The 224,444-nt window shown below is 69.5% G+C and carries 216 protein-coding genes, 4 tRNA genes and 5 pseudogenes (1 of these 225 cut by a window edge); 86 read left to right on the forward strand and 139 right to left on the reverse strand.

From position 1 onward, the window contains the following. A partial coding sequence (locus ACXIZN_RS21000; RefSeq protein ID WP_457956376.1) for a transglutaminase TgpA family protein occupies nt 1-2,488 on the forward strand: 2,488 nt, incomplete at its 5' end. Between the two features lie 179 nt (nt 2,489-2,667). Here ACXIZN_RS21000 and ACXIZN_RS21005 read toward each other — a convergent pair. The 3 genes from ACXIZN_RS21005 to ACXIZN_RS21015 all read right to left on the reverse strand — a co-directional run bounded on the left by ACXIZN_RS21005 (nt 2,668) and on the right by ACXIZN_RS21015 (nt 5,299). After that, on the reverse strand, nt 2,668-3,081 hold the full coding sequence (locus ACXIZN_RS21005) for a DUF3040 domain-containing protein (RefSeq protein ID WP_457956378.1): 414 nt from the start codon (nt 3,079-3,081) through the stop codon (nt 2,668-2,670). Nucleotides 3,082-3,278: 197 nt separating this feature from the next. Beyond that, nucleotides 3,279-4,496, reverse strand: coding sequence for a DNA polymerase IV (gene dinB / locus ACXIZN_RS21010; protein WP_457960569.1), 1,218 nt, complete (start codon nt 4,494-4,496; stop codon nt 3,279-3,281). A gap of 71 nt (nt 4,497-4,567) precedes the next feature. Then, entirely contained in the window at nt 4,568-5,299 is a 732-nt protein-coding gene (locus ACXIZN_RS21015; RefSeq protein ID WP_457956379.1) for a methyltransferase domain-containing protein, read from the reverse strand. Between the two features lie 109 nt (nt 5,300-5,408). Here ACXIZN_RS21015 and ACXIZN_RS21020 point away from each other — a divergent pair, with 109 nt between their 5' ends. The 5 genes from ACXIZN_RS21020 (at nt 5,409) to ACXIZN_RS21040 (ending at nt 10,308) form a co-directional block, all read left to right on the forward strand. Further along, the gene (locus tag ACXIZN_RS21020; protein ID WP_063273758.1) at nt 5,409-6,266 is read left to right on the forward strand and encodes a ParA family protein; all 858 of its coding nucleotides are present in this window, start codon (nt 5,409-5,411) and stop codon (nt 6,264-6,266) included. Nucleotides 6,267-6,272: 6 nt separating this feature from the next. After that, a complete protein-coding gene (locus tag ACXIZN_RS21025; RefSeq protein ID WP_457956381.1) occupies nt 6,273-7,076 on the forward strand; it encodes a DNA-formamidopyrimidine glycosylase family protein in 804 nt (267 codons plus the stop codon). A 125-nt stretch (nt 7,077-7,201) separates the two neighbouring features. Next, nucleotides 7,202-8,251: an adenosine deaminase gene (add, locus tag ACXIZN_RS21030; protein WP_457956383.1), complete on the forward strand. Its 1,050-nt coding sequence runs from the start codon at nt 7,202-7,204 to the stop codon at nt 8,249-8,251. Between the two features lie 336 nt (nt 8,252-8,587). After that, a complete protein-coding gene (locus ACXIZN_RS21035) occupies nt 8,588-9,151 on the forward strand; it encodes a GNAT family N-acetyltransferase (RefSeq protein ID WP_457956384.1) in 564 nt (187 codons plus the stop codon). Nucleotides 9,152-9,258: 107 nt separating this feature from the next. Continuing rightward, entirely contained in the window at nt 9,259-10,308 is a 1,050-nt protein-coding gene (locus tag ACXIZN_RS21040; protein WP_457956386.1) for a quinone-dependent dihydroorotate dehydrogenase, read from the forward strand. Here the strand turns inward: ACXIZN_RS21040 and ACXIZN_RS21045 are convergent. The 4 genes from ACXIZN_RS21045 to ACXIZN_RS21060 all read right to left on the reverse strand — a co-directional run bounded on the left by ACXIZN_RS21045 (nt 10,268) and on the right by ACXIZN_RS21060 (nt 15,240). Beyond that, complete coding sequence (locus tag ACXIZN_RS21045; RefSeq protein WP_457956387.1) at nt 10,268-11,866, reverse strand: amidase family protein; 1,599 nt, start codon at nt 11,864-11,866, stop codon at nt 10,268-10,270. The genes ACXIZN_RS21040 and ACXIZN_RS21045 overlap by 41 nt on opposite strands. A 394-nt stretch (nt 11,867-12,260) precedes the next feature. Beyond that, the gene (gene pspM / locus ACXIZN_RS21050) at nt 12,261-13,244 is read right to left on the reverse strand and encodes a phage shock envelope stress response protein PspM (protein ID WP_457956389.1); all 984 of its coding nucleotides are present in this window, start codon (nt 13,242-13,244) and stop codon (nt 12,261-12,263) included. A gap of 74 nt (nt 13,245-13,318) precedes the next feature. Next, nucleotides 13,319-14,164 (reverse strand): PspA/IM30 family protein, encoded by an 846-nt coding sequence (locus ACXIZN_RS21055; RefSeq protein ID WP_126737591.1) that lies wholly within the window; start codon nt 14,162-14,164, stop codon nt 13,319-13,321. A 194-nt stretch (nt 14,165-14,358) separates the two neighbouring features. Next, the gene (locus ACXIZN_RS21060; RefSeq protein ID WP_192745626.1) at nt 14,359-15,240 is read right to left on the reverse strand and encodes an RNA polymerase sigma-70 factor; all 882 of its coding nucleotides are present in this window, start codon (nt 15,238-15,240) and stop codon (nt 14,359-14,361) included. A 168-nt stretch (nt 15,241-15,408) separates the two neighbouring features. Here ACXIZN_RS21060 and ACXIZN_RS21065 point away from each other — a divergent pair, with 168 nt between their 5' ends. Beyond that, nucleotides 15,409-15,885 carry a carboxymuconolactone decarboxylase family protein gene (locus tag ACXIZN_RS21065; protein ID WP_457956391.1) on the forward strand — a complete coding sequence of 159 codons (477 nt, stop codon included), beginning with the start codon at nt 15,409-15,411 and terminating at the stop codon, nt 15,883-15,885. 51 nt (nt 15,886-15,936) lie between these two features. Here the strand turns inward: ACXIZN_RS21065 and ACXIZN_RS21070 are convergent, their stop codons facing one another. The 4 genes from ACXIZN_RS21070 to rimO all read right to left on the reverse strand — a co-directional run bounded on the left by ACXIZN_RS21070 (nt 15,937) and on the right by rimO (nt 19,032). After that, entirely contained in the window at nt 15,937-16,386 is a 450-nt protein-coding gene (locus tag ACXIZN_RS21070; RefSeq protein WP_457956393.1) for a helix-turn-helix domain-containing protein, read from the reverse strand. A gap of 101 nt (nt 16,387-16,487) precedes the next feature. Next, nucleotides 16,488-16,949, reverse strand: coding sequence for a CinA family protein (locus tag ACXIZN_RS21075; RefSeq protein ID WP_457956395.1), 462 nt, complete (start codon nt 16,947-16,949; stop codon nt 16,488-16,490). After that, on the reverse strand, nt 16,946-17,587 hold the full coding sequence (gene pgsA / locus ACXIZN_RS21080; protein WP_457956397.1) for a CDP-diacylglycerol--glycerol-3-phosphate 3-phosphatidyltransferase: 642 nt from the start codon (nt 17,585-17,587) through the stop codon (nt 16,946-16,948). The genes ACXIZN_RS21075 and pgsA overlap by 4 nt, the downstream gene beginning before the upstream one ends. Then, complete coding sequence (gene rimO / locus ACXIZN_RS21085) at nt 17,584-19,032, reverse strand: 30S ribosomal protein S12 methylthiotransferase RimO (RefSeq protein WP_126737585.1); 1,449 nt, start codon at nt 19,030-19,032, stop codon at nt 17,584-17,586. The genes pgsA and rimO overlap by 4 nt, the downstream gene beginning before the upstream one ends. Before the next feature lie 88 nt (nt 19,033-19,120). Between rimO and ACXIZN_RS21090 the strand changes: the two genes are divergently transcribed. Next, nucleotides 19,121-19,648: an amino-acid N-acetyltransferase gene (locus ACXIZN_RS21090; protein ID WP_457956399.1), complete on the forward strand. Its 528-nt coding sequence runs from the start codon at nt 19,121-19,123 to the stop codon at nt 19,646-19,648. Nucleotides 19,649-19,738: 90 nt separating this feature from the next. Here ACXIZN_RS21090 and ACXIZN_RS21095 read toward each other — a convergent pair whose 3' ends face one another. After that, nucleotides 19,739-20,266 (reverse strand): CGNR zinc finger domain-containing protein, encoded by a 528-nt coding sequence (locus ACXIZN_RS21095; RefSeq protein ID WP_457956401.1) that lies wholly within the window; start codon nt 20,264-20,266, stop codon nt 19,739-19,741. Nucleotides 20,267-20,324: 58 nt separating this feature from the next. Between ACXIZN_RS21095 and ACXIZN_RS21100 the strand changes: the two genes are divergently transcribed. Next, nucleotides 20,325-21,170 carry an alpha/beta fold hydrolase gene (locus tag ACXIZN_RS21100; RefSeq protein ID WP_457956403.1) on the forward strand — a complete coding sequence of 282 codons (846 nt, stop codon included), beginning with the start codon at nt 20,325-20,327 and terminating at the stop codon, nt 21,168-21,170. Between the two features lie 10 nt (nt 21,171-21,180). Beyond that, entirely contained in the window at nt 21,181-21,825 is a 645-nt protein-coding gene (locus ACXIZN_RS21105; RefSeq protein WP_457956405.1) for a nitroreductase family protein, read from the forward strand. Between the two features lie 42 nt (nt 21,826-21,867). On the opposite strand, the gene ACXIZN_RS21110 is transcribed toward ACXIZN_RS21105, so the two are convergent. Then, the gene (locus ACXIZN_RS21110; protein ID WP_457956407.1) at nt 21,868-22,326 is read right to left on the reverse strand and encodes a hypothetical protein; all 459 of its coding nucleotides are present in this window, start codon (nt 22,324-22,326) and stop codon (nt 21,868-21,870) included. 330 nt (nt 22,327-22,656) lie between these two features. After that, on the reverse strand, nt 22,657-24,984 hold the full coding sequence (locus ACXIZN_RS21115; protein WP_457956408.1) for a DNA translocase FtsK: 2,328 nt from the start codon (nt 24,982-24,984) through the stop codon (nt 22,657-22,659). 298 nt (nt 24,985-25,282) lie between these two features. On the opposite strand from ACXIZN_RS21115, the gene ACXIZN_RS21120 reads away from it, so the two are divergent. The 6 genes from ACXIZN_RS21120 (at nt 25,283) to ACXIZN_RS21145 (ending at nt 30,585) form a co-directional block, all read left to right on the forward strand. Further along, on the forward strand, nt 25,283-26,092 hold the full coding sequence (locus ACXIZN_RS21120; RefSeq protein WP_185927424.1) for a lysophospholipid acyltransferase family protein: 810 nt from the start codon (nt 25,283-25,285) through the stop codon (nt 26,090-26,092). Between the two features lie 47 nt (nt 26,093-26,139). Beyond that, nucleotides 26,140-26,754 (forward strand): NAD(P)H:quinone oxidoreductase, encoded by a 615-nt coding sequence (gene wrbA / locus ACXIZN_RS21125; RefSeq protein ID WP_457956409.1) that lies wholly within the window; start codon nt 26,140-26,142, stop codon nt 26,752-26,754. A gap of 70 nt (nt 26,755-26,824) precedes the next feature. Then, nucleotides 26,825-27,115 (forward strand): hypothetical protein, encoded by a 291-nt coding sequence (locus ACXIZN_RS21130; protein WP_457956411.1) that lies wholly within the window; start codon nt 26,825-26,827, stop codon nt 27,113-27,115. Beyond that, nucleotides 27,115-28,647, forward strand: a complete 1,533-nt coding sequence (locus ACXIZN_RS21135; protein WP_457956413.1) for an alpha/beta hydrolase — start codon at nt 27,115-27,117, stop codon at nt 28,645-28,647. Before ACXIZN_RS21130 ends, ACXIZN_RS21135 begins: the two co-directional genes overlap by 1 nt. 71 nt (nt 28,648-28,718) lie before the next feature. Next, nucleotides 28,719-29,267 carry a hypothetical protein gene (locus ACXIZN_RS21140; protein WP_457956415.1) on the forward strand — a complete coding sequence of 183 codons (549 nt, stop codon included), beginning with the start codon at nt 28,719-28,721 and terminating at the stop codon, nt 29,265-29,267. Nucleotides 29,268-29,613: 346 nt separating this feature from the next. Continuing rightward, a complete protein-coding gene (locus tag ACXIZN_RS21145; protein ID WP_457956417.1) occupies nt 29,614-30,585 on the forward strand; it encodes an EamA family transporter in 972 nt (323 codons plus the stop codon). Here the strand turns inward: ACXIZN_RS21145 and ACXIZN_RS21150 are convergent. Then, nucleotides 30,562-31,149: a DUF305 domain-containing protein gene (locus ACXIZN_RS21150; protein ID WP_457956418.1), complete on the reverse strand. Its 588-nt coding sequence runs from the start codon at nt 31,147-31,149 to the stop codon at nt 30,562-30,564. The genes ACXIZN_RS21145 and ACXIZN_RS21150 overlap by 24 nt on opposite strands. A 153-nt stretch (nt 31,150-31,302) precedes the next feature. On the opposite strand from ACXIZN_RS21150, the gene ACXIZN_RS21155 reads away from it, so the two are divergent. Next, a complete protein-coding gene (locus tag ACXIZN_RS21155; RefSeq protein ID WP_457956420.1) occupies nt 31,303-32,712 on the forward strand; it encodes an amino acid permease in 1,410 nt (469 codons plus the stop codon). On the opposite strand, the gene ACXIZN_RS21160 is transcribed toward ACXIZN_RS21155, so the two are convergent. From ACXIZN_RS21160 to thyX, 6 genes are all read right to left on the reverse strand, one after another. Continuing rightward, nucleotides 32,642-34,201 carry a VWA domain-containing protein gene (locus ACXIZN_RS21160; protein ID WP_457956422.1) on the reverse strand — a complete coding sequence of 520 codons (1,560 nt, stop codon included), beginning with the start codon at nt 34,199-34,201 and terminating at the stop codon, nt 32,642-32,644. The two genes, ACXIZN_RS21155 and ACXIZN_RS21160, sit on opposite strands and share 71 nt — an antisense overlap. A gap of 524 nt (nt 34,202-34,725) precedes the next feature. Continuing rightward, on the reverse strand, nt 34,726-36,423 hold the full coding sequence (locus tag ACXIZN_RS21165) for a ribonuclease J (RefSeq protein ID WP_185927423.1): 1,698 nt from the start codon (nt 36,421-36,423) through the stop codon (nt 34,726-34,728). Further along, nucleotides 36,420-37,433, reverse strand: a complete 1,014-nt coding sequence (gene dapA / locus ACXIZN_RS21170) for a 4-hydroxy-tetrahydrodipicolinate synthase (RefSeq protein ID WP_457956424.1) — start codon at nt 37,431-37,433, stop codon at nt 36,420-36,422. The genes ACXIZN_RS21165 and dapA overlap by 4 nt, the downstream gene beginning before the upstream one ends. Nucleotides 37,434-37,544: 111 nt before the next feature. Further along, nucleotides 37,545-39,053: a serine/threonine-protein kinase gene (locus ACXIZN_RS21175; RefSeq protein ID WP_457956426.1), complete on the reverse strand. Its 1,509-nt coding sequence runs from the start codon at nt 39,051-39,053 to the stop codon at nt 37,545-37,547. An 82-nt stretch (nt 39,054-39,135) separates the two neighbouring features. After that, the gene (locus ACXIZN_RS21180) at nt 39,136-39,528 is read right to left on the reverse strand and encodes an ACT domain-containing protein (protein WP_034312164.1); all 393 of its coding nucleotides are present in this window, start codon (nt 39,526-39,528) and stop codon (nt 39,136-39,138) included. Continuing rightward, nucleotides 39,528-40,280 (reverse strand): FAD-dependent thymidylate synthase, encoded by a 753-nt coding sequence (gene thyX, locus ACXIZN_RS21185; RefSeq protein ID WP_034312167.1) that lies wholly within the window; start codon nt 40,278-40,280, stop codon nt 39,528-39,530. Before thyX ends, ACXIZN_RS21180 begins: the two co-directional genes overlap by 1 nt. A gap of 133 nt (nt 40,281-40,413) precedes the next feature. Between thyX and ACXIZN_RS21190 the strand changes: the two genes are divergently transcribed. Together ACXIZN_RS21190 and ACXIZN_RS21195 are read left to right on the forward strand one after the other, a co-directional pair. Beyond that, nucleotides 40,414-40,938, forward strand: a complete 525-nt coding sequence (locus ACXIZN_RS21190) for a toxin-antitoxin system HicB family antitoxin (RefSeq protein WP_457956428.1) — start codon at nt 40,414-40,416, stop codon at nt 40,936-40,938. A 10-nt stretch (nt 40,939-40,948) separates the two neighbouring features. Further along, a complete protein-coding gene (locus ACXIZN_RS21195; RefSeq protein WP_457956429.1) occupies nt 40,949-41,857 on the forward strand; it encodes a DUF4097 family beta strand repeat-containing protein in 909 nt (302 codons plus the stop codon). A gap of 238 nt (nt 41,858-42,095) precedes the next feature. Here the strand turns inward: ACXIZN_RS21195 and ACXIZN_RS21200 are convergent, their stop codons facing one another. Then, on the reverse strand, nt 42,096-43,316 hold the full coding sequence (locus tag ACXIZN_RS21200) for a winged helix-turn-helix domain-containing protein (RefSeq protein WP_457956430.1): 1,221 nt from the start codon (nt 43,314-43,316) through the stop codon (nt 42,096-42,098). Between the two features lie 59 nt (nt 43,317-43,375). Here ACXIZN_RS21200 and ACXIZN_RS21205 point away from each other — a divergent pair, with 59 nt between their 5' ends. Then, entirely contained in the window at nt 43,376-43,936 is a 561-nt protein-coding gene (locus ACXIZN_RS21205; protein ID WP_257488113.1) for a GNAT family N-acetyltransferase, read from the forward strand. A gap of 66 nt (nt 43,937-44,002) precedes the next feature. Here the strand turns inward: ACXIZN_RS21205 and ACXIZN_RS21210 are convergent. Next, nucleotides 44,003-44,236, reverse strand: a pseudogene (locus tag ACXIZN_RS21210) (GtrA family protein); the annotation flags it as partial. Nucleotides 44,237-44,559: 323 nt separating this feature from the next. Here ACXIZN_RS21210 and ACXIZN_RS21215 point away from each other — a divergent pair. Further along, nucleotides 44,560-45,081, forward strand: coding sequence for a YqaA family protein (locus ACXIZN_RS21215; RefSeq protein ID WP_126737735.1), 522 nt, complete (start codon nt 44,560-44,562; stop codon nt 45,079-45,081). A gap of 18 nt (nt 45,082-45,099) precedes the next feature. Here ACXIZN_RS21215 and ACXIZN_RS21220 read toward each other — a convergent pair whose 3' ends face one another. The 13 genes from ACXIZN_RS21220 to ACXIZN_RS21280 form a co-directional block, all read right to left on the reverse strand. Further along, on the reverse strand, nt 45,100-45,549 hold the full coding sequence (locus ACXIZN_RS21220; RefSeq protein ID WP_378444199.1) for a tetratricopeptide repeat protein: 450 nt from the start codon (nt 45,547-45,549) through the stop codon (nt 45,100-45,102). Then, nucleotides 45,546-46,292: a 4-hydroxy-tetrahydrodipicolinate reductase gene (gene dapB / locus ACXIZN_RS21225; RefSeq protein ID WP_257488115.1), complete on the reverse strand. Its 747-nt coding sequence runs from the start codon at nt 46,290-46,292 to the stop codon at nt 45,546-45,548. The genes ACXIZN_RS21220 and dapB overlap by 4 nt, the downstream gene beginning before the upstream one ends. Further along, on the reverse strand, nt 46,289-47,653 hold the full coding sequence (locus ACXIZN_RS21230) for a M16 family metallopeptidase (protein ID WP_457956433.1): 1,365 nt from the start codon (nt 47,651-47,653) through the stop codon (nt 46,289-46,291). The genes dapB and ACXIZN_RS21230 overlap by 4 nt, the downstream gene beginning before the upstream one ends. A gap of 94 nt (nt 47,654-47,747) precedes the next feature. Continuing rightward, nucleotides 47,748-49,994, reverse strand: a complete 2,247-nt coding sequence (locus ACXIZN_RS21235; RefSeq protein ID WP_457956435.1) for a polyribonucleotide nucleotidyltransferase — start codon at nt 49,992-49,994, stop codon at nt 47,748-47,750. Nucleotides 49,995-50,229: 235 nt separating this feature from the next. Further along, nucleotides 50,230-50,499 carry a 30S ribosomal protein S15 gene (gene rpsO, locus ACXIZN_RS21240; protein ID WP_003084034.1) on the reverse strand — a complete coding sequence of 90 codons (270 nt, stop codon included), beginning with the start codon at nt 50,497-50,499 and terminating at the stop codon, nt 50,230-50,232. Nucleotides 50,500-50,628: 129 nt separating this feature from the next. Continuing rightward, a complete protein-coding gene (gene thpR, locus ACXIZN_RS21245) occupies nt 50,629-51,138 on the reverse strand; it encodes an RNA 2',3'-cyclic phosphodiesterase (protein WP_457956437.1) in 510 nt (169 codons plus the stop codon). 107 nt (nt 51,139-51,245) lie between these two features. Next, nucleotides 51,246-51,728: an XRE family transcriptional regulator gene (locus tag ACXIZN_RS21250; RefSeq protein WP_457956438.1), complete on the reverse strand. Its 483-nt coding sequence runs from the start codon at nt 51,726-51,728 to the stop codon at nt 51,246-51,248. Between the two features lie 116 nt (nt 51,729-51,844). Beyond that, the gene (locus ACXIZN_RS21255; protein ID WP_457956439.1) at nt 51,845-52,807 is read right to left on the reverse strand and encodes a bifunctional riboflavin kinase/FAD synthetase; all 963 of its coding nucleotides are present in this window, start codon (nt 52,805-52,807) and stop codon (nt 51,845-51,847) included. Nucleotides 52,808-52,846: 39 nt separating this feature from the next. After that, complete coding sequence (truB, locus tag ACXIZN_RS21260; RefSeq protein WP_457956440.1) at nt 52,847-53,770, reverse strand: tRNA pseudouridine(55) synthase TruB; 924 nt, start codon at nt 53,768-53,770, stop codon at nt 52,847-52,849. Between the two features lie 29 nt (nt 53,771-53,799). Then, nucleotides 53,800-55,110: an MFS transporter gene (locus ACXIZN_RS21265; RefSeq protein WP_457956442.1), complete on the reverse strand. Its 1,311-nt coding sequence runs from the start codon at nt 55,108-55,110 to the stop codon at nt 53,800-53,802. Nucleotides 55,111-55,295: 185 nt separating this feature from the next. Next, nucleotides 55,296-56,618, reverse strand: coding sequence for an MATE family efflux transporter (locus ACXIZN_RS21270; RefSeq protein WP_257488120.1), 1,323 nt, complete (start codon nt 56,616-56,618; stop codon nt 55,296-55,298). A gap of 209 nt (nt 56,619-56,827) precedes the next feature. Beyond that, nucleotides 56,828-58,003, reverse strand: coding sequence for a preprotein translocase subunit SecY (locus ACXIZN_RS21275; protein ID WP_457956444.1), 1,176 nt, complete (start codon nt 58,001-58,003; stop codon nt 56,828-56,830). Nucleotides 58,004-58,061: 58 nt separating this feature from the next. Beyond that, nucleotides 58,062-59,060: a DHH family phosphoesterase gene (locus ACXIZN_RS21280; RefSeq protein ID WP_457960570.1), complete on the reverse strand. Its 999-nt coding sequence runs from the start codon at nt 59,058-59,060 to the stop codon at nt 58,062-58,064. 40 nt (nt 59,061-59,100) lie between these two features. On the opposite strand from ACXIZN_RS21280, the gene ACXIZN_RS21285 reads away from it, so the two are divergent. Continuing rightward, nucleotides 59,101-60,144, forward strand: a complete 1,044-nt coding sequence (locus ACXIZN_RS21285; protein ID WP_457956445.1) for a TRM11 family SAM-dependent methyltransferase — start codon at nt 59,101-59,103, stop codon at nt 60,142-60,144. Nucleotides 60,145-60,557: 413 nt separating this feature from the next. On the opposite strand, the gene ACXIZN_RS21290 is transcribed toward ACXIZN_RS21285, so the two are convergent. From ACXIZN_RS21290 to rimP, 7 genes are all read right to left on the reverse strand, one after another. Continuing rightward, complete coding sequence (locus ACXIZN_RS21290; protein WP_457956446.1) at nt 60,558-61,403, reverse strand: alpha/beta hydrolase; 846 nt, start codon at nt 61,401-61,403, stop codon at nt 60,558-60,560. A gap of 1 nt (nt 61,404) precedes the next feature. Further along, nucleotides 61,405-61,881: a 30S ribosome-binding factor RbfA gene (rbfA, locus tag ACXIZN_RS21295; protein WP_126737747.1), complete on the reverse strand. Its 477-nt coding sequence runs from the start codon at nt 61,879-61,881 to the stop codon at nt 61,405-61,407. Nucleotides 61,882-61,910: 29 nt separating this feature from the next. Next, nucleotides 61,911-62,204, reverse strand: coding sequence for a DUF503 domain-containing protein (locus ACXIZN_RS21300; protein WP_457956448.1), 294 nt, complete (start codon nt 62,202-62,204; stop codon nt 61,911-61,913). Between the two features lie 73 nt (nt 62,205-62,277). Further along, nucleotides 62,278-65,301 carry a translation initiation factor IF-2 gene (gene infB, locus ACXIZN_RS21305; protein ID WP_457956449.1) on the reverse strand — a complete coding sequence of 1,008 codons (3,024 nt, stop codon included), beginning with the start codon at nt 65,299-65,301 and terminating at the stop codon, nt 62,278-62,280. A 145-nt stretch (nt 65,302-65,446) separates the two neighbouring features. Further along, a complete protein-coding gene (locus ACXIZN_RS21310) occupies nt 65,447-65,641 on the reverse strand; it encodes a YlxR family protein (protein WP_395863464.1) in 195 nt (64 codons plus the stop codon). A gap of 131 nt (nt 65,642-65,772) precedes the next feature. Beyond that, complete coding sequence (nusA, locus tag ACXIZN_RS21315) at nt 65,773-66,813, reverse strand: transcription termination factor NusA (RefSeq protein ID WP_126729275.1); 1,041 nt, start codon at nt 66,811-66,813, stop codon at nt 65,773-65,775. Continuing rightward, nucleotides 66,810-67,349, reverse strand: coding sequence for a ribosome maturation factor RimP (gene rimP / locus ACXIZN_RS21320; RefSeq protein WP_457956451.1), 540 nt, complete (start codon nt 67,347-67,349; stop codon nt 66,810-66,812). Before rimP ends, nusA begins: the two co-directional genes overlap by 4 nt. A 135-nt stretch (nt 67,350-67,484) precedes the next feature. Between rimP and ACXIZN_RS21325 the strand changes: the two genes are divergently transcribed. After that, nucleotides 67,485-68,414 (forward strand): ferritin-like domain-containing protein, encoded by a 930-nt coding sequence (locus ACXIZN_RS21325; RefSeq protein ID WP_457956453.1) that lies wholly within the window; start codon nt 67,485-67,487, stop codon nt 68,412-68,414. A 77-nt stretch (nt 68,415-68,491) separates the two neighbouring features. Here the strand turns inward: ACXIZN_RS21325 and ACXIZN_RS21330 are convergent, their stop codons facing one another. The 5 genes from ACXIZN_RS21330 to ACXIZN_RS21350 form a co-directional block, all read right to left on the reverse strand. Beyond that, nucleotides 68,492-69,112, reverse strand: coding sequence for a hypothetical protein (locus tag ACXIZN_RS21330; RefSeq protein ID WP_457956454.1), 621 nt, complete (start codon nt 69,110-69,112; stop codon nt 68,492-68,494). Between the two features lie 88 nt (nt 69,113-69,200). After that, nucleotides 69,201-70,220 carry an aminotransferase class V-fold PLP-dependent enzyme gene (locus tag ACXIZN_RS21335; RefSeq protein WP_457956456.1) on the reverse strand — a complete coding sequence of 340 codons (1,020 nt, stop codon included), beginning with the start codon at nt 70,218-70,220 and terminating at the stop codon, nt 69,201-69,203. Between the two features lie 10 nt (nt 70,221-70,230). Further along, entirely contained in the window at nt 70,231-70,992 is a 762-nt protein-coding gene (locus ACXIZN_RS21340) for an isocitrate lyase/PEP mutase family protein (protein ID WP_457956458.1), read from the reverse strand. A 196-nt stretch (nt 70,993-71,188) separates the two neighbouring features. After that, nucleotides 71,189-72,694: a PH domain-containing protein gene (locus ACXIZN_RS21345; RefSeq protein ID WP_457956460.1), complete on the reverse strand. Its 1,506-nt coding sequence runs from the start codon at nt 72,692-72,694 to the stop codon at nt 71,189-71,191. Beyond that, nucleotides 72,691-73,233 (reverse strand): PH domain-containing protein, encoded by a 543-nt coding sequence (locus ACXIZN_RS21350; protein WP_457956461.1) that lies wholly within the window; start codon nt 73,231-73,233, stop codon nt 72,691-72,693. Before ACXIZN_RS21350 ends, ACXIZN_RS21345 begins: the two co-directional genes overlap by 4 nt. Nucleotides 73,234-73,288: 55 nt before the next feature. On the opposite strand from ACXIZN_RS21350, the gene ACXIZN_RS21355 reads away from it, so the two are divergent. After that, nucleotides 73,289-73,906 carry a TetR/AcrR family transcriptional regulator gene (locus ACXIZN_RS21355; RefSeq protein WP_126729289.1) on the forward strand — a complete coding sequence of 206 codons (618 nt, stop codon included), beginning with the start codon at nt 73,289-73,291 and terminating at the stop codon, nt 73,904-73,906. Here the strand turns inward: ACXIZN_RS21355 and ACXIZN_RS21360 are convergent. From ACXIZN_RS21360 to ACXIZN_RS21375, 4 genes are read right to left on the reverse strand one after another with little or no spacing between them, the layout of a single operon-like run. Beyond that, nucleotides 73,891-74,253, reverse strand: a complete 363-nt coding sequence (locus tag ACXIZN_RS21360; RefSeq protein WP_126729291.1) for a winged helix-turn-helix transcriptional regulator — start codon at nt 74,251-74,253, stop codon at nt 73,891-73,893. The two genes, ACXIZN_RS21355 and ACXIZN_RS21360, sit on opposite strands and share 16 nt — an antisense overlap. A 35-nt stretch (nt 74,254-74,288) precedes the next feature. Further along, the gene (locus ACXIZN_RS21365) at nt 74,289-74,870 is read right to left on the reverse strand and encodes a TetR/AcrR family transcriptional regulator (protein ID WP_126729949.1); all 582 of its coding nucleotides are present in this window, start codon (nt 74,868-74,870) and stop codon (nt 74,289-74,291) included. A gap of 51 nt (nt 74,871-74,921) precedes the next feature. After that, complete coding sequence (locus ACXIZN_RS21370; RefSeq protein ID WP_457956462.1) at nt 74,922-75,359, reverse strand: SRPBCC family protein; 438 nt, start codon at nt 75,357-75,359, stop codon at nt 74,922-74,924. A gap of 30 nt (nt 75,360-75,389) precedes the next feature. Continuing rightward, nucleotides 75,390-77,180, reverse strand: coding sequence for a CocE/NonD family hydrolase (locus ACXIZN_RS21375; protein ID WP_457956463.1), 1,791 nt, complete (start codon nt 77,178-77,180; stop codon nt 75,390-75,392). Nucleotides 77,181-77,253: 73 nt separating this feature from the next. Here ACXIZN_RS21375 and ACXIZN_RS21380 point away from each other — a divergent pair, with 73 nt between their 5' ends. The 10 genes from ACXIZN_RS21380 to ACXIZN_RS21425 all read left to right on the forward strand — a co-directional run bounded on the left by ACXIZN_RS21380 (nt 77,254) and on the right by ACXIZN_RS21425 (nt 85,930). After that, nucleotides 77,254-77,622, forward strand: a complete 369-nt coding sequence (locus ACXIZN_RS21380; protein WP_457956464.1) for a hypothetical protein — start codon at nt 77,254-77,256, stop codon at nt 77,620-77,622. Next, nucleotides 77,619-77,783, forward strand: coding sequence for a hypothetical protein (locus ACXIZN_RS21385; RefSeq protein ID WP_457956466.1), 165 nt, complete (start codon nt 77,619-77,621; stop codon nt 77,781-77,783). The genes ACXIZN_RS21380 and ACXIZN_RS21385 overlap by 4 nt, the downstream gene beginning before the upstream one ends. Nucleotides 77,784-77,795: 12 nt before the next feature. Further along, the gene (locus ACXIZN_RS21390) at nt 77,796-78,485 is read left to right on the forward strand and encodes a response regulator (RefSeq protein WP_457956467.1); all 690 of its coding nucleotides are present in this window, start codon (nt 77,796-77,798) and stop codon (nt 78,483-78,485) included. After that, nucleotides 78,482-79,831, forward strand: a complete 1,350-nt coding sequence (locus tag ACXIZN_RS21395; protein WP_457956468.1) for a HAMP domain-containing sensor histidine kinase — start codon at nt 78,482-78,484, stop codon at nt 79,829-79,831. The genes ACXIZN_RS21390 and ACXIZN_RS21395 overlap by 4 nt, the downstream gene beginning before the upstream one ends. Before the next feature lie 4 nt (nt 79,832-79,835). Continuing rightward, complete coding sequence (locus ACXIZN_RS21400; RefSeq protein ID WP_457956469.1) at nt 79,836-80,744, forward strand: LysR family transcriptional regulator; 909 nt, start codon at nt 79,836-79,838, stop codon at nt 80,742-80,744. Between the two features lie 411 nt (nt 80,745-81,155). Beyond that, complete coding sequence (locus ACXIZN_RS21405; protein ID WP_457956471.1) at nt 81,156-82,313, forward strand: CaiB/BaiF CoA transferase family protein; 1,158 nt, start codon at nt 81,156-81,158, stop codon at nt 82,311-82,313. Nucleotides 82,314-82,323: 10 nt separating this feature from the next. Continuing rightward, entirely contained in the window at nt 82,324-83,088 is a 765-nt protein-coding gene (locus tag ACXIZN_RS21410; RefSeq protein ID WP_457956472.1) for a crotonase/enoyl-CoA hydratase family protein, read from the forward strand. Between the two features lies 1 nt (nt 83,089). Further along, nucleotides 83,090-83,836 (forward strand): acetoacetate decarboxylase, encoded by a 747-nt coding sequence (locus ACXIZN_RS21415; protein ID WP_457956474.1) that lies wholly within the window; start codon nt 83,090-83,092, stop codon nt 83,834-83,836. Next, a complete protein-coding gene (locus tag ACXIZN_RS21420; RefSeq protein WP_457956475.1) occupies nt 83,833-84,759 on the forward strand; it encodes a 3-hydroxyacyl-CoA dehydrogenase NAD-binding domain-containing protein in 927 nt (308 codons plus the stop codon). Before ACXIZN_RS21415 ends, ACXIZN_RS21420 begins: the two co-directional genes overlap by 4 nt. A 1-nt stretch (nt 84,760) precedes the next feature. After that, a complete protein-coding gene (locus ACXIZN_RS21425; protein ID WP_457956477.1) occupies nt 84,761-85,930 on the forward strand; it encodes an acyl-CoA dehydrogenase family protein in 1,170 nt (389 codons plus the stop codon). Between the two features lie 50 nt (nt 85,931-85,980). Here ACXIZN_RS21425 and ACXIZN_RS21430 read toward each other — a convergent pair whose 3' ends face one another. After that, a complete protein-coding gene (locus ACXIZN_RS21430) occupies nt 85,981-87,357 on the reverse strand; it encodes a neutral zinc metallopeptidase (protein ID WP_457956479.1) in 1,377 nt (458 codons plus the stop codon). A 244-nt stretch (nt 87,358-87,601) separates the two neighbouring features. On the opposite strand from ACXIZN_RS21430, the gene ACXIZN_RS21435 reads away from it, so the two are divergent. Further along, on the forward strand, nt 87,602-88,066 hold the full coding sequence (locus tag ACXIZN_RS21435; protein WP_457956480.1) for a DUF222 domain-containing protein: 465 nt from the start codon (nt 87,602-87,604) through the stop codon (nt 88,064-88,066). A gap of 13 nt (nt 88,067-88,079) precedes the next feature. Here ACXIZN_RS21435 and ACXIZN_RS21440 read toward each other — a convergent pair. Next, a pseudogene (locus ACXIZN_RS21440) lies at nt 88,080-88,208 on the reverse strand (IS256 family transposase); the annotation flags it as partial. Between the two features lie 39 nt (nt 88,209-88,247). Here ACXIZN_RS21440 and ACXIZN_RS21445 point away from each other — a divergent pair. Then, entirely contained in the window at nt 88,248-88,511 is a 264-nt protein-coding gene (locus ACXIZN_RS21445) for an HNH endonuclease signature motif containing protein (protein WP_457956481.1), read from the forward strand. Nucleotides 88,512-88,928: 417 nt separating this feature from the next. On the opposite strand, the gene ACXIZN_RS21450 is transcribed toward ACXIZN_RS21445, so the two are convergent. Together ACXIZN_RS21450 and ACXIZN_RS21455 are read right to left on the reverse strand one after the other, a co-directional pair. Continuing rightward, the gene (locus ACXIZN_RS21450) at nt 88,929-90,128 is read right to left on the reverse strand and encodes an LCP family protein (RefSeq protein WP_457956483.1); all 1,200 of its coding nucleotides are present in this window, start codon (nt 90,126-90,128) and stop codon (nt 88,929-88,931) included. Nucleotides 90,129-90,301: 173 nt separating this feature from the next. Next, nucleotides 90,302-91,045 carry an SDR family NAD(P)-dependent oxidoreductase gene (locus tag ACXIZN_RS21455; protein ID WP_457960571.1) on the reverse strand — a complete coding sequence of 248 codons (744 nt, stop codon included), beginning with the start codon at nt 91,043-91,045 and terminating at the stop codon, nt 90,302-90,304. Nucleotides 91,046-91,145: 100 nt separating this feature from the next. On the opposite strand from ACXIZN_RS21455, the gene ACXIZN_RS21460 reads away from it, so the two are divergent. Further along, nucleotides 91,146-91,772 (forward strand): TetR/AcrR family transcriptional regulator, encoded by a 627-nt coding sequence (locus ACXIZN_RS21460; RefSeq protein ID WP_457956484.1) that lies wholly within the window; start codon nt 91,146-91,148, stop codon nt 91,770-91,772. Between the two features lie 36 nt (nt 91,773-91,808). Continuing rightward, complete coding sequence (locus tag ACXIZN_RS21465) at nt 91,809-93,374, forward strand: MDR family MFS transporter (RefSeq protein ID WP_457956486.1); 1,566 nt, start codon at nt 91,809-91,811, stop codon at nt 93,372-93,374. Between the two features lie 96 nt (nt 93,375-93,470). On the opposite strand, the gene ACXIZN_RS21470 is transcribed toward ACXIZN_RS21465, so the two are convergent. Beyond that, entirely contained in the window at nt 93,471-93,722 is a 252-nt protein-coding gene (locus ACXIZN_RS21470) for a WhiB family transcriptional regulator (protein WP_126729318.1), read from the reverse strand. Between the two features lie 179 nt (nt 93,723-93,901). On the opposite strand from ACXIZN_RS21470, the gene shbA reads away from it, so the two are divergent. Next, on the forward strand, nt 93,902-95,077 hold the full coding sequence (gene shbA, locus ACXIZN_RS21475; protein ID WP_457960572.1) for an RNA polymerase sigma factor ShbA: 1,176 nt from the start codon (nt 93,902-93,904) through the stop codon (nt 95,075-95,077). A gap of 121 nt (nt 95,078-95,198) precedes the next feature. Beyond that, nucleotides 95,199-95,909: a DUF4190 domain-containing protein gene (locus tag ACXIZN_RS21480; protein ID WP_091597437.1), complete on the forward strand. Its 711-nt coding sequence runs from the start codon at nt 95,199-95,201 to the stop codon at nt 95,907-95,909. A gap of 5 nt (nt 95,910-95,914) precedes the next feature. Here ACXIZN_RS21480 and ACXIZN_RS21485 read toward each other — a convergent pair whose 3' ends face one another. After that, nucleotides 95,915-97,288: an MFS transporter gene (locus ACXIZN_RS21485; protein WP_457956488.1), complete on the reverse strand. Its 1,374-nt coding sequence runs from the start codon at nt 97,286-97,288 to the stop codon at nt 95,915-95,917. Nucleotides 97,289-97,346: 58 nt separating this feature from the next. On the opposite strand from ACXIZN_RS21485, the gene ACXIZN_RS21490 reads away from it, so the two are divergent. Beyond that, on the forward strand, nt 97,347-97,739 hold the full coding sequence (locus tag ACXIZN_RS21490) for a MerR family transcriptional regulator (protein WP_457956490.1): 393 nt from the start codon (nt 97,347-97,349) through the stop codon (nt 97,737-97,739). Between the two features lie 7 nt (nt 97,740-97,746). Here ACXIZN_RS21490 and ACXIZN_RS21495 read toward each other — a convergent pair whose 3' ends face one another. Continuing rightward, nucleotides 97,747-98,316: a hypothetical protein gene (locus ACXIZN_RS21495; protein WP_457956492.1), complete on the reverse strand. Its 570-nt coding sequence runs from the start codon at nt 98,314-98,316 to the stop codon at nt 97,747-97,749. Between the two features lie 158 nt (nt 98,317-98,474). On the opposite strand from ACXIZN_RS21495, the gene ACXIZN_RS21500 reads away from it, so the two are divergent. The 6 genes from ACXIZN_RS21500 to ACXIZN_RS21525 all read left to right on the forward strand — a co-directional run bounded on the left by ACXIZN_RS21500 (nt 98,475) and on the right by ACXIZN_RS21525 (nt 104,901). Beyond that, nucleotides 98,475-98,537 (forward strand) — tRNA-Ser (locus ACXIZN_RS21500). 3 nt (nt 98,538-98,540) lie between these two features. Then, a tRNA-OTHER gene (locus tag ACXIZN_RS21505) sits at nt 98,541-98,688 on the forward strand. Between the two features lie 106 nt (nt 98,689-98,794). Continuing rightward, entirely contained in the window at nt 98,795-100,414 is a 1,620-nt protein-coding gene (locus tag ACXIZN_RS21510) for a TROVE domain-containing protein (protein ID WP_457956494.1), read from the forward strand. 1,042 nt (nt 100,415-101,456) lie between these two features. Next, nucleotides 101,457-102,866, forward strand: coding sequence for a cytochrome P450 (locus tag ACXIZN_RS21515; protein ID WP_457956495.1), 1,410 nt, complete (start codon nt 101,457-101,459; stop codon nt 102,864-102,866). Then, entirely contained in the window at nt 102,863-104,107 is a 1,245-nt protein-coding gene (locus tag ACXIZN_RS21520) for an MFS transporter (protein WP_457956496.1), read from the forward strand. The genes ACXIZN_RS21515 and ACXIZN_RS21520 overlap by 4 nt, the downstream gene beginning before the upstream one ends. Beyond that, entirely contained in the window at nt 104,104-104,901 is a 798-nt protein-coding gene (locus ACXIZN_RS21525; protein WP_457956497.1) for a methyltransferase domain-containing protein, read from the forward strand. Before ACXIZN_RS21520 ends, ACXIZN_RS21525 begins: the two co-directional genes overlap by 4 nt. 536 nt (nt 104,902-105,437) lie before the next feature. Here ACXIZN_RS21525 and ACXIZN_RS21530 read toward each other — a convergent pair. Continuing rightward, nucleotides 105,438-105,920 (reverse strand): hypothetical protein, encoded by a 483-nt coding sequence (locus ACXIZN_RS21530; RefSeq protein WP_457956499.1) that lies wholly within the window; start codon nt 105,918-105,920, stop codon nt 105,438-105,440. 380 nt (nt 105,921-106,300) lie between these two features. Here ACXIZN_RS21530 and ACXIZN_RS21535 point away from each other — a divergent pair. After that, a pseudogene (locus ACXIZN_RS21535) lies at nt 106,301-106,583 on the forward strand (transposase); the annotation flags it as partial. A gap of 548 nt (nt 106,584-107,131) precedes the next feature. Here the strand turns inward: ACXIZN_RS21535 and ACXIZN_RS21540 are convergent. After that, a tRNA-Ile gene (locus ACXIZN_RS21540) sits at nt 107,132-107,208 on the reverse strand. A 222-nt stretch (nt 107,209-107,430) separates the two neighbouring features. Here ACXIZN_RS21540 and ACXIZN_RS21545 point away from each other — a divergent pair. Further along, nucleotides 107,431-107,583 (forward strand): hypothetical protein, encoded by a 153-nt coding sequence (locus ACXIZN_RS21545; RefSeq protein WP_457956501.1) that lies wholly within the window; start codon nt 107,431-107,433, stop codon nt 107,581-107,583. A 19-nt stretch (nt 107,584-107,602) separates the two neighbouring features. Here ACXIZN_RS21545 and ACXIZN_RS21550 read toward each other — a convergent pair whose 3' ends face one another. The 7 genes from ACXIZN_RS21550 to ACXIZN_RS21580 all read right to left on the reverse strand — a co-directional run bounded on the left by ACXIZN_RS21550 (nt 107,603) and on the right by ACXIZN_RS21580 (nt 113,017). Beyond that, nucleotides 107,603-108,013, reverse strand: a complete 411-nt coding sequence (locus ACXIZN_RS21550) for a hypothetical protein (protein WP_457956502.1) — start codon at nt 108,011-108,013, stop codon at nt 107,603-107,605. Nucleotides 108,014-108,068: 55 nt separating this feature from the next. Further along, on the reverse strand, nt 108,069-108,833 hold the full coding sequence (locus ACXIZN_RS21555) for a polyphosphate polymerase domain-containing protein (RefSeq protein ID WP_457956504.1): 765 nt from the start codon (nt 108,831-108,833) through the stop codon (nt 108,069-108,071). Then, on the reverse strand, nt 108,830-109,414 hold the full coding sequence (locus tag ACXIZN_RS21560; protein WP_257488181.1) for a DUF4956 domain-containing protein: 585 nt from the start codon (nt 109,412-109,414) through the stop codon (nt 108,830-108,832). Before ACXIZN_RS21560 ends, ACXIZN_RS21555 begins: the two co-directional genes overlap by 4 nt. Nucleotides 109,415-109,474: 60 nt before the next feature. After that, a complete protein-coding gene (locus ACXIZN_RS21565; RefSeq protein WP_457956506.1) occupies nt 109,475-110,137 on the reverse strand; it encodes a response regulator transcription factor in 663 nt (220 codons plus the stop codon). After that, a complete protein-coding gene (locus ACXIZN_RS21570) occupies nt 110,134-111,525 on the reverse strand; it encodes a sensor histidine kinase (RefSeq protein ID WP_457956507.1) in 1,392 nt (463 codons plus the stop codon). Before ACXIZN_RS21570 ends, ACXIZN_RS21565 begins: the two co-directional genes overlap by 4 nt. 9 nt (nt 111,526-111,534) lie before the next feature. Next, a complete protein-coding gene (locus tag ACXIZN_RS21575) occupies nt 111,535-111,795 on the reverse strand; it encodes a hypothetical protein (protein ID WP_457956508.1) in 261 nt (86 codons plus the stop codon). A gap of 73 nt (nt 111,796-111,868) precedes the next feature. After that, complete coding sequence (locus tag ACXIZN_RS21580) at nt 111,869-113,017, reverse strand: N(5)-(carboxyethyl)ornithine synthase (RefSeq protein ID WP_457956509.1); 1,149 nt, start codon at nt 113,015-113,017, stop codon at nt 111,869-111,871. 144 nt (nt 113,018-113,161) lie between these two features. On the opposite strand from ACXIZN_RS21580, the gene ACXIZN_RS21585 reads away from it, so the two are divergent. Next, nucleotides 113,162-113,599 (forward strand): DUF5994 family protein, encoded by a 438-nt coding sequence (locus ACXIZN_RS21585; protein ID WP_457956511.1) that lies wholly within the window; start codon nt 113,162-113,164, stop codon nt 113,597-113,599. 10 nt (nt 113,600-113,609) lie between these two features. Here the strand turns inward: ACXIZN_RS21585 and ACXIZN_RS21590 are convergent. Then, nucleotides 113,610-114,598: pseudogene (locus tag ACXIZN_RS21590) on the reverse strand (NAD(P)H-binding protein). A 137-nt stretch (nt 114,599-114,735) separates the two neighbouring features. Here ACXIZN_RS21590 and ACXIZN_RS21595 point away from each other — a divergent pair. The 6 genes from ACXIZN_RS21595 to ACXIZN_RS21620 all read left to right on the forward strand — a co-directional run bounded on the left by ACXIZN_RS21595 (nt 114,736) and on the right by ACXIZN_RS21620 (nt 119,089). Next, entirely contained in the window at nt 114,736-115,881 is a 1,146-nt protein-coding gene (locus ACXIZN_RS21595; RefSeq protein ID WP_457956512.1) for a CaiB/BaiF CoA transferase family protein, read from the forward strand. Nucleotides 115,882-115,939: 58 nt separating this feature from the next. Beyond that, nucleotides 115,940-117,103: an FAD-dependent monooxygenase gene (locus ACXIZN_RS21600; RefSeq protein WP_457956513.1), complete on the forward strand. Its 1,164-nt coding sequence runs from the start codon at nt 115,940-115,942 to the stop codon at nt 117,101-117,103. A gap of 154 nt (nt 117,104-117,257) precedes the next feature. Continuing rightward, nucleotides 117,258-117,839: an RNA polymerase sigma factor gene (locus ACXIZN_RS21605; protein WP_457956515.1), complete on the forward strand. Its 582-nt coding sequence runs from the start codon at nt 117,258-117,260 to the stop codon at nt 117,837-117,839. Continuing rightward, a complete protein-coding gene (locus tag ACXIZN_RS21610; RefSeq protein WP_457956516.1) occupies nt 117,830-118,396 on the forward strand; it encodes an Asp23/Gls24 family envelope stress response protein in 567 nt (188 codons plus the stop codon). The genes ACXIZN_RS21605 and ACXIZN_RS21610 overlap by 10 nt, the downstream gene beginning before the upstream one ends. Further along, entirely contained in the window at nt 118,386-118,787 is a 402-nt protein-coding gene (locus ACXIZN_RS21615; protein ID WP_457956517.1) for an Asp23/Gls24 family envelope stress response protein, read from the forward strand. Before ACXIZN_RS21610 ends, ACXIZN_RS21615 begins: the two co-directional genes overlap by 11 nt. Further along, nucleotides 118,784-119,089, forward strand: coding sequence for a hypothetical protein (locus ACXIZN_RS21620; RefSeq protein WP_457956518.1), 306 nt, complete (start codon nt 118,784-118,786; stop codon nt 119,087-119,089). The genes ACXIZN_RS21615 and ACXIZN_RS21620 overlap by 4 nt, the downstream gene beginning before the upstream one ends. 200 nt (nt 119,090-119,289) lie before the next feature. Here ACXIZN_RS21620 and ACXIZN_RS21625 read toward each other — a convergent pair whose 3' ends face one another. After that, complete coding sequence (locus ACXIZN_RS21625) at nt 119,290-119,967, reverse strand: fasciclin domain-containing protein (RefSeq protein WP_457956519.1); 678 nt, start codon at nt 119,965-119,967, stop codon at nt 119,290-119,292. An 88-nt stretch (nt 119,968-120,055) separates the two neighbouring features. Beyond that, on the reverse strand, nt 120,056-121,612 hold the full coding sequence (locus tag ACXIZN_RS21630; protein ID WP_457956520.1) for a molybdopterin-dependent oxidoreductase: 1,557 nt from the start codon (nt 121,610-121,612) through the stop codon (nt 120,056-120,058). A 333-nt stretch (nt 121,613-121,945) separates the two neighbouring features. Between ACXIZN_RS21630 and argG the strand changes: the two genes are divergently transcribed. Then, nucleotides 121,946-123,394, forward strand: coding sequence for an argininosuccinate synthase (argG, locus tag ACXIZN_RS21635; RefSeq protein ID WP_192745727.1), 1,449 nt, complete (start codon nt 121,946-121,948; stop codon nt 123,392-123,394). Nucleotides 123,395-123,469: 75 nt separating this feature from the next. Here the strand turns inward: argG and ACXIZN_RS21640 are convergent, their stop codons facing one another. Next, the gene (locus ACXIZN_RS21640) at nt 123,470-124,738 is read right to left on the reverse strand and encodes an SON protein (RefSeq protein ID WP_457956521.1); all 1,269 of its coding nucleotides are present in this window, start codon (nt 124,736-124,738) and stop codon (nt 123,470-123,472) included. 118 nt (nt 124,739-124,856) lie between these two features. Further along, nucleotides 124,857-126,041 (reverse strand): PQQ-dependent sugar dehydrogenase, encoded by a 1,185-nt coding sequence (locus ACXIZN_RS21645; RefSeq protein ID WP_457956522.1) that lies wholly within the window; start codon nt 126,039-126,041, stop codon nt 124,857-124,859. A gap of 326 nt (nt 126,042-126,367) precedes the next feature. Between ACXIZN_RS21645 and ACXIZN_RS21650 the strand changes: the two genes are divergently transcribed. Next, nucleotides 126,368-127,528 carry a Cys-Gln thioester bond-forming surface protein gene (locus ACXIZN_RS21650; protein WP_457956524.1) on the forward strand — a complete coding sequence of 387 codons (1,161 nt, stop codon included), beginning with the start codon at nt 126,368-126,370 and terminating at the stop codon, nt 127,526-127,528. Between the two features lie 53 nt (nt 127,529-127,581). Here the strand turns inward: ACXIZN_RS21650 and ACXIZN_RS21655 are convergent, their stop codons facing one another. Continuing rightward, nucleotides 127,582-128,325: an AraC family transcriptional regulator gene (locus ACXIZN_RS21655; protein WP_457956525.1), complete on the reverse strand. Its 744-nt coding sequence runs from the start codon at nt 128,323-128,325 to the stop codon at nt 127,582-127,584. Nucleotides 128,326-128,379: 54 nt separating this feature from the next. Here ACXIZN_RS21655 and ACXIZN_RS21660 point away from each other — a divergent pair, with 54 nt between their 5' ends. Both ACXIZN_RS21660 and ACXIZN_RS21665 read left to right on the forward strand, forming a co-directional pair. Then, nucleotides 128,380-129,579: an MFS transporter gene (locus ACXIZN_RS21660; RefSeq protein ID WP_457956526.1), complete on the forward strand. Its 1,200-nt coding sequence runs from the start codon at nt 128,380-128,382 to the stop codon at nt 129,577-129,579. Nucleotides 129,580-129,824: 245 nt separating this feature from the next. After that, on the forward strand, nt 129,825-131,828 hold the full coding sequence (locus tag ACXIZN_RS21665) for a tetratricopeptide repeat protein (RefSeq protein ID WP_457956527.1): 2,004 nt from the start codon (nt 129,825-129,827) through the stop codon (nt 131,826-131,828). 313 nt (nt 131,829-132,141) lie between these two features. On the opposite strand, the gene ACXIZN_RS21670 is transcribed toward ACXIZN_RS21665, so the two are convergent. Continuing rightward, nucleotides 132,142-133,359: a hypothetical protein gene (locus ACXIZN_RS21670; protein ID WP_457956528.1), complete on the reverse strand. Its 1,218-nt coding sequence runs from the start codon at nt 133,357-133,359 to the stop codon at nt 132,142-132,144. Between the two features lie 400 nt (nt 133,360-133,759). On the opposite strand from ACXIZN_RS21670, the gene ACXIZN_RS21675 reads away from it, so the two are divergent. Beyond that, on the forward strand, nt 133,760-136,603 hold the full coding sequence (locus ACXIZN_RS21675) for an ATP-binding protein (protein WP_457956529.1): 2,844 nt from the start codon (nt 133,760-133,762) through the stop codon (nt 136,601-136,603). A 349-nt stretch (nt 136,604-136,952) separates the two neighbouring features. Here ACXIZN_RS21675 and ACXIZN_RS21680 read toward each other — a convergent pair whose 3' ends face one another. Continuing rightward, nucleotides 136,953-137,312 (reverse strand): helix-turn-helix domain-containing protein, encoded by a 360-nt coding sequence (locus ACXIZN_RS21680; protein ID WP_126729402.1) that lies wholly within the window; start codon nt 137,310-137,312, stop codon nt 136,953-136,955. Between the two features lie 210 nt (nt 137,313-137,522). Here ACXIZN_RS21680 and ACXIZN_RS21685 point away from each other — a divergent pair, with 210 nt between their 5' ends. Together ACXIZN_RS21685 and ACXIZN_RS21690 are read left to right on the forward strand one after the other, a co-directional pair. Then, nucleotides 137,523-138,833 carry a lipase family protein gene (locus ACXIZN_RS21685; RefSeq protein WP_457956531.1) on the forward strand — a complete coding sequence of 437 codons (1,311 nt, stop codon included), beginning with the start codon at nt 137,523-137,525 and terminating at the stop codon, nt 138,831-138,833. Between the two features lie 87 nt (nt 138,834-138,920). Next, on the forward strand, nt 138,921-139,565 hold the full coding sequence (locus tag ACXIZN_RS21690) for a TetR/AcrR family transcriptional regulator (protein ID WP_457956532.1): 645 nt from the start codon (nt 138,921-138,923) through the stop codon (nt 139,563-139,565). A 252-nt stretch (nt 139,566-139,817) separates the two neighbouring features. On the opposite strand, the gene ACXIZN_RS21695 is transcribed toward ACXIZN_RS21690, so the two are convergent. From ACXIZN_RS21695 to ACXIZN_RS21705, 3 genes are read right to left on the reverse strand one after another with little or no spacing between them, the layout of a single operon-like run. Continuing rightward, complete coding sequence (locus ACXIZN_RS21695; RefSeq protein ID WP_457956534.1) at nt 139,818-140,666, reverse strand: SDR family NAD(P)-dependent oxidoreductase; 849 nt, start codon at nt 140,664-140,666, stop codon at nt 139,818-139,820. Further along, on the reverse strand, nt 140,663-141,562 hold the full coding sequence (locus ACXIZN_RS21700; protein ID WP_457956535.1) for an alpha/beta fold hydrolase: 900 nt from the start codon (nt 141,560-141,562) through the stop codon (nt 140,663-140,665). The genes ACXIZN_RS21695 and ACXIZN_RS21700 overlap by 4 nt, the downstream gene beginning before the upstream one ends. Beyond that, nucleotides 141,559-143,052: a flavin-containing monooxygenase gene (locus ACXIZN_RS21705; protein ID WP_457956536.1), complete on the reverse strand. Its 1,494-nt coding sequence runs from the start codon at nt 143,050-143,052 to the stop codon at nt 141,559-141,561. The genes ACXIZN_RS21700 and ACXIZN_RS21705 overlap by 4 nt, the downstream gene beginning before the upstream one ends. An 89-nt stretch (nt 143,053-143,141) precedes the next feature. Here ACXIZN_RS21705 and ACXIZN_RS21710 point away from each other — a divergent pair, with 89 nt between their 5' ends. Continuing rightward, entirely contained in the window at nt 143,142-144,386 is a 1,245-nt protein-coding gene (locus ACXIZN_RS21710) for a PucR family transcriptional regulator (RefSeq protein ID WP_457956537.1), read from the forward strand. A gap of 3 nt (nt 144,387-144,389) precedes the next feature. On the opposite strand, the gene ACXIZN_RS21715 is transcribed toward ACXIZN_RS21710, so the two are convergent. Next, nucleotides 144,390-144,704, reverse strand: a complete 315-nt coding sequence (locus tag ACXIZN_RS21715) for an effector-associated constant component EACC1 (RefSeq protein WP_457956539.1) — start codon at nt 144,702-144,704, stop codon at nt 144,390-144,392. Nucleotides 144,705-144,800: 96 nt separating this feature from the next. On the opposite strand from ACXIZN_RS21715, the gene ACXIZN_RS21720 reads away from it, so the two are divergent. Continuing rightward, nucleotides 144,801-145,580, forward strand: coding sequence for an isocitrate lyase/PEP mutase family protein (locus tag ACXIZN_RS21720; protein WP_340684084.1), 780 nt, complete (start codon nt 144,801-144,803; stop codon nt 145,578-145,580). A 2-nt stretch (nt 145,581-145,582) separates the two neighbouring features. On the opposite strand, the gene ACXIZN_RS21725 is transcribed toward ACXIZN_RS21720, so the two are convergent. The 3 genes from ACXIZN_RS21725 to ACXIZN_RS21735 all read right to left on the reverse strand — a co-directional run bounded on the left by ACXIZN_RS21725 (nt 145,583) and on the right by ACXIZN_RS21735 (nt 148,766). Next, entirely contained in the window at nt 145,583-146,770 is a 1,188-nt protein-coding gene (locus ACXIZN_RS21725) for an FAD-dependent monooxygenase (RefSeq protein ID WP_457956541.1), read from the reverse strand. Next, the gene (locus ACXIZN_RS21730; protein WP_457956543.1) at nt 146,767-148,209 is read right to left on the reverse strand and encodes an MFS transporter; all 1,443 of its coding nucleotides are present in this window, start codon (nt 148,207-148,209) and stop codon (nt 146,767-146,769) included. Before ACXIZN_RS21730 ends, ACXIZN_RS21725 begins: the two co-directional genes overlap by 4 nt. A 77-nt stretch (nt 148,210-148,286) precedes the next feature. Further along, nucleotides 148,287-148,766, reverse strand: coding sequence for a MarR family winged helix-turn-helix transcriptional regulator (locus ACXIZN_RS21735; RefSeq protein WP_457956544.1), 480 nt, complete (start codon nt 148,764-148,766; stop codon nt 148,287-148,289). A 140-nt stretch (nt 148,767-148,906) separates the two neighbouring features. Here ACXIZN_RS21735 and ACXIZN_RS21740 point away from each other — a divergent pair, with 140 nt between their 5' ends. From ACXIZN_RS21740 to ACXIZN_RS21750, 3 genes are all read left to right on the forward strand, one after another. Next, complete coding sequence (locus tag ACXIZN_RS21740) at nt 148,907-149,536, forward strand: DUF2238 domain-containing protein (protein WP_457956546.1); 630 nt, start codon at nt 148,907-148,909, stop codon at nt 149,534-149,536. A gap of 63 nt (nt 149,537-149,599) precedes the next feature. Then, nucleotides 149,600-151,021: an amino acid permease gene (locus ACXIZN_RS21745; protein ID WP_457956547.1), complete on the forward strand. Its 1,422-nt coding sequence runs from the start codon at nt 149,600-149,602 to the stop codon at nt 151,019-151,021. A 296-nt stretch (nt 151,022-151,317) separates the two neighbouring features. Further along, nucleotides 151,318-152,052, forward strand: coding sequence for a hypothetical protein (locus ACXIZN_RS21750; protein WP_126729420.1), 735 nt, complete (start codon nt 151,318-151,320; stop codon nt 152,050-152,052). 55 nt (nt 152,053-152,107) lie between these two features. On the opposite strand, the gene ACXIZN_RS21755 is transcribed toward ACXIZN_RS21750, so the two are convergent. Beyond that, entirely contained in the window at nt 152,108-152,446 is a 339-nt protein-coding gene (locus ACXIZN_RS21755; protein ID WP_457960573.1) for a YybH family protein, read from the reverse strand. A gap of 77 nt (nt 152,447-152,523) precedes the next feature. Between ACXIZN_RS21755 and ACXIZN_RS21760 the strand changes: the two genes are divergently transcribed. Both ACXIZN_RS21760 and ACXIZN_RS21765 read left to right on the forward strand, forming a co-directional pair. Beyond that, on the forward strand, nt 152,524-153,495 hold the full coding sequence (locus ACXIZN_RS21760; RefSeq protein WP_126729422.1) for a helix-turn-helix transcriptional regulator: 972 nt from the start codon (nt 152,524-152,526) through the stop codon (nt 153,493-153,495). A 32-nt stretch (nt 153,496-153,527) separates the two neighbouring features. Next, on the forward strand, nt 153,528-155,903 hold the full coding sequence (locus tag ACXIZN_RS21765; RefSeq protein ID WP_457956549.1) for an ATP-binding protein: 2,376 nt from the start codon (nt 153,528-153,530) through the stop codon (nt 155,901-155,903). 378 nt (nt 155,904-156,281) lie between these two features. Here ACXIZN_RS21765 and ACXIZN_RS21770 read toward each other — a convergent pair whose 3' ends face one another. From ACXIZN_RS21770 to ACXIZN_RS21785, 4 genes are all read right to left on the reverse strand, one after another. Beyond that, the gene (locus ACXIZN_RS21770) at nt 156,282-157,535 is read right to left on the reverse strand and encodes a DUF222 domain-containing protein (protein WP_457956551.1); all 1,254 of its coding nucleotides are present in this window, start codon (nt 157,533-157,535) and stop codon (nt 156,282-156,284) included. 216 nt (nt 157,536-157,751) lie between these two features. Next, a complete protein-coding gene (locus tag ACXIZN_RS21775; protein WP_457956552.1) occupies nt 157,752-158,192 on the reverse strand; it encodes a Dabb family protein in 441 nt (146 codons plus the stop codon). After that, the gene (locus ACXIZN_RS21780) at nt 158,189-159,028 is read right to left on the reverse strand and encodes an SDR family oxidoreductase (protein WP_457956554.1); all 840 of its coding nucleotides are present in this window, start codon (nt 159,026-159,028) and stop codon (nt 158,189-158,191) included. Before ACXIZN_RS21780 ends, ACXIZN_RS21775 begins: the two co-directional genes overlap by 4 nt. Before the next feature lie 26 nt (nt 159,029-159,054). After that, nucleotides 159,055-160,419, reverse strand: a complete 1,365-nt coding sequence (locus tag ACXIZN_RS21785) for an MFS transporter (protein WP_457956555.1) — start codon at nt 160,417-160,419, stop codon at nt 159,055-159,057. A 76-nt stretch (nt 160,420-160,495) separates the two neighbouring features. Here ACXIZN_RS21785 and ACXIZN_RS21790 point away from each other — a divergent pair, with 76 nt between their 5' ends. Next, on the forward strand, nt 160,496-163,192 hold the full coding sequence (locus tag ACXIZN_RS21790; RefSeq protein WP_457956556.1) for an AAA family ATPase: 2,697 nt from the start codon (nt 160,496-160,498) through the stop codon (nt 163,190-163,192). Here the strand turns inward: ACXIZN_RS21790 and ACXIZN_RS21795 are convergent. Further along, nucleotides 163,182-164,492: an outer membrane protein assembly factor BamB family protein gene (locus ACXIZN_RS21795; protein WP_457956558.1), complete on the reverse strand. Its 1,311-nt coding sequence runs from the start codon at nt 164,490-164,492 to the stop codon at nt 163,182-163,184. The genes ACXIZN_RS21790 and ACXIZN_RS21795 overlap by 11 nt on opposite strands. Nucleotides 164,493-164,839: 347 nt before the next feature. Next, nucleotides 164,840-164,944, reverse strand: a pseudogene (locus tag ACXIZN_RS21800) (nucleotidyltransferase family protein); the annotation flags it as partial. A gap of 232 nt (nt 164,945-165,176) precedes the next feature. Here ACXIZN_RS21800 and ACXIZN_RS21805 point away from each other — a divergent pair. Further along, the gene (locus ACXIZN_RS21805) at nt 165,177-166,124 is read left to right on the forward strand and encodes a phosphotransferase (RefSeq protein ID WP_457956560.1); all 948 of its coding nucleotides are present in this window, start codon (nt 165,177-165,179) and stop codon (nt 166,122-166,124) included. Nucleotides 166,125-166,131: 7 nt separating this feature from the next. Here the strand turns inward: ACXIZN_RS21805 and ACXIZN_RS21810 are convergent, their stop codons facing one another. The 5 genes from ACXIZN_RS21810 to ACXIZN_RS21830 all read right to left on the reverse strand — a co-directional run bounded on the left by ACXIZN_RS21810 (nt 166,132) and on the right by ACXIZN_RS21830 (nt 170,204). Beyond that, nucleotides 166,132-166,449 (reverse strand): hypothetical protein, encoded by a 318-nt coding sequence (locus ACXIZN_RS21810; RefSeq protein ID WP_457956561.1) that lies wholly within the window; start codon nt 166,447-166,449, stop codon nt 166,132-166,134. 86 nt (nt 166,450-166,535) lie between these two features. Next, a complete protein-coding gene (locus tag ACXIZN_RS21815; RefSeq protein WP_457956563.1) occupies nt 166,536-167,222 on the reverse strand; it encodes a hypothetical protein in 687 nt (228 codons plus the stop codon). Between the two features lie 131 nt (nt 167,223-167,353). Next, the gene (locus ACXIZN_RS21820) at nt 167,354-168,028 is read right to left on the reverse strand and encodes a response regulator (RefSeq protein WP_457956564.1); all 675 of its coding nucleotides are present in this window, start codon (nt 168,026-168,028) and stop codon (nt 167,354-167,356) included. Beyond that, nucleotides 168,007-169,113: a hypothetical protein gene (locus ACXIZN_RS21825; RefSeq protein ID WP_457956565.1), complete on the reverse strand. Its 1,107-nt coding sequence runs from the start codon at nt 169,111-169,113 to the stop codon at nt 168,007-168,009. The genes ACXIZN_RS21820 and ACXIZN_RS21825 overlap by 22 nt, the downstream gene beginning before the upstream one ends. After that, a complete protein-coding gene (locus ACXIZN_RS21830; RefSeq protein ID WP_457956566.1) occupies nt 169,110-170,204 on the reverse strand; it encodes a sensor histidine kinase in 1,095 nt (364 codons plus the stop codon). The genes ACXIZN_RS21825 and ACXIZN_RS21830 overlap by 4 nt, the downstream gene beginning before the upstream one ends. Before the next feature lie 194 nt (nt 170,205-170,398). Here ACXIZN_RS21830 and ACXIZN_RS21835 point away from each other — a divergent pair, with 194 nt between their 5' ends. Both ACXIZN_RS21835 and ACXIZN_RS21840 read left to right on the forward strand, forming a co-directional pair. Next, nucleotides 170,399-170,719 carry a hypothetical protein gene (locus ACXIZN_RS21835; RefSeq protein ID WP_257488229.1) on the forward strand — a complete coding sequence of 107 codons (321 nt, stop codon included), beginning with the start codon at nt 170,399-170,401 and terminating at the stop codon, nt 170,717-170,719. 45 nt (nt 170,720-170,764) lie between these two features. Next, on the forward strand, nt 170,765-171,202 hold the full coding sequence (locus ACXIZN_RS21840) for a hypothetical protein (RefSeq protein ID WP_457956567.1): 438 nt from the start codon (nt 170,765-170,767) through the stop codon (nt 171,200-171,202). A gap of 57 nt (nt 171,203-171,259) precedes the next feature. Here ACXIZN_RS21840 and ACXIZN_RS21845 read toward each other — a convergent pair whose 3' ends face one another. Both ACXIZN_RS21845 and ACXIZN_RS21850 read right to left on the reverse strand, forming a co-directional pair. Further along, nucleotides 171,260-172,225: a VOC family protein gene (locus ACXIZN_RS21845; RefSeq protein WP_457956568.1), complete on the reverse strand. Its 966-nt coding sequence runs from the start codon at nt 172,223-172,225 to the stop codon at nt 171,260-171,262. Nucleotides 172,226-172,292: 67 nt separating this feature from the next. After that, a tRNA-Asn gene (locus tag ACXIZN_RS21850) sits at nt 172,293-172,365 on the reverse strand. 163 nt (nt 172,366-172,528) lie between these two features. Here ACXIZN_RS21850 and ACXIZN_RS21855 point away from each other — a divergent pair. Further along, on the forward strand, nt 172,529-172,708 hold the full coding sequence (locus ACXIZN_RS21855) for a hypothetical protein (RefSeq protein ID WP_007031230.1): 180 nt from the start codon (nt 172,529-172,531) through the stop codon (nt 172,706-172,708). 79 nt (nt 172,709-172,787) lie between these two features. On the opposite strand, the gene ACXIZN_RS21860 is transcribed toward ACXIZN_RS21855, so the two are convergent. The 3 genes from ACXIZN_RS21860 to dnaG are packed head-to-tail and all read right to left on the reverse strand — an operon-like array spanning nt 172,788 to nt 176,007. Further along, nucleotides 172,788-173,552, reverse strand: a complete 765-nt coding sequence (locus ACXIZN_RS21860) for a trans-aconitate 2-methyltransferase (protein ID WP_457956570.1) — start codon at nt 173,550-173,552, stop codon at nt 172,788-172,790. Between the two features lie 32 nt (nt 173,553-173,584). Beyond that, nucleotides 173,585-174,097 carry a hypothetical protein gene (locus ACXIZN_RS21865; protein WP_457956572.1) on the reverse strand — a complete coding sequence of 171 codons (513 nt, stop codon included), beginning with the start codon at nt 174,095-174,097 and terminating at the stop codon, nt 173,585-173,587. Nucleotides 174,098-174,099: 2 nt separating this feature from the next. Then, nucleotides 174,100-176,007 carry a DNA primase gene (dnaG, locus tag ACXIZN_RS21870; RefSeq protein WP_457956573.1) on the reverse strand — a complete coding sequence of 636 codons (1,908 nt, stop codon included), beginning with the start codon at nt 176,005-176,007 and terminating at the stop codon, nt 174,100-174,102. Nucleotides 176,008-176,052: 45 nt separating this feature from the next. Here dnaG and ACXIZN_RS21875 point away from each other — a divergent pair, with 45 nt between their 5' ends. Then, nucleotides 176,053-176,991, forward strand: coding sequence for a sigma-70 family RNA polymerase sigma factor (locus tag ACXIZN_RS21875; protein ID WP_457956574.1), 939 nt, complete (start codon nt 176,053-176,055; stop codon nt 176,989-176,991). Between the two features lie 59 nt (nt 176,992-177,050). Here ACXIZN_RS21875 and ACXIZN_RS21880 read toward each other — a convergent pair whose 3' ends face one another. Continuing rightward, complete coding sequence (locus tag ACXIZN_RS21880) at nt 177,051-177,617, reverse strand: carboxymuconolactone decarboxylase family protein (RefSeq protein ID WP_457956576.1); 567 nt, start codon at nt 177,615-177,617, stop codon at nt 177,051-177,053. Between the two features lie 186 nt (nt 177,618-177,803). Here ACXIZN_RS21880 and ACXIZN_RS21885 point away from each other — a divergent pair, with 186 nt between their 5' ends. Beyond that, nucleotides 177,804-179,039: an aldehyde dehydrogenase family protein gene (locus ACXIZN_RS21885; protein WP_457956578.1), complete on the forward strand. Its 1,236-nt coding sequence runs from the start codon at nt 177,804-177,806 to the stop codon at nt 179,037-179,039. Here the strand turns inward: ACXIZN_RS21885 and ACXIZN_RS21890 are convergent. The 12 genes from ACXIZN_RS21890 to ACXIZN_RS21945 all read right to left on the reverse strand — a co-directional run bounded on the left by ACXIZN_RS21890 (nt 179,029) and on the right by ACXIZN_RS21945 (nt 191,957). Beyond that, the gene (locus ACXIZN_RS21890; RefSeq protein WP_457956580.1) at nt 179,029-180,828 is read right to left on the reverse strand and encodes a glycosyl transferase; all 1,800 of its coding nucleotides are present in this window, start codon (nt 180,826-180,828) and stop codon (nt 179,029-179,031) included. The genes ACXIZN_RS21885 and ACXIZN_RS21890 overlap by 11 nt on opposite strands. 9 nt (nt 180,829-180,837) lie before the next feature. Then, nucleotides 180,838-181,932 (reverse strand): serpin family protein, encoded by a 1,095-nt coding sequence (locus ACXIZN_RS21895; RefSeq protein ID WP_457956582.1) that lies wholly within the window; start codon nt 181,930-181,932, stop codon nt 180,838-180,840. Nucleotides 181,933-182,261: 329 nt separating this feature from the next. Next, nucleotides 182,262-183,530, reverse strand: coding sequence for a deoxyguanosinetriphosphate triphosphohydrolase (locus ACXIZN_RS21900; RefSeq protein WP_457956584.1), 1,269 nt, complete (start codon nt 183,528-183,530; stop codon nt 182,262-182,264). 39 nt (nt 183,531-183,569) lie between these two features. Next, complete coding sequence (locus ACXIZN_RS21905; protein WP_457956586.1) at nt 183,570-184,223, reverse strand: YdcF family protein; 654 nt, start codon at nt 184,221-184,223, stop codon at nt 183,570-183,572. Between the two features lie 32 nt (nt 184,224-184,255). Next, on the reverse strand, nt 184,256-184,861 hold the full coding sequence (locus ACXIZN_RS21910; RefSeq protein WP_457956588.1) for a response regulator: 606 nt from the start codon (nt 184,859-184,861) through the stop codon (nt 184,256-184,258). Beyond that, a complete protein-coding gene (locus ACXIZN_RS21915) occupies nt 184,858-186,054 on the reverse strand; it encodes a sensor histidine kinase (RefSeq protein WP_457956590.1) in 1,197 nt (398 codons plus the stop codon). The genes ACXIZN_RS21910 and ACXIZN_RS21915 overlap by 4 nt, the downstream gene beginning before the upstream one ends. 12 nt (nt 186,055-186,066) lie before the next feature. Then, entirely contained in the window at nt 186,067-186,795 is a 729-nt protein-coding gene (locus tag ACXIZN_RS21920) for an ABC transporter permease (RefSeq protein ID WP_457956591.1), read from the reverse strand. Next, on the reverse strand, nt 186,792-187,709 hold the full coding sequence (locus tag ACXIZN_RS21925; protein WP_457956593.1) for an ABC transporter ATP-binding protein: 918 nt from the start codon (nt 187,707-187,709) through the stop codon (nt 186,792-186,794). The genes ACXIZN_RS21920 and ACXIZN_RS21925 overlap by 4 nt, the downstream gene beginning before the upstream one ends. A 237-nt stretch (nt 187,710-187,946) precedes the next feature. Continuing rightward, the gene (locus tag ACXIZN_RS21930) at nt 187,947-189,335 is read right to left on the reverse strand and encodes a glycine--tRNA ligase (RefSeq protein ID WP_034316415.1); all 1,389 of its coding nucleotides are present in this window, start codon (nt 189,333-189,335) and stop codon (nt 187,947-187,949) included. Between the two features lie 91 nt (nt 189,336-189,426). Beyond that, nucleotides 189,427-190,089 (reverse strand): class F sortase, encoded by a 663-nt coding sequence (locus tag ACXIZN_RS21935; protein ID WP_457956594.1) that lies wholly within the window; start codon nt 190,087-190,089, stop codon nt 189,427-189,429. 158 nt (nt 190,090-190,247) lie between these two features. Continuing rightward, nucleotides 190,248-190,880, reverse strand: coding sequence for a class F sortase (locus ACXIZN_RS21940; RefSeq protein WP_457956595.1), 633 nt, complete (start codon nt 190,878-190,880; stop codon nt 190,248-190,250). A 6-nt stretch (nt 190,881-190,886) separates the two neighbouring features. Then, on the reverse strand, nt 190,887-191,957 hold the full coding sequence (locus tag ACXIZN_RS21945; protein WP_457956597.1) for a hypothetical protein: 1,071 nt from the start codon (nt 191,955-191,957) through the stop codon (nt 190,887-190,889). Between the two features lie 262 nt (nt 191,958-192,219). Between ACXIZN_RS21945 and ACXIZN_RS21950 the strand changes: the two genes are divergently transcribed. Continuing rightward, nucleotides 192,220-192,603, forward strand: coding sequence for an ArsR/SmtB family transcription factor (locus tag ACXIZN_RS21950; RefSeq protein ID WP_126729475.1), 384 nt, complete (start codon nt 192,220-192,222; stop codon nt 192,601-192,603). Nucleotides 192,604-192,605: 2 nt separating this feature from the next. Next, nucleotides 192,606-193,019 (forward strand): Fur family transcriptional regulator, encoded by a 414-nt coding sequence (locus ACXIZN_RS21955; protein WP_034316411.1) that lies wholly within the window; start codon nt 192,606-192,608, stop codon nt 193,017-193,019. A 16-nt stretch (nt 193,020-193,035) separates the two neighbouring features. Here ACXIZN_RS21955 and ACXIZN_RS21960 read toward each other — a convergent pair whose 3' ends face one another. The 21 genes from ACXIZN_RS21960 to ACXIZN_RS22060 form a co-directional block, all read right to left on the reverse strand. Next, entirely contained in the window at nt 193,036-193,761 is a 726-nt protein-coding gene (locus ACXIZN_RS21960; protein WP_457956598.1) for a TIGR03943 family putative permease subunit, read from the reverse strand. Further along, nucleotides 193,758-194,774 carry a permease gene (locus ACXIZN_RS21965; protein WP_457956599.1) on the reverse strand — a complete coding sequence of 339 codons (1,017 nt, stop codon included), beginning with the start codon at nt 194,772-194,774 and terminating at the stop codon, nt 193,758-193,760. Before ACXIZN_RS21965 ends, ACXIZN_RS21960 begins: the two co-directional genes overlap by 4 nt. Nucleotides 194,775-194,811: 37 nt before the next feature. Then, the gene (locus tag ACXIZN_RS21970; protein WP_457956600.1) at nt 194,812-195,234 is read right to left on the reverse strand and encodes a hypothetical protein; all 423 of its coding nucleotides are present in this window, start codon (nt 195,232-195,234) and stop codon (nt 194,812-194,814) included. After that, nucleotides 195,231-196,052 (reverse strand): isoprenyl transferase, encoded by an 822-nt coding sequence (locus ACXIZN_RS21975; protein WP_037342848.1) that lies wholly within the window; start codon nt 196,050-196,052, stop codon nt 195,231-195,233. The genes ACXIZN_RS21970 and ACXIZN_RS21975 overlap by 4 nt, the downstream gene beginning before the upstream one ends. A 39-nt stretch (nt 196,053-196,091) precedes the next feature. Beyond that, complete coding sequence (gene recO / locus ACXIZN_RS21980) at nt 196,092-196,853, reverse strand: DNA repair protein RecO (RefSeq protein ID WP_125676128.1); 762 nt, start codon at nt 196,851-196,853, stop codon at nt 196,092-196,094. A 55-nt stretch (nt 196,854-196,908) separates the two neighbouring features. After that, on the reverse strand, nt 196,909-197,346 hold the full coding sequence (locus tag ACXIZN_RS21985; RefSeq protein WP_457956601.1) for a CD225/dispanin family protein: 438 nt from the start codon (nt 197,344-197,346) through the stop codon (nt 196,909-196,911). A gap of 38 nt (nt 197,347-197,384) precedes the next feature. After that, nucleotides 197,385-197,852, reverse strand: coding sequence for a CD225/dispanin family protein (locus ACXIZN_RS21990; protein WP_457956602.1), 468 nt, complete (start codon nt 197,850-197,852; stop codon nt 197,385-197,387). A 54-nt stretch (nt 197,853-197,906) separates the two neighbouring features. Continuing rightward, entirely contained in the window at nt 197,907-199,025 is a 1,119-nt protein-coding gene (locus ACXIZN_RS21995; RefSeq protein WP_457956603.1) for an RDD family protein, read from the reverse strand. A gap of 118 nt (nt 199,026-199,143) precedes the next feature. Beyond that, the gene (locus ACXIZN_RS22000; RefSeq protein WP_126729486.1) at nt 199,144-199,596 is read right to left on the reverse strand and encodes a DUF2752 domain-containing protein; all 453 of its coding nucleotides are present in this window, start codon (nt 199,594-199,596) and stop codon (nt 199,144-199,146) included. Next, nucleotides 199,593-199,943, reverse strand: coding sequence for a CD225/dispanin family protein (locus ACXIZN_RS22005; RefSeq protein WP_378443982.1), 351 nt, complete (start codon nt 199,941-199,943; stop codon nt 199,593-199,595). Before ACXIZN_RS22005 ends, ACXIZN_RS22000 begins: the two co-directional genes overlap by 4 nt. A 25-nt stretch (nt 199,944-199,968) precedes the next feature. Beyond that, the gene (locus ACXIZN_RS22010; protein WP_034316401.1) at nt 199,969-200,310 is read right to left on the reverse strand and encodes a CD225/dispanin family protein; all 342 of its coding nucleotides are present in this window, start codon (nt 200,308-200,310) and stop codon (nt 199,969-199,971) included. Nucleotides 200,311-200,466: 156 nt separating this feature from the next. Continuing rightward, nucleotides 200,467-201,366: a GTPase Era gene (gene era, locus ACXIZN_RS22015; RefSeq protein ID WP_016332464.1), complete on the reverse strand. Its 900-nt coding sequence runs from the start codon at nt 201,364-201,366 to the stop codon at nt 200,467-200,469. Then, entirely contained in the window at nt 201,366-201,692 is a 327-nt protein-coding gene (locus ACXIZN_RS22020; RefSeq protein ID WP_457956605.1) for a cytidine deaminase, read from the reverse strand. Before ACXIZN_RS22020 ends, era begins: the two co-directional genes overlap by 1 nt. Next, nucleotides 201,685-203,037: a hemolysin family protein gene (locus ACXIZN_RS22025; RefSeq protein WP_457956606.1), complete on the reverse strand. Its 1,353-nt coding sequence runs from the start codon at nt 203,035-203,037 to the stop codon at nt 201,685-201,687. Before ACXIZN_RS22025 ends, ACXIZN_RS22020 begins: the two co-directional genes overlap by 8 nt. An 11-nt stretch (nt 203,038-203,048) precedes the next feature. After that, nucleotides 203,049-203,603, reverse strand: a complete 555-nt coding sequence (gene ybeY, locus ACXIZN_RS22030; RefSeq protein ID WP_126729494.1) for an rRNA maturation RNase YbeY — start codon at nt 203,601-203,603, stop codon at nt 203,049-203,051. Then, nucleotides 203,600-204,685, reverse strand: a complete 1,086-nt coding sequence (locus ACXIZN_RS22035; protein ID WP_034316397.1) for a PhoH family protein — start codon at nt 204,683-204,685, stop codon at nt 203,600-203,602. The genes ybeY and ACXIZN_RS22035 overlap by 4 nt, the downstream gene beginning before the upstream one ends. Before the next feature lie 114 nt (nt 204,686-204,799). After that, nucleotides 204,800-205,150: a histidine triad nucleotide-binding protein gene (locus ACXIZN_RS22040; RefSeq protein ID WP_257488252.1), complete on the reverse strand. Its 351-nt coding sequence runs from the start codon at nt 205,148-205,150 to the stop codon at nt 204,800-204,802. A 331-nt stretch (nt 205,151-205,481) separates the two neighbouring features. Next, nucleotides 205,482-206,234, reverse strand: coding sequence for a 16S rRNA (uracil(1498)-N(3))-methyltransferase (locus tag ACXIZN_RS22045; RefSeq protein ID WP_457956607.1), 753 nt, complete (start codon nt 206,232-206,234; stop codon nt 205,482-205,484). Between the two features lie 3 nt (nt 206,235-206,237). Next, the gene (dnaJ, locus tag ACXIZN_RS22050) at nt 206,238-207,401 is read right to left on the reverse strand and encodes a molecular chaperone DnaJ (protein ID WP_125676153.1); all 1,164 of its coding nucleotides are present in this window, start codon (nt 207,399-207,401) and stop codon (nt 206,238-206,240) included. A gap of 42 nt (nt 207,402-207,443) precedes the next feature. Continuing rightward, nucleotides 207,444-208,469 (reverse strand): heat-inducible transcriptional repressor HrcA, encoded by a 1,026-nt coding sequence (gene hrcA, locus ACXIZN_RS22055; RefSeq protein ID WP_126729501.1) that lies wholly within the window; start codon nt 208,467-208,469, stop codon nt 207,444-207,446. Nucleotides 208,470-208,550: 81 nt separating this feature from the next. After that, on the reverse strand, nt 208,551-209,159 hold the full coding sequence (locus tag ACXIZN_RS22060; RefSeq protein ID WP_457956609.1) for a DUF1707 SHOCT-like domain-containing protein: 609 nt from the start codon (nt 209,157-209,159) through the stop codon (nt 208,551-208,553). Nucleotides 209,160-209,403: 244 nt separating this feature from the next. Here ACXIZN_RS22060 and ACXIZN_RS22065 point away from each other — a divergent pair, with 244 nt between their 5' ends. Then, nucleotides 209,404-210,594, forward strand: a complete 1,191-nt coding sequence (locus ACXIZN_RS22065) for a lipase family protein (protein ID WP_457956610.1) — start codon at nt 209,404-209,406, stop codon at nt 210,592-210,594. 409 nt (nt 210,595-211,003) lie between these two features. Here the strand turns inward: ACXIZN_RS22065 and ACXIZN_RS22070 are convergent, their stop codons facing one another. Then, nucleotides 211,004-212,500 carry a CoA-acylating methylmalonate-semialdehyde dehydrogenase gene (locus ACXIZN_RS22070; protein ID WP_457956611.1) on the reverse strand — a complete coding sequence of 499 codons (1,497 nt, stop codon included), beginning with the start codon at nt 212,498-212,500 and terminating at the stop codon, nt 211,004-211,006. Between the two features lie 144 nt (nt 212,501-212,644). Between ACXIZN_RS22070 and ACXIZN_RS22075 the strand changes: the two genes are divergently transcribed. Then, nucleotides 212,645-214,267 carry a PucR family transcriptional regulator gene (locus ACXIZN_RS22075; protein WP_457956613.1) on the forward strand — a complete coding sequence of 541 codons (1,623 nt, stop codon included), beginning with the start codon at nt 212,645-212,647 and terminating at the stop codon, nt 214,265-214,267. A 59-nt stretch (nt 214,268-214,326) separates the two neighbouring features. Further along, entirely contained in the window at nt 214,327-214,692 is a 366-nt protein-coding gene (locus ACXIZN_RS22080) for an SSI family serine proteinase inhibitor (RefSeq protein WP_457956614.1), read from the forward strand. A gap of 163 nt (nt 214,693-214,855) precedes the next feature. On the opposite strand, the gene ACXIZN_RS22085 is transcribed toward ACXIZN_RS22080, so the two are convergent. The 3 genes from ACXIZN_RS22085 to ACXIZN_RS22095 form a co-directional block, all read right to left on the reverse strand. Next, a complete protein-coding gene (locus ACXIZN_RS22085) occupies nt 214,856-216,409 on the reverse strand; it encodes a DUF4153 domain-containing protein (protein ID WP_457956616.1) in 1,554 nt (517 codons plus the stop codon). A gap of 69 nt (nt 216,410-216,478) precedes the next feature. Continuing rightward, nucleotides 216,479-217,504 (reverse strand): HAMP domain-containing sensor histidine kinase, encoded by a 1,026-nt coding sequence (locus ACXIZN_RS22090; RefSeq protein WP_457956618.1) that lies wholly within the window; start codon nt 217,502-217,504, stop codon nt 216,479-216,481. Next, complete coding sequence (locus tag ACXIZN_RS22095; protein ID WP_185926950.1) at nt 217,501-218,184, reverse strand: response regulator transcription factor; 684 nt, start codon at nt 218,182-218,184, stop codon at nt 217,501-217,503. Before ACXIZN_RS22095 ends, ACXIZN_RS22090 begins: the two co-directional genes overlap by 4 nt. 241 nt (nt 218,185-218,425) lie before the next feature. Here ACXIZN_RS22095 and ACXIZN_RS22100 point away from each other — a divergent pair, with 241 nt between their 5' ends. Genes ACXIZN_RS22100 through ACXIZN_RS22115 form a run of 4 tightly spaced genes read left to right on the forward strand, consistent with a single transcriptional unit; the run spans nt 218,426 to nt 223,175 of the window. After that, nucleotides 218,426-219,997, forward strand: a complete 1,572-nt coding sequence (locus ACXIZN_RS22100) for an NCS1 family nucleobase:cation symporter-1 (RefSeq protein WP_457956619.1) — start codon at nt 218,426-218,428, stop codon at nt 219,995-219,997. Further along, nucleotides 219,948-220,790: a nitrilase-related carbon-nitrogen hydrolase gene (locus ACXIZN_RS22105; RefSeq protein WP_038517092.1), complete on the forward strand. Its 843-nt coding sequence runs from the start codon at nt 219,948-219,950 to the stop codon at nt 220,788-220,790. Before ACXIZN_RS22100 ends, ACXIZN_RS22105 begins: the two co-directional genes overlap by 50 nt. Further along, nucleotides 220,790-222,175: a dihydropyrimidinase gene (gene hydA / locus ACXIZN_RS22110; protein WP_457956620.1), complete on the forward strand. Its 1,386-nt coding sequence runs from the start codon at nt 220,790-220,792 to the stop codon at nt 222,173-222,175. Before ACXIZN_RS22105 ends, hydA begins: the two co-directional genes overlap by 1 nt. 10 nt (nt 222,176-222,185) lie before the next feature. Then, nucleotides 222,186-223,175 carry a TIGR03842 family LLM class F420-dependent oxidoreductase gene (locus ACXIZN_RS22115; protein WP_457956621.1) on the forward strand — a complete coding sequence of 330 codons (990 nt, stop codon included), beginning with the start codon at nt 222,186-222,188 and terminating at the stop codon, nt 223,173-223,175. Between the two features lie 60 nt (nt 223,176-223,235). Here ACXIZN_RS22115 and ACXIZN_RS22120 read toward each other — a convergent pair whose 3' ends face one another. After that, nucleotides 223,236-224,444, reverse strand: partial view of an FAD-dependent monooxygenase gene (locus tag ACXIZN_RS22120; RefSeq protein ID WP_457956623.1) — the 3' portion only. It continues 282 nt past the right edge of the window; only the last 1,209 of its 1,491 coding nucleotides appear in the window; the start codon falls outside the window, past its right edge — the gene reads right to left on this strand; the stop codon is at nt 223,236-223,238.

The raw sequence follows: 224,444 nt of genomic DNA on the forward strand, positions 1-224,444 counted from the left end.
CCGGCCGCACACCCCCCAACCGCGACCGGCCGCCCCGCCCCCGGTCTGGACGAGCAGTGTGCTCGCGCCGGTCGCCGCCGGGCTCGCCACGCTGTTCGCCTCGACCTCGCTGACCGGCGTCGTCGCCGGCTGGGCGTGGTTCGGCTACCTGCTGGTGGCCGTCGTGCTGATCGCCTCGACCGGGCTCGCCCTGCGCTCGCTGCGCTCGCCGACCATCGTCGTCGGGCTGGCCCAGCTCCTGGTGCTGTTACTGCTGATCACCGGGGCGTTCACCACCAGCGGCGTCCTGCGGATCTTCCCCGGCCCGGACGCGTTCGGGGAACTGGGCGGCGTCCTCGCCGCGGCGGCCGAGCAGATCCGCGTCGGCCTGCCGCCGGTCGAGGGCACCCCGCCGATCCTCTGCCTGATCACCATCGCGATCGGCCTGGTCGCGGTCCTGGTCGACACGCTGGCCGTGGCCGCCGCCGCGCCCGCCGCGACCGGCCTGGTCCTGCTGTGCGTGTACGCCGTCCCGGCCGCGCTGGCCGAGGACATGCTGCCGTGGTGGACGTTCCTGCTCGGCGCGGCCGCGTTCGCCGCCCTGCTCGCCGTCGACGGCAACCACCGGCATCGCCGCTGGCGCAACCGGGACGCGCCCGGGCTGGGCAACTCGGCGAGCACGTTGTCGGCCCCCGTCGGTGTGGTCGCCGCCGCGATCGCGATGGGGCTGGTGATCGGCACGGCCGTGACCGGGGTCGGCACGGTCGGCAGCCTGCCCGGCGGGACCGGCTCGGGCCGCGGTGGCGCGGGCGGATTCGGCGTCGAGCCGTTCACGCAGCTGCGCGGCCTGCTCGACCAGGGCGAGAACGTGGAGCTGTTCAAGGTCTACGGGATGGGCGCGGACAAGCGACTGCTGCGCGCCTTCACCCTCGACACGTACACGCCGAACAAGGGCTGGGGGCTCGCGCAGAACGGCCGCGCCCAGCAGGGCGTGCAGGCCAACAGGGGACTTCCGCCCGCTCCTGGCGACGACGGCTCCGGTCCCGCGCGGGAGATCCGGATCGAGCCGACGAACTGGGTCGACAACTGGCTGCCGATCTACGGGGCGCCGAGGGCTCTCAACGGACTGGCCGACAACTGGCTGTACGACCCGGTCGGCGGCGCCGTGTTCACCACGACCAAGCAGAACGCGCCCGCCTACACCGAGACCGCGTCCATCGAGAACCCGTCGAAGGACCAGCTCCGGCTCGACGACGCCCGCCTGGCCGAGGTGCCGCCGCAGTTCACCCAGGTCGACCGGGTCGATCCCCGCGTGGTCGCGAAGGCCAAGCAGCTGACGGAAAACGAGACCAACAACTTCGACAAGGCGCAGGCGCTCTGGTCGTTCTTCACCGCGCAGAACGGTTTCGTCTACGACACCAAGACCGCGGACGCCACCGACTCCGACGCGCTGGCCGACTTCATCCTCAACGGCAAACGCGGGTTCTGCGAGCAGTACGCGTCCGCGATGGCCGTGATGCTGCGGGCGGTCGGCATCCCGTCGCGGGTCGCCATCGGGTTCACCTCCGGCACTTCGAAGGGCGACTACCTCTCGATCACCTCCGAGGACGCGCACGCGTGGGTCGAGGTCTATTTCCAGACGAAGGGCTGGGTCAGCTTCGACCCGACCCCGCTGCTCGACGGACGCGCGGTCGTCCCGCCGTACCTCCAGAACGACGCCGGCAGCTCCACGACGAACGACACGCAGGAAGTGCCGAGCGCGCCCGCGTCGAGCGCCCCCGCCACCGGTACGCCCCGTGACCCCGGCGCCGACCTCGGCGCGGACGGCGGCACGGGCCAGCCGGAGGAAGAGCCGATGTGGCCCGCGATCCTCGCCGGGATCCTCGGCGGGCTGGCGGCCGCGCTGACCGTGGTCGCGATCGCGCGGTCGCGGTTGAGGTACCGGGCGCTGATGCGGCCGTCCTCTTCCCCGGATTCGCCCGCACCGGAACACGGGTTCCTGGACAACCAGAACGTGACGAACTGGCTGCCGCTGATCGCCATCGGGCTGTGGGTCGCGGCGTTCGCGTTCCTGGCGGCCTGGGTGTCGTGGTGGTTCGCGCTGGTGCTGGTCGTCGTCCTCGGCGGGCTCGGCACGCCGACGGCGATCCGGGAGATCAAGCGACGGCTGCGGCTGCAGAAGATCGCGTCCCGCTCCCCCGCCGCGGCCGACGCGGCGTGGCGCGAGCTGATGGACGAATGCGCGGACCGCGGCCTGCCGCTCTCCGACGGCGACACGGTGCGCGTGGCGGGCCGGAAGGTCGTCGAGAAGCACCGTCTGGACGAGGAAGGCCGCACCGGCCTGCGGACGGTCATCGGTGTCGTGGAGCGGTCCTGGTATTCGGACCAGCCCGCGGACGACCAGGCGCTCGGCCCGGCCTTCTACGAGGTGCGCAAGAGCCTGAAGCGCAACGCGCCGATGTCGTGGAAGGGCCGCCTGTTCCCGCGCTCGCTGCGGCGAGGCAAGTAGGCGTCGCGGGTTGCGGCGGGCGTTCGGTCCCGCCGCCCAAGTACGTGAAGGCCCCCTTCATTGCGTCTAGCGCAGTGAAGGGGGCCTTCACGTACTTGCTGCGGGGTTCCTGCCCACTCACGACAACGCGAACATGCCGGCCGGGCGTCGCCCTGCCGGCATGTTCGCGTGTGTGGGAGCTATTGCTCCTCGAAGCGCTGGCGGAAGCGCTCTTCCATGCGCTGGGTGAACGAGCTCCGGCGCGGGGACGCCTTGGCGCCACCTCCGCCGGCCCCCGGGCCACCGCTGTCCTTACCGCCTTCCGTTTCGGCTCCTTGCCGAATCGATGTGACGGCCATCATGACTCCGAAGAACATCACGAGGAACCCGAGCACGCTGATCACGGGGATCTGGGCGACCCGGATGTTGACCACCACGCCGAGCACCAACAGTGCGACGCCCACTACGAACAGGGCGATGCCCTGCAAACGCCGTCGGCGGGCGGGGCGGCGCAACCGGGTGCCTCGCACCGTGGATGCGAACTTGGGGTCCTCGGCATAGAGCTCGCGCTCGATCTGATCGAGCAGCCGCTGCTCATGCTCGGAGAGTGGCATCTTTCCTCCTCCGGCACAGCTGTCGCGGGCGCCGGGCCGCGCAACGTCATGGACCCAACAGACAACCCCAGGCGGGGTGTCTCTGTCCAGGATACGAGCCCCGCGCTCGTCCGACTACCCGATCCCGTATCCAGTAGGGATCGAATTGCCCGAAACCACCCGGCTCGGCTCCCTCGGAGGCGGCCGAGCGGGCTAAGTCACTGGTCACGGGGGGTCAGCAGTGACGCGGGCCGCACCGCGGCGGCGCCGAACTTCGACCTCGCGACGTCGGCGGCGACTTCCGCATCCCGCCAACGGGGTTCGGGTGACTCGAAAAGCAGCTGCTCCCCATCACTCTCCGTGTCCAACCCTTCGACCCTTACCCCGATCAGGCGGACTGCGCCCGTCGGCGCGTGCTCGGTGAGGAGTTCGACGGCGGTGCGGTGGATGTCGCGGGCCACATCCACTCCGACGGCCGTCGTCCTGGCGCGGGTGATCGTCTTGAAGTCCGCGAACCGGACCTTGATCGACACCGTCCGCCCGCGCAGTCCCCGGCGGCGCAGGGTGGCGGCGACGCGTTCCGACAGCCGGAGCAGTTCCAGCCCCAGCGCCGAGCGGTCGTGGAGATCCACGTCGAAGGTCACTTCGGCACCGATCGACTTGTCCGGCGACTCCGGGATCACCTTGCGATCGTCGTGCCCGTTCGCGAGCGCGTACAGATGCTCCCCCAGCGCCCGCCCGAGCGACCGCCTCAGCCTGGACAGCGGAGCGGCGGCGACGTCGGCGACGGTGTCGAGGCCCTGCTGCCGCAGCTGCTCCTCGGTGCGCTTGCCGACGCCCCACAGCGCGGACACGGGCAACGGGTGCAGGAACGCGAGCGTCTCGGCCGCCGGGACGACGACCATGCCGTCCGGTTTCGCCATCCCGGACGCCAGCTTGGCGACGAACTTGACCTTCGCGACGCCGACCGAGCAGCTGATCCCGAAGTCGGCGGCGACCCGCTCCCGGATCCAGGCGCCGAGCCGCGCGGGCGAGGAGCCCAGCCGTTTGAGCGCCCCGCTGACGTCCAGGAACGCCTCGTCCAGACTCAGGGGCTCCACCAGCGGCGTCAGCTCGCGGAAGATCCCCATGACGCCCTTGGACACCTCGCCGTAGAGCCCCGGCGTCGGCGTGATGCAGATCAGCTGGGGGCAGAGCCGCTTGGCCGTCGAGAACGGCATGGCCGACCGGACGCCGAACTCGCGTGCCGCGTAGCTCGCCGCCGCGACGACGGACCTCGGCCCGCCGCCGGACACGACCACCGGCTTGCCCGCCAGCTCGGGGCGCGTGCGCAGCTCGCAGGACACGAAGAAGGCGTCCATGTCGACGTGCAGCAGGCCGCAGCCGGTGTCGTCGGGCCAGGTGGTGGCGCCGGTCGTCACGCGGTAGCGGGCCATCCCGCCGGGCAGTTCAGCGTTTCGTCCCACGGGCAGACGCTAGCCCGGACCACCGACAGTCTCGTGACTGGTCAGGGGCGGTGGGCCAGGACGTGCAGCCTGCTGGCGACGTCCCGCAGCGGCGGGACCGAAGCCGCCGCCAGCTCGAACTCGGCCAGGTCCTCTTCCCGCACCCCGCCGGGCACGAAGTCCGCCACGACACCGTCGCCCTGCAGCGAGGTCACCTCGAGCCCCACCGCGACCAGCTGGGCGCGGAGGCCTTCCGCGTCGAAGCGCCGCAGCACGGTCTCGCGGCCGCCGCCGAGGACGCCGCTCCCGGCCGCGAGGAGTTCCCGTGCCTCACCGAGGCGTCCGGCCAGCGCGCGCTGCAGGATCGCGGCGTGGCGGTTCGCCACCAGCACCGAGACCGCGCCGCCGGGTTTGACCGCGGCGGCCAGCGCGGTGAGCACGAGCGCCGGGTCGTCGACGACCTCGAGCAGCCCGTGCGCGAGCACGAGATCGGCCGAGCCCGCCGCGACGTGGGCGCCGAGCGCGTCGGAGTCGTCGGCGATCACCGTGATGCTGCCGGAGACGCCCTCTTCCTCGGCGCGGCGGCGCAGGGTCGCCAGCGCGTTGGGGTTCGGCTCGACCACGGTCACCAGGCAACCCGCCGAGGCCAGCGGCACCGCCCAGCCGCCGCTGCCGCCGCCGACGTCGACGACGTGCGGCTGTTGCGCGCCTCGCGCCCGTGCGGCCCGGAGTTCTGCTTCGAGAACCCGGCGAACCGCCCCCGATCCCCGCGTGGCCACGGTGTCCGTCTTCATAAACGCACAGGGTAATGCCCGCCTTCGCCGGCCCGCCGGGTGTAGTCCGATGCGGTGTTCGACACCTTGCCAAGGAGCCACCCCGCCGACTGCCCGTAGGCTGTATCGAGTGCACACGGTCGCTGTTCTCAGCCTGAAGGGTGGCGTCGGCAAAACGACGGTCGCCCTCGGTGTCGCGTCCGCCGCGCTGCGTAGGGGCGCCCGGACTCTCGTGGCCGACCTCGACCCGCAAGGCAACGCCACCACCTCGCTGGACCCGCCCTTCACGGATCGCACGCTGGCCGACGTCCTGGAGACGCCGGTGCGCTCGGTGCTCGAACGCGCGATCGCGCCCAGCGTGTGGAGCGACCAGATCGACGTCCTCGTCGGCGCCGAAGAGCTGGAGATGCTCAACGAGCCCGACGCCGACAGCCGCCGCCTGGAGAACCTCTCCCGCGCGCTCGACGAGCTGCACACGAACCCGCTGCGCGAGGAACCCTACGAACTGGTGATCCTCGACTGCCCGCCGTCGCTCGGCAGGCTGACCCGCTCCGCGCTGGTGGCCGCGGACAGCGCCCTGATCGTCACCGAGCCGACGATGTACGCCGTCTCCGGCGCGCGCCGCGCGCTCGACGCGATCGAGAAGATCCGCGAAGAGCAGAACCCGGGGCTGCGGCCGATCGGCGTCGTGGTCAACAAGCTCCGCGTGCGCTCCTACGAGCACCAGTTCCGCGTGGCCGAGCTGCGGGAGAACTTCGGCCCGCTGGTGATGCCGACGGCCATCCCGGACAGGCTCGCCGTGCAGCAGGCACAGGGCGCGTGCAGCCCGATCCACGAGTGGCATTCCCCCGGCGCCCAGGAGATCGCGCTCACTTTCAACATGGTGCTCGCGAAGGTCCTGCGGTCGAGCCGGGCCGGGCGGCATCGCGTCCGCGGCGAAGAAGAGCCCGAGACGCCCGCCAAGCTGAGCGACACCGGCACGGGCTGACGTCCGATGCCCGAAGGCGACACCGTCTTCCTCGCCGGCAAGGTCCTCGACAAGGCGTTGGCGGGCAAGACATTGCTGCGAGGCGAGTTCAGGGTCCCCCGGCTGGCGACGACGGATCTCGCCGGACACGACGTGCTCGGTGTCGGCACGGTCGGCAAGCATCTGCTGACCCGCCTTTCCGGCGACCTCACCCTCCACAGCCATCTGCGCATGGACGGAAAGTGGGACGTCTACCGGGCGGGCGCGCGCTGGCGGCATCCGGCGCATCAGGCGCGGGTCATCCTGGCCACCGAGAATCTGCAGGCGATCGGTTTCCGCGTGCACGACCTGGAACTCGTGCCCACGAACGAGGAAGACCGCTTGGTCGGACATCTCGGCCCGGATCTTCTCGATCCACAGTGGACGGACGAGCTCGCGGCACGGGCGGCGGCCGCGCTGGCCGCGGATCCGGCCCGCGAACTCGGCGATGCCCTGCTGGATCAGCGGATCATGGCGGGCATCGGGAACATGTACAAGGTCGAGATGTGCTTCCTGCTCGGCGTCACGCCGTGGACACCGGCGTCCGAAGTGGACCCGGCGAAGGTCGTCGCGCTCGGCCGGAAGCTGCTGAAGAGCAACGCCTGGCGCACGTCGCAGACCACCACCGGCGATCTGCGCCGCGGCCGCGAGCACTGGGTCTACGAGCGGACCAAGCAGGGTTGCTTCCGTTGCGGCGGACGGCTTCGCGTCGCGCCCCAGGGCGCCGGGCACCAGGCGAGGCCGACGTGGTTCTGCCCGAAATGCCAGTCCGGGCCCGCCCCGAGCGGCTAAGCTGGCCTCGTGACGCTGTTCAAGCTCCCGCTCTACGGGGCCGACACCGAACGCGGCGACCTCGCTCCCTGAGCCGCCCGCTCCCCTCCGCACGTCACCTTTCTCTTCTCTCAGGGAGCTTTGTCATGCCCGGAATCCTCACGGGCACGGCGCTGCGCGCGTTCGTGCACGCCCTGCCCAAGGTCGAACTCCACGTCCACCTCGTCGGTTCGGCGAGCCTGCCCACGGTGCTGGAACTGGCCCGCCGCCGCCCGTCCGCGGGGGTGCCGACGGAGCCGTCGGCGCTCGCCGAGTTCTTCACCTTCCGCGATTTCCCGCATTTCCTCCGCAACTACCTGGCGGTGACGTCGCTGGTGCGCGACGCCCGGGACGTCCACACCCTCGTCACCGGGCTGGCGGCCGACCTCGCCGCGCAGAACGCCCGCTACGCCGAGGTGACCGTGACGCCGTACAACCACGTCCTCGACGGCATGTCGGCGGACGATCTCCTCACCGGCCTCGCCACCGGCAGGGCGGCGGCGCGGGCGGACCACGGGGTGGAACTGGCCTGGTGCTTCGACATTCCCGGCGAGAAAGGGGTCGTGGCGGGCCTGGAGACGGTGGTGTTCGCGCTCCGCGAACGCCCCGAAGGCCTGGTCTCCTTCGGGCTCGGCGGCCCCGAGGTCGGCGTCGGCCGCGCGCGGTTCGCCCCGTTCTTCACCGCGGCCAGGGAGGCGGGGCTGCACAGCGTCCCGCACGCGGGCGAGACCACCGGGCCCGCCACCGTCTGGTCGGCGGTGCACGATCTCGGCGCCGAGCGGATCGGGCACGGCGTCGGCGCGCACACCGACCCGGCGCTCATGGAATACCTTGCCGCGCAACGGATCCCGCTGGAGGTCTGCCCGACGTCGAACGTACGGACCGGGCAGTTCGCGTCGATCGCGGCGCACCCCGTGCGACGGCTGCTCGATCACGGCGTGCTGGTCACGCTCAACACCGACGACCCGCCGATGTTCGGCGCCACCCTCGACGGCGAGTACGTGGCGGTGGCCGAGACCCTGGGCCTGACGGCGGCCGAAATCGCCCTGTTCGCGAAGAATGCCGTGGACGCCTCTTTTCTGCCGTCGGCGGACAAGACCGCCCTGGTGACGGAGATCGAAGAAATCTTGTTGCAGGACCCCGATCTCCTCGCATAGCGTGGCGGTACACGAGAGAGGAGGTGGTCCAAAGTTGTATTCCAACAGGACTCGTGAGGTGGCTGTCCGCTAGCGGACCCCACGCGTAGGACTTCAGAGCAGCGATACAACGCAAGTTGGAGCCACCTTCGGCTCGTCGTCTCTGCTTCGCGTGATGCCTGATAGCGAATACCAGGCAGTCACCGGGCCCCCGAGGTTCCCGAGCACCGGTCCGGCTCGGGCCCGGCCGCCGATTCCGGCGTCCGGGAGCCGCCTCGGGGGTACCCCTATTTCCCGGGTGTGCCGTCCGCCGCGATTCCGCCACAGGAACCTCGCCGACTCCGATAGCCTGACGCCATGCTGAGGCCCGATTTCCCGATCATCACCCAGCGTTTGACCCTCCGTGCCTTCACGCCGGCGGATCTCGACGAACTCAACTCCTTCCAGTCCCGCGCCGACGTCGCCCGTTACCTCTACTGGGGCCCGCGCAGCCGGGCCGAATCCGCCGCCGCGCTCGCCAAACGGGTGCACAGCAGCACCCTGTCCAAGGAAGGCCAGTTCCTCGCGGTGGCCGCGGAACTGACCGAGACCGGTCAGCTGATCGGCGACCTGAACCTCGAATACCTCAGCAGCGAGCATCGGCAGGGCGAGATCGGATTCGTCTTCCATCCCGATCACCACGGGAAGGGTCTCGCCGCGGAGGCAGCCGTCGAGGTGCTGCGGCTCGGGTTCGAAGACCTCGGCCTGCACCGGATCATCGGCCGCTGTGACGGGCGCAACACCGCGTCCGCCGCGCTGATGGAACGCCTCGGCATGAAGAAGGAAGCGCATCTGCGGCAGAACGAGATCGTGAAGGGCGAGTGGTGTGACGAACTCGTCTTCGCGATGCTCGAAGACGAGTGGAAGGCGAGCCGCGCGTGATCCGTCTTCAGGCATCGTGAGACGTCCGTCTCGGCCCGGAAGATGTAGCCACGGGCGTAAGGCGAGCGGGATCACGTGACACGTCGGCCACCAGGCATGATGGGACCGTGCTCTTCGACAAGATCGTCCGCCCCGCGCTCTACCGGGTCTCCGGCCGCGACCCCGAAACCGTGCACGAACGCACCATCGGCACGCTCGCCAGGCTGAGCCGGGTCTCCCCCGCGCTCGCCGCGCTCGGCCGCGTCTACCGGACGGACGATCCGGTCACCTTCCTCGGGCTCCGCTTCCCGAACCGGGTCGGCCTCGCCGCCGGAATGGACAAGAACGGCCGCGCCCTGCATGCCTGGCCCGCCCTCGGTTTCGGCTTCGTCGAGGTCGGCACGGTCACCCGGCATCCGCAGCCGGGCAACGACAAACCGCGGCTGTTCACCCTCGCCGAGACCGACGCGGTGATCAACCGGATGGGCTTCAACAACGAGGGCGCGGAGGCGCTCGCCGCCCGCCTCGCCGCGACCGGGAAGCCGCCCGTGCCGCTCGGCGTCAGCATCGGCAAGTCCAAGGTGACCCCGCTCGACGAGGCCGTCGAGGACTACCGGTTCTCGCTGCGGGCGCTGTACCCGTACGCCGACTACTTCGCGATCAACGTCAGTTCCCCGAACACGCCGGGGCTGCGGGCGTTGCAGGACAAGTCCGCGCTGGCCGAGCTGCTCGCCGAGCTGCGGAAGACCTCGGCCGAACTCGCCGGGGACGCGAAGCCGACGCCGGTACTGGTGAAGGTCGCCCCCGACCTCACCGACGAAGCGCTCGCGGAGCTGCTGGAGGTCTGCATCGACCACGGTGTCGCCGGGCTGATCGCTACCAACACGACGCTGTCACGCGAAGGGATCGCCCCGACCGAAGCGGCCGTCGGCGAGCAGGCGGGCGGGTTGTCCGGCCGCCCGCTCACCGCGCGCTCGGTCGAAGTGGTGCGGTTCGTGCACGACGAGACCGGCGGCAAGCTGCCGATCATCGGCGTCGGCGGGATCTTCGACGCCGGCGCCGCCGCCCGGATGCTCGACGCCGGCGCCGGACTGGTCCAGCTCTACACCGGTTTCGCCCTGCACGGTCCCGGTTTGGTCAAGCGGGTCGCCCGAGGTCTCGCGGCCCGGCCGTACTGACGAACCTCAGGTAGGCACGCCAGCACTGGTATCTCGTCAGCTCCGTCGCGGTCGCCGCGGCGGACTGGTCGCACAGGACCGCCAGCGGGGTTTCCCCGTGCTCCAACCGGATCCGGCCCAGGACGAACGGGGCTGGCAGCGTCGCCGCGAAGGCACCGAGCGCGGCGGGCGAGAGCCGCCAGCGTTCACCCGAAAGCATCGTGTGCTCGCCCGTGGCGCTCACCGGCACGACTCCCGGCTGGGGTGGATCGGTGGGCAGCAACAACATCCGATAGCCCTCGCCGGTCCGGACCAGACCGGTGAACCGGGCCCCCGCGGCGACCAGGCTTCCGTTCAACGGCTGGCCGCGCAGCTGCGCGCCGAACACCACGAGATCCGCACCCGGTGCGGGATAAGGGAAATCGGCCTGTTCGTCGGTGAGCACGGCGGCGAGGTCGATGGCGACCTGGTCGTCGAACGGCCGCACCACCACGGAAACCCCGTACGGCCCCAGATCCGACGGCGACGACGGCACCGTGACCGCGGCGAGGTCGAGCAGGTTGACGAACGCGGTGAACCGCTCCAGCCGTTTCGCCACACCGTCCGGATCGGACAGTGCCTCGGCGACCGAGGGATGATCCGCGACCGTCGGGAGCACGAGGGCGTCGTACTCCGACAGCATCCGGAGCGCGAGCATCCCGGCCTCGGCGACACGCACCCGGTCGGCGGTGAAGCCGTCGTCGTGGATCAACCCGCCCACCGTCAGCAGCGCCGAGACCTCCACCGTCTCCACCCGGGCACCGGACGCCCGCAGTGCCGAAACCGCGCCGAGGAAAGCGGACCGGGATTGCAGCGACAGACCGGTGAGCGTGCCGGAACCCGGGATCGCCACCCGCGGCCGGTCGCCCGCGGACAGCCGGACGTCCGGTGGCCAGTCGCGGGAAAGCGGGTCGATCCCGTCGGGACCGGTCATCAGCCCCAAGGCGCGCTGTCCCAGGGTGAGGCTGCGGGCGAAGACGGCGATCCCGCCGCACGGCGCGGCGCCGGTCTTCGGCACGAGCCCCAGCGTCGGCTTCAACCCGACGATCCCGTTGAGGGAAGCGGGAACCCGGCCCGCACCGGCCGTGTCCGTGCCGACCGCCAGATCGACGAGGCCGAGCGCGACGGCGACGGCCGCGCCGCTGCTCGCGCTCCCGGAGACCCGCTCGGTGTTGAGCGCGGCGCTCACGGCGCCGTACGGGCTGCGGGTGTGTTCGAGGTCGCTGCCGAACCGGTCGCAGTTGGTCTTGCCGATCACGACGGCGCCGGCCGCGGTCAGCCGGGAGACGGAGGTGGCACCGGCGACGTCGATGTCGTCGGCCACCGCCACCAACGTTCCCGCGAGCGGCAGGTCCGCGCCCGCGCGAAGACGTTCGTCGGCCGCCTTCGCGTCCACGAGGGCGTCTTCCACGGGGCGCAAGGTGATCCAGACGTCGGGCCGGTCGACCTCGACGATCCGGTCGTAGGCGGCGATGACGCGCTGATAGGCACTGGGAGGAGGAGCGGGGGTCGGTTCTGGTTCCGCGGGGAGCGTCGTCACTGGGCGTCCTTTCCTCGGTGGGGACGAGAAAGACCACTGCGCGAGATCCACTGTGTCCGGTCCGCCACCCTGGGACGCCCGCTCACGCGGGCTGGGTTCAGGCCCGAGCTGGGAAGAGCACTGCGTGCATGTAGGAAACGTTAGGCATCGCGGGTCGCCCTCACCAGCGGTTTCGGGTTACGCGAGCGTTTCGGTATCACACAGTGAGCATGTCGTTACGCAATGGAGTATTAGCGACGACGAATGAGACGATGGTCCAGGAAAGCGCCTGCTCAGAGCCTACCCGTTTCCGTAACTCGCGTGATCGAAGCCGTAACTCGCGTGCTTGAAGGCGTAACTCACGAGATACGGCTCCAAACACGCGAGATACGGCTCCAAACACGCGAGTTACGCGTCAGGACAGTTCGCGCAGGGCCATCGCGAGGCCGGCGAGCTTGTCGGTCGCGTCGGAGAGCTGCTCCTTGGACGACGTCATGCCGTCCGAGCTCGCGGCGACGGTGTGGCCGGCGGCCGCGACGAGACCGCCGTAGCCGTCGAGACCGTCGTCGAGCTGCTCGCGCAGTTGCTTGACGGCGGCGTCGAGGGCGCCGCGTTCCCGCTCGGGCGCGGCGTCACGTCCGCGTTCGATGGCCTGGATACGGCCGGCCAGCCCGCGCAGTGCCTGCGCGGCCTCGGCGGCGGTGGTCCGGGCGTCCGCGACGGCGATCTCCGAGACCGGCATGGTGCCGAGCGACGTCGGCTGCGAAAGCTGGCGAAGCAGCTCCGCCAGCGAAGCCTCGCTCTCGGCGAGGCGCTCCATCGGCTCCCGCGCGACGGACCGCGCCGGAGGCAACGGCGGCGGAGCGGCGGGCGCCGCGGGCAGCACGGTGCGCTTGAGCTCCCGCAGCCGCAGCCCCGACTTGACCCCGAAAGTGCCGAAGATGACGGCGAACGCGCCGCTTGCGATGGCTTGGAGGACGTCGGCCTGGCCGTCCTTCAACAGGCCGGTGCCCGCGACGACGGCGAACAGTCCACAAAGGAAGGTGAGGAGGATCCAGAACGTCAGCGCCCGCGAGGTGCGGCGCTTGCGGCGCTCCAGCTTGGCGGCGGGTTCGTTCCAGCGCGCCCATTTGGCCTTCGCGTCGGCGACGACCGGGATCTGGCCCGCGGCCATCGACGTCAGCTGCTGGGAGATCTTCGGCATGGGAGGCATCGCGGGCATCTGCGGGCGCGGCTTGGGCGGCGCCGGCTGAGCGGGCCGCGAAGAACCCTGCTCGGAGGGCGGGATGTAGCGCTGCAGCTTCTCCTGCGCGCGCTGGGCGTAGTCGGGCAGCTTCTCGATGTGCTTCTCAAGCTTGGCGGTGAACTCCCCGAAGTCCTTGCGCCTGCCCTGGCCCATTGCCCTCTCCCCTGTCTTCTGGTGAGACCGGTCCCGCACCCGCGCGGGGTGCGGGACCGGCTCCCGTTGGTGTGTCAGGCGGGGTTCTTGCCCTGTTCGGCCTGAACCCGTGCCTGGATCTCACGCTGGATGTCCGCGGAGCTCGACCCCTTCGCCGGCGCGGCGGCGGTCTTGCCGTCGGTCACCTGGGCGACGGAGTCACCCTTCATGGACGCGCGGATCTGCTCCAGCCGCGAGTGCCCCGCGAGCTGCGTCGTGGAGGCCTGGACCTCCATCATCCGGCCCTGGACGGAGTTCTGTGCGAGTTCGGCCGAGCCCAGCGCGGTGGTGTAGCGCTTCTCGATCTTGTCGCGAACGTCTTCCAGCGACGGGGTGTTGCCCGGCGCGGCCAGCTGGCTCATCTGGTTCAGCGAGGCGGAGACCTGCTCCTGCATCTTCGCCTGCTCCAGCTGCGAGAGCAGCTTGGTGCGCTCGGCCAGCTTCTGCTGCAGCATGGTCGCGTTGCGCTCGACGGCCTTCTTCGCCTGCTCCGCAGCCTGAAGCGACTGGTCGTGCAGGGTCTTGAGGTCTTCGATGCTCTGCTCGGCGGTGACGAGCTGCGCGGCGAAGCTCTCCGCCGCGTTCTCGAACTCGGTCGCCTTCTGCTCGTCGCCCTTGGCACGCGCCTCGTCGGCGAGCACCAGCGCCTGGCGGGTCGAAGCCTGCAGCTTCTCCACGTCGCCGAGCTGGCGGTTCAGCTTCATCTCCAGCTGACGCTGGTTACCGATCACCGAGGCGGCCTGCTGGGTCAGCGCCTGGTGGTTGCGCTGCGCCTCCTCGATGGCCTGCTGGATCTGTACCTTCGGGTCGGCGTGCTCGTCGATCTTCGACGAGAACGCCGCCATCATGTACTTCCAGAACTTCACGAACGGGTTGGCCATCTCCTCCGCCTGCCTTCTCGCATCCCACGGGCTGTTACCTCGAGGTGGGGCGTCCCCTCTGTGATGTTGCAACGTCCCGACCCCGGCGTTGAGTTCCATCGTGTCAGGTCGGCGTCCCGCGTTCCAGGCGACCCCGACGGAATTCAGGGATCCCCCTGACTGTGATGTCCGCGACCTTTCGGCTCGGCCCTCCGTCAGCGGCGCAGCGCGGTCTCCTCGTCCATGCGTGACAGCTTCTCGGGATTGCGCACGGCGTAGAGCCCGGTGATGAGCCCGTCCTCCACCCGCAGCGCGACGACGGTGTCGACCTCGTCACCGAGCCGGAGGATCAGCGCGGGATACCCGTTGACCTGCGCCGTCCGCATCGTCGCCGCGTCGTCCCGCACCGGACGGCTCGCGGCCAGCAGCGGCGCGACCAGCGCGGCGCCGACCACGGGCTCCAGCAGGGCCTGCGCCACTCCGCCGCCGTCGCCGAGGAAGACGACGTCCGGCGAGAGGACGTCCAGCAGTCCTTGCAGGTCACCGGTCCGGACCGCTCGGTGGAACGCGTCGAGCACGCCCTTGGTCTCGCCGGGCGACGCCGCACCACGGGGCCTCCGCGCGGCGACGTGCGCCCGCGCCCGGTGGGCGATCTGGTGGACCGCGGCCGGGGTCTTGCCGACAGCTTCGGCGATCTCGGCGTAGGGCACGTCGAACACCTCGCGCAGCACGAACACCGCGCGTTCGGTCGGGGTGAGGGTCTCGAGCACCAGCAGCATGGCCATCGAGACGCTGTCGGCCAGTTCGACGTCTTCGGCCACGTCGGGGCTGGTGAGCAGGGGTTCGGGCAGCCACGGGCCGACGTAGGACTCCTTGCGCCTGCCGAGCGTGCGCAGCCTCCCGAGCGCCTGCCGGGTGGTGATGCGGACCAGGTACGCCCTCGGGTTCTCCACGGTGCCGAGATCGACGCCCGACCAGCGCAGCCACGTCTCCTGGAGGACGTCTTCGGCGTCGGCGGCCGAGCCGAGCATCTCGTAGGCGACGGTGAACAGCAGGTTCCGGTGGGCGACGAACGCCTCCGTGGCGGTGTCGGACATGGACGGCTCCTGTTCTCGGCGAAGGTGCCACCACCGGACGCCGCGTCCCCTCGATTTCTGACATGTCAGTGCCGTGACACACGTCACGCCCTGGTGCTGTCAGCGGCGCCGGGCCGCCGGCATCTGGTGGTCGTCCGGTTCAGCAGACGACCACGAAAGAGGACGATCATGGATTCCCGATTCGATCTGAACAGCAACGAGCTCGGCGCCAAGCTCGGCAAGCGCTTCGCCAACGTCAGCGTGGCCATCAAGGGCTCGACCCTGCCGAAGGTCACCCAAGAACTGGTGTCGCTGCGGGCCAGCCAGCTCAACGGCTGCGGCTTCTGCGTCGACGCCCACGCCAAGGACCTGGCGGCCGCAGGCGAACCCGCGGTCCGCGTCAACCTGGTCGCCGCCTGGCGCGAATCCACGGTGTTCACCGAGGCCGAGCAGGCCGCGCTGGCACTCGCGGAGGAAGGCACCCGCATCGCCGACGCGCACCAGGGCGTCTCCGACGAGACCTGGGCCCAGGTGCGCGAGCACTACGACGACGACCAGGTCGCCGCGCTGATCTACCTGGTCGCGATGATCAACGCCGCCAACCGGCTGCTCGTCATCACGCACACCAAGGGCGGCTCCTACCAGGCGGGCACGTTCGACAACTGACGGGAAAGGCCCCAGGCGGACTGCCTGGGGCCTTTGCCGTTCACAGCGTCGCTAGGCGGCGACCATCTTCGGTGCGGAGATCGTCGTCCGCAGCGCGGGGCTCATCCGCGGCGGCGGCGAGATCCGCAGGTCGGCCAGGTCGTTGCCGATCAGCTCGGACACCAGGCGGCCGCCTTCGAGCTCGCCCGCTTCGGTGCCTTCCCGCTCCGGAGCGCGCCGCTTGCCCGCTTCGACCTTCTCGTCCACCGGGGCGACCTCGACGTTGTCCATCGCCGAGACGTCCGCCGCGACCTTGTGCAGGAGTTCGCCCAGCGGAAGGTCCAGGGCCTCGCAAATGGACGCCAGCAGCTCGCTGGACGCCTCCTTCTGCCCGCGCTCGACCTCGGACAGGTAGCCGAGGCTCACCCTGGCGGCGCGGGAGATGTCCCGCAGCGTTCGACGCTGGTTCGTGCGGGCGTGTCGGAGCCGGTCGCCGATCGCCTCGCGCAACAGCACGGTCATCACGCGCCTCCCTTCCAGGACTGACTACCCCCTACGTTACCCAGAGCGGTGCCCCGGGCGCAGGTGTTGACACGGCAATACGCCAAGGGCGAACGCGGCGATCATGCGAGATGTTCCCCCAGCAGGGCGAACGCGCCCGAGACCGCCCCGGCCCTGACCGCGGCTCGATCACCGCTCAAGTCCAATGTGCGGACGGTGAGCACCCCGGGGCCCGCGAGGCCGACGTGGACGGTGCCCGGCGCGACGCCGTCCTGCCCGTCCGGACCCGCGACGCCGGTCAAGCCGAGCCCCCACGTGGCAACGCATCGATCACGGGCGCCGGCGGCCAATTGCGCCGCGACCTCGGGATGGACGGCGCCCTGCGCGGCGAGGAGGTCTTCGTCGACTCCGGCCAGCTTCGCCTTGAGGTCGGTGGCGTAGACCACCAGTCCACCCCGGACGACGGCACTCGAACCGGGTACCTCGGTCAGGGTCGCGCAGACCAGACCAGCGGTCAGCGACTCGGCCGTCGCCACCGTCTCCCCCCGCTCGATCAGGTGAGTGATCAAGGTCTCAGGTTTCATGCGCCCGCGGCACGCCTTCCGGCCGCGCGCAGCCGGACCGCGCGCACGACGTAATCGAGCCCGGTCACGACGGTCAGCACGAGCGCGAGCCCCATCAGCACCCAGCGCACCGGCTCGGCGGCCTCTGGCAGGGGCAGCAGGTACGCCGTGATGGCCGCGATCTGGGCGAGCGTCTTGGCCTTGCCGCCCCGGCTGGCCGGGATGACGCCGTGCCGGATCACCCAGAACCGCAGCAGCGTCACGCCGATCTCGCGGATCGCGATCACGATGGTGACCCACCAGCCCAGTTCGCCGAGCACGCTCAGCCCGATCAGCGCGGCGCCGATCAGCGCCTTGTCCGCGATCGGGTCGGCGATCTTACCGAAGTCGGTGATCAGCCCGTACTTGCGCGCGACCCAGCCGTCGACCTGGTCGGTGAACGACGCGATCGCGAACAGCGCGGTGGCGATCGCGCGCCAGAAGGTGTCCGCCCCGTCGCCGGTGAACAGCGCCAGCACGAACAGCGGCACCAGCACCAGCCGCGACATCGTGAGCAGGTTCGCCAGGTTCAGCGTCGGGACCGGGGTGGCCTCGGGGACCCGGGCGTGCTCACCACCCGTCCCCTCACCGGCCCCGGCGTCGCTCGGGGCGGCATTCACCGGTCGGCCTCGGGCGGCGCGGGCCGCACGATCAGGTCGACACCCTCGGAGTCGACGACCTCGCAGCGCACGAAGTCACCCACCGCCAGCGGGGGCAGATCCTCGGTCTCGATCAGGACGCATTCGCCGTCGACCTCGGGGGCCTGGTGCGCGGCGCGGCCGATCGGGTCCTCGCCGTCCTCGGCCTGCTCGATCAGGACGTCGACGAAGTCGCCGATCCGGTCCTCGGCCCGCTGCGAGGTCAGCTCCTCGACCAGCGCGGAGATCCGCGCGACCCGCTCGGCCACCACGGACTCGTCGAGTTTGCCGTCGAAGGTCTCGGCCTCGGTGCCGTCCTCGTCCGAGTACCCGAAGACACCCACCGCGTCCAGCCGCGCGCCGGTCAGGAAGCGCTCCAGCTCGGCGAGGTCCTCCTCGGTCTCGCCGGGGAAGCCGACGATGACGTTGGTGCGGATACCGGCGTTGGGCGAGTACTCCCGGATCTGGTCGCACAGCGCGAGGAAGGAGTCCGTGGAGCCGAAGCGGCGCATGCGGCGCAGCACGGTCTCGCTGGAGTGCTGGAAGGAGAGGTCGAAGTAGTCGGCGACGCCCGGCGTGGTCGCGATGGCCTTGACCAGGCCGGGACGGGTCTCGGCGGGCTGCAGGTACGAGACGCGGACACGTTCGATCCCCGGCACCGCGGCCAGGCGCGGGACCAGCAGCTCCAGCGCGCGGGCGCCGTCACGGCCGAAGTCCTTGCCGTAGGAGGTGGAGTTCTCCGAGACGAGGAAGACCTCCTTGACGCCGTTCTCCGCGAGCCACATCGCCTCGGCGACGATCTCGTCCGGCTGCCGGGACACGAAGGACCCGCGGAACGACGGGATCGCGCAGAACGAGCAGCGCCGGTCGCAGCCGGAGGCGATCTTCAGCGCGGCCACCGGGGAGGTGTCGAGCCTGGTCCGCAGCACGCGCGGGCCCCAGCCGTGCTGCGCGTGCCCCGGCACCTCGACCGACTCGGCGGCGGTCGGGCGCTGGACCGGGCTGATCGGCAGGAGCTTGCGGCGGTCGGACGGGGTGTGGGACTCGACCTTGCGGCCGGCCACGACGTCGTCGAGCCGCTCGGCGAGGTCGGCGTAGTGGTCGAACCCCAGGACCGCGTCGGCCTCGGGCAGGCTCTCGGCCAGCTCGTTGCCGTAGCGCTCGGCCATGCAGCCGACGGCGACGACCTTCTTGCCGGTGTCGGACGCCGCGAGCAGCGTGTCGACCGAGTCCTTCTTGGCGGACTCGACGAAGCCGCAGGTGTTGACCACCACGACGTCGGAGTCCTCGGGCTCGGCGGCGAGCTCCCAGCCGCCCGCCGCCAGCCGTCCGGCGAGTTCCTCGGAATCGACCTCGTTGCGGGCGCAACCGAGGGTCAACAGGGAAACGCGACGGGTGGCGACAGGATCAGTGGTGGGAGAAGGCACGTGCCTTAGGGTAGCTGGCCTGCCCGCGGGGTCGGCGATCGCTCGCTCGGGCGAGCCCTCGGCCGGGCCGGGCGCCGGGGATGGCTTAATGGTGGACGTGCCCTCAGACCCGCTCCCGCACCGCCGCCCCACCGTCCGCCGGGCGCGGATCGCGGACGTCCGCAAGATCAAGGCGCTGGTCGATTCCGACGCCGGGACGGTGCTGCTGGAGAAGGAACTCGTCACCCTCTACGAGAGCGTCCAGGAGTTCTGGGTCGTCGAAGACGGTGACGACGTGCTCGGCTGCGGCGCGCTGCACGTGCTGTGGGAGGACATCGCGGAGCTGCGCACCATCGCGGTCGACAAGGGCTCAAGGGGCCGCGGTATCGGACACGCGCTGGTGGCGCAGCTGATCGACTTCGCCCGCGAGATCGGGCTGAAGCGCCTGTTCGTGCTGACCTTCGAGACCCACTTCTTCGCCGGGCACGGGTTCGTCGAGATCGACGGCACCCCGGTGACCCAGGAGGTCTACGAGGAGATGCGGCGCTCGGCCGACCCGGGTGTCGCGGAGTTCCTGGATCTGCCGTACGTGAAGCCGAACACCTTGGGCAACAGCCGGATGCTGCTGGAGCTGTAGCCCTCAGCTGCCCGGAGAGCCTCGCGGTCACGGTTCCCAATGTCGCATTGGGGTCGCTGAGCGTCTCGAATGCGACATTGGGAACGCCACTCAGCCCTTCTTCGTGTGCCGGGCCACCCGCACCCGGTTGCCGCACAGCGACGGCGTGCACCACACCCGCCTGCTGTTGGCCGCCACGAACAGCATCGAGCAGTCGTGCGCGCCGCATCGCCGCAGCTGAGCGGCACGCGGCCCGGACACTAGATCGATCGCCGCGACCGCCACGACGGCCAGCGCGATCTCGCCGCCGTCCTCGCCATGCCAGGACGTCTCCGCTCCCTCGGCGGTGAGCCGCGGGCTGGTCGGGACGGCCGCCGCGGCCGCGTTGACCCGCTCCACCGCCCACGCCTCGGGCTCCCGCGCGGCCACTGTCGCCTCCAGCAGTTCACGCACCGCTGAACGCAGGCGCCTCGTCTGCTCGGCCGAAGGCGCCCGGGCACCTTCGGGCAACGCTTGAGTCGCCCAGAACTTCGCGTGACCGTCGTCGAGCAGGTCGATCGGCGGTGAGACGGCCAGCATCACGGTGTCGGCGAGGTTCACCGCGAGATCGTCACCGGGAAGCGAGTCGAGATCGAGCATGCCTTGACACTATCAGGTACTAATGGTTCGAGACAGTTTTAACCATTAGGGAGCGTCCATGGCCGCCATCCGGCACCGATCCGTCAAACTCGGCGACGTCGAGGTCTTCTATCGCGAAGCAGGCGACCCCGAAGCACCCGTGCTGCTCCTGCTGCACGGCTTCCCGACGTCTTCACACCAGTTCGTGCGGCTGATGCGCCGTCTCGCCGGCCGGTGGCGGCTCATCGCGCCGGACCTGCCCGGCTTCGGGCAGACCGTCACGCCCGAGGGCTTCACCTTCACCTTCGACCGGCTCGCGGAAGTGATCGGCGACTTCGTGGACGCGCTGGAGCTGCGCCGCTACGCGCTCTACGTCTTCGATTTCGGCGCCCCGACCGGCCTGCGGCTGGCCGTCTCGCGCCCGTCCCAGATCACGGCGCTGATCACGCAGAACGGCAACGCCTACGTCGAAGGGCTCGGCCCGGCGATGCCGGACTTCCCTTCCCTGACCGACGAAACCGAGGCGCGGCGCGGGTTCGAGGCGATCCTCGAACCGGAGCAGATCCGGTTCCAGTACAGCGGCGCCCGCGATCCGGAGACCATCGATCCCGCGAACCACCTGCTGGACCAGTACTTCCTCGGCCTGCCCGGACGGGCGGAGGCGATGCTGGACCTGTTCTGGGACTACCGGAACAACCCGCCCGCGTACCCGCGATTCCAGGCCTGGCTGCGCGAAGCCCAGCCGCCCGTACTCGCCGTGTGGGGGCGCAACGACCCGTTCTTCGTCCCTGCGGGCGCCGAAGCGTTCCGGAATGATGTTCCCTCGGCGGAGGTTCACCTCTTCGACACCGGGCATTTCGCGCTGGAAGAGGACCTCGAACCGATCAGCCAACTGATCGACCGCTTCCTCGCGCAACATCTCTGAAAGGCGGCTCATGGACACCTCGGTCACCGACCACCTGCTCAGCACGACGCGCGCGGTGCGCCGCAAGCTCGACCTGGACCGGCCGGTGGAACCCGAGGTGATCGAAGAGTGCCTCCGGCTCGCGCTCCAGGCACCCACGCCGGGCAACCAGCAGGCGTGGCGATGGCTCGTGGTGCGGGATCAGGGCGTGAAGGACCGGCTGTCGGAGCTGTTCCGGCGGGTCGGGAAGGCATATCTGGAGACGAACGCGGCGGCGCTGGGCGAAGCGATCACCGAGCCTTCGGTGGCGCGGGCGTTCGCGTCGGGGCAGCACCTGATCGACGTGATCGACCGGGTGCCCGTGTTCGTCATCCCGTGCCTGACCGGCAGGCCCAGCGGTGACAACGCGGCCGACGCCGCGTTCTACGGCGGGATCTTCCCGGCGGTGTGGAACTTCCAGCTGGCGCTGCGGTCACGCGGCCTCGGCTCGACGCTCACGACGTACCACCTGGCCCATGAGGCGGAGGCGGCCGAAATCCTCGGCATCCCCGCGGATGTCACGCAGGTCGGGCTGCTGCCGGTCGCCTACACGACGGTGCCGGATTTCAAACCGGCGGCGCGGGTGCCGGTGTCGGAAGTGGCGTATCTCGACGGCTGGGGCAACCCGCTCCGGTGAGGCAGTCGTGACGGTTTCGCGTGTCGTCCATCCGGTCACTCGCTAGGCCTTGGACACCCGCAGGGTGACCTGGTCGCCCCCCGAACTCACGGCGACCAGGTCCACCCGGCAGGCGGCGAACTCGACGGACTGCCTGCCACCACGTCCGGTGGAGGCGAGGGCCGCCGTCGTCCGCTCACCGCGTCCCGGTTCGGCCAATGCCAGCTCGATCACGGCCTCCCCTTCCCAGACGCAGACCATTCCCTCGGCGCAGCGGGAATCGGACACCAGGCGGGCGAAGCGGATGCTGACGTCCTTCGACGCGACCTCGGTCGTTTCACCGGCCTTGAGGTCGACGGTCTCCCCCAGCTCGACGGCTCCTCGAACAGGCTGCTGTACCGGAGCCGGCTGGGCCACCGGCGCCCGGCTCGCGGCGGGTTCTTCGCGCGCGGCGGAGCTGCCGGCTCCGCAGGCGAGGCCGACCAAGGCGCAGAAGACGACGAGCAGCTTCTTGAGGTCCACGTGCTCTGGACGTAGCGGAGGCTCCGGTCCGTTGCATCGGTCCTTGAAAAGCCTCGTGAGTGACCGGACGACACGAGCGTGGCGGCTCCAGAGGTAGTGAAGGCCTCCTTGCCTACCCTCAAGGTAGGCAAGGAGGCCTTCACGGACCGGGCCTGAGAACCGACCACGAGGGGTCCGTCAGTCGTCGGAGACGTCGCCGCCGTTGGCGTCCCCGCCGCCGCGGATCATGAACAGCACCGACTCCAGNTAGTGAAGGCCTCCTTGCCTACCCTCAAGGTAGGCAAGGAGGCCTTCACGGACCGGGCCTGAGAACCGACCACGAGGGGTCCGTCAGTCGTCGGAGACGTCGCCGCCGTTGGCGTCCCCGCCGCCGCGGATCATGAACAGCACCGACTCCAGTTCCTCCGGCTTGATCAGCACGTCACGGGCCTTCGAGCCCTCCGAAGGCCCGACGACGCCACGGCTCTCCAGCAGGTCCATCAGGCGCCCGGCCTTGGCGAAGCCGACCCGCAGCTTCCGCTGCAGCATGGACGTCGAGCCGAACTGCGAGGTGACGATCAGCTCGGCTGCCTGCAGCAGGACGTCGAGGTCGTCGCCGATGTCGGAGTCGATCTCCTTCTTCTCGCCTGCCTTCGCCGCGGTGACGCCGTCCTGGTAGTCCGGCTGCGCCTGCTCCTTGGCGAAGTTCACCACCGCGGAGATCTCTTCGTCGCCGACGAAGGCGCCCTGGATGCGGACCGGCTTCCCCGCCCCCATCGGCAGGTACAGCGCGTCACCCATACCGATGAGCTTCTCCGCGCCCGGCTGGTCGAGGATGACCCGCGAGTCGGTGAGGGACGAGGTCGCGAACGCCAGCCGCGACGGCACGTTCGTCTTGATCAGGCCGGTCACGACGTCGACCGACGGCCGCTGGGTCGCCAGCACCAGGTGGATACCGGCGGCACGCGCCTTCTGGGTGATCCGGACGATCGCGTCCTCGACGTCGCGCGGGGCGGTCATCATCAGGTCGGCGAGCTCGTCGACGATCGCCATGATGTACGGGTACGGCTGGTAGACGCGCTCGCTGCCGGGCGGCGCGGTGATCTCGCCCGAGCGCACCTTCTTGTTGTAGTCGTCGATGTGCCGGACCTTGTTGACCTGCATGTCCTGATAGCGCTGCTCCATCTCCTCCACCAGCCAGGCCAGCGCCGCGGCGGCCTTCTTCGGCTGGGTGATGATGGGCGTGATCAGGTGCGGGATGCCCTCGTACGGGGTCAGCTCGACCATCTTCGGGTCGATCAGGATCATCCGGCATTCGTCCGGCGTCGACCGCGCGAGCAGCGACACCAGCATCGAGTTCACGAAGCTCGACTTACCGGAACCGGTGGACCCCGCCACCAGCAGGTGCGGCATCTTCGTCAGGTTCGCGGTGACGAAATGGCCCTCGATGTCCTTGCCGAGCCCGATGACCATCGGGTGGTTGTCCTTGACCGTCGACGGCGCGCGCAGCACGTCGCCGAGGCGCACCATCTCGCGGTCGGAGTTCGGCACCTCGATACCGACGGCGGATTTGCCGGGGATCGGCGCCAGCAGCCGGACGTTGTCGGTCGCCACCGCGTAGGCGATGTTCTTGGTCAGCGCGGTGATCTTCTCGACCTTCACGCCGGGGCCGAGTTCGACCTCGTACCGGGTGACCGTCGGGCCCCGCGTGAAGCCGGTGACCTGCGCGTCGACGTTGAACTGCTCCAGCACGCCGGTGATCGCCTCGATCATGGCGTCGTTGGCCTTGCTGCGGGACTTCGGCGCGTCGCCGAGCTTCAGCAGATCCGGCGGCGGGAGCTTGTAGTCGCCTTCGACGGTCCTGGTGACCGCCAGCGGCGCCTCGGCCCTCTTCGGCTTCTTCTCTTCGACAGGCTTGGGTGCGGGCTTCGGCGGGCGCAGCGGCGTCGGCGCTTCGGCCAGCGCGGCCTCGATGTCGAGTTGCTCGCCCTCTTGGTCGCCCGTGGCCTGACGGCGTCGCGACGGCTTCCGCAGGCGGACCGACTTCGGGTCGGCTTCGGTGACTGCGTCGCGTTCCTCGTGGATGGCCTTGCGCTCGGCCTCGGCCTCTTCGATCTCTTCGGGGTCTAGACCCCAGTTCCGCAGGCGGTGCGGGATCTCCCGGACCGGCGTCCCGGTGAACACGAGCGTGCCGAACAGCAGCGCCAGCACCAGCAACGGCACCGCGACCCACGTGGTGACCCCCATGGTCAGCAGGCCGCCGGAGAACGCGCCGATCACCCCGCCGGCGTACATCCGGCCGTCGTTGGTCTCGGGCAGCGCGGTGAAGATGTGCAGCAGGCCGAGTACCGCCAGGACCACCAGCAGGGTGCCGATGACCATGCGCGGCCGGGCCTCCGGCATCGGTTCCGACCGCATCAGCGCGACGGCGACCACGGTCAGCACCAGCGGGAGCGTCACGGCCCCGGCGCCCAGCAGCGAGCGGGCACCGACCTCGACCCAGCCGCCGATCGGGCCCGCGGCCCGCCACCAGACACCGAAGGCGATCACCAGCGCCAGGGCGATGAGGCCCAGCGCGAGACCGTCGCGACGGTGCTCGGGTTCGAGTTCGCGGCCGCGGCCGACCGTCCGCGCGAGGGTGCCGAGGCCCTTCGCGAGCAGGTTCCAGGTGCCGCGCACGCCCTTCGCGAACGTGCCGGACGACTTCTTCCGCGGCGCCGGACGCCGTGGAGCGGGCTTCCTCGCAGCCGTTGACCTGGGCTTCGCCGGGGTACGCGGCTTTCGCGCCGGCCCCTTGCTGCCGCCGCTTCGCGCCGTACTCCGTTTCCTGGTCGTCGACCCGCTAGCCATGTCTCCACGGTAACCGCCTCGGCCCTCCAGCCCCGGCTGCCACTCGGAGCACATCCGGAACATTCGTCTCAGGTCACAGCTTGAGCGGCCATCCGGGTGAAAAGCGGGCCATGACATGCTCTGCCCCATGTTCGCGCTGCATCAGGATGAGAATTCGGCTCGCCGCGCCCCGGCCATCTGGCGCACGATGCTGAACATCGACCGGGGGCTGGTCAACTTCGTCGGCAAACTCACCGTGACCGGCGGTGTCCCGGCCGAACTGCGCCGCAGGCCCTTGCTCATGACGGCCAACCACATCGGCGTCTTCGACGCGTTCGTCCTGATGGCCGCCTGCAAGCGGATCGGCATCAATCCGCGGTTCATGCTGGCGGGCGGCATCCTCGACGCGCCGGTCATCGGCCCCGCGCTGCGGCTCAGCGGTCACCTGCGGGTCGACCGCAAACAGGCGTCGACGGCCATCGGCCAGTTCGCCGAAGCCACCGAAGCCCTGCGGACCACCCGCGACCCGCTGATCGTCTACCCCGAGGGCCGGATCAGCCACGACCCCGGTCTGTGGCCGGAACGCGGCAAGACCGGCGCGGCGCGGCTCGCGCTGGCCGCCGGGGTGCCGGTGATCCCGATCAGCCAGTGGGGCGCGCACGAAGCCGTGTACTGGGGCACGGAGACCGTCAACGGCCCGGCCGATCTGGTGCCGCTCGCGAAGTCCGGGCTGAGCGCGCCCATGCGGCGGCCGCGGTTCAAGGTGCACTTCGGCGATCCGGTGGATCTGTCGGAGGTCGAGCCGGAGCGGCCGGGCGCCGGAGTCCGCGCGCACGCCAAGATCATGCAGGCGATCACCGACGGTCTCGTCCCGCTGCGCCGCGACGAACTGGACAAGCCGCGTTTCCACGACCCGACGCGGCCGACGGACACCGTCAGCCCCTGGAAGAAGTACTGAGTCCGGATCCTGAGACGGGTGCTCACGCTCGCCTAAGGTCGGCGGACGTGAGCACCCGCATCCTCGTCGTCTACTACAGCGCGACCGGCAACACCGCGAAACTCGCGTCGGCGCTGGCCGACGGCGCCCGCGAGGCCGAGGCCGAAGTCCGCGTCCGCACGGTTCCCGAAACCGCCCCGCCCGGTGCGGTGGCGAGCAATCCGCGCTGGCAGGCGTGGGTGGACGCGGGGCCGCACCACCAGACGGCGACGCTGGAGGACCTGGAGTGGGCCAACGGGTTCGCGGCCGGGAGCCCGACCCGCTTCGGCGGTCCCGCCGCCCAACTGAAGTCCTTTTTGGACAGTACCGGCGGCCTGTGGGCCAAGGGAAAGCTGGTGAACAAGGTCGCGACGTCGTTCACCACCGCCTCCACCGCGCACGGCGGCCTCGAAGCGACCGTGCTGGCGACGAACAACATCTTCTACCACTGGGGCGCCATCGTCCTGCCGCTCGGCTACACCGATCCGCGGCTGCTCGAATCGGGCAATCCGTACGGCGGTTCGTTCGTCTCGCGTAAGTCCGCCGAACCCGACGATCTCGCCCTGGACGCCCTCCGTCTCCAAGGGCGGCGCCTCGCCACCGTTTCGGGTTACATCGCCGACGGTCTTTTCAAGGACGGGTGAAGGGAACCGCGCGTCCGGCTCCCGCGTCATAGTGTGGTCACACAGCGTCACGCTACGGGGAGGAAGCGGGATGACCGGCGGGTACGAGGTGGCCTTGGAGGCGATCGGCGCGGCGTCGAGCGCGGCGAAACGGGCGTCGGACGACATCGGGAAGGTGAACCTCGCGGCCACGCTTTCCGGCGTCGCGGTGGGTCTGCCGGGTGGCGTGTCCGGTGAAGCGGCCCGCCTGCTCGCGGATTCCTGGGGCCGCGCGGTGCCGGGCTGGGCCGAGAACACCGCGGACTACTCCGCACGGCTCGACGCGGCGGCCGCGCGTTACCGCTCGAACGAACTGGCGGCGTCGCGGGAACTTCCCGTCTGATGCTCACCTGGGGAGACGTGCGCCGGTGGGATCCGGCCGCGATCGGCCGCGTCGCCGACGCGCTCAACGACGGCTGCACCAAGATCATCGCCGCGAACGACGACGTCGAAGACATGGCCCACTTCCCGGGCTGGACCGGCGACGCGGCCACCGCCGCGGCGACGCGGGGCGCGTCGCTGACCTCCACCTTGGAACGGCTCGTCGCCGAGGCTTCCGCGGTCCGGCGAGGCGCTCACGAAGTGCAGATCGCACTGGACCGGATCGTCGCGTTCGTACGGGAGACCGACGAACTGGCCCACCGGAACGGCCTGACCATCGGCGCCGGTGGCGACATTTCGGTCGGCGTTCCACAGCCGGACCAGGCACGCGTGCTGGCGGAACTGGCCGACAGGATCGAACAGGGCCTGCGCCGCGCGGCCGACGTCGACGCCGATTTCGCCGAGATCCTGCGGCGGGCCCTGCGTGGCGAGATCACCGAACAGGGTGGCGGCACGCTCGCCCAAGCGGCCGACGCCGGAGCCGCGCAGAGCGGGCTTTCGATCATCGGCCCGCCGGAGAACGGCACCCCCGGCGACAACAAGGCTTGGTGGGCGAGCCTGTCGGACACGGCGAAAGTCGCTCTGCTGCAAGGAAATCCGGGACTCGTCGGCAATCTCGACGGGATCCCGGCGGCCGACCGCGACGCCGCCAACCGCGCCGTCCTCGCCCGCGAGATCGCGCGGCTCCAAGGCGATCCGAAACTCAAGGGCCTGGAAGCCATCCAACAGCGACTGGACCGGTCGGACCCCCAGGCGTTCCTGCTGGCTCTGGACACCAGTGGCGACGGGAAGGCGATCGTGTCCGCGGGAAATTCCGACACCGCGGCGAACGTGGCGACGTACGTGCCGGGGACCGGTTCGGAGTTGTCGAAAATCGGCGGCGACCTCAACCGGTCCGACAAGATGTGGGCCGCGGCGACCACCTCGGGCTCCCCCTCGACGGCGGTGATCACCTGGCTCGGCTACGACGCGCCGGACGAACTCACCGACGCCGCGAGCGACAAGTACGCCGAAGGTGGGAAGGCGGCCCTCGACCAGTTCCAAGACGGGCTACGGGAAACGCACCAAGGACCGCCGTCGCACAACACGGTGCTGGGGCACAGTTACGGCACCACTGTCGTCGGGCACGCGGCCGCTGACGGCGGACTCGCCGCGGACGAACTCGTCTTCGTGGCGAGCCCCGGCGTCGGCGCGCACGACGTGAGCGAACTGCGTCTCGACGGGGTGAATCAGGACGAGATCGGCAAGCACGTGCACGCGACGGTCGCCGAACACGACATGATCAACCTGGCCAACGTCGAGATCGCGGGGTACGACCCGATCCTCGGCCAGGACCCGACCGACGCGGACTTCGGCGGGCAGGTGTTCACGTCGGCGCCGGGCACGGACGGGTGGGGCGGGTTCAGCACGGAGGCGCACAGCGAATACTGGGAAGACAACAACCCGCCGCTGAACAATCTCGGCCAGATCATCGCCGGGAAACCGACGACGTGAACCGGACACGCACATTCATCCTCGCCTCGCTGATGTTCTCGGCGGCCTGTTCCCCTGGAGGTGGGGACGACATGGAATCGACGATCACCGAACAGCAGGCTCGCGACAAGGTCGAGCAGTACATCCAAGGCGCGTTGTCGGCGTTGCCCACCGGCGCCGAATTGAAGCCGTTCACGCGGAACCGTTCGGAATGCACGGACCCGACCGACAACGGTCCGCTGGGCCGCTTCGAGATCTCAGCGACCTACGAGATCGTCGGCCTGGACTCCGAGCGGTTCGCCGAACATTTCACCGCGATCACTCGGTGGTGGGAAGCGAACGCGTTCAAGATCCTGACCGACGCCCGGCCGACGGACCAGTATGTCTTCGCACGCAACACCGGCGATGCATTCGACATGTCGATCAAGGCGAACGACCTCGGCAAGTTCTACGTCGGCGCGACCTCCCCCTGTGTCTGGCCGAACGGCACACCCGAACCCCAGGCACTCGAAGCCGCCGAACCCGAGCAGCCGGTCGCCGCTCCCCCGGAACCGGAACCGGTCCGCAAACCGCGTCGCGCCCCCGTCGACGACGAAGACTTCGCCCAGACCGACTGGACCGACGGCGGCACCTCCTTCTGACTTCGCTCGCGGTGGCGGCGTGTCGCGAAAGCCACTTTCGCGACCTCTGATGTCCCGAAAGTGGCTTTCGCGACGCGCGCACAAGGCCCGAGAGAACACGGGCCAGGGCTCAGGCCGGCGGCGTGAAACCGGGCGGCATGACCATCGGCCGCCCGGTGTTCAAACCGCCGTCGACGAGNTTCGCGACCTCTGATGTCCCGAAAGTGGCTTTCGCGACGTCGGTGACCGTGGGCGGCAAGGCGATTCCGGCGGTCCGGTGCCGGATGTGGTGGGGGCCGGACTCCGGGAAGCCCAGCCGCTGGGAAAACGGGTCGACCCGCCGCCACCCGGCCTCTACCCTCCGGCCGTGACCGCCGAACTCGCCGCCGCTCCCAGCCAGCACGTCGCGCATCGCGGCCGGGGCATCACCCTGATCCTGCTCGCCGCGGTCTTCTTCGGAACCTCGGGTGTGCTGGGCAAACCGGCGATGCAGGCCGGGTTGTCGCCGGAGCAGGTCGCGGCGATCCGCATCGGGCTGTCGGCGATCGTGCTGCTCGCGCTCGTCGCCGTCTTCCGGCCGAAGCTCCTCAAAGTCACGAAGAAGGAGTGGCCGCTGCTGCTCGCGTACGGCTCCCTCGGTGTCGCGGGCGTCCAGCTCATGTACTTCCTGGCGGCGGGCCGGATCCCGGTCGGGATCGCGATCCTGCTCGAGTTCACCTCTCCGGTGCTGATCGCGCTGTGGGTGCGGTTCGTGCGCCGGGTGCGGTTGCCGAGGGTGATGTGGGCGGGGATCGCGCTGGCGATGACCGGGCTGATGCTGGTCGCGCAGGTCTGGGAGGGGCTCAGCCTGGACGTCCTCGGGTTGCTGGCCGGGCTGGGCGCGGCCGTCTGTTCGGCGGGCTACTTCCTCCTGGGCGAACGTGGCGTCGCGGACCGCGACCCGCTCGGCATGGTCACCTGGGGCATGACGATCGGCGCGGTCCTGGTGGGCGCGGTCGCTCCGCCGTGGACGATCCCGTGGGGCGTCCTCGACACCCCGGCGACGTTCGGGCCGTGGGAGCCGCCGGTGTGGTCGTTGCTGATCGCGCTGGTGCTGATCGCGACCGTCCTCGCCTACGCGACGGGGATGGCGGCGCTGCGCCATCTTCCGGCGCCGGTGGCGAGCGTCGTCGGGCTGGTGGAACCGTTGATCGCGGCCACCGCGGCCTGGCTGCTGCTGGGCGAGGCCCTCAGCTGGATCCAAGCCGCCGGCGCGGTGGTGCTGCTGACCGGCGCGTACATCGTCCAGCTGAATTCGAACGTGGTCCAGACGGACTCAACCCTGCTGGAAGCCCCGTAGTTCGCTGATCTCCTGCTGCTGCGAACGCGAGGTCGTCGCGGCGAGATCGCGGGCGTCGGGGTTGCGGCCGTGCTGGGTTTCGGCGTCGGCGATGCGGACGCCCGCTTCGCGCTGGCGCAGCAGCCGCGCGGCGAACTGGCGGTCGAAGTCCTTTCCGGACAGTCCGGCCAGTGCCGCCATGTCACCCGGGCTGATGTACCCGTCGCGCTGGATGTGCTCGAGGTTCGGGTCGTCCGGCGCGGGCTGGCCCCACGCCTCGATGAGTTTGGACAGCCGCGCGATCTCCGGTTCGTGCGTGTCGATGACCCGCTTCGCGAGCGCCTTCAGCTGCTCGTTCGACGCGCGGGTTTCCGCCAGGGAAGCCAGATCCATGCCCTGCTGGTGGTGCGCCAGCGCCTGCCGTGCGAACGCGACGTCGGCGTCGTTGAACGGGACGGCGGCCTGCTGCGCCACCGGTGATGACGCCGGAGGCGCCGTCTGCGACTGGGGTGCCTCGTCCGAGCAGCCCGCGAGCGCGGCGGCCAGGGCGACGGCGGGCAGGAACCGGAGGACGGCGTGCGGCATCGAAGAGCTCCTCGGAACGCGCGGTGGAGGTGCCTAGGTTGGCAGAGTCCACATCGGCCTGTTCACCTGGGGTTGCGCAAACACTTTTCCTCCCGGCCTCGCGGTGCGACAATCCCGCGATCCGCCGTCACTCCGACAGGAGGTAACCGCGACATGGGTGCAGAATCCGGTTCCGAACGGGCGGGTCTGCGCCCGGACCTGCGGCAACGCCACGTCCGGATGATCGCCCTCGGCGGCATCATCGGCGCGAGCCTGTTCATCGGCAGCGGCGCGGTCATCCACACCGTCGGCCCGGCGGCCGTCCTCTCCTACGCCATCGGCGGCCTGATCGTCGTGCTGGTGATGCGGATGCTCGGCGAGATGGCGACGGCCGCGCCGTCGCAGGGTTCCTTCATGGAATACGCGCGGACCTCGCTCGGCGGCTGGGCGGGCTTCACGGTCGGCTGGCTGTACTGGTACTTCTGGGTCGGTGTGGTCGCGTTCGAGGCCGTCGCCGGGGCGAAGATCCTGCAGACGTGGATTCCCGTTGTGCCGCAATGGATCTTCTCGCTCGTGCTGATGCTGCTGCTGACCGCGGCCAACCTCGCCTCGGCCCGCTCGTTCGGGGAGACGGAGTTCTGGCTCGCGTCGGTCAAGATCGCCACGATCGTGGTGTTCCTCGTGGTGGGCGTCCTGTTCGTGCTCGGGGCCTGGCCCGGTGGATCGTTCTCGGTCGGCAACATCGCGCAGGACGGTTTCCTGGCCAACGGCCCGTTCTCGGTGGTGCACGGCGTGGTGATCGTGATCTTCTCCTACTTCGGCGCGGAGATCGTCACCATCGCCGCCGCCGAATCGCGGGAGCCCGAAACGGCCGTGCGCAAGGCGACCTCGTCGATCGTCTGGCGGGTCATCGTGTTCTACGTCGGCTCAGTGACGCTGCTGGTGATGATCACCGGCTGGCGCGACATCCCGACCACGACGAGCCCGTTCGCCGCCGCGTTCGGCCGGTTCGGCATCCCCGCCGCCGAGACGGTGGTCAGCGCGGTGGTGCTGACGGCCGTGCTGTCGGTGCTGAATTCGGGCCTGTACACCGCTTCCCGCATGCTGTTCGCGTTGCGCGGCAACGGCTGGGCGCCGAAATGGATCGCGGACACGAACCGGCGCGGCGTGCCCTGGAAGGCGATCCTGGCGTCCACGTCGGTCGGCTACGTGGCCGTGGTGATGAACTTCGTGTCCCCGGACAAGATCTTCTACTTCATCATCAACTCCGCCGGGGCGGTCGCGTTGTTCGTCTACGCGATCATCGCCGGCTCACAGCTCCGGATGCGGCGCCGCCTGGAGGCCGAGGCACCGGAACGGCTGAAACTGCGCATGTGGGGCTACCCCTGGCTGAGCTGGCTCACCCTCGCCGGGACGCTGGCCGTGGTCGCGTCGATGCTGTTCGTGGACGGGGACACGCGGGCCCAGCTGTACCTGAGCCTCCTCAGCCTGGCGGTGATCCTCGGCGTCTACTTCATCCAGCGCCGGCGATCCGGCCCAGAGCACCGTAGAACACCTCTCCGATCTTCGCGGGATCACGGCTGAGGAAGGCCTGGCCGCCGGCGGGTGCGACGAGCTGACGGAGTTCGGTCTCGTCGGCCTCCGGCCCGATCCCGATGGCGATCAACGGCACCGGGCGGTCCCGGTCGCTCAGCTTTCCCAGTTCCGCCACCAGGTTCGCGCGGCTGATGCCACCGGGATCGGTGTCGCGGCCGTCGGTCATCACGATGACGAGATTCAGCTTCCCCCGCTCCCATTCCTCGTGCGCCAGCCGGTAGATGTCGAGGACGCTGTCGTACAGCCCGGTCTGCCCGTCCGGCACCGCGCGGACCGCGCGCAACCGGTCGACGGCGGCCAGCTGCTGACGGATCGGCGCCATCGGCAGGATCTCCCGGTAGTCCCGTTCACCGTCCACTTTGGTCGCGAAGGCCAGAAAACGGACCTGTGACGTGGATCTGAACAAATGCAAGGCGTTCTCCGCCGCCTCCAGCGTGATCCGCAGCCGGGACTTGCCCGTCCCGGGGACCGGCGCGCTCATCGAACCGGACACGTCGATCAGCACCTGGACCCGGGCGCTCGCGTTCACCGCGGCCCATTGGCTGAGCGCCTTGGCGACCTCCGCGGCGTCCGGGATTTCGGCGCTGCGCTGTCCTTGTGCCTCGACGCGTTGATCGGTTTCGGTGAGCCGCAACGCCTGCCCGCCGGCGGCGCGCAGCTCCGACCTCGGGCCGGTCGCGGCACCGCGGAGCAGCGCGCGTTTCAGTTCCGCGACGGCCTTGCCCTGCTGCGCGGTCGCCCCCTCGACCTCGACGAACGGGTAGTCGAGCGCGGGAGCGGCGGACGAGTACACGGCCACCGACGCGGTCTCGCCTTCGAGAAGCCCGGAATTGTGCCGCAGCACCGCGTTCTCGGCCGCGGGGAACACCGTCGCGCCGGATGTGGTGGGCGAGAATTTCCGGAGCGAAGCCACGTACGCGGCGGCCGGATCCGAGGCGTCCTTCGTGAGCTCGCGCAGTGCCACCAGCGCGGAAACGCCGGCGGGTTCGTGTCCCGGATCCGGCATCCCGGCGACGATTCCAGCGTGGCCGAGTACCTCCGGCCAGGACAGCGGCTTAAGAGGCCAGCCGAGCTCCCGCGCGACCGGCTCCGCGACCGCGAGTACCACCGGCGAACTGGCGATCGACGGCCCGGAGAGGGGAACGCCGCCGGTCTTTCTCAGGAACAACGTCGAGGACGGGATCCAGGCCTGCGGCCGGGGCGCCGTCCCGGACAGCTCGGCCGCGACCTGGTGCGATTCCCTGGCCTGGACGTCGAAGGCGACGCAGGCGAGATCGAGAGCGCGGGCGGTTTCGGTGACCGCGGGGGCGATGTCGGGCGACGCCGCGACGACCACGCGCACGGGCTCGCAGCCGGGTTCGGACCTCGCCATCGCCACGGCGACCCAGGTGGCCGCGCCGAGCACGGCCGCCAGCGCGATCGCCAGCAGAGGGAGCAATATCCGTCTTCGGGTCCGGGCGGTGGCGTGGCGTCCCATGAACTCTCCCGGTCTCCCGGCATGGGGCTCGAGGAGCGTCCGAGGGTACGCCGGCCCCACCCCTAGGGGAAGGCCACGACTTTCGGCGGAGGAAGACCCCACCGAGGCGGGAGGTGCCCCGACGCGGGTCGCGGAACACTTGCCCGGTAAGGAAAGCACTCGAAACCGGGGGAATTCGTGATGAACCGGCCCACTCGCGCCGAACAGCGCAAAGCCCGCAACGCCCTCTTCGGTCAGGCCCTCACGGTCGCCTTCGCGCTGCTGGTCGCGGCCGCCACTCGCGCGTGAAGGCCTCCAGTCGAGCGTGGGGATGTCGTGAAGGGCCCCTTTGAGACGTTGAAGGTCTCAAAGGGGCCCTTCACGACATAAGAGCTCGCGAGTGCGGACTAGACGGGGATGACCGTCGGCACGATCATCGGACGCCGCCGGTAGGTGTCGGCGACCCAGCGGCCGACGACGNGCCCCTTTGAGACGTTGAAGGTCTCAAAGGGGCCCTTCACGACATAAGAGCTCGCGAGTGCGGACTAGACGGGGATGACCGTCGGCACGATCATCGGACGCCGCCGGTAGGTGTCGGCGACCCAGCGGCCGACGACGCGGCGCACGGCCTGCGCGATGCGGTGCGTGTCGGTGATGCCCTCGGCCTCGGTCCTGGCGAGTTCCATCTCCACCATCGGGAGCACGGCGTCGAGCGCCTTCGGGTCGTCGGAGAACCCACGCCCGGACACCGTCGGGCGAGTCACCGCGCGGCCGGTGCTGGTGTCGACGGCGACCGTGATGGCGATGAAACCGCCTTCGCCGAGCACGAGCCTGTCCGACAACGTCGACTCGCCGACGTCGCCGACCGAGAGGCCGTCGACGTACACGTGTCCGACCTCGACCCGGCCGGTCCGCGTGGCCTTGCCGTCGACGAGGTCGACCACGACGCCGTCCTCGGCGATGACCACGTTCTCCGGCGCGACACCGGTGCGCACGGCCAGCTCGCCGTTGGCGCGCAGGTGCTTCCACTCGCCGTGCACCGGCATGACGTTGCTGGGGCGCACCGCGTTGTACAGGTACAGCAGCTCGCCCGCCGACGCGTGCCCGGACACGTGCACCTTGGCGTTGCCCTGGTGCACGACGTTCGCGCCGAGCCGCGTGAGGCCGTTGACGACGCCGAAGACCGCGGTCTCGTTGCCGGGGATCATCGAGCTGGCCAGTACGACGGTGTCGCCGGCGCGGATCGAGATCTGCCGGTGCTCGCCGCGCGCCATCCGCGACAGGGCCGACAGCGGCTCGCCCTGCGAACCGGTCGACACGAACAGCACCTTGCTCTCGGGCAGGTCGCCCGCCTGGTCGAGGTTGACCAGCAGGCCGTCGGGCACGTTCAGCAGCCCGAGGTCGGCGGCGATCCCCATGTTCCGGACCATCGAGCGGCCGACGAAGGCGACCCGGCGGCCGTGCCGGACGGCGGCGTCGAGCACCTGCTGGACGCGGTGCACGTGGCTGGCGAAGCAGGCGACGATGACGCGCTGGCCGACCTTGCGGACGACGTCGTCGAGCACCGGGCCGATGTCGCGTTCCGGCATGACGAACCCGGGCACCTCGGCGTTGGTCGAGTCGACGCAGAACAGGTCCACGCCCTCGTCGCCGAGCCGGGAGAACCCGGCGAGGTCGGTCAGCCTGCCGTCGAGCGGGAGCTGGTCGAGCTTGATGTCGCCGGTGTGCAGCACGACACCCGCGGGTGTGCGAATGGCCACCGCGAGCGCGTCCGGGATCGAGTGGTTGACCGCGAAGAACTCCAGGTCGAACTCGCCGACCTTCCGTCGCTCGCCCTCGCGGACCTCGATCAGGTTCGGCCGCTGCCGGTGCTCCTTGGCCTTGGCCGCGAGCAGCGCGTTCGTGAACCGGGAGCCGTAGATCTTCAGGTCCGGGACCAGCCGCAGCAGGAACGGGACGGCGCCGATGTGGTCCTCGTGCCCGTGGGTGAGGACGAGGCCGTCGATGTCCTCGAGGCGGTCTTCGATCGCGCGGAAGTCGGGCAGGATCAGGTCGACGCCGGGCTGGTCGTCTTCGGGGAAGAGCACCCCGCAGTCGACGATCAGCAGACGGCCGCCGAACTCGAAGACGGTCATGTTGCGGCCGACTTCGCCGATCCCGCCGAGCGCGACCACGCGCAAGGCGCCTTCGGGCAGCGCGGGCGGTGGGGTGGTCGGTCCGGGTCCGGTTGGCAATGAACTCACCGAGGCATGGTCCCTACGCTGGTATGTGAGGTCGGCGCCGTGTAGGCCGCCGCTGAATCTGCTTGTGCCACTCGTGCACCATGCCAGTCACTGGCGGCGCTTTCCCCGAGCGGCACGCCCCCCTGGGCGAGATCCGCGGAAATCGCCTGGAGCTGCTCGTCGCTCGCGGCCACGATGGGCAGCCGCGGGTCACCGATGTCGAATCCGCGCAGCCGCAGGGCCGCCTTCGAGAACGCGACGCCGCCGACCCGGGACATCGCCCGCAGGACCGGCAGCATGCCGCGGTGGTTGGTGCGCGCGGTGGAGGTGTCACCGGACTCGTAGGCGTCCATCATGCCGCGGATACGGCCCGCCACGACGTGGCCGATCACGCTGACCACGCCGGTGCCGCCGACGGAGACCCACGGGAGGTTGAGCCCGTCGTCACCGGAGTAGTAGGCGAGCTGGGTGTTCGCGATGACCTCGGAGCCGGCGATCAGGTCGCCCTTGGCGTCCTTGACCGCGAGGATGCGCGGGTGCTCGGCGAGCCGCAGCAGCGTGTCGACCTCGATGGGGACGATCGAGCGCGGCGGGATGTCGTAGAGCATCACCGGCAGCTCGGTGGCGTCGGCGACCGTGGTGAAGTGCGCGTAGAGCCCGGCCTGGCTGGGCCGCGAGTAGTACGGGGTGACGACGAGGATGCCGTGGGCGCCGGCGGCTTCGGCCTGCTTCGCCTGCTCGATGCTGTGCGCGGTGTTGTTCGTGCCGGCTCCGGCGACGATCGTCGCGCGGTCACCGACGGCCTCGACGACGGCCCGGACCAGCTCGGCCTTCTCGGCGTCGGTCGTGGTGGGGCTCTCCCCGGTCGTGCCGTTCACGACGAGACCGTCGTTGCCCAGTTCCACGAGATGTTCGGCCAGCTCCTGCGCCCGCTTCAGGTCCAGCGCGCCGTCGGCGTCGAAGGGGGTGGCCATCGCGGTGAGCACGCGCCCGAACGGTCTTCCCGGCGCTGCGGTGGGTGGAGTGGACATGCTGTGAAGGTACCTCCTGCCAGCGCCGAACCCCTTGCCGACGTGGTCGTTCCCGCCGAATGCGGGAGATTTTCCGCGACGAAGGCGAACTCGGCGCAAACTCTCTGTGAGCTATTTGACCTTGGTCGTGATCTGCGCGGGGATCTGGCTCCCGTCGGTCTTGGCGAGCAGGCAGTAGTAGCCGCGTGAATAGCTCGGGTCGTCCTCGTTGGGCGGCCGGTTCCATTCGGCTTCGGTCGGCACGACGGCCCGCCAGGTCAGCGAGGCCCGCTGCGCTCCGGGCACGACGTTCGAGTTGAAGGTCGCCGAACACAGCGACTCGGCGATCCGGTTGACCGCGTCCGCGCCGGGATACACCGCGACCTGGGCGTCGTCGTCCGAATAGGACTGGACGTCGAGCAGGCTCCCCTTGGCGAAGACCTCCAGCAGGTGGTCCTTGCCGCAGCTGATGCCGTCGTTCAGGTTGACGCCCTCTTTGAGCGGCACGTTGTAGCAGTCACCGGAGGAACCGAGCTTGATCTGCCCGTTGATGCCGTAGGTCAGGGTGGGCTGGGCCTGGTTGCTCCCCTCCGGCGCGGCCATCCAGCGGCCGAGGAAGATCCCGCCGACCAGCGCGCCGATCACGGCGACCGCGGCCAGGCTCAGCCACAGCGGACGCAGGTTGCGCTTCGCCGGGGCCGGGGCCGGGGCGAGCCGGGTCATCGGCTGACCGTGCTGCGGCATCATCGCCGTGCCCCCCGAAGGCGGCGTCGGCTGGGCCTGCACGCCCTGCGCGGCCGCGAGCAGGCTGCGCACCTGGTCGTACGACATCCGCGCCTCGGGTTTGGTGACCAGCAGGCCGAGGATCGCGGCGGCCAGCGGGCCCTGGACCCTGGTCAGGTACGGGGCCTCGGTCATGATCGCGTGCAGCGTCGCGGCGGTGGTCGACCGTTCGAACGCGACGATGCCCTCCGCGGCGAAGAACAGCGTCGTGCCCAGCGACCAGAGGTCGGATTCGGGCATCGCGTCGCGGCCCTCGACCCGTTCCGGCGCCATGAACGCGGGCGAGCCGACGATCATGCCGCTGGTGGTCAGGCGCGGGTCATCGGCGGCGTGCGCGATACCGAAGTCGGTGAGCTTCACCCGGCCGTCCGGCGCGACCATGATGTTCGCGGGTTTGACGTCGCGGTGCACGATCCCGGCGGCGTGCGCGGCACGCAGCGCGGACAGCACCCGCTCCCCCACCAGCGCGACCTGCTGGGCGGGCAAGGGGCCGTGGTCGCGCACCAGGTCGGCCAGGGTCGGCGCCTCGACCAGCTCCATCACGATGTAGGTCGCGCCGTTCTCGGTGACGACGTCGTACACCGTCACGACGGCCGGGTCGTTGAGGCGGCCGCCCGAGCGGACCTCGCGCAGCATCCGCTCCGACAGCACCGAGGCGTCCTCGGGCGCGTTGGGGAACTTGAGCTCCTTGATCGCGACCTGACGGCCGATCACCTGGTCCTGCGCGCGCCAGACGATGCCCATCCCGCCGCGGCCGAGCTCGCCCAGCAGGGCGTATCGGCCGGCGACGATCCGCGCGCCGGAGGCCTGCTGCGTCTGCTGGGGCGGCCCGTACGGACGGGTCTGTTCGTCGGTCAAGGTTCGGTGCTCCTTCGGTTCGCGCAGGATGCTAACTCGGACCCGTTCGCGCGCCGAAAGGTTCCTTCGCCTGGCTCGTGAATCAGACCGTGACCTCGTGCCCGGCTTCCCGGAGCGCCTTCACCGCGCGCTCCAGCTCCGGAGCCCGGACCAGGACGTGGTCGGTGTCGAACGTGGACATCGAGAACAGCGCCACCCCGGCGGCGGCCAGCTCGCTGGACAGCGCCGCGATGATGCCGGTCAGCGTGAAGGCCAGCGGCCCGCGCACCGACAGCAGCCGCCAGCCGTCCTCGACGGTGGCCCCGGCCGGTGCGAGACCGGCCGGGCAGATCACCGACAGCTCTTCCGGGGTGCGCGTGATCGAGATCAGCACGGGCTCGCCGGGGTCGAGCAGGTTCGCCGGAACCGGCGCATCCGGGGCGAGGCGGGCGACCGTGTACTCGCCGGGCCGGACGTCGATCGCGAGGCGTCGCATCAGCCCTCGAGGACCTTCGGGCTGGACGCGACCTCGGTGCCGTCGGGCAGCGCGGAGATGGTGAAGTCCGCGAACACGTTGCCCGAAGCCTTCTGCAGCTCGCGCAGGCACTCGATGGCCAGGGCGCGGATCTCGACGTCGGCGTGCTCGGTGGCGCGCATCGCGATGAAGTGCCGCCAGGCGCGGTAGTTGCCGGTGACCACGATGCGGGTCTCGGTCGCGTTCGGCAGCACGGCGCGGGCGGCCTGGCGGGCCTGCTTGCGACGCAGGGTCGCGCTCGGCACGTCGGCGAACTTCTCCTCCAGCCCGGCGAGCAGCTCGGTGTAGGCGTCGACGGCGGCCTGCGAGGCGGCGAGGAACTTCGCGTGCAGCTCCGGGTCCTGCGCGATGACGTCGGGCTCGACGAACGCGGCGTCGCGCTCCGGCACGTAGCGCTGCGAAAGCTGGGAGTAGGAGAAGTGACGGTGGCGGATCAGCTCGTGCGTCAGCGAACGGGAGATCCCGGTGATGTAGAAGCTGACGGAGCCGTGCTCCAGCACCGAAAGGTGGCCGACGTCGATGATGTGCTCGAGGTAGCCGGCGTTGGTGGCCGTCTTCGGGTTCGGCTTCTTCCAGGACTGGTAGCAGGCCCGGCCCGCGAATTCGGCCAGCGCCTCACCACCGTCGGCATCGGTCGACCACGGTACGTCCGACGGCGGGAAGAACTCCGTCTTCGCGATCAGTTGAACCTTGGGTGACACGGTCTCGGCCACGTTCGCACTCCTTTTCGACCCCTGCTCCACGACTCCGGGCAGCGTAACCGCAAGCGTCTTTGACGCCGGGGAGACATCACGGTGACGTCAGCTCTCCTTGACGTGACATCACAAGTGACGTCATAGTGGTGTCATGGATCTGACGCCGTACATCACAAGCCTTCGCGAGGACCTCGCGAACACGGCTTCGGCCGGCGACGAGCAGACGCGGCGCGCTGCCGCGCTGCTGTCGTCGGCGCTGGAGCCCGCCGCCCGCCTGACCATCATGAACGCCCTCGCCGACCTGGCCGCCGAAGTGACTTCCGCGCTGCCGGGGCACGTCGTCGACGTCCGGCTCGACGGCCGCGACGTGCGCGTCGTCGTCACCGGCGCGGGTGAGGGCGCCGAGCAGTCCGCGCCCCGCCAGGAGGCGCCGCGGGAGGCCCCGCGCGCGCCCAAGGTGGACACGGGCGACATCACCCGCATCACGCTGCGCCTGTTCGAGCAGGTGAAGGGCCAGGCCGAAGCCGCGGCCGCCTCGCAGGGCGTTTCGCTGAACACGTTCGTCTCGCAGGCCGTCCAGGGCGCGCTGGGCAAGAGCGGGAGCGAGCACTGGCAGCACAAACAGAAGCCGGGCGGCGGTGCGGGGTCGCACCTGCACGGCTGGGTCCAGGGCTGAGGGGACGGATATGACCGAGGAAAGCAATCCCGCCGGTGAAGAGACCGTGCGCGTCGAGGATTTCGAGGCCGAGGGCCCGATCGAGATCGACGTGAGCGTGGGCATCGGCCGGGTCACCATCGAACTGGACGGCGAGAGCGGCGTCCACGCCGAGGTCCGCCGCGACGGCGGCGAACAGCAGCCGTGGGTGGACGGGATGACGAGCCTGCTCAGCTGGGTCGGGGAACGTTTCGGCGACCAGCTCGGCGGGTCGCCGGTGGGGTCGGCGGGTGACGCCGTGGCGCAGACACGGATCGAGAAGGTCGGCAACCGGCTGGTCGTCCAGGCGCCGAAGGCCTGGCAGCTGAAGAACGTCCCGCTGGCCGTGACCGTCCGGGCGCCCGCCGGATCGCATCTGGAGGTGCGCGCCGGGGCGGCCGACGTCACGGTGACCGGCTCCGCCGGGCGGGCCGACCTCCTGACCGGCGCCGGCAAGATCGGCCTCGAACGGGCCGACGGTTCGGCGATCGTCCGCACCGGCACCGGTGACATCAAACTCGGGCCGACGCTGTCCGGTCTCCAGCTGCGCACCGGCAGCGGCTCCGTCGAGGCGGCCTCGGTGAGCGGATCGGCCACGCTCGCCACCGGCACGGGTGACGTCTGGCTCGGCGAGGTCGCGGGCGAGGTCCTGGCGCGCACCGGCAGCGGCTCCCTCTCGGTGGCGGACGCCGCCTCCGGGACGCTGGAGCTGACCACCGGATCGGGTGAAGTCCGCGTCGGAATCCGCGGCGGCGTGCAGGCGGAGATCGACCTTTCGTCGACGACCGGGTCGGTGTCGAGCGAACTGGAGGTCGCGGAGACCGCGCCCGCGGAGGTGTCGCTGAAGGTGCGGGCGCGCACCGGCACCGGCGACGCGGTGGTGACCAGCGCGGCCGGCTGAGGTCGCGGACCGCAGGGGATCGAGGGACCTTTGCTCTCACTTTTCCACGGGGGTGGGAGCGAAGGTCCCTCGCTCATTTCTTCATGCTGCCGGTGGCGTGTTGCGAAAGCCACTTTCGCAACCTTGGCGTGGGGTACGAGCGGCCGAGGCGTCCAGGTATCCAGCTAGTACATGAAGGCCCCCTTCCTTGCGTCTGACGCAAGGAAGGGGGCCTTCATGTATTTCGGTGGTCAAAGCCTCACTGCACGAGGCGTGAGAGCACCGGAGCGAGATCGCCCCGCTCCCCCACCACGACCCCGTCCAGCCCCTGCCAGTCCGCCATCAGCCGCAGCTCGCCTGCCAGCTCACTGGCGACCCGCGCGACATCCACGCCGGGCTCCGCGAAGGCGCCCTGAACGCGAAGCACCCCGGCGGCCCGATCGCATTTGAGGTCGACCCTGCCGACGAGTTCACCGTCGAGCAGGAACGGGAACACGTAGTACCCGTAGATCCGCTTCGGCTCCGGCACGTAGATCTCGATGCGGTAGAAGAAGTCGAAGATGCGCTCGGTGCGGGCGCGTTCCCAGATCAGCGGGTCGAACGGCGACAGCAGGGCCCGGCCGGTGACGCGGCGAGGCGCCTTCGCCGCGACGTGCCGGTACGCGGGGGCGGGCCAGCCGTCCACGGTCACCCGTTGCAGCACTCCCGCCTCGACCAGCTCGGCCACCGCCCGCTTGCTGACGTCGGGGCCGAGCCGGTAGTAGTCCCGCAGATCCGGTTCGGTGCCGATGCCCAGCGCGACGGCCGCGCGGGTGATCAGCTCGCGGGCGCCCTCCTCCGGGCTGACGGTCCGCGACAGGATCTCCGGCGGGACGACGCGTTCGGTCAGGTCGTACAGCCGCTCGAACGACCGCCGGGTGCCGGTGGTCAGCTGCCCCATGCCGAAGAGCCACTCACAGGCCTTCTTGACCTCCGACCGCTCCCACCACGAGCCGGGTTTCGTGCCGGTCCCCTTACCCTCCAGCGCACGCTCGATACCGCCCGCGCCGATCGGCCCGAGTTCCTTGACCACGGTCAGGATGTCGTCCACCAGCTGGGGCGTCTGCTCCAGCACCCGCGCGTAGTTCGTCCACCAGCCCATGCGTTTCGCCCCGGACCGGAGGAGCGGCCAGTCCGCGATCGGCAGCAGACTCGCCTCGTGGGCCCAGGTTTCGACCAGCAGCCGGGGTTTGCGCGCGGAATGGGACCAGGCCGCGTCGTCCACCAGCGCGGGCTCGTACGCACCGAGCCGGGAGAACAGCGGCATGTAGTGCGCGCGGACCGCGACGTTCACCGAATCCAGTTGCAGCAACTGGATTCGCGACAGCACGCGTTGCAGATGCCGCCTTGTCGCCGCTCCGCCCGGACGCGCCTCGGCGAACCCCTGTGCGGCCAGCGCGATCCGGCGCGCGACCGGCCCGCTGATGGTCGTAGTGCTCATCCTGCGCATGCTGCCATCCACCACCGACAGTTTCCGGCCGCACCGCTAATCTGCGCAGCATGGCCGCCGCCGAAGTCCGCCCAGCAGTCGTGTCCGATGCCCCCGAGATCGCCCGCATCCAGCGCGACACGTGGCGAAGCGCCTACACGGAGTTGCTCGGCGAAGCGGCCGTCGCCGGGCTCGACATCGACGAACTCGAAAAGACCTGGACCGAAACGATCGAGTACCCGGGCACGCGCGTCTTCCTCGCCACCGAAGGCGAGTTCACCGTGGGCTTCTGCGTCGCCGGCCGCGCTCCGGAGAGCGAGGTCGCCACCGCCGACGGCTCACTGCCCGACGACGCTTCGACGACGGCGCTCATCGCCTCGCTGCTGGTCGAGCCGCGCTGGGGTCGGCGCGGGCACGCGGGACGACTGCTGGCGAACGCGTCCGCCTGGCTGCGCGAGGACGGCGCCACGCGCGGGATCAGCTGGGTCGCCCAGACCGATCACGCGTCACTGGGTTTCTTCCGCCGCGCGGGCTGGTCGCCCGACGGGACCGTCCGCATCCTCGACACCGGAAGCACGAACGTGCGCGAAGTCCGGCTCACCGGCGGTCTCGACCTCGAGCTCGCTCCGTGACTTCGCGAACACGACCCAGCGCATCACCGAGTACATGAAGGCGCCTTCGCACGCCCCGGCGATGAGCCGGGAGAGGCGGTAGTCGACGCCCAGCGCGGCCAGCCCGGCGCCGACACCCAGCAGGAACGCCACGTAGTTGATGACGATCGCGATGACGTACAGCACCGCCTGTCTGCCGACGGGCGCGTGCGAACGGAAGTTCATGCTGCGGTTCAGCACGAAGCTCAGGCCGAACGCAGTCGCGTACGCGAGCGTGATCGCCAGCCACACCGGCAGGCCGAGCCAGCTCCGGAGCAGCATCAGCAGGATCAGGTCGACCCCGAAGGTGAACCCGTTGATGAGCGCGAAACCGAGGAAACTCGGCGCCACCAGCCGGGAAAGCCCGAAGGGGAGGCGCCGCACCACGGCCGCGCAGAAGTCGGCGAAGCGATCCGCGAAACCTTTGCCGCGGACCGCGTCGTGCACGTCGGCCACGGATTCAGCATGGCAGCGGCAGGTGGCCGCGAACCGACGAACAGGTGATCTTCTGGTGCGGCCCGGAAGCCGGGAACGGGGGCTGGCCCCAGTGCGTCCTGGTTTTCAACTGATAGCTTGGAGAGAACGAAGATAACGGGGAGGCAACGATGGCAGGCTGGTTGCTCCTGTCGTTCGGCGTCGCCTTCGGTTCCGCGATCCTCCCCGTCGTCAGCATCGAGATGTTCCTCATCGGCCTGTGCGCGAGCCAGCCGACGATGCCGTGGCTGCTGCTCGGCGCCATCGTCGCGGCCGGTCAGGTGGGCGGGAAGACGCTCTACTACCTCGCCGCGAAGGGCACGATCAAGCTGCCGAAACCGCTGCACGACCGCCTGCACCGGCAGCGGCCGCCCACCCCGCGCCGGGAAAGATGGCGGGCGCGCACCAAGAAGATGCGCGCCCGGCTCGACGCACTACGCGAACGGTGCCACCGGCATCCGCACTGGATGGCGGGCACGTACGGGGTGAGCTCGGTCGTCGGCCTGCCGCCGTACATGGCCACGAGCGTCCTCGCGGGGCTGGTGCGGATGCCGCTGGCGACGTTCCTGGCCACCGGTTTCCTCGGCCGCTGGCTGCGGTTCAGCCTGCTGGCCGCCTCACCCGCCCTGTTCGCGGGCTGGTTCCACTACTGAGCCCGCGTATTCAGAGGACTAAGTGCGGGAAGCGGCTTCGAGTTCGACGGCGCGCCGCATCGTCGCGCGGGCGCGCTTCCGGTCGCCGGCGATCTCGTACGCGTACGCCAGCCGGTACCAGACGCGCCAGTTCTCCTGGTCCGCCTCGACTTCGGCGCGGCGCTCGTCGAACCAGGCGTCGGCGGCGTCGCGATCCACCCGGCCCGAAGGCCGCCGGGGCAGATCGGAGACGTCGGGCAGGCCGCCTTCCTCGTCCAGCCGCCGCGAAAGCCGCTGGATCTGGACGCCGGAACGCCAGGTGGTCACGATGATCCAGATCCCGAGCAACGGCAGCAGCAGGACCCCGACGCCGAAGAGCACCGGCACCGTCTCGCCGGTGCGCACCAGCGCGATGCCCCGGCCCGCCAGCAGGACGACGTAGACGGCGAGCGCCGCCGTCATCACCAGCGCGAAGTTGCGGGCCCTCACAGGTCGAGGATGTTCTCGAGACCGACCGTGAGGCCGGGCCGCGTGAGCACCGAACGCACACCGAGCAGCACACCCGGCATGAACGACGTGCGGTGCAGCGAATCGTGCCGGATGGTCAGGGTCTCCCCCTCGCCACCGAACAGGATCTCCTCGTGCGCCACCAGTCCTGGCAGCCGCACCGAGTGCACGCGGACGTCGTCGACGAGCGCGCCGCGCGCACCGTCCACTTCGGACGTCGTCGCGTCTTCACCGGGAGCGAGACCGGCTGCCGCGCGAGCCTCGCCGATCAGCCGGGCGGTGTGCGCGGCCGTGCCGGAGGGCGCGTCGGCCTTGCGATTGTGGTGCAGCTCGATGACCTCGGCCGAGTTGTAGAACCGCGCCGCCTGCTGGGCGAACCGCATCGCCAGCACCGCGCCGAGCGCGAAGTTCGGCGCGATCAGCACGCCGAGCGACGGGTCGGCCGCGAGCCACGAGCGCAGCTTCTCCAGCCGCTCCTCGCTGAACCCGGTGGTGCCGACCACGGCGTGGATCCCGTTGCCGGTCAGGAACTCCAGGTTGTCCATCACCGCGTCGGGATGGGTGAAGTCGACGACGACCTGCGCCTGCTTGAGCGCCGCGAGGTCGTCACCGGCGTCGAGCGCGGCGACGAGCTCCATGTCGTCGGCGCCGTCGACGGCGTTCACCACTTCCTGGCCCATCCGGCCGCGTGCGCCCAGCACACCGACGCGAATTCCAGCGGTCATGATGCGATCACCTCGTGCAGATCGTCCGGAAGGTCGTCGGCGTGAGCGTACGGCCCGACCACCGCCGCCGCCGAGACGCCACCAGGGCGGGCGAGCAGAGTGCGAGCGAGCGCACAGACCTCTTCGGTGGTGACGGCGTCGATCCGCGCCACCGTGTCGTCGACGCCGAGATAGCGACCGTAGTTGAGTTCGTTCTTGCCGATCCGCGACATGCGTGACGAAGTGTCTTCGAGGCCGAGCACGAGCCCGCCCCGCAACTGTCCTTTCGCGCGCGCGACCTCGGCTTCGCTCAGCCCGTCCTTGCCGACGAGTTCGAGCACCTCGCGGATCACCCCGGCGACCTCACCGAGCTTTTCCGGCTGGCAGCCCGCGTACACGGCCATGTGCCCGGTGTCGGCGTAGCTCGCGACGGACGAGTACACCTGGTACGCCAGCCCGCGCTTCTCCCGGACCTCCTGGAACAGGCGCGAACTCATCCCGCCGCCGAGCGCGGCGTTGAGCACCGACTGCGCGAACCGGCGGTCGTCGTGCCGCGACAGCGAACGCAGGCCCAGCATCACGTGCGCCTGCTCGGTGTCGTCGGTGTGCAGCGCGAGTTTCGGCGCCATCGCGATCCGCGCCCGTCCGCCGCGCGGCGGCACCGGCATCGACGCCCCGGTCAGCCGCTCCCGCAAAGCCTTGCGCACCAAGCGAAGCACCTGGGCGTGCTCGACGTTCCCCGCGACCGCGAGCACCATCCGCGGCAACGTGTAGCGGCGCCGGTAGAAACCGCGCAACGCCGAAGCGGACATCTCGACGATGGACTTCTCGCTGCCCAGCACCGGGCGGCCAAGCGCGTGGTTCCCCAGGATCGCGCCGACGAACGTCTCGTGCAGCAGGTCTTCGGGGTCGTCGTCGCGCATCGAGATCTCTTCGAGCACGACACTGCGCTCGGTCTCGACGTCCTTGTCCGTGCACAGCGCCTCGAACACGACGTCGGTGACGAGATCCATCGCCAGCGGCAGATCCTCGTCGAGCACCTGCGCGTAGTAGCAGGTGTGCTCCTTCGCGGTGAACGCGTTGAACTCGCCGCCGACCGCGTCGATCTCCTCGGCGATCTGGGTGGCGTCCCGGTTCGTGGTGCCCTTGAACAGCAGGTGTTCGAGGTAATGCGCCGCGCCCTCGACCGACGACGGCTCGTCCCGCGACCCGACCCCGACCCACAACCCGACCGTCGCCGAACGGGAGGCGGGAACGTGCTCGGTGATGACCCGGAGGCCACCGGCCAGCACACTGCGCTTGACCACCGCACCGTCCGAAGTGGACTCCAGCGTACGGGTGCTGCCGACGGGCTGTTCGTGCCCGGGAACCTGACGAGCCAACGGATTCCTTACTCACATGTCACGAAAGGGTCGTTCAGGACACAAGTTGTCCCGAACGACCCTTTCCTGACGTTTCACATCGGTCCAGCCAGGACTACTGCGCGTCGGCCTTCGGGGCCTCGGCCTTGTCGTCTTCAGCCGCCTTGGCGTCTTCTTCCTGGACCACGATCAGGCTGATCTTGCCGCGGTTGTCGATGTCGGCGATCTCGACGCGGAGCTTGTCGCCCACGTTGACCACGTCCTCGACCTTGGCGATCCGCTTGCCGTTGCCCAGCTTCGAGATGTGCACCAGGCCGTCCTTGCCCGGCAGCAGCGAGACGAACGCGCCGAACGCGGCCGTCTTCACCACGGTGCCGAGGAAGCGCTCGCCGACCTTGGGCAGCTGCGGGTTGGCGATGGCGTTGATCTTGTCGATCGCCGCCTCCGCCGACGGGCCGTCGGCCGCGCCCACGTAGATCGTGCCGTCGTCCTCGATGGAGATGTCGGCGCCGGTCTCCTCGGTGATCGAGTTGATCATCTTGCCCTTCGGGCCGATGACCTCGCCGATCTTGTCCACCGGGATCTTCACGCTGGTGACGCGCGGGGCGAACGGGCTCATCTCGTCCGGGCCGTCGATCGCCTCGGCGATGACCTCCAGGATGGTGAGACGGGCGTCCTTCGCCTGCTTCAGCGCGGCCGCGAGAACCTCCGACGGGATGCCGTCGAGCTTCGTGTCCAGCTGCAGGGCGGTGATGATGTCCTTGGTGCCGGCGACCTTGAAGTCCATGTCGCCCATGGCGTCCTCGGCACCGAGGATGTCGGTCAGCGCGACGTAGCGGGTCTCGCCGTCGACCTCGTCGGAGATGAGGCCCATGGCGATGCCGGCGACCGGCGCCTTCAGCGGGACACCCGCGTTCAGCAGGGCCATGGTCGAGGCACAGACCGAGCCCATCGAGGTGGAGCCGTTGGAGCCCAGCGCCTCGGAGACCTGGCGGATCGCGTACGGGAACTCGTCCCGCTTCGGCAGGACCGGCACGAGGGCGCGCTCGGCGAGCATGCCGTGGCCGATCTCGCGCCGCTTCGGCGAACCGACGCGGCCGGTCTCGCCGGTGGAGAACGGCGGGAAGTTGTAGTGGTGCAGGTACCGCTTCGTGGTCTCCGGGGAGAGCGAGTCGATCTGCTGCTCCATGCGGAGCATGTTCAGCGTGGTGACGCCCAGGATCTGGGTCTCACCGCGCTCGAACAACGCGGAACCGTGCGCCCGCGGGATCACGGCGACCTCGGCGGCGAGCGAGCGGATGTCGGTCAGCCCACGGCCGTCCATGCGGATCTTGTCCGTGAGGACGCGCTTGCGCATGATCTTCTTCGACAGGGCCTTGAACGCCGCGCCGATCTCCTTCTCACGGCCCTGGAAGGCTTCGCCCTCGCCCAGGCCGACCTTCTCCAGCACCGCGGCCTTGACCTGGTCGGTCGCGTTGTCACGGTCCTGCTTGCCCGCGATGGTCAGGGCGTTCGCGAGGTCGTCGGTCGCGATGGCGGCGACGGCGTCGAAGGCGTCCTGCTCGTAGGCGAGGAAGACCGGGAACTCACCGGTCGGCTTGGCGGCCAGCTCGGCCAGCTGCTGCTGGGCCTCGCACAGCACCTTGATGAACGGCTTCGAGGCCTCGAGGCCCTCGGCGACGGCGATCTCGTCCGGCGCCTTGCCGCCGTCGGCGATCAGGTCGAGGGTCTTCTCGGTGCCCTCGGCCTCGACCATCATGATGGCGACGTCGTCACCCACGATGCGACCGGCGACCACCATGTTGAAGGTGGCGTCCTCGAGCTGCTTCCAGGTCGGGAACGCGACCCACTGGCCCTCGATCAGCGCGACGCGGACGCCGCCGACCGGGCCCGAGAACGGCAGGCCGGCGATCTGGGTCGAGGCCGAGGCCGCGTTGATCGCGAGCACGTCGTACGGGTCGTCCGGGTTGAGGCTCTGGACGGTGATGACGACCTGGATCTCGTTGCGGAGACCGTCGGCGAACGACGGGCGCAGCGGCCGGTCGATCAGGCGGCAGGTCAGGATCGCGTCGGTCGACGGGCGGCCCTCGCGACGGAAGAACGCGCCGGGGATGCGTCCGGCGGCGTACATCCGCTCTTCGACGTCCACGGTCAGCGGGAAGAAGTCGAAGTGGTCCTTCGGGTGCTTCGACGCGGTGGTCGCCGACAGCAGCATGGTCTCTTCGTCGAGGTACGCGACGACGGAACCGGCGGCCTGACGGGCCAGGCGGCCGGTCTCGAAGCGGACGGTGCGAGTGCCGAAACGGCCGTTGTCGATCACGGCTTCGGTTTCGTGCACGGTGACTCCGGTGGAGTCGGTCATAGGGTGTATCTCCTCTTTTGATCCTCTGTAACGGCGCGAGTCTCCCACCCTGGGACCTGTTTCGCCTGCGGACGCTCGAGGAGTGAGGCCGGTCTTCGATCGAAGCCCCCGGGCCGTTGCCCGGAAGCCACTACCGAGGACCGGCGGACGGTACCTCGTGCGCGCTCGCGCCGCGTGTAGCTGTACTTGGACCGAGGGGGAGCGACCGTTGTGGTCACTCCCCCTCGGGTTCAAGCTATCGGCGCAGGCCGAGACGCTGGATCAGCGCACGGTAACGCTCGATGTCCACCTTCATCACGTAGTTCAGCAGCCGGCGGCGGCGGCCGACCAGCAGCAGAAGCCCGCGACGGGAGTGGTGGTCGTGCTTGTGAGCCTTGAGGTGCTCGGTGAGGCCGACGATGCGCTTGGTCAGCAGCGCGACCTGGGCCTCGGGGGATCCGGTGTCCGAGTCGTGCACGCCGTACTCGGCAAGGATCGACTTCTTCTCTTCGGTGGACAAAGCCACAGTGGTGCTCCTAGATGTTCTGTGCCGTGCGGCCCGGACGATGTCGTCACGCCGGGTGAGACGGTCACGGCCGCCACGGACTGCAGCCGGACCCAATCATCGAGGTTACCAGGCTCGTGATCAGCGGCTTCAGGCGCGGGCGTGGTCCAGCGCGTACGACCGGATCACCCGGTAGCGTGAAACGCCCTGTTCACGGTCACTGCTCATCAGGACGGCCTCGGTCGCCGTCCAGGTCTCACTGGTGAACCCGGCCAGCCGCTCCTCCCACGCGCTCGCGGCTCGCGGCCGGTCGCGGGGGAAGCGGGCCAGTGTCAGGTGGGCCACGTACGGCCTGCCCTCGTTCTCCGCGCCGGCCTTCAGTGCCAGCTCGTGGAGCCCGGTTCCGGACACACTCAACCACAGCACCCCGGGGAATGTCGCGGCCTTTTCCAGCCGGAGGTCGATCGGGGCCGCGCCGTCCAGCCGCGCGGCGAGCCAGTCGCCTCGGTCCGCCGGGTCGTCCCGGCCGTAGAACCCGAGGGTGATGTGCCAGTCTTCGCGCGCCGACCAGCGGAAATCGTCTTTTTCGGGTGCGCCGAGGGCGGCGGCGACCTCGTCGAGGACCTCGTCGGGCGGGATCAACGCACTGAAGAGCGTCATGGGCGCGTGACTCACGTGATCAGAGCCGTAACTCGCGTGTTCGGAGGCGTAACTCGTGAGTTACGCCTCCGAACACGCGAGTTACGCCGCCAAGCACGCAAGTCTCGTCAGGAACCGTTCCGTGCGGCACGGCGCAGCAGGTCCGCCAGGGCCGGGAAGTCCTCGTCGAGCAGCTTCGCGGCTTCGGTGAGGTCTTCGTCCTCGCCGATGTCCCGCAGCGCGACGAGCACACCCTGGTCGTCGGCGACGGCGCCGACCGGGATGCTGTCCCTGCCCACCGTCGGCCGCGAGTCGCGGACGTCCTCGAGCGCCTCCTGCATGGCCTTGCGGTCCCCCGCGGCGACCGCCGGGACCAGCACCTTGCGCTCCAGCATGATCATCTTGGCGAGGACGACGGGGTTCCCGATCTTGGCGCGGCGCCCGCTCATCACCTGGCTGAGCATGGGCGCGCTGATGCCGAGGACCTCGGCGAGGAAGGCCTGGGAGATGTCGAAGGCGACGACCAGTCTCCGCACGCGATCGCCGAGCGGCTCCCCGTACCACTCTTTCTGCAGCGCGATGTTCCGCTGGACGATCTTGTGGTCCTCCACCTTGGTCCGCTCCCCTTAACCCCGTCGAACGCCATGCGCGGTCCGTGACATCTTGCCACCGGAACGCACGTGAGCGGGTGTGTTTGCCGATTGTCATCCGGCCAAGGCCGGAACCGTCAGTCCTGCTCGCCGAGCAGTTCCCTGGTGCGGGCGACGTCCTCGTCGATCTGCGCCACCAGCCCCTCAGAGGTCGGGAACCGGACCTGATCCCGCAGCTTGGCGACGAAATCGAGCGCGACGTGCTGCCCGTAGAAATCCTCGTCGATGTCGAGGACGAAGGCCTCGACGGTGCGTTCCCGCCCCGAGAAGGTCGGGTTGGTGCCGACCGACACGGCGGCGCGCAGCCGTCGGCCGGAATCCGACGAACGGGTGAACCAGGCGCTGTAGACACCATCGGCGGGCACCGCGGCGAACCGCGGCGTCGACAGGTTCGCCGTCGGGTAGCCGAGGTCGTGTCCCCGGCCGTCGCCCCGGACGACGATGCCCTCCAGCCGGTGCGGCCTGCCGAGCGCTTCGGACGCGGCGACGACGTCCCCGGCGTCGATGCACGAGCGGACGTAGGTCGAGGAGAAGGTGATGTCGTTGTCCGCCTGCTCCTGGGCGAGCAGCCCCTGCAGTTCCGCCCCCTGCGCAACGAAACCGAACCGCTTACCCAGCGTGCGAAGGAGTTCGACGTCGCCGGCCGCCTTGGCGCCGAAGGTGAAGTTCTCCCCCACGATCACCGCGGCCGCGTGCAGCTTGTCCACCAGCACCTCGTGCACGAACTCGTGCGCCGTCAGCCGCGACAGCTCCAGCGTGAACGGCAGCACGCAGAAAACGTCCGCGCCCAGGCCCTCGACCAGTTCCGCCTTGCGGCGCAACGTGGTCAGCTGCGCCGGATGACTGCCCGGCCGGATCACCTCCGACGGATGCGGATCGAAGGTCAGCACCACGCTCGGCACACCGCGTTCGGCGGCGGCACGGACCGTCCTCGAAATCAGCTCCTGATGACCGCGGTGCACGCCGTCGAAGACGCCGATCGTCACCACACACCGTCCCCAGCTCCCGGGGAGGTCACCCAAACCACGCCAACGCTGCACTTCTGGCCCCGTCTCCTCAAGCCCGCTCCGGTCAATACCCTAGGCGGGCAGCAACACGACCACCGACCGGGCCAGTTCGCCTTCGTCCGCGGCGAGCGCGAGCACCCGGCCGTCCGGTCCGAACATCCCGTACGTGCCCTCGATCCCGGCCGCGGGCACCCTCTGTCCATATCGGACCGCCTGCGCCATGCGGACGTCCAGATCGCGGCGCGGGAACGCGGCGGCGACGGCGGCGTCCAGGTCCAGCGACAACTCCGGCTTGTCTTCGAGCTGGTCGAGGGTGCGGGCCTTGGCGAGCGTGAACGGCCCGACCGTGGTGCGCCGCAACGCGAGCAGGTGCCCGCCGGCACCGAGCCCGGCGCCGAGATCGCGGGCCAGCGCCCGGACGTAGGTCCCCGACGAGCATTCGACGACGGCGTCGAGTTCGATCCGGCCCGCCTCGCGGCGGGTGGCGAGCAGGTCGAAGCGGTGCACGGTGACCGGACGCGGCGGGATGACGACCTCTTCACCGGCGCGGACTCGGGCGTACGCGCGCTTGCCGTCGATCTTGACCGCGCTGACCGCGCTCGGCACCTGCTGGATGTCGCCGGTCAGCGCGGCGATCCCGGCCGCGATCGCTTCGTCGGTGATCTTCTCGACGACGTCCGGGGCGGCTTCGGCGATCGGCTCGCCCTCGGCGTCGTCGGTCGTGGTGGACAGTCCCAACGAGAGGGTCGCGAGGTAGGTCTTGCGGTCCAGCGCCAAGTGGCCGAGGAGTTTCGTCGCGCGTTCGATGCCGAGCACGAGGACGCCGGTGGCCATCGGGTCGAGGGTGCCGGCGTGCCCGACCTTGCGGGTGCCCATGAAGCGCCGCGCCCTGGCGACGACGTCGTGGGAGGTCATCCCGGACGGTTTGTCGACGATGACGAGACCGGGCGGCGGGGCGGGACGTTTCTTGGCTTGAGCCTGATTGGGGCGCGACACGGGCCGAACCCTATCTTTCAGCCTCTCGCCTAGGACGAGACGGGCAGCGGTGCTTCGGCGTCCCAGCGACGCCGCCGGATCTGCACCGGGATCGCCTCGCCGCGGGCTTCGGCCTCGAACAGCACGGCGCGGGTACGCCGCCACCACACGAGCATCCGGAAAGTGCCGAACGCGAGCACCGCGATCACCGACAGCAGCGCCAGGCGGAACGTGCCGCCCGTCCATTCGAGCAGCACGCCGACCGCGAGCGCCGAGATCGTCGTGGCCACGAAGCCGCCGACGTTCACCACCCCGGTCGCGGTGCCGACGCGTGAGAGCGGGTTGTAGTCCCGCGCCAGCGCGAAACCGATCATCGACGCCGGGCCGCCGAGGGAGAGGAACGCGAACACGGGGACCAGGACCGCGACCGGGATCGTCCCGCCCCAGCCGAGCAGGACCGCCCACATCACCGCGGCGCCGCCGATGTACCCGCCGACGAGCGGCATCCGCAGCGACGGGCGCCGTCCGATCAGCCCGCCGATCAGCGGTCCGCCGAGCATCGAGCCGAACACGAACACGATCAGCAGCGAACTCGCGGTGGCCTTCGGATAGCCCTGCCCCTGCACGAGGAACGGGACACCCCACAGCATGGTCAGCACGTTGGGGGCGAACATCGTGCTGAAGTGGACCCAGAAGCCCAGCCGGGTCCCCGGGGTGCGCCACGCGGCGGCGACCTGGCGGCCCAGCAGTCTCGGGTGCACCCGTTCGCGCACGGGCGCCGGCTCGCCGGGCGGGGAGTCCTTGACGCGAAGGGCGACGACGGCGGCGTACAGCGCGGTCACCAGGCCGACGGCGAGGAACGTCGGGGTCCAGCCGGGGCCGTCGAGCAGCAGGCCGAGCGGGACCGTCGCGGCGAGGTTGCCGACGTAACCGATCGCCCCGGTCAGCGCGGCGAGCAGCGCGTACTGGCGGCCGGGGAAATGCGCGGCGATCAGCCGCATGATGCTCACGAACGTCAGCGCGTCGCCGAAGCCGACGACCGCGCGGGCGATCAGGCCGAGCGGGTACGAATCCGCGACCGCGAGCAGGGTCTGGCCGAGGCCGAGGAAGAACACGGCGGCGGTGAGCACGCGGCGCGGGCCGTAACGGTCGACGAGGACGCCGGTGGGGATCTGCATCGCGGCGTAGACGCCGACCTGCAGGACGGTGAACGTGCCGAGCGCGGCCGCGCCGACGCCGAAGCGGTCGGCGGCCTGGAGCCCGGCGACCCCGAACGAGGTGCGGTGGAAGACGGCGAGGAGGTAGACGGTGACGGCGGCGAACCAGATGAACCAGGACCGGCGGGTGGCTCGGCCTGTCACAGTATTTCCTCCTTGAGCACGGTTCGGGCGTGGAGACGCCCGCACTGCCGCCTCATATAGTTGTAGCGCGTAAGCAACGACGAAACATAGCCGTTACCCGGGTGCTTTTCGCCACACGCCTCCCCCTCCCGCATTTCGTCCTCTGGATGCGGTGGTCGCCCCGCGCAAGGACCGAATCCAGAGGACTAAACGCGGACGGCGCCCTCGACGGCCCACCGCCCCGAGCGCCACCGCACCAGCAGGGTCGCCAGCCGCAGGAGCATGAACAGCGAGAGCCCGGTCCAGATCCCGGCCAGGCCCCAGCCGAACGCGAGCGACAGCCAGATCAGCGGGAGGAACCCGAGCGCCGCGCTCAACAGGGTCGCGTTGCGCAGGAAGGCGGCGTCGCCCGCGCCGAGCAGGACGCCGTCCAGCGCGAACACCACACCGGCGATCGGTTGCAGCGCGACGAAGAACCACCACGCGTGCGGGATCTGGCCGAGCACCGCCGCGTCGGAGGTGAACACCCGCGGCAGCACCCCGGCCACCGACGCGAACACGACGCCGAGGAAGCAGCCGAACACCAGCCCGTAGCCGGTGATCTGCCGCGACAGCCCGCGAGCCCGTTTGCTCGCCCCGGCACCGAGGGCGGCCCCCACGAGCGACTGCGCGGCGATCGCGAGCGAGTCCAGCACCAGCGCGAGGAAGGTCCACAGCTGCAGCACGACCTGGTGCGCGCCGACGGCCTCGGTCGACGTCCGCGCGGCGACCGCGGCGGCGGAGACGAAACACGCCTGGAAGGCGAGGCTGCGCAGCACCAGGTCCCGGCCGAGGCCGAGCTGGGCGCGCATCACCTTCGGCTCCGGGCGCAGCGGGACCCGTTCCCGCACCAGCGCCGCGATGAACAGCGACGCCGAGATCACCTGCGCGACGACGTTCGCGATCGCCGACCCTTCCAGCCCCCAGTCCGCGCCGTACACCAGCACCGGGCACAGCACGGCGGAGATCCCGTTGCCCGCCAGCACATAGCGCAACGGTTTCGCGGAATCCTGGACGCCGCGCATCCAGCCGTTGCCCGCCATCGTGATCAGGATGAACGGCGTGCCGAACAACGCGATCCGCAGCCAGGAGACGGCGGCGTCGGTGATCGCGGCGTCGCCGGAGAGCACCCGGGCGATCGGCGCGGCCAGCAGCTGCCCTGCGACGATCACGACCAGCCCGACGATCACCGCCAGCCAGGTCGCCTGGACGCCTTCGCGGACCGCGTCGCCCCGGCGGCCCGCGCCGTGCAGCCGCGCCGTCCGCGCCGTGGTGCCGTACGACAGGAACGTCAGCTGGCTCGAAACCTGCGACAGCACGACACCGCCGACGGCGAGCCCGGCCAGCGGCAGCGCGCCGAGGTGACCGACGACGGCCGTGTCCACCAGGACGTACAGCGGTTCGGCGGCGAGGACGCCGAGCGCGGGCACGGCGAGACCGAGCACGCGTTTCGGCGGGACGCGCTCGTCGGGTTCGGAAGCTTCAGGCACCGATGCAGACTAGACGTCTGGTACGACAGTCCCAGTCGCCGGGAAACCGGCCGGGCCGAAGCGGGCCTGCTTCGCACCGGTAACGGCAAGACCGACCCCGCCGCCACCCGCGACGGCAACACGCTGTACCTCTGGAACGGCAAGGGCGCCAACAAGTTCGGCGCGGCCGACGCCCTCGGTGGCGGCTGGCTCCCGCACTTCTGAGCCGGTCACGGTGCGCGGAGGAACGGTGCGTAGCGGCGTTGCTGGCGCAGCGATTCGACCTGCCGCGTGGTGTCGAGCGAGACACTGACGAGGAAGACGAGGACCACCTGCAAGGTCACCCCGGCGACGAGCGGCATCGGGCTCTCGTCCAGCAGGGCCAGGCCGGCGGCCGGGATCAACGCGACCACTCCCGAGCAGAGGGCGCCGAAGGCGATGATCCGGCGGCTCACGTGGTCGAGGTATTGGGCGGTCGGGTTGCCCGGCCGGATCCCGGGGACGAAACCGCCCACCCGCACCAGTTCGCCCGCCACCTTGTCCATGTCCTGCCGCACGGCCGCCCTCGCGAAGGCGAAGAGGCAGACGAGGACGAAGTAGCCCGCGATCCACCAGTGATTTCCCAGGCCGAAGAAAAACGCCGGCACCGACAGCAGCACCGCGGCGAGAACGGCCGGACTGTTGGCTTGCGGGAACCGGAAGGGAACGTAGGCCGGCGTCCCGCCGAAAGCGCGCCTGCCGATCATCCGCTTGGCGTACTGCACCGGAACACGGCGCTGTCCCTGCGCGAGGACGATCGTGAGCACCGTGATCGACAGCGTCACCACGATCGTCACCGCGATCGCGGCCCAGCCCGTCCTTTCGTACAGGCGCAGGAACTCCGGCGGCAGCACCGCCAGGACCTGTGCGAGCAGCAGGATACGGACGCCGTCGCCGAATCCCCGGTCGGTGATCACCTCGGTCAGCCGGAGGACCACCGCGGTTCCCGCGGTCAGGCACACGACGGCGATGGCCCCGTGTCCGTCGAGGACGCTCTGGCCGCGGAACACGAGCGCCCCGGCGGCGCCCAGAAGACCGAGCGCGACGGTGAGCCGCCGCTGGTACCGCTTCAGTACCCGGGCGCCAGCCTCGCCTTCGGCCCGGAGCGCGGCCAGCCGCGGGATCAGGGCGATCAGTCCTCGCAGGAGTCGAGGGGCGGCCAGACAGGGCAGGACGCCGAACGCGAACACCGGCAGGGTGGCCAGGCCGCCGCCGGTGAGCAGGTCGAGGATCCAGCGCACCGGGTGATCGGCTTCCGGCGCGCGGACGGTCACATGCGGGGTGGGCAGGCTCTGGCCCAGCCGGAACAGCGCGATCACGCCCAGGGTGACCAGGATCCGGCGGCGGAGGGGGTCTCGGTCGTTCATCGTGGGGATCACGTTAGGAACGACCGATGAAATTACGATGACACCGCTCGTCAGCGGATCACAGCAGCGGCGCCCTCGACAGGGCCTCTCGCAGCTTGCCGAGCACCTCGTCCGCCGTGCCTTCCGCGGTGCACCCGGCCGCCTGGCGATGCCCGCCGCCGCCCAGCTCCCCCGCGGCCGCCGAGACGTCGACGCCACCCGCCGAGCGAAGCGAGACCGTCCATCGCTGCCGCGGCCCCGTCGGTTCGGCCTCCTTGAGCACCACGGCGACCCCGGCCTCGCGAGTGGACCGGACGACGTCGATGACCGCCTCGACCTCCTCGGCGCGCACGGATCGCGCGGCGTCGAGGGTAACGACGGCGTGGGCGAGGCCGAAACCGCGTGCCTCGTCCGGTTCGAGCCGGGCACCCGCGAGGACGTCCGACAGCATCGGCAACCACGCGAACGGGTGATCGTCGACGATCTCGCGGACCACCTTGTCCGGGTCGACTCCGGCTTCCAGCAGCTTCGCGGCCATCAGATGGGTCGACGGACGGGCCCGGCGGAACCCGCTCGTGTCGGTGACGAGCCCCGCGTACAGGCAACGCGCGATCGGCTCGTCGATCTCGGTGCCGAGTTCCTCCAGCAACGCGAAGACGAGGACGGCGGTGGCTTCGGCGGTGTCGTCGACGACGTGATGCGTGCCGTAGAAGACGTTGGACGCGTGGTGGTCGATCACCAGGACGTCACCGCCCGCCGCGCGGACGGCGTCCACTCGCGGCGCGAGCTTCCCGAGCCTGCCCGGGGTGGGCGTGTCCAGTGCGACCAGGAGCTGTTCACTCTCCGGCAGCTCGCTCGCGGGGACGAAGAGCCCGCCCGCGTCCAGGCTCCGCAGGGTTTCGGGCATCTCCTCGGGCTCGCCGACCGAGACACGGACCTTCACGCCGCCGCGCAGCTGGAGCGCCCGGCCCAGCGCCAGCGCGCTGCCGAGCGCGTCGGCGTCCGGGCGGACATGGCCGAGCAGGGTCACGTCGTTCGCGCGTGCCAGCAGGACGGCGGCTTCCTTCAGGTTCGGCACTGGAGTGGTTGTCACAATCAGTCAAGCTACGCTCTACCGGATGTCCGAGTACGCGATCCTGGTCTACCCGTCCGCCAACCGGGTCTACACCGACTCCACTCCGGCCCTGCTGCGGGCGGAGCTGGCGGTGTTCGGTCTGTCCGCTTTGGAGACCGAGGTCTCCGAGATCGGCGAGACGGAACTCGGCGGCGTCGGCTACCTCACCTTCACCACGCCCGCCCCGCTGAGCGAACGCGATCTCGCGCTCCTTTCGAACCTTTCCGCGTTGTACGCGCTGTTCGAACTCGGCGACGGCGTCCTGAAGCCGGTGACGATCAACCCGCTCGCGAACTTCGACTCGGATCTGCTGACCATCCAGAAGTACCCTGGCAAGACGAACGAGCTGTTCACCAAGCTCCTCGTCAACGTCACCCTGATGTCGACGGCCAACCCGGCGGCGATGCTGGACGAACCGCTGCACCTGCTCGATCCGCTCTGCGGCCGCGGCACCACGCTGAACCAGGCGATGATGTACGGCTTCGACGCCACCGGCCTCGACGTCGACGGCAAGGATTTCGATTCCTACGAGCTGTTCATCAAGACCTGGCTGAAGCAGAAGCGGATCAAGCACAGCGCCGAATCCGGCCAGGTGCGCCGCAACAAGGTCCGCCTCGGCAGGCGGCTCGACATCGGTTTCGGGATCACCAAGGAGCGGTACAAGGCCGGTGACGTCCGCAAGCTGAGCTACCTCAACTGCGACACGCTCACCACCGACGAACTGCTGCGGCCGAACTCGGTGGACCTCATCGTCACCGACGCCCCGTACGGCGTGCAGCACGGCAGCCACCGCACCCAGGACGCGTCGCTCGCGCGCAGCCCGCGCGACCTGCTCGCGGCCGCCGTTCCCGTGTGGACACGGGTGCTGCGGCTCGGCGGCGCGCTCGGCATCTCCTGGAACACCAACGTCGCGCCCCGCGAGGAACTCGCCGCGATCCTGGACAAGGCGGGTTTGGTGGTCCGCGAGGACGGGCCGTTCGCGGAATTCGCGCACCGGGTGGACCAGGCGATCGTGCGGGACCTGATCGTCGCCGCGAAACCCGCCTGACTCCAGGCGTTTCGTCCTCTGAATGCGGTAGTCGGCATCGCGCACTATGTCCGGGGCTTGGCGCGAATGGCCCCGGTGAGCATGTCGCGAAAGCCACTTTCGCGACGTCTGGTGTCCCGAAAGTGGCTTTCGCGACACTGGCGCCGGAAGGTCACCCTCGCGCCTCACGCATTTCGTCCTCTGGATGCGGTAGTCGGCATCGCGCACTACCGCATCCAGAGGACGAAACGCGGGGTCAGACGATGCGTTCCCCCACGAACTNTCGCGAAAGCCACTTTCGCGACGTCTGGTGTCCCGAAAGTGGCTTTCGCGACACTGGCGCCGGAAGGTCACCCTCGCGCCTCACGCATTTCGTCCTCTGGATGCGGTAGTCGGCATCGCGCACTACCGCATCCAGAGGACGAAACGCGGGGTCAGACGATGCGTTCCCCCACGAACTTCAGCACGTCCGGCATGATCTCGCGCCAGTAGTCGTCGTTGTGCGCGCCGGCGGTCATCTTCGCGACGGCGGGGTTCAGCGCTTTGATGAGCTTGCGGTCGGCGCCGGCGAAGGGATCCGAGTTCCCGCACCACACGCCGGTCGATCCGGCGGAAAGGTCGCCGGTGTGCAGCAGCGGCTCATGCGATTCCCATTGCGCGCGATCCGCGAAGACCTTGCGGGACTTGGCATCGGGCCAGCTCACGAACAACGCCGCGCTGGCGACGGCGACGGCCTTGAGGTCCTTGTGGTCACGGGCGTAGCGCAGCGCGCCGAACCCGCCCATCGAGATCCCGAACATCGCCGACGGCGGCCGCAACTGACGCTGGGCGAGCCAGCCGGGCAGTTCGTCGGACAGCATCCGCTGCGGATCGTCGCCCTTGCCGACGTCCACCCAGTAGTTGTCCCCGTCGACGGCGGCCACCGCGAACCCGGGCCGCCCGGCCGCGACGGCCTGGTTCAGCGCGTCCTGCACGCCGAGGTCCAGGAACGTCCGCGCGTCGGCGCCGCGCCCGTGCAGGGCGACACAGACCGGCATCCCGACCCGTGACACCCCGTCCGGCGCGATGATGACGAGGTTGACGTCGCGGTTCCGCGCCGCGGACCGCATCTTCTGCACCGTGACCGCTTCGGTGAGCGGCGTCGGGGTGCTCGGTGGGGCCACCGGAGGCGGCCCCACCAGGGGCGGTTTCTCGGCACCGCAAGCGGAAAGCAGCGCCGAGCCGCCGAGAGCCGCGGCCCCCAGCAGCAGGCCACGCCGGCTCACGGCGTGGTCCACCATCTCAGCGACGGGTCTCCTCGTCGGCGAACTCATCGTCTTCGGCCTCTTCCCGCGGCGGCTTGTACGGGTCGGGTTCACCGGCGTGCTGCGCCCCGGTCGCCCGCCGGGCGACCTCCGCGTCGGCCTCCCTGGCCTTCGCGAGGAGGTCTTCGATGCGCTTGGCGTCCTCGGGAATGCTGTCGGCCACGAAGGCCAGCGTCGGGGTGTAGCGGACACCCGTCCCCTGGCCGACCTTCGTGCGCAGGACACCGCGGGCGGACTCGAGCGCCGCCGCGGCACCGGCGTGGTCGGGCGTGGACTCCAGGTTCTCGCCGAGCACCGTGTAGTAGACCGTGGCGTCGTGCAGATCCGCCGTGATCTTCGTGTCGGTGATCGTCACGTGGTTCAGCCGCGGATCCTTGATGTCGTGCTCGATCGCGTGCGCGACGATCTGTGAGATCCGCTTGGCGAGCTTACGAGCCCGAGCGGGGTCGGCCATGGGATTTCGTCTCCTCGAAAGGTCTTCTGCTAGTCGTCCGGGCCGAGCAGCCGGCGGTGGGTGGAGAGCAGTTCGAACTCCGGCCTCCCGGCCACGAGGCGCTCACACGAGTCGAGCACGTCACGAACGTGCTCGCCACTCGCCGCGACCACGGCCACACCGATCAGCGCGCGCCGGTGCAGGTCTTGATGGCCTGCTTCGGCGACGGAGACGTCGAAACGCCTGCGCACCTCGGCCAGCACCGGTTTGATCACGGATCGCTTCTGCTTGAGCGAGTGGACGTCGCCCAGCAGGATGTCGAGCTCAAGAGCTCCTACGAACATGTGGGGTTCTGGGTTGTTTCGAAGGTGAAGCGGCGCTCCCCCGCCCAGATGCGGGAGAGCGCCGCTTTGTCACTTACGCACGCGGCTTTTCGCGCTGCTCGTAGGTCTCGATGATGTCGCCGACCTTGAGGTCGCTGTACGACCCCAGCGTCAGACCACACTCGAATCCGTCGCGGACCTCGACCACGTCGTCCTTGAACCGCCGCAGCGAGCTGATCGGCAGGTTCTCGGCGATGACGGTCGCGTCGCGGAGCAGGCGGGCACGCGCGTTGCGGCGGATCTCGCCCGAGACGACGAGACAACCGGCGATGGTGCCGATCTTCGACGACTTGAAGACGTCGCGGATCTCCGCCTTGCCGAGCTCGACCTCTTCGTACTCCGGCTTGAGCATGCCCTTCAGAGCCTGCTCGATCTCCTCGATCGCCTGGTAGATGACCGTGTAGTACCGGACGTCGACGCCTTCGCGGGTGGCCCGCTCGGTCGCCTTGCCCTGCGCACGGACGTTGAAGCCCAGGACGATCGCGTCGGACGCGGTCGCCAGGTCGATGTCGGACTCGGTGACGCCACCGACACCGCGGTGCACGACGTTGAGTTCGACGTCGTCGCCGACCTCGAGCTGCACCAGCGAGGCTTCGAGCGCCTCGACGGTACCGGAGTTGTCACCCTTGATGATCAGGTTGAGGCTGTTCGTCTCCTTCAAGGCGGAGTCGAGGTCCTCGAGGCTGACCCGCTTGCGGCGCGACGCGTTGAGGGCGTTGCGCGTCCGGGCGGAGCGGCGCTCGGCGATCTGCCGGGCGACGCGGTCCTCGTCGACCACCAGGAAGGTGTCGCCCGCGCCCGGCACCGAGGTGAACCCGATGACCTGGACGGGACGCGACGGGTACGCCTCCGTGACGTCGACGTTGTGCTCGTCGACCATCCGGCGGACGCGGCCGTAGGCGTCACCCGCCACGACCGAGTCACCGACGCGCAGCGTGCCTCGCTGGACCAGCACCGTGGCCACCGGACCGCGGCCGCGGTCGAGGTGGGCCTCGATCGCGACACCCTGGGCCTCCATGTCCGGGTTGGCCCGGAGGTCCAGCGCGGCGTCGGCGGTCAGCAGGATCGCCTCGAGCAGGCCGTCGATGTTGATGTTCTGCCGCGCGGAGATCTCGACGAACATCGTGTCGCCGCCGTACTCCTCGGCGACCAGGCCGTACTCGGTCAGCTGCTGCCGGATCTTGTCCGGGTTCGCGCCTTCCTTGTCGATCTTGTTGATCGCGACCACGATCGGCGCCTTGGCGGCCTGCGCGTGGTTGATCGCCTCGACCGTCTGCGGCATCACACCGTCGTCGGCCGCCACCACGATCACCGCGATGTCGGTCGAGTTGGCACCACGGGCACGCATGGCGGTGAACGCCTCGTGACCCGGGGTGTCGATGAAGGTGATCAGACGCGGGTTGCCCTCGAGCTCGGTCTCGATCTGGTAGGCGCCGATGTGCTGGGTGATGCCACCGGCTTCACCTTCGCGCACCTTCGTCTTGCGGATCGTGTCGAGCAGGCGGGTCTTACCGTGGTCGACGTGACCCATGATGGTCACGACCGGCGGACGGACCTGCAGATCCTCTTCCTCACCCGCGTCTTCGCCGTAGGTGATGTCGAAGGTCTCGAGCAGCTCCCGGTCCTCTTCCTCGGGACTGACGACCTGAACGTTGTAGTTCATTTCGCCGCCGAGCAGTTCCAGGATGTCGTCGGACACCGACTGCGTCGCGGTGACCATCTCACCGAGGTGGAACAGCACCTGCACCAGCGAAGCCGGGTTGGCGTCGATCTTCTCGGCGAAGTCGGTCAGCGAGGCACCACGCGGCAGGCGGATCGTCTCGCCCTGCCCCTTGGGCAGACGGACACCACCGACGCTGGGCGCCTGCATGTTGTCCATGTACTCCTGGCGCTTCTGCCGCTTCGACTTGCGGCCCTTGCGTGAGGGGCCACCGGGACGCCCGAAGGCACCCGCGGTACCGCCACGGCCACCGGGACCGCCACGACCGCCGCCGCCACGGAAACCGCCGCCACCGGCCGGGGCACCGCCGCCGCCACCGGGGCCACCGCCACCGGGACGGAAACCGCCGCCACCGCCACCGCCGGGACGGAAACCGCCACCGCCGCCGCCACCGGGACCGCCGCGGAAACCTCCGCCGCCGCCACCGGGACCGCCACGAGCGCCGCCGCCGGGGCCACCACGGGCTCCGCCGCCGGGGCCACCACGGCCGCCACCGGGACCACCGGCCGGACGGGCCGGGCGGCCCGGCATCATGCCGGGGTTCGGGCGCGGGGGCATGTTGCCCGGGCTGGGCCGGTTACCACCGGGAGCGCCGCCACCGGGACGCGGGGCCGGACGGTCGCCGCCCTGCCCGCCACCGGGACGCGGCGGACGGTTGTCGCCGCCCTGCTGGTTGCCGCCACCGGGACGCGGGGCGGACGGGCGCGGGGCCGGGGCACCGGAACCCACGCCGAACGGGTTGTTGCCGACACGCGGGGTGCGCGGGCCGGGCTTCGGGCCGCCGGGCTTGGGCCCCTGCGGCTTCGGCGGCACGACCGAACCCTGCGACGGCGTCTGGGACGCCGGCGGGGTGGTGGGTGCAGCCGGGGTCTCCTTCTTCGGCTCGGCCGGAGCGGCCTTCGCCGCCGGAGCGACCTCTTCCTTGGGCGCCGGCGGCCGGGGGCCGGGGCGCGGACCCGGGCGGACACCCGGGGTGGCGGGCCGGGACGGCTGCTGGGCCGGGGCCGGCTTCTCCGACGCTGCCGGAGCGGACGCCGCGGGGGCGGCCGGGGCCTCGGACTTCGCCGCGGGCGCGGGCTGAGCGGGCTTCGCGGCCGGAGCCGGGGCAGCGGGCTTCGCGGGCGGCGCGGGTGAAGGACGGGGGCCGGGGGTCGGAACCGGCTTCTTCTTGCCGTCCTTGGACGGATACGCGTCACGGAGACGACGGGCGACCGGCGCCTCGACGGTGGACGACGCGGACTTCACGAACTCGCCCTGTTCCTTCAACTTGGCGAGAACTTCCTTGCTGGTGATGCCGAGCTCTTTCGCGAGCTCATGTACTCGGGCCTTGCCTGGCACAGCTCTCCTCATCTGGGGAGGCCGGCGGCAGACCCGCAGACCTCGTCCTATTGTCGCGCGTTCATTGATTCAGCTTCACGGCTGACTCATGACGGGTCGACCTGCTTCCTGATTCCATCCGGCACCGGGGATGTCCCGGCGCCCTTTAGCCTTCGGCGTGCCGCTCCAGGCGTTCGTGGACACCCTGGGCGTCGAGCGACCCTGGAACACGTAGTGCCCGGGGGAACGCCCTGCGCCGCTCGGCCTTGGCCAGACAGTCCGGCACGGGGTGCAACCAGGCACCCCGGCCCGGCAACCGCCGACGTTCGTCGACGATCAGCCGCCCGTCCGCCGCGACCACTCGCAGCAACTCGCCGATCAAGGCCCGCTTACGGCAACCCACACACGTGCGGACCGGAGTTTCCCGGTCATGCTGGAGGTCGGTTCCCGGCCGCGGGCTCTGAACCACTCGTAAGTCTAGCGCTTCGACCTTCACTCAGCCGAACCGGTTGCCGCGGCGGGCCGCGCCTGCCCGGCGTGTGCTTCGTCACCCTGCTCAGGGGCGGCGTCACTGCGGATGTCGATACGCCAGCCGGTGAGCCGGGCGGCGAGGCGGGCGTTCTGCCCTTCCTTGCCGATCGCGAGCGAAAGCTGGTAGTCCGGGACGACGACGCGAGCGGTCTTGGCCTTCTCGTCGACGACCCGTACTGAAACAACCTTCGCGGGCGACAGCGCATTCCCGACGAACTTCGCCGGGTCCTCGGAGAAGTCGATGATGTCGATCTTCTCGCCGGCCAGCTCGCTCATCACGTTGCGCACGCGCGCGCCGACCGGGCCGATGCAAGCGCCCTTGGCGTTGACGCCGGGGACCGTCGAGCGGACCGCGATCTTGGTCCGGTGTCCCGGCTCCCGCGCGACGGCGGCGATCTCGACCGTGCCGTCGGCGATCTCGGGGACCTCGAGGGCGAACAGCTTGTGCACCAGCTTCGGGTGCGAACGGGACAGCGTGATCTGCGGGCCGCGGTTGCCGCGCGAGACGGTCACGACGTAGGCCTTGATCCGGTCGCCGTGTTCGTAGGTCTCGCCGGGCACCTGCTCGATCGCGGGCAGCACGCCTTCGATGTCGCCGACCTGGATGACGACCATGCCGCGGGCGTTGGCCCTGGCGTCGCGCTGCACCACCCCGGCGACGATCTCGTTCTCCTTGGCGGAGAACTCGCCGAAGGTCTTCTCGTGCTCGGCGTCGCGCAGCCGCTGGAGGATGACCTGCCGCGCGGTGGTCGCCGCGATCCGGCCGAAGCCCTCGGGGGTGTCGTCCCACTCCTCGTCGGTCTGGCCGTCCGGGGTGAGGGTGTGCGCGAGGACGCGGACCAGCCCGCTCTTGCGGTCGATGTCGATCCTGGCGTGCGGCTGGTGGCCCTCGGTGTGCTTGTACGCGGTGAGGAGCGCGGTTTCGATCGCTTCGATCACCGTCTCGAAGGGGATGTCCTTGTCCCGTTCGATCGCGCGCAGCGCGGCGATGTCGACGTTCACTTCGGCTCCTCCTTCGGCTCCGTGGTGGCGGCGTTCAGGGCCGACGCATCGTTTTCCAACAGTTTCAGGTCCTCGGCAGGTGGTTGCTTGAACTCGATCTCGATGACCGCCTTGGTCACCGAGGCGTAGGTGACGTCCCGGATCTCGCCGTCCACGAGCACCCGCGCGGATTTCTCCCCCGCGTGCCCCACGCGGCCGATGAACGCCGCGCCTTCGGCCGGGGTGATCTTGACGAGGCGGAACTTCGCGCGCCGCCAGTGCCGCTGCAGGGTGAGCGGCCGGTCGAGACCCGGCGACGTGACCTCGAGCGTGTACGCGCTCGCGATCACGTGCTCGTTCTCGTCGAGCGCGGCGGAGACGGCGCGGCTGACGCTCGCCACCTCGTCCAGCCCGACGCCGTCGTCCCCGTCGACGACGACCTTGACCAGCTGGCGGCGGCCTGCCTGCTGGACCTCGAAGGAATCGAGGTCGAAACCCGCGGCCTTGACGGCTTCGGCCACGATGGGCTCCAGCCTGCTGGCGAGGTCGTTGGGCACGGTGGAGCGCTCCTGTTCGGCTGTGGGCGACCCGGCGGCGTGGATCCGGGTTCGGTAGTGGACCAGCTTATCCGGTCACCCCCGCGTGACGCGCGAGCGGCGGCCCCGCGCGGGGTACTGGCAGGATGGGGCGGCGTGACCGGAAGATCGACAGAGCCGAGCCGTCGCACTTTCCTGCGGATGGGAGCGCTGGCCGCGCTGGCCGTGCCGCTGGCGTCCGCCTGCTCCCCCGGCTTCGACGAAAGCCCCGACCCGCTGGGTCCCCTGCTGCGCGCGGCGGAGAACGACGCGGCCGGCGCGAAGGCGCTGGGCGCCGAGGGCGAAGCGGTCGCCACCGCGCGGGCCGCGCACGCGGCGGCGCTCAAGACCGAGGTGGACCGGCTCAACCGGCCGAAGCCGGAGCAGCCGGGTCCGGCGGCGATACCGCCGCCCTCGTCGCTGGACGGGCTCAAGGAGCGGCTCGCCACGGCCCGCAAGCAGGCCGAGGGCCTCGTGCCCTCACTGCCCCGCTACCGCGCCGGGATGGTCGCCTCGATCGCCGCGGGCTGCGCGGCGCTGCAGCAGAGTTCGGAGAAGCTCGGCCGCGGCGACGACGCCGGACCGGTCGAAGTGCCCGCCGGGGTCCGGCTCGCCGGGGAGAGCGCGGAAGCCGTGCAGCAGGCGCTGGCCGCCGAGCACGCGGCGATCTGGGTGTACGGGCTGGTCAGCGCGTACCTGCCCGCGGCGTTCACCGGCGCGGTGTCCCGCGGCACGGCCGAGCACGTCAAGCGACGGGACGTCTGCGAACGGATGCTTTCCGCGGCGGGTCAGACCCCCACCGGCCCGGAGGCCGCGTACGTGCCGCCGAGGCCGGTGACCGACGCGAACTCGGCCATGGAACTCGTGGCGACCGCCGAGGCGGACGCGACCTCGGCCTGGCTCGGCGTGATCGACCGGACGGACGACGCGGCCTTGCGGACGATGGCGCTGAACGCCCTGATCGGGTCGGCGCGGCGGGGCACGGCGTGGCGGGCGGAGTTCGGCGCGAAGCCGGTGGCGATCGCGATGCCGGGCCAGTCGGCGTAGACGCTTTCCCCGCATGTGTGCGACGAAAGGGCCCTTCACCGCGTGAGATGCGGTGAAGGCCCTTTCGGCTCACGGGGTCAGCGGCGCAGGTCGCCCGACAGCCGCAGAGCGTCGGTCGCGATCCGTTCGATCAGCGGCTTGTCGGTCTGCTTGTTGTAGAAACCGGCCAGCACGATGGCCACCTCCGGCCCGGTGACGTGGGAGTCGTAGGCCGCGTCCTGCCCGGAGATCTTCGGGGCGCCCTGGTCCTTGAAGGTCCCGTCGCGCACCAGGTCGGACACGTTGCCTGTGCCGTCCTTGTCGGTCAGCGCCTTGAGCTGGGTCGCGGTGACCTCGCCGGGCATGGTGACCAGGACGACCGAGACCAGTGCCTTCTTCCCGCCGGTCTCGGTCGTGTACAGCGCCCGCGAAAGGCGTGTGCACGGCGTGTCGGTGAAGAACTTCTTGGTGTCGCCGTAGGCCTTGCTCGCGCAGTCGGTGGTGACCTGCGGTCCTTCGACCAGCGTGTACTGGAACTGGCCGCTCTTCGAGGGCGGGTCCGCGACCGGGGTCACCTCCGGCTCGTGCCGGATGAGCCACCAGAGCAGGGCGGACACGACCGCGATGGCGACCAGTCCGGCGCCCTTCAGCGCCAGGCTCTTGGTGTCCCTCGGCGGATTCGGCGCGGGCGGCGGCCCGCCCGGTCCTGCCGGTCGCACCGGCTGAAGCCGGGCCGTTTCCGTCGGTCCCGGGGTAAATTGCGCACCAACCACGGGAACATACGGTAGTTCACGCCGCTCCGGCGGTTCACCTGAACGTGCTTATCACTCGTTCCACGTCGTCGGCCGTGTTGTAGAGGTGAAAGCCGAACCGCTGCCTTCCAGCCCGGGTACCGGCCACGATGCCCGCTTCCCGCACCCGGTGGGCGTCGGCGTCGAGCGAGACGATCGCACTCCCCTGACCGGGTGAGCCGAGCGCTCCGAGGAGTGAGTCGGCGAGCCCCACGCAGTGCGCGCGGACGGCGGCGAGGTCCAAGGACGCGAGGTAGTCCAGCGACGCCGCGGCGCCGACGAACGCGAGCCAGGCCGGGGACAGGTCGAGCGAGCGGGTGCCCTCGGCGAGCCGCAGCGGGAGTCCGTAGACGGTCTGCCAGCGGTCCTCCCCCGCGTACCAGTTCGCGGCGACCGGCACGGCCCGCTCCAGCACCCGCGGATGCGCGGCGAGCCACGCCGCCCCGCGCGGCGCGAGCAGCCATTTGTAGCCGGCGGCGACCACCCAGTCGGCCCAGCCGAGGTCCAGCGGCTGCCAGCCGGCGGCTTGGGTGGCGTCGAGCAGGACCGCGGCACCCGCCGCCTCGGCCGCGGCCCGGAGCGCCTCCAGGTCGACCTGGGCACCGTCGGCCGACTGGACGACGCTGACCGCGACGAGGTCGTGCCCCTCGACGCGGGCGGCCAGCTCGGCCAGCGGGACTTCGGTGACCTTCACCCCGCGGTGCGCCTGAGCCGCGAAGGGGAAGGTGACGCTCGTGAAGTCGTTCGCGGCGACCAGCACGCCGACGCCGTCGGGCAGACCCGCGGCCACGTTCGCGATCAGCTGCGAGACCGACGCCCCGACCGCGACCCGTTCCGCCGGGACCCCGATCAAGGCGCCGAATCCCGCCCTGGTCCGCGCGACGGGCTCGTCGAAGTCCGTCGGACGGGCCTCACCGCGGCGCCATCGCTCGACCGCGTCCGCCACGGCGTCGGCCACGTGCGACGGCGGGATGCCGATACTGGGCGTGTTCAGATAACCGGGCGGGACGGCGAATTCGGCTCCGAAGGTCTGCATGCTCCCGAGATTAATGAGATTCCGGGAGCAGGGCGGTGACGTCGGCGTACGACGGCGGGGTCAGCGGGAGCTCGCCGCCGTCGCGAACGGCCTCCACCGTGCGCAGCGTGGCGGCCAGTGCCATCCGGTACGGCAGCGAACCGAGGCTGACCCGCGCGACGCCGAGCCCGGCCAGGCCGTCGACGGTGACCTTGCCAGGCAGGAACAGCAGGTTCACCGGCACCCCGACGGCCTCCACCAGCCGCTCGACGTCCGCGGGCGCGGCGAGCCCCGGCACGAACACCCCGTCGGCGCCCGCGTCCACATAGGACAGACAGCGGCCGATCGCGGTGCCGATGTCCGGCTCCCCCAGCCAATGCGTGTCCGTCCGCGCGTTGACGAAAAGGCCGGGAGCGCGCTCCTTCGCCGCCGCGATCTTGGCCGCGTGCCGCACAGGATCGCCGAGCGCGTCTTCGAGGTTGATGCCCGCGACACCGGCTTCGGCGAGTTCCGCCGCCAGCGCGCCGACCTCGCCCGGGTCTTCGCTGAACCCGTCGGCGAGGTCGACGCTGATCAGCGCGTCCAGCCCGGTGAGGCGCCGCGCCAGCCGGACGGTGGCGTCCTTCGAGGACGGGGCGCCGTCCGGCTCGCCGTCGGCGGCCGAGACCCCGAGGCTGGTCGTGCCGAGCGCCGGGAAGCCTTGTGCGGCAAGGAAGGCGGCGGTGCCGAAGTCCCAGACGTTCGGCAGGAGCAGCGGGGAACCGGGAACGTGCAGCGCGGCGAATGCGGTCATGTCACGACGGTAGCGAGTGGACGCTTCGGTGACGGCCGAAGCGTCACCCCGGGTGCGCATGTCGCGAAAGCCACTTTCGGGACATCTGGTGTCTCGAAAGTGGCTTTCGCGACGCCCGGCAACATCTGACCGGCGGCCCGACCCCGCCGACGTTCCGAAAGTGGCTTTCGCAACGTCGGTCGCCCACCAAGAAGCGTCAGGCGCGTTCCAGGAAGGGCGTCAGCAGATCCGGCACGGACTCCTCCGCGAACAGGAGCCCCTGCTCCTCCCCCGCGTCGTACACCGAGTACGCCCCGGCACCGGCGGCCGTGGTCGCCACGACGGTCAGCAATCCCTTGCGCCGCTGGAAGATCGACTGTTTCACCGTCCAGCCGATCACGCCTTCGCGTTCCAGCGCGAACGTGCTCCGCCGCACGGTCCCGTGCCGCCCGACGAGGTACCGCCCGGTGATCCCGTGCCCGAGGTTGCGGTAGGCGTCCAGCGCCAGCAGCACCGACACCGGCAGCAGCACGACACCGAGCGCGGCGCCGATCACCAGCAGGACGTCGGTCAGCAGGAAACCGAGGAGCGCGAAGATCGCCAGCAGGACCACCACCGAACCGACCCACCAGCGCAGCAGCCGTCCCCGCGCGGCGCGGGGGTGCCCGGTGAGCCGGACGGCTTCGGTCGGCGAAACGGGTTCGCGCAGGACCGCGGCGGCGACCCGGTTGGCCGTCGCGACGGGCGCGGCGGGCAGAAGCGTGTGGTAGTCGGTCTTGTCCTTGTCGTCGCTCTGCCGCATGCCGGTGGCGATCGCGTCGACCCGCGCCGCGCCGGAGATCCGGTTCCCGAGCGGCTCGACGAGGTCGACGCCGCGCATCCGGCGTTCCTCGATCGAGATAGAGCGCGTGGTGAACAGGCCGCGGCGCACCCGCAGCGTGCCGCCGGATTCGCGGTCGAGCCGGTAGTTCCACCACATCTCGATCCACAGGCCCAGCGCGCCGACCAGGCCGACGAGCATCGCGATCGCCAGCAGGATCAGGATCGCCACCACCAGCGGGATCCCGCGGAACAGGCCGATCACCCAGTCGATCAGGCCTTTCTGCAGGCCCGCCCATTCGGAGATCTGCATGAGGCCACCGCCTGCCGCGAGGCCCAGTGTCGGTGTCAGGAACGACATCGGCGCGTAGCGGATCCAGCTCCGGTCGAGTTCGGCGAGCGGCGCGTCGTCGTCGGTCTCCGCGATTTCCGCGCGGCGCAACAGGTCCGCGCGCAGCCGCTCGGCCTCGGCGCGCGAGACGGGGTTGAGCTTGATCCGGCCCTGCCCGCCCGATTCGTGCGACCCGGTGCCGATGGTCACCACCGCGACACCGAACAGCCGGTGCAGCGGGTTGGCCGTCAGGTCGACGTTGCGGATCCGTTCGCGCTGCAGGGATTTCCGCGAGCGGAACACCAGCGTGAACGCCGTCTCCAGCCGGTCCGGCGTGACCCGGTACCGCACGCCCTTCCAGTAGAAGAGGTCCGCCAGCACACCGCCGGCGACGAGCACCACCCCGCCCGCGGCGACCCAGGCGAGCGCGACCCAGAACCTCGCGCCGCCGCCCACGATCGCGGCCGTGGTCGGGATCGCGGCACCGACGGCCGCGCCGGTCATCATCACCGCGGTGACGGCGAGCGTCCGCTTGTCGAGTGTGCTCCAGCCCTCGAACTCGCCCGAGGTCATGTCGCGTCCCCCGGCGTCGCCTGCGTCGTCTCGGTGAGCTGCTCCGCCAGGCTCGCGGCCAGTTCGTGGTCGAGCCCTCGGATCTTGACCGCGCCCCGCGCCGACGCCGTGGTGACCGTGACGGTCGCGAGCTTGAACACCTGCTGCAGCGGGCCGCGCAGGGTGTCCACGGTCTGGATCCGCGACATCGGCGCGACGCGCCACTCCTGCCAGAAGAACCCGGAACGCGCGTACACCGCCGTCTCCGTGACCTCCCAGCGATGCACCTTGAACCACCACAGCGGCATCGCGATCACCCAGACCAGGCCCAGTACCGCGAACACCGCCGCCGGTGTCAGCAGCCAGAACCGCGCGGGCGTGATGAGCAGCCCGAGCACCACCAGTACCAGCACCGGCGCGCCCCAGATGAGCGTTCCCTGCAGCCGCCACCAGCCCACGACCCGCTGATCCAGCGCGTTCCGCGGCGGCCTCAGCCGCACTTTCCCCCGTTCGGCTTCCACCGAAATCACCCCCGACGAATGTTTACAATGCGATCGCATCGTAATAGCGTCGGACAGTAGTGGCAATGCGATCGCATGGCAAACAGCGGAACGGATGGTGAGGGTGCCGAAGCAGGTGGATCACGCGGCGCGACGCGCGGAGATCGCCGAGGCGCTGACGAGGCTGACGGCCGAGCGGGGCCTCGAAGGAGTCAGCCTCCGGCACGTCGCCGCCGAAGCGGGTATGTCGATGGGCTTGGTGCAGCACTACTTCAAGACCAAGGACGAGATGCTGCTGTTCGCCGTCGAACGCCGCTCGCAGGTCTACGAAGAGCGCATCAAGGCCCAGCTGGAGGCCGGCGAACTGCCGTCGACGCCGAAGGCCATCATCCGCGCGATCATGGTCGAGATCCTGCCGCTCGACGAACGGCGCCGCGGCGATTGGCTGATGGGGGTCGCGTTCTTCATCCGCGCGATCTCCGATCCGTCGTTCGCGGCCGCGTTCACCGACGGCGTCCCCCAGCTGTTCGAGCTGTTCGCCCTCCTGATCCGGCAGGGACAGGAAGCGGGCGATGTCGACAAGTCGGCCGATCCGATGCACGAGTCCGCGATCCTCTGGGCGGTCGCCGATTCGCAGGGCACCAACATCGTGATGAAACACCGCACTCCGGACGAGGCTCTGTCCACTGTGGACTACCACCTCGACCGGCTGTTCGGTCAGGCGGTGAGCTGACCGTCGTAGTTCTTGCGCGCGTCGAGCACTTCGCCCATGTGGACGCGAGCCCATTTGTCGAGCATCTCGAGCGGTTCGGCGAGGTTGCGGCCGAGCGCGGTCAGCTCGTACTCGACGTGCGGAGGGATCTCCGGGTAGGCGGTGCGCGTCAGGATGCCGTCCCGGACGAGGCTGCGCAGCGTCTGGGTGAGGACCTTCTGCGAGATGCCGCGCACGCGTTTGCCGATCTCGGTGAACCGGAGCGGGCCGTCACCGAGCACGCCGACGATCAGCACGGTCCACTGATCGCCGATGCGGTCGAGCAGCGCGCGGGTGGGGCAGTCGGGGTCGTACGGGTCTCCGAGCACGTGACCTCCTCACTCTCCCCGGGAGAGTAACACGCCTAGCGAGAGGGGGTGGGCTGCATCAGCGCCTCGAACAGCAGGATCAGATGGCGGCGGCCGCGTTCCCAGCGCGCCTCCAGCTCGGTCTGGTCGCGGGTCGCCCAGCTCGCGATGAGGATGCCGCGGACGACGTCCATCGCCGTGTACACCGCGTGCAGGAACTCCGGATGCGCCGAATGATCCGGCAGCAGCGCCTTGCCGAACTCGACCAGGCTGCTCGTCGCGATCGGCTCGACCACGGCCATCTGGGCGCGCAGTTCCGCGTCGGTCCGCGACGCCACCCACAGCTCGACGGTCGCCGAGAAGACCGGCCCCTGGTGCATCTCCCACAGCAGCTGCAACGCGTCCCCGACCGGATCGGCCGACGCCTTGAGCCGGTCGATCTCCGCCATCGCGACCTCGGTGCGTTTGGCCGCGAGATGCCGGATCGCGGAGGTGACAAGGTCGGTCTTGGTCGGGAAATGGTGCACCTGCGCGCCGCGGGTCACCCCGGCGCGATCCGCGACGCGGGTGGTCGTGGTGCCCGCGTAGCCGTATTCGACGAGACAGTCGATCGTGGCGTCGAGCAGCCTGACGCGCATCGCGGCGCTGCGTTCCTCCTGGGTGCGTCGTGGGGCTGCCATGCGCCTACTTTATGGTGCGGCGCGCGAGGCACGCGCCACGAGGCTCTCGACCATGCGCCCGATGAAGTGGCCGAGGAACCGGCGATGGAACCAGCCGGTGCCCGGGATCTTGGCGGTGAACGTGGAATGCCAGTGGATCTCGGTGCCGTTCCGCTCGGGGGTGAGATCGACGTAGGCGCGGTAGTCGCGCAGCGGGAGCCCCTTCTTCAGGGCGTAGCCGAAGCGCTTGCCGGGTTGGAGCGCGATGACCTCTTCGCAGCTGTGGACGCCGTTGGTGCTGAAGACGCCGACGGCGCCGAGGCCGTTCTCGTCCCCCTTCCGAAGCAGGCGGAACGAGCCCAGGGGTGACCAGTCCGGCCAGTGCTCGCGGTCCACGAGGAGGGCGTAGACGGCTTCGGGGCTCGCACTCGTGTGGCCGTGGACGGAAATGCGCTGGATCTTCGCCATACGTGCTCCTTATCTCTCGCCTTCAGAGGACTAAACGCGGCCGGAGACGGGGACCGAGAGCGAAGTCCCGTCCAGCTCGAACGTCACCCGGGAGCCGAGCGCGGGCAGCGCCGGGTCGAACATGTCCCCGTCGGTCCCGCCCAGGACGAGCGCCAGCCGGTGTCCCGCCGGGACGACGTGGTCGAGGCTGCTCAGCCGGAACGTCATCGTGTACGCCTTGCCGGGCACGAGCGGTTCGCCGCGCCACAGCGAGCGATGGTGGCCGAGGTCCGCCCAGCCGGTCGCCACGATCTGTTTGTCCACAGTGGTCAGGTCGGCGACGGTGTCGAGGAAGCAGCCGGTGTCCGCGGCGGTGCCCGCGCCCCAGCAGGAGCGGGTCGTCAGGTCCTTGGTGCCCAGCGCGGGGAATTTCGTGTTCCGCGCGGTCGCGGGGCCGTAGTCGACCAGCACCGCGCCGATCCGCGCGGCGGGTTTGTCCGAGCGCGCGGTCACCGTGACGGTGGCGGTCCCGGCGACACGGGTGTCCGTCCGCACGGGTTCACCTGCGAAAACGAGCCGATCCGGGCTGGTCTCCGACGGGTTCTCCACCCACTGCGACGCCCCTCGCGCCGGATCGTCGGTCACCGAGGCCGTGCCTGGCGACGGGCGATTCCCCAGTCCGTTCTCCGTGGGCCACAACACGCGCTGCTGGGTGGCGGGCGGCCAGCGGCGCTCGTCGGTCCAGCGATCGGGAGTGTGCTCGATCCGGATCGCGGGTTCGGTCTCGACGCCGTTGCGGGCGCCGAGCAGCCAGCGGTCGAACCAGCGGTGCAGGGTCTTCACGAACAGCGACCGGTCGAGGTCGAACGGGTCGACGTGCGCCGCCTGGTGCAGCCAGGCCTTGCGCGGCACGCCGTATGCGTTGAGCGCCTCCCACCACGGCCCGAACTGGATCGGGTTGACGTTGAGATCGTGGAAACCCATCGACGCGAAAACGCTCGCACGCACCTTGCCGGTCTTCGCGACGTAGTCGAGCCCGCGCCAGTAGTCGTTGAAGTTCCCGTCCGTCCCCGCGCGCCGAGCGTTGTCCTCTTCGAACGGACGGCACAGCTTCCCGGCGCGCTCGTTGTAGAAACCCGGGCCGCCCGCCCAGCCGAAATAGGCGCCGTGCGAGTTGTGGACCTCGTAATACGAGCTGACCCCGGCGATCGGCACGATGGTCTTCAGGCCTTCGATCCCGGACGCGGCCATCCCGATCGCCGTCGCCCCGTCCTGCGACTTCCCGATCGCGCCGACCGATCCGTTCGCCCACTCCGCCCGCACGCGCTCGGGCCCGAACGGCGTGCGGAAAGCCTGGGCGCGGCCGTTGAGCCAGTTCACGACGCCGTTGCCGGACGCGACGTCGTCGAAGCACCCGGACGAGCGATTGGTGCCCCCGACGTCGACCAGCACGACCGCGTACCCGCGCGGGACGAAGTAGTTGTCGTAGAACAGGGGAAACTGCGACGGCGTGCCGTCGGGGAGGTACGTCTTCGGCTGGCGCTCGTTGCCGCGCCCGACCTTCTCGAAGTACGGGCTGACGTCCATGATCACCGGAACGCGCTGCCCGCGCGCGGCCGGTTCCGCCGGGCGGATGATGTCGGCGGCGATCCGGTCGGTCCGCCCGTCGCGGTCGAGGTCCTGGCCGGTCTCCACCCAGGCGGTCTCCCGGATGGCCTTCTCGTAGGAGAACACCGGCTCGCTGACGCCGTCGCGCAGGACGAACGCGGGTGACGCGACGGCGGGTGCGGCGGTCAGCAGCAATGTCGCCACCACGGTGGCGGTCAAGGTCTTGAGCCCCATCGTCCGAGTATCGCTTACAAAACCCGAACATTTCCCCGACATTCCTCGTATCCGGCCGCGCGACGCTCTTCGCATGCTGAAACACATCCTCGCCGCCGGACTCGTCGCGGCCGGACTCGTCGCTCTCGCCCCCGCCGCGTCGGCCCAGGCACCGATCACCCTCAGCCCTGAAGAATCCCAGACGCTGTGCGCCGAATGGCTGCCGAAGCTCACCCAGCGCACCACCAACCTCACCGAACGCGTCAACGGCGGCCCCGAGGTCCGCGGTTCGGTGGCGAATCTCAAGGCCAGGGCCGAGGGCCAGCGCAAGAAGGGCCACAACGACGCCGCGGACAGGCTGCAGAAGCGCGCCGACAAGCGCAACGCCAGGCTGCCCGAGCTCACCACGGCGAAGCAGAAGCTCGACGCGTTCGCGAACGCGCACTGCAAGGCGGGCAAGTGAAACGGCTCGTGGCCGCCGGCTTGGCCGCGCTCGCGCTGTTCGGCGCGGCCGGGTGTTCCGACGAAGAACCCGCTTCGAGCCCGGCGCCGGGTCAGCTGTGCGACGTCCAGCAGACCCTCGACTCGATCGAGCAGGACATGGCAGGCGACCCCGCCCCGTGACAGGATCGGCCGGTGACGACACAACCGGGACGCGGGCTGGTACTGGTCGTCGAGGACGACCCCGCGATCGCCGAACTCGCTTCGCTGTACCTGCGGCGGGACGGGTTCGGCGTGCACGTGGAGGCGGACGGCGGCGCGGCACTGGCCACGATCCGGCGGCTGCGCCCGGTGGCGATCGTGCTCGACATCGGACTGTCCGGAATGGACGGTATGGAGATCTGCCGGGCGCTGCGCGCGGACGGCGACTGGACGCCGGTGCTGTTCGTGACCGCGCGCGACGACGAACTGGACCGCTTGCTGGGCCTGGAGATCGGCGCCGACGACTACCTGACGAAACCGTTCAGCCCGCGTGAACTCTCGGCGAGGGTCCGGACCGTGCTGCGCCGCGCCGCCGGAACGCCTTCACCCGCCGAGACCTACACGGCGGGCGGCGTCCGCGTCGATGTCACCCAGCGCCGCGTCTGGGCCGAAGACACCGAGATCGCGCTGACGTCGACGGAGTTCGAGCTGCTCACCCATCTGGTGCGGCGGCCCGGTCAGGTGTTCAGCCGCGAGCAGCTGCTCAGTTCCGTCTGGGGTTACGCGGCGTCGGCGGGCACGCGGACCGTCGACGTCCACATCGCCCAGCTACGCGGGAAACTGGGCGAGCACAGTCCTATCAGGACGGTCCGAGGGATCGGCTACGCGGCGGACGCCGGATGAACCGGACCTCGCTCGCGCTGCGGATCACCGTGGTGTGCCTCGCGGTCGCCGCGGTCGCGGTGGTGGTCGCCGGGCTGGTCGCGGCCCGGCTCATCCGCACCACCGGCAGCGACGTGCTCCGGCAGTCGCTTTCGGCGCAGGCCGACGTGGTCGCGAGCCAGCTCGACGAGACCGGCATCGGCAACCGGCTCCGCGTCGGGAAGGCCGCGGAAGTCGTTCGAGGGCAAGGGATCGACGTCGTCGTCCGCCGCCCGAACGGGACGATCGACGGCGACGGGACGGTCGCGGCCATCGCCGCCACCAAAGCGGGATTCTCCCGCTCGGGCACGGTGGTCGTCGAAGGGCGGCAATACCTCGTCGAAGTCCGGGCGGTGGGCGAGAGAGGTGCCGCGTTCGCGCTGGTCCAGCCGGCGGAGATCGGCGAGGCGCGCGGCAGGACGCTGGTGCGCAACACGGTGCTCGCGCTCGGCGCCGGGCTGGCGGTCGCCGCGATCGCGGGGCTGCTGCTGAGCCGGATGCTGTCGCGGCCGCTGCGCCGGGCCGCGTCGGTGGCGAACGGGATGCGGGCCGGGCGTCGTGACCTGCGTGTTCCGGTCGAAGGGCCGTCCGAGGTCGCGGACGTGGCGAAATCGATCAACGAACTGGCCGACGCCCTGCGGTACAGCGAGGCGCGGCAGCGCGAGTTCCTGCTTTCGGTGTCGCACGAACTGCGGACGCCGCTGACCGCCGTCACCGGATTCGCCGAGGCGATCGGTGACGGCGTGGCCGAAGGCGAGGACGCGCGCCGCGCCGGACAGACCATCCATCGCGAGGCGGAACGGCTGGAACGCCTGGTCAGCGACCTGTTGGAGCTGGCACGGCTCGGTGCGGACGAGTTCCGCCTCGACCCGGCGCGCCTCGATCTCGCGGCGCTGGTCGACGAATGCGCGGACGTCTGGCGGCTGCGCTGCGCGCGGCAGGACGTCACGCTGCTGGTGGAGCGGCCGGCAGGCGAGGTGCCGGTCGTCGCCGATCCGCGGCGGCTCCGCCAGGTCGTCGACGGACTGGCCGAGAACGCCCTGCGCGTGACCCCGGCTGGCGCGCCGATCGTGTTCTCCCTGTTGGCGACCGACGGGCAGGCCCGGCTGGCGGTGCGGGACGGCGGGCCCGGCCTGGCGCCGGAGGACTACCCGGTCGCGTTCGAGCGCGGGGTGCTGAACCGGCGGTATCGCGACAGCCGTCCGGTCGGTTCGGGTATCGGGCTCGCGCTGGCGCACGGCTTGGTCACGCGCATGGGCGGGACGCTGACGGCGGGCCCGGCGCCCGAAGGCGGGGCCGCGTTCACCGTGGCTCTGCGGTTAGGGTGAACGCGTGGAGATGTTGCACCTGCGGTATTTCGTGGCCGTCGCCGAGGAACTGAACTTCTCCCAGGCGGCCCGCAGACTGCATATGGCCGCCTCCCCGCTGAGCCAGCGCATCAAGGATCTCGAACACGAACTGGGGCACCGGCTGTTCGACCGCAGCACGCATCACGTCACGCTCACCGCGGCGGGCGCCGCGCTGCTGCCGATCGCGCGGGACGTCGTCGAACAGGTCAACGCGATCCCCTGGCGGCTGCAGGAGGCGGTGAAACCCCGGCGCAGCACCGTGTTCATCGGCATCCCCGCCGGCGTGCACCCGGCCCTGCGGGAACGGGTCAAACGTCTCGAAGAACGCTGCCGCGACCACTTCGAACTCAAGCGCTGGCCGGGCACGACACCCGACCTGGTCGCCGCGGTGCACCAGGGCAAACTGGCGTTGTCGCTGGTCCGGATGCCGGTCACCGATCCCGCGCTGGAGATCGTCCCGGTGCAGGTGGAGCGGCTCGGCGCCGTCGTCCCGGCCGACCGGTTCGCCGGACGGGACACCGTCACCATCGCCGAATTGAGCGATCTGTCCTATATCCCGTCCGCCTCGGAAAGCATTCCGGCCTATTCGGACGATATGGACCACACACTGTCGAACGCGGGCATCAAGAAAAGGCTCAAAGTCGGCGGAACCGAATATTCGGGCATTTCCGAGCTGGTGGCGAACGGTTCGTCGTTCTCGATCACGATGCTGGATCCGGCCAGCCCAATGCATCTGTTCCTCGTCGACGGCGCCACCATCCTCCCGTTCTCGGATTTCCGGCCCCGGCTGGAGACCGCCTTGGTCTGGCGACGGGACCGGGCCGAGGAGGGCGACCTCGCCGAACTGGTGGCCGGGGTGCGGGAGATCTTCGCCGAACCGCTTTCGACCTGACCGAGACCCCGCGGCAGCCTGACGGGAAGACGGTGTCGCGAAAGCCACTTTCAGGACATCCAACGTCCCGAAAGTGGCTTTCGCGACATCCGAGACCGGCACGCGGACAGCCAGGACAGAACGAAACAGCGCCCACTCGCGACCACGATCCCCCACCCCAAGAATGGTATGACCGCCGTGGTCATACCNTTCAGGACATCCAACGTCCCGAAAGTGGCTTTCGCGACATCCGAGACCGGCACGCGGACAGCCAGGACAGAACGAAACAGCGCCCACTCGCGACCACGATCCCCCACCCCAAGAATGGTATGACCGCCGTGGTCATACCATTCTTCGTTTCTTGATCATTCCCTTTTCCGCAATTCGCGCCTAATTTCGGTTGTAGAGCGAACAACGGCGAAGGGAAGCAAAATGACTCAGACCGCCACCGGCCCGCTGGACGGCGTTCGCGTGATCGACCTCTCGACGGTCGTCATGGGCCCGTACGCCGCGCAGATCCTCGGCGACCTCGGCGCCGACGTGATCAAGATCGAGTCCCCCGCCGACACCGTGCGGGTGGGCAGGTTCCGCACGACGCCGGGCATGACTCCGCTCAACCTGAACGTGAACCGAAACAAGCGCAGCGTCGCCCTCAACCTCAAGGACGAAGCGGAGCGCGAGCAGGCGCTCGAACTGATCGACACCGCCGACGTGCTGATCACCAACATGCGCCCCGGCGCGCTGAGCAGGCTCGGCATGGACTACGCCGACCTCGCCGCCCGCAACCCCGGCCTGGTCTACGCCCACGCGCAGGGTTTCCGCGGCGACTCCGACCGCGCCGGGCACGCCGCCTACGACGAGACCGTGCAGGCGTCGTCCGGGCTGGTCGACGTCGCGAACCGCGCTCTGGGCAAGCCGGTCTACCTTCCGACGATCATCGGCGACAAGGTCTCCTCCCTGACCATCGCCTACACCGTGCTCGCCGCGCTGGTGCACCGAGACCGGACCGGCGAGGGCCAGCGGGTCGAGATCCCGATGACGGACACGCTGATCGCGTTCAACCTCGTCGAGCACCTCGCCGGGCACGTCTTCGAGCCCGCGGAGGGCCCCACCGGCTTCGGCCCGTCCATGAACCCCGGCCACCAGGCGGTGCACACCAAGGACGGCATGGCCTGCGTGATCCCGTACAACCCGCGCAACTTCCGCGACTTCTTCCACGCCGCCGGGCGGCCGGAACTGGCCGAGGACCCGCGGGTCAACGGCGACGCGATCGACGGCGCCGACCACGAGGCGCTGGCCGCGATGATCGCCGAATGCGCCCCGGCGCTGACCACCGAGGAGTGGACCGAGGTCTGCGCGAAGCACAGCATCCCGATGGCCCCCGTCCTCGAACTCGACAAGGCGCAGGACGACGAGTACGTCCGCGACGGCCACCTGCTCGACGTCGTCGAGCACCCGAGCGAGGGCTCGATCCGCACCATCGGCATCCCCGTGAAGTTCTCCGCGACCCCCGGTTCCGTCCGGCGCCTGGCACCCCTGCCGGGTCAGGACACCGAAGAGGTCCTGCGCGAACTCACCACCACCCGCTGAGGAAGAGACCATGAGCACCGAAGTACGGACAGAGAAGGTCGGCGGCACGCTGCTGATCACGATCGACCGGCCATCGGCCCGCAACGCGGTGAACGCCGCCGTCGCGGCGGGCCTTGCCGAAGCACTCGACCTGCTGGAGTTCGATCCCGCGCTGCGGGCCGGGGTCCTGACCGGCGCGGACGGTTCGTTCAGCGCCGGGATGGACCTCAAGGCGGCGCTGAAGGGCGAGTCTCCCGAGATCCCCGGGCGCGGGTTCGGCGGCGTGACGGAAGCCGAGCTGTCGAAGCCGCTGATCGCGGCCGTCGAAGGCTGGGCGATGGGCGGCGGCTTCGAGCTGGCGCTCGGCTGCGACCTGATCGTCGCCGCCGAAGACGCGAAGTTCGGGCTGCCCGAGGTCAAACGCGGCCTGATCGCCGCCGGCGGTGGCGTGATCCGGCTGCCGAAGCGGATCCCGCACCACCTGGCGATGGAGTTCCTGCTCACCGGCGAGCCGATCGGCGCCGAACGCGCCGGAACCCTCGGTCTGGTGAACCGGGTCGTCCCGAGCGGGGAGGCCGCCGCGGTCGCGCTGCAACTGGCCGAACAGATCGCCGCCAACGCTCCCCTGGCGCTCGCCCTGGTCAAGAAGATCGTCCGCGCGGCGGACGGCGTCCCCGACGCGCAAGCGTTTGCCACCCAGCGTTCGGAACTTCCGGCGCTGATGAAGTCGGCCGACGTCCGCGAGGGCATGCAGGCCTTCGCCGAGCGCCGCGCTCCACAGTGGACAGGTGAGTGAGATGAAGCAGCAAGACGTTCTCCGGCATGTGACCACGCCGCTCACGAACCCGGCTTACGCGCCGGTGGTGCCCCGGTTCACGAACCGCGAGTACCTGAACATCGTCTACCGCACCGACGCCGGCGCCCTGCGCGCCGTCGTACCGGAGCCGCTGGAGATCGACGAGCCGCTGGTGCGGTTCGAGGTGATGAAGATGGGCGACGTCAGCGGTTACGGGCCCTACACCGAGTCCGGGCAGGCGATCCCGGTGAGTTTCGAGGGCGAGCGCGGCGAGTACCTGCACGCGATGTACCTCGACAACTTCCCGGCCACCGCGTCCGGCCGCGAGATCAGCGCCTACCCGAAGACCATCGGCTCGCCGAGGTTGTTCGCCGAGAGCGGCGCGCTCGTCGGGACGCTCGACTACGGCAGCCAGCGCGTCGCGACCGCGACCATGGGCTACAAGCACCACCGGCTGGACGTGGCCGAGGCCGAAACGCAGATCACCGTGCCGACGTTCATGCTCAAGACCATCGCGGGCTACGACGGTTCGCCCCGGGTCTTCGAACTGGTCCGCACCGAGATCACCGACGTGGTGGTCAAGGAAGCGTGGACCGGGCCGGCGCGGCTGCAACTGTTCCAGCACGTGCTGGCCCCGCTCGCCGATCTCCCGGTGCTGGAGGTCGTTTCCGCGAGCCACATCCTCACCGACCTGACACTCGCCCCGGTCAAGCCGGTCTTCGACTACTTGAAGGGAGCTCGGTCATGACTTTTCGCACCGCCGCGGTGATCGGCGCGGGCACCATCGGCCTGTCGTGGACGGCGTTGTTCGCCGCGCACGGCATGGAGGTCCGGGTCTCGGACCCGCGGCCGGATCTCGCCGACGCCGTCGCCGGCGCGCTGGAGACGTTCGCCCCGCATCTCGGCCGGACCGCCGCGGACCTCGCCCCTCGCGTCCACCTCGCCGCGGATGTCTCCGAAGCCGTCCGCGACGCGGATGTCGTGCAGGAGAACGGACCCGAGAACGTCGAGTTCAAAAAGGACCTCTTCGCGACGCTGGTCCGCGAGGCGCCGGCTCACGCTTTGTTGCTCAGCTCGTCTTCGGCGATTCCTTCGACCGCGTTCGCCTCGGAGCTGGACGACGCGTCGCGGGTCTTGATCGGACACCCGTTCAACCCGCCGCACCTGATCCCGCTGGTCGAGGTCGTGCCCGGTGAGCGAACCAGCTCCGAGTCGGTCGATCGGGCCGTCGAGTTCTACCGGTTCACCGGCCGCACGCCGGTGGTGGAACGCAAGGAGATCCCCGGCTTCGTCGGCAACCGGCTGCAGAACGCGCTGAGCCGCGAGGCGATCTACCTGGTGGAACAGGGAGTCGTGTCACCGTCCGAATTGGACGCCGTGATGACGAACTCGCTCGGCGTCCGCTGGTCGACCGTCGGGCCGTTCCTCGGCTCGCATCTGGGCGGTGGCCCCGGCGGCTACCGTCACATGGCCGAGCACATCGGCAAGTCGATGAAGCAGATGTGGGCGGGCCTGGGCACGCCCTCGCAGGACCCCGAAGAACAGGAACGGCTCATCGAAGCCGTGGAATCCGCTTACGGCTCCTCCACGTACTCGGAACTCGCCGAGACGCGCGACCGCAAGCAGCTCGCGGTGCTGTCCGCTTTGGACAGTGCCAGGGAGGAGAACTGAAATGACCGCCGACTTCTACGCCTACGAGGACCTGCTGCCCGAGGAGGAGCGCAAGCTGCTGCTCAAGACGCGTGACTTCATGCGCGCCGAGGTCAAGCCGCTGGTGAACGAGTACTGGGCCAAGGGCGAGTTCCCGCACGAACTCGTCGGCAAGTTCCGCGAGCTCGGCCTCGCCGGACTGCCCTACGAGGGCTACGGCGAGCACCTTCCGGCCACCAGCCACCTGCTCAGCGGCATGATGGCGATGGAGATGACGCGCACGGACCCGTCGGTGGCGACGTTCTTCGGTGTCCACAACGGACTCGCGATGTACAGCATCTACTCGGGCGGCGACCAGGAACAGCGCGACCGCTGGCTCCCGTCGATGGCCGCGATGGACAAGATCGGCGCCTTCGCGATGACCGAGCCGCTCGGCGGTTCCGACGTCGCCGGCGGCATGCGGACGACGGCCCGCCGCGAGGGCGACACCTGGATCCTCAACGGCGCCAAGAAGTGGATCGGCAACGCGACCTTCGCGGACCTCGTCATCGTGTGGGCCCGCGATGAGGCGGACAACCACGTCAAGGGTTTCGTGGTCGAGAAGGACTCGCCGGGATTCGTGCCGATCAAGATCGAGAACAAGTTCGCGTTCCGGATCGTGGAGAACGCCGAGATCACGCTGACCGACGTGCGGGTGCCGGAGGCCAACCGGCTGCAGGGCATCGATTCCTTCCGCGACGTCGCCGAGATCCTGCGCGCGACCCGCGGCGGCGTGGCCTGGCAGGCGCTGGGCGTGATGATCGGCGCCTACGAGCTGGCGCTGGACTACGCCAAGGAGCGCGAGCAGTTCGGCCGTCCGATCGCGCGGTTCCAGCTGGTACAGGACCTGCTGGTGAAGAGCCTCGGCAACATCACCGCGTCGTGGGGCATGCTGGTGCAGTTGGCCAGGCTGCAGGACGCCGGGATCTTCAAGGACGAACACTCGTCGCTGGCGAAGGCCTTCGTGACCTCGCGGATGCGGGAGGTCGTCGCCTGGGGCCGCGAGATCTTCGGCGGCAACGGGATCGTGCTGGACAACGACATCATGCGGTTCTTCACCGACGCCGAGGCGATCTACTCGTTCGAAGGCACCCGGGAGATGAACACGCTGATCGTCGGGAAGGCGATCACCGGCCAGAGCGCCTTCGTGTAAGCCCCGCTTCGCGTGTGAAGGCCCCTTCTCGCAGGGGCCTTCACACGCGTCTAGCGATACTTGTCACCGCAAGTCTTTTGACCGCCGGACGAGAAGCCGTCGCGGAAGGCGGCGACCCTCGCGAACCCGGCCGGGAGTGTCCGGCCCCGGACGTCCGCCGCGATCAGGCTGTTCCGCGTCAGCATCTCGGCGATGGCCTCGTCGAGGTCGCCCGGTGACAACGCGAGGGCCCCGCCGTCCACGAGGGTCGACGCCCAGAACCCGGTCAAGCAGGCGGTGCGCTGCGCGGCCACCGGTCCGTCGAGCCGGAATCCGCCCTCCTGCTGGACCGCGAGCGTGTAGCGGGACGCGACCTCCGCGAACGCGGCGAAGTCACCGATGCCGCCCTGCCGTCCCCTGCGCGGCGGGGTGCCGATGCGGACCAGGCCGTCGAGGTCGAGGTTGATCTGGTTGGACTCCGAGCAATACGACGCGAGCGCGGCCTCCGCCGTCACGCCGCAGGCGGCTCCGGTGGTGAGTGTCGGCGGGGTGGCCGCGAGCCGGAAGGCCTGCCGCAGGCTGGTGGTGAGGTCGGCGAGTGCCCGACGGTCGTCGAGGCGGACGTTCTCCGCCGCCGAACCGGATCCGGCCTGGGTGCTCCGGCCCTCGATCTCACGCTCGTCGATCTTCGCGCACCGGGCGGGCCCGTCGGTGAAACCGAACTGGAACGCGGACACCCGGTCGAACGCGTTGCCGTGCGCGCCGTCGTCGTCGAAGGCCACCCCCGCGGAGTCCCGGATCCGGAACAACGCCGTGAGCACTTCGTTGAGCCCGCGGCCGGTGGACACCTGGAACATCGGCGACCGGCCCTCGGCCACCCAGCGGAAGTACGCCCCGGTGTAGCAGTCGGCCTGCTGCTCCTTGACGATCGACGGGCTCGCGGCGGGCAGCCCCAGCCGGAACTGGACGGCGTGGCCGATCTCGTGGGCGAGTACGGCCATGACCGCCGCCGGGCCGAGGGAATCGTTGAGCGACGGCAGCAACTCCCCGCGATCCCAGGCGACGACGTCCGGCCCCGAGCAATAGAAGGCGTTCACCAGACCCGCCGTCGAGGCACCGCAGATCACGCGGCCGCGGCCCGCCGAATCGTAGGAGACGAGAGTGCTCAGCGGCCGGAACTCGCGTTCGAAGGTCGCGGGCAGATGCTCGCGCCAGTACCGCTGGACGTCGGCGACAGCGTTGGCCGCGAGCCGGTCGATCTCGCCGCCGTCGCCACCGTCGACCGGGAGTCCGGCGTCCAGGACGCCGGGTTTGAGACCGCTGGGACCGTCGGTGACCTCGAGCCCGGCGACCCTGGTGGGATCCACCGGTTGCGCCACTCCGCCCACGGTCGCGGCACACCCGACGAGACAGAGGGCGAGACTCACCAGGATCGTCCAGCGCTTCATCACACCATCCCCGTCGCCGTGGCCACCCCTGACTCCAGGGACACGGACGGCGGCGCGAGGCGGTTCAAAAGAATCTTGGGACGCTCACGGGGGCGACCGGCGCGATCACCTTCGCATTTAGCCGACTGATTGCATCAGAGTAATCGACGTTTCGTGACCAATCACCCTTCAGTGTTGTTCGCACATTTCGCTTGTCACGTAAAATTACGAACATGTGTTCTATTTGTTCGGGTATTATTGAGGGGTGTCCGAGACCTTCCTCCCCGAGTTGGCGCAAGAACTGTGGCGTGCCGGCAAGCTGGAGCTTGCGCATGGTGTGCAGCAGTCGTTGCGGGTGATCAGGATGGCCACCGCTGGTTTGGGGCGGTTTCTGGCGGAGGTCGAGTCTCGGGGTGCCAAGGATTTGTTCGGGCATGGCAGTACGGCGAGCTGGTACGCGGAGATGGCGGGGTTGTCGCGTGCCGAGGCAGGTGCGGTGGTGAAGCGGGCGGCCGCCCTGAATCCCACCCGCGCTTTGGATGGCACGGAGGTTCCTCCTGTCGCGCCTGCGACCGCCGCGGTCGCCGCCGAAGGACTGGTCGGGGATGAGCGGATCGATCAGATTCTGGAGATCTTGAAGAGGCTCCCTGCCGATACCTCGGTTGAGGATCGGGCGGTCGCGGAGAAGATCCTCGGGCCCTGTCATGATTTCCGTGTAAGCCACGGATGATTGTGTGGTTATGTTAGTGGATTGGTAGGCGGTCGGGGAAGAGTACGACAAGTGTGTTGAGTGCTTGTTTCCATCCCCAGGTTCCGGTTCCTGATGGTCCTCCGCGGTGGCTGGTGATGTTCCGGAGTCCGAGGTAGAGGAGTNGCTACGACGATTCGTCACCCCAGGGCAACGACGCGCGTTGAACATCCGCGACGGCGGCTGCGCCTTCCCCGGCTGCCATCGGAAACCCAAGAACTGCCACGCCCACCACATCGTCCACTGGGCAGACAACGGACCCACCGACCTCCGCAATCTCGTGCTGCTATGTGGTTTCCACCACCGGCTGATCCACCACGGTGACTGGGAAGTCCGCATGGCCGCCGACGGATTACCGGAATTCATCCCACCGCAGTACCGAGACCCGCTCCGACAACCTCGCCGCAACACCCTGCACCACCGCTGAACCCCCGAAGAGCCCGCCAGCCACACCGGCGACGGGCCCTTCGGCATGCCCAGCTGCCACCCGGCCTGACCGGACCGATCACGCACGACTGTGTGGATTTCGGGACATCTGACGTCCCGAGATCCACACAGCTTGCGACAGCGGAAGACTCCAACCAGCAGAGGCCACAGGCTCAAGATGAGTCTCGCCCCGGCGGCTGGTCGCCGGACGCATCCCATCCACCAAAGGAATCCGCTCCGAGAAACCGCCCGTCACACCCGGCAGCGGACCCCTCGGCATGCCCACCAGCCGGGTCGCGAAGGACTCCTTGCCTACCGTGAGGGTAGTGAAGGAGTCCCTCACTACTCGCCACGACGCGATCGCAGCCGAAGCCCGGAGTTCCTCCTACTCCAGTCCGGGCCCGCCAGACCACACCGCTCAGTTCACGCAGCCGGCCCCCGCGGGCGGCGCGGAAGCACCGGACGACGAAGGCGGCGCGGCGATCGAAGAAGTCGCCGCGACCGGCTTGATCCCGATCCCGCCGGTCGGCTCCCCCACCGCGGCGACGCTCGTCGAGTTCAGCGCGGCCTTCACGAACGCCTGCACCTCGGCCGGATCCACCTTCACCGCGTCGCCGTCCGACGGCGTCGGCAGGGAGAGGCTCTGGACCGGGATCGTCTGGAACTTCAGCGCCCCGGAACTCATCCCCCGCAAATGCTGCGCGAAGCTGAGCACGTCCCAGCCGCGGTCGAGCACGACCGAACCCTGGACCGCGCCGACCAGCGCGCTCAGCCTGGTGGGATCGGTGAAGGTCCCGGCGTCCAGGACGGTCTTGGCCATACTCGACAGGAACGCCTGCTGCCGGGCGATGCGGTCGAGGTCGCTGGGCAGCCCGTGCCGCTGCCGCACGAAGGCGAGCGCCTGCGGCCCGGAGAGCAGCTGTTTGCCCGCCGGGAACGACGCCCCGGAGAACTTGTCCTGCACCGCTTCATTGAGGCAGACCTCGACGCCGCCGACGGCTTCGCTCAGCGCGGAGAACCCGGCGAGGTTGACCGCCGCGTAGTGGTTGATCGACAGCCCGGTGAACCGCTCGATCGTCTGGATCGTGAGTTTGGCGCCCGCCTCGTTGGCCTTGACCTCGAGCTCCGGACCGGAGAGGCCCTGCGCGCGCAGCGAGTTCATCGCGGCGTTCTTGCCGCGGCTGTACGCCGAATTGATCTTGTGCTTGCCGAGCCCGCCCGCGATGTCCACATAGGAATCACGCGGGATCGAGATGGCCGTCGCGGCCGCGCCGCCCGCCGGGATGTGGACGATGATCATCGTGTCGGTGGTGTCACCGCCGTCGTCGCTGTCCCCGGCGTGCAACGCGTCGAGGACGTTCTGCGGCAACGGGTTCCCGTTCGTGTCGGTGCGGGAGTCGATGCCGACGAGCAGGATGTTCTGCGCCACCTTCAGCGGTTCCCCCGCCGGGCCCACGGGCATCTGGGCGGAGGGCGCGATGACGTCGGCCGTGACGATCGCTTGGTCCAAACGGCTCAGCTGGGTCCACGCGAAACCCGTGACACCCAGTACGGCCGTCGACACCAGGCCCAGTGCGACGCGGCCGCCGATCCGCCGTCCTCGCGACGTGAGCAGCACGACTTCTCCCCGCTTCCGTGAATGATCCCCCGCATTCGAGGATCACCGCGTTAGCTGGGAATTACCTGAGAAACGTGTCATAACCGGGTCTTAAAGCCCGTTCGGACCAGCCGGAGTGATCAAGCAGACAACCGGCCGCGACACCGAGTACCGGATCGACCGCGCAGCGCTCCCTAGCGGGGCATCCGGCGCCAGATCGCGCGTGGCACCACGCGCATCACGGAGAACACCAGCCTCAGAAGTCCCGGCACCCACACGGTTCCCCGCCGCTTCCGCAGCGCGGCGACCGTCGCGTCGGCGACCTGATCCGGAGTGCTGGAGAACGGTGCGGGCGACATTCCCTCGGTCATCCGCCCGATCACGAACCCGGGCCGGACGAGCAGGAGGTGCACGCCGGTGTCGTGCAGGGCGTCGGCCAGGCCGCTCGCGAAACCGTCGAGGCCGGCTTTCGCCGATCCGTAGACGTAGTTCGCCCGCCGGACCCGCACCCCGGCGACCGACGAGAAGACCACCAGGCTTCCGTTTCCTTGCTCACGAAGCACATTCGCCACATGCGTCAGCACACTCACATGAGCCACATAGTCCGTGTGGACGATCGCGACGGCGTGTGCGGCGTCCGCTTCGGCGCGCGCCTGGTCGCCGAGGATCCCGAAAGCGGTGACGACGACGTCGAGCGGCCCGTGGTCCGAGACGACCTTCTCCAGGAACGGGCCATGCCCGGCGAGGTCGTCGGCGTCGAACTCGACGGCTTCGACCGCTTCCGCCCCCGCGGCCAGCAGTCGCCGGGACTCCGCGCCGAGGTCCGCGCTCCGTCGCGCGGCCAGCACGATCCGGCGCGCCCCGCCCTTGGCGAGCCGTTCCGCGACCGCGAGGCCGATCTCGCTGCGTCCGCCCAGTACCAGCACCGTTCCGCTCACCCGCCGCAGTCTGCCAGGCGGCCAGTCGCCGTTCACCAGTGGCACGCTTCACAGACTGCAATTTTGCAGTATCTGCATCTTCAGGCGTATCGTCATGCTCATGCCCGAACCCGTCAAAGGTCTCCGCGAGCGCAAACGGCTGGAAACCCACCGCGCGCTGGCGACCACCGCCGTCCGGCTCGTCGCCGAACGCGGCCTGGACCACGTGACGGTCGAGGACATCAGCGCGGCGGCGGGGGTTTCACCGCGCACCTTCTTCAACTACTTCGCCTCCAAAGAGGACGCCGTCGTCATCGCGCACGCCGACACGGCCGAGAGGACCCAGCGCACCATCGACAAGTTCCTTGCCACGCCGAAGGAAGTCGGCACTCCACGCGCCTTCGTCGACGCGATGAAGGAAGACTTCGCCCAGGTCGACGAGAACCGCGAAGAGTGGCTCGGCCGGATGAAGGCCATCCAGGAGAACGCCACCCTGCATTCGCGCGCGGTGGCCATGAACCACGACACCATCGCGCCGCTGATCGAGGCGATCGCGCGCCGCACCGGCGTGGACCCCAAAGCCGAGCTGTACCCGACGCTGCTGCTGTCCACGCTCGGCGGCGCGGTGAACGCCGTGCTCATGCTCTGGTACCAGCGCGACGGGCGAGTGTCCGCGCTCGACCTGCTGGACGACGCCGTCGAAACACTTCTCGCCGGGTTCCCGGAGCCCGGCGGCCGCGCGCGCTGACGCGCCCGGCACCACAGAACACGAAGGGGGACGCCCATGTCCGTATCCACGACCGAACCACGTGAACCGGAGGCCCCGGCGGGCTCGATGGACCGCAGACAGGTCCTCGAAGCGATGTCGGGGCTGATGATGGGCATGTTCGTCGCCATCCTCGCCTCGACCGTGGTCGCGAACGCGCTGCCGCGGATCGTCTCCGAACTCGGCGGCTCACAGGCCTCCTACACCTGGGTGGTCACCACCGAACTGCTCGCGATGACCGCGACGGTTCCGCTCTGGGGCAAGCTTTCCGACCTGTACAACAAGAAGCTGCTGATCCAGCTCTCGCTCGGCCTGTTCGTGGTCGGTTCGCTGGTCGCCGGGTTCGCGGGCAACATCGAGCTCCTGATCGGCAGCCGGGTCGCGCAGGGCATCGGCGCGGGCGGGCTCACCGCGCTCGCGCAGGTGATCATGGCCGCCATCGTCTCCCCGCGGGAGCTCGGGAAGTACTCGGGCATCTTCGGCGCCGTGTTCGCCGTCGGGACCATCGCGGGTCCGCTGATCGGCGGCGTCATGGTGGACACCTCGTGGCTCGGCTGGCGCTGGTGCTTCTTCCTCGGTGTCCCGTTCGCGATCGCGGCGATCCTGCTGCTGCAGCGCACCTTGAACCTGCCGACGATCAAACGTGACGTGAAGGTCGACTACCTCGGCGCGTTCCTGATCATGGCCGGTGTCTCGACGCTGCTGGTCTGGTCGTCGCTGGCCGGGCACCAGTTCGCCTGGGGCTCCTGGTGGACGGTCGGCCTGGTGAGCGCCGGTGTGGTCATCCTCGCCCTCGCCGTCTACGTCGAGTCGAAGGTGGCCGAGCCGATCCTGCCGCTGAGCCTGTTCCGCAACCACACGGTCGCCCTGACCACCCTGGCGAGTTTCCTCGTCGGTGTCGCGATGTTCGGCGGAACGGTGTTCCTGTCGCAGTACTTCCAGCTCTCGCTCGGCAAGTCGCCGACGGTGGCCGGGCTGCTGAGCCTGCCGATGATCTTCGGCATCCTGGTGTCCTCCACGGTCTCCGGCCAGCTGATCAGCCGCACCGGCAAGTGGAAGAGCCACCTGCTGCTCGGCGCTTCGCTGATGACCGCGGGCCTCGGCCTGCTGGGCACCATCGACGCGAAGACGAACCTCGTCGTCCTCGGCGCGTACATGGTGCTGCTGGGCGTGGGTGTCGGCATGCTGATGCAGAACCTGGTCCTGGTGTCCCAGAACGACGTCGACGCGCACGACCTCGGCACGGCGACCTCCACGCTGTCGTTCTTCCGCAGCCTCGGCGGTTCCATCGGGGTGAGCGCGCTCGGCGCGGTGCTCGCGAACCGGGTCGTCGCGCTGATGAGTGAGAAGCTCGGGCCGCTGCCCGGCGGCGGCGAAGGCGGCGCGGTGCCGAACATCGCCACGCTGCCCGAACCGGTCGCGAACGTCGTCCGCGACGCCTACGGGGAGGCGACCAGCGAGCTGTTCCTGATCAGCGCGCCGATCGCGCTGCTGGTCGTCGTCGCGGTCGCGTTCCTCAAGCACAAGCCGCTCAAGACCCAGTCGGGCAACGAGCGGCTGGCCGAGGAGACCGCCGCCGCCTGACCGTCATGACAGAGGGGCCCGGTTCACGGAACCGGGCCCCTCTTTTTTCGCGCGCACGAAGAACACGACGGAAATTCGGCAACACGATCGAATGCTTCAGGCGGCACTGCCGACGCGAATCACGTGGCGTCGCTCGCTACCGGTCAGCCCGCCGAAAACTCCATGGGCCAACCCGTTTTCCACGGCGTAGGCCAGGCAGGCCGAAGTGACCGGGCACCGGGCGCAGACGGCCTTCGCCCTGGCAGCCTGCCGGGCGCCGGGACCGGTTTCGGTGACCGGGAAGAACAGTTCGGGATCCTCACCGCGGCAAGCGGCCTCGCTCAGGTCACCCGCCATCCTCATTTCCATTTTCCTATCACCTCCTTTTTCTCGATTTTCCCTTCCTCGTCAAACGACTTCCGGGTATCCGGCCGCGTACGCCACCCAAACATCACCTTGACCGAATCGTTACACTCAGCGGCCCGCTCACTGCACCTGTCCCTGTGAGGGCATTCGCGTCAGGCGGCGGAGAGCGGTGAGTGCGGGTGATGGGCCACGACGGGTTCGACGAGTTCTTCCACGCCGAATTTCCGCTGCTCACCGGCTTTCTGTGCAAGGCGGGCTTCGCGCTGGATCCGGCGCGGGACGCGGCCGCGGAGGCGATGCTGAACGCCTACGAAGGGTGGCCGGGCATCACGCAGCCGAAGGCGTGGGTCCGCCGAGTCGGGCTTCGGCGGGCGAAGGAACAGACGGCGACCAGGGCCGACTGGGTCTTCGACGACGCCGGCCGGGAGGACAAGCTCAGCGCCCTCGCCGACGAGGCGTCGTCCGTCCTGACGATGCTGGGCAAGCTGCCGAAACGCCAGCAACTCGGCATGGCGTGGGCACTGGACGGCTACTCGTCGCGGGAGATCGCCGGGGTGCTCGGCATCGCGGACGACGCGGTCGGCGCGACCCTCCGCCACGCGCGTGACCGTCTGGCGGAGCACGACCCCGCCTTCGTCGACGATCTGGACAGCGCCAACAGCGCCTTCATCGACGCGCTGAGGACGGGACTCGACGTCGACGACACCCTGTCCCGGATCAAGAACCGCGCGATGATCAGGGAACTCGCGCTGGTGGCGCCCGGCGCCCCGGCGGAGTCGGAACCCGAACAGGTGACGCCGTCGCGCTGGTACACCCTCGACGAACCCGTCGCGGCCGCCGGGCGAGGCGACCGGCGCGCCCTGAACCAGCTGCTGGCCACCATCCGCCCGCTCGTGATCCGGTACTGCCGGGCGCGGATCGGCAGGCAGGAACGGACTTACGCCTCGGCGGACGACGTCGCGCAGGAGGTCTGCGTGGCGATCCTCCGCGCGCTGCCGACCTACCGTGAACGAGGACGGCCGTTCCTCGCCTTCGTCTACGGCATCGCCCACCACAAGGTCGCCGACGCCCGCCGCGCCGCCGCCCGCAACCGCACCGAACCCGTCGCCGAAGTCCCCGACGGGATCTCGGAAACCGCCGGTCCCGAACAGCAAACGCTGCACAACGAACTGAGCGACCGCATGGGCGAACTACTGCGGATCCTGCCGGACAAACAGCGGGAGATCGTCGTGTTGCGGGTCGTCGTCGGCCTGTCCGCCGAGGAGACCGCCGGTGTGGTCGGCTCGACGGCGGGAGCCGTGCGGGTGGCGCAGCACCGGGCTTTGACGCGATTGCGGAAAATCCTCACGGATGCTTGATCGTTACCCTTTTTTCGTAACATACTGCCGTTTCCGATTCGCACGAAAATCGCGAACGCCGGGACGTAACACGGGAATACGTCACGCCGATCTCCACGCGAAGACATGCGAAAGGATCATCGTGACCACTCCCTCGCCGTACCCCTATCAGGCGCCTCCCGTCGCCACGCCTCCACGTAACGGATTGGGCACCGCGGGGTTCGTACTCGGCCTCGTCGGCCTGTTGTTCTCCCCGATCCCGTTCGTCGGCGTCATCGCCTGGCCGCTCGTCATCGTCGGGCTCATCCTCGCCGGAATCGGTTTTTCCCGCGCGAAAAGCGGCGTCGCGACCAACAAGGGCCTCGCTCTCACCGGCATCATTCTGTCCGCGGTGGGCTTGGTCATCTGCATTCTCTGGACGGTCGTGTTCAGCAAGGCCGTCGTCGACGCGGCGAATTCGCTTCCGACGGCGCCGATTTCCGCACCCGGTGTCCCGCCGGGCAACGAAGCGGGAACGTCCGCGCCGGAACAGCCCGCCAAACAGCAGGCCACCGAGCGCACGGTGGTCTACCGGGTGACCGGGACCGGCGGTGCCAAGGCGGGCAACATCACCTACACGACCGACGGAATGACCACCAGCAACCAGGAAGCCAACGTCAAGCTCCCGTGGGAGAAGACGATCAAGCTGCCTGCCGGTGAGGCTCTGCAGATGGTCAGCATCCTGGCGCAGGGCAGCGGCAAGGGCTCGATCAAGGTCACCATCGAGGTCGACGGCAAGGTCATCAAGGAAGCCAGCGCCGAGGAGTACGGCATCGCGCACGCGAACGAGAACATCGGCTCGCTCGGCAACTGAGCCGATCAGGCACCCGGTCGCCTGACGGCGAGCACGGCGAGCCCGCACAGCACCACCACACCGATCGCCGCGACCACGGCGAGTCCGGTGGTGAAACCGTGCCCGCGCTGGACGAAGGTGCCGACGCTGCCGAGGACGGCGACCCCGAGTGCCAGCCCGAACTCCACGCTGGTCTCCGACAACGCCGACGCCGCACCGGCCCGGCCCGGTGGTGCCGCGCCGACCACGATCTCCGTGCTCAGCGCCATCACCGGCCCCAGGCCGAGGTAGATCAGCACGAGACCGGCGACCAGCGGCGCGATCCCCTCTTCGGCCGGCGTCAAGGCCAGCACGCCGAAGCCGAGTGCCGACACGACCAAGGACGACGCGAACAGGCGGTGGGCCGGGATCCGGCGAGCCAGCGCCGGAGCCGCGACCGACGTGAAGACCATCGCGACCGCGGAAGGCACCAGCCACATCCCGGCCGCGATCGGAGACAGATCGGCTTCCTGCTGGAGGTAGAGCGCGGCGAACAGATAAATCCCGGCGACGCAGGCGAGCGCGGCGAGAAGGACCAGCAGCGCGTTCCGGAACGGCCGCGCCGCGAACAACCGGAGGTCGACCAAAGGCACGCTCAACCACCGCTGCCGCCGCAGGAACACGATTCCGGCGCCGCCGCCGAGCAACAGCGCGGCCCCGCCCGCCACCACCGACCCGCCCTCCGCGAGATGCTTGATGCCGTAGACGATCGGAAGCACGGTCGCCAGGGACAGGCCCACGCTCGCGAGGTCCAGCTTGCCGGGCTCGGGGTCGCGGTGCTCCGGCAGCAGGAACGGGCCGGCGATCAGCAACAGGACCATCACCGGGACGGCGAGCAGGAACACCGAACCCCACCAGAACCACTCGAGCAGCAGCCCGCCCGCCACCGGACCGAGCGCCACTCCGCCGGACAGGCCGGCGGACCACAGTCCGATCGCGACACCGCGCTGACGAGGATCACCGAACATGTTCCCGATCAGCGCGAGGGTGGACGGCATGAGCGTGGCACCGGCGATGCCGAGCAACCCGCGAGCGACGATCAGCAGTTCGGCCGACGGCGCGTGGGCCGCCAGTACCGAAACGACCAGGAAGGCCGCCGCGCCGATCAGCAGCAGCCGTCGCCTGCCGATGCGGTCGCCCAGCGTGCCCATGGTGACGAGGAAACCGGCCACCAGGAAGCCGTAGGCGTCGGAGATCCACAGCAGCTGGCCTGGGCTCGGGGCCAGCTCGGCGGAAAGACTGGGAAGCGCCAGGTAGAGCACCGTGGCGTCCATGGACAGCAACGCGGTCGGCAGGACGAGCACGGCGAGGCCGAGCCATTCCCGTGGCCCCGCGGAGATTTCGAGTTGTCGGTCGGGCATGCCTCGACGCTAAAGTCTCACATAGATGTGAGAGTCAAGGGCGAGTTGCGGAGGGGCCGTGCGCATCAGCGAACTGGAACGCAGGACCGGTGTCAGCCAGCGTCTTCTGCGCTATTACGAGGAACAAGGACTGCTGCGGCCCGAACGTCTCCCGAGCGGCTATCGCGTGTACGCCGAAGCCGACGTCACCACCGTCGAGCACATCCGCAACCTCCTCGCCGCGGGCCTGTCCACCACCACGATCGCCGATCTGCTGCCCTGTATGGGTTCCGACGGCGGCAGGCTCATCGCCGACTGCCCGGAGCTGGTGGTGGACCTGCATCGGGAACGCGCCAGGCTCAGTTCCGCGATCGCCGAACTGACCACCGCCCGCCGCACCCTCGACCAGGTGATCGCCACCGCGCCGCCCGCCGTCGAGCACGAGGCCGCCCGGCTGGGCGGCCTCGGCTAGGACGGGCTCACGGGCGGCAGCGTTCCGCGGTCGCCGCGGCCGTCTTGAGCTCGGGAGCCCCCAGGATGGCCGCGACCGGGTCGAGCGCGCCGTGCGTGTCCTTCTGGGCGGCCATGAGCCCGTCGACCGCACGGCCTTGCGCGGCGGTGTCGTCCTTCCCCGCCGCGTCCAGATCCGCCTTCGCTTTCACGGTCTTGTCGCGTGCCGAGGTGTACTTCGCGAGGAAGTCCCGCTTCGCCGTGTCTCCGGCGGGAACCGGCGCGGCGGGCAGCGCGCTGAGACCGTCGACCGTCTTGGCCAGGATCCCCGCGTAGTGCCCGAGTTGCGCGCTGGTGCTCTTTTTGATGGCCTCGACGGTCTCCCCGCTCGCCGACGGCATCGTGTTGTTGCCCTCGACGAAATCCTTGACCGCGCCGCAGAAGCCGTTCATCCAGGCCACCGCCGCGGCCGGATCCGCGGCGGACGGCGAAGGCGCCGCCTGCCGGGCGGCCGGTGCCGGATCCGGCGCGCAACCGGCCAGCACGGCCGCGACCAGGACGATCCCCGTGGCGACCGATGTCTTGTGGGCAGCACACATTTCCGTTCCCCTCTCCCCCGGCTGCTGTTCCCGCCGGTGCGAGGACGGTGACACGGCGGCGCGCACGCCGTCTGCGTCATCTGACGCACAACGAGGAGACCGGTAATTCCGGCGACGTGGACGCGAGCGCTCTGTTAGCTTGGGCGAGCACTCCCGGTGCGCGGGTAACGGTTACTTCCTCTTTCACAGGAGAGACGCGGGTTCGAATCCCGCCGCGGGCTCCGGCCCGCGTCGACCAGCGGCCAAGGTCACTTTCGTCACCGTCACCGACTATTTCTCGGGAGCCCACAACTTCAGATGTGCCCGGTGCGCAGGAGACGGATACTTCACCGTATTCCAAGGGTCGCGGGTTCGAGCCCCGCCCGGCAGGCATCCTGCCGGTAGCTCAATCGGTAGAGCATTGGACAAGCACCGTCGCCGACTTTTTCTCGGGCCACATCCGGAGTCGAAGCTCCCCTCGAACGAAACGAGGGTCGAGGTGTCGAAGTTCAACACCGCGGGCACCCGCCCGGCGACAAGCTCACCGATCGCCGGTGAGCGGAGCCCCGGCGGCGTCACCCACGAAGGCGGGGACGGCTATCGGCGGGACACCAGGTCCGAGCTGTTCCTGCTCGCCGTCACCAACATGGTCGGCGAGAACACCTTCTACGAGACGGGCGACGAGCGCGACACGCGTTACGCCGCCCTCGTCCGGAAGGCCGCACTCGCCGATCCCGAGTGGACGGCGCGGTTCCTGCGCTGGCTCCGCACGGAAGCGAACATGCGTACCGCCGCGATCGTCGGCGCCGCCGAATACGTCCGCGCCCGGCTCACCGCCGCGACGGACGACCGGCCGTACGCCGCCACCACCGCGAACCGCGCCGTCGTCGACTCCGTGCTCCAGCGCGCCGACGAGCCGGGCGAGCTCCTCGCGTACTGGACCTCCCTGTACGGCAGGAAGATCCCGAAGCCGGTCAAGCGTGGCGTCGCCGACGCGGCCGTGCGGCTCTTCCACGAAAAGTCCTTCCTCAAGTGGGATTCCGACGCGCGCGCCTTCCGGTTCGCCGACGTCCTCGGCCTGGCCCACCCGGACCCGAAGGACGCGGCGCAGGACGCCCTGTTCAAGCACATCGTCGACGTCCGGTTCAACCCCGGCCGGGAGATCCCCGTCGAATTGCCGGTCCTCGGCGCCCGCGCGGAACTCATGGCGTGGGACGAGGAGAAGCGACGCGACCTGTTCCGCGGCCCCGAACTCGACACCGCGCGGTCGGTTCTCCGGCAGGCGGGTATGACGTGGGAGTCGCTGGCAGGCTGGCTCCAGGGCCCCATGGACGTGCGGGCGTGGGAAGCCGTGATCCCGGCCATGGGCTACATGGCGCTCCTGCGGAACCTCCGGAACTTCGACCAGGCGGACGTGTCCGACGAGGTCGCCGAGCGGGTCGCGGCGCGCCTGGCCGATCCGGAGCAGGTGGCGAAGTCGCGGCAGTTCCCGATGAGGTTCCTCTCGGCGTATCGGGCGGCGCCGTCGCTTCGCTGGTCGTACGCGCTGGAAAAGGCGATCTCCGAGTCGCTGTCGAACGTGCCCCGCCTCACCGGGCGGACACTGATCCTGGTCGACACCTCGGGGTCGATGAACGCCGGTTTCAGCAAGGACGGAACGTTGATGCGCTGGGACGCGGCCGCGATCTTCGGGATCGCGCTCGCGGCCCGCTGCGAGACGGCGGATGTCGTGTCGTTCTCGAACGGCTACTACGGCGGCACCGGTTCGAAGGACTTCGAAGTCCGCGGCGGCGAGTCGCTGCTGCGTGCGCTTGACCGGTGGAAGAACGGTGGCTACTTCATCGGCGCCGGCACCGACACCGTCGGCGCGGTCCAGCGGCACCTGCGTCCGGAGCACGACCGGCTCGTGATCCTGACCGACGAGCAGCACTCGGCGGGCAACGTCGACGAGGCGGTGCCGAGGGACACGGCGCTGTACACGTGGAACCTCGCGGGCTACCAGCACGGCCATTCGACGTCCGGCCACGGGAACCGGCACACCTTCGGCGGCCTGACCGACCAGGCCTTCCGGATGATTCCGCTCCTCGAAGCGGGCCGGAGCGCCGACTGGCCGTTCTGACCGCTGGGCGGGACCGTCCTCATCGGACGGTCCTGCTCGGTGGCCGCCTTGTGCGCTCAGGCGTTTCGGGAGCCCGCCGCGTGTCCTGGTGGGCCGGGTCGGGCTCGAACCGACGGCCAAGGCGTTATGAGTCCGCAGCTCCGGCATGTCAGCCAGTGTCGTCGGATGCTGAATTCCACCGGTTTGCGCAGGTCAATGCCAGTTCGGGCCCGGCCGAGTGCCGCTGTGTGTCGGCCTGTATCGGGCTCTACGTCGGCAACTGAGCCCAATCGGAGACGACGTGCCGCCCATTCGGCAGCACCTTTTGCCGCCAGCAGGACCACCATGCCCTCGCCGCTCATCGGCACGGCATCCCCTCCCGCATCGCCGGCCCCCAGCCACCCCAAAATGATCAAGACACTCCCGTCATCCTGCACCGCGACATCCATCGCCCAGCTGAAGGAAGACTTCATTGCTGGCAACGTCTCCACCGCTTCCGCGCCGTCATGGCCCTCGCACTCACATCCTGGGTGGTCACAACGGCGACGCCGTCACCAGCACCAAGCCACTACCAGCGATGGCACCACGTTCACGAACTGCAGCTGGAGCACCAAGCAGATTGAGGAACTTTCCCCATCGGACTGCCGTACGGACGATGTGACCTGCACTTTTTCGCTGTGGCGAAAAAGCTTGGCGAGGACGGACCACTGCGGCCTACCGTCATCGGAGCGTCGAGGAGTTCACTGGCAGCTCCGGAACTTCTCTCTGGCGCGGTAGAAATTCCTTTCACATCAGGAGGTATCGCATGACCACGCTGAAGTTCACTCTTGCCCGACTCACCGGCCGCGCCACGATGGCCGGTTTCTACAGGTACTGAGCCGACAGGTAGTTCTCGTACCACGGTAGTCGAGTGCGGTGGGCGCCCACCGCACTCGACNATCAGGAGGTATCGCATGACCACGCTGAAGTTCACTCTTGCCCGACTCACCGGCCGCGCCACGATGGCCGGTTTCTACAGGTACTGAGCCGACAGGTAGTTCTCGTACCACGGTAGTCGAGTGCGGTGGGCGCCCACCGCACTCGACGCGAACACTCGATTGTCGCCGCATTCGAAGGGGAGATCGGAATGCTTCCGCCAGGACCCAGGGGAAAGCTGCTGAGCGGAAATATTTCCGCGTACGAGAAAGACCGGCTAGGTTTCATCGTCGAATCCAGCCGTGAGTTCGGCGACGTCTGGATGTTCGACCGGCGCATCGCCGTCGCGGCGGCCCCGGGAGCGGCCGACGAGGTCTACCGCCGGACGTACCAGGATTTCGTGCCGGATCGAAATTTTCTCCACCGCAGGCAGAAAGAAGACCCTAAGCTCCAGGAGCAGTGGGCGCATTCCCGGGCGTCGCGGATGCGTGGCATGCGGCCCAAGGCGTTGCAGGCCAAGGTTCCGATCCTGGCCGGCGCCATCACCGAGCACCTCGATACGTGGGCGGCGGACGGCACGCTGGACGTCGTGCCGGACATGCGCAAACTGACCTCACAGCTGGGAGCTCGACTCTGTTTCGGGCAAACCGACGCCGCGATCGTGGCGGGCGGCGAGCAGGATCTGTTCTGGGCGCTGCTACCCGTCATCGCCAGCCCGGTGGATGTACCACCGTGGGTGCCGACCCGGCGCAACCGCAAGGTGGCCGCAGCCAACCGAGAACTCGAACGGCGGATCCAGACGGTGATCGATCGGCGCCGCGCCGAGCAGCGGTCGGCCGAGGACGATCTGCTCAGCATCGTGATGACGCCCACCGGCCGGTCTGGTCAGCTGGACGACCAGCTGATCTGCGAGACGCTCATCGCCACAATGCTGGCCGCCCAGGGCGCGCCGGCTCCGGGCATGGCGTGGATCTTCCATCTCCTGGCCGAGTATCCCGGCGTTCAGGACCAAGTGGCGGCCGAAGCGCTACGCGTACTGCCGGACGGTCCGGACATTCGGTGGGAGCAGTCGGGGAAACTGACGTTCACGGAGCAGGTCGTCAAAGAAGTACTGCGGCTGTGGCCGCCCAACTGGCTGTCCGGACGGCAGGTGGTGCGACGCACGATGGTCGGGAAGTACGACGTGCTGCCCGGCATGATGATGATGGTCGCCCCGTATGTCATCCACCGCGATTCGCGCTGGTTCAGCGATCCCGAGACGTTCAAGCCGGACCGCTGGAAGAAGGGCGGGGAGACCGAAGACCTGCCGGGGTGTGCGTACGCACCATTCGGGGCCGGACCGCTGATCTGCATGGGCCTGGCCTGGAGCATGATCGAGATGACCTTGCTGACGGCCATGGTCGTGCGCAGGTTCCGCATCAACGCGGTCCCCGGATGTGTCGTCACGCCGGATGCCAGCAGGGAGATCACCCCGAGCGGGCTGCGGCTTCGGTTCACCGAGCGCAAGGGCTCCCTTGGCAGAGGGCCGTCCGCCCGGCAGGTTGAGGCAGCCGAGTGACACGCGGGCCGACGTACGGCGACGTGCTGCGCAATGGCGAGTTCCGCGCGTTGTTCGTCGCACACGTCGTGTCGATCGCCGGAGACATCCTCAGCAAGGTGGCGGTGGCGGTACTGGTCTACGACCGTACCGGCTCCCCGTTGCTGACCGCAGCCGCAACCGCAGCGGGCTTCCTGCCCAACGTATTGGCCATCACCACGTTCGCGGCCATCGTCGACTCCCTGCCGCCCCGGCGGGTCATGATCCTCGGCGATTGCGCGCGTGCGTGCTGTGTCGTGCCGATGATCCTGCCGGGCATGCCGACAGTGATGTTGCTCGTGTTGGTCTTCTGCTCGGGTACGGTGGCCGCGGTCTTCCGGGGCGCGCGCCAGTCGGTCCTGCCTGATCTGCTCGGGCCGGAGGGCTATGTCATCGGACGCTCCCTGATGTCGATCACCGTCCAGGTCGGACAGGTGGTGGGATTCGGTTTCGGTGGGCTCCTGCTTCTGGCGGTCACACCACGCACCGCGCTGGCGATCGATGCCGCCACGTTCGCGTTGTCCGCCGTCGTCGTCGCGCTGGGGATGAGGCCACGACCGGCTATGTCGGTGGAGCGTCCGAACGGCACGGTCAGGCGGACTTGGAGGGGCAACAGAGTCATCCTCGCTCGCCCGAGGCTGCGCCGATTGCTGGCTCTGCAGTGGGTTCCCGTTGCCTGCGCGATGAGTCCGGGGGCGCTCGCCGCGCCCTACGCCGAGCACCTGGGTGCCGGGACCGTGGCGGTGGGGTTGCTGATGGGCGCACCGGCGTGCGGCATGGTCCCCGGCGACATCCTGGTCGGACGATTCCTGAGCTCACGCCGGAGACAGCGGCTGGTCCCGTGGCTGACCGTCGGCATGTGTCTTCCACTGTGCGTGCTGGTCGTGGATCCTCCGCTCCCGGTCGTCCTCGCCGCGCTCGTCGTCGTGGGCGCGGCGAGCGCCTACACGATCGCCGCGGACCAGGTGTACGTAGAGAACCTGCCCGAAGGGTTACGCGGGCACGGAATGGTTCTTGCGGGGGCTGGGCTCATGCTGAGTCAAGGAGTCGCCATAGGGCTGATCGGTATGGCCGCGCAGATCGTCGAACCACAGATCGCCGCCGCGGTCGCCGGGCTGCTGGGTTGTGTCGGCGGTCTGGCCGCGCTACGTGGGCGGCCGTATCTGTCCGAAATCGCCGGGCCCGCGTCCACGGCGCCGCGGCTGAGAGGAGCCGACCGGTGAAGGCCGCCTACAACTTCGTGACCAATGTGGACGGATTCACACCGCAGAATCTCGTCCACATGTGTCTCGACTACTTCGACCAAGAGTCCCGCGGATACGACGATTTCGACGCCGGAACGACGAAACGCCGGCTCTACTGCGACGCGATCGACCGTCTGGTGATCGAGCGGCTCGCGCGGCTGGAGTCACCGTGCCGGGTGGTGAGTTTCGGATGCGGCACCGGTCGGCGCGAGGTGAAGATCGCCGCCGCACTCGCGACCCCGGCCGAGCTGACCGGCATCGAGAACGCCCCGGGGATGATGGCTCGTGCGGCGCAGCGTGGGATCCGGACGGCGCCGTCCCTGGACGACCTCGATGATTCGCCGCCGGACAGGATGAGCGCCGCGCTGTGCCTGTGGTCGTTCGGGCACCTGCCGACCGTCGAGCTGCGACTCGCCACCTTGCGCGGACTGTTCCGGCTGCTGCGAGACGATGGGGTGCTACTACTGGACGTGTTCAACCTCCATGACCGGCACGAGTGGGGAACACACCTCCTCGACGCAGGACTCGGCGAGCGGCGCGACGTCATCTACGGGAAGGCGGGCCGGCGGGCCACAGCGTACGTCCACTACTTCTCCCTGGGAGAGATATCGGTCCTCGCGGAGAGGGCTGGATTCGTAGTCGAAACGGTGCGCGCCGTCGGGTACGGGCAACACCCGGGCCGGCTCGACGTGCCGTGGGACGAGGGAAGCCTGTTCCTCGTCTGCCGGAAGCCCCGGCAGTCCACCGAAAGAAAGGCGCTCACACTCTATTGAGGAACGAGGTAAACGAGCCGGTCGGGGCGTTTGCCGCCGTGCCGTGGTCGCGACTTCACTGGACACGAACGACCAGCGAGGCCTCCCGCGTCCGAAGATCTTCGCGGCGCGTCCCTTGTTGCAATCCTCGCTGGCCACAGACGGCCAGCGCTGCTCGCGCCGCTACCGGATCACCTACAGCACAAGGCATTCGTTGCGATCCTCACCGGCCGCGGACGGCCAGCGCTGCGCCATAGCAACGTGCTTGCCGCGCTGTCGGACATGTTGCGATCCTCGCTGGCCGCGAACGGCCAGCGCTGCCCTGCACGACCAGGAACTGGCGTGGTCGAGCAGTCCGGCCTCGGGATAATGCCGGCAACCTCGGAGGACATACGGCACTGGGTCAAGTTCTGGGCATGACTCTGAAGCCAACCAAGCCCTACCTTGGAATCTCGCCTCCGTGGCGACATCCCCGACACTTGACCTGAATCACTGAATGCGTCAATACCGAACACCGTCGAGGCCCGCTGTTGCACGCAACCGCGGCTGGATGGTGCTTAGCCGCGGTTGCGTTCGTGTGCCTTGGTCAGCACGCTCGACAGTTTCGAGACCTCCTCGTCGGCGCCGCTCAGGTCCGGCGCGACGAGCTGGACGGACGTAAATCTCCCTCCGCTGCAGGTTTGTCCGTTGATGGCTTTGGGGTTCTCCCGAGTGGGAATCAGGTTCACGGTGCGGGAGCTGCCGGCCGGTAATCCTTGAACCTCCAGCAGCATAGAGAACATTTCACAGGCACGATCCGACGCGATCTCCTTGCCTGAGGCGATCAGGTCGCGAGCCGCTTCCAGTTTGCGAGCCGTCTCCGGATCGTCGAGCAGTCCCGCCCTCTTCACCTGCTCGATCGCAGCGGGCAATTGCGTTGCCCACGTTCCGGCTGACGCACCGATCACCTGGACGCGCCCCCCGGCAGGCGTCTCCCAATGACACGCTGGCAGCCCGCCGACAGCCAAAGCCTTCGGATCGGACACCTCTCCGGTGAGCATCGACAGCTCAGCCGGTGCGAGAAGTGCACACAAAGCGTCTGGAGTGGACGCCTTGGTATCCGGGTCAGCGGACGACGGGGCCACGCTCTCGGCGACCTTGCCTTGCGGCGCTGAACCAGACTTGTCCGACGAACACCCAACTAGCCATAGCATTGCCGACGCGGCGACAACCACTGCGATTCGGCCGGCTCTCAGATAGCCGAGGCACTCTACGTTTGGCATCTTGCGCTCATCTCCCCCATCCAAAGTGAAGGGAGGCTACCAGGAGTGCAGTTGCGAACAGGCTGGGAGCGTGTGGGCGGACACGCGAAGAGGATGATCACGTGTCCGGCGACCACCCATGAGCGAAGTGACGCCGACAGGGGCGGAGTCGCCCTCGCGGGCACACCGCCGCGGACAAGATCCTGCCCAGACTCGCCGACCGCCTGAACCGTTCTCCAGCAACGGAAAACTGTCGCCAACGAGGTCGAGTAGATCCTCGATACCCCCCAGGTCCTGCCCTCGATGCCCGGCATCGGCCTCAGGACCGCCACCCACATCCTCCGCGAAATCGGCGACGCCTCCGGATTCAAAACCTCCGGGCACCCCGCCGCCTACGCCGAGACCGCCCCGGTCATCCAGCTCTCCGGCAGTTCGATCAAGGGCGAACACCCCGCCAGAACGGCAACCGCAGACCCAAACGTTCGCGGCCCTGTCCAACCCGGCATCGGAGGAATCGATCGCCTCGCGCACCTCAAGCGCTCAGAGCACCCCCTGAACGTCAGGCATGGGGTTCCTCGGTTCTGCGCGGCGCAGCAGCTCTGGTGCCGCCGCAGCATCGAAAACTTGACGATGCTTGTCCGCCGTCATGATCCGTGACGCGCGCAGCGGATCGGCGAACTCCGCGTGGATGTCGACCCACCACGCTTCATCCCCGAACTCCTGGCGATCAACATCTCACACAAACCCTTGCGCAAGGCCACCGAAGACCTCCATGCCGTCGGTGAACCTCGGCGCCGTCTTCGGCCCGCTGGCCGTTCCGCACTCCTGGAACACACCGAAAGAATCCAGCTGGGAGTGCTCGCCACCAACCGGCTCCACAGAGAGCACTTCTCCCACTATGGGCACGCCGGATCAAACGGAGACATAACGGAGCCCAGTCGCGATTGACGCCGAGGCGAAATTGCCGCCGAAGGACCAACATTCCTACAGGTCGACAACGATTTTTGATGTGGTGGGCCGGGTCGGGCTCGAACCGACGGCCAAGGGATTATGAGTCCCCTGCTCTAACCAACTGAGCTACCGGCCCCAACGGTGCCCTGACACCTCCGCGGGAGCCGTCCCAGCCCGATCAGCGGGTTTGCGAACGCACAGAAGTCCCAGTTCGCTCCAAGTTATCACAGCGCTCACCTGCCACGGTCGCCTAGGCCGATCAGCTGGTTTCCGGCGCCGGGCCATGCCGTCTCGTCTAAGTTTCAGGGACCAACGCCGGGCGGCGCGCCGTCCGGGCCCAGCGGGCAGGGAGGCGCTCGTGGCGAATCCGGTCGCCATCGGGCTCGGTGTCATAGCCGTCCTCGTCGCCGTGGTGTTACTGAGGGCGAGCATCCGGGTACTGCGGCGAGCCGGTCTCCGTATCGACGCGATCCTCGCCGAAGAGCTGGACGACCGGCCGCCGCCGCGGTAGGCCGGTCCTTTTTGGACTGTCAGCCGCCCGCCGGCGGGAACAACCTCGACGTGGTCGGCTGCGAAATCGGCGCGCCATAGGCCGCGAAACTGAACCAGATCGTCCCACCGGCCTTCGGCGTGGTCTGGTCGAACATCGCCCGCACCTGGAACGTGGTCGCCGTGTACGAACCCTGCACCGTGTTCAGCATGTACGCGTTGAACTGACCCGGCGTGTTCGCCGAGACGACCACCACCGCCGGGACCGCGCCCAGCGCGTGCTGCACGGTGCACATCCCGGCGCCGTCGGTCACGCACGACGTCTCCGCGGCCTGCACGCTCGGCGACGGCGACGGGCCCACAGCACCGGAAGTCCCGGCGAACACGGTGCCCCCGGCCGCGGCGACGGCCAGCCCCGCCACGGCGAGCGCGGCCTTCTCTCTGATCCTCATTCGTTCTCCCTCGCTCGGAACCCGAAAGCAAGGGTCGGCGCCCGTGCCGCGATCGTTACGCCACGCCGAGCCGCCGCAGCGCCGGTCGCCACCGGTTCCCGCCGGTGGCCAGCCCCAGCGCCACCAGGCCCGCGCAGTATTTGCTCACCGACTGCTCCCGGATCCGCAGTTTCGCCAGCGCCTCGGTGACGCTGTTGCGCTCGGAAGCCGACTTCACCTCCATCAGCACCAGATCGCCCCCGGCGGCGAGGCTCCGCGAGCCCGAACGCCACACCAGCGACGTGTCACAGGTGATCCGCGCGTCGGCGGTGACGAGGGTGGTCCGCCGGTAGTCGGTGACCAGCGCGGGAGTCAGCGGCCGTGGCGCAGGCCGGCCGTAGGCGGCGGTGAGCGCGTCGTCGAGGAACGTCAGCGCGGGCGCGGTCAGGCCGTGTGCCGCCTCGGCCGGGTGCGGACGGCGCACCTTGACCGTCTCGTCGCGCTTCCCGCTGACCTTGAGCTCGCAGTAGGTGTCGGCCGAGTCGGTGTAGGTCCGGGTGCGGATCTTGAACCGGCGCCGCCGGTCCTGCCGGTGTGCCCGGTAGATCGCGAGATCCGGCGTGTCGAAATACGTCGACGAGTAGCCGAACACCCGTTGCCCGTCGATCTCCAGGCAGCGCGGCGACAGCACCCCGGTGACGGCAAGGAAGTCGTTGAGCGGCAGGACGTACTTGCGGTCCGTGCGGCTCATCAGCCCGCTCGTGGCGACGACTTCGGCCAGCGACAGCGAAGGAAGCCCTTTCGCCACCGCCGCGACGGTGGCCGTCCCGCGCCCGCTCACCGGTGCCCCGCCGGGGCGCCGTGGACGACCGCGGCGGCGTCCGGGCGGAACCGGACGTCCACGACGGTCACCTCACGGACATAGTCCACTTCGGACACACTGTGCCGCACGACCGTGCCGCCGAGCCGTGCCCGCAGTTCCATCAGCATCGTCTGTTCGTCGGGATAGACGGTGTCGAGCACGACCGTGCGCCGCTGCGGGCCGCGGGTGCGCGACGGGTGGTCCGCGACGTACATGACGCCGAGCAGCAGGACGTTGAAGACCGCGACGATCCGCCAGTCCGCGGACGGCAGGCCGTTCACCAGCCCCAGCACCAGAGCGACGAAGTAGTACGCGACCTCCTGCTGGCTGATCGAATCCGACCGCAGCCGGATGATCGACAGCACGCCGAAGAGACCCAGCCCGAGCGCGCTCGCGGTCGACACGGAAAGCAGCACCGCGACCGAAACGCAGACGCCGACGTTCAGCGCGAGATAGGCGCAGGCGAGGTCACCGCGGTGGTGGCGACGGGCGTAGATTCCGTAGGCGAGGATCACGGCGGCGACGAGGTCGACGGCGAGATGAAGCAATGTCGTGGTCATGAAAACCACTGTGACGGCACAAGAAGAGACCGCCGTGAGAGCCGGATGAGAACCGTCTCATCAGGACTCACCGAGCCGATACCCCATGCCCCGCACGGTTTCGATCCGCTCGGCGCCGATCTTCCCGCGCAGGTACCGGATGTAGACGTCCACCACGTTCGACCCGGGGTCGAAGTCGAAGCCCCAGACCCCGCCGAGCAGCTGCTCCCGTGACAGCACTTGGCCGCGGTTGCGCAGCAAGGTCTCCAGCAGCGCGAACTCGCGGGCGGTGAGGTCCTTCTCCTCCCCCGCCACCGAAACCTTCCGTGTTCGCAAGTCGAGCGAGAGCTCCCCGGCGCGCAGCACCGCCGGTTCGGCTTCGGCATTTCCCCGTAGCCGCAAGCGGATCCGGGCCAGCAGTTCTTCGAACGCGAACGGTTTGGCCAGATAGTCGTCGGCGCCGCCGGACAGCCCGGCGACGCGGTCGACGACGCTGTCCCGCGCGGTCAGGATGATCACCGGCACCGTCCGGCCGGCCGCCCGCAGGGCCCGCAGCAGATCCGAGCCGTCCAGATCCGGCAGGCCGAGATCGAGGACGACCAGGTCGTGCGCGCCGGTCAGCGCCTCGGTCAGCCCTTCGGAGCCGGTCTTGACCCAGCGGGTCGCGAAACCCTGCGCCCGCAGGCCCTTCTCCACGAACGCGCCGATCCGGGCGGAATCCTCCACCACCAGCACACTGGTCACCGGTCCACACCTTCCGCGACGGGGATCTCGATGGTGAACCGCGCGCCTTCGCCGGGCGCGGTGTCGAGCAGGACACGGCCGCCGTGCGCTTCGGCGATCGCGGCGACGATCGCCAGGCCGAGCCCGGCGCCGTCGTCGCCGCTCGAGTTGCTGCCGCGTTTGAACCGTTCGAAGATCCGGCTTCTGGATTCCGGCGGGACTCCCTCGCCGCTGTCGCGGACCCAGAGCCGCGCCGTCGTCGCGGTCACCTCGGAGCCGAGGGCGATCTCCTGGCCGGGAGTTGTGTGCCGGACGGCGTTGGAGACCAGTTGCAGCAACGCCTGCGCGAGCCGCTGGCCGTCCGCGCGGACCTTCACCTCGGCGACCGCGTCGAGCCGCCAGACGCGGTCGGCCAGCGGCCGCGATTTGGCGAGGGTTTCGACGGTGAGATCGGCGAGGTCGGTCTCACCGGGGGTGAGGAAATCCGGGTTGCCGGACTTCGCGAGGACCAGCAGGTCGTCCACGATCCGTTGCATACGCCCGAGTTCGTCGAGGACCAGATGCCGGGTGGCGGCGTTCTCGCCGGGGTCGTCGCCCATCAGCTCGATATGGCCGCGGACGATGGTGATCGGCGTGCGCAGTTCGTGCCCGGCGTCGTCGATGAACTCGCGTTGCCCGGCGAACGCGCTTTCGAGCCGGTCCAGCATCGTGTTGAAGGTGCGCCCGAGCGCGGCGACGTCGTCCGAGCCGCGGACCTCGATCCGGCGCGAAAGATCGGTCTCGCCGATCTGCTCGGCGGCAAGGCGGACCTCCCGCACCGGGGCGAGGATGCGGCCGGCGACCAGCCAGCCGATCAGCCCGGCCAGCACGAGCGCGGCCCCGGACATCGCGGCCATCACGCCGACGACGTCGTTGATCTCGCCGGCGGCGTGGTCGACGAACTCGACGATCACCAGCGCGCCGCGGCCCGGCGAGCCCTCGATCGTCACCGGGACGACGCCGTACCTCGCGGATCCGACCGCGGTGGTGACCGTGCCGTACGCCGGGCTCGTCGCCCGCGACAGCTCGGTGACGAACTTCGGGTCGGTGTCGAGCCGGACCGGCGGCTCGATCGCGCTCCGCCTCGACGCGGCACCGTCGCTGATCGAGAAGAACGTCTCGTACTTCTCGGGCAGGTTCCGTTCCAGGTGACGGCCGAGGACCGCCTCGACGGTGGCGGGCTGCCCGGCCGGGCGGGCGTCGGGCGACGCGAGGAAGGCCCTGAGCTTGCCGGTCTCGTGGGCGATCTCGTTGTCGAGACGCTGGTCCAGCTGGTTGTGCAGGACGGTGCGGGTGGCCAGCAGCGATCCGGCGAGCGCGAGCAGCACGACCAGCAGGACCCACGCGAGGATCCGGGCGCGGGCGCTCACCTGGCCCGCTCAGTCGTCGAGGTCGAAGTGGTCATCGGCGTCATCAGGGTCATCATCGACGTCGTCGTCGTGCCCGGCCAGCCGGGGCGGGACGACGGCGGGCGGCGCCCCCGCTTCACCCGGGCCGGTGACGGCCCGCCCGGCCGGGGCGACCACCGCCGGGCCGAGATCGGGTGGCGAGGCCGCGGTGGCCGCGATGACGGCGAACGTGCCGGCGGCCGCCACCACGACGGCGGCGACCCCGGCCAGGACGATGATTCGGACTCGCATACCACTCAGGTTGCCCGGCGTGGGTGAGTCACCGATGAGGGCTCGATGAGAACTTTCTCATCGAGCCCGCGCCTCACCGGTGCGCGTGCGGATACTCCGGCGCGCGGTGCTGGAAGGCCAGGATGTCGGGATTCCGGATCGTGCCTTCGCCGATCTCGATCGCCCGATCGAGGGTTTCGTCGGCGGCCCAGGCGGATGGCCCTCCGAGGACCTGCTTCAGATGCGGCAGCAGGGCGCCGCTGATCTCCCAGGTCGCCGAGTCCCACAGGTAGGACGGGCTGTGGTCGACGGCGTAGTAGGTGACGCCGCCGACCGGGAAGGCCGGTTCGGTGAAGGTCGTCGGCTTCGCCCAGCTGAACCCCATTTCCTCGTCGCACGAAACGTCCACGATCAGGCTTCCCGGCTTGAACGCGGCGAGGTCTTCCTCGACGAGGAACGTCAACGGGGCGTTGGTGTCCTGCAGTACGCAGTTGACGACGATGTCGTGCCCGGCGAGGAACTCGGCCACCGGGACGCGACCGTGCTCGGTGATCGCGTGACTGCGGCGGAGGTCGCCCGTGCTGTGCACTTCGTGGTCGAGATGCACGATGTTCGCCGAGTGGATCGGCGAACCGACCGCGGTGACGCCGCGATGGGTGAGGACGTGCACGTCGTGGATCCCGTGCGCGTTCAACGCCGTCACCGAACCGCGCGCCGTCGCGCCGAAGCCGATCACGACCGCGCGGAGACGACGGCCGTAGTCGCCCGTCGAGCCGATCAGCTGAAGCGCGTGCAGCACCGAGCAGTAGCCCGCCAGTTCGTTGTTCTTGTGGAAGACGTGCAGACCGAAGGAACCGTCACCGCGCCAATGGTTCATCGCTTCGAAAGCGATGAGGGTCAGCTTCCGGTCGATGGCCAGCTGCGTGAGCTTGTCGTCCTGGACGCAATGCGGCCAGCCCCACAGGACCTGCCCCGGCCGGAGTTCGGCCAGGTCTTCCGCGAGCGGTTTGGCGAGGAGGATGACGTCGCAGTCCGCGATCAGCCGCTCACGGGAGCGCATCCCGCCGACGAGGGGCGCGAGTTCCTCGTCCGGGACGCCGAAGCGTTCGCCGTATCCGGTTTCGAGGAAGATGTTCTTCCGCAGTCCGGCTTCGATCCGCTCGACATGTCTTGGATGGATCGGAAGCCGCCACTCGTTTTCTTTGCGCGAGCGGGAAATGACGCCGAGAGTGAGCTGGTCCACTTGGGGCCCCTTAACTAGACCTTCAGTCTAAACTCAGGGTCCAGGCGTAGACTCGGGGTGTCCGAGAGCATCTCGTGCGCAGGCGTTCGAGCCGGCGTCGTCCTCGGCCCCATCCGGCCGCTCGGCCCGGGACGGAGCACCGCCATGACGACGGTCTCGCACAGGAACACCGTTGCCCCTCCGAAACCTGTCGCCCGCCTGCGCCTGAAGCCCAAAGCGGCCGTCACCGGTCACGTCGACGGCGCGTGGTGGCCCGCCTCCCGTGATCTCGCCGCGGAACTGCCGTTCCTGCTGGTGGTACTGGCCGTCCAGCTGGAACACGTCGAGCGCGTGACCTACAACCTCACGGCCTGGCCGTCCACTCCCCGCCGGCTCGTCGTCGAGAGCGGGAAGGTCCGGCTCGAAGGGTTCCACTCGCAGCACACCGACACCGTGACGGTGATCGGCACCGCGGGCAGGCGGCGGCTGACCCTGCTGGTCGTGCCGCCGGAGACCGAGCCGGGCCTCGCGCACCACTTGTTGATGACCGCGGCGCACCGGGACAACGTCGACGACATCGAGACGCTGCTCACCGGCGAATGACGGCAAAGCGTCATTTGAACGCCGCCGCGTTGCGCGCCGCCCAGTCGGCGAAGGTGCGCCCCGGCCGCCCGAGCACCGTCTCGACGTCGGGGCTCACCCGCGCTTCGTCTTCGGTCGGTTTGCCGAGGATCGAAAGCGTGGCCTCCACGACCACCGGCGGCATGAACTCCGACATCGCGGCGCGCGCCTCGTCTTCGCTCAGTTCGGTGAACCGCAGCGGCTCGCCGAGCGCGTCGCCGAGATCCGCCGCCTGCCGCCGGGGCGAGATGGGCTCGGGTCCGGTGAGCACGTAGGTCCGGCCGTGGTGGCCGGTCTCCCGCAGCACGGCCGCCGCGACGTCGGCGATGTCCGCCGGGTCGATGACGGGCAGCGCGACATCGCCGAACGGCGCGGCGACGACCCGGTCGGCCCGGATCGCCGGCGCCCACTGGAAGGCGTTCGACGCGAAGCCGCCCGGCCGCAGCACTGTCCACTTCNGCCGGTCTCCCGCAGCACGGCCGCCGCGACGTCGGCGATGTCCGCCGGGTCGATGACGGGCAGCGCGACATCGCCGAACGGCGCGGCGACGACCCGGTCGGCCCGGATCGCCGGCGCCCACTGGAAGGCGTTCGACGCGAAGCCGCCCGGCCGCAGCACTGTCCACTTCGGACTCGCCGCCTTGACCGCCTCCTCGAACGCGGGCGCGTGCCGCCCGGTCCCGACCCCCTGGGACGACAAGAGCACGATCCCGGCGTCACCGGCGGCCGCGACGACCTCCGCGACATCGCCGCCCGCGGCCATGAATTCTCCCGACGTCAGAAGGAAAACCCGGTCCGCTCCGGCGAAGACCTCTTTCAGTCCTTCGGTCCGGGCGAGATCGGCCCGCACGGTCCGCACGCCGTCCGGCACGTCCGACGGCGAGATCCGGCGCGACACCGCCGTCACTTCTTCTCCCGCGGCGACAAGGTTTTCCACCAGCAGCCGTCCGACGTTCCCGGTCGCTCCGGTCACCACGATCATGATCACTCCTCGGTTCGCGTTTCGTTGACGCGACCGAAGCTACCTTCCCGGAGATAGTAGGTACCTAGAGGAAAGTAATGGGTTCGTGAGCGCGATCACAACTTCGCGGGCGCGAGCGTCCGCTTAGGGTCGGGCCCATGCCCGAAACCGCACTCGGCCCGCTACGCGTCCTCGACTTCTCGCGGGTGCTCGCCGGCCCGTTCGCCACGATGCTGCTGGCCGACCTCGGCGCCACGGTGATCAAGGTCGAACGGCCGGGCACCGGCGACGACACCCGCAGCTGGGGCCCGCCCTACGACGCCGCCGGTCAGGCGACGTACTTCCAGTCGGTGAACCGGAACAAGACGAGTGTGGCGCTGGACCTCGGCGATCCGGACCACCTGGCCCAGGCCCGCGCGCTCGCCCTGGAGGCCGACGTCGTGGTCGAGAACTTCCGGCCCGGCGTGATGGAGCGGCTCGGGCTCGGCCCGGAGGTCCTGCTGGCGGCGAACCCCGGTCTCGTCCTTTGCTCCATCACGGGTTTCGGCTCCGGCGGCGGCGCCGCGCTGCCCGGTTACGACCTGCTCATCCAGGCCGTCGGCGGGCTGATGAGCATCACCGGCGACCCGGCGGGCGAGCCGCAGAAGGTCGGCGTCGCGCTCGTCGACGTCCTGGCCGGGCTGTTCGCGAGCGTCGGCATCCTCGCCGCCCTGCGCCATCGCGACCGGACCGGGCAGGGACAGCGGGTCGAGATCGACCTGCTGTCCAGCCTGCTCGCGGCGCTGGTCAATCAGGGCAGCGCCTACACCTCCGGTGGGACCGTCCCGGCGCGGATGGGCAACCGGCATCCCAGTATCGCGCCCTACGAGCTCGTCCCCTGCGCCGATCACGAACTCGCGCTCGCGGTCGGCAACGACCGTCAGTTCGCGGCGTTGTGCGAGGTCATCGGGCTGCCGGAGCTCGCGGACGACGCCAGGTTCGCGACCAATCCGGCGCGCGTCGAGCATCGGGCCGAACTCCGCGCGCTGCTCGAAGACCACTTCGGCAAGCGTCCGGCGGCCGAGTGGGCGGCGGAGCTGAGCGCGGCCGGGGTGCCCGCCGGGGAGGTCAACGACGTCGCGGGCGCGTTCGCGCTCGCCGAACGGCTCGGGCTGAGCCCGACGGTCGATCTCCCGCGCCCCGACGGCACCTCGGTGCGGCTGACCCGCAACCCGATCGGGTTGTCGGCGACGCCGCCGCGCTACGAAACCGCGCCGCCGGACGACCCCGGCCAGCTCACTCTCCCCTTTCCCGGCTGGAGCTGACGGGGAGCCGTCAGCGGGCTGTCAGTGCTTCGTCAACACCGGCCGCGAAGCTCCGGGCATGACGAACAGGACAGCCCTCATCTCCGGCGCCAGCATCGCCGGGCCCGCCCTCGCCTTCTGGCTCTCCCGCCAGGGCTACGCGGTCACCGTCGTCGAGCGGTCGCCTGAACTCCGCGCCGGCGGCCAGGCGGTCGACTTCAAGGGCGCCACCCACCGCTTCGTGCTGGAGCGGATGGGCGTCCTCGACGAGATCCGCCGTCACCAGACCGGCGGGCTCGACCAGACCATCGTCGACGCCGGGGGACGGCCGCTCGCCGTCCTTCCCGGCGAGTTCACCGGCGGCGACGTCGAGATCCGGCGCGGCGACCTGGCCCGGATCCTCTATGAACGGACCGAGCGGGACTGCGAGTACGTCTTCGGCGATTCCATCGCTTCGCTGACCGAGACGGCCGACGGCGTCGACGTCACCTTCGAACGCGGCGCTCCGAGGCGCTTCGACCTCGTGTTCGGCGCGGACGGCATCCACTCCACCGTGCGACGGCTGGCGTTCGGCCCGGAAGCGGACTACGTGAAGCACCTCGGTCACTACTACGCGCTGGTCGAGACCGGCGAGACCGACGGCGGCCCCGCGGTGATGTACAACGAGCCCGGCCGTATGGCGGCCACCGGAGGGCCCAAGGCGAACGCGTTCTTCGTGTTCGCCTCCCCCGAGCTCCGCTACGACCGGTACGACATCGAGCAGCAGAAGGAGATCTTGACCACCGCGTTCGACGGCGGCGGCTGGCGGCTGCCCGAACTGATGGAGATGGTCAAGCGCTCGGACGACGTCTATCTGGACGCGATCGCCCGGGTCACGATGGACGGCTACTCCACCGGGCGTGTCGTTCTCCTCGGCGACGCGGCGTACGGCAACACGCTGGCCGGCTTCGGCAGCGGGCTCGCCGTCGTGGCGGCGTATGTCATCGCGGGCGAGCTGGCCGCGGCCAACGGCGACCACGAACCCGCCTTCCGCCGGTACGACGAGAAGTTCCTCCGCTACGCCAAGGTGACCCGCAACGCCAACGCCGGCCCGTTCCTCGCGCCGCCGACGAACCTGCGGATCAAGCTGCGCGACCAGATGTTCCGGCGACGGCTCCTGCTGCGCTCGATGCTGTGGATGACCGACAAGCTGGCCACCGACATCACCCTCGACGAGTACCCCGCGCTCGCCCGGCTGGGCTGAGCACGCGGTTTCGGCGTGCGCGGTCCTCGATGCCATGTTCGGCTGGACGAAGTTTCCCGCGTGACGTTTCCGGGGAAGCCGTGTCTTACGGGTGTCACCGGAGGCAGGTGATGGAAGGGAGCTTCGGCATGGCGGCACTGCACAGGTGCGCTCGATGACGACCTCGGCGAGAACGGAACCGCTCGCGGCGGGCGAGACCGTGCTGGACGACGTGACGCTGGTCGCGCGCGCCCGCGACGGCGAGATCCGCGCGTACGAGCAGCTCGTCCTGCGGTTCCAGGGGCCGATGTACCGGCTGGCGCTGCGGATGCTCGGGAACAAAGGGGACGCCGAGGACGTCGTCCAGGAGGTATTCCTCGTCGCCTGGCGGCGGCTCGACCAGTTGCAGGAGGACGCGGCGTTCGTCGGCTGGCTCTATCGGATGACGACCAACCGGTGCCTGAACGTGATCCGCGCCAGGAAGCCGGTGGCCGAGGTCGAGCTGGACCAGCAGGAGTCCACCGGTTCGGCGGGGCGGCCGGAGCGCGCGGCGGAGACGAGCGCGCAGATGACGGCGCTGACCGGGGCGCTGGACGAGCTGACCGCCGAGCAACGGGCCTGCTGGCTGTTGCGCGAGGTCCACGGGCGCTCCTACGAAGAGATCGCGAAGGCGATCGGGGCGACCACCACCGCGGTGCGCGGACGCATCGCGCGAGCACGAGCACAGTTGGCGGAGGTGATGGCGCCATGGCGATGAACCACGCGACCCGGGACTACCTGCTGCCGTGCGGCCGTGATGTGGAACAGATCTGGGACCGGCTCGACGAGGTCGACGCCGGCCGGGCGGACCAGCACGAACTCGACTGCCCGCACTGCCGGGCGACCCGCGAAAGCCTCCGGGTGCTGCGCGGGCTGACCAGTGAACTGGCCGAAGACGACGCCGAGCCGTCGCCGGATCTCACCAGCCGGATCATGTCGGCGATCCGCGCCGAGGTGCGGCGCCGCGACCTCGTGCCGCTGGCCAGCCCGGAACCGGGCGAGGTGCAGGTGAGCGATCAGGCGGTCGCGGCGGTGCTCAGGTTCGCCGCGGACTCCGTGGCCGGTGTCCGCGCGCGGCGCTGCCGGGTCCACCGGTCGGGGGAAGACGCCGACGCGCTGGCCGTGGACGTGGAGCTGAGCCTCGCGATCGCGCATGATTTCGACGGTGACTCGCTGGACCTGGTCCGCGAGCGGGTCACGGCGGCGGCCGGCGCCAGGGTGGGTCTCCGGCTGGCCCGGCTCGATCTGGTGGTGGAGGACATCTATGACGCGTGAGCAGGCCCCGGCCAGACCCTCGGTCGAGACGGTGATCTCCCCGCCGGTGATCGCGGCCGTCGCCGCGCACGCCGCGGCCCAGGTCCCCGGCGTGGTCCGCCTGGAACCCGGGCTGCGCGGCCTGGCCGGTTCGCTGACCCGGATCGCCCGGCAGCGGATCAAAGGCCTCGAACCGGCGCCGACGGAAGGGGTCCGCGCGTTCGTCGAGCACGATCCGCCGGACGTCCGGGTGGAGATCGACCTCTCCCTCTCCGGGCTGGACCAGGCCGCGGCGACGGCGCAGGCGGTGCAGCGTGCCGTCGGCAAGGCGGTCACCGAGGCGACCGGGCTCACCCCGTCGGCCGTCTCGGTGTCCATTTTGGACATCGAAATCCGTGGAGGACTGTTGTGACCGCACGATCCGAACTGACCGCGTCCCTGCTGAGCACGCTGCGCGAGGTGCCGGGGCTGCGCGCGGCCACGCCGTCGACCACCGCCGCCGCCTCGGCGGTGCCGTGGGACCTCGACGTGATGGCCGTCGACATCACCGAGAACGTCGTCGAGATCCGCGTGGTCGCGCTGGAGGTGCCGATCCCGCCGCTCACGGAGGTCGCCGGGGCGGCTTTGCGCGCGGTACTCACCGGAACCCCGTGGGAGAACGCGGACCTGCGGATCGTCGTGACCGATGTCGACGCCGCCGCGCTCGTTCCCTGACACGAAGATCGCGGTGGGGCCCCCCCCGCGCGGGGGCCCCCCCCCCCANCTTTGCGCGCGGTACTCACCGGAACCCCGTGGGAGAACGCGGACCTGCGGATCGTCGTGACCGATGTCGACGCCGCCGCGCTCGTTCCCTGACACGAAGATCGCGGTGGCCACGCCCGGGAGCGTGGCCACCGCGATCATGGTGTGGGGACCTAGTTCTTGTTGGTGCCCGGCGTCAGCACCTTGTCGATGACGAAGACGGTGGCGTTCTTGGTGGGGATGTTGCCGCACAGGACCTTGGCGCCGTTGACGGTCATGTTCTCGCCGGAACCCTCGATCTTGACCGGTCCGCCCGCGGTGTTCAGGCTCTCCACGGACTTGGCGGACTCCAGGCCCTTGGCGTCGTAACGCTTGCCGACGACGTGGTACTGCAGGATCGGGGCCAGCTGGTCGGGCTTGCCGGCGAGTTCGTTGAACTTGGCGTCGCCCAGTGCCTGGAAGGCCGGGTCCGCCGGGGCGAACACGGTGATGGCCTGCTGGCTGTTGAGGGTGTCGACCAGGTTGGTGGCCTTCACCGCGGCGACCAGCTTGGTCAGCAGCGGGTTGGTCGAGGCGGCGCTGGCGACGGGCTGCGGGCCCATCGAGTCCAGCGAGCCGGGCTCGCTGCCCTGCGGCAGCTGCGAACAGGCCGGGCCGAACACGTCTGCGTTGGTGGTGACCCCGTCACCAGAGGCGGCGCTGGACATCGGGGCCGACATCGACGAGGACGGGGCGGGCGCGGGGGCGCTGCTGGAGCTGCCGGATGAAGCGCTGTCGTTGCTGCTGCAGGCGGCCAGGGCCAGCGCGGTGACCGCGGTGAAACCGATTCCTGCGACGCGAAGCTTGCTCACGGAAAATCACTCCATTTGTTTTTCGGACTCTTGCCGGGTATTCGGATCTACCGCGAAATCGGATTGCCACTCTTTCGAGTGACGCCGATCACCGTGCGGTGAAACTGATGACGTGCCAGCCCGTCGCACCGTCCGGAACGGTTCCGGCGCGGGCGTCGGTCTGGGTGTAGCCGGATTTGTCGACAGCCCGGACGGTGACCTGGTGACTGCCGGGCGGCACGTCGAATTCGGTCCACCACATCCGCCAGGTGTCGACGTTGACCTCTCGGGAAAGCGTTGCGGGCTGCCAGTTCCCGTTCGCGCCGAGGCGGACTTCGACCCGCTCGACGCCGGTGTGCTGTGCCCACGCCACGCCCGAGATCCGGACCTTGCCCGCGGGCACCGTTTCGAATCCTTTCGGACTGTCGATCCTGGACTGCGTTTTGATCGGGGCCTGTTCACCCCAGCCGCGGTCGAGCCAGTACGCGCGGCGCGCTTTCCAGGTGGTGATCTCCAGGTCCTTGACCCATTTCGTCGCCGAAACGTAGCCGTAGAGACCGGGGATCACCATTCGCGCGGGAAAACCGTGTTCGACCGGGAGCGGTTCGCCGTTCATCCCGATCGCCAGCATCGCACCGCGCTCCGGGTCGAGCGCGGCGACGACCGGGCTGCCCGCCGTCCAGCCGTCGGTGCTGGTCGAGAAGATCTGCTCGGCACCGGGCAGGACTTCGGCCTCCCGCAGCAGATCTCCGAGGTCGACGCCGATGAAGTTCGCCGTGGACACATAGGTCCCCCCGACCTCGTTGGACACGCAGGTCATGGTGATGGTGCGCTCGATCAGCGGACGATTGCGGATGTCGTCGTAGGTGTACCGCTTTTCGTTGCGCACCATGCCGTGCAGGCGCAGGCTCCAGTCCTCGGCGCGGACCTGCGGCACCGACAGCGCGGTGTCGACGCGGTAGAAGTCGCGGTTCGAGGTGAGGAACGTCGGCGTGCCCAGTTTGGCGAAATCCGCGTCTGCAGGGATCGGCGGTGCCGGCTCGGCGGGAACGAGCCGTCCGATAGCGGTCCGGGAAGACTCCGCGTCCCGGGTGCCGGCGAGGAACTGCCCTCCTGCACCCGCCGCACCCGCGGCGACGACGGCACCGGCTCCGGCCACCAGCACCGACCTGCGTGACGGCGCGGCGCCCGAGGCCTCGACCTGGGGCTTGACCGAGGCCAGGCGATGCAACCAGAGGAACACGCCGACCCCGGTGATCAGGCTGGCCAGCGGCGCGAGCAGCGCGACGGCCGAGAGGTCGGGGCGTTGCGACACGGCGAGCCCGCCCAGCAACCCGAAGGCGGCGATCAGCACGACCCCCGGAAGCGGTGACCGGCGCGAGACGATGCCCGCCACGGCGGCGGCCAGGACCATCACGACGGCCATCCCGCCGAGCAGCACGAGCTTGTCGTAGACGCCGAACGTCCGGACCGCGAAATCCTTCAGCTCCACCGGCGTCAGATCGATCGCCCCGTTACCGACCGCGAGGTACGGCGAGGCGTTGGCGCTGATGAACCCGGCCACCAGATGACCGGCCGCCAGCGCCGCGGCGAGAGCCACGACACCGATCAGCGCCGCCCCGGAGAGCGGGAGACGTGGTTCCCGGTCGGTCCGCGAAGTCTTCATGCCGGGTATTCGGCGCCGCCCGGCCCACGGACTGGTTTTCCTTTCGCCGCAAGGAAAAGGCCGGTTTCACACAGGGCCTCGCCCAGTATTCGTGGCGGACCCGTTCGCGGACAGGTCACGAAAGGGACACGACCCCGAACGCGTAACTCGCGTGCTCAGGGACGTAACTCGCGTGCTCAGGGACGTAACTCGCGTGATTGGAGACCGCACTCGCGAGTTACGCCCCTGATCACGCGAGTTACGCCGGTGATCACGCGAGTCACGCCACCCACCCGAGTTGCCCTGCTCACCCCGGCTTGCATGGTCATACACACCTATGCATATACTTCCATCATGTCCAAGGTACTCACCTCTCTGCCTGTCGGCGAACGCGTCGGGATCGCCTTCTCCGGCGGCCTCGACACCTCGGTAGCGGTCGCGTGGATGCGCGAGAAGGGTGCAGTGCCGTGCACCTACACCGCTGACATCGGCCAATACGACGAGCCCGACATCGCGTCGGTCCCGGGCCGGGCGAAGGCCTACGGCGCCGAGATCGCGCGCGCCGTCGACTGCAAGGCCGCGCTGGTCGAGGAAGGCCTCGCCGCGCTGTCCTGCGGCGCCTTCCACATCCGAAACGGCGGCCGCACCTACTTCAACACGACCCCGCTCGGCCGCGCCGTCACCGGCACCCTGCTGGTGCGCGCGATGCTCGAGGACGACGTCCAGATCTGGGGCGACGGGTCCACCTTCAAGGGCAACGACATCGAGCGGTTCTACCGCTACGGCCTGCTCGCGAACCCGTCCCTGCGGATCTACAAGCCGTGGCTGGACGCCGCCTTCGTCAGCGAGCTCGGCGGCCGCAAGGAGATGTCCGAGTGGCTGCAGGCCCACGACCTGCCGTACCGGGACAGCACCGAGAAGGCCTACTCCACCGACGCGAACATCTGGGGCGCGACGCACGAGGCCAAGTCGCTGGAGCATCTCGACACCGGTATCGAGATCGTGAACCCGATCATGGGCGTCCGGTTCTGGGACCCCGAGGTCGAGATCGCCCCCGAGGACGTCACGATCGGCTTCGAGCAGGGCCGCCCGGTGACGATCAACGGCAAGGAGTTCGCCACCGCGGTCGACCTGGTCCTGGAGGCCAACGCCATCGGCGGGCGGCACGGGCTCGGCATGTCCGATCAGATCGAGAACCGGATCATCGAGGCCAAGAGCCGCGGTATCTACGAGGCGCCGGGGATGGCGCTGCTGCACGCGGCGTACGAGCGGCTCGTCAACGCGATCCACAACGAGGACACCCTCGCCAGCTACCACAACGAAGGCCGTCGTCTCGGCAGGCTCATGTACGAAGGCCGCTGGCTGGACCCGCAGGCGATGATGCTGCGCGAGTCGCTGCAGCGGTGGGTCGGCGCGGCCGTCACCGGCGAGGTCACCCTGCGGCTGCGGCGCGGCGAGGACTACTCGATCCTCGACACCACCGGCCCGTTCTTCAGCTACCACCCGGACAAGCTGTCCATGGAGCGCACCGAGGACTCGGCGTTCGGCCCGGTGGACCGGATCGGCCAGCTCACCATGCGGAACCTCGACATCGCGGACTCGCGCGCCAAACTCGAGCAGTACGCCGGGCTCGGCATGGTCGGCGGCGGGCACCCGACGCTGATCGGTGCCGCGCAGGCCGCGTCGACCGGCCTGATCGGGGCCATGGACGCGGGCGGCGCGCAGGCGATCGCCTCGCGCGGCAAGGCTTCGGCCGAGGACGAACTGCTGGACCACGCCGCGATCGAATCCGGCACCGACTGACCCGAAAACACCGGGACGCGAAAGCGCCGGGCGCGCGGCATCGAAGCCGTACGCCCGGCGCTGTTCTTCATCCGGTCAGCCGCCGAGCTTCGACCGCCGTTCCGTCAGCTCGTCGACCAGACGGGTGATCTCGACCTGCCCGATCGCTTCGGCCAGCACGGCGACCGACGCGATACTCTCGATCCGGTACTGGACCGGCACGCCGCCGGAGGCACTCGACCGCGCCTCGGCATCCGCCTTCTTTTCCGCCTCGACGGACGAGAAGACGCTCCCGGCTCCGCCGTTGACACAGGTGATCGAAGCCGAGCCGTTCAACGGCAGGCTGGCGGTTTCCCGGCAACTGCCCGCGGGGCGGCCACCGATGGTCACGTTCGCGGTCATCGTGGCGTTGACCTGGCCGCTGACCTTCCCGCCGCTGCTGGCCGAGGCGGAGTTGGACACGTTCGCCGTCACCGTGCAGCCCGACGAGCTGCACGCGACCGTGGCCGCGCCGTTCATGTCGAACCGCACACTGGTGTCGACGGCACCGGACAGCTTCTTGGTGTTCGTCGTCAGGTCTTCGTAGACGGCGTCGGTCTCCCGCGTGGACAAGGCGTCCACATCGGACTCACCGAGGCCGGCGCCGGACGGCATCGGCGGCTGTGACTCCGAGCCGGGCATGGACGGTATCCCGCCGGGCATTTTCAGGGAGTAGCGGAGAAGGCGGTGCGGCGCCTCCTTCGAGACGAACAGGTCACCCGCCGGCGTGCTCGCCTTGAGCGCCGGAACGTCCCGGACGGTCTCGTTCTGGTCGGCGGGGATGTCCTCCGCCCGGTCCAGCGCCGCGCGCAGCCGGGCGGCGAGTTTCTCCGGGGATTCGAACTGCTGCACAGCCGGGCCGAACAGCGCGTCCTCGCCGGTGATCCACCGGTCCTTGAGCTCGTCGGTCCCGCCCGTGTCCGCCATCGCCCCGGGCAGCATGCCGTCCGGCGCCTTGAAGTAGACCTTGCCGCCGACGACCAGGATGTCGATCTTCTTGCCCCGGAAGGACATCGTGCCGGACGTCTCGCCGTGCGCGGTGGTCTTGACGTCGGTCTTGATCATCCCGCCGACCCCGGAGGTGCTGTTCCGGACGGCGGGCGCCGAGGAAAGCCCGGCGAGCGCCTGCTCGAAGGGTTCGCGGTCCCCTTTCGACGGCCACAGGAGCCAGGTCGTCAGACCCGCGAGGAGCACCACCACCAGTCCGGCGATCCCGCCGAACAGCAGCCACCGGGGTTTCCGGGCGGGCGGCCCCGGTACCGGTTGCGGGACCCAGCCCTGCGGCGGCGGCCACTGCGCGCCTCCGGGTGGGAATGTTTGCTCCACGTCGCCCTCCATCACTGTTTTCACCGGACGACCTCACGCTAGGGAGCGATGATGAAAACTTGATGAAACGCGATCGGGTGCCCCGGCCGCGCCGGGCGGACGCGGCCGGGGCGGGCATCTATCCCTTGCGCGCGAACGAGATCCGGTGCAGTCCGCCAGGGGTCTCGTCGGCGAGGTACAGTTCGCCGTTCTGGTCGGTGCCGAAGGTGGTGGCGTCGAGCGGGAACTCGCCGATCCGGGCGCTTTCGTAGGTGCCGTCGGTCTTCTTGCGGACGGCCCAGGCCGTTCCCTGGCAGAAGTCGGTGGCGAGGTAGGTCCCGCCGGCCAGTGCCGCGTACTTCCTGCCGCGGTAGACGTGCCCACCGATCACCGCGCAGCCCTCCGCGCCGGAGATGTAGTGGAAGACCGGATCGGTGTAGGTCACGCCGTCCTCACAGCGTGTCTCGTCGAAGACGACCGGCCCCTCTTTGCAGGACCAGCCGAAGTTCGCGCCGCCCTTGCCCCTGGCGAGGTGGTCGACCTCCTCGAACCGGCCCTGGCCGACGTCGCCGATCCACAGCGAACCATCGGCCGGGTCGAAGGAGAACCGCCACGGATTGCGCAGCCCGTACGACCAGATCTCCGGACGCGCGCCCGCCACGCCGGCGAACGGATTGCCGGCCGGGACGCAGTATTTCAGCGGATGGCACGCGCGGTTGACGTCGATGCGCAGGATCTTGCCCAGCAACGTGTCCAGCCGCTGCCCGGTGGCCAGCGGATCGCCCCCGCCGCCGCCGTCGCCGATCCCCCAGTACAGGTACCCGTCCGGGCCGAACGCGAGCTGGCCGCCGTTGTGGTTGGGGAATTCGGAATGCGGCTGGGTGATCAGCTCGGTGAGCTCGCCGGTGTCCAGCCGGACCCGGGACAGCGTCACCGCGCTGTCGGACTTGCGGGTGTACGCGACGTAGACCCGCCTGTCCTTCGCGATCGCCAGCCCGAGCAACCCGCGCTCGACGTCCGCGCCGTTCACCTTGGCGCTGATGTCGAGAACCGGCTTCGCGGCGAGCCCGGTCCGGGGATGGTAGGCCCGGACGACGCCCCGCTTCTCCACGACGAGGATCCGGCCGCTGCCGTCGTTCATCGCCGTGATCGCGGTCGGGTTGACCAGCCCGGACGCGACCTTGGTCGCCGTGGCGGTCAGCTCGCCGAGCGGAACTCCCCGCGCTCCCAGGGGTTCCGCGCTGCTCGCGGCCGGGAGCAGCGTCCCGGCCAAGGCGAGCCCGGCCACCAGGGACAACCCCCGGCGGAGGTGCCGTCGCGTCATGAGGACTCCAATCACCAGTGAATGGTCTGGTCCAATTCAACAGCGACCGGAGGAGCGGCGGTACCTCCATCCGCGAGCTTTCCGTCGGTTTCTTTCCGGCGAAGAGCCGTTCTCTACTCGCCCAAGATCGTTTTCCTGACGTTCACCCATCGTTCGGGGCAATTCGGACATGAGCCATACCCCTGAGTAGCCGCTTGTATGACCTCTGTATGCTCCGCTCTCGCTCGATGGGATGATTCATCCCCCACTCGGGCGAGCCGTTGCGGTCGGGGCCTGTGGTCGCACACGGCACTGGCATTCGTGGTCCGTATCCGGATGGGAGACACATGCACGGCAGGTCAGTTCTGGTTCGCGGCGGGATCGCGGTGGCCTCCGCGGCCGTCGCGCTGACGATGGCCGCTCCGGCCGCCCTCGCCGACGACGGCGCGGCGCGTGGCCGGGTCATCGAAAAGGAAGGCGAACGCGGGTTCGGCATCAACTTCGAGAGCGGGAAGCCCGCCGGCGCGGTGCTGTTCACGCTCAAGCTGTCCGACGGCAGCAAGCTCAAGATGTACTGCGTGCAGGTCGAGGTCGGCATGCGGACCGACCAGGACATGATCGAGCGTCCGTGGAACAAGTACCCGGACACCAAGTCGCCGTTCAACAAGAACAGCTCGAAGCTCAACTGGGTGCTGCACCACGGCTACCCGGCGGCGTCGGTGAAGGCGCTCGAAGGCACGCTCGGCAAGAGCGACGTCAAGTTCAACGATGGCCTGTCCGTCAAGGAGGCCATCACCGCGACGCAGGCCGCGGTGTGGCACTTCAGTGACGGCAAGGACCTGAAGCGCGCCAACCCGGTTTCGGGCGAGGGCGCCGGGGAGTCCGCCGCCGACGTGCTGGCGGTCTACGACTACCTCGTCGGCAAGGACAACGTCGGCATCGGCCAGCAGCCGAAGCCGACCCTCGACATCGGCCCGGCCAAGGCCTCGGGCGCCACCGGCACCCGGATCGGCCCGTTCAGCATCGCCACCAGCGGTGACATCACCGAGCTGACGAGCAAGCTGCCCGAGGGCGTCAAGGTCACCGACGCCGACGGCAAGGCGATCAAGGCCGCCGACATCAAGGACGGCACCAAGGTCTACGTCGACGTCCCCAAGGACGCCAAGGACGGCTCCGGCACCTTCTCGCTGAAGGTCAGCGGCCACCTCGACACCGGCCGCCTGTTCGTGGGCGAGAACTACGACAAGGTGCCCGCCCAGTCCCTGATCGTCGCGCAGTCCGAGAAGACCTCGGTCGCCGCGAACGCGACCGCGAGCTGGAAGCAGGGCGGCGCGCCCGTCACCGAAACCCCGGCCCCCACCACCCCCGGTGGCGCCGAATCGGGTGGCGGCGACGAGCTGGCCAACACCGGTGCTTCCGCGACCATGCCGCTGATCATCGGCGGCGCGCTCCTCGGCGCGGGTGTGCTGATGGTGCTGCTGGTGCGCCGTCGCCGTAGCGAGGCGTAAGAACCGAACGAAGAACGGGGCCGGTCCTTTGTGGACCGGCCCCGTTTTCGCGTTCAGCGGTCGTAGTACCGGCCCGGCGTATGCCCGAAGGCGCGGCGGAAGACGTCGATGAACGCGCTGGTGGACGACCAGCCGCAGGCATGCGCCACCGCGGTCACCGGGGTGTCCTCGGCCAAGAGGACCAAGGCGCGGTAGAGCCGCAGCTGCGTACGCCATTGCGGGAAGGTCATGCCGAGGTCGGCTTTGAAGAGCCGCGCGAGGGTGCGGTCACTCGCCCCGGCCCGCGCGCCGAGAGCGGCCAGCGTCCGGCCGTCGGCCGGATCGGCGCTGAGGATCTCGCACACTGCGCGCAGCCGCGGGTCGACCGGTGTCGGCAGGTGCAGGGGTTGCTGCGGCGAGGCACGAAGCTGATCGAGCAGTACCGCGCGCAGCCGCCGTCGTTCCGGTGAGTCGTCGTGCGGCGGATCGGTGTAGGCGCGGATGAGTTCGCGCAGGAGCGGTCCGACGGCCAGCACGCTCGGTTCGTTCAGCCGCAACGGGTTCACGGTGGCGGGCAGGCCGACGAGCCGGAGTTCGAGGTCGCCGTGCGCCTGATGGGCGTGCACGGTCCCGGCAGGCACCCAGACGGCCCTCGTGGCGGGCGCGACCCAGGAACCCTTGTCGGTGGTGATGGCCAGTACGCCACGAGCGGCGTAGGCGACCTGGTGATCGTCGTGGCGGTGCGCGTCGATCGTCATGCCGGAGGCCAGGGAGCGGACCTGGGTCGGCGCCGAGGGCATGTGGCGGATTTCCGTCATCGTTTGTCATTTTATCGGAAGCGCGACACCGCGCTCCGCGACGAGCATGGCGACGTGTCGAAGAACAAAGCGATCGCCCTGCTGTCGGCCGGGCACGCGTGTGTGGACGTGTACCAAGGTTCGGTCGCCGCGCTGGTGCCGTTCTTCGCGGCCGAACGCGCCTACGGCTACGCGGCGGTGTCCGGCATCGTGCTCGCCGCTTCACTGCTGTCGTCGGTGGCGCAGCCGTTGTTCGGCGCGCTGACCGATCGTTGGGCGATGCCGTGGTTGCTGCCGTCCGCCACGCTCCTCGGCGGGCTCGGCATCGCCCTCGGCGGACTGGCCGGCTCCTACCCCCTGACGCTGGCTTTCGTCGCCGTGTCGGGAATCGGGGTGGCCGCCTACCATCCCGAGGCCGCACGGGCCGCGAGGATCGCCGGCGGTGGCAGCCATACGGCCATGGGCTGGTTCTCCCTCGGCGGGAACATCGGCTTCGCCGCCGCTCCCGTACTCGTCGCCGCCGTCATGGCCCTCGGCGGGCTGCGGATGTCACCACTTCTCGTCGTACCGGCGCTGGCCGGTTCCGTGCTGTGCCTGCCCGTGCTGCGTGCCCTCGCCAGGACCGCCCGCACTGGCGGCTCGTCAGCGGAGGCGACAGGGGTCGACGACTGGAGGTCGTTCGCGAAGCTGTCGGCGGCCGTCGTCTTCCGCTCGATCGTGTTCGTCGGCCTGAGCACGTTCGTCTCGCTCTACGCGCAGCAACGGGCCGGAGGCGGCACGGCGACGGGCAGCGCCGCGCTGTTCCTGCTCTACCTCGGCGGCGCCGCGGGTACGTTGCTCGGCAGCAGGCTGGCCGGGCGCCGGGACCGCGTCATCGTGGTGCGCCGGTCCTATCCGGCCACCGTCGCCGCGGTCTCGGGTGTCGTCTTCGTGCCGGGCCCGGCCTTCTTTCCCTTCGTCCTGCTGGCTGCGGTGGGCCTGTACATCCCGTTCTCCCTGCAGATCACGCTCGCGCAGGACTACCTCCCCACGCGCGTCGGCACCGCCAGTGGCGTCACCCTCGGCCTGACGGTCAGCATCGGCGGTCTCGCGAGCCCGGTCATCGGAACGGTCGCCGACCACACCTCCTTGCGTACGGCCTTGGTCCCGTTGATCGCGCTGCCTCTCTTGGGCTGGCTCGTATCACGCTCACTGACGGAGCCGGGCGCGCCGAAGGGCTCGGATGAGCGGAATGCGCCCGAAGGCATGAACCTGACCGGCGAGAGGATCCGGTGACGGAAAACGTCCGTCCATTGTGGATACGCAATACTTTTCCGGGAATCCTGAAGAAGCACGCCCATGCGGACGCACGTGCACGAATTCGTCTGTTCGTGTGATAGTCAAACCACAATTTCTCGCCTGGAACCGCACTATTGGGGACACTGGACTGTCGGAGACCAAACGGGGGGACACCGCATGGACTACCTGGGACGGCGCTCGCATCAGCCGGAAGCAGCCTGGAAGAGCGGTGGGGCCGGACGATGACCGCCCCGGCCGACCTCGGAGTCCCCGCGAATCGGCCTTGGCAGATCCCCGCGGCGCCCGCCGTGTTCGAAGCGCGGGAACGGTTCACCGCCGAACTCGACCGGCTCTGGCACGACGGCACCGGACGGCGGCTGATGGTGGTGAGCGGGGTGGGCGGAGTCGGCAAGACCTCGCTCGCGCTGGACTGGCTCGACCGCAGGGCGGACGAGTTCCCCCACGGCATCCTCTACAGCGATCTCGGTGGCGCACGCGAGCAGCCGCCGGAGGATCCCGGCGAGGTCCTGCACGGATTCCTGACCGCGCTCGGCAGTTCGCCCGCCGAGATTCCGTCGAGCCTCGACCAGCGAGCGGCGGCGTTCCGCACGGCCACCGCCTCGCGGCGGATGGCGATGCTGCTCGACGACGCGGCTTCCGTCGCCCAGGTCCGCCCGCTCCTGCCCGCCGGGCAGGAGACTGTCGTCGTCGTCACCAGCCGGTGGCGGCTCACCGATCTGGGTATCGACGGCGCGCAGTTCGTCGATCTCCCGCCACTCACCGATTCCCAGGCACGGGCGCTGTTCGAGCGGTACACCGGAACCGAACGCCTCCGGTCCGATCCGCCCGCCGCCACGGAGATCGTGTCCTCGTGCGGCGGGCTTCCCCTCGCGCTCTCGGTGGCGGCCGCCCGGCTGAGAACCCGGCCGCGACGAACCCTAGCCCGCGAAGCCGCCGCCTACGGACGTTGGACGTCGACAGGGGGCAGTTCTACCGACAAGGCGCTTTCGTTGAACGCGATCTTCGAGGTCGTCTATGAGGGTCTCCCGCAGAGCGCGGCGCGGGTCTACCTGGCGTGCGGAGTGCACCCCGGGCCCTTCGTGTCCACCGAGCCGCTGGCCGCCGCGCTCGGCCGCCCGGTCGGCTCCGTCGAGGACGACGTCGACGAGCTGATCGAGGCGAACCTCCTCACCGAAACCGGTGAAGACCGGTTCGTCCAGCACATGGTGCTGCACAGTGACGCGCGCGCACGTGCGCGCACCGCCTTGCCGGGCGACGAGCGGGAACGGCTGGGCCGGTCGTTCGCCGGGTGGTATCTCGACCGGGTCCTGGCCGCCGACGAGGCGATCCATCCCCATCGGACCCGCTACGCCACTCGCGCGCGCCGGTCGAAGGATTTCGTCGAACGCGCCGATGGCCTCGCCTGGTGGCGTGAACACCTTTCGGTGATCCGCGCCGTGTTCAGCGAGGCCGCGGAGCACGACTGGGATGACATCGTGTGGCAGTTCTGCGAGGCGTCGTGGGGGTATTTCCTCCACCACCGGGATTACCGGCCGTGGATCGCGATGAACGAACGAGGGGTGCTGGCGGCCACGAGGGCGGATCTCCCCTTGGTCCAGGCCAGGCTCAGATCCCAGCTCGGTTACGCGTACGCCAAACTCGGCCGGTACGACAAAGCGGCCGAACAGAACCTCATCGCGCTCCGCCTGGGACAGGAGGAGAACGACGGCCCGACGCAGGCGACCGCGCTTTCCCAGCTGGGCAGATCCGCACGAGGCCGCGGGGACCTCGACGGCGCCCTCGACTTCTATCGTCAGGCGGCGGATCTGCAGGAGCGGCTGGGCATCCCCCGCGGGGTGGCGCTGTGCCGGCGTCGGCAGGGCGAAGTGCTCACCGAACTCGGACGGTACAGCGAAGCCATGATCGAGCTGACCGCCGCGGCGACCGTGATGGCCCGGATCGGCGATGCCGCCCAGCATGCCCGATCCGCCATGGCCCTCGCCCGCATCCAGGCGGCCGAGGGGCGGGCCGAAGACGCGATCGGCAGGCTGACCGAGTCGCTACGAACGGTGCGAGCACTCGATTCCCCTTACTACACCGCCGAGATCCTGACCGCACTCGGCCACATCGAGCTGCAGAGCGGCCGAGAGCAGGAAGGCGCCGGCCATCTCGCCGAAGCTCAGGCCTTCTACGCCGACCGGGGCGACGCCCACACCGGTGCCACCGGAGACGGCACGCAACCGTGAGGTCCAGTCCTCCCGCTCGGACCGGCGCGGTTTCACCGCCATCGACACCGTCTTCGTCCGGCCGGCGATGACGTAGCCGTCCGGATGGACCACGATCGCGACAGTCGCACCGAGGTGGCGGTTCAGCGCGTCCTCGGCGGCGATCCGTGCCCGGTCGCCGGTCCGGACGTCTTGCAGGAGCAGGATGTCCCCCGCCCTCGCCCAGGCGCCCGGCACGGCCGCGAGTACATCGCCGTCGTGACCGTCGATCCGCAGGCGAATACGGGCGACACCCGGCGCGGGACTGTGGACCGCGTACACGATGCCCATGTCGTCACCCCTCGATCGGGAGCGGCGCGGGCAGCATCGGGATCGACGGCGGGCAGTCCGGCTCGGGCAGTCCCACGAGGCGGTACATGGCAGACCGCAGGATCCCCGCCGCACGGCCCGGCCTGGAGCTGATCGCCGCTCCGGCGACCGAGGACAAGCGTTCCTGGCGGCGAATGGCTTCGGCCTCCTGGAACCGCAACGGCCCCGGCTCCAGGATCGGCGCGTTCTCCCGGACGAGGTCGGCGATGCTGCCGGGCCGCAGCCGGTCGCTCGGCCCGGCGGCCAGGGTGACCGGGCAGCCGATCGCGGCGGCGTACGCGGTGGTCGAACCGTGGTCGCCGATCACCCAGTCCGACGCGATCATGGTCGCCTGCCAGCCTCGGTCCGGCGGGATGAGCCGCAGCCCCGCCTCGACGCAGTCGGACAGCCAGGCCGTCACCTGCCTGCGTCCGTGCACGGTCCACACGTTGGGGTGCAACACCGCCGCGACCGAATATCCCGATGAGGGAAGCGCGTCGAGAACCGCCCTGCAGAGGCTCGGGACCCGGCCGAAGATGGAGTCGGTCGACCACGTCGAGCTGATCGTCACCAGCCGCCGGCGTGGATTCAGCCCCAACGTCTGCCGGTAGTGCTCGCGAAACCGGCCGCCGTCGATCATCCGGTCCAGGCAGATGTCGCCTGCCACCGTCGCGACGGGCAACGCTTCCGGGCACAGGGATCCGAGCGCCGCCCGTTCCTCCTCGGTGGCCAGCGCGAGCACCGAGGGAAGAATGCGGCCCCGATAGGTCAGGAGTTCGCGGTCGAGGCCGGTGGCCGGAAGCACGGGAGTCTCGGCCTTCCAGCTGTACAGATGCGATTTCATCGTCCCCGCGCCGTGCCCCACCAGCAGGATCGGGCCGCGGAGCTGCTCGAGATGGCGATGGCTGGCCGCCAGGACGAGGTCGAACGTGTGGTGGACCGCCTGCTCCCACGGCATGAGCAGACCGTGCTGCGCGCGGACGAACTCCTCCACCCCCGGCCAATGGTCCGTGGTGTGCGGAACGGTGAACACCAGCTGGACCCGGTGGTCCGATTCGAGCAACGGCACGATGTCCAGCAGCCTCGTGCCGGCGGTCATCGTCGGGACGACGACGAGCGCCGTCCGGCACCCGGCCCGCGTCACCCGCGCCTCCGCGCCGGCCCCGACCGGGCCACGGATCCACATCTCCCTGCTCACGAGCATCCCCTCTCGTCCGTCGAATCGGAGACCGAGAGTGGCCCGAGCACCTGACACGGCCCTTTCGTACCGTGGTTGACGCCGCTGACAAAGGATCACTCCTCATCCGGTCAACGCTGGTCGCGCTGGTTCAAAACGAAAAAGAATGTGAAACTGGAGACCGAGGCGAGGGGCCGGCAGCGACACTGCCGCCGGGAAGGGGGCTGCCATGGAAGTTGCCTTCGGAGTTCTCGGGCAGACTACAGTGCGAATGCACGGGAATTTGGCCGTGAATTGGGGACGACCACGAGAAGAGGGCATCCTCGCAGCTCTGCTGACCCGTCCCGGTAAGCGTCTTTCCATCGAAAACGTAGTCGAATGGGTTTGGGACGAACAAGAACAACGGCCACGTGACCCGCGAGCTACGATGTACCAATATGTCACCCGGCTCCGCCAGCTTTTCCGGGAGACGCGCGCACCCGCGGCACTGATCACCGCGAACGGCCGGTACATCCTCGACGTCGACCCTACGTTGATCGACTACGTCGCCTTCCGCGAAGCCATGAGAGAAGCCAGGGCGTTCGGCGACAGCGATGAACACCTGCGTGCGTGCGAGGCGGCCACGGCGGCGGTACGCCTGTGGCGGGAGCATCCGCTCGCCGATCTCACGACCAGGCTCGCGGAAGAGTGGCGCACGTCGTTCATTCATTCCGATTGGATACCCGCGAACACTTTCCTGCTCGACGAACTGCTCGCTACCGGACAATCGCTCACCGCCCTGCAGCGACTGGACGAACTCGATCGCGACCATCCGAACGAGCTGGGCTTCGCCAAACTCCGTCTGAAAGCACTGAAATCCGCGGGACGCCACGGCGAAATCACGGCGTTCTACCTGAGGAAGTACCGGGCTCTTCGCGCCGACGGCGACGGGCAGGCGGCCGACGAACTCCGCGAATTCCACGAAGAGCTCGATGCCTCGGTTCCGCAATCCATTCAGGTCACCGCCGGGACCACAGACAGAAAGACCGGGCAAGTCGAGGAAAGCGTCATCCCACTACGGCGGCTGCCCCGGGATATCGATCGATTCGTCGGCCGCGCGGACGTTCTGGCGAAACTGGACTCCTTGACCATCGACGCCACCGGCGCCCCACTGGCGACGATCGTCTGCGTGACCGGGCCGCCCGGCGTCGGCAAGACGACGACCATCGGACATTGGGCCCACCGCACCGCCGAGCGCTTCGCCAACGGCGTGATCATGATCGATCTGCACGGCTTCAGCCGGACTCCGCGCTTGGAAGCCAACGACGTCGTCGACGTCCTGCTTTCGGCGCTGGACTTCCGCGTCGACCGCATCGTCAGCCCCGCAGGCCGGATGGCGAAACTGGCCACCCTCCTCTCCCAGCGGCCCGCCCTCGTCGTACTGGACAACGTGGAGAATTACGGGCACGTCCGGCCGCTGCTGGACGTATTGACGCCGTGCACGGTGATCCTCACGTCGCGACGGCGCCTGACACCGCTGACAGCCCTGCACAACGTCCCGTCGGTCTCGCTCGACCCCTTGTCGCCCGCGGAGTCGTGCGAACTACTGGCGCATCGCATGCGTAATCGCGGGCGGGACGAACCCGAACTCCTCGAGAGGCTCGCACGATTGTGCGACTGCATCCCGCTCGCCCTGAGCATCGTGGCCGACCGCGCGGCCAGCCGTGGCGGGTTGCGCCTGCGCACGCTCGCCGACCAACTGAAGGACGCGGAAACCCTCCTGACGATCGGCGACGACGGAGACGGCGCCGGAATCCATCTGCAGGCCGCGTATTCGTGGTCGTACAACGCGCTCGAAGAGGCCGAACAGCGCATGTTCCGCCTTCTCGGCCTGCACCCCGGCACGGAGATGAGCCCGGCGGCGCTGGCCTCGGCGGGAGCGATAAGCATCCCGGCCGCGCGACGGTCGCTCGACGCGCTTTTCGCCTCACATCTGATACAGCACCCAGGCGACCTCGACCGCTATCGCATGCACGACATCCTCCACCGGTACGCGACAACCCTCGCGGACCGTGAAGACGACGGCGACGGGCCCCGGCGGCGATTACTGTCGTTCTACCTGCACACGGCCTTCAACGCGCACGCGACGGTGCACCCGCACAAGCAGCGGCCACCGATGATCCCGCTCGAACCCGGCACCGTGCCACTGGACTTCGATTCCCCCGCCGCCGCCCGCCAATGGTGTTTGAACGAGCGAAGCAATCTCAACGCCTTGGTGGAGCATGCCCACCGTCATGGTCTCCACGAGCACGCCTGGCGCATCCCCCATCTCACCAGCGATATCTACGACCGGTACGGGTTCTACGACGACATCGTGAACGGACTGGCGATCGCGGCCCGATCGGCCTCCGCCGCCGGGAACCCGGAGGCCGAGGCGAGCACGCTCAACGACCTCGGCCAGGTCCATATGCTCATCGGGAACGACGAGACGGCCGATCACTACCTGCGGACCGCGTACGACCTCGTCCAGGAGCAGGGCGACGACTTCGGCAGGCTCGCCGTCCTGCTCAACAAGGCGCGGCGCCACCACCACGCCGGCCGCACGCGTGAGGCGATCACCCGGTATCGCGAATGCCTCGCGCTGGCCCACGTCGTACGCGATCCCGGCCACCTCGGCACCGCCGAGTACCGGCTGGGAGACGCGCTCGAAGTCGCGGGCGAACACGAGGCCGCGGTCGAGCATTACCGGCGCGCGCTGGAAGTTCGCCGGGAAACCGGTGACACTTCCGGGCAGATGGCCGTCCATACCGCTTTGGCGGGCGTACTGACACAACTCAGCCGGTACGACGAAGCCTCCCTGCACGGCAACAAGGCCTTGCTGCTGGCCGACGAGATACATCACCTGCCCGCGACCATGAAGTTGTACAGCGTGCTCGCCTCCCTCGCGCACGCGCAACTCAAGGATCGAGAGGCGATCCAGTACGCGAACCACGCCGTCGACCTCGCCGAGCGCACCAACAACGCCACCGGGCAGGCTCGGGCTCTCGCCACCCTTGGCCGCATCCTCGCCGATCGGGGAAACTCCCCTGACGCCCGTGATGTTCTCGAACGCGCGGTAGGCCTCTACCGTGACCGGGGGCGCCACGCGAAGGCTGTCGAACTGGAGGCGCGGATCGCCGAACTCGGCAAAGAGCCGCTTACCATTCCGGCAGCCAGGCGAAGAGGCGACGAGGACACCGTCGCGATGCTGCCGCCGTCCCGGCAGACAGCCGAGAACTACACGGACAGGTGAACTCGCCCGGTCGCAACCAGGTAGCGGCCGCCCGTCTTTCGGCTGATTTTCGCAGCTAGCGCTTGCGCGGAGGCAACTTTCCGTAAAGACAGCGCTGTCAAGGCTCTCTTGTTGCCACTTGATCGAGACAGCCCACAGCCCCTACTGTGGCTTATCCGAGTTCATTGACACTGAGCCGAACCCGGATGAACCACCTCCCGAACCCCCGGAATAAGGATTGCAGTTGAACAAGTTCATGCGCTCGCTGCCCGCGATGACGATGCTTCTCGTGACCGTCTCCACCCTGATGATCAGCGACTGGTGGCGCACTTACTGATCAACACGGACTCTGTCATCACAGGCAGTAACACTAGGAGCGGTCGGCACTCGAGGGTCCACCTCCCTTGGGCCTGAGCTGGACCCCGCTCTGCAGCAACATCCTTCGGGCCACGCCGAAACTCAGCCCGAATCTCTTCGCCACATCATGAATGGTCGCCCCGTCGAGGTACGCCTGGACGAGGCCGGGTGGGGCCGACGGAGTAGTCGGCCCCACTTGTCTCAGCTCCACCCCCGCCGAGATGAGCGAGGCGCGCGCCTTGTAGTAGGTCATCCCGAACCGAGCGGCGAGTTCCGTGATCGTGGCGCCGTCTTCGTACGCTCGCACCAAGCCGGCGTCGATCTCGAGTTCCCGGTCCCCACCGCGGGCGCCGGAATCGCCCGCGCCCGTCATCTCAAGGCCACCACCCCGCTGTCGCTCTGGCTACCTCTCCCCACAATCACCCTTGCGTCGCGCCAAATCAGCCCCCAAGTCGGTGCACTTCTCCGTCGCGCGTCAAATTCGCGACAACAGATCATGTACGTCTCTGTACATCACACTTTACTCGCTGGTAGGTTCCGGGCATCCAAACACGTGATCCACTTCATGATTCAAAGGGGAGTCATGACCCGAAAGCCCGCTCGTCTGCTGGCCGTCGCGATCGCCCTCATCGTCGGTTTCGCCGCCGCGCCCGCCGCCTCCGCCGCCCCCGCGACCGATCCGTTCTACAGCTACGACGGCAGTGAACCGCTGTCGTCGTACAGCCCCGGGACCGTGTTGAAGACCCGGACGCTCAATTACCACGTCATCGGCATTTCCACGCCGCTCAAGGTGACCCAGTTGCTGTACCGGTCCACCGACGCGCAGGGCAAGCCGTCCGCCAACGTCACTTCGGTGCTGCGAAGCCTCACCGGCGACAGCACGAAAGCCGTTTCGTACCAATCGTTCTACGATTCGCTCAACCCCGAGCACGGCCCGTCCAGGGCGATCGCCGGTGACGTCTCGCTCGGCGGCCTGATCGCCAACGCGGAGTCGCTGTTCATCGCGCCCGCCCTGTTGCTGGGCTACAACGTCGTCATTCCCGACACCGAAGGCCAGAAGGCGAACTTCGCCGCCGGGCCCGAATACGGGACGAACACCCTGGATTCCATCCGCGCCGCGACGCGGTCTCCTGGAACGGGGATGAACGACAAGACCCGGTTCGGTCTCATCGGCTATTCGGGTGGCGCCATCGCGACGGGCTGGGCCGCCGCGCTCGCGCCGGATTACGCGCCCGACGTCAACAAGAACCTCGTCGGTTTCACCGAAGGCGGAGTGCTCGTCAAGCCGTCGCACAATCTCAAGTACGTCAACGGCAGCGTCGCGTGGACCGGCGTCATTCCGATGGCGCTCATCGGCGTCTCGCGGTCCTTCGGCATCGATCTCAAGCCGTACGCTAATTCTTACGGCCTTCAGGTGCTCAAGGACATGGAAAAGGCGTCGATCGTCGACGCGCTCGGCCGGTATCCCGGGCTGACGTGGGAGAAATTCGTCAAACCCGAGTACGTCAACCCGAACAAGGTGCTGCCGTACGTCGAGGCCGTGAACAAGATCAACCTCGGTTCCGCGCCGACGCCGACCGTGCCCGGCTACATCGCGCAGGGCAACAACGGTGCCCTGGAAGGCACCTTCGGCAATCCGCCGGGGATCGGGACCGGCGACGGGGTGATGGTCGCCGGTGACGTGCGCTCGCTCGCGCGGCAGTACTGCGACACCGGCAACAAGTCGATCAAGTACGACCAGTACAACACGCTGAGCCACGTCGGGGCGGCCCTCGCCTGGGCGCCGCTGGCCATCGGCTGGCTCAACGACCGGTTCGCCGGCAAGGCGGCCCCGACCAGCTGCGGGAAGATCGCGCCCGGCAACTCCCTTGCCCCGGAGGTGCCGGCCGGCTGACCGCACAGGTCCGTGAAGGCCTCCTTCCCTACCCTGACAGTAGGGAAGGAGGCCTTCACGGATCTCCAAGCCGGTACGGTGCCGCACGTGACCGAGCACCGCAAGCTGCCGAAGGGGCCGCACAACCTCAGCCGCGACGAGGTCGCCGAAACCCAGCGCGCCCGGCTGATCGACGCGGTACTGGAGAACACCGGCGAACGCGGCTACGTCGCCACGACCGTCGGCCACATCACCGCCACGGCGGGCGTGTCCCGGACCTCTTTCTACGAACAGTTCACCGGCAAACAGGACGCCTTTCTCTCCGCCTATCGCGAGATCACCACCGAGTTCATCACCCAGGGTGTCGCCGTGGGCGCCGAGGCATCGACCCCGCTGGACGCCGTCGCCGCCTGCTGCGACTTCCTCGTCGACTACGTGCACCGGCGCCCCACCGCCGTCCGCGCCGCGTTGCTGGAGATCTACGCGCTCGGCGACGCGGGGCTCGAAGCGCGGGAGAACACCTTGCGCGCCGGTGAAGCCGTCTTCGATCGGACGGCGGAATGGCTTCGTGCCACCGATCCCGCGCTGCCTTCACCGCCGCCGTTCACCGCGCGCACGGTCGTCGCCGCCACCATCGAACTGATCACCCAGGCCATCTGGATCGGCACGGAAGACGCGTACGAGCAGGCTCGCGAAGCCGTCCGCTACACCTGGCTGCTCGGCTTGTTCGGGCACCGGAGCGTCGACGCCTAGGGAGGGCGTACTTCAATAGTGAGGGTGGGTGCGTGGGGGGGGGGGGGGGNACGCGTACGAGCAGGCTCGCGAAGCCGTCCGCTACACCTGGCTGCTCGGCTTGTTCGGGCACCGGAGCGTCGACGCCTAGGGAGGGCGTACTTCAATAGTGAGGGTGGGTGCGTCGCGAAAGCCACTTTCGGGACGTCTGATGTCCCGAAAGTGGCTTTCGCGACATGTGCACCGGGGCGCCGGCTTCGAGCGGGACCGCGCCTAGCGGGCGAGACGCCGCCGCTCGAAGTCGACGATCAGTTTCGGGTACCGCCGCGGGAGCAGCCGGACGAGCCGGTCGACCAGTTTCGCGTCGTTCCCCACGAGCACGCGCGGTTTCCCGGCCTCGACCCCGTCGACGATGATGCGCGCGGCCTGATCCGCCGGCATCTTCAGCAGCTTTTCGTTGTACACGCGGACGCGTTCCCGCTGTTCGGCGGTGGGCTCGATACCGCGCGCCTCGGCTTCCTTCAACGCCGCCGAGGCGATACCGGTCTTGACCCCGCCTGGATGGACGACGGTCACCCGCACCGGATGCCCGCCCGCGATCATCTCGGTGCGCAGCGCGTCGGTGAACCCCCGGACGCCGAACTTGCTGGCGCAGTAGGCGCTGAGTGTCGGCTGGGCCATGAAACCGTTGAGGCTGGAGATGTTCACGACCTGGCCGTCGCCGGAATCGATCAGATACGGCAGGAAGGCCTTGGTGCCGTTGATGACGCCGAAGAGGTTGACCGCGAGCGTGCGGTCGTACAGCTCCCAGTCCGCGTCGAGCACGGTCTGCCCGCCGCCCGCGACCCCGGCGTTGTTGTAGATCTGGTGCACCACACCGAACTGCGCGGCGACGGCGGTCGCGTACTCCAGCACCGCCGCCCGATCGCTGACGTCCAGCGCGGCCCCCTGCACTTCCGCACCCAGGGCCTTGACCTCGGTGACGGTTTCGGCCAGCCCCGTTTCGTCCACATCGGACACCGCGAGCCGGGCTCCGCGCCGCGCGAGTTCGAGGGCCAGCTGACGGCCGATGCCGGAACCGGCACCGGTGACGACGGCGACCTTGCCGTGAACACCGCTCATCGGGTTTCTCCTGCCGGGTCGAGGGCCAGTTCGGCGGTCAGCTCGACGAGCCGCTCGACCAGGTCCGGGGCGATGTGGTGGCCCATTCCGGGGATTTCGACGTAGCGGGCGCCCCTGATGGCCTTGGCGGTCGCCCGCCCGCCGCTGTGGTGGACCATGCGGTCGGTGTCCCCGTGGACCACGACCGTCGGGCAGGTGATGCGGGCGAGTTCGGCGGTGCGGTCGCCGCTGGCCTGGATCGCGCCGATCTGACGGGCGATACCGCTGCGGGCGCGGCGTCCTCCGGCGCGTTCCCACAGTTCCTCGGCCCAGGCCGTTTCGACGTCCTTGTCCAGCGGGAACGTGGCCGAGCCGAGGTGACCCATCATCGCCAGGTGCCCGGCCACCGATTCCTCGACGGTCCGCGCGGGCCGCCGCGCCATGCGCAGCAGCGTCGACCGCGCCGGCTGCCCGACCCGGCGGTGCCCGGTCGTGGAGAAGATCGACGTCAGCGACAGGACCCGGCCGGGGTTCCGGGCGGCGACGGTCTGCGCGATCATGCCGCCCATCGACATGCCGGCCAGATGCGCCTTCTCGACACCGAGGTGGTCCAGCAGGCCGACGGTGTCCGCCGCCATGTCGCCAAGGTCGTAGGCGTCCGGCAGCGGCCGGGCCAGCAGTTGACGGAGCTTGCCGGGATTCGGCGCCTTGATGCGATCCGAGCAGCCCGCGTCCCGGTTGTCGAACCGGATGACGCGGAAACCGCGGCCGGTGAACCCCTCGATCATCGGCCGCGGCCACGAAGTGAGGTCCAGGCCGAGCCCGGCGATCAGCACGAGCGGCACCCCGTCGGACGGGCCGTCCTCGCGGTAACAGATCCGCGGGCCGCCGGGCAGGTCGGCGAAGCCGTCGGTCACGAGTTCACCGCTTCCCGGACCTCGACGCGGGAGAAGTGCAGCTCCGGATCGGTGATGTCGTCCGCGCGCAGCAGCTTGATGTCCGAGTGGTAGCTCATCGAGGTCAGCCACGGCATGCGGTCGCCTTGACGCGGGAGCTGGTCGAGAGCGCGCTGGACGTATCCGGCGGCGAAGTCCAGGAACGGTTTCGTCGGCATGTCCGGATCGGCGAGGACGGGACGGCAGACGTCGTAGCCGTGGGCGTCCATATGCGCCAGCAGACGGCAGAAGTGCTCGCACAGCAGGCCGATCTTGAGCGTCCACGACGAGTTCGTGTAACCGATCGCGAACGCGGCGTTCGGCACGTCCGAAAGCATCATTCCCTTGTACGCGACGGTTTCCGGCAGGATCACCGGTTTCCCGTCGACGCTGAGCTTCGCCCCGCCGAACACCTGGAGGTTCAATCCGGTGGCGGTGACGATGATGTCCGCCTCCAGCTCACGCCCGGATTCGAGCAGGATCCCCTTCTCGGTGAAGGTCGCGATCTTGTCGGTGACGACGTCGGCCTTGCCCTTGCGGATGGCGGCGAACAGATCGCCGCCGGGTACGGCGCACAGCCGCTGGTCCCACGGGTCGTACGGCGGGTTGAAGTGCTCGTCGACCGGATAGCCCTTGGGAAGCTGCTTCTTGTTGACGTAACGGATGAGGCCGCGGGCGGTCTTCGGGAACTTCTGGCAGAACTGCCAGACCGCCAGTCCCTTGCGGATGTTCTTGCGGCGGGTGAGCGCGTAGGCCCGCTCCTCGCCGAGGATCTTGCGCAGGCCGTTGGCGATCTTGTCCTCGCGCGGCACCGGCATGACGTAGGTCGGGGTGCGCTGCAGCATCGTCACGTGCGCCGCGGTGCCCGCCATCGCCGGGATCAGGGTGACCGCGGTGGCGCCGCTGCCGATCACGACGACCCGCTTGCCCGCGTAGTCGAGGTCCTCGGGCCAGTGCTGCGGATGCACGATCGTGCCGGTGAACCGGTCCCGGCCCTCGAAACGCGGGGTGAAGCCCTCGTCGTAGCGGTAGTAGCCGCCGGCGTTGAACAGCCAGCTCGCGCTGAGGCTGGTGCGCTCGCCGGTGTCGGTCCGCTCGATCTCGAGCAGCCAGCGGGCCTCGTCGCTCGACCAGGCGGCCGAGAGCAGCTTGTGGTGGTACCGGATGCTGGGTTCGAGGCCGTTCTCGGCGACCGTCTCGCGCAGGTACGACAGGATCCGGGGCGCGTCGGCGATGGACTGCTTGTCCCGCCACGGCTTGAACTCGTAGCCGAAGGTGTGGAGGTCGGAGTCCGACCGGATGCCCGGGTAGCGGAACAGGTCCCAGGTGCCGCCGGACGCGCCGCGCGCCTCCAGGATGGCGAACGTCTTGCCAGGGTTCTCGGTCTTCAGGTAGCGCGCGGCCCCGATCCCGGAAATCCCGGCACCGATGATGACCACGTCGAGGTGCTCGACGGGGGTGCTCGTCGTCATGCGGTACTCCAGCCTCGTCTCGGTTCCCTCCACGATGCGGGTCGGGCGGGGAATTGCGCTAGCGCTATCTGCACCATCATGATGTATGGATGGTGCAAAGTGCCGCATCGCCGTGGCCGACGCTGTCGCCTGAGGCGCGTGACCTCTTCCGGCGGGGCGCGGAGATCGTGCTGCATCCCCGCGCCGAATGGATCGAGGAGCTGCACGAGGCGTCGCTCGGCGGGGACAGTATGCGCGCGGTCGCCGAGGACCCCGTGCTCACCGAGGGGACCAAACGCGCCAATCTGGCGAATCTGCTGCACTGGGCGGCCGCCAACGTGCAGCGCCCCGGTGAACGGGTCGCCGCCAACCTCAATCGGGAAGTGCTGGACGGCGCTCGCGACATGGTGCGCCGCGGCTTCGACTCCGGCGGCCTCGACGCCTATCGGCGGGCGCAGGGGGTGGCCTGGCGCCGGTGGATCGAGATCTGTTTCGACCTCACTTCGGACCCGGTCCTGCTCCGCGAGCTACTGGACGTTTCATCGTTGTCCATCACCACGTTCATCGAGGACACCGTCGCCGCCGTGTCCGAACGGATGGCCGCCGAACGCACGGAACTGACCCGCGGCGCCCACGCCGAACGGCGGGCCACGGTCACCCTGCTGCTGGAAGGCGCCCCCATCAGCCGTTCGCGCGCCGAAGCCCAGCTCGGCTACCCGCTCGCCGGACCGCATACGGCCGCGATCGTCTGGAGCGGCTCGGTGACCCCGTCGTCCCAGCAGCTCGAAACCGCCGCGGAGACGCTCATGCGGGCGAGTGGCGCTTCGCACCGGCTGACCGTCGTCGCCAGCGCCGCCGCCTTGTGGGTCTGGCTGCCCGGCCGGACCCAGCCGCGCGCGGACCGGCTCGCCGAAGACCTCGCGCCGCATCCCGACGTCCGGGTCGCGCTGGGGCGGCCCGGCAGCGGGATCGACGGGTTCCGCCGCAGCCATCTGGACGCCGCCGCCACCCAGCGGATGCTCGCCCGGCTCACCTCGCCGCGGCAGATCGCGCGGTACCAGGACATCCAGCTGCTCGCGCTGCTCACCGGCGATCCGACGCAGGCGGGCGAATTCATCGCCGACACCCTCGGCGAACTCCGGCACGCCGACGCCGAGACCCGGGAGACCGTGCGGGCCTACGTGCACGAACTCGGCAACACGACACGGACCGCGGAACGGCTCTACACCCATCGGAACACCGTCGTCCGGCGGCTGGCGCGGGCCGACGAACTGCTCCCCCGGCCGCTGGCGGAGAACGCGGTGGACGTGGCAGTCGCGCTGGAAACGCTGCGCTGGCTGGGAAGCGGCGCGTGACGGTCACGAAAGCGGCAGGTCGAGGTTCCGGAGCATGGCGCGTTGTTCGGCGGTCAGCTCACCCTCGACCGTGATGGTGAACGGGGGCGGCTCCTCGCGGGAGCGGAGGAAGTTGCTCCAGGCGATACCCAGATTCGCCAGCCCGGTCAGGGAGCCGATGGACATGCAGATGACCTCGAAGACGCCCAGCTCCCCCGTGCTCCGGGACCCCGCGAGGCTGATGGTCGCGGACCGCGTCACGTCGGCGTCGTCGCGGAGCCAGCTGTAGAACTCGGTCAGCGCTTGTTCGTCGCCGGCGGCGTTGATCGTCAGCTCCATGGGACCTCCCTCGAAGTGCTGTCCCTACCAGTCGCCGCCCCGGCCCGGCGCGTAACAGGAATCGGCTTCGCCGGGCGAAACCTCTAGATTGACGGCATGGTTTCCATCGCCGAGAAGGCCACGCGGCTGCAGGAATTGCACGCCGCCCCCGAACTCTTGCTCGTCGTCAACGTGTGGGACGCGATCACCGCGAAGGTCGTCGCCGAAACCCCTGGTACGCAGGCACTCGCCACCCCGAGCCACGGTATCGCCGCCGCCCGCGGTTATCCCGACGGCGAGGTGATCCCCCGCGACGAGATGATCGCCGAGGTCGCCCTGATCGTCCGGGTGGCGGGCGATCTGCCGGTCACCGCGGACCTGGAGGCGGGGTACGGCGACCCGGGCGGCACGGTCGCCCGCGCGATCGAGGCCGGCGCGGTCGGCTGCAACCTCGAAGACCAGATGAAACCGCTGGACGAGTCGGTCAAGGCCGTCGAGGCCGCGGTCGCCGCCGCCCAGTCCGCCGGTATCGACTTCGTGCTCAACGCCCGCACCGACGCCTTCCTCCGGGCGGGCGACCGTGACCCCGAGGAGGTGCTGGCCGACGCGATCACCCGCGGCCGCGCGTACCTGGACGCCGGCGCGTCGAACGTCTTCGTGCCCGGCAAGCTCGACGAGACCCAGGTCGGCAGGCTGGTCGAGGCGCTGGGCGAGCGCAAGGTCAACCTGATCGGCGTCCCGGGCTCGATCCCGCTGGCCACCGCGCAGAAGCTCGGTGTCTCCCGGGTGTCCTACGGGCCCTTCAGCCAGAACGTCGCGCTGACCGCGCTGGCGAAGCTCGCCGAGGACGTCTACGCCGGCGGCGGCCTGCCCGCCGACATGCGCAAGCTGAACTGAACTCAGTGCTCCCCGTAGCGGGGTAGCTCGATGGCGTCCGAGGGTGGGTTGGTGAAGCGAGCCGCGAAGCGGCCCACCCTCGGACCCGCCGCGAGGCCCGCGAGAGCGTGCAGCAGGCCGATACCGGCGCGGCTCTTCGGAGCCGCCAGCCGCGGCGCGATCCACGGGACCTTCTGAGCCTGGTCGACGTAAGGCCGCATGATCGCTTCGTACGAACGGAAAGCGTCGACGTGGCCGGCGTGACGGCCGAGTTCTCCGGCGAGAACGTAAGCGCCGACGAGGGCGAGGCTGGTACCCATGCCGCTGAGCGGAGAGGCGCAATAGGCGGCGTCGCCGACCACGGCGATCCGGCCGCGTGACCAGTGCTCCAGGCGTATCTGTCCGACTGATTCGAAGAAGTAGTCGGGTGAGCCGCCCAGCCCGTCGAGCACGCGTGGGGTCTCCCAGCCCGCGTCGACGTAATGACGGCGCAGGAATTCTTGCTGTGCGGGAAGACGCAGCCGTTCGAGTCCCGGCCTCGGGAGCAGGAACGACAGCGAGGCCCGGGTGGTGCCCTGGTTGTCGGGGCGCAGGGTGACGACCCGGCGGCCTGGCGCGTTGTACCAGCGGGCCCAACGGCCGTCGGATCCCGCACGCGGGACGGTGAAGTAGGCGGTGTAGAGGCCGAACGACCTGGTGCGGACGAGATCGGCGAAAACCAGGCCGCGGGTCCGCGAGCGAAAGCCGTCGGCGAGGACGACGAGGTCGAAACGCCGTCCGGAACCGGCGCGGAAGGTGACGTCCACGCCGTCGCCGGTGTCGGTCAAGCCGGTGATCTCGTCGCCGAAGACGTACTCGGTGTCCTCGCGGGTGCTCTGGTGGAGCAGGCCGGCGAGCTCGCCGCGCAGGATTTCCAGCTCGGTCACGAAGCCGTCGCCGTCGAGCGAGTCGGCGGCGAACGACGCCCGGACGCGGCCGCGACGGTCGACGAACCGCAGCCCGGCCTCGTGGGTGACGCGATCGCGCGCGGCTTGTTCGAGGCCCATGCGTTCGACGACGGTGCGGCCGGCGCCGCGCAGGTCGACGGTCTGCCCGCCGAGCCGCGGCGCCGGTGCGCGTTCGACCACGGTCGCGGCCACGCCGTGGCGGCGAAGCCAGAAAGCGAGCGCGGTTCCGGCGATACCCGCGCCGGAGATCAGGATGTTCCTCACCGGGCACCGGCCGGCGCCGCGGTGACGACGGCTTCGGTTTCGTCGGGCCGGGCCCGGCGCGGGAACAGCGGCGAGATCAGCAGGAACAGCCCGATGACCATCGCTTGGACGACCAGCGCGTCACGGAAGCTCTCAGTGGGCCGGGTGACATCGGCGAAGAACACCGTGCTGAACACCGCGACCCCGACCGAACCCCCGATCGCCTGCACGGCGGTGAGTACCCCGGACGCCGACCCGACCTCGTCGTCGGCGACGGCGCCGAGCACGGTGTTGAACACCGCCGCGATCACGATTCCCGCACCGATCCCGGCGACGACGCCTCCGGGCACGATCCGCCAGATGGTGAACTCGCCGGTGCCGGACAGCGCGATCCACAGCCAGGCGACGCCGCCGAACTGGACGACGGCACCCGCCTGCAGGACGGCCCTCCCTAGTTTCGCGGCGAGCAGGCCACCGCTGATGCCGCCACCGACGGCGGTGCCCAGCGCGACCGGGAGATTGCCGAGACCCGCCTCGCCCGCGGTGAAACCCTGACCGATCTGCAGGAAGAACGTCAGGACCAGCTGGGTACCGATCAAGCCGCCGAAGAACAGTGCGACCGCAGCCAGCCCGACGGTGAACGCCGGCTTGCCGAACAGGGCCGGGGTGACCAGCGGAGCGCGGTCGAGACGCACGATCCTTCGTTGCCACAACGCGAACGCCACGTACCCGAGCACCGCGGCCGCCAGGGAGAGCCAGGTCCACAGTGGCCAACCCGCCGCCTGTCCCTCGTTGAGCGGAAGGACCAGCAACGCGGAAGCGGCCGCGACCAGCACGGCACCGGCGATGTCCACGCGCAGCCCCGGAGTTCCGGCACCGCGCGGGACCAGCCGCCAGGCCAGTGCCAGCGCGGCGAGCCCGACCGGGACGTTGACCAGGAACACCAGCCGCCAGCCGAGGCCGAACAGATCCCAGTCGACCAGCGCGCCGCCCAGCACCGGCCCCAGCACACCGCCGAGTCCCAGCACCGGCCCGAAAATGGCGAGTGCCTTGGTGAGGTCGCGAGGCGAAAGGTTGTCGCGCAGGATTCCCAGGCCCTGCGGGAGCATCATCGCGCCCGCCACACCCTGGACAAGGCGGAAGGCGATCAGTAGGCCGGCGGTCGGCGCGATCGCGCACAACAGGGACGCGACGGTGAAGGCCACGAGTCCGAACAGGAACATCGGACGGCGGCCGTAGCGGTCGCCGAGCCGCCCGCCCAGCACCAGACCCGCGCCGAGGGTCAGGGCGTACCCGCCGATCACCCACTGCAGGCCGACCGGGCTCGTGCCCAGCGATCGTTCGAGCGACGGTCCCGCCACGTTGACGATCGTCGAGTCGAGCAGGTCCATCAATTCCACGACGAGCACGGTGGCCAGCAGCCACCACACCGATCGTGGCGAGATCTTTTCTTCGCGCATCTGCGTTTTCACTCCGAATCCGGGCGTTGTGGTACGCCGGAGGGCGCAAGCGCTCCGGTATGTGCTGACGGGAAGACTCAGCTTTCGGGCAGGGAATCCGCGGTGCCGGTGTAGATCCGCACGACACCGGTCAGGAAGTTCTCGACGACGTCACGGTCCGCGGGGCTCAGGGCCTCGACAAGGCTCTCAATGCCGCTGAGCAGCGGATGAATTCGTTCGAAGATCTTGGCCATCGACTCCTGGACCGGCTCGACGAGCACCTTGCGGCGGTCCGTGGCGTGCGGTTTGCGGAGGACGTGCCCGGCTTTCTCGAGCCTGTCGACGATATGGGTGCTCGCCGCCGTCGAGACCCGCAGCCGATCCGCGAGCTCCTTCGCCGTCAGAGGACCTTCGCTGGTGAGATGTTCCATCGCCGAGAGGTCGGTGGAATTGATGCCCAGCGCTCCGCTCAGACGCTTCTCGATCACCCGCGTGAGCGTCCCGACCTCTTGGAGACGCTCCATCACCGAGTTGCCCACGCCTGGGGAATCGACCTGCCACGAGCCAGCTGAAGTCACACAAGAAGCTTACTAGATAAGTCGCTAACAAAGTTAATGAAATGATGTGACGGTCGGCACCCCCGCCCTTCGGCGTCCACAATGGACACCCCCATGCACGCGGACCGGCGGTGCTCCGCACGTCGCTGTAGGGTTTCCGCATGGTGCGCGGAGTCGGCCGGACCGAAGGACTCCTGCTGGCCGGCGTGGTCGTCGCGGTGCTCGTCGCGACGGGGATCCAGGCCGGATCCCCCGGCACCTGGCTGCTGGAAGTGGTCTGGGTGCTGATCGGGCTGCCGCTGGTGGTGGCCCTGCGCAAACGTTTTCCCCTGACCCGGTTGCTGTGCTGGCTGCTGGTGCTGCACGCGATCGTGCTGTGTTACGGCGGGCAGTACACCTACGCGGAGACCCCGGCCGGGGAATGGGTGCAGAGCTGGCTTGGCACCCAGCGGAACAACTACGACCGGTTCGCCCACGTCGTCCAGGGTTTCGTCCCGGCGATCGCCGTGCGCGAGGTGCTGCTGCGCCGGACCCCGCTGCGCCCAGGTGCCTGGGTCGCGTTCCTGACCGTCTGCGTCTGCGTGACGATCGCCGCCGGTTTCGAGTTCGTGGAATGGCTCAGCGCGATGATCGCCGGCGCGGGCGCGGACGATTTCCTCGGCACCCAGGGAGACGTCTGGGACACGCAGTGGGACATGTTCCTCTGCCTGTGCGGCGCGGTGCTCTCCCTGCTGATCTGGCGCAGGACTCACGATCGGCAACTCCGGGGGATTCCGGCGAACAGCCTGTAATGCAGGTAACCAAGCAACGATCTCCTGTGCTGCGTGTTCAACGCGGCAGATACGGTCCTCGGCATGACTCTGCGAGCCGCGGCGGTGCGGCGGAAACCGGTCGCCGATCTGATCGCCGACAGTGATCACGGCACGCTGAAGCGATCCCTCGGCCTCGGGCAGCTGACGATGCTCAGCATCGGCGCGACGCTGGGCAGCGGGATCTTCGTCGTGCTCGGCGAAGCGGTCCCCGTGGCGGGCCCCGCGGTGGTGCTGTCGTTCGTGCTCGCCGGTATCACCGCGCTGTTCTCGGCGCTCTCCTACGCCGAGCTCGCCGGAATGATCCCGGTGTCCGGTTCGTCCTACTCCTACGCCTACGCGACGCTCGGTGAGCTGGTCGCCTGGGTCTGCGGCTGGTGCCTGGTGCTCGAATACGGCGTCTCGGTGGCGTCGGTGGCCGTCGGCTGGGGGCAGTACCTCAACGAACTGCTGCGGCTGGCGTTCGGTTTCGCCATCCCCGACGCGTTCAGCCAGCCCCCGGGCTCGGGCGGGATCGTCAACGTCCCGGCCATCGTCGTCGTGCTGCTCGCCATGTTCCTGTTGCTGTCCGGCGCGAAGGAGAGCGCGCGGGCCAACGCGATCATGGTCGTGATCAAGGTCGGCACGCTGGTGCTGTTCTGCGCGATCGCGTTCTCGGCGGTGCGGGCGGCGAACTTCGCCCCGTTCCTGCCGCTCGGCCTCGCCGGGCTGAGCGCCGGTGCCGCGAAGCTCTTCTTCTCCTACATCGGTTTCGACGCGGCTTCGACCGCGGGCGAGGAGGCGAAGAACCCGCAGCGGGACCTGCCGAGGGCCATCCTGCTCTCGCTCGCCATCGTCACCGTGCTGTACTGCCTTGTCGCCGTGGCCGCGGTCGGCGCCCTGCCGTGGCAGGACTTCGACGGCAAGGAGGCCGCGCTCGCGCACGTGCTCGGCGCCGTGTCCGACAACCCGCTGTGGGCCGGATTGCTGGCCGTCGGCGCGATCGTGGCCATCTCCAGCGTCGTGCTGACCGTCCTCTACGGACAGACGCGCATCCTGTTCTCGATGTCCCGCGACGGACTGGTCCCCGCCTCGCTGTCCAAAGTGGACCCTAAAACGGGAACGCCCCGGATCAACACCCTGGTGGTCTCGGGCTTCGTCGCGACGCTGGCCGCGTTCGTCCCGCTCGGGAAGCTGGCCGACGCCACCAGCATCGGCACGCTGTTCGCCTTCGGGCTGGTGAACGTCGCCGTCCTGCTGCTGCGAAAGCGGCAGCCGGAGGCGCCGCGCTCGTTCCGGGTCCCCTTCTCCCCCGTCACGCCGATCCTCGGGGTGCTGTGCTGCGGCTACATGATGCTCAGCCTCGACGGCGAGACCTGGATCGTCTTCGCCGGCTGGATGGCGCTCGGCGTGGGCATCTACTTCGGTTACAGCATGCGCCGATCCAGGCTGGCCGCGGATTCGCCCGTTCGCCGCCATAATTCCTAGCCTGTCCAGCCCTAGTACGAGCCGGAGCATTGAAGTGACGGTGATCGGTAGGGGACACTTCCGTCCGCCCCCACGGAAAACCCCTACCGTGAACCGAGGTCCCCATGCGCCGATATGGCATTACCGTGCTGACCGCGTGCCTCGCCCTGTCCCTCACCGCATTCCCCGTCTCCGCTACCGCGCAAGAGACGGCGGCGGCTCCCTTCTGTTATGAGGAACCAGTACAACCGAAAGCCGATGTCAGTGACATAAAGGCCGGTTTCCAATCCACGAAGTGGTTGCAGACGATCCAAGCCGTGTACAAGCGGCGCTGGCCCAGCGGCGAAGCCCTCGCGATCGCCCAGGCCAAGGACAAGTACTTCAGCCAGTTCGTGAACAAGACCAGCTTCAACGCGCTCGCCGAGTCCCTGATGGTGGCGATCCACGAAGAGACCCACATGTGGGACCTGGATCCTTCGAGAACGTCGTGGGACGTGTACGTCTCGGCGTGGATCGACGCTTCCCGCAAGGCGATGAAGGTCCCGATCCACGGCGGATTCCCCCGCCGCGAGATCCTGCCGCTGATCACTGACGATCTCACGCGTTCTATGGACGACATCTACCTGCGGGACCAGCAGCAGGGTTCGTATCGGATGCAGGGGGTCATCGCGGAACTCAACGCCGGGCTCATGGGATTGCCCGCGGCGAGCGTCGTCGCCGAGTACATCCAGGGCGTCGGCGCGAGCAATTCGCGGGACATCGCGGCCACCAACATGCGTTACCTTCAGCTGTACCTGCGGGTCGCCAAGACCAAGCATCCCGATTACTGGGCCAAGATCAAGGCACAGCCCGAGTTGCGCGAATTCGTGCTCGTCGAATTCCTCCGGACCGCCTACTGGCTGGATCAATCCGCGCCCCACGCCGCCAAACTCGGCAGCGCGGACGTGGCCAAGATCGTCGCCAAGAACTACGCACCGGAGAACGTCGCGATCATCGAGGAGTTCACCGGCGCCAAGGTGAACACGGGTGCGGCCAGGAACTGCACACTCTGACGCCGCGCGGCTCGCCGGGTCGGCGGACCCGGGTCCGCCGACGGCGAGCCGTCCGTCACGGCACGAAGACCGGCTGGTCCAACACCCAGAGCCAGGATCCGTCCGGCTGACGGCGGGCGACCTCGATGGTCGCCTCACCGGTGGTCAGCGTGGACGCCGTGAGCGCGAGGTCGCCGCCCACCAGCGCCGGATGCTGCCTGCCCGGCAGGAGTTCCGGCGCGGCCGCGACGAACTCCTCGTACACCTTGCGGATCTCCGCGTGCCCTTTCGCGATGTTGCCCGGTGGGAACGCCAGCACGGCGTCCGGTTCGTACAACGCCACCAGTCCGTCGACATCGCCCGCGTTGCCTCGCTCGATGAAGAATCTGCCCAGATCGTTCGGCTCGGTGGCCACAGTCCTGCTTGTCATGGGGATGAGCCTCGCAGCGAATCACGACATCCTGTGTCGTGTATTCCGCTAGAGTTCCGGCCATGCGCGCCGACCGGCTGGTCTCACTGGTGCTGCTGTTGCGGCACCGCGGCCGCCTGTCCGCGACCACGCTCGCGCGCGAGCTGGAGGTCTCCACCCGCACCGTGTTGCGCGACATCGAGGCGCTGTCGGCGGCGGGTGTCCCGGTGTACGCCGAACGCGGCAGGCACGGCGGTTTCGGGTTGCTGCCCGGTTTCCGGACCGAACTCACCGGGCTGAACCACGACGAGGCGCTCGCGTTGCTGATCGCCGGATCACGGCGCGGAGCGCAGGCTTTCGGGCTCGGCTCGGCGCTCGCGTCGGCCATGCTCAAGGTGGTCGACGCGCTGCCGGAAGGCCAGCGGGACACCGCGGCGGGCGCGGCCCGGCGGCTGCTCATCGACCCGGAGACCGACCTGCTTTCGCGCCGGGTGGCCGCCGAAGAGGTGCCGGACACCGTCGTCTCCGAGGTCCGGCGCGCGGTGTTCGCGGGACATAAGCTGCGCATCCACTACGCGGCCGAGGGCAGGGCACCGCGGTGGCGCACAGTGGATCCGATCGGCCTGGTCACCGTCCGGGACCGGGGCTATCTGCTGGCCACGAGGTCCGGCGAGGACCGGACCTACCGGCTGTCCCGGCTGCGGGCCGCCGAGGAACTCCCCGAACCCGCGCAACGCCCGGACCGGGTGGATCTGGACCGGACCTGGCAGGAACGCAGCACGCGGTTCCGGAGCGGCGGGGACCAGGTCGCCGTGTCGGTGCTGGTGGATCCGGCGCGGCGGGGCGAACTGGTGGGCACCGCGCTGGCCGTACTCACGGAGGAAACGGCCGAGGACGGGCGGCTGCGCATGGAGGTGACCTTCCAGGACGCCCGGCACGCCGAATGGGCGTTGTGGCAACTCGCCACGGACGCCGAGGCCGTCGGCCCGCCTTGGTTGCGCGCTTCCCTGCGGGATCGGGCCGTCGCGATCAGCGGCCGCTATGGCGAAGGGTGAGGCCGAACGCCGCGTGGCGGGATAATCCGGCCATGACGAACGCCGCCCCGGCAAGGGCAGCCACGACTTTCAAGGTACTGCTGAAGGAGTACCGCGTCCGGGCAGGCCTCACGCAGGAGGGACTCGCCGAGGGGTCCGGGGTGAGCGTCCGCGCCATCAGCGACATGGAACGCGGGATCGCCAAGAGCCCGCAACGCCGGACGATCGAAGCGCTCGCCGCGCCGCTGTCGTTGTCCGACGACGAGCTGACCGGCCTGCAGAAGGCCGCGCGGCAGGGCCGCGCCCCCGCGCCCGAAAGCCACGGCGCGCACCTGATCGGCATCCTGCCGGCGGACGTCGACGACCTCACCGGCCGCGAAAGCGATCTCGACGCGTTGCGCGCCCTTTCGGCGGATCTGGCCGCCGGGCGCCGCAGGTCCGGGCGGGTCGCGATCCTGAGCGGACCTCCTGGGACCGGCAAGACCACCCTCGCGGTCCGCGTGGCGCACAACCTCGACGGGGAGTTCCCCGACGGCAGGCTTTTCCTGAAGCTGCGCGGAATGTCGGCCGAGCCGGCGAACCCGGCGGACGTGCTGCATCTGATCCTGCGTTCGCTGGGTGTCGAGGCCGTCCGCATCCCGGCCGATCAGGAGGACCGGGTGAGCCTGTGCCGCTCCCTCCTGCAGGACCGGGCCACCCTGATCGTCCTGGACGACGCGGCCGACGAAGCCCAGGTGCGCCCGCTGCTGGTCGGCGGGCCGCGATGTCTCACCCTGATCACCGGCCGCCAGATGCTGGTGGGGCTGGAAGGCGCGAGCAGGCTCGCCCTCGACGTGTTCGGCGAAAACGACGCGGTCGCCTTGCTGTCGACCATCATCGGGGCGGACAGGGTCGCGCGGGAGCGGCGGGAGGCGCTCGAACTGGTCGAACTGTGCGGGCGGCTGCCGCTGGCGCTGCGGATCGCGGGCAACCGGCTGGCGAGCCGCCCGACCTGGCCGTTGTCACGGCTGGTGGAGCAGCTACGGGACCGCGGCCGGCGGCTGACCACACTGACCGCCGGCGATCTCGACGTGCGCAGCGTCTTCGAACTGTCGTACCGGCAACTCAGCCCGAACGCCGCCGTCGTTTTCCGGCGGCTGTCGCTCGTCCCGGCGGCGGACTTCTCGGCGGGCGCCGCGAGGACGCTCATCGAAGCGGCCGACGAGGAAGACGCCGCCGTCTACCTGGAGGAACTGACCGACGCGAGTCTGCTGCAGACGTCGCAGGAGAACGGGCGGTACCAGTTCCACGACCTCCTTCGGGTCTTCGCGACCGAACGGCTGGCCCGCGAGGAAACCCCTGACGTCGTCGAAGCGGCGGAAAACCGGCTGGCCGGTTGGCTGGTGAGCACCGCGACGGCGGCGGGCCGCTACTTCCACCCGACCGACGGCGTCAGCCCGCCCCCGGTCGCGACTCCGTCGTTCGGTGACCACTGCGGAGCGGGCAGGTGGCTCGAAGCCGAGCTGAAGAACTGGCACGCCGCGGTCAAGAGCGTCGCCGCGCGCGGTGACCACCGGGCGGTGCTCGATCTGGCCGAGTCCATGCATTGGTATTCGGAGATCGGCGGGACCGCGAGCACCTGGTACGACGTGTTCGAACTCGCCGTGAACGCCGCCATCGCGCTCGGCAGCGACCGGGACGAGGCGGTCCACCGGAACTATCTGTCCTGGGTGCAGGCTTCGCTGTGCGGTCAGGCGGACGAGGCCGTCCGGATGGCCAAGCTGGCATGGGACGCCGCGAAGAAGGCGGGCGACCGGCGCGAACAGGGCTGGGCACGGGTGTACCTGACGAGCGCCCATGGCCCCGAAACGTCACCCGAGCTCTTCGACGAGGCGGTGCGTCTGTTCGAGGAGGCGGACTATCCGCTCGGCGTCCATGTGGCACGGACGATGCGGGCCTCGCACCGGTACCGGGAGGGCCGGTACGACGAGGCCGCCGAAGAGTTCGACGCTTGCGTCCGCTACTTCGCGCCGGACCACGGCGGCCCGCGGACTCCGGTGGACGACACCAACTACGCGTACGTGCTGCTGCGTTCGGCCCGGAATCTGGCCGCGCTCGACTCGGCCGATCGGGCACTCATGCAATGCGAGACGGCACTCGGCCTGTTCCGTCGTCACGGTGCGGCCATGGGGCAGGCCCGCGCGCTCCAGGAGACCGGACGGTTCATGTGGCGCCAGGGCGATCACGCGAACGCGCGCCGCCGGTTGTCCGAGGCCGAGGAACTCTACGAACGCATCGGGCTGACGCAGGCGCGGATCGACACGATCGGAGAACGGGCGGCGCTGTCCGAGGAGATGGGCGACCCGGCGTCGGCGCGCGCGGACCGGGAACGCGCCCGGGGTCTCCGTGACCGGCTCGGTCGCTCCGATGTGGACGGTTCGGGTCGTTAGGCCGATGCTGGTCCAGGCGTGGGGTCCAGCGGCCGACGCCTTCAGCCTGGGACTCGTTGTCCAGGACCGGTTCGCCTGGGGGTGGTTCCGGTTCGAAGCGCGTTGGCCGTGTCCGAGGCCATCGGCTCCGCGTCGCCGCTGAACAACTGGCACGAACCTAAGCCGGGGCGACGTCCGGGTCCAGGCAGGCTTCCCGGCAGAACGGGGCTGGTGGTTTCTGCCGGTTGGTTCGGGGCTGGACGGTGGTGGACCGGGCGGGACGCTGATTTCGAGGCTGAGGGCAGGCTCGCGCGTCCACGATGCCTGGCTCGGTCGTTGATGTCCTGCGGGCATGCCGAAGGGCCCGTCGCCTGGGTGGCTGGCGGGCTCCTCGGGGGTTCAGCGGTGGTGGAGGGTGTTGCGGCGGGGTTGTCGGAGCGGGTCTCGGTATTGGGGTGGGATGAATTCCGGTAGTCCGTCGGCGGCCATGCGGACTTCCCAGTCACCGTGGTGGATCAACCGGTGGTGGAAACCGCACAGGAGCACGAGATTGCGGAGGTCGGTGGGTCCGTTGTCTGCCCAGTGGATAATGTGGTGGGCGTGACAGTTCTTGGGTTTCCGGTGACAGCCGGGGAAGGCGCAGCCGCCGTCGCGGATGTTCAACGCGCGTCGTTGCCCTGGGGTGACGAATCGTCGTAGCCGTCCCATATCGAGGGGTTCTCCGGCGGCGCTCATCACGACGGGCAGCATGAGGCAGTCGCAGGCGGCGAGTCGGGCTTCGCGGGCGGTCATCGTGCCGACGAAGTCGAGGCAGGCGGTGCCGAGGCCGGATTTCAGCTCGTCGAGTCCGATGGTGACGTGCACCAAGGTGCGGTAGCCGCTGGTGCCGGGTTGGTCGGGGCACGCGATGGCCAGGTCGAGGAGTTCGGCCCAGGCGTCGCCCAGGCGTTCGCATTTCATCCGCAGGTCGGCTTGGCCGAACTCGTCGACCGGCCGTGGCTGGGCGTAGGCCTCGAGTGCGGCGGCGGTGCGGGCGCCGGTCTCGTCGTCCAGGAGGCCGGTGAGTTTCCAGAAGCCGTCTCTGCGGCGTTCCAGGGTGATTTCGCGGCGTGGTTCTTTGGGTTCGGGGTCTTGGGGTTCGGTGCCGTCGGGGTCCAGCCACCCCAGCAGTTTCGCTTCAGCGTCCACCAACTGGTGGGGACCGGCATTCGGGGCGAGGTTGGCGAGGATCTTCTCCGCGACCGCCCGATCCTCAACCGAGGTATCGGCGGGCAGCCTCTTCAAGATGTCCAGGATCTGATCGATCCGTTCGTCCCCGACGAGCCCTTCGGCGGCGACCGCGGCGGTCGCGGGTGCCACGGCCGGGGCTTCGGTGCCATCCAGGTTCCGCGTCGGGTTCAAAGCGACCGCCCGCTTCACCACCGCCCCCGCCTCAGCCCGCGACAACCCCGCCAACTCCGCGAACCAGCTCGCCGTACTGCCATGCCCATACAAGTCTTTCGCGCCCCGAGACTCGACCTCCGCCAGAAACCGCCCCAAACCGGCGGTGGCCATCCGAATCACCCGCAACGACTGCTGCACACCATGCGCAAGCTCCAGCTTGCCGGCACGCCACAGTTCTTGCGGCAACTCGGGGAGGAAGGTCTCGGACACGCCTCCATAATACCGAAAACCATCGAACAGATGTTCGTAATTATAAGCGACAAGCGAAACGCGCATACAACACTGAAGGGTGATTCGGTCGCCGCCAGTGAACACGCAATGGGTACGTCACCCGCACGCCGCCGAATCGGCTCCGGCGAGCCGGAATCCGGGTGCCGAGCTCGACGGGCCCGCGCCGAGATCCCGTGCCCCGAAGCAATTAGCCGACTAATTGCGAAAGGGCCCACCGGTCGACGGCCCATACCTGCCAGGCGCGGCGCTACCGCTGTACTCCCTGAGACCGGCGACCAGTCCGGCCACATCGGGAACGTTCTCGAACCGCCGCCGGTGCACATCGGCGATCTTCGCGCCGATCTCCGGATCCGGATCGTCGGTGACGTCGTAGGACACGAACCTGTCGATCAGCGGCAACCCGAGGCGGTCCATTTCGAGATGCGCCGGGTGATTCATGTACTCCTCGTAAGCCTCGATGTCTTCGAGCACGGTTACGGCGCCATAGTCGAATTGGGCACCGAAGTCGGGGCCGACGACACGTGCTTTGATGACGGGAATGGCGTTGATATGATCACCCATCCGCGCCAGTCCCGCCGCTTTGTCCTCTTCGGAAACGCCGCCCTTGAGCGTGAACCGGATGCAGTGATAGATCACTGCACGGAAAAGTGGTCGCGGGCGAATTCGGTGACGTCGCGCGCGGGTTTCCCGGTCAGTTCGGCGACGGCCGTGTGCACTTCGGCGGCTTCTCCCCTGGCGTAGTGCGCGTAGTCCTCGATGAGGCCGTCGATCTGCCACGGCGGAAGCAGACCGGCCAGTGCCGCGGCGAACTGATCGGCGGAGGTGTCGTGGAAGGTGACAGTCCGCCCCATGGCCGCCGAAAGCGCCTGGGCGATCTGGGCGTGGGTCACCGCACGCGGTCCGGTCAGTGTGTAGGTCCGGCCGGCGTGCCCCGTTCCGGTCAGCACGGCCGCGGCGGCGTCCGCGATGTCCCTGGTGTCGATGGCGCTGACAGCGGCGTCGCCGATCGGGGCGGCGAGGAAACCCTGTTCGATGGTGCTGGAGAAGGCGAGCAGCGCCTGCAAATACAGGTTGGGACGCAGCACGGTGTATTCGATCCCGAGTGCTCGGACGTGCCCCTCGACTTCGGCGTGCCAGCGCAGGAACCGCACCGGCGAGTCGGCGCGCGCCGCGTACTGCGAGAGCAGCACGAGCCGGTTCACCCCGGCGTCCCGGGCGAGGTCGGCGAACCGGATCTGGAGCGAGGCGGCGTCGGGAGCGGAAGGGCTGTTGAGGAAGACCGCGTCGACGCCTTTCAGCGCCGCGCCGACCGCGTCGGGATCACGCAGGTCGGCGACGACCGTTTCGGCGCCGGGGATGGTCCGCCCGGGGTCCCGGGTCATCGCACGGACGGCGACCCCTCGGGCCAGCAGGGCGGGAATCAGGGCGGATCCGATGGTTCCGGTCGCGCCGGTCACCAGGATGGTGTCCATTGTGGAATGTCCTTTCTTGACGGAAGTCAACGACGGGTAGAGAAGAGCGACGCCGCGAGGGCGATGACGACGAGCACGGCTTCACCGAGGAACGCGGTCGTGAACGAGATGTCGCCGTGCGTCCCAGCGGCGCCGATGGCGATTCCGGCGAGCGCGGCCAGCCCGACCGCGCCGCCCAGTTGCTGCGCGGCGTTCACCAGTCCGCTGAGCAGGCCCGATTCACCGTCCGCGCTGTCGCGTACCGCCATCGCCGTGGCGTTGACGGCACCCAGCCCGAGCCCGGTGCCGATCAGCAAGAACGCGCCCAGCAGGCTGATCGAGAAGCCGCTGGTCGTGGGATCCCCTGCCAGCCAAAGGAATCCCGCGAGCAGTACGACGAGGGCGGTCGGCAGCGCACGGCCGAGCCCGACCCGTTTCGCCAGCATGGGTGCGAGAACACTGCCCACGATGATCATGACGGCGAGCGGGAGCTGGGCCATGCCGGTCGCCAGCGGGCTCATCCCGAGCACGTCCTGCTGGTACTGCGGCAGGAAGAAGAACAGGCTGGTCAGGGTTCCGCCGATCAGCACCATCACCACGTTCGCGGTGACCACCGGCTTCCGGCGGAACACGCCCAGCGGCACCAGCGGACGCACAGAACGCCGTTCGACGAACACGAACGCCACCAGGGAAACCAGCCCGGCCACGAGACCGGCGATCGTGCCGGGCGCGGTCCACCCGGCGTCGGAGGCGGAGACCATGCCCAGCGCGAGCCCGGAGATCCCGGCGGTGATCGTGACGGCGCCCAGCGCGTCGAACCGGCCCGGCCTGCCCGGCACCGGCGGCACGGCGCGCCACACGACGATCGCCCCGACGGCACCGAACGGCACCGGGGTCACGAACACCGACTGCCAGCCGAGCAGTTCGGTCAGCGTGCCGCCGAGGAAGACGCCGACGAGACTGCCCGCTCCGGCGACCGCGCCCCAGATCCCCATCGCGCGGGTGCGCTCCGCGGGCGACGAGTAGAGGCCGAGTACGAGCGAGAGCGCGGCGGGCATCAGGACCGCCGCCCCGATCCCCTGCCCGATCCGCCCGGCGATCAGCAGCCCGCCGGTGGTGGCCAGCGCGCAGAAGGCGCACGCCGCGAGGTAGACGGCCATTCCCGTGAGGAACACCTTCCTGGCCCCGAGCACGTCCGCGAGACGGCCGCCGAGCAGCAGCAGGCCCGCGAACGTCACCAGGTAGCTGTCCACGACCACCGTGAGTTCGGCGGCGGTGAGCGCCAGACCTTGCCGGATCGTGGAACCGGCGAGGTTCACCATCGCGGCGTCGAGGATGACCAGGAACATGGCGCTCGCGAGGCCGAGCATCGCCACCCCGCGCGAGATCCGTTTCGTCGCTCGTACTGTCATGCCGCCACGATCGCGCGGGCACCGGTCCGCTCGCGTCGGTGACAATCGCCTACTTCGCCTCGCTAGGGTTCGGATCATGCCCACGACGTCCCCTCGTCCGCTCGTCGGCAGACGAGACGAGATCGATCGCCTCCTCGCCCTGGTCCAGGCGGCCGGCCGGGGCGAGGGCGGGGTGCTCGTGCTCCGCGGCGAGCCGGGTATCGGCAAGAGCGCGCTGCTGGACCACGTCGAACGAGCGACGGCGGCGGAGTTCCAGGTCATCCGCGCGTCCGGGTCGGAATTCGAGGGTGAACTGCCGTTCGCGGCCCTGCATCAGCTGTGTGTCCCGGTGCTGGCGCATCTCGACGAGCTGTCGGCCCCCTACCGCGAATCCCTTCTCGTCGCTTTCGGGCTGGCCGATGGCGCGCCGGACCCGTTCCGCGTCGGTCTCGCCGCGCTCGAACTGCTGGCGACCGCCGCGGGGACGCGTCCGATGCTGTGCGTGGTCGACGACGCGCACTGGCTGGACACCGCGTCGGCGAGGGCGTTGACGTTCCTGGCGAGGCGGATCGCGGCCGAACCGATCGCGATGGTGTTCGCCGCCCGTGACCAGGATCCGGTGCGCGGGCTGGACGAGTTGCCGGGACTGACGGTCGGCGGCCTGAGCGATACGCACGCGCGTGCCTTGCTGGCCGAAGAAAAAACCGTGACGCTGGACGAGCGCGTGCGCGATCGCCTGCTCGCCGAGGCCCGCGGCAACCCGCTCGCGCTCATCGAACTGCCGAAGGCGGGTGGTTTCGCGCCGCCGGCGCCGTCGCCGATCGCGAGCCGGATCGAGCGCAGTTTCCGGGCCAGGATGGCGGAACTGCCGGTAAACGCGCGGCGGTTGCTGACCCTCGCGAGCGCCGATCCCACCGGCGATCCCGGTCTGCTGTGGGCGGCGGCGCGACGGCTGGACATCGACGTGCCCGCCGCGAGTGCCGCGGCCGAGGCGTCCGGGCTGATCCGGTTCGACACGCGGGCGCGCTTCTGCCACCCCCTGGCGCGCTCCGCGGCGTATCGCGCGGCCGAACCGGAGCAGCGCCACACGGCCCATCGAGCGCTGGCCGAAGTCACCGACCCGGAAACCGCCGGAGACCGGCGGGCCTGGCATCGGGCCCAGGCCACCACCGGGCCGGACGAACAGGTCGCGGCGGAGCTGGAATTGTCGGCGTCGCGGGCGCAGGCACGCGGAGGGGTGGCCGCCGCGGCCGCCTTCCTCGAACGTGCGGCGGCGCTTTCCCTCGACCCCGCCAAGCAGACCGAGCGCACCCTCGCGGCCGCGCGGACCACACTGGAGGCGGGCGCGACGGACGCGGCGGCGGATTTGCTGGCCAGCGTCGACATCGCGACCTTGGACGTCCCCCAGCACGCCTCGGTCGATCTGCTGCGCGGGCGGATCGCCTTCGTCCAAGGCGCGGAGGGCGCCGTCCGCGGGCCGGAACTCATCTTGCGGGCGGCGGAGCGGCTCGCGGTCGTCGATCCCGAGCGGTCACGCGAGTTCTTCATCGCGGCGCTGGAAATGGGACTCGTGGTCGGCCGGGCCGCGGGGGTGCTGGACCGGGTTCTCGACGCGGCCCGCTCGGCGCCTCCGGCGTCGGGACCGCCGGACCTCCTCGACGCGCTGGTGCGGTTGACCACCGAAGGACACCACGCCGGTGTGCCGGCGCTTCGCCGGGTTCTCACCGGCGACGACGCGGGCTGGACCAGGACACCGGCACTGGCCACCGTGCTCGCGGGCGAACTGTGGGACATCGACCTGCACGCGACGATCGTCGACTGGCTGGTGCGGACCGGACGGGACACCGGATCGCCGATGACCATCCGGCTCGGCCTGTCCCAGGTGGCGTTGCACGCGGTGCTCACCGGGAACTTCGGGCGGGCGATGGCCGCGATCGCCGAAGAGGAGGCGATCGCGGACGCCGTCGGCGATCCGCCGCAGCTCTACCCGCGCGTGCATCTGGCGGCGATGCGCGGACGCCGCCGGGAAGTGCTGGACCTGTTCGCCGAAGCGACGACCCGCGGCAGCGGGCAGCTGACCGCGAACGCGCATTGGGCGACGGCCGTGCTGTACAACGGGCTCGCCGAGTATCCGGCCGCGCTGGACGCGGCGACCCGGGCCGTGGCGAGCGGCGACCTCTTCCTCACCGGCATCGCCCTGCCCGAGCTCGTGGAAGCAGCGGTGCGCTGCGGGAAGGAGTCCGTCGCCCGGTCCGCGCTGGACTCCTTGACCGCCCGCACGGAACCCGCGGGTACCCCCTTCGCCCTCGGGATCACGGCGAGCGCGCGGGCCATGGTCAGCGACGCGGAACCGGACCATCTGGAGGCGCTCCGGTATCTGGCGGAAGGCCCGCTCGCGGTGCACCTCGCGCGGGCGCGGCTGCGCTACGGCGAGTGGCTGCGCCGCGATGGACGACGTCGTGAAGCGCGTGAACACTTGCGCACGGCGCACGAACAGCTGGCGAAGATCGGGCTGGAGGCGTTCACCCGGCGGGCCGCCGACGAACTGCGGGCGACCGGGGAGGTCGCCCGCAGCCGCTCAGGCCATTCCTACGACCACCTGACCATGCAGGAGACGCATATCGCGCGCCAGGTCGCGGCGGGCGCCACGTCGAAGGAAGTGGCCACCCGCCTGTTCCTCAGCCCCCGCACGGTGGACGCGCATCTCCGCAACATCTTCCGCAAGCTCGGCATCACCTCGCGCAGGCAGCTGAGGGACATGCCCGATCTCCGCGACGCGGAGTTCAGCTCTTGACCGGATACGCCAACGGCTCGCCGTTCTCGCCCGCGCCGATACCCGCGTACTCGCTCACGAGCGCCGGGACGAGCCCGACGTCGTCGGTGGCCAGATCCTTGCCCGTCCTGGCGTCCAGCACGATCGGCTGACCGCCGCCGGTCTTGCCGTAGACGGCGCCGTGCCACGCGAGTGTGATGCCGGGAGCCACCCGGTTGGCCGCCTTGTCCGGCAGGGTCCAGAGCGGGGCCGCGGTCGCGGCGTCGTAGCCGGTGAGCACGCCGCCCGCGTCGCAGACGAGCACCGATCGTTCGTCGTGGCGGCAGGTTCCGTACGAGCTGGGGCCGAACTGGTCCTCGCCGTCGACCTTGCGCTTTTCCGCGCCGGTGGCCGGGTCGAGGAACAGGAGTGACGAATCACCGCTGCCGTAGTCGGTCCTGGTGAGCACGACCAGGGCCGGATCGGCGCGGACCAGGACGACCGCGGACGATCGCGCGGCGCCGGTCCATTTCTGGCCGCCGGTGGCCAGGTCGAGCGCGGTCGCCTGGAGCATCGAGGAGTTCTCGGCGACGTTGAAGTCGGCACCGACGACGACGTCGCCGTGCACACTGCCGGCCTCGTAATCCTTGCGCTCCCACAGGGTTTTCCCGTCGGCGGGGTCGAGCGCGACCGTGACGTGGTCGTCCGAGCGGCCGTACCGGGCGATGACGGCCTTGTCCGTGACGGCGACGACCTCGGTGACGGCGTTGCTCGCGTCGGCGTACTGGTCGTCGGAGACCTTGGTCTCGGACTGCCAGACCTTGGTGCCCTTCTCCCGATCCGCCGCGATCACCGACAGCGCGACGTAGCTGGGCGTGGTGCCCTTTTCCGGGATGACGACCGGGACCGCGGCCACGACGAGCCTGTCGCCGACAGCGGGCGGCCGTGGCCCCGTGGTGTTGACGAACGGACCGCTCTGGTTGTACGGGTCACCGGGCGTGCGCTCGAACGGGATGGTCCATTTCTGTTGCCCTGTCAGCACATCCACCACGTTCAACGCGGTCGGGGTGACGATGTGGCCGGTGCGATCGCGCAGCGTCATGAACAGCGAGGTGACGTGGCCCGCGACATTGGAACGCAACGCGCCCGGGGGAAGCGCGACGGGTGCGCCCTTGTCGAACGACCGGGGCGGGTCGGCGGTCTTCGCCTCCGGCGTGGCGGCCGTGGGTGGCGGCTCGGCGGCCGCCGAGCCGCTCGGGGCCGGGGCCGGGTCGTCGGTTCCGCAGCCCGACGTCGTGAGCACGGCCCCCAGGCAGGCCACGAAGACCAGAAATCGCCGCATTTGCGCACCTTCCCTGCTCGTTCCTCCGCTCCGGTCGGAGCCACGGCAGGACGTTAGCCGAACTCGCACCAGCTGTGTGGCACTTTCACCTAAAGTGTCACTACTGGCTGGTCAAGGCGCCGCGATCACCTCTGACGATCTGAACGTGCGCGGCTCGTCAGGTAGTAGTCACCCGGCCAGTTCAGTACTCGCTGTTCCCAGGCGGGCCGAAAAGGTGCCCTTCCCCCCGAGCCTGGCGCTGCCGCCCCACTGCGCCCTGCGCGAGCCCGAGCGACGGTGTCGCGAAAGCCACTTTCGGGACATCAGACGTCGCGAAAGTGGCTTTCGCGACGTCTGTGGGCCGGAGATCAGCCCGGAAGATCCTCGCGGCGGTCCACGTCGTGCCCGGTGCCGAGGTCGCCGCATTCGACGAGCCGCAGGTCCTGGCGTCCCNGCGAAAGCCACTTTCGGGACATCAGACGTCGCGAAAGTGGCTTTCGCGACACGTCCGGACCATGGGACATCGCCGCGGTAGGGGCTCCATCGCGACCTTCAGCGTCAATACCGAGAACTCAAGGGGCGCGCGCCGAGGTTCCGACGGTCCACAAAGGACGCAAGCCGGGCAGAAGGCGGTTTCCCGGTCTCGACCAGGACATATCCGCCCTACTCCTCGATAATACGTGACACGAACGGGAGGAGATGCCGATGCACGCACGGCCAGGTCCCGCTGAGATCGGCCGGATCGTGTTGCCGGACTGGCTGCCCAGGTGGTGCGTGGAGCACCTGGGAGCCGAGCCGGTGTCCGTGCTGTTCGAGGCGCGGTCGATATCGGCGGTGTTCGGGCTGCGGCTGGCCACCGGGCGCGACGTCGTGGTGAAGGCGCGGGAAGACGACGGCCGCGCCGCGTCGTGTGTCGCCGCGCAGGCACTGCTGGCCGACCGGGGGTTTCCGTGCGCCCGGCCGATCACGCCCGCGACGGGCGTGGGGGCGCTGGCCGTGCACGCCGAGGAATCCAGGCCCGGCGGTGAATTGCTGCGCGGTGACTCACCGGACGTCGCCGCGCGCTACGCGGCGGTGTTCGCCAGCCTGATGGACGGGCTGGCCGGCGTGGCCGTCTCGCCGCCGCTGCCGAATCCCCGCTGGATCCGCTGGGACCACACGGATCCCGGGTTGTGGCCGTCCATCGAGGACCTCGACCGGCGGGATCAGGACGCCGTGCCCGCGTACGTCGTCGAGACGGCCGGACGGATCCGCGAACGGCTGCTCGCCGCCGGCCTGCCCCGCGTACTCGGTCACGCCGACTTCGAAGCGCAGAACCTCCGCTGGCGGGACGGCCACATCTGGGCCGTGCACGACTGGGACAGCCTGGCGTGGCAGCCGGAGGCGGCGCTGGCGGGAGCGGCGAGCGCGGTCTTCCCCAAGACCGGGCCCGCCTTGCTACCGCCGATCGCGAGCTCCGAGGCGTTCTTGACTGCCTATCAGGACATCCGGGGCCGCCGGTTCACCACGGAGGAGCAGGAGGTCGCGTGGGCGGCGAGCCTGTGGCCGGCGGCGCACGACGTCCGCTGGGAAACGCTGCACGGCAGTCCCCCGGGTTCACATGACGCCGTCCGCGCACAGGTGGCCGAACGCCTGTGCCGGGCGAACGCCTGAAAGGAGATCAGCAGGCCTTGACGACGACCGAGTGCGCCTTGCCGCCGAGGTCGAGGACCCGCACGTTCCGGTTACCGGCGGGCACGCGGACCTGGTAGGCGCCGGGGTAGACCGGGTAGCCGAAGTAGCTGCCCGCCGGGGCCGCGCCGGTGCCCGCGATCATCGAGCCGTCGGTGCGGTGGATCGTGGTGGAGACCGCGCTGCCGCAGGTGTTGTAGATGATGATCTTGCCCTTGGTCGCGGCGGAGGCGGAGCCCGCGCCGAGGACCGAGATGACCAGGCCCGCGGTGGCCAGAACCGCGAAAGCGCGCCGGGTGGTCGTCATGGTGCTCCTCAGGATGTGCCGGGGTATCGGCCACAAGATATCCGCGGACGCGTCCGCGCACTGCCGGTCGAACGCACCACACGAGCTCAGTGCTTCGGCGCCACCTTGCCGATGGCGGCGGTGGCCAGCGCGGTCACCCCGTCCTTGACGGGCGCGCCGTCGGTCTGGTTGGTGTAGTCGACGTGGTACACGATGTTGCGATACCGGGCGGTGACCGCCACCGAGTGGCCGCGTTTTCCTTGCTCGACGAGCAAAGCCTCGTCGGCGTCCTTCACGTTCACCGAGACCCCGTTCCGGACCCGGCGTTTCAGGTGTTCCTTCGCGGCGTCCACCCCGGACTTCGTGCGCGTGGCACGGTAGACGTAGCCGGTGACGATCACGTGCGCCGCCCGGACCTTGTCCTTGATGAAGGTGTCGGTGTTGTTCCAGGCGCACTGCCCCTGCTCCAAGGAGTCCGAGGTCGAGTTGGCCGATCCGGCCTCGAAATCCGTCCGGCCGGGGATGTAGCGGGCCACCTCGCGCTTGTCGAAGACGGCACAACCGATCGGTGCCTTCGCCACGTCCTGTGAAGCGTCCACGGGCGGTGGCGCGTCGGAGTCGCCCTCCCTGACGAAGATCCAGTACCCGCCGAAAGCCAGCCCGAGCATCAGGACGGTGCCCAGCGCGAGCATCACGATCAGCAGCCCGGTCTTCTTCTTGCGAGGCGGCTGCCGGTAATACTGCTGCCCCGGTGGCGGCATGGGATACGACCCTGGCGGACCGGGCTGGCTCATCGAACTCCCTCGGGCGTCTTCCTCGGCGCGGTGCCGCGGGCATCCGGTCCCCTCGACACCGAATGCCCGCGACGCCCCCTGCTCCGGTGACGCTAGACCGATCGCGACCCCCGGGATGTCCGGTGAACGCCCTACATCGAAGCCTCGTTGAGCTCGGCTAGCGTGATGACGCCGTCGTCGAGTGCCCGGGTGACGAGCTGGCTCTTGGTGCGGGCTTCGCGTCCGACGTTCGAGTACTTCACGCGCACCCGGGCGATATGCGTGTCGACGGTCTTGACGGTGATGTGGAGTTTCGCGGCGACGAGTTCTTTGGAGGAGGCGGCGAACCATGCCCGCAGCACCTCGATCTCCCGTGGGGACAAACGGGGCCTGCCCGGGGAGTCGTCCGCGGCGAGCGCACCGGACAGCGACGGCGCCGTGTACGCCTGCCCGGCGGCGACGGCCCTGATCGCGGGTACGAGATGTCCCGGCCCCTCCCGTTTGGTCAGATACGCGAGCGCTCCGAGATCGATGCACTTGATCGCGGTGGCGTTGTCCGCGTGCTGGGAGTACACGACCACGCGGCGGCCGCTCTCGACCAGGCGGCGGAGTTCGCCGAAGTCCGGTTTGCCCGGCACCAGTTCGAGATCGAAGATCACCACGCCGGCGTCCGCGCCGGGGCCGGTCCACACGTCGCCGAGACGGTCTCCGGCGTCGATGAGACCGATCGGCGGATCCGCCTGCTCACACCAGTACCGCACACCCGCCGCGATCGCCGCGTGATCGTCCACGATCACCGCCGTGATCAGCTCTCCGCCGGCTGCCATTGGGCCTCCATCCAGACTGTTCCGTCTCCGTCGAAGATCTCGATCCGTACGTCCGGCGTGCCCGGTGTCGACGCGATCGGCTCGGCACAGTCCGCGACCACGTTGACCGACACCAGCCCGGGGCTGCCGACCACGGTGACCCGCGCCCAGGATCCGGCCGTCGCCAGCGCGGTGAGCGCGGCGTCGGTGAGGTCGCGCCGGACGGCCACCGGTGGCACGGGCCACTGGCCGCGTACGTCCAGATCGACCTCGACGCCTTTGCGGTCGGCGATGTCCGCGCAATGCCTCAGCTCGTGCAGCAGCGGGTTCTCCACCGCGTCGGTTTCGGCGAACAGCCGCCGCATCCGGGCCGCTTCGATCGCGCATTCTCGCTGTACCAAGGGATCCGATGGCGCGAGCGAACCGTCCGCCAGCCCGGCCAGCAACGGCACGGCGGTGTCGGCGAGCTCGGTGAGCCGCTGCTGGCGGCGGCTGTGCGCGCCGGCCGCGACGGCCTCCGCGGTGCGCAATCGTTCCAGTTCCCGGGTGGCCTCTGCCGCCCGCGCACCGATGCGGCCCAGCACGGCCGCGACCACGGCGACGCACAGCGGAAGGCCGATCACCGTCACCGAACCGGTCACGAACCGGGCCAGCACGCCCCGGCTCACGTCGTGGAACAGCAGCAGGTTCGCCAAGGCGAGCGACTCGTGCGCCAGCAGGAAGGCCAGCATCGTCCGCAAAGGACGGTCGAGCAGGACGACGATGCCCGCCCAGTTGGCCGCGCCGAACAGCCAGTCCACAGTGGTCGCCGTCTTGCCGTCCGGCAACGTCAGGTACGCCAGCGCGGACGCGGCCAGCACGAGGGCGACGGCGGGCCACCGCGCCATGCCCCACGGCCGCCGCCGTACGACCAGCACCACTTCCACGGCCAGCACCGCGTTCAACGCGGCCAGCGCGGCGAACTGGGCGGCGGGCAGGTCGTGGGATTTCAGGCCCCGCACCAGATTGCTCGTCCCGAGCACGTCGACGGTCAGGATCGCGACGAGCAGCACGGCGATCCGCAGCCCGCGCCTCAGCTGGTCGTGGGTCGCTTCGCCGCCGTTCATGCCGGCCACTTCAGCCGGACCACCGTGCCCGCCCCTTCGGCGGACGTGATCGCCGCCGTGCCACCGGCCCGGTTCATCCGGCCGTGCACGGATTCCCGCAGCCCGCGTCGCGCCGTCGCCCGATCACCGGCGGCGAATCCCTTTCCCTCGTCGGAAATCTCGACCGAGAGCGCCTGCGCGTCGCCGCTCAACCGGACTCTCGCGCGGTCCGTCCCCGCATGGCGGCGCACGTTGTTGAGCGCCTCCCGGATGGCTCCGGCGATCGCACCCGCCACCTCGGACGGCAGCGAAAGCCGCGGCGGTACGTCGAGCTCGACGGTCAGGTGGCCGTTGTCGAGGTCCGCGCGGAGCAACTCGACGAGGTCGGCCTCCGGCGAGGTTCGCTCATCGTCGAGGGACCGCAGCCGGGCCAGGTCCCGGCGAGCCTGCGGGGCCAGCCAATCCGCGTCCGGGGGCACTTGCCCGAGGCCGACCATCAGCAGGGTGGTGGCCGCGGTGTCGTGCAACGAGTTCGCGAGCTCCCGTTCGCCGGCGCGGACCGCCGCCGCCACGGCGGCCTCCCGGCGCACCTGCTCGGCCTCGGCCGCCGTGCGATCGGCACGTTCGGCGGCGCGGGTGACGAGCACCCAGGCCACCCTGGACATCGCCGACATCGCCGGCACCCAGAGCTGCGACGCGGTCAGGTGGAGCCCGGCGGCGTCGAAGACGACGAGCATCCCGCCACCGGCGATCAGCGCCGCGAGGCCGCCGGTCAGCGGCGGGGTGTGCCATTGCCAGGTCACGCACGCGAAGACGACCAGGAGCCGGAGCCAGCCCGTGTTGCCGTCCGCCTCGGCATCGGTCCAGAAGACAGTGAGACACAAGCCCAGCAGCACCACCACGTCCACGGCGATCGGGGCCCGCCGCGGCCACCATCCCTGCGCGCAGGTCCAGACCACGGCGACGGCGACCACCACGGCCGTGGCCGCGAACTCGTCGGGTGAGCTTCGGAGCAGGCCGATCGCCGCAATGGGCGGCAAGGTCGCGACCCGCACGGCGACGGCGTACCGGCGTCCGAAGCCGGTCAGCAGCCGCCTGGCCTCCCCCGCCACCCGCTACCTCGCCAACCGTCGAACCCGGCATACCTCGCGTGGGTGACGATACCGCCCGCCGACGTCGGGTAGTGCCGATTCCGGGGGACCGGGCCTTGACTCCTCCTCGGTGAATTTCCGCCGCCACCGCGCCACGGATCGGCGATCTCCACCCGGCCCCGGGCAGGGCCGAAGGCACAGTGCGGTACGAATGGATGCCAGGCGGATTCTTCCTGCTGCAGCGCGTCGATCTCACCGAGTCCGGCGAGTCGATCACCGGTATGGAGGTCATCGGCGACCTGCGCCCCTTCGGCGAGCCGCCGGGCAAGGACGTGGTCTCCCGGTTCTACGACTCGACCGGGAACACCCTCGACTACACCTACGAACTCACCGGCGACACCCTGACCATCCGGGCCGGCGCGAAAGGCAGCCCCGCCTACTTCCAGGGCACGTTCGACGCCGAGGGCACTTCTCTCACCGGAGATTGGGTTTACCCCGACGGGGGCGGCTACACCTCCACCATGACGCGGATCTGATCGCGATCCCGTCCGGCCGCTGAGAGCAGATGCGAGAATGGCACTGTGCCGGACGACGTGCCAGGAGCGCGATGGAGGTTCGCCCTGGCCTGGGGCACGCTCGAGGTGTTCGCCGACAGTGACACCATTCCAGCGGTGCTGCGCCCCACGGCCGCCGTCCTTGCCCGCTTGGACGGCCGCTTCCGTCCGGCCTTGCTCAGCTACCACCGATCGCCGACCCGCATTCCTTTGGCGGCGGTGTGGCCCGCAGGCTTGGTACCGGACGAGAACCAACTGGAGGGCGTCGTCCTCGGGGAGGTGCACGACCTGACCTGCCAGTGCTGCGCGGCACGGTTCCACGGCGTCTACCCTGACGGCGGCATCCCGCACTTCGGTAGCCAATTGTCCGCGCACCGGCTTGTCAACGGATGTCCCAGCTGTGGCAGCGACTTCGCGAGGTCTCGCATCCAGTCGCTCGCCCTCCTGCCCGTGACAGGGCACTGACCGCCACGAACGTTCGCCCCTGTTCCGCGTTTGGCCGATGCCCTGTCGGTGACCGTCCTAGTGGCAGGGTTCGACTGCTTGACGGAAGGCGATAGCGGCACCGAGTGCGGCGGTGGCCGGGACGAAGACATCGTCCGATGGCGTCCGGAGCAGCGGAATCTCGTTCTCCCGCAACAAGTGCTTCGTCGCGGCCAGGTCTTTTACGGCGACCGTGCACGCGACGAGGGCGGGTAACGCTGGGGCGTGCTCGCCGGGTAGCAGCACGCTCAGCCCGGAGGCGGGCACGAGGGTGAGCGTGGCCCCGTCAAGGTCGAAGACCCGGGAGACCCCTTCTTTTCGCGGTACCCGGCCGAGATAGCGCTCATATCGTTCCTGGACGGCGTCCAGATCGGCGTCGGCGGTGCAGAGCGTGGCGTCGACGAGGCCGACAGCACCATTGGGGTGATCGGCCAGCCGGGTGGCCTGGATTCGCGGGTCCAGGTCCGCGACGACGCCGATCCTGCCTTCCGCCTCCACACCCGGCCGGACTCCGTCGATCTCCAGGTAGCGGACGGTCTCGACCTCGGTGCCTGCCGGGCGCCGCACCGTGTTCACGCCGCCATGCCGCACCCCGGCGGTGGTCAGCCGTGCTGCGGAGACATCGATGTCGGACGACGAGAACATCAGGATGTGCAGGCCTTCGAAGCGTTCCAGGCAATCCGCCAGATTCGCACTGGTGGCGTTGATCCGCTCCACCAGTGTCGGCAGCACCTCGGGCGGGGCTTGCAGCGGAACGAGCCGCGCGTCTGCCGGGACATGGCCACCGGGATCGACGACAGTGGCCAGTTCGAGGAAATCGCACGGGAAGTCGGCATGCGTGTTGGCCGCGCCGAACGGCTCGGGCTCGCCCCCTTCCCGCGGTGCCATCGCGGGGTAACTGGGCGCCGGCACGCTGAAGCCCAGCCGCCGGTAGAGGTCGAGCGCGGCAGGCATGTCCCGGACGACGTGACCCACATGGTGGAGCCGCGTGATTTCGTGGGCCATGGCGGCAACTCTAAGAGATGGTCACCGCGGACACGAAGAAGCCCAGGCCACCAGGCCTGGGCTTAAGCTCCCCCGCTTGGACTCGAACCAAGAACCCTCCGGTTAACAGCCGAATGCTCTGCCAGTTGAGCTACAGGGGATTGTGCTCCGTACCGGCCGGATCGCTCCGACCGATGAGAGAACTTTAGCCCATGCCCTCCGGCGGGCGCGCACCCACCCCCCACTTTGGGGAGCACCTCGTCAAGCTCGCGTTTTGAGGGACAATGACAGCTGGAGCAAGATCGAACGGAGGCGTGGACTCGGATGAAGATGTTCCTGCTGGGCGCGGCCGCGGGCTACGTGCTGGGCGCGAAGGCCGGCCGGGGGCGGTACGAGCAGATCGTGCGGACCTACCGCAAGATCGCTGACCACCCCATGGTGCAGGGCGCCGCCGGGGTCGCTCGCGCCAAGGTCGGTGAGCGGTTCGGGCGGCCTCAGCGCTGACCTGAGCCGAAAGGGCCCTTCGCCGCATGTGACGCGGCGAAGGGCCCTTTCACTACATCTGACGAGGGGAAAGTCCCCTTCAGCCCACGACGGCGACCACGAAGACGCGCCGGAACTCGAACCAGGTGGTCCCGTCCGGGCGCGGCGGGTAGGCCTCGTCCAGCTTCCGGGCGATCTGGGCGCGAAAGTGGTCCCAGTCCTCCCCCGGCAGCGCCTCCTTGACCGGCCGCAGCGAGGTGCCGGTGATCCATTCGAGTACGGCGTCCTCCCCGGCCAGCCGCTGCAGGTACGTCGTCTCCCAGGCGTCGACGGCGCATCCCGCGTCGGCCAGCAGGTTCCCGTAGCCGAGCGGGCTGTCGACGGCCTCGTTCTCCCGCAGGACGACGTCGGCGAGGCGCGGAGCCCACTCCTCGGTGCGTGCGAGGGCGCGGACCAGGGCGTGCGACGGCGCATCGAAGTTGCCGGGGACCTGGAACGCGAGCGTCGCCCCGGACGGCAAGAGATCCACCCAGCGGCGGAGCAGGCGACGGTGCTCCGGAACCCACTGGAGCACGGCGTTCGAGATGACCACGTCGGTGTCCGGTTCGGGCACCCAGTCGTTGACGTCGAGCACTCGCGCGTCGACGCCCCGTGAGCGGGCGGCTTCGACCATTTCGGGTGAGCTGTCGCTCGCCTCGATGATCGCACCGGGCCAGCGTTCCACCAGGCCGGCGGTCAGGTTTCCGGGGCCGCAGCCGAGGTCGGCGACGCGGCGCGGTTCGTCGGCCGGTATCCGCGCCACGAGGTCGTGGAACGGCCTGGCCCGCAGGTCCGCGTAGTCGAGGTACTTGACCGGATCCCACATGACGCCTCCAGCGATACAGTACGAGCGTACTGCTAGCCGCCGGGCTTCGCCAGCTTCCTGGCCGCTTCTTCGGCGATCGCCTTGACGACGTCGGCGTCGGTGCCCGGATCGGGCCGCACCTGCAGCACCGTGCCGTCCTGACCGGGGACCTTGCGCTCGACGAACCACGCTCCGCCGGTTTCGAGGTCCTTGCGGTGCCGTGCCCGGACCGAGCCGTCGACCCGCTGCCGCACCAGGATCGGGACCTTGCCGGGTTTGGGCAGCCGGAACCGGACCGGGGTCTTGTCGGCCAGCAGCACGGCGTTCCCCGCCGTCCCGGTCTCCTCGGATTCGGTCAGCGTCAGCACCCCGTCGGACCACGCGGCCTTGCCGACCAGATGCCAGCCGACCCGGCGCGGCCCCGGGATCCACAGCCCCAGCGCGGTGACCAGCAGATATCCGCCGCCCTCGACCGCCGCGCTCCCGACGACGTGCTCGCCGTCGTCCAGCGAGCCGTCGAAATCCGCCGGGACACGGTCACCCAGCAGGTGACGCAGCCAGCCCATGCTCAGTCCAATCCGCCGATGGCCTGTTCCTTCAGCGCCTTCCGGTACTGCTCGAGCGCGACGAGGTCGCCGAACAGGGCGCGGTAGTCGTCCGGCGCCTCGACCGGGGAAAGCCGCTGCAGCTTCGACTTGATCTCGTTGATCTGGCGGCCGACGAGGCTCTCCTGCACCGCCGCGAGCTGCGCGGAGATGTAGCGCGAGTCGACCTCGCCCTTGGCGCGCAACGGTTCCACCGAAAGCTCGCTGAGTACTCGCCGCACCGTCCCCTGCGGGCAGTGCGGGGCGGCGGCGTCGAGCAGGGCGGGCCCGGTCAGCCCGGAACCCGCTCCCCCGGCGGACAGCAACGCCTTGTGGATGGCGACGTAAACCGGATGGGTGAAAGCGTCCTCGGGGAGCGCGTCGTACTCGGCCCCGGCGAGCATCGGCTGCTGCAGCGCCGCCTTGAGCGCCTCACGCTGCGCGATGAACCGCGGGTCGCCGGGCGCGGGCCGGGGAAGGTCCTCCTCAGCCGCGGCAGCCGCCGAGGAAGGAGCGGGCCGCCGGACCTCGATGGTGGCGGAACGTTTCGCCGCCGCCCCCGCGCTGCCACGCACCCGGTTCACCACCTGCGCCGCGTCCTGCCAGCCGACCCACCACGCGAGTTTCGACGCGTAACCGTCGCGGCTGGCGCGGTCCCTGATCCCCGCGACCATCGGGACGGTCTTCTGCAGCGCCGCCACCTGACCGTCGACGGAGTCGAGGTCGAACGCCTTGAGCATGCTCTTGATCGCGAACTCGAACAGCGGGATGCGCCGCGCGACCAGGTCGCGCACCGCGGCGTCGCCCTTGGCGAGCCGCAGTTCGCACGGGTCCATGCCGTCGGGGGCGACCGCGATGTAGGTCTGCCCCGCGAAGGTCTGGTCGCCCTCGAACGCCTTCAGCGCCGCCTTCTGTCCCGCTTCGTCACCGTCGAAGGTGAAGATCACTTCGCCGCGGAAGGCGTCGTCGTCCATCATCAGCCGCCGGAGGACCTTCATGTGGTCCTCGCCGAACGCCGTCCCCGACGACGCGACGGCCGTCGGGACACCGGCGGCGTGCATCGCCATCACGTCGGTGTAGCCCTCGACGACGACGACCTGGTGCCGCTTCGCGATCTCGCGTTTGGCCAGGTCGAGGCCGAACATCACCTGCGACTTCTTGTAGATCGGCGATTCCGCCGTGTTCAGGTACTTCGCCGAGACGCGGTCGTCGTCGTACAGGCGCCGCGCGCCGAACCCGACCACCTCGTTGCCGACGTCGCGGATGGGCCAGAGCAGCCGCCGGTTGAACCGGTCCATCGGCCCGCGCTGCCCCTCCTTGGCCAGCCCGGCCGTGAGCAGTTCCTTGACCTCGAACCCGCGGTTGAGCAGATGCTTCGTGAGCTTGTCCCAGCCAGCCGGCGCGTACCCGCAGCCGAACGTCTGCGCGGCGGCCGCGTCGAAACCCCGTTCGGACAGGAAGTCCCGCGCCGCCCGCGCGTCCGGGGTGAGCAGCTGTTCGGCGTAGAACTCCTGCGCCGCGCGGTGCGCCTCGATCAGCCGGGCGCGGGTGCCGCGGTCACGCTGGACGCTTCCGCCACCGCCTTCGTAGGTCAGCCGGAACCCCACGCGATCCGCGAGGCGCTCGACGGCTTCCACGAACGAGATCAGGTCCATCTTCTGGATGAACTTGATCACGTCACCGCCTTCGCCGCAGCCGAAGCAGTGGAAGGTGCCGTGGGTGGGGCGCACATTGAACGACGGGGTCTTCTCGTTGTGGAACGGGCAAAGCCCTTTCAGGCTGCCGCCGCCGGCGTTGCGGAGGGCCACGTAGTCACCGATGACCTCGTCGATCCGGTTACGTTCGCGCACCTCCGCGATGTCGCTTTCCCGAATCCGTCCTGCCACGCTCATCACTCTAGTTCCCGCGTCCGGAGCACTGTGCGGCACACTCGGGGAATGAGCACCGCCCTGGACGAACTCGCCGGGAACTTCGCCGCGTTGCGCCCCCATCTGGTCTCGGTCGCCTACCGGCTGACCGGCACGCTGTCCGACGCCGAGGACGCGGTCCAAGAGTCGTGGCTGCGCCTGAGCGGCCTGGACGAACGGCGCCGCTCGGCCATCGAAGACCAGAAGGGCTGGCTGACCACCGTCGTCAGCCGCATCTGCCTCGACCGGCTGCGGTCCGCGGTGGTGCGCCGCGAGCGGTACGTCGGCGAATGGCTGCCCGAACCGGTCCTCGGCCCGCTGGGGACGCCGTCGTCGGAGGATCCGCTGACCGTCGCCGTCCGCGACGACGGCATGCGCATGGCGGCGATGGTGGTCCTCGACCGGCTGACGCCGGAGCAACGCGTCGCGTTCGTCCTGCACGACGCGTTCTCGGTGCCGTTCGGGGAGATCGCCGAGATCCTGGGCTGCACGCCGGAAACGGCGCGCCAGCACGGTTCCCGCGGCCGCCGCGCGGTCGCCGACGCCGATCCGCCACCCCGGACGGCGCTCGCCGAGCAGCAGCAGATCATCGAGAAGTTCATGACCGCGATGCTCACCGGCGACATCCAGGCGGTGGCCGAGGTCCTGCATCCCGACGTCGTCCTCGTCGGCGACGGCGGCGGCAAGGCGCGCACGGCGGTGCACACGGTCGCCGGGTTCGACAAGGTCACCCGGCTGTTCCAGGGCCTCATGCGGATGTACGACCCGGCAGGCATCGAACAGGCGAGGCCCGCGCTGGTCAACGGCGACCTCGGCCTTTACATCCCGCCGCAGGCGGCCTCCGAGGGGTACCGGGCGCTCGACGAACACGTCGACGCGTTCGTCATCCGCGACGGGAAGATCGTCGCGATCTACGACATGGCGAACCCGGACAAGCTCACCACCGCGCGGACCCGCGTCGGCCCCTGACCGCGTTTAGTCCTCTGAATGCGCCCCGGGTGCATTCAGAGGACTAAACGCGGGAGTTTTCAGGGAAGCGGGATCTTGCAGGCGTCGCCCGAGGTGAAGCCCTGCGCGGTGATGTCGAGCGCGCTGTTCATCCGGGCACGCATGTTCTCCAGGCCGATCTGGTAGGTCAGCTCGATGAGGCCCTTGCGGCCGAACTCGCGTTCCAGCTCGGCGACCTGCTCGTCGGTGGCGGTCACCGGGCTCGCGGTCATCGCGTCGGCGTACGCGAGCGCGAGCCGTTCCTGGTGCGTGAAGGCGGGCGACTTCGCGTAGTCGTCGATGTTCTTCAGCCGTTCGATGTCGAGGCCCTCGTGCAGTTGCAGCATGGTCCCGAAATCGATGCACCACGAGCAGCCGAGCTGGGTCGCGACGCGGTACACGGCCAGCTCGCGCACGTTCGGCGGCAGCGTCTTGCTGGCCTTCTCCGCCATCATTTCGTGCATGCCGTTCGCCCGGAGCAACGCCGGGTGGTGCGCGTAGACGGCCATCGGCTCGGGCACGGCGCCGAAGCGCTTGCCGGCGAACTTGTAGAACAGCTTCAGCAGGAAGCCGGCCTCGGCGGTCTTCACGGCGGGAATACGCGGCATGGTGTCCTCCTCGTGCGGTTGCGATCACCGGATGGACGAGACGGCCCGTGAGGACGTGACAGTGACGCCGGTGACGCGCGCCACGCGGCCGGTCGGGGCCTCGATTTCGCCTTTTCGCCGGAACCCTCAGTCGATCATCGACGGTAGGCTGGTGAGTCGGCCCTTTCCCCTCCCCGAGGAGGAACGATGCTCGCCGTCGAGGACCCCGCCACCGGACAACGGATCACGGCCGTCCCCGACTGCGGGCCCGCCGAGGTCGACAAAGCGGTCCGCGCCGCCGCCGGGGCATGGCCCGCTTGGCACGTCTCGGACCGGCACGCGGCGCTGACGTCGTGCGCGGCCGTCGTCGAGGAGGCCGCGCCCGTGCTGGCCCCCGTGCTCTCCGAAGAGCAGGGGAAACCACTTCACGAGGCCGAAGCCGAGTTCGCCGAGGCGGCGTCGCGGTTCCGGTACTTCGCCGGGCCGCGGCCGGAGCCGCGGGCCGACGGCGGCGGACCGGTCGCCGCGATCACGCCGTGGAACTTCCCCGTGCAGTCGGCCGTCGCGAAGCTCGCGCCGGCGTTCGCCGCAGGGAACACGGTGGTGCTCAAGCCGTCGCCTCGCACCCCGCTCACCACGCTGCATCTCGGCCGGATGCTGGCGCAGGTGCTGCCGCCGGGCGTGCTGACCGTGCTCACCGGACGGGATCCGCTCGGCGAGCGCCTGCTCGCCCATCCCGGGATCCGGCAGGTCGATTTCACCGGCTCGGCCGACACCGGGAAACGGATGGCGGCCGCGCCGGAATGGCGGCGGCTGACACTGGAACTGGGCGGCAACGATCCCGCGATCGTCCTCCCCGGCACGGATCCGGCCGCGATCGCGGAACGGCTGTTCTGGAGCGCGTTCGCCAACTGCGGTCAGATCGGCGTGGCGATCGAGCGGGTCTACGCCGTCGGGCCCGGCTACGACGGCGTCGTCGAGGCGCTGGCGGCCGTGGCGGCGCGAGTGGTGGTCGGCGACGGACGCACCCCCGGGACACAGCTCGGCCCGGTGAACAACCGGCCGCGGTACGACCGCGTCACCGGTCTCACCGACGAGGCGCGGGCGGACGGCGCGCGGATCGTGACCGGCGGGCCGCTCGACGGGCCCGGGTACTTCTTCGCCCCGGCGATCCTCGCCGAGGCGCACGACGGCATGCGAGTCGTGGCCGAGGAACAGTTCGGCCCGGTGTTGCCGGTCGTCCGATGCTCCACAGTGGACGAAGCGGTCGGGCTGGCGAACGCCACGACGCCCGGCTTGTGTGCTTCGGTGTGGGGCGCGGACGAGGAGTACGCCGCCGAGGTCGCGGCGCGGCTCTGCAGCGGGACGGTCCGGGTCAACGCGCACCTGGCGATGCCGGTGGGTTCACGGTGGTCGGCGAGCCGCGCCGGCCTCAGGGGGTGATCGTCCGGACGTCCCACACCCAGACGCCGTCGACGAACTCGGCGGGTTTCCGCAGCAGCAGGTCCACAGTGGCCCGGAAGGCGTCCTGGTGTTCGCGCGGGATCAGCACGAGCACGTCGGCGTTCCAGTACCGCAGATCCTCCAGTGCCTGCACCCGCTGTGATTCGGTGATCGTCGCCGGTACGCCGGTCTGCTTGATCTGGTCGAAGATGACCGACGTCGGCCGCTGGACGGCGCCGTAGCGGCCGCGTTTGTCGTCCGGGCCGCTCGGCCCGACGAAGTAGCCCTCCGGCATCGAATAGCCGAGCCCGGCGTCGATCTGCCAGTGCAGCGGTTCGGATTCGCCGGAACTCGGCAACGGCACGGGTACCACGGTCCCGCCGGGCGCGACGTAGCTCCGCCAGGTGCCGTCGGCGAGGAATCGCGGTGTCGGCGGCCGTTCCTTGACGATCAGCTGCGTCGGCGCGATCGGCAGCAGGACCGCGATGACGACGCCGATCCACAGCAGCCGCAAGGGGAATCGCCGCTCCCCCGGCACTTCGGGGAGTTTCGACGCGACCGCGTAGACGCGTTCGGTCGCCAGCGCCAGCAGCGCGCCGATCAGCGGGATGCAGCCCATCGCGAGCCGCGATTCCAGCAGCGACTCGAACAGCGGCAGCTCCGAGAAGAGCTTCCACGGCCCCGGGATCCCGGTTTCCTCGTGCACCACGATGATCTGCACGCCGAGCGAGAGCCACGCCATCATGAACATGGAGATCGCCAGCGCCCGCGCGAAGACCTCGCGCCACAGCCAGACGGTGATGACGACCATCAGCACGATCAACGGCCAGCCGAAGAAGGCGTTCTCCTCGGTGCGGTTCATCGACACGTCCGCGGCGGCCTGCGGCTGCCCGGCGACCGACTGCGTCGCGAACCGGGTGAACGCGGCCGTGTCGTTCCCGACCGGTCCGTGTTCGATCGCCTGATAGCTCTGCGGGCCGAAGAACTGCCACCACAGCGGGAAAGCGCACAGCACGAGCGCCACGAGGACCCCGATGCCGACGCCGATCCCCAGCGGTTTCGCCATCGGCGGGAACTCGCGGTGGTTCGTCGCGAAGTAGGCGATGGCGAAGATCGCGAACGCCATCGCGAAGATCAGCAGCGGTTCCTCGCCGAGGAAGATCTGGTACGCCGCCAGGAGCCCGAGGAAGATCCCGTTGCGGACGGGGCGTTCGCCGCGGGCGATCTTGAAGACCAGCAGCGCGATGAACGGCAGGACGAACCACGCGACGAAGTTCGGGTGCGCGTTGCCGTGCGAGATCATCGGCGGGGCGAAGCCGACGAACGCGCCGCCGATGGCCGCGCCGACCCGGTGGGTGACCAGATGCCGCGAAAAGACCCAGTACCAGGCCGCCGCGGTGCCGGCGAGACCGCCGGTGAGCGCGATGGCCCAGGTGACCGTCGGGCCGAAGGTGAGCGTGACCGGCGAGAGCGGGATGCCGATGCCGAGCATGGCCGTGTTGGCCATCAGGTTCACGCCGAGCGGGTGGTTCTGGAAATGCGTGCTGAGCGGGTTTCTCAGATGCAGCACGTTGTCCGCGGTGACGGAGAAGAACCACTCCCACAGGTTCTGGTCCGACGCGCTGTTCCAGAGATAGCCCTCCTTGAGGTCGAGCCAGAGCCCGTTGTAGAGCAGGAAGGCGAACAGCAGGAAGCCGCCCATGATGGCGGCGTCGGCGGCGGCGAACCGGCGGGGTCTCGTGGGAGTCTTCTCGGCTTCCACCTCCGCCTCAGCCTGGAAAAGACTCACGGACCGTCCTCACGGCTCGACAACGCGGGCGAGAAAGTAGATCACACCCGTCGAGGCGTGCCTGACGAGCAGAAGGAAGGGGCGATCGACCGCGACTTCGAGCGGTTCGTCGACGATGAGCGACGTCAGCCGCATCAGCACCGCCGTCGCGGCGGCGCCTTCGAGGCCTTGCTCGTCGATGCGGAGCACGGACTGGTGGACGACCTCGGACACTTCGAGCCGGTCGTCGTCGGCGAGCCCGGTGAGGTCGGCGTCGGCGGTGAACATCGTCCGCACGCCGAGTTCCTGGAGTTTCGCCGTCAGCGGGCTGTCGACGTCGAGGTCGAGTTTCGGCAGCGACAGGGCGATGGTCTTGGACCGCGTGTTCTCCAGCAGCCGCGCCAGCTTGCCCGCGTCGAGGTCGGCGTCGTCGAGATCGCCGTCCGGCAGCAGGACGATCGCCTCAATCTCGCCCCCTCCCCCGCCCCCTCCCCCAGCACCGAGGCGGACGACCTGCCAGCCGTCCTCGTGGGTGTGGTCGAGCTGCTTTTCGAGCCACATCGTCGGCACCGTACGGGTGCCGGACGGCGCGTGGAAGTCCGCGGGCGCGGTGTTGTCACCCGAGAACGGGTTGGTCCAGGCGGTTTTGAGATACAGGGCGTTGACGATCGCGGCGACGGTGTCCCGCGCGACGGTCCCCGGCTTCAGCAGTTCGGGGATCAGCTCGCGGGTGGCCTCGGCGACGTCGGCGTTGATCAGCCGCCGCGCGGCCTCCGGATCGTCGCCGAACGGGGCGCTTTCGACCTTCCCGCCCGGCCAGGTGGCGAGCTCCTCGCGGAAGGAGTCTTCGAGCGGGAGCCCGTCCCAGGCCCAGAGCGTGTTCGCGACCGCGAGTTCGGGACCGTCGTCGAGCAGCGACGAGGCCTTGCCCAGCAGGTCGGCCAGCTCGTCCGGGTCGCCGAGCAGCGCGATCAGCTCTTCTCTGGTCTTCCCCTTGGCGGCCTGGGTCACCAGGCCGAGCGCGCTCGCGATCGAGTACGGCGAGAAGCACGCGTTCTCCGCGCGGCTCGCCAGCACCCGATAGAGGTCCAGACCAAACCGGAGGTGGCTTTCGACAGCGCCCATGCCGGAGACCGTACCGTGGACCGGGCCGCCCGTCTCCTGTCCGAAAGTTCCGCCTTGTCCGAGGGGCGGCGCCGAGGCGGCATGTCGCGAAAGCCACTTTCGGGACACCAGACGTCGCGAAAGTGGCTTTCGCGACGTCTGGTNGTGTCGCGAAAGCCACTTTCAGGACACCAGACGTCTCGAAAGTGGCTTTCGCGACATGATCGCCAGGGCGGTACTGTGCCCGGCCGCGGCCGACGTCGCGAAAGCCACTTTCGCAACGTTGAAGGTTGCGAAAGTGGCTTTCGCAACGTCGGCCAGGCGAGATGAGCAGGCAGCCCGGGAGCGACTCAGCCGTGCCTGCCCGTATGCCAGGCGTGCCACGCGTACGCCTGCGCGTCCGTGAGCGACGCCACCTGGTCGACGACCACTCGCAGGCGGGCCGCGTCGTCCGAGGCGGCCTCCCACGCGGGCAGGAACAGGCCGTCCAGTGAATCGGGTGCGCGGCGGCACAGCGCGACGACCAGCTCGGCTAGCGTCTGGCGCTGGCCGTCCTGCATCGCGAGACGCCGCTTGTCACTCATCACGTACCGCAGCGCGAGCGCCTTGAGCAACGCGACCTCGGCCGCGACCTGCTCCGGGATGATCAGCCGCGCGGAATAGCGGCTCAACGGCCCTTCGCCGTACACCTCCCGTGTCGCACCGACGACCGCCGTCGCGAACCGGCCGACCAGCTCGCTCGTCAGCCGTTTCAACGCGACCTGCGCCTTGAGCGACCCGTCGAGCCCAGGTTCGCTGAGCTCGGCGACCACCGGCAGGTCTAGCAGTTCCTTCGCCGCACCCTCCAAAGTGGACTGCGACCGGTGCGAAAACCGCCGCGCCGCCTCGGCCACCGCCGCGCGTTCCTCCGCGTCGGCCAGCACCCGCAACGAGATCCGCCCGGCCAGCACTCCGTCTTCGACGTCGTGCACGGAATAGGCGACGTCGTCGGACCAGTCCATGATCTGCGCTTCCAGGCAGGTGCGGCGCTCCGGCACCCCTTCCCGGACCCACGCGAACACCTCGGCGTCGTCGGCGTAGACGCCGTACTTCGCATTGCCTTCTTCACGTTGCCACGGGTACTTCATCGAGGCGTCGAGACAGGCGCGGGTGAGGTTCAGCCCGCCGACGAGCCCGTCTTCGAGCAGGACCTTGGGCTCCAGCCTGGTCAGGATCCGCAACGTCTGCGCGTTGCCCTCGAAACCACCGCACGGCCGGGCGACCTCGTTCAGCGCGCGCTCGCCGTTGTGCCCGAACGGCGGATGCCCGATGTCGTGCGCGAGTCCGGCCGTGTCCACCAGATCCGGATCCGCGCCCAGCTCGTCCGCGATCCCCCTGCCGATCTGCGCGACCTCCAGCGAATGGGTCAGCCGCGTGCGGGGCACACCGCTGACCTCGGCCCCCTCACCCGGGCCGACCACCTGGGTCTTGCCCGCCAGCCGGCGCAAAGCGGCCGAGTGCAGCACTCGGGCGCGATCACGGGCGAAGGCGCTCCGCCCGTCCGCGGCGCCTTCCAACGCCGCGCCCTTGGGCCGCTCGGGCAGCAGGCGCGCCCTGTCGGCCTCGGTGTAGGTGTCCACCCGACCAGACTAAACGTGCTCACCGACACTTATCGGGCGTCAGACCTCGCCGGTACCGAACAGACTGTCCGCCGGTGACTTGGTGAGGCGGTAGTACAGCAGCGCGCCGGTCTCGCGGACGATGTAGCGCGCCTGCGTCTCGCGGGTCTGCACGATCGGGCCGCGATGGGTGGGCGAGGTCCAGGTCTCGAGCCCGAGGTCGTCGGCCATCACCCGCGCGCGGAACGAGTGCCACGGGTCGCTGACCAGCACAGCGGTCTTCCAGCCCCGTTTCTGCACCTGCTCGGCGACCGCGCGGAGGCTCCGCAGCGTGTCGCTGCCCTCGCCGACCGGCAGTGTCGCCGACGCGGGAACGCCGCGTTTGCGCAGCCACTGCGCGCCCGCGTGCGCCTCGGTGTAGTTGTCGTCCGCCTTCTTGCCGCCCGCGGTGACGATCACCTTCGCCACACCCTGGTCGTACAGCGTCTTCGCCTTGGCCAGCCGGGCCTGGAAGATCTCCGACGGCCTGCCGTTGTACTGGGCCGCGCCGAGCACCACGATGACGTCGGCCCGGTCGCGCACGTCCTCACGCGCGACCTGCCAGACCCGGAACGCCGTTCCGCCGATCACCGCGACGACGACCAGCAGGAACCCCGCCATTATCCGGCGAACCCAGTTCGCGCGAGTCGGTTTCGTCCGTTCGGCGGTACTCACGTGGGTGATTCTCGCAGAGCGGGGAGTCGATCTCAGAGCCAGCCGTGCTCTTCCGCGAGCCGTACCGCCTCGGCCCGGGTCCTCGCCCCGGTCTTGCCCATCGCGGCCGAAAGGTGGTTGCGCACGGTGCCTTCGGAAAGGTGCAGCGCACGGGCGACGTCGGCCACCGTGCGGCCGTCCTTGGCGGCCCTGAGGACGTCGTGTTCACGTCCGGTGAGCGGGCTCGCGCCGGTGGCGAGCGATTCCGCGGCGAGCGCGGGATCCACCACCCGGAGCCCGCCGTGGACCCGGCGGACGGCGTCCACGAGCTGCTCCGGCGGAGCGTCCTTGACGACGAACCCCGCGGCGCCCGCGGCCATCGCCCGCGAGAGATAGCCGGGCCTGCCGAACGTGGTGCAGATGATGATCCGGCACAGCGGAAGCGCGCCGTGCAGCTCGGCGGCGGCTTCGAGGCCGTCCTTGCCCGGCATCTGGACGTCGAGCAGCGCGACGTCCGGGGCGGTCTCCTTCGCCCGCTGGAGCACTTCGTCACCCGAGCCGACCTGGGCGACCACCTCGATGTCTGCTTCGAGGCCGAGCACGGTGGCCAACGCCCCGCGCACCATCGCCTGGTCGTCGGCGAGCAGGACCCGGATCACGCACAGCCTCCCGTGGGTTCGGAGAGTGGCGCGGGCGCGCCACTCCGGAAGGCGGACTCGGGTACCTCCGCCCGGACGAGCCATCCTCCCCCAGGTGGCGTGGTGGTGGTCAAGGTCCCGCCGACCGCGTCCAACCGTTCGGCGAGCCCGCGCAGACCGTTCCCCGCCGTCGCGTCGCCGCCTGCACCGTCGTCCTCGACTTCCAGCCAGGTCTCGCCGAAGCGGACTTTCACCCGTTTCGCCCCGGAATGCCGGATCACGTTGGTGACGGCTTCGCGCAGCACGTAACCGAAAGTGCGCTGCAGGGCGGGATCGACGTTGTCCACCGCGTGCGGCAGATCCGCGTCGATCTCGGCCGCCCGCAACGCCGCCCGCGCCCCGGCGACCTCCGCGGACAGCGACACTTCGCGATACTCCGACACCGTGGCCCGGATGTCCGAGAGCGCGCTGCGGGTGAGGCCCTCGACCTCGCGGATCTCCTGCAGCGCGCGGGGGTCGTCCTTGCCGCTCTCCAGGATCCGGCGGGCGAGCCCGGCCTTGACCGTGATGGTGGTGAGGCTGTGGCCGAGGATGTCGTGCAGATCCCGCGCCAGGCGCTCGCGTTCGCCCGCCACCGCGAGCGTCGCGATCTCCTGGTTCGCCGCCTCCAGTTTCCGCACCGCCCGGACCAGGTTCGCCATGAAGAACATCGCCGCCGTGATCGACGCGACCGCCACCAGGTCACCGAGGTCGTCCTTCCCGACGACCAGGTGGACGGCCAGCACCAGCAGCAGCGCGCCGCCGTCCAGGATCACCGCCCACGCCGGCGGCAGCGTGAAGGCCAGCGCCGCCGTCGCGTAGATCAGGATGTACGGGTTGTTGTCGTGCAGGAAGACCAGGACGAGACCGAGGAGCAGCATCACCACCGAGAAGACGTAGGTCGTCTTCCGCCGGGCAGGCCGCAGAACGAGCGGGAACAGCAGATAACAGGCGCCGTAGGCGATCAGGAAACCGACGATCACCAGCTTGGCCGGGGTGATCCCGTCGGTGGTCACCTCGACCACCGTTGGGATGAAACTCGGCAGGACGAACGCGGTGCCGAGCACGGCCCATTTCGCGGGCCGGGGCCCCCGCCCGGTCCGCGGCGGCATGTCCGACCACCAGTTCTCCCGGTCGTCCAAACCCGTCCTCACCCTGCCCGGGTACTCGTTCACCGGTTCACCCTCTCAGACCCGCGCACTGTCCTTACGGTAACGCCTGATCACGAGCGTCCCGAGGACCGCGGTCCACGCCGCCAGCACACCGAGCGCGGCCGGGAGGCTCACCGTGAGATGGTCGGTGACGACCGGGCGGACCAGCTGGATCAGCCAGTACGTCGGCGTCACCTGGGCGAGGTCGGCCATCCACGACGGCATCCCCTCGATCGGGATCCACAGGCCGCCGAGGAAACCCATGCCCATCATGACGATCATGTTCAGCGGCTGCATCGACTCCGGCGTGCCGAACTGGCCGAGCAGGAGGCCGAGCAGCACCAGCGGGATCGCGCCGATCCAGATACCGGCCACGAGCCGCAGCCAGCCGGCGGCGTCGAGGTGGACACCTTGGAAGAGGACACCGACCAGCGGGACGACGAGCAGTGCCGGCAGGGCGACGAGCATCGCCGAGAGCGCCTTGCCGCCGAGGTAACCGGCGCCGGTCAACGGCGTCAGCCGCAGCTGGCGCTGCCAGCCGGTGGACCGCTCGATGGCGAGTTTCGCACCGCTCGTCATCGCGGCGGAGAAGGCGCCGAAAGCCATCATGTTGACCATGATCACGCCCGCGATGTTCACTTCGCCCGCGGCGAAAACGTTGGCCTGCAACAGGAACATCAGCACGGGGAAGGCGACCGCGAAGAGCACGAACCTGGTCGAACGGAAGGTGCGGACGATCTCGGTCTTGAGATAGGTCGGGTTCATCGGACGGCTTCCTCGCTGGTGGTCAGGGAAAGGAACGCGCCTTCGAGGCCGATGGCGCTGATCTCGATGTCGTGCGCTTCGGGCACGTGGGCCAGCAGCGCCCGCAGCGTCGCGTCGGAATCGGAACTGGAGATCGCCACGCGGCCGGCGCGGAGTTCGTGACCGGTGACCGCGGGCAGCGCCGCGATCACCGGTTCCGCCGCCGCGGGCACGACCGCGCGGATCGTGCGTCCCCCGGCCAGCGCGCGGACCTGCGCGACCGAACCGTCCGCGACGATCCGGCCCGACCGCATCAGCACGACACGGTCGGCGAACTCCTCGGCCTCTTCGAGATAGTGGGTCGCGAACAGGACCGTGCGGCCTGAGTTCGTGTACTCGTACATGGACTTCCAGAACTCGCGGCGCGTGCCGACGTCCATCGCGGCGGTCGGCTCGTCGAGGATCAGCAGGTCGGGGTCGCTCACGAGCGCGACGGCGAACCGCACGCGCTGCTTCTGCCCACCGGAAAGCTTGGTGGAGCGCCGGTTCGCGATGTCCTCGATCCCGGCACGGCGCAACGCCTCGCGTACGGGCATCGGTTCGCGGTGCAGCGCCGCGACCATGCCGACGGTCTCCGCGACCGTGAGATCCTCGACGAGCGCGCCGCCCTGCAGCATCGCGCCGATCATCCCGTCGCCGACCGCGTCACCCGGCTCGCGCCCGAAGACGGTCACGGTGCCGGCATCGGGTTTCGAGAGTCCCAGGATCATGTCGACCGTGGTGGATTTGCCCGCGCCGTTGGGGCCGAGGAGGGCGACCACCTCGCCCGGCGCGATCGTCAGGTCCACGCCGTCGACGGCGTGGACGTCCCCATAGTGCTTACGCAGCCCGGAAAGCCGGACCGCCGCCCCCGCGGTGATGTCTTGTTCTCGCATACTCAGAGCTTGTCGTGCTCCGGCGGCCTGGCCTTGGGCCGCGCGTCACGACCTGGGGGTGACAGTTGTCAGGGGTGGGATCTCGGCGCCGGTGGCTTTCGCAACGCACGCGTGTCGTCCGCCTGATCACGCGTGTCGTCCGTCGGATCACACGTGCCGTCCATCCAGACACGCGAAGGCCCCCTTCACCGCGCCTAACGCGCTGAAGAGGGCCTTCACGTACTTCCCAGCCGGAACTCAGGCGCCGATCAGACGCCCCGCCAGATAGGACTCCAGCTTGTCGATCGCGACCCGCTCCTGCGCCATGGTGTCGCGCTCCCGCACGGTCACCGCGTGGTCGTTGAGCGAGTCGAAGTCGACGGTGACGCAGTACGGCGTCCCGATCTCGTCCTGGCGCCGGTAGCGGCGGCCGATCGCGCCGGCGTCGTCGAAGTCGACGTTCCAGTGCTTGCGCAGCGCCGCGGCGACGTCGCGCGCCTTCGGCGTGAGGTCGGCGTTGCGCGACAACGGGAGCACGGCGACCTTGAACGGCGCGAGCCGGTAGTCCAGCTTGAGCACCGCGCGGGTGTCGGTGCTGCCCTTGGCGTTCGGCACCTCTTCCTCGTGGTAGGCGTCGACGAGGAACGCCATCATCGACCGGCCGACACCGGCCGCGGGCTCGATGACGAACGGGCGGAACCGCTGCTTCGTGGCCTGGTCGAAGAACGACAGGTCGACGCCGGAGTGGTTCGAGTGCGTCGTGAGGTCGAAGTCGGTGCGGTTCGCGATACCTTCGAGCTCGCCCCATTCCTGGCCCGCGTTGAACGCGAAGCGGTACTCGATGTCGACGGTGCGCTTCGAGTAGTGGGAGAGCTTTTCCTTCGGGTGCTCGTAAAGACGGAGGTTGTCCGCCTTGATCCCGAGGTCCTTGTACCACTCGGTGCGCGCGTCGATCCAGTACTGGTGCCAGGTCTCGTCCTCGCCCGGCTCGACGAAGAACTCCATCTCCATCTGCTCGAACTCGCGCGTGCGGAAGATGAAGTTGCCCGGCGTGATCTCGTTCCGGAACGACTTGCCGATCTGGCCGATGCCGAACGGCGGCTTCTTGCGCGCCGCGGTCTGCACGTTCAGGAAGTTGATGAAGATGCCCTGCGCGGTCTCCGGGCGGAGGTAGTGCACGCCTTCCTCGGACTCGACCGGGCCGAGGTAGGTCTTGAGCATCATGTTGAAGTCACGCGGCGCGGTGTACTGCCCGCGGGTGCCGCAGTTCGGGCACGGCACCTCGGACAGGTCGTCCTCGGAGACCTCCTTGCCCGAGCGGGCGGAGAAGTCCTCGGCCAGCTGGTCGGCGCGGAAACGCTTGTGGCAGGACAGACATTCGATCAGCGGGTCGGTGAAGACGTCGAGGTGACCCGACGCGACCCACACCTGGCGGGGCAGGATCACCGAGGAATCGAGGCCGACGACGTCGTCGCGGCTCTGCACGACGGTCTTCCACCACTGGCGCTTGATGTTGTCCTTGAGTTCGACACCGAGGGGCCCGTAGTCCCACGCCGACTTGGTACCGCCGTAGATCTCTCCACACGGGAAAACGAAGCCTCGACGCTTGCACAGGCTGACGACGGTCTCAATGGTGTTGGCGGGCACTCCACGCTCCGAAGCATGCGGGGACGGGTATGGACTAGAAGGACCAGACTAACCGCCCGTCCCCGCACGACCTCCGGCGAGGTCGGACCGCTCAGGGCCTGCTGACCAACGAGGCGGTGACGATGCGGTTGTCCTCGTAACCGTCGGTCCCGCCGACGTACTCGCCGCCGCAGGTGACCAGCACCAGCCGATGCGGCCCGTCCGGTCCGAACAGCTTCTCCGACTGTTCGGCGAGCTTCGTCTTGTGCACGGTGACGACCTCGCCGATCTTGTAGACCCACTTGCCGCCGTCGGTGTCGACGACGTCGACCTGCTGGCCGGTCTTGAGCCGCCAAAGTTCGTCGAACGGGCCCTTCTTCCCCTTCCAGTTCACATGCCCGGAAAGCAGGGAAGCGCCCTGGTCGGCGCCCAGTTTCGCACCCCACCAGGTGGCTTCGTCGAGACCCTCGGGGATAGGGAGGGTCCCGTCCGCGGTCAGTTCCTTGCGGATCAGTTTCGCCGTGCCGCCGCCGGGGAGCCTGACCGTGCCGGGCGCCTGTCCCGTGTCGGCCGGGGCCTGCGCCTGCTGTCCCGCCGACGTGTCCGCCTGGCCGGGGGCGGCCGCGACGACTGGATCACTCTTTCCAGTGAAAACCAGCACCGCGACCACGGCCGCCACCACGAAGATCGCGGCGCCGATGAGGATCAACCCCAGGCTGGAGCGCTTTTTCGGCTGCTCCTCGCTCGCCGTGCTGTCGTCGAACCGTCCCACCATCGGGTATTACTCCTTGCTCGCGTCAAGCCGCCGGAGCGGCCGGTGTCGCTAGACACGCGACGCGAGGCGCGGGCGGTTGCACCGACTTCCCGCATTTCGTCCTCTGAATGCGGTAGTTGCACGCGCAAGGACCGCATTCAGAGGACGAAACGCGGGAATCAGGCGGGCGGCCCGGAAACGGGAGTCGCGACGATGACCCGGTTGTCCCGGTAGCCGTCCGTACCCCCGAGGTAGTCGCCGCCGCAGGTGACCAGCACCAGCCGGTGCGGCCCGCTCTGCGCGAACAGCTTCGCCGCCTGCGCGGGCAGATCGTCCTTGTGCACGGTGACGACCTCGCGCACGCGATAGACCCAGATGCCGCCCGCCGCGTCGCTGACGGCCACCTCCTGGCCCTCGCGCATCCGCCACAGCTCGTCGAACGGGCCTTTGACGCCACCCCAATTGACGTGCCCGGAGATCAGCGACGTACCCGCTTCCGCGCCGAGCCGCACACCCCACCACGCCGCGTCGCCGAGACCGCGCGGGATCGGGAGGACACCCTGAGCGGTGACCTCGGAGCGGACGAGTCTCGCCGACCCGCCTTCGGGCAGGCGGATCGTGCCGGGGCGTTGCCCCCGTTTCGAGCTGTCGGCGGGCAGCGCCAAGGGAGCGCCGTCCTCACCCGGCATGACCGCGGGTTCGGCGAACGAGACCGCCGGCGGTTCCGGCGGGATCCAGGTCAGCACGACCACACCCGCTGAGATGGCGAGCGCGGTGACCACGGCGGACAGTCCCGCCAGCCAGGACCGCACGGGCCGCTACTTCTCCCGCAGCGGCACGGGCTTGCGACGGCGAAGCGCCAGCATGGCCGCGGCGCCGACGAGGATGCCGCCGCCCAGCAGCCCGAGCCCGACCACGGTCCGCGTCGAGTCCTCGGCCTGCGGCGGGATACCGCCCGCGGGCACCGTCCCCGGCACCGCGGGCTGCTCGGGCGCCGCGCCCGGCCCCGTACCGCCGGCGGGCTTCGCCACGAAGTTCCTCGGGATCGCGCAGCTCACGCCACCGAGCACGATTGTCGTGCGGGCCTCGCGCAAAACCTCGTCCGCCGCGTTGCGCACGTGGGTGACGATGTCCACCTTCCAGCCCGCGACCGCGGTCACGTCGCCGGCGCGCCAGCCGTCCTGCCGGATGAGCTGATCGAAGGCGGTCACGCGCGTGACGGTCAGGTCGGAGGTGGTCTTGTCCTTGCTGAGGCTCTCGTTCTTGATCATCGACGGCGGACCGAGCTTGAGTCCCTTGACGTCGACACCCGAGGCACCGGACGGCTTGAGGTCACCGCTCTGGTCCCGCACCCAGATCTTGCCCACGCTCGTCGACGACGTCGTCTTGCCCGGCTCGGCACAGTCGACCGAGCTCTTGGCGCCTTCGAGCACCAGCACGGTGTTGTCGAGCGGCTTCGCGCCGCCGCGGCCGTTGTCGATCAGGGCGTAGTTGCTTTCCGCGACCGCCGTCGGGACCGTGGTCTGCTGCAGCGCGGCGACCACGTTGTGATCGCGGCTGGCGATCCCGGCCGGGAACGGGCTCTGTGCACCGTAGCGGCCAAGGTTGATGGCCCATTTGTCACCGAGGGTGCCCTGCTCGCCGGCGTCACGCGGGACGACGGTGCGGTCCGGGGAGAGTTTCGACTGGCCGGGCGTCAACGGCGAACGCTGGGTCTCGGTGATCAGCGATCCCGGGTTCCCGATCCGCACGGACGCCACGTTCGCGAACGACACGGGGCCGGTCTTCTCATCGACGGCCTTCGTCGTCTGCGCCGAGGCGAGCCCCGGAACCGACGCCAAAGCGACGGCCGCCGTCGCGGCGGCCAGCTTCGTCACGAAACGAGTCATGTCTCCCCACTGCCTTCTCCGGGCACTCAGAGCGCGGTCGTCAGTGTGAAGCGACGAAACGCTCCGCGACAACCTTGCACCGTTGGCGACGACATGCGAAGCGGAATGGTCATTTCTTCGCGAAGTCACCCGAACGGAGCAGTAACGTCGCCGCCAAGTGGTCGCCCGGTCGGCGAACAGACCAGCCGGGACGGGAACACTAAGATGGACTGGACTGTTACTGGCAATGACTTCGGAAATCATGATGGACTTGGAGGCCGCGATGGCTACGGTGACCCCGGATTCGGCCGCCGCGGGCCTCGCGGAGGACCCCGGACCGCATTCGTCCGCCCGTCCCCCCGCCGAACCCGCCGTGTCGGCCTCGCCCGCCGTCCTCGCGGACGCGGGCGACCTGCTCCGGGCACTCGCCGCCCCCGTGCGCATCGCCATCGTGCTGCAGCTGCGTAACGCCGACCGGTGCGTCCACGAACTGGTGGACACGCTCGATGTCGCGCAGCCGCTGATCAGCCAGCACCTGCGGGTACTGAAGACCGCGGGAGTCGTACAGGGTGAGCGACGCGGCCGTGAGGTGGTGTACCGGCTGGTCGACGATCACCTTGCGCATATCGTGGTGGACGCAGTAGCCCACGTTCAGGAGGGGAAGTGAGCATGAGTCCGACGACGGCCAACAGTTCCGCGCCGGTGCCGGGACGCCGGTCGACGAAACAGCGGGCCGCCGTGGTGGAGCTGCTCAAGGAGATCGACGACTTCCGTTCCGCCCAGGAACTGCACGACGAGCTGCGCAAACGCGGCGACGGTATCGGGCTCACCACGGTGTACCGGACGCTGCAGTCGCTCTCGGAGGCCGGCGAGATCGACGTCCTGCGCACCGACACCGGCGAGGCCATCTACCGGCGCTGCTCGTCGCACCACCACCATCACCTGGTGTGCCGGATCTGCGGCAGCACCGTCGAGGTCGAAGGCCCGGCCGTGGAGCGGTGGGCCGAGAAGATCGCCTCGGAACACGGCTTCTCCGACATCAGCCACACCGTGGAGATCGTCGGTACCTGCTCGAACCACTGACGGGCTGTGCGTCTCGTCAGTACTCGTACGGGTCCTTCGGCGCCGGCACCTGCCGCACCGACGTGAGCGTCAAGTCCGGCATGTAGCTGTTCTCCCGCACCGCGGTTCCCGGCACGACCGTCCCGGTGACCTCCAGCCAGGTGTCGTCCCCGAACCCCGACGCGCCCTCGCCCACCATCCGCACGGTGATCGGGTAGGCGTCGGCGGCACAGCAGCCGATCACCATCCTGGCCAGCATCGTGTTGCCCTCGTTGTGCACCACGAACCCGGACAGCCGCACCGTCCGCCCGTTCAGCGAGCCGCTGGAATCCCAGCCCGCGCGGCTGACGAACTCGTTGACCTCCAACGGGACCACGTCCCCGGCGGGCAGCGGCGGGAAGGCGGCCGCGTTGCTCGCCGAAGCGCTTTGCGGCGCCCTGGCCTCCGTGCGGGTCACCGAATCGGCGCCAAGCGCGGGCGGCGCGACCAGGAACACGGCCAGCACCGGCACCATCAGCAACCAGGCCGACCGGGTGTTGTGCTCGTGCGCGTGGACGTCCCCGGACACGACGGCGGCGGCCCGCGCGGCCAGCAGGTCACGGACGATCGCGACCGCGCCCAGCGCGACCATCACCGCGCCGCCGGCGATGATCCACGGCTGCTGCGCGGGTTTGACGTAGCGCAGGTAGTCGCCGTTGATGGTGATCTTGAGCAGCGCCCCGCCGAGCAGGATCAGCAGGATGTTCTGGGTCTCGCGTTTCACGCGCCACCTCCGAGGATCAGCACACCCGAGACCACCGCGCAGGACAGCGCGACCACGAACGTCACGGGCGCGAACCGCAGCGCGAACGACTTGCCGAAGGTACCGGTCTGCAGCGCGAACAGCTTCACGTCGATCGCGGGCCCGACCACCAGGAACACCAGCTTCGGCAGCAGCGGCATCGCGGTCAGCGAAGCGGCGACGAAGGCGTCGGCCTCGCTGCACAGCGCCAGCACGACGGCGAGCACGGCCATCACCAGCACGCCGAGCACGATCTGCTCCCCCAGCACCCCGAACCACTTCGCGGGCACCAGGACGTTCATCGCGGCGGCGATCATCGCGCCGAGCACCAGGAACCCGCCCGCCTCGACCAGATCCGCCCGCGCGGTCTCGGCGAAGGTCTTCCAGCGCGAGCCGTGCCGGACCTCGGGAAGACGCCGCAAGGCGCGCTCCGCGATCCAGTCGAGCTTGCCCCACTTCGCCCACAGCCAGCCCATCACCATCGCCGTGGCGAGCGAACCGGCGAACCGGGCGAACACCATCTCCGGGTTCCCCGGGAACGCCACCGCGGTCGCGACCAGCACCACCGGGTTCACCGCGGGCGCGGCCAGCAGGAACGTCAGCGCGGCCGCGGGCACGACACCCTGTCCGATCAGCCGCCGCGCGACCGGCACCGACGCGCATTCACAACCCGGCAGGGCGACCCCGGCCAGCCCCGCGACGCCGACCGCCGCACCGGCCCGGCGGGGAAGCACCTTCTCCAGCACCCGCGCGGGCACGAACGCCGCGATCGCGCCGCTGATCAGCACCCCGAGCACCAGGAACGGCAGCGCCTGCACGCAGACCGCGACGAACACCGTCGAGCCGGTCCGCAGCGCGGGCACGTCGAACACCTGCTGGAGCCAGCTCTGCCCGAGGATCGCGATCAGCAGGATCGCGCAGAGCACCTCGATCGAGGTGATCTTGAACCGCCGGGCCGGCTTCCGCTCCGGGGCGCTTCTGGAAATGGTTTCCATGCGCGCGATGATGCCAGGTGACCCAGCGTTCCGGCGGTCACTCCCCGGGAGTGGTCCCCAGCAGGTCCGAACGCAGTTGCGACGCCGTCGAGACGACCAGCATGAGCAGCGTTCCGAGCGGCGAGGGATCCATGCCCTCGGCCGGGAACGCGTACCTCAGCGTGATGTCGATGCCCTTCTCCGAGCGCACGACACCGAGCGTCCCGAACAGGCCCTGTCCGGCGCGTTCCGCCGCCGAGGCCGCGATCGCCGGGTCGTCCGGCAGGTCCCAGGCGACGACGCAGGTCAGGCTCAGCACGGTCAGCCCTTCGGCCAGCCGGGTCGCCTGGATGACGCACGGGACGTCCGCGTGCGAGAAGGTCAGCGCGCCGTCGTCGTCGACGTGGACTTCGAGATAGCGCTCGAGGGCTTCCCGCGCGGAGGTGAGCAGGGCCGCCGTGTCCGCCGCCTCGGTGGTCATGAGGTTCCTTCCGAAGCCTTGTCGACGGCCCCGCCGAAGCGGCGGTCCCGTTTCGCGAACTCGAGGCAGGCCCGCCACAGGTGGGTGCGGTCGAAGTCCGGGAAGAGCGTGTCCTGGTAGACCATCTCGGCGTAGGCCGACTGCCAGAGCAGGAAGTTCGACGTGCGCTGCTCCCCCGACGGCCGCAGGAACAGGTCCACGTCCGGCATGTCGGGCTGGTACAGGTACTTCCCGATGGTCTTCTCCGTGACCTTGTCCGGGTTCAGCTTCCCGTCGGCGACGTCCTGCGCGATCCGGCGCATGGCGTCACCCAGCTCGGCACGGCCGCCGTAGTTGACGCACATGGTCATGTTCAGCGCCGTGTTGTGCTTGGTCTTCTCCTCGGCGACCTGCAGCTCCTTGATGACGCTCGCCCACAGCTTGGGACGGCGGCCCGCCCAGCGGATGCGGACGCCGATCGAACCGAGGTAGTCGACCTGGCGGCGGATGGTGTCGCGGTTGAAGCCCATCAGGAAGCGGACCTCCTCCGGGCTCCGCTTCCAGTTCTCGGTGGAGAAGGCGTACACCGACAGCCATTTGACGCCCAGCTCCACGGCACCGCTGGCGACGTCGATCATCACCGCTTCACCGCGTTTGTGGCCTTCGATCCGCGGCAGTCCCCGCTGGTTGGCCCAGCGGCCGTTGCCGTCCATCACCAGCGCCACATGCTTCGGGAGGAGTTCCTTGGGGATCTCCGGCGGCCGGGCACCGGACGGATGCGGCTCCGGCGCGCGAAGTTCGAATTGTGACGCCTTGTTCTCGCGTCCCCTGCGCAGCACCTTCGAGCCTCCTGATCGAGCGAACCTGTGCCTGCGACCCTACTGCGCCTGCGTGCTGGTCTCCCGCGCGCGCCTCTCCACCAGCGGCAGCGACCGCAACTGGCGCTCCAGATGCCACTGCAGATGGGCCGCCACCAGGCCGGACGCGTCCCGCCGCGGCACCGGCTGCGAAGCCTCGGCCACCGGCCACTCGCCGTGCAGGAGCGCCGCGAGCAGCGTCAGCACCTCCGGGGAGGGGTGGACACAGCCGGGGACCCGGCAATCCGGGCACATCGAGCCGCCGGCGGACACGCTGAACGCCTTGTGCGGCCCGGGCAGGCCGCAGCGGGCGCATTCGGTGATCGCGGGCGCCCAGCCGGCGTAGGCCATGGCGCGCAGGAAGAAGGCGTCGAGGATGAGGGAACTGTCCCGTTCCCCGCCCGCGAGCGCGCGAAGGGCGCCGACGACGAGCATGTAGAGCTTGAGCACCGGCTCGCCCTCTTCGGCGGACAACCGGTCCGCAGTCTCGGCGATGGCGCTCGCGGCGGTGTAGCGCTGGTAGTCGGCCACCAGCGGCAGCGCGAAGGCGTCGACCGTCTCGACCTGGGTGATCACGTCGAGCGAGCGGCCGGTGTAGAACTGGACGTCGACGTGGCCGAACGGCTCCAGCCGCGCCCCGAAGCGCGATGACGTCCGACGCACGCCTTTCGCGACCGCACGGACCTTGCCGTGCCGCCGCGTGAGCAGGGTGACGATCCGGTCGGCCTCACCCAGCTTGTGCGTCCGCAACACCACTCCGGTGTCGCGATAGAGGTTCACCACCCCGACATCGTCCCACCCGGGACCGACATCGGGGTGGTGCGCCCCGGAATCGAAATCAGCAGTAGCTGCCGTAGCAGCTGTACGTGGCCGTCGAAGCCGCGACGATCGAGATGATGATCATCACGATGCCGAACAGGCAGCCGACGCCGCCGATGATCGACGCGATCATGCACATGGTCCGCGTCGACCGCGACGCGTCCGCGGCGGCCGCGTAGTTGCCCTGCATCTTGTAGGTGTTGACCTCGTTGGACTTCATGATCGCGAAGATCGCGATGATCCAGCAGAGGAAGATGCAGCCGATCGCCCAGCCCTTGTAGTCCTTGATGGCGTTGATGTCGCCACCGCCGCCCGGCATACCGCCCGGAACGCCGTAGGGGGAAGGCTGGCCGTACGGAGCGGGCTGCCCGTAGGGAGCGGGCATGCCACCGGAGGGCGGCCCATAGCCAGGCTGCTGCTGTCCATAGGGCTGCTGCTGGCCGTAGGGGTTGGTCATGAAATTGATCCTCGTTGTTCTTTCGGCTTCGGGTCGGGCTAGATGCTCGCGGCGACCAGGACGATCCAGAGAATGGAGAACAGGCAACCGACCCCGCCGATGATCGAGGCGATCATGCACATGGTCTTCGTCGACTTCGACGCGTCCACGGCGGCCGCGTAGTTGCCCTGCATCTTGTAGGTGTTGACCTCATTGGACTTCATGATCGCGAAGATCGCGATGATCCAGCAGAGGAAGATGCAGCCGATCGCCCAGCCCTTGTAGTCCGGGATCGAGTTGATGTCACCACCACCGGGCATCCCGCCCGGGGCACCGTAGGGCGCGGGCTGACCGTACGGCGCGGGCTGGCCATACGGCGCCGGCTGGCCATACGGCATCGGGTTCGGGCCGGAAGGCTGGCCGTACGGCGCGGGCGTGGCGCCGGACGGGGGTCCGTATCCGGGCTGAGGCTGCTGGCCATAGGGCTGCTGGCCGGGGCCGGGCTGCTGGCCGTACGGGTTCGTCATCGGGTTCCCCACTTGTGTCGTGCTTCCCGACGGGTGGATCCCGCCGGTCGTTCCTTACTTCTGCGGTGTTCCGGGCCCGTTCGGCCCATCCGCTCCGGGCAACTGCTGCCTCAGCTGCTCCGGGGTGATCTTCTGCGTCGGCTCGGCTTCGTCGAACCCGGACGGCGCCTGCTGAGGTTGCTGTCCCGGGCGGAGTACCTGCGTCGGCTCGGCCTCGCCCAGGGCCGGTCCAGGCTCGGACTCCGCGGACGGCGCCGCGGTTCCCGGCTGCTGCTGCCCGAACGGCTGGGACGGCTGCTGCCCGAACGCCTGTGGCTGTTGTGACTGCTGGGGCGCGCCGAACGGCTGCTGCTGTTGCGGTTGCTGCTGCGGTTGCTGACCGAACGGCGAGGGCGGCGCGGGGAACGACGACGAAGCCGGCTGCGGCGGCGCGGGGAATCCCGGCGACTGGCCGAACGGCGCCGACGCGGCGTCGGCCTCGCCCGGCACGACGACGGTGCTGAGGATCTTGTCGGCGAACGTCTGGTTCTTCTCGTCCCACAGCGGCCAGAGGTAACCGAGACCGCAGACCCAGCCGTCGAGGTTGTGGCACAGGTCGCGGACGAAGGCCATCAGCGGGCCGATCGGCTGCCCGTCGCTCTCGCGGACGAGCTTGATCTTCAGGATCTTCTTGCCGAGCGACTGGCCGGTGGTGCCCATCTTGATCCACCGGTTGTAGACGGTCCAGGCGAAGCCCGCGAGATAACCGAGACCGGCGATGATGCCGCCGATGAGCGAATGCACGTTTGTGGCGATGACGGCGCCGATGATCGGAAGCACGACGATCGGGCCGAAGTCGATCAGGGTTCCGGCCGCGCGCAGGCCCCAGTGGGCGTAGTCGGTCTGCGGGCCGAACTGGGTGGCCTGACCGAACGGCGAGGGCTGGCCCTGCTGGCCGAACGGGGACTGCTGCTGTTGCCCGAACGGCGAAGGCTGGTCACTCTGCTGCGGCTGCCCGAAAGGCGAAGACTGCTCGCCCGCCGCCTGCTGACCGAACGGCGAGGGCTGTTCTCCCGACGGCTGTCCGAACGGCTGCTGCGCCTGCGGTGACTGCGGCTGCCCGTCCCCCGGCGGGGGCCCGGATCCGGGCGGCGGCTGCTGTCCCGGCGGCTGCTGGCCGTAGGGAGTGGTCATCGAAATCCCCTCGCTGGTTGCGGCGACCCGGGCTGAATGTACGGCATGGGTACACCGAGCAGACCGGTGCGCGGGAGCGTACTCGGTACCACCGACGATCCGGGCCTCGGCCCGGCACTCACACGTAGAGCGAGGTGAACGGGGCGAAAGGCAGGTTACGGATGACGAACCAGACGACGAACACGACACCGAACGCGAGCGGCGTCCAGCGCCAGTGCAGCCAGCTGTTCACCGCGCGGCCCCGAAGTCTTCCGACCGCCCAGGCGACGGTGCTCCAGACGAGCAGCAGAAGGACCACAAAGGACACCGCGTTGTAGTGCAGCGCGGCGGGGATGTCCCCGTGCAGCGCGCTGTAGACCATGCGCATGCCGCCACAGCCCGGACAGGCGATGCCCAGCAGGGTCTTGGTGGGACAGACCGGAAGCGGCCCGCCCGGAGTGGTGGGATCACCCAGCCAGAGGACGACGCAGCCGAGCCCCGCGCCGGCGGCGATGGCCAGGGGTGGCCCCAGCGCGCGGGCCTTCGCCTTGAACCCGCGCGCCGGGAATCCCGTGTAGACGGACGACGTCACGGCGTGAAGCTTCCCGCCGACGCGCCGATGATGACCATCACCACGATGAAGATGATGTACAGCAGGAAGAGCACGCCGGTGGAGATCGCTCCCCACATGGCCCACTTCTTCGCGTCGTCGGCGGCCTTCTGGGCTTCGGCGTGGAAGCCCTGCGACCACAACGTCTGCACCTGGCTCGACTTCACGATCGCCACGATACCCAGCGGCAAGCAGCACAACACCGTGCAGAGAATGGCCCACACCAGGTTGTTGTCCGGCGGCGGGCCGTAGTTCGGCATGCCACCGTAGTACGGCTGCTGCGGCGGTGGCCCACCCGGAGGCGGGTAGTTCGGGTACTGGTCGGTCATGAGGTCTCCCCCTCGATCGCCTCGATCAGCGGTAGGTGTTCGGGTCGACCGAGGTCGCGAAGACGCCGAGCACGACGAAGAAGACGACGTACAGGATGGCGAGCACGACACCGACGATCGCCGCGATGATCGACCACTTCTTGGCCGCGTCGGCCGCTTCCTGCGCCGCGGCGGGCTGGCCCTGCGCCCAGAGCGTGTTCACCTGGTTCGCCTTGACGATGGCGACGATACCGAAGGGCAGGCAGCACAGGATCGTGGTGAGGATGGCCCACACCAGGTTGTTGTTGGGCGGCGGGCCGGGGTTGTTGAAGCCTCCACCACCCTGAGGGTCGCCGGAGTAGTTGGGCAGGCCCTGGTTGTCGGTCATTTACCGCTTTCCCTTCACGAATGAGATGTGGAAATCGACCCGGGCGCCGCCGCCCGATCAGCGATCACCGGAGTCAAGGGTTGAGACTCTAAGGTCACCCGTCCGGTTCCACATCATCAACCGGTCTCCGCGACCGAATCGAGACATTCCGTTCAGTCAGAAGCCCAGCCGTCGCAACTGACGGGGGTCGCGCTGCCACTCTTTGGCGACCTTGATGTGCAGGTCGAGGTAGACCTTCGAACCGAGGAGCCCCTCGATCTGCTGCCGGGCGCGGGCGCCGACGTCCTTGAGCCGCTCACCCTTGTGCCCGAGGATGATGCCCTTCTGGCTCGGTCGTTCCACATAGAGGAACGCGTGCACGTCGATCATGTCGTCCCTGCCCTCGTGGGGCAGCATTTCCTCGACGGTGACGGCGATCGAGTGCGGGAGTTCGTCACGGACACCCTCCAGCGCGGCCTCGCGGATCAGTTCGGCGACGAGGGTCTGCTCGGGTTCGTCGGTGAGTTCGCCGCCCGGGTACAGCTGCGGGCCTTCGGGGAGGTGCCGCACCAGCAGGTCCGAGAGCGCGCCGACCTGGAAACCGTCCACAGCGGACACCGGGATCAGCTCGGCGAACTCCATGACCTCCTGCAGGGCGAGCAGCTGCTCGGCGACCTGCTCGGGTTTCACGAGATCCGTTTTGGTGACGACGCCGATCACCGGGGTGCGCTTGGCGATCTTCTTGAGCTCGGCGGCGATGAACCGGTCACCGGGACCGACTTTTTCGTTGGCGGGCACGCAAAGCCCGACAACGTCCACTTCGGACCATGTCGAGTGGACGATGTCGTTGAGCCGCTCGCCGAGCAGGGTCCGCGGCCGGTGCAGCCCCGGTGTGTCGATGATCACCAGCTGGGCGTCGTCGCGGTGGACGATGCCGCGGATGGCGTGGCGGGTGGTCTGCGGTTTGCTGGAGGTGATCGCCACCTTGCTGCCGACGAGCGCGTTGGTCAGCGTCGACTTGCCCGCGTTGGGCCGTCCGACGAAACAGGCGAAACCGGAACGATGCGGCTCGGCCATCAGCTCAGTACCTTGCCACTGGGGTCGGCCAGGTAGATCGGGGCCTCGTCGGCGATGTCCCGGACCGCCTGCACGGACGCTTCCTTGAGCAGTCCTTCGGCGGTGACCACGACGGCGGCCTCGATTCCTTCGGCTCCGCTCGAAACGGCGGCGGCGACGGCGGCCTGCAACGCGGTCAGCTTGAACGACGGCTGGTCGACCGTGCTCGCCGCGTAGGTGCGGCCGTCGGTGTCGCGGAGCGCGGCGCCTTCGGCGGCCTGGGTGCGGGCTCGCGCGGACCTGGCCAGGGTCACCAGCTTCTGGTCCTCGGCGTCCAGCTCAGGCATGTTCGACACTCCTGTCACTTTCATCGGGCTGCGGGACCCGGGTCCGGCGCCTGCCCTGGGCGGGGTCGGTCACCGCGTCCGCGTCGGCGGGGTGGACGACCACCGTGGTGATCCGCATCCGCCCGCGCCGGTCCTTACCGCCTTCGGCGAACAGCCGAAGTCCGGCGACCTCGGCTTCGGCCCCCGGCAGCGGGACCCTACCCAGTCGCTCGGCGAGCAGCCCGCCCACGGTCTCCACGTCGTGGTCTTCGAGGTCGATCCCGAACAGTTCGCCCAGGTCGTCGATCGAAAGCCGGGACGACACGCGGACCGCGCCGTTTTCGAGTTCTTCGACCTCGGGGCGTTCGTCGGTGTCGGATTCGTCGGTGATCTCGCCGACGATCTCTTCGAGGATGTCCTCGATGGTGAGCAGGCCGGCGGTGCCGCCGTACTCGTCGACGGCGATCGCCATGTGGTTGTGCGAGACCTGCATCTCCTTGAGGAGGTCGTCGAGCCGCTTGGAGTCCGGCACGAAGCTCGCCGGGTTCATCAGCTCCTGGACCTGGCGCTGCGAGCCGCCCTCGGCCATGTACGCGGGCATGAGGTCCTTGATGTTGACCACACCCACCACGTCGTCGACGGAGTCGCCGATCACCGGCAGCCGGGTGAAGCCGGTCCGCAGGGCCAGCGCGAGCGCCTGGCGCACGGTCTTTTCGTGCTCGATCCAGACGATCTCCGTGCGCGGCACCATGACCTCGCGGGCGATGGTGTCACCGAGCTCGAACACCGAGTGGATCATCTCGCGCTCGGATTCCTCGACGACGCCGCGTTCCTGGGCGAGGTCGACCAGCTCCCGCAGTTCGACTTCGGAGGTGAACGGGCCTTCGCGGAAACCGCGGCCGGGGGTGATGGCGTTACCGAGGACGATCAGCAGCCTGCTGAGCGGGCCGAGGATCGACCCGAGGACGCGGACGGGACCCGCGACGACCAGGCCGATCCGGTACGGGTGCTGGCGGCCGAGGGTGCGCGGGCCGACCCCGATGATCACGTAGCTGACCACGACCATCACGCCCGCGGCGACGACGACGGCGAGCCACAGCGGCTCGACCCAGCCGAGGACGTCGACGGTGACCAGCACGGTGGCGGTCAGCTCGCAGGTCATCCGCAGCAACAGGATCAGGTTGATGTGGCGGCGGCGTTCGGCGATGACCAGGGAAAGCTGGCGCGCCCCGGGCCTGCCGAGCCGGACGAGACCGTCGGCGCGGGCCTTGGAGACCGTGCTGACCGCCGCGTCGGCGGCCGCGAACACCCCGGCGAGCAGGATCAGCGCGATGGCGATGATCAGCAGGGCCGCGGGACTACCCATTCCGGCGCCGCCTAGGCCGGGGGTTCGTCGGCGGGCACGGCGTCGAGGCCGGCGGTGCCGAGGAGCCTGTCGTCCGCGGAGCGCTGCGCGTCACGCTTGTTGAGCGCGGCCACGGCCGCCTGGAACTCGCCGAGGATCCGCTTCTGCAGGCCGAACATCTCGCGTTCCTCGGCCGGTTCGGCGTGGTCGTAGCCGAGCAGGTGCAGCACGCCGTGCGTGGTGAGCAGATGCAGCTCGTCCATCAGCGAGTGGCCCGCCGTCTTGGCCTGGTCCTTCGCGAACGCCGGGCACAGCACGATGTCGCCGAGCAGCGCGGGCGAAGCGTCCGGCGCGTCGGGGCGGCGTGACGAGTCGAGCTCGTCCATCGGGAAGGCCATCACGTCGGTGGGACCGGGCAGGTCCATCCACCGCTCGTGCAGGTCCTCCATCACCTCGAGGGTGACGAGCAGGATGGACAGCTCGGCGAGCGGGCTGACCTCCATCTTGTCGAGCGCGAACCGGGCGGCCGACACGATGGAGGTCTCGTCGACGTTCACGCCCGATTCGTTGGCGATCTCGATGCTCATGAACGACGCTGCCCTTTCCAGCCGTTGCCCTTGTCCTGGCTGTCCTGCAGCGCCTGCCACTTCTCATACGCGTCGACGATGTCGCCGACGAGCTTGTGCCGCACCACGTCCTGGCTGGTGAGCTGCGCGAAGTGCAGGTCCTCGACACCTTCGAGGATGTCGCGGACCACCCGCAGGCCGCTCTTCTGGCCGTTCGGGAGGTCGACCTGCGTGACGTCACCGGTGACGACGATCTTGGCACCGAACCCGAGCCGGGTGAGGAACATCTTCATCTGTTCCGGCGTGGTGTTCTGCGCCTCGTCGAGGATGATGAAGGCGTCGTTGAGGGTGCGGCCGCGCATGTACGCCAGCGGCGCGATCTCGATGGTGCCCGCCTGCATCAGCCGCGGGATCGACTCGGGCTCGACCATGTCGTGCAGCGCGTCGTAGAGCGGGCGCAGGTACGGGTCGATCTTCTCGTTGAGCGTGCCCGGCAGGTAGCCGAGGCGCTCGCCTGCTTCGACCGCCGGGCGGGTCAGCACGATGCGCGTGACCTGCTTCGCCTGCAGCGCCTGGACGGCCTTCGCCATGGCGAGATACGTCTTGCCGGTACCGGCGGGGCCGATGCCGAAGACGATCGTGTGCTTGTCGATGGCGTCGACGTAGCGCTTCTGGTTGAGCGTCTTGGGCCGGATCGTCTTGCCGCGCCGGGAGATGATGTTCATGCTCAGCACTTCGGCCGGTGACTCGTGGTCACCGGTGGAGAGCATGCCGACGGTGCGGCGGACGGTGGCCGGGTCGACCTGCTGGCCGCGGCCGGCGAGCGTCACGAGTTCGGCGAAGACACGCTCCGCGAAGGCGACGTCGGCGGGGGCGCCGGTCAGGGTGACCTCGTTGCCCCGGACGTGGACGTCGGCGGCGAGGAGTTCCTCGGCGACGCGGAGGTTTTCGTCCCTCGAGCCGAGCAGGCTGAGCGCGGCGGCGTCGGGGATGGGGAATCGGGACTGGGCCGCCTCGGTGATCGCGGCCTCGTCGGTCTTCGTCGGGATGACGTCCGCGGGAACGTCGGGTCGGGCGGCTTCACCCGGTACGGTTCCGGCCACGTGGCCTCGGGCCTACTTCCTGCGCTTACGCTGCGATTTTCAACGACAGTGACAAGGTCGATGTTACTGGTTGCGGGTGTCGGCACGCAGTCCGGTTTCCGCGGGGCGCGCGCCTCAGCGGCCGAAATGCCCCAGCTGCTCGCCGCCGAGCACGTGCGCGTGCACGTGGAAGACGGTCTGCCCGGCGTCACCGTCGGTGTTGAACACCACCCGGTACCCGGACTCGGCGATCCCCTCGATCTCCGCGACCTTCCGGGCCGTCGAGGCCACGTCGGCGAGGAGTTGCGGGTCACCCGCGGCCAGCTCGGCCAGATTGCGGTACCGCTTCTTCGGCACCACGAGCACATGCACCCGGGCCTGCGGCGCTATGTCCCGAAACGCATACGTCGTCTCGTCCTCGTACACCTTCTCGGACGGGATCTCCCCCGCGATGATCCGCTCGAACAACGTCTCCGCGTCACTCATCCCCCCACCCTATCCCCACCCCCGCACCGCACCCGCGTGCGCGGATGGACGACACGCTTCGCGGAACCGCGCCGCGGCGCGGATTTCGGGGGGCGGCAAGGAACGAAGGCCGGAAATGAAGATGCCGCGGCGCGGTGGGCCCTGGGGGTCGGCCCACCGCCGCCGCGGCTCCGCCGGACCGAGGGGGGAGGTGCCCGGCGGGGATTCACGCGCGCGACCGGGCTTCATCCCCAGTGGCGCGCCGAAACCGTGTGTTGCGCGTCAGTTAACGAGAGTAACGGCTGTTTGCGTGATCGCGCCATAACTCGCCGCAAATTGGTGGGGTGTTTTTTCACTTCCAGCGTTCTGTGAGAACCCCTAGCGCCCCAAGGGCGACGGCGGCGGCGGTGGAGGTGCGCAAAACGGTGGGGCCCAACCGAATGGCGGTCGCGCCGGCGTCGGTGAGGGTGCTCAGTTCTTCGTCGGTGATGCCGCCTTCGGGGCCGACGACGAGCAGGATGTCGCCTTGTGCCGGGAGTTCGATCTCGGTGAGGCGGGTGGTGATGCCGGACTCGAGGACGAGTGCACGGGAAACGGTCTGGGCGAGTTCGGCGAGTTCCCGGGTGGTGACGGGTTCGGCGACTTCGGGGACGTGGGCGCGGCGGGCCTGTTTGGCGGCGGCGCGGGCGGTGTTGCGCCAGCGGGTGAGGGCTTTGTCGCCGCGGGTTCCTTCTTCCCAGCGGGCGACGCTGCGCGCGGCGCGCCAGGGGACGATGGCGTCGGCGCCCGCTTCCGTGGCGAGTTCGACGGCGAGTTCGCCGCGGTCACCCTTCGCGAGCGCCTGGGCGACGATGACGCGCAGTGCCGGCGGTTCCTCGGTCCAGTGTTCCTCGATGGCGAGGGTGAGCGCGGCGTCGCGGCCAGCCTGGACGGCCTCGACGACACAGCGCGCCATGCCGCCTTCACCGTCTGAAAGCACGAGACGTTCGCCGACGCGCAGGCGCCGGACGGTGGCGGCGTGCCGGGCTTCCTCACCGTCGAGCGTGGTGCGCCCGGAGCCGGGCAGCGCGGCGGTGAGGAAGACCGGCAGTGTGGTCTCGGGCACGGGTTACCGGTGGTTCTTGGTGCGCAGCTTGGAGAACAGCCCGCCGGGCTTGGAACCGTTCGAGGCCAGCGAAGGCACGTCTTCGCCGCGCTGCTGGGCGAGTTCGACGAGGAGGTCGCGCTGGGCGTCGTCGAGTTTGGTCGGGACGACGACGTCGATGTGGACGTGCAGGTCGCCGCGGCCGTCGACGCGGCCGGAGGACCGCAGCCGCGGCATGCCCTTGGCGGTGAGCACGAGTTCGGTGGCGGGCTGGGTGCCCGGTTCGATGTCGAGTTCGTAGTCGCCGTCGATGAGCGTCTCGATGGGCACCGTGGCGCCGAGCGCGGCGGTGGTCATCGGGATGCGGAAGTTGCAGTGCAGGTCGTTGCCCTGCCGGACGAACACCTCGTGGGGCGCCTCGTCGATCTCGACGTACAGGTCGCCCGCGGGGCCGCCGCCGGGGCCGACCTCGCCCTGGCCGGAGAGGCGGATGCGCATGCCGTCGCCGACGCCCGGCGGGATCTTGGCGGTGACGTTGCGGCGGGCGCGGACCCGGCCGTCGCCGCCGCACTGGCGGCAGGGGTCGGGGATGACCTCGCCGAAGCCGCGGCAGACCGGGCAGGGACGGGCCGTGACGACCTGGCCGAGGAAGGACCGCTGCACGGACTGGACCTCGCCCGCGCCGCCGCAGGTGTCGCAGGTCTTGGTGCCGGTGCCTTCGGCCGCGCCGGCACCACGGCACAGGTCGCAGACGATGGCGGTGTCGACGGTGATCTCACGGTCGACACCGGTGGCGCATTCCTCGAGGGTGAGGCCGAGGCGGATGAGCGCGTCGGAGCCGGGCTGCACGCGGCTGCGCGGGCCACGGCCGCGGCCGCCGCCACCTCCGGCGGCGCCGAAGAAGGCGTCCATGATGTCGCCGAGACCGCCGAAGCCCGAGAACGGGTCTCCGCCGCCACCGCGGGCGCCGCCGTCCATCGGGTCGCCGCCGAGGTCGACGACCTTGCGCTTCTGCGGGTCGGACAGCACCTCGTACGCGGTGGTCACCTCGCCGAAGCGGTGCTGAGCGTCTTCCGACGGGTTGACGTCGGGGTGCAGTTCACGGGCCAGTTTGCGGTAGGCGCGCTTGATCTCCTGATCCGTCGCGTTCTTCGCAACCCCGAGAATGCCGTAATAGTCCCTCGCCACCGTCTCCGCCTTCTCCTTCTGACTTCGACCTCAACGCCGCGTTCAGCGGCCGGAGAGGATCTGCCCCACGTAGTTCGCCACCGCGCGCACCGCGGCGATGGTGTTCGGGTAGTCCATCCTGGTCGGCCCGACGACGCCCATACCGCCCAGCAGCATGTCGTCCATCCCGTAGCCGATGGACACCACCGAGGTGCTGCGCATCTGCTCGTCCTCATTTTCCTCACCGATGCGCACGCTGATCGCACCGGGGTTGCGCGCGGCCGCCAGCAGCTTGAGCACGATGACCTGCTCCTCGAGCGCCTCCAGCACCTGCCGCAGCGATCCGGGGAAGTCCGAGACGTTGCGGGTGAGGTTGGCCGTGCCGCCGAGCACCAGCCGCTCTTCGGGGTGTTCGACCAGCGATTCCACCAGCACGGTACAGACGCGGGTGAGGCTGTCGCGCAACTCGCCCGGCGACTTTTCGGGCAGTTCGGCGACCGACGCCGCGGCGTCGGCGAGACGACGGCCCGCCAGCGCCCCGTTGAGCACCGTGCGCAGCCTGGCGACGTTCTCCTCGGTGATGACGTCCCCGAGGTCGACGGTGCGCTGGTCGACGCGGCCGGAATCGGTGATCAGCACCAGCATCAGCCGGGCGGGGGTGAGCGGCACCACTTCGAGGTGGCGGACGGTGGAGTTGGTCATCATCGGGTACTGGATGACCGCGACCTGCCTGGTCAGCTGCGCGAGCAACCGGACGGAGCGGCGCAGGACGTCGTCGACGTCGGTGCCGCTGTCGAGAAAGGCCGTGATGGCCCGGCGTTCGGCCGCGCTGAGCGGTTTGACCTCGGCGATCCGGTCGACGAACAGGCGGTATCCCTTGTCGGTGGGGATCCGGCCCGCGCTGGTGTGGGGCTGTGTGATGTAGCCCTCTTCTTCGAGCGCCGCCATGTCGTTGCGCACCGTGGCGCTCGACACCCCGAGGTTGTGTCTGTCGACGATCGCCTTGGACCCGACGGGCTCCTGGTTGGAGACGTAATCGGCGACGATCGCACGCAGCACTTCGAATCGGCGTTCTTCCGCGTTGGCCACCCGCACCTCCCTCGGCTCGTCCTCACAACGAGTTTACGGAAGGCGAAGTGCCCGGGGCGTCACCGGACGCCTCCAGGGCCGTCAGCCGCGCCTCCGAGGGGAACGCCGCGGCGGCTCCACAGGCCTTCGGATCACCTTCACCGACCCCCACCAGGCGAAACCCGTGACGCGGAGCACCGGCGCGCCCGTCGGCTGCCGCCGTCGCCCCGTCCTGCGGCCGGTGCCGAACCCGCCCATCAGGCCGAGGCCCCGGACGTCGAGGGCGAAGTCCTCCGGAACGACGATCTTGACGCCGCCCATGACCGCCACCGCCCTGATCGTGCAGGATCCACCGTCGATCCGGGCCCGCCGCAGATCGAGGCGCACGCTGCCCCAGAACGCGCGGGTGACGTGGTTCGACGGCAGTGGTCCGGCGAACCTCCGCGTGGTGCCCGACATGACAGCGAACGACCGCCGTCCGCCTTGCTCCTCGTCACCGGCGTGGGACAGGGCGAGCGTGCCGCCGGGGGCCAGATCCGCGACGACGGGTTCGAATTCCGCGAAAGTCTTGGCCGCGTAGACGGCGTCCAGTCTCGTTTCCAGTTCACCGGCGGTGATCCGTCCCGCGCCCATCGCCTCACACAGCAGCCGCGCGACGTTTTCGCGATCGGAATCGGCCACCCGCATCGCCGACCGCTTCGGTTCCGACATGACGGCGATGCTAACCGGAATCGGCGCTCGCTCCGGCGATTCCCGGCGATCTGCTGGAAAGCCATGACCGCCATGAGTGAATTCGGTTCCGCCGTCCTGCCTGCCATGACAAAACCATTTTCCGCGATTGACCTCGGAGGAACGGAAACGCTTCCATCTAGGCGTTCGTCCACCGGCAGCACATTCTGACCCAGCGTGGAGCGCAGTGATGACTTCCTTCCTTCGCCATGCTTTCATCGCCGTCATGACCGCGACCTTGGTCGCCGCGGGAACGACGGTCGCGGGCGCGGACACGAATTCGGTGTACACCTCCTCTTCACCACTTCCCGCCGGCGAAAACGGTGACGTGGTCAAGTCGCAGCCCTCGAACTACAACGGCGCGAAGGCGACCCGGATCCAATATCTGTCCCGGGACAACAAGAACAAGCAAGTCGCGGTGAGCGGCACCGTTCTGGTGCCGGACAAGCCGTGGACCGGTCCCGGCGAACGGCCGATCGTGGCCTACGCGCCCTTCACCTTCGGCATGGGCCCGGACTGCGCTCCCTCGAAAACCCTCGCGGGCGAGGGCTCCTCGGACCTGATCTCCGGTTTCCAGGGCGGATTCGTCAACGCGTTGCTGGGCGCCGGGTTCGCCGTTGCACAGACCGACTACATCGGACCGTGGGTGGAGGGCAGCGGCGACCATCCGTACGTCGTCCGGCTGTCCGAGGCGCACACCGTGCTCGACGTCGTCCGCGCCGCGCAGCGGCTGCCGGGAACGGGGCTGCCCGCCGGAGGCCCGGTCGGTATCGCCGGCTACTCCGAGGGCGGCAGTGCCGCCGCGGCCGCCGCCGAACTGGCCGCCACCTACGCGCCCGAGCTGGACATCAAGGGCGTCTACTCCGGCGCGCCGCCCGCGGACAAGGTGGTGCTGTCGAAGTCGCTCGACGGCGGGATGTACGCCGGGTTCCTCGGCTACGCGCTGATCGGCATCAACCAGGCCTACCCCGAGGCCAGGTTGATGGACCTGGCCAACCCGGCCGGGGCCGAGCTGTTCCTCAAGGCCCGGCAGACCTGCACCCTGAACGCGGTCCTCCAGTTCATGTACAAGCAGACCAGCTCGCTGACGAAGGAGGGCAAGCCGGTCTCCGCCTACCTTTCCCAGCCGCCGTTCGACGCGATCGTGGCGGAGAACCGGATCGGCACGATCAAACCCGCCATGCCGGTCATGGTCGAACACAGCCCGCTGGACGACGTCATCCCGGCCGCCGTCGGCAAGCAGATGGCGAAGGACTGGTGCGGCAAGGGCGCCAACGTCCGGTGGAAGGACTTGACGACCTTCACGCCGTTCCTGTCCCACGCGCTGGGCATGACGACCGCGTCCACCGATGCCACCGAGTGGCTGAAGAGCGCGTTCAACGGCCAGGCCGGTAGCGGCAACTGCGGCCGGTTCTGACCACACCGTCGTGAGTGGCGAGGACGGTTCTGGCCGAGGGTGTCTTAGGTACCTACTGGCTTCCGGCCGCCGTTGATCCCGGGCCCGGTCTGTGGGGTCTGGGGGAGACTGGGGGCTGGAGCCGGTGTGGGGGGGGGGGGGGGCGGGGGGGNGGTTCTAGCCGAGGGTGTCTTAGGTACCTACTGGCTTCCGGCCGCCGTTGATCCCGGGCCCGGTCTGTGGGGTCTGGGGGAGACTGGGGGCTGGAGCCGGTGTCGCGAAAGCCACTTTCGGGACGTCAGACGTCTCGAAAGTGGCTTTCGCGACATGATCACCAGGCCTGGCCAAGACCAACGTTGCGAAGCGGCTTTCGCAACCCCCGGCCAAGCCCCAGCACCCGGCGGTACCGAGCGCCTCGGGTTCTCGTGCGTCAGCTGTTGCGCGGGAACCCGAGGTTCACCCCGCCCTGCGAGGGGTCCGGCCACCGCGAGGTGACGACCTTCGTCCGCGTGAAGAAGTGGAAACCTTCCGGCCCGTAGGCGTGGCTGTCCCCGAACAGCGAGTCCTTCCACCCGCCGAACGAGTAGTAGCCGACCGGTACCGGGATCGGCACGTTCACGCCGACCATCCCGACCTCGACCTCGTTCTGGAACCGCCGCGCGGCCCGCCCGTCGTTGGTGAAGATCGCGGTGCCGTTGCCGTAGGGGTTGCCGTTGATCAGCTCCAGCGCCGCGTCGTACCCCTCGGCCCGCGCGACCGCCAGCACCGGCCCGAAGATCTCGTCGGTGTAGATCGACATCTCCGGCGTGACGTGGTCGAACAGCGTCGGGCCGAGCCAGAACCCGCCGTCCTCGCCGTCGACCTCGACGCCGCGGCCGTCGACGACGAGCCGGGCGCCCGCGTCGACCCCCGCCCCGACGTAGGACTCGACGCGTTCGTGGTGGGCGGCGGTGACGAGCGGCCCCATCTCCGAGGTGGGCCGCATGCCGTCGCCGACGCGCAGCCGCTTGATCCGCTCGGCGATCTTCGCGACCAGTTCGTCGCCGACCGGGTCGACCGCGACCACGACCGACACCGCCATGCACCGCTCCCCCGCCGAGCCGAAGCCCGCCGAGACGGCCGCGTCGGCGGCGAGGTCGAGGTCCGCGTCCGGGAGGACGACCATGTGGTTCTTCGCGCCGCCGAGCGCCTGCACGCGTTTCCCGTGCCTGGTCCCGGTTTCGTAGACGTACTTCGCGATCGGAGTCGAGCCGACGAACGAGATCGCCTTGACGTCGCGGTGTTCCAGCAACCCGTCGACGGCCACCTTGTCGCCGTGCAGGACGTTGAGGACGCCGTCGGGCAGGCCGGCCTCGGCGAACAGTTCCGCGATGAACACGGCCGCGGACGGGTCCTTCTCGCTCGGCTTGAGCACGACGGTGTTGCCGCAGGCGAGCGCGTTCGGCACGAACCACAGGGGGACCATCGCCGGGAAGTTGAACGGCGAGATCACGCCGACCACGCCCAGCGGCTGCGAGATCGAGTAGACGTCGACACCGGTGGAGGCGTTCTCGCTGAACCCGCCCTTGAGCAGTTGCGCGGCACCGCAGGCGTACTCGACGTTCTCGATCGCCCGGGCGATCTCGCCCGCCGCGTCGGATTCGACCTTGCCGTGTTCGCCGGTGACGATCTTCGCCAGCTCGTGACGCCGCGCCGAAAGCAGCTCACGGAAGGCGAACAGCACCCGCGTCCGCCCGGCCAGCGATGTCCCGCGCCAGCCCGGCAGCGCCCGGGACGCGGCCGCGACGGCGGCGTCGACGTCGTCCCGCGCGGCGAAGGCGACCTTCGCCCGCACCCGGCCGGTGGCCGGATCGAACACGTCCCCGGATCGTTCGCTCACGCCTTCGCACGGTTTGCCGTCTATCCAATGGGTGATGCGGTCGGTCACGGGTTCCGCCCTCCTGATCGCCGGTGCCTGCTCCCGGTCGAGTCTGGGCGCGCGCGCCACACCGACGCCATCGGCAACGTGTACGGACTCCCGGTCCCGGCCGTACAGTCTGTCTCCAGCGTTGCCGAACCGGGTGGGAGGCCGATGTACCCGACCGTCGCCGAGGTGCTCGCGCTGCCGGTGCTGCGTCAGGGCAGGCCCCATGTGGTGGCGGGGGCGGCGGGGCTGGACGCGCCGGTCCGCTGGGCGCACGTGGCCGAGGTCGCGGACATCGCCCCGTTGCTGCGAGGCGGGGAACTCGTGCTCACCACCGGGGTCGCGCTGCCCGACGACGGTGCCGCGCTCGCCCGGTACGTCGCGGATCTGGCGGGCGTCGGGGTCGCCGGGGTCGTGGTCGAACTGGTCCGCCATTGGAGCGAGAAACTGCCGCCCGAGCTGGTCGACGCCGCGGACCGGCACGGCGTCCCGCTGATCACCCTTTCGCGCGAGACGCGTTTCGTGTCGGTCACCGAGGCGGTGAACGGGCTGATCGTCGACGCCCAGGTCGACGAACTGCGCGCCGCGGAACGGGTCCACGAGACCTTCACCGCGCTGACGGTCGCCGGCGCCGAGCCGGGGGTCATCCTGCGCGAGGTCGCCCGGCTCACCGAACATCCGGTCGTGCTGGAGACGCTGTCGCACGAGGTCCTCGCCTACGACACGGCGGGGGCCGACCCTGGGGAACTGCTGCCCGGCTGGCCGTCCCGGTCGCGGCCGGTGCAGGTCGGCGAGCGGACCGGGTACCACCCGGGCGCGGGCTGGCTGATCACCGTGGTCGGGGCACGCGGGCACGACTGGGGGCGGCTGGTCGTCGTCTGCGGGGAGCCACCGCCGCACCGGCACGTCGTGGTCGCCGAACGCGCGGCGTCCGCGCTCGCGGTGCACCGGCTGGTCGCCAAGGACACCGACTCCCTCGAACGGCAGGCGCACCGCGCGATCCTGACCGAATTGCTGGCGAACCCGGTGCCGCCCGCCGAACTGACCGCGCGGGCCTCCGCGCTGGGTGTCCCGCTGACGGGACGGCTGCTCGTCGGGGTCTCCGTGCGGCCCCGGATCACCGTGACCACCAAGACCGCGCAGTCCACTCCGGTGCTGCTGCGGGAACTCGCCGAGGCGACCGTGCTCGCCGCCCGGCACGCCAAGGTGTCCGCGCTGGTGGCCACCGACGACACCCAGGTGCGCGCGCTGATCGCGCTGTCGCCCGAGGCCGGGGTCGACGCGGTACTGAAGCGGCTGGCGACCGACGTCCACGAGGCCCGCGCCGGCGCGCCCGCCGTGGTCGCGGTCGGGACCACGGGCGGCGGGCCCGCCGACGCGCGCCGGACGCTCGTCGAAGCCGCGCAGGTGGCCGCCGCGGCGCTCGCCGAGAACGTCGAACGGGTGGTCCACCGGCTCGACGACGTCCGGTTGCGCGGGCTGCTGCACCTGCTGGCTGGCGATGAACGGATCACCGCGTTCGCCGCGCGGGAGCTCGGCCCGCTGCTGAGCCGGGACGCCGCGCAGGGCAGCAGACTCGTCCAGGCGTTGAGGCATTACTGCGAGCACGGTGGCAACAAGTCCGCGGCGGCCGCCGCCGCGCACACCTCCCGCACCGCCTACTACCAGCAGCTGGCCAGGATCGAGCAGGTCCTCGGGGTACGGCTCGAAGATCCGGAGTCGATGCTCTCGCTTTATGTCGCTTTGCTCGCGCACGACATTCGAAAAGCCGACGACCACACGTCCGAGTGAGCAAATCTCACCCGAGAGTGGAACACAGTGACCGGGTCACGTCAGCCGATAGGGTTGATATGGCTTTCTTCGAACCGATCGGCGCCTGCGTACTCGCGCTGGCCTGTATGGCCCCGGCGCACCCCGCCGAATCCACGTTCCAGCTGACCAGCCACGACACCAGGGGCCGGGTCGGCACCGTCTCGCTCACCTGCGGACCCACCGGGGGCTCCCACCCCGGGCGCGGGAACGCCTGCGCCAAACTGTCCGAAGTGGACGGAGAGTTCGACCGGCTCCGCCCGGAACCGCGGGCCTGCACCCTCGAGTACGCCCCGGTGGACGTCTCCGCGGTCGGCAAGTGGCGCGGTGAACCGGTCACCTACCGGACCTCGTACGCCAACCGCTGCGTCGCCGACGCCGAGTCGGCGGGCGTCTTCACCTTCTGACCACGCCCAGGCGACACCGTCGCGCAGCCGCCCCGAACCGTTGGCACGAAGGACTTCACCCTCTGACCACCGGGTCTCCCCCTCGGTGACCCGGCGGCACCGTTCACCGCGGCCTTGATCGCCCTCACCCCCACGAGGGCGATCAAGGCCGTGGTGTCACGACTCAAGAACGGGGCAGGTAGCCGCACCCGATCCCGTCCTCCGCGGCGACAGGGGTCTGACGCGCGAGGGACCGGCTCAGGTTCCATTCGCGCCAATCATCTTCCGGAATTCCCCGCACGACCGGCCTGAGCACACAGGACCGCAGCGGCTCCGGGAGCCGGTCCACCGACGGCACGACGTCGGCGGAAAACCGGGACAGGTAACGGGTGTCGAGCGTCTTCCCGTGCGCGAGCCGGTCGATGTTGCGGTCGGCGATGAACCGTTCCGGATCGAGGACGGCCAGTCCGAGCAGCGCCGCGACGGCGGTTCCGATGGCCGCGCGCGGCAGCCAGGCCGACCGCAGCGGGATCAGGGACACCAGTACCAGTACGAAGATCAGGCCGATCCAGAGTTCGCAGACCTCGACCAGCAGCCGCAGCACGGTGAACCCGTACGCCTGCTGATATGTCCACATGCGACTCAAGGCCGAGGCCACCAGCACCAGGCTGAGCACGCTCAACGCGCCGAGCAGCCCCCGCTGCCAGGCGCGGTCGGCCGCCGACGATTTCGGTGCCCACCGCAATGCGGCGGCGACCAGCAGCAGGGTCAGCACGGTGATGGCGGAGAGCTGCCAGAACCCGCTCCTGGCGTACTCGGCCGCGGTCAGCCCGCTCGTGGCCAGGACGTATTCGGTGCCGCCGAACAACACGACCAGGCGGACCACGACGAAGCTCGTGAACAGCGCCACCAGCACACCGAGCGGCAACGTCCATTCGAGCCGGTGCTTGAGCCGTTTGCGCGGCGCGTCGTCGGCAGCGGCCAGCGGGGGCGCCGCCAGCAAGTAGCACGCCCCGGTGACGGCGAACGCGGCCACGACGAAGAAGAATCCCCAGCGCACGAACGTTCCCGGGTTCAGTTCGGGGATCACCGCGTCGACGACGTTCGCGAACGCGGCGTCCGCGCCACGCAGGAGCGGCACGAACACCAGCAGCAGCAAGGCGCTGGCCAGCACCGGCATCAGGAACCTGGGCCTCGTGCGGCCTTCCTGGCTCTTGCCGAGCTTCGCGAGCCCGCGCCCGATCCACGGGATCGAAAGCAGCGCTTCGATCGGGACCGCGAATACGTCGTAGATGATCGTGTTCACCGTGCGTTTCCCGACCACGGCGAGGGATCCGGCGACGAGGGCGGCCAGCACGCACAACACGTTCAGCCACACCGAAGCACGGAACATACCGACCGCGAGCAGACCCAGTGCGGCCGTCGCCCAGACCGCGTTGGCCAGGCGGAAATGCGGTTCGGCGTCGCCGCGCGCCCGCTTGTCGGCGAAGTAGACGGCCACCGCGAAGGCGAGCCCGGCCACGAACCAGCCGGCTCCTGGCTCGTCGGGCATGGCGACGGCGGCGATCAGCCCGGCCGCGACCGCGGCGGGCAGGACGGAGCCGGGCAACGGGACGATCGCCGATTTGGGCGGCACGCGGGGCCGCATCAGCACCGGGATCGGCGGCGCGGGCGGCAATGTGGCGGTCACCGAGGGCGGCGACGCGTGCGCCTGCCGGTCTTCCTGGTCTTCGCTCATCTCAATCCTCCAGTTTGCGAAAGCACATATCGCGGTGTGCGCGGAGCCGCGGAAAACGCGCGGCGGGAACTAGGGAACGGGGATCACGACGCGGATGACACAGCCCGGCCGGTGCTCGGGCGTGACGACCGCGATGCTGCCGTCGTGGAGGTCGACCACCCACCGCGCGATCGCGAGACCGAGACCGGTGCCCCCGCCGCCCGCCCGCTCACCGCGGGTGAACCGCTCGAACACGCTGTCCCGCTCCCCCGGCGGGATCCCGGGGCCTTCGTCTTCGACCTCGATGACGACGTCGGCCTCGCGGGCCTCCGCCCGCACCCGGACCTCGCCCCCGGCCGGGCCGTGCCGGACGGCGTTGTCGAGCAGGTTGACCACGACCTGGTAGAGCCGCCCGCGGTCGGCGACGGCCGTCGCGCCGGGCGGTTGGACATCGACGGTGAAGCGCACTCCGCGGCCGGTGGCCCCCGCTTCGGCGGCGACCTCCTCCAGCAGCAGTTCGAGATCGAACTCCTCCAGCTGCAAGGGGAACGCGCCCGCGTCGATCCGGGAGAGGTCGAGGAGTTCCGAGACCAGCCTGCCGAGCCGTTCGGTCTGCTGCAGCGCGGTCTTCAACGTCGCCGGATCGGGTTTGGCGACGCCGTCGACGAGGTTCTCCAGCACCCCGTTCAGCGCGGTGATCGGCGTGCGGAGTTCGTGGGAGACGTTCGCGATCAGCTCGCGGCGCCGCTGGTCCGACGCGTCCAGGTCGGCGGCCATCTGGTTGAAGGCGTGCGACAGCTCCCCCACCTCGTCGCGAGCGGTCGCCCGGACCCGCCGGGTGTAGTCGCCCTTGGCCATCGCGCGGGCGGCGGCGGTCATCTCGCGCAGCGGCCTGGTCATCCCGTGCGCCAGGATCTGCGAGGTCACCACGGCGAGCACCATCGCGGCGATCGTGGTCCGCGGCGGCAGCCAGCCGATCTGCCAGTTGAAGAAGGCGAACGCGATACCGCCCGAGGACACCAGCAGGATCGCGAGCTTGAGCTTGATGGAGCGGACCGGGTCGAGCGGTCTCGGGAGGGCGTCGACGATCCGGCCGAGCAGCGGGCGGAGCTTCACGATCCCACCTCCAGCGCGTAGCCGACGCCGTGCACGGTGCGGATGAGGTCCGCGCCCAGTTTGCGGCGCAGCGCCTTGATGTGGCTGTCGACCGCGCGGGTGCCCGAACCGGTGCCCGCGACGTCCCAGTCCCAGACCTCGCTCAGCAGGCGTTCCCGCGGCTGCACCGCCCTCGGGCGCTTCGCGAAGTGGACGAGGAGGTCGAACTCGATCGGCGTCAGCTGCGCCTGGTTGCCCGCGCGCGTGACCCGCCGCTGCTCGACGTCGATCTCGAGGTCGCCGAGGACGATCTTCGTGCCGGCGTCGCTCACGTCGGTCCTGGCCGATCGTTCGACCCGGCGCAGCAGCGCGTGCACCCGCGCCGAGAGCACCCGCATGGAGAACGGTTTGGTGAGGTAGTCGTCCGCGCCGACGCCGAGGCCGATCAGCATGTCCGTCTCGTCCGACCGGGCGGTCAGCATCAGCACCGGGACCGGGCGGCGCGCCTGGATCCGGCGGCAGACCTCGAGCCCGTCGAAGCCCGGCAGCATCACGTCGAGCACCACCAGGTCCGGCTCACGTTCGGCGTCGGTCTCGACGCCGGAAGGGCCGTCGTGCGCCAGGTCCACGGTGAATCCCTCGGCCCGCAGCCGCGCGGCGATGCTCTCCGCGATGGTCACGTCGTCCTCGACGACCAGCACCCGGCGTCCTCCCAGTTCCATGGGGATGACTGTAAGCACCGGCCGTGGAGACCATCCGGGTGAGCTGTGGAGATCCTGTGGAGATGTTTCGGCCGGTTTGCCGGATTACTACGTCCGTGTGTGTGACGCAGGTCATGCACCAGGAGCCCGTGAACGCAATCGACAGTCTGCGCTCCGACGCCATCAACAGTGAACAGTCTGCCAGTCCCACCCGCGCGGCGCGGGCGAGCACGATTCCGCAATGGAGCCGACGGCACGCGGTACGCAGCACGTGCATCCTGATGGCCGGGTGGAACTCGGCGAGGTCGAGTCCTTGAAGGACAGCCGCTTCTACAACGAAGAACTCGCCCCGGTCCCGGTCGAAAAGCGGACCTGGACCACCTACACCTACTTCGCGCTGTGGATGGGCATGGCGCACAACATCCCCTCCTACGCGCTCGCCGCATCATTGATCGCGCTCGGGATGAACTGGGTACAGGCACTGCTCACGATCACCATCGGCAACCTGATCGTGCTGATCCCGATGCTGCTCAACAGCCACGCCGGGACGAAGTACGGCATCCCCTTCCCGGTGTTCGCCCGCGCCTTCTTCGGGATGCGCGGCGCGAACCTGGCGGCGCTGCTGCGGGCGTTCATCGCGTGCGGCTGGTTCGGCATCCAGACCTGGGTCGGCGGCGAGGCGATCTACATCATCGTCGGGCGGCTGGCCGGATCCGGCTGGAAGAACTCCACCGTCGTCCTCGGCCAGCACTGGACGCTGTGGTTGTCGTTCGGGGTGTTCTGGGTGATCCAGATGCTCATCATCTGGCGCGGGATGGAGGCGGTCCGGAAGTTCGAGAACTGGACGGCGCCGCTGGTCTCGGTCGGCTTCCTGATCCTGCTGGGCTACGTGCTGATCAAGGCCGGCGGGCTCGGGCCGATCCTGGCCGAACCCGGGAAACTCGGCTGGGGCCCGGACTTCTGGAAGGTGTTCGCCCCGGCGCTGATGGCGATGATCGCGTTCTGGTCGACGCTTTCGCTGAACATGCCGGACTTCACCCGGTTCGGCGGCAGCCAGGGCAAACAGGTCCGCGGCCAGATCCTCGGCCTGCCGACCACGATGACGTTCATCGCGATCGTCGCCATCCTGACCACCTCCGGCGGCAGCGTCCTCTACGGCGAGCAGATCTGGGACCCGGCGAAACTGGCCGACCGGTTCGACTCCCCGGTCGTCGTGGTGGTCGCGCTGATCGCGCTGGTACTGGCGACCGTGTCGGCGAACCTCGCGGCGAACGTGGTCAGCCCGTCCTACGACTTCTCCAACGCGTTCCCGAAGAAGATCACCTTCGCCGTCGGCGGGCTGATCACCGGCATCATCGGCATCCTCATCCAGCCGTGGCGGCTCTACTCCGATCCGAACATCTACATCTTCGCGTGGCTCGGCTTCTACGGCGGCCTGCTCGGCGCGGTCGCCGGGGTGCTCGTCGCCGGCTACTGGGTGATCAACCGCACGCGCCTCAGCCTGCGGGACCTCTACACCGAACGCGGCATCTACTGGTTCAACGGCGGCTGGAACTGGCGGGCGCTGATCGCGACGCTGGTCGGCGCCGTCCTCGCGGTCGGCGGCGCGTACGGCGGGCCGTTCCCCGCCGACGGGCTGATCCCGCTGTTGAAACCGCTCTACGACTACAACTGGGTCGTCGGCCTGGCGGGCGCTTTCGTCGTCTACCTGCTGCTGTCCCTGCCCGAACGCAAGCGCACCACCGAAATCGAGGAGGATGCAAGTGAGCGACGTGGTCCGAGCCGGATTGATCCAGCAGCGGTGGACGGGTGACAAGGAGTCCATGATCGCGAACGCGGTCGAAGCCATCGGCAAGGCCGCTTCGCAGGGCGCTCAGGTCGTCTGTCTGCAGGAGCTGTTCTACGGCCCGTACTTCTGCCAGGTGCAGGACACCGACTACTACTCCTACACCGAAGGCATCCCCGACGGGCCGACGACGAAGCTCATGCAGGAGGTCGCCGAACGCCACGGCGTCGTGCTGGTCGTCCCGATGTACGAGGTCGAGCAGCCCGGCGTGTACTACAACACCGCCGCGGTGATCGACGCCGACGGCACCTACCTCGGCAAGCACCGCAAGAACCACATCCCGCAGGTGAAGGGGTTCTGGGAGAAGTTCTACTTCCGGCCCGGGAACATGGGCTACCCGGTGTTCGACACCGCCGTCGGCCGGATCGGCGTCTACATCTGTTACGAGCGGCATTTCCCGGAGGGCTGGCGCGCGCTGGGCCTGGCGGGCGCGAAGATCGTGTTCAACCCGTCGGCGACCAGCCGGGGCCTTTCGGAGTACCTGTGGCGGCTGGAGCAGCCGGCAGCCGCCGTCGCGAACGAGTACTACGTCGGCACGATCAACCGCGTCGGCGTGGAACCCTTGGGCGACAACGACTTCTACGGCCAGTCGTATTTCGCGGACCCGCGTGGCCAGCTCGTCGGCGAAGCCGCGTCCGACACCGAGGAGGAGATCGTCGTCCGCGACCTCGACATGGGCAAGCTCGCCGAGGTGCGGGATCTGTGGGCCTTCTACCGGGACCGGCGACCCGACAGCTACGGACCCCTCGCGGAGGCGTGATGACCACCCTCATCAGCGGCGGGCAGGTGCTGTCCACGATGGGCGCTTCGGCGGCGGACGTCCTCGTCGACGGCGAGACGATCTCGGCCGTCGGCGCCCCCGGCACGCTCGGGCCCGCGGACTCGGTGATCGACGCCACCGGGAAGTACGTGCTGCCCGGCGGGATCGACGCGCACACGCATATGGAGATGCCGTTCGGCGGGACGCATTCCGTCGACACCTTCGGCACCGGGACGACGGCGGCGGCGTGGGGCGGGACGACCACGATCATCGACTTCGCCGTCCAGGCCAAGGGCACCTCCCTGCTGTCCACTATGGACAAATGGCACGAGAAGGCCGACGGGAACTGCGCCGTCGACTACGGTTTCCACATGATCGTCTCCGACGTCAACGATTCGTCGTTGAAGGAGATGCAGGCCTGCGTCGACGGCGGGGTCGGCAGCTTCAAGATGTTCATGGCGTATCCCGGGGTGTTCTACTCCACGGACGGCGAGATCCTGCTGGCCATGCAGAAGGCGCGCGAGATCGGCGCGACGATCATGATGCACGCGGAGAACGGCATCGCGATCGACCAGCTGGCCGCGCAGGCGTTCGCGGCCGGGAAGATCGACCCGGTGCAGCACGGGCTCACCCGGCCGCCGGAGCTGGAGGGCGAGGCGACCTCGCGCGCGATCCAGCTGGCCAAGGTGACCGGGGCGCCGCTGTACATCGTGCATCTCTCCGCGTCGCAGGCACTCGCGGCGGTCGCGGAAGCGCGTAACGACGGGCAGAACGTCTTCGCGGAGACGTGTCCTCAGTATCTCTATCTGTCCATTGAGGACCTGGCGAAGCCGGATTTCGAGGGTTCGAAGTACGTCGCCTCACCCCCGTTGCGGGAGAAGTCGCATCAGGCGGATCTGTGGCGAGGTCTGCGCACCAACGACCTCTCGGTGGTGTCGACGGATCACTGTCCGTTCTGTTTCAAGGACCAGAAGGAACTCGGCCGCGGCGACTTCCGCGCGATCCCCAACGGGATCCCCGGCGTCGAGCACCGGATGGACCTGCTGCACCAGGGTGTCGTGGCGGGCGAGCTCACCCTCGGCCGCTGGGTCGAGACCTGCTCGACCACCCCGGCGCGGATGTTCGGGCTGTACCCGCGCAAGGGGGTCATCGCGGCGGGTTCGGACGCGGACATCGTCGTCTACGACCCCGCGGCGAAGCAGACCTTGTCGGTCGAGACGCACCACATGAACGTCGACTACTCGGCCTACGAAGGAATGGAGATCACCGGCAAGGTCGAGACGGTGCTTTCCCGCGGCCGCTTGGTCGTGTCGCCGTCCGGCTTCTCGGGCAGTACGACGCACGGGAAATTCCTCTCGCGCGATCTGAACCAGTACCTGAACTGAGGCGGTGGCCGTGGACTTCGGAATTGTTCTCCAGACCGATCCGCCCGCACGGGACCTCGTGCGGCTGATGAAGGCCGCCGAGGACCAGGGTTTCCGCTACGGCTGGACGTTCGACTCGTGCGTGCTGTGGCAGGAGCCGTTCGTCATCTACTCGCAGATCCTGGCGGCGACGTCGTCGATGATCGTGGGCCCGATGGTGACCAGCCCGGCCACCCGGGACTGGTCGGTGATGGCGTCGACCTTCGCCACGCTCAACGACATGTATGGCAACCGGACGGTCTGCGGGATCGGCCGCGGCGACTCGGCGCACCGGGTGGTCGGCATGCCACCGTCCACTTTGGCCACCGTGCGCGACTGCATGCACGTGGTCAAGGAACTCGCCGAAGGACGCGAAGTCCTGCTGCGGGACAAGCCGGTGCAGATCCCGTGGATCCGCAACGGCAGGCTCGAGATGTGGATGGCGGGATACGGGCCGAAGGCGCTGAAGACGGTCGGTGAACACGCCGACGGCTTCATCCTCCAGTGTGCGGATCCCGCGATCGCCCGGTGGACCATCGGTTCCGTCCGCGAGGCCGCTCGCGCGGCGGGGCGGGACCCGGCCGGGATCACGATCTGTCTCGCGGCCCCGGCGTACGTCGGCGACGATCTGGCGCATCAGCGGGAACAGTTGCGCTGGTTCGGCGGGATGGTCGGCAACCACGTCGCGGATCTCGTGGCGCGGTACGGCGATTCCGGTCCGGTGCCCCGCGAGCTGACCGACTACATCCGTGAGCGGGAAGGTTACGACTACTCGCACCACGGGCGGGCGGGCAATCCGTCGACCGATTTCGTCCCGGACGAGATCGTGGACCGGTTCTGCCTGCTCGGGCCGTCTTCGGCGCATGTGGAACGCCTGGAGGAGCTGGCTTCGCTCGGTGTCGACCAGTTCTCGCTGTACCTCATGCACGACCAGCGCGAAGAAACCCTGAAGCGCTACGGCTCGGAGGTCATCAACCGCTGACGACCCGCATTTCGTCCTCTGAACGCGTTCTACCGCATTCAGAGGACGAAATGCGTGGGGTCAGGCGCCGAACCAGGCGGCGAGGGACTCCCGCAGGCCGTCGGCGTCGTCGCCCGCCCAGGCGACGTAGCCGTCCGGGCGGATCAGGAGGACGTCGGCGGGCCGGTCCTCGGCCTTCGCGATGTGGACGTCCACGCGTCCCTGTGCGAGTTCGCGGAGTTCCGGTCGCCCGGCGAGGTCGAGCAGGACCGGCCGCGCCGGACGCAGCAGCTCGGCGACGCTGGTCGCGCCCTCGTCGGTCTCCAGCACGAGATCCGGGACGAACATGCCGGCGAGTGCGTGCCCGGAGCCCGGCATCGGGTAGCGCGTGTCGGTTCCGGCGACGTGCGAGGCCAGCCGCCGCGCGGCCTGCTCGTCATCCAGCAGTTCCTGGAAGACCGCGCGGAGCGCTTCGGCGGCTTCGTCGTGCCCGCGCCGCAACGCGACCTGCGCCCGGGACTGCAGGAGCGCACGCGCACCGGCGGCGTGCCGTTCCGCGTGATAGGTGTCCAGCAGCCCTTCCGGCGCCCGTCCCTGGATCTCGGCGGCCAGTTTCCACGCCAGGTTGACCGAGTCCGACATTCCGACGTTGATCGCCGTTCCGGTGGACGGCAGCAGGTGGGCCGCGTCGCCCGCCAGCAGGATCCGGCCTTCGCGGTAGTTCTCCGCCTGGCGGGCGGAGAACTGGTAGCGCGAGAGCCGGACCGGGTCGCCCAGCGGGATGTCGCCGCCGAGCACGCGGCGGATGCTGTCCCCGAGTTCGGTCAGCGTCATCGGCACGTCGTCGTCGACCTCGCCGGGATCGTCCTCCGTGGTCTGGATGAACAGGATCCCCGGCGTCAGCGACCCGAGCGCGAACACACCCGCGTCGGTGCGGGTGAAGCCCGCCTTGATCAGGCCGAGTTCCGGCGTCTCGATGTCGCCGTTGTCGTGGACGGTCAGCCCGTCGGGGATCTTGACCTGCCCGATCCGGTTGACCTCGGGATAGGTCGTGCCGGGGAAACCGATCCCGGCCATCGACCGGACGGGGCTGCGTCCGCCGTCGCAACCCACCAGGTACGGGGCGGTGACCTCGTACGCCCCATCCGGACCGCGCACCTCGGCGGTCACCGAGTCGTCGTCCTGGCGCAGCCCGGTGACCTCGTGCCCGCGACGCACTTCCGCGCCGAGCGCGATGGCGTGCTCCTCCAGCAACCGCTCCAGCGACTGCTGACGGACCGAAAGCGCCTT

This window comes from Amycolatopsis sp. TRM77291, assembly GCF_054166285.1.

Excerpts from the sequence above, each read along its gene's own strand:
- ACXIZN_RS21845 (WP_457956568.1), bottom strand. The coding sequence starts at position 172,225 with ATGGCCCACGAAATCACGCGGCTCCACCATGTGGGTCACGTCGTCCGG.
- ACXIZN_RS21140 (WP_457956415.1), top strand. The coding sequence starts at position 28,719 with ATGGAATCGACGATCACCGAACAGCAGGCTCGCGACAAGGTCGAGCAG.
- ACXIZN_RS21355 (WP_126729289.1), top strand. The coding sequence starts at position 73,289 with ATGGTGAGGGTGCCGAAGCAGGTGGATCACGCGGCGCGACGCGCGGAG.
- ACXIZN_RS21285 (WP_457956445.1), top strand. The coding sequence starts at position 59,101 with ATGTCCGAGTACGCGATCCTGGTCTACCCGTCCGCCAACCGGGTCTAC.
- ACXIZN_RS21765 (WP_457956549.1), top strand. The coding sequence starts at position 153,528 with ATGACGAACGCCGCCCCGGCAAGGGCAGCCACGACTTTCAAGGTACTG.
- ACXIZN_RS21825 (WP_457956565.1), bottom strand. The coding sequence starts at position 169,113 with ATGAACGGCGGCGAAGCGACCCACGACCAGCTGAGGCGCGGGCTGCGG.
- ACXIZN_RS21095 (WP_457956401.1), bottom strand. The coding sequence starts at position 20,266 with ATGCTCGATCTCGACTCGCTTCCCGGTGACGATCTCGCGGTGAACCTC.
- ACXIZN_RS21715 (WP_457956539.1), bottom strand. The coding sequence starts at position 144,704 with ATGGAGCTGACGATCAACGCCGCCGGCGACGAACAAGCGCTGACCGAG.
- ACXIZN_RS21815 (WP_457956563.1), bottom strand. The coding sequence starts at position 167,222 with ATGAGCCAGCCCGGTCCGCCAGGGTCGTATCCCATGCCGCCACCGGGG.
- ACXIZN_RS21595 (WP_457956512.1), top strand. The coding sequence starts at position 114,736 with ATGCCCGAAACCGCACTCGGCCCGCTACGCGTCCTCGACTTCTCGCGG.
- ACXIZN_RS21990 (WP_457956602.1), bottom strand. The coding sequence starts at position 197,852 with ATGACGAACCCGTACGGCCAGCAGCCCGGCCCCGGCCAGCAGCCCTAT.
- ACXIZN_RS21965 (WP_457956599.1), bottom strand. The coding sequence starts at position 194,774 with ATGGAAACCATTTCCAGAAGCGCCCCGGAGCGGAAGCCGGCCCGGCGG.
- ACXIZN_RS21655 (WP_457956525.1), bottom strand. The coding sequence starts at position 128,325 with ATGACGGAAATCCGCCACATGCCCTCGGCGCCGACCCAGGTCCGCTCC.
- ACXIZN_RS21710 (WP_457956537.1), top strand. The coding sequence starts at position 143,142 with ATGGTGCAAAGTGCCGCATCGCCGTGGCCGACGCTGTCGCCTGAGGCG.
- ACXIZN_RS21015 (WP_457956379.1), bottom strand. The coding sequence starts at position 5,299 with ATGAAGACGGACACCGTGGCCACGCGGGGATCGGGGGCGGTTCGCCGG.
- ACXIZN_RS21880 (WP_457956576.1), bottom strand. The coding sequence starts at position 177,617 with ATGCCGCGTATTCCCGCCGTGAAGACCGCCGAGGCCGGCTTCCTGCTG.
- ACXIZN_RS21860 (WP_457956570.1), bottom strand. The coding sequence starts at position 173,552 with ATGTGGGATCCGGTCAAGTACCTCGACTACGCGGACCTGCGGGCCAGG.
- ACXIZN_RS21810 (WP_457956561.1), bottom strand. The coding sequence starts at position 166,449 with ATGACGACCACCCGGCGCGCTTTCGCGGTTCTGGCCACCGCGGGCCTG.
- ACXIZN_RS21920 (WP_457956591.1), bottom strand. The coding sequence starts at position 186,795 with ATGAACCCGACCTATCTCAAGACCGAGATCGTCCGCACCTTCCGTTCG.
- ACXIZN_RS22065 (WP_457956610.1), top strand. The coding sequence starts at position 209,404 with ATGACCGCGACCTTGGTCGCCGCGGGAACGACGGTCGCGGGCGCGGAC.
- ACXIZN_RS22040 (WP_257488252.1), bottom strand. The coding sequence starts at position 205,150 with ATGAGTGACGCGGAGACGTTGTTCGAGCGGATCATCGCGGGGGAGATC.
- ACXIZN_RS21120 (WP_185927424.1), top strand. The coding sequence starts at position 25,283 with ATGTTCGCGCTGCATCAGGATGAGAATTCGGCTCGCCGCGCCCCGGCC.
- ACXIZN_RS21100 (WP_457956403.1), top strand. The coding sequence starts at position 20,325 with ATGGCCGCCATCCGGCACCGATCCGTCAAACTCGGCGACGTCGAGGTC.
- ACXIZN_RS21035 (WP_457956384.1), top strand. The coding sequence starts at position 8,588 with ATGCTGAGGCCCGATTTCCCGATCATCACCCAGCGTTTGACCCTCCGT.
- dapA (WP_457956424.1), bottom strand. The coding sequence starts at position 37,433 with ATGTCCACTCCACCCACCGCAGCGCCGGGAAGACCGTTCGGGCGCGTG.
- ACXIZN_RS21835 (WP_257488229.1), top strand. The coding sequence starts at position 170,399 with ATGCCAGGCGGATTCTTCCTGCTGCAGCGCGTCGATCTCACCGAGTCC.
- ACXIZN_RS22005 (WP_378443982.1), bottom strand. The coding sequence starts at position 199,943 with ATGACCGACCAGTACCCGAACTACCCGCCTCCGGGTGGGCCACCGCCG.
- ACXIZN_RS21065 (WP_457956391.1), top strand. The coding sequence starts at position 15,409 with ATGGATTCCCGATTCGATCTGAACAGCAACGAGCTCGGCGCCAAGCTC.
- ACXIZN_RS22010 (WP_034316401.1), bottom strand. The coding sequence starts at position 200,310 with ATGACCGACAACCAGGGCCTGCCCAACTACTCCGGCGACCCTCAGGGT.
- ACXIZN_RS21745 (WP_457956547.1), top strand. The coding sequence starts at position 149,600 with ATGACTCTGCGAGCCGCGGCGGTGCGGCGGAAACCGGTCGCCGATCTG.
- ACXIZN_RS21605 (WP_457956515.1), top strand. The coding sequence starts at position 117,258 with ATGACGACCTCGGCGAGAACGGAACCGCTCGCGGCGGGCGAGACCGTG.
- ACXIZN_RS21820 (WP_457956564.1), bottom strand. The coding sequence starts at position 168,028 with ATGGCAGCCGGCGGAGAGCTGATCACGGCGGTGATCGTGGACGATCAC.
- ACXIZN_RS21685 (WP_457956531.1), top strand. The coding sequence starts at position 137,523 with ATGACCCGAAAGCCCGCTCGTCTGCTGGCCGTCGCGATCGCCCTCATC.
- ACXIZN_RS21855 (WP_007031230.1), top strand. The coding sequence starts at position 172,529 with ATGAAGATGTTCCTGCTGGGCGCGGCCGCGGGCTACGTGCTGGGCGCG.
- ACXIZN_RS21180 (WP_034312164.1), bottom strand. The coding sequence starts at position 39,528 with ATGCGACGCCTCGCGATCGACGTCCGGCCCGGCGAGTACACGGTCGCC.
- ACXIZN_RS21155 (WP_457956420.1), top strand. The coding sequence starts at position 31,303 with ATGGGTGCAGAATCCGGTTCCGAACGGGCGGGTCTGCGCCCGGACCTG.
- ACXIZN_RS22020 (WP_457956605.1), bottom strand. The coding sequence starts at position 201,692 with ATGCCTGAGCTGGACGCCGAGGACCAGAAGCTGGTGACCCTGGCCAGG.
- ACXIZN_RS21955 (WP_034316411.1), top strand. The coding sequence starts at position 192,606 with ATGAGTCCGACGACGGCCAACAGTTCCGCGCCGGTGCCGGGACGCCGG.
- ACXIZN_RS21350 (WP_457956461.1), bottom strand. The coding sequence starts at position 73,233 with ATGCGATCGCATTGTAAACATTCGTCGGGGGTGATTTCGGTGGAAGCC.
- ACXIZN_RS21075 (WP_457956395.1), bottom strand. The coding sequence starts at position 16,949 with ATGAAACCTGAGACCTTGATCACTCACCTGATCGAGCGGGGGGAGACG.
- thpR (WP_457956437.1), bottom strand. The coding sequence starts at position 51,138 with ATGACGCTCTTCAGTGCGTTGATCCCGCCCGACGAGGTCCTCGACGAG.
- dapB (WP_257488115.1), bottom strand. The coding sequence starts at position 46,292 with ATGACCGCTGGAATTCGCGTCGGTGTGCTGGGCGCACGCGGCCGGATG.
- ACXIZN_RS21785 (WP_457956555.1), bottom strand. The coding sequence starts at position 160,419 with ATGACAGTACGAGCGACGAAACGGATCTCGCGCGGGGTGGCGATGCTC.
- ACXIZN_RS21665 (WP_457956527.1), top strand. The coding sequence starts at position 129,825 with ATGACCGCCCCGGCCGACCTCGGAGTCCCCGCGAATCGGCCTTGGCAG.
- ACXIZN_RS21235 (WP_457956435.1), bottom strand. The coding sequence starts at position 49,994 with ATGACCGACTCCACCGGAGTCACCGTGCACGAAACCGAAGCCGTGATC.
- ACXIZN_RS21340 (WP_457956458.1), bottom strand. The coding sequence starts at position 70,992 with ATGACCGCATTCGCCGCGCTGCACGTTCCCGGTTCCCCGCTGCTCCTG.
- ACXIZN_RS21585 (WP_457956511.1), top strand. The coding sequence starts at position 113,162 with ATGACGACGGTCTCGCACAGGAACACCGTTGCCCCTCCGAAACCTGTC.
- ACXIZN_RS22080 (WP_457956614.1), top strand. The coding sequence starts at position 214,327 with ATGGCTTTCTTCGAACCGATCGGCGCCTGCGTACTCGCGCTGGCCTGT.
- ACXIZN_RS21425 (WP_457956477.1), top strand. The coding sequence starts at position 84,761 with ATGACCGCCGACTTCTACGCCTACGAGGACCTGCTGCCCGAGGAGGAG.
- dnaG (WP_457956573.1), bottom strand. The coding sequence starts at position 176,007 with ATGAGCGTGGCAGGACGGATTCGGGAAAGCGACATCGCGGAGGTGCGC.
- shbA (WP_457960572.1), top strand. The coding sequence starts at position 93,902 with ATGGGCCACGACGGGTTCGACGAGTTCTTCCACGCCGAATTTCCGCTG.
- ACXIZN_RS21645 (WP_457956522.1), bottom strand. The coding sequence starts at position 126,041 with ATGACGCGACGGCACCTCCGCCGGGGGTTGTCCCTGGTGGCCGGGCTC.
- ACXIZN_RS21950 (WP_126729475.1), top strand. The coding sequence starts at position 192,220 with ATGGCTACGGTGACCCCGGATTCGGCCGCCGCGGGCCTCGCGGAGGAC.
- ACXIZN_RS21895 (WP_457956582.1), bottom strand. The coding sequence starts at position 181,932 with ATGGGCGCTGTCGAAAGCCACCTCCGGTTTGGTCTGGACCTCTATCGG.
- ACXIZN_RS21875 (WP_457956574.1), top strand. The coding sequence starts at position 176,053 with ATGAGCACCGCCCTGGACGAACTCGCCGGGAACTTCGCCGCGTTGCGC.
- ACXIZN_RS21730 (WP_457956543.1), bottom strand. The coding sequence starts at position 148,209 with ATGCGCGAAGAAAAGATCTCGCCACGATCGGTGTGGTGGCTGCTGGCC.
- ACXIZN_RS21195 (WP_457956429.1), top strand. The coding sequence starts at position 40,949 with ATGACCGAGGAAAGCAATCCCGCCGGTGAAGAGACCGTGCGCGTCGAG.
- ACXIZN_RS22100 (WP_457956619.1), top strand. The coding sequence starts at position 218,426 with ATGGAGCCGACGGCACGCGGTACGCAGCACGTGCATCCTGATGGCCGG.
- ACXIZN_RS21995 (WP_457956603.1), bottom strand. The coding sequence starts at position 199,025 with ATGACCACTCCCTACGGCCAGCAGCCGCCGGGACAGCAGCCGCCGCCC.
- ACXIZN_RS21530 (WP_457956499.1), bottom strand. The coding sequence starts at position 105,920 with ATGCTCACCGGAGAGGTGTCCGATCCGAAGGCTTTGGCTGTCGGCGGG.
- ACXIZN_RS21795 (WP_457956558.1), bottom strand. The coding sequence starts at position 164,492 with ATGCGGCGATTTCTGGTCTTCGTGGCCTGCCTGGGGGCCGTGCTCACG.
- ACXIZN_RS21970 (WP_457956600.1), bottom strand. The coding sequence starts at position 195,234 with ATGACCACCGAGGCGGCGGACACGGCGGCCCTGCTCACCTCCGCGCGG.
- ACXIZN_RS21025 (WP_457956381.1), top strand. The coding sequence starts at position 6,273 with ATGCCCGAAGGCGACACCGTCTTCCTCGCCGGCAAGGTCCTCGACAAG.
- ACXIZN_RS21190 (WP_457956428.1), top strand. The coding sequence starts at position 40,414 with ATGGATCTGACGCCGTACATCACAAGCCTTCGCGAGGACCTCGCGAAC.
- ACXIZN_RS21150 (WP_457956418.1), bottom strand. The coding sequence starts at position 31,149 with ATGCCGCACGCCGTCCTCCGGTTCCTGCCCGCCGTCGCCCTGGCCGCC.
- ACXIZN_RS21575 (WP_457956508.1), bottom strand. The coding sequence starts at position 111,795 with ATGCGAGTCCGAATCATCGTCCTGGCCGGGGTCGCCGCCGTCGTGGTG.
- ACXIZN_RS21055 (WP_126737591.1), bottom strand. The coding sequence starts at position 14,164 with ATGGCCAACCCGTTCGTGAAGTTCTGGAAGTACATGATGGCGGCGTTC.
- ACXIZN_RS21805 (WP_457956560.1), top strand. The coding sequence starts at position 165,177 with ATGCACGCACGGCCAGGTCCCGCTGAGATCGGCCGGATCGTGTTGCCG.
- ACXIZN_RS21130 (WP_457956411.1), top strand. The coding sequence starts at position 26,825 with ATGACCGGCGGGTACGAGGTGGCCTTGGAGGCGATCGGCGCGGCGTCG.
- ACXIZN_RS21615 (WP_457956517.1), top strand. The coding sequence starts at position 118,386 with ATGACGCGTGAGCAGGCCCCGGCCAGACCCTCGGTCGAGACGGTGATC.
- rbfA (WP_126737747.1), bottom strand. The coding sequence starts at position 61,881 with ATGGCCGACCCCGCTCGGGCTCGTAAGCTCGCCAAGCGGATCTCACAG.
- ACXIZN_RS21495 (WP_457956492.1), bottom strand. The coding sequence starts at position 98,316 with ATGTGTGCTGCCCACAAGACATCGGTCGCCACGGGGATCGTCCTGGTC.
- ACXIZN_RS22060 (WP_457956609.1), bottom strand. The coding sequence starts at position 209,159 with ATGTCGGAACCGAAGCGGTCGGCGATGCGGGTGGCCGATTCCGATCGC.
- ACXIZN_RS21470 (WP_126729318.1), bottom strand. The coding sequence starts at position 93,722 with ATGGAAATGAGGATGGCGGGTGACCTGAGCGAGGCCGCTTGCCGCGGT.
- ACXIZN_RS21740 (WP_457956546.1), top strand. The coding sequence starts at position 148,907 with ATGGTGCGCGGAGTCGGCCGGACCGAAGGACTCCTGCTGGCCGGCGTG.
- ACXIZN_RS21670 (WP_457956528.1), bottom strand. The coding sequence starts at position 133,359 with ATGCTCGTGAGCAGGGAGATGTGGATCCGTGGCCCGGTCGGGGCCGGC.
- ACXIZN_RS21060 (WP_192745626.1), bottom strand. The coding sequence starts at position 15,240 with ATGTCCGACACCGCCACGGAGGCGTTCGTCGCCCACCGGAACCTGCTG.
- ACXIZN_RS21680 (WP_126729402.1), bottom strand. The coding sequence starts at position 137,312 with ATGACGGGCGCGGGCGATTCCGGCGCCCGCGGTGGGGACCGGGAACTC.
- ACXIZN_RS21215 (WP_126737735.1), top strand. The coding sequence starts at position 44,560 with ATGGCAGGCTGGTTGCTCCTGTCGTTCGGCGTCGCCTTCGGTTCCGCG.
- ACXIZN_RS21985 (WP_457956601.1), bottom strand. The coding sequence starts at position 197,346 with ATGACCAACCCCTACGGCCAGCAGCAGCCCTATGGACAGCAGCAGCCT.
- ACXIZN_RS21290 (WP_457956446.1), bottom strand. The coding sequence starts at position 61,403 with ATGGTGGACCACGCCGTGAGCCGGCGTGGCCTGCTGCTGGGGGCCGCG.
- ACXIZN_RS21430 (WP_457956479.1), bottom strand. The coding sequence starts at position 87,357 with ATGAAGCGCTGGACGATCCTGGTGAGTCTCGCCCTCTGTCTCGTCGGG.
- ACXIZN_RS21005 (WP_457956378.1), bottom strand. The coding sequence starts at position 3,081 with ATGCCACTCTCCGAGCATGAGCAGCGGCTGCTCGATCAGATCGAGCGC.
- ACXIZN_RS22075 (WP_457956613.1), top strand. The coding sequence starts at position 212,645 with ATGTACCCGACCGTCGCCGAGGTGCTCGCGCTGCCGGTGCTGCGTCAG.
- ACXIZN_RS22085 (WP_457956616.1), bottom strand. The coding sequence starts at position 216,409 with ATGAGCGAAGACCAGGAAGACCGGCAGGCGCACGCGTCGCCGCCCTCG.
- ACXIZN_RS21405 (WP_457956471.1), top strand. The coding sequence starts at position 81,156 with ATGACTCAGACCGCCACCGGCCCGCTGGACGGCGTTCGCGTGATCGAC.
- ACXIZN_RS21410 (WP_457956472.1), top strand. The coding sequence starts at position 82,324 with ATGAGCACCGAAGTACGGACAGAGAAGGTCGGCGGCACGCTGCTGATC.
- ACXIZN_RS21300 (WP_457956448.1), bottom strand. The coding sequence starts at position 62,204 with ATGTTCGTAGGAGCTCTTGAGCTCGACATCCTGCTGGGCGACGTCCAC.
- ACXIZN_RS21070 (WP_457956393.1), bottom strand. The coding sequence starts at position 16,386 with ATGACCGTGCTGTTGCGCGAGGCGATCGGCGACCGGCTCCGACACGCC.
- ACXIZN_RS21760 (WP_126729422.1), top strand. The coding sequence starts at position 152,524 with ATGCGCGCCGACCGGCTGGTCTCACTGGTGCTGCTGTTGCGGCACCGC.
- ACXIZN_RS21550 (WP_457956502.1), bottom strand. The coding sequence starts at position 108,013 with ATGAGGATCAGAGAGAAGGCCGCGCTCGCCGTGGCGGGGCTGGCCGTC.
- ACXIZN_RS21380 (WP_457956464.1), top strand. The coding sequence starts at position 77,254 with ATGCTGAAACACATCCTCGCCGCCGGACTCGTCGCGGCCGGACTCGTC.
- ACXIZN_RS21560 (WP_257488181.1), bottom strand. The coding sequence starts at position 109,414 with ATGACCACGACATTGCTTCATCTCGCCGTCGACCTCGTCGCCGCCGTG.
- ACXIZN_RS21485 (WP_457956488.1), bottom strand. The coding sequence starts at position 97,288 with ATGCCCGACCGACAACTCGAAATCTCCGCGGGGCCACGGGAATGGCTC.
- ACXIZN_RS21790 (WP_457956556.1), top strand. The coding sequence starts at position 160,496 with ATGCCCACGACGTCCCCTCGTCCGCTCGTCGGCAGACGAGACGAGATC.
- ACXIZN_RS21885 (WP_457956578.1), top strand. The coding sequence starts at position 177,804 with ATGCTCGCCGTCGAGGACCCCGCCACCGGACAACGGATCACGGCCGTC.
- ACXIZN_RS21205 (WP_257488113.1), top strand. The coding sequence starts at position 43,376 with ATGGCCGCCGCCGAAGTCCGCCCAGCAGTCGTGTCCGATGCCCCCGAG.
- ACXIZN_RS21415 (WP_457956474.1), top strand. The coding sequence starts at position 83,090 with ATGAAGCAGCAAGACGTTCTCCGGCATGTGACCACGCCGCTCACGAAC.
- ACXIZN_RS21395 (WP_457956468.1), top strand. The coding sequence starts at position 78,482 with ATGAACCGGACCTCGCTCGCGCTGCGGATCACCGTGGTGTGCCTCGCG.
- ACXIZN_RS21650 (WP_457956524.1), top strand. The coding sequence starts at position 126,368 with ATGCACGGCAGGTCAGTTCTGGTTCGCGGCGGGATCGCGGTGGCCTCC.
- pspM (WP_457956389.1), bottom strand. The coding sequence starts at position 13,244 with ATGGGCCAGGGCAGGCGCAAGGACTTCGGGGAGTTCACCGCCAAGCTT.
- ACXIZN_RS22025 (WP_457956606.1), bottom strand. The coding sequence starts at position 203,037 with ATGGGTAGTCCCGCGGCCCTGCTGATCATCGCCATCGCGCTGATCCTG.
- ACXIZN_RS21105 (WP_457956405.1), top strand. The coding sequence starts at position 21,181 with ATGGACACCTCGGTCACCGACCACCTGCTCAGCACGACGCGCGCGGTG.
- ACXIZN_RS21160 (WP_457956422.1), bottom strand. The coding sequence starts at position 34,201 with ATGGGACGCCACGCCACCGCCCGGACCCGAAGACGGATATTGCTCCCT.
- ACXIZN_RS21675 (WP_457956529.1), top strand. The coding sequence starts at position 133,760 with ATGTACCAATATGTCACCCGGCTCCGCCAGCTTTTCCGGGAGACGCGC.
- ACXIZN_RS21200 (WP_457956430.1), bottom strand. The coding sequence starts at position 43,316 with ATGAGCACTACGACCATCAGCGGGCCGGTCGCGCGCCGGATCGCGCTG.
- ACXIZN_RS21705 (WP_457956536.1), bottom strand. The coding sequence starts at position 143,052 with ATGACGACGAGCACCCCCGTCGAGCACCTCGACGTGGTCATCATCGGT.
- ACXIZN_RS21935 (WP_457956594.1), bottom strand. The coding sequence starts at position 190,089 with ATGGTGGGACGGTTCGACGACAGCACGGCGAGCGAGGAGCAGCCGAAA.
- era (WP_016332464.1), bottom strand. The coding sequence starts at position 201,366 with ATGGCCGAGCCGCATCGTTCCGGTTTCGCCTGTTTCGTCGGACGGCCC.
- ACXIZN_RS21610 (WP_457956516.1), top strand. The coding sequence starts at position 117,830 with ATGGCGATGAACCACGCGACCCGGGACTACCTGCTGCCGTGCGGCCGT.
- ACXIZN_RS21345 (WP_457956460.1), bottom strand. The coding sequence starts at position 72,694 with ATGACCTCGGGCGAGTTCGAGGGCTGGAGCACACTCGACAAGCGGACG.
- ACXIZN_RS21375 (WP_457956463.1), bottom strand. The coding sequence starts at position 77,180 with ATGGGGCTCAAGACCTTGACCGCCACCGTGGTGGCGACATTGCTGCTG.
- ACXIZN_RS21335 (WP_457956456.1), bottom strand. The coding sequence starts at position 70,220 with ATGCAGACCTTCGGAGCCGAATTCGCCGTCCCGCCCGGTTATCTGAAC.
- ACXIZN_RS21630 (WP_457956520.1), bottom strand. The coding sequence starts at position 121,612 with ATGAAGACTTCGCGGACCGACCGGGAACCACGTCTCCCGCTCTCCGGG.
- ACXIZN_RS21465 (WP_457956486.1), top strand. The coding sequence starts at position 91,809 with ATGTCCGTATCCACGACCGAACCACGTGAACCGGAGGCCCCGGCGGGC.
- ACXIZN_RS21420 (WP_457956475.1), top strand. The coding sequence starts at position 83,833 with ATGACTTTTCGCACCGCCGCGGTGATCGGCGCGGGCACCATCGGCCTG.
- add (WP_457956383.1), top strand. The coding sequence starts at position 7,202 with ATGCCCGGAATCCTCACGGGCACGGCGCTGCGCGCGTTCGTGCACGCC.
- ACXIZN_RS21945 (WP_457956597.1), bottom strand. The coding sequence starts at position 191,957 with ATGACTCGTTTCGTGACGAAGCTGGCCGCCGCGACGGCGGCCGTCGCT.
- ACXIZN_RS21780 (WP_457956554.1), bottom strand. The coding sequence starts at position 159,028 with ATGGACACCATCCTGGTGACCGGCGCGACCGGAACCATCGGATCCGCC.
- ACXIZN_RS21925 (WP_457956593.1), bottom strand. The coding sequence starts at position 187,709 with ATGCGAGAACAAGACATCACCGCGGGGGCGGCGGTCCGGCTTTCCGGG.
- ybeY (WP_126729494.1), bottom strand. The coding sequence starts at position 203,603 with ATGAGCATCGAGATCGCCAACGAATCGGGCGTGAACGTCGACGAGACC.
- ACXIZN_RS21370 (WP_457956462.1), bottom strand. The coding sequence starts at position 75,359 with ATGGCGAAGATCCAGCGCATTTCCGTCCACGGCCACACGAGTGCGAGC.
- hydA (WP_457956620.1), top strand. The coding sequence starts at position 220,790 with ATGACCACCCTCATCAGCGGCGGGCAGGTGCTGTCCACGATGGGCGCT.
- ACXIZN_RS21695 (WP_457956534.1), bottom strand. The coding sequence starts at position 140,666 with ATGAGCGGTGTTCACGGCAAGGTCGCCGTCGTCACCGGTGCCGGTTCC.
- ACXIZN_RS21600 (WP_457956513.1), top strand. The coding sequence starts at position 115,940 with ATGACGAACAGGACAGCCCTCATCTCCGGCGCCAGCATCGCCGGGCCC.
- ACXIZN_RS21720 (WP_340684084.1), top strand. The coding sequence starts at position 144,801 with ATGGTTTCCATCGCCGAGAAGGCCACGCGGCTGCAGGAATTGCACGCC.
- dinB (WP_457960569.1), bottom strand. The coding sequence starts at position 4,496 with ATGGCCCGCTACCGCGTGACGACCGGCGCCACCACCTGGCCCGACGAC.
- ACXIZN_RS21135 (WP_457956413.1), top strand. The coding sequence starts at position 27,115 with ATGCTCACCTGGGGAGACGTGCGCCGGTGGGATCCGGCCGCGATCGGC.
- ACXIZN_RS21460 (WP_457956484.1), top strand. The coding sequence starts at position 91,146 with ATGCCCGAACCCGTCAAAGGTCTCCGCGAGCGCAAACGGCTGGAAACC.
- ACXIZN_RS21865 (WP_457956572.1), bottom strand. The coding sequence starts at position 174,097 with ATGGGCTGGCTGCGTCACCTGCTGGGTGACCGTGTCCCGGCGGATTTC.
- ACXIZN_RS21365 (WP_126729949.1), bottom strand. The coding sequence starts at position 74,870 with ATGCGCGTCAGGCTGCTCGACGCCACGATCGACTGTCTCGTCGAATAC.
- argG (WP_192745727.1), top strand. The coding sequence starts at position 121,946 with ATGTCCAAGGTACTCACCTCTCTGCCTGTCGGCGAACGCGTCGGGATC.
- ACXIZN_RS21275 (WP_457956444.1), bottom strand. The coding sequence starts at position 58,003 with ATGAACGACCGAGACCCCCTCCGCCGCCGGATCCTGGTCACCCTGGGC.
- ACXIZN_RS21090 (WP_457956399.1), top strand. The coding sequence starts at position 19,121 with ATGGTGGACGTGCCCTCAGACCCGCTCCCGCACCGCCGCCCCACCGTC.